At 70.5% G+C, this 226,613-nt stretch carries 218 protein-coding genes, 2 tRNA genes, 3 rRNA genes and 1 pseudogene (2 of these 224 cut by a window edge); 168 read left to right on the top strand and 56 right to left on the bottom strand.

Annotated elements, in window-relative coordinates; genetic code table 11:
- The 5 genes from F6J84_RS10890 to F6J84_RS10870 form a co-directional block, all read right to left on the bottom strand.
- Positions 1-172, bottom strand: partial view of an ABC transporter ATP-binding protein gene (locus F6J84_RS10890; RefSeq protein ID WP_150973686.1) — the 5' portion only. 632 nt of this gene lie to the left of the window's left edge; the window shows 172 of its 804 coding nt (coding positions 1-172); the start codon lies at positions 170-172; its stop codon lies beyond the left edge, outside the window.
- A complete protein-coding gene (locus F6J84_RS10885) occupies positions 169-1,080 on the bottom strand; it encodes an ABC transporter permease (protein ID WP_150973683.1) in 912 nt (303 codons plus the stop codon). Before F6J84_RS10885 ends, F6J84_RS10890 begins: the two co-directional genes overlap by 4 nt.
- Entirely contained in the window at positions 1,077-2,027 is a 951-nt protein-coding gene (locus F6J84_RS10880) for an ABC transporter permease (protein ID WP_150973681.1), read from the bottom strand. The genes F6J84_RS10885 and F6J84_RS10880 overlap by 4 nt, the downstream gene beginning before the upstream one ends.
- The gene (locus tag F6J84_RS10875) at positions 2,024-3,532 is read right to left on the bottom strand and encodes an ABC transporter substrate-binding protein (RefSeq protein ID WP_150973679.1); all 1,509 of its coding nucleotides are present in this window, start codon (positions 3,530-3,532) and stop codon (positions 2,024-2,026) included. Before F6J84_RS10875 ends, F6J84_RS10880 begins: the two co-directional genes overlap by 4 nt.
- 127 nt (positions 3,533-3,659) lie before the next feature.
- A complete protein-coding gene (locus F6J84_RS10870) occupies positions 3,660-4,583 on the bottom strand; it encodes an alpha/beta fold hydrolase (protein ID WP_150973677.1) in 924 nt (307 codons plus the stop codon).
- Between the two features lie 78 nt (positions 4,584-4,661).
- Here F6J84_RS10870 and F6J84_RS10865 point away from each other — a divergent pair, with 78 nt between their 5' ends.
- From F6J84_RS10865 to F6J84_RS10855, 3 genes are read left to right on the top strand one after another with little or no spacing between them, the layout of a single operon-like run.
- Positions 4,662-5,132: a carboxymuconolactone decarboxylase family protein gene (locus F6J84_RS10865; RefSeq protein ID WP_150973675.1), complete on the top strand. Its 471-nt coding sequence runs from the start codon at positions 4,662-4,664 to the stop codon at positions 5,130-5,132.
- A complete protein-coding gene (locus tag F6J84_RS10860) occupies positions 5,129-5,857 on the top strand; it encodes a tyrosine-protein phosphatase (protein WP_191905645.1) in 729 nt (242 codons plus the stop codon). Before F6J84_RS10865 ends, F6J84_RS10860 begins: the two co-directional genes overlap by 4 nt.
- Before the next feature lie 51 nt (positions 5,858-5,908).
- Complete coding sequence (locus F6J84_RS10855; RefSeq protein ID WP_150973674.1) at positions 5,909-6,379, top strand: SIP domain-containing protein; 471 nt, start codon at positions 5,909-5,911, stop codon at positions 6,377-6,379.
- Positions 6,380-6,381: 2 nt separating this feature from the next.
- On the opposite strand, the gene F6J84_RS10850 is transcribed toward F6J84_RS10855, so the two are convergent.
- Genes F6J84_RS10850 through F6J84_RS10835 form a run of 4 tightly spaced genes read right to left on the bottom strand, consistent with a single transcriptional unit; the run spans position 6,382 to position 10,533 of the window.
- Positions 6,382-6,834, bottom strand: a complete 453-nt coding sequence (locus F6J84_RS10850) for a Fe-S oxidoreductase (RefSeq protein WP_150973672.1) — start codon at positions 6,832-6,834, stop codon at positions 6,382-6,384.
- Positions 6,831-7,652, bottom strand: coding sequence for an arginase family protein (locus F6J84_RS10845; protein ID WP_150973670.1), 822 nt, complete (start codon positions 7,650-7,652; stop codon positions 6,831-6,833). The genes F6J84_RS10850 and F6J84_RS10845 overlap by 4 nt, the downstream gene beginning before the upstream one ends.
- Positions 7,653-7,705: 53 nt before the next feature.
- Complete coding sequence (locus F6J84_RS10840) at positions 7,706-8,503, bottom strand: PspA/IM30 family protein (protein WP_150973668.1); 798 nt, start codon at positions 8,501-8,503, stop codon at positions 7,706-7,708.
- A 56-nt stretch (positions 8,504-8,559) separates the two neighbouring features.
- On the bottom strand, positions 8,560-10,533 hold the full coding sequence (locus F6J84_RS10835) for a TPM domain-containing protein (RefSeq protein ID WP_150973666.1): 1,974 nt from the start codon (positions 10,531-10,533) through the stop codon (positions 8,560-8,562).
- Positions 10,534-10,663: 130 nt separating this feature from the next.
- Here F6J84_RS10835 and F6J84_RS10830 point away from each other — a divergent pair, with 130 nt between their 5' ends.
- From F6J84_RS10830 to F6J84_RS10810, 5 genes are all read left to right on the top strand, one after another.
- Complete coding sequence (locus tag F6J84_RS10830; protein ID WP_150973664.1) at positions 10,664-11,497, top strand: DUF3097 family protein; 834 nt, start codon at positions 10,664-10,666, stop codon at positions 11,495-11,497.
- Between the two features lie 79 nt (positions 11,498-11,576).
- The gene (trmB, locus tag F6J84_RS10825; RefSeq protein WP_150974784.1) at positions 11,577-12,239 is read left to right on the top strand and encodes a tRNA (guanosine(46)-N7)-methyltransferase TrmB; all 663 of its coding nucleotides are present in this window, start codon (positions 11,577-11,579) and stop codon (positions 12,237-12,239) included.
- 1 nt (position 12,240) lies between these two features.
- Complete coding sequence (locus tag F6J84_RS10820) at positions 12,241-13,110, top strand: CPBP family intramembrane glutamic endopeptidase (protein WP_150973662.1); 870 nt, start codon at positions 12,241-12,243, stop codon at positions 13,108-13,110.
- Positions 13,111-13,170: 60 nt separating this feature from the next.
- Positions 13,171-13,243: transfer RNA gene (locus F6J84_RS10815), tRNA-Arg, on the top strand.
- A 117-nt stretch (positions 13,244-13,360) separates the two neighbouring features.
- The gene (locus F6J84_RS10810; protein WP_150973660.1) at positions 13,361-13,801 is read left to right on the top strand and encodes a universal stress protein; all 441 of its coding nucleotides are present in this window, start codon (positions 13,361-13,363) and stop codon (positions 13,799-13,801) included.
- A 92-nt stretch (positions 13,802-13,893) separates the two neighbouring features.
- On the opposite strand, the gene F6J84_RS10805 is transcribed toward F6J84_RS10810, so the two are convergent.
- Genes F6J84_RS10805 through F6J84_RS10795 form a run of 3 tightly spaced genes read right to left on the bottom strand, consistent with a single transcriptional unit; the run spans position 13,894 to position 15,652 of the window.
- Positions 13,894-14,469: a DUF3618 domain-containing protein gene (locus F6J84_RS10805; RefSeq protein ID WP_150973658.1), complete on the bottom strand. Its 576-nt coding sequence runs from the start codon at positions 14,467-14,469 to the stop codon at positions 13,894-13,896.
- Positions 14,466-14,882: a phage holin family protein gene (locus tag F6J84_RS10800; protein ID WP_150973656.1), complete on the bottom strand. Its 417-nt coding sequence runs from the start codon at positions 14,880-14,882 to the stop codon at positions 14,466-14,468. The genes F6J84_RS10805 and F6J84_RS10800 overlap by 4 nt, the downstream gene beginning before the upstream one ends.
- Entirely contained in the window at positions 14,879-15,652 is a 774-nt protein-coding gene (locus F6J84_RS10795) for a hypothetical protein (RefSeq protein WP_150973655.1), read from the bottom strand. Before F6J84_RS10795 ends, F6J84_RS10800 begins: the two co-directional genes overlap by 4 nt.
- Before the next feature lie 235 nt (positions 15,653-15,887).
- Between F6J84_RS10795 and F6J84_RS10790 the strand changes: the two genes are divergently transcribed.
- The 5 genes from F6J84_RS10790 to F6J84_RS10770 all read left to right on the top strand — a co-directional run bounded on the left by F6J84_RS10790 (position 15,888) and on the right by F6J84_RS10770 (position 20,184).
- Positions 15,888-16,718 carry a glycosyltransferase family A protein gene (locus tag F6J84_RS10790; protein WP_150973653.1) on the top strand — a complete coding sequence of 277 codons (831 nt, stop codon included), beginning with the start codon at positions 15,888-15,890 and terminating at the stop codon, positions 16,716-16,718.
- Positions 16,715-17,566, top strand: coding sequence for an endonuclease/exonuclease/phosphatase family protein (locus F6J84_RS10785; RefSeq protein WP_150973650.1), 852 nt, complete (start codon positions 16,715-16,717; stop codon positions 17,564-17,566). The genes F6J84_RS10790 and F6J84_RS10785 overlap by 4 nt, the downstream gene beginning before the upstream one ends.
- Positions 17,563-18,171, top strand: a complete 609-nt coding sequence (locus tag F6J84_RS10780; RefSeq protein WP_150973648.1) for a DUF2238 domain-containing protein — start codon at positions 17,563-17,565, stop codon at positions 18,169-18,171. The genes F6J84_RS10785 and F6J84_RS10780 overlap by 4 nt, the downstream gene beginning before the upstream one ends.
- Before the next feature lie 61 nt (positions 18,172-18,232).
- Entirely contained in the window at positions 18,233-18,733 is a 501-nt protein-coding gene (locus F6J84_RS10775) for an SRPBCC family protein (RefSeq protein ID WP_150973646.1), read from the top strand.
- Positions 18,730-20,184: a phytoene desaturase family protein gene (locus tag F6J84_RS10770; protein WP_150973645.1), complete on the top strand. Its 1,455-nt coding sequence runs from the start codon at positions 18,730-18,732 to the stop codon at positions 20,182-20,184. Before F6J84_RS10775 ends, F6J84_RS10770 begins: the two co-directional genes overlap by 4 nt.
- A gap of 23 nt (positions 20,185-20,207) precedes the next feature.
- On the opposite strand, the gene F6J84_RS10765 is transcribed toward F6J84_RS10770, so the two are convergent.
- Together F6J84_RS10765 and F6J84_RS10760 are read right to left on the bottom strand one after the other, a co-directional pair.
- Complete coding sequence (locus F6J84_RS10765; protein WP_150973643.1) at positions 20,208-20,768, bottom strand: manganese efflux pump MntP; 561 nt, start codon at positions 20,766-20,768, stop codon at positions 20,208-20,210.
- Between the two features lie 178 nt (positions 20,769-20,946).
- A complete protein-coding gene (locus tag F6J84_RS10760; protein ID WP_238702467.1) occupies positions 20,947-21,717 on the bottom strand; it encodes an SGNH/GDSL hydrolase family protein in 771 nt (256 codons plus the stop codon).
- Positions 21,718-21,807: 90 nt separating this feature from the next.
- Between F6J84_RS10760 and F6J84_RS10755 the strand changes: the two genes are divergently transcribed.
- From F6J84_RS10755 to prfA, 9 genes are all read left to right on the top strand, one after another.
- Positions 21,808-22,608, top strand: coding sequence for a transglutaminase-like domain-containing protein (locus F6J84_RS10755; RefSeq protein ID WP_150973641.1), 801 nt, complete (start codon positions 21,808-21,810; stop codon positions 22,606-22,608).
- A gap of 162 nt (positions 22,609-22,770) precedes the next feature.
- A complete protein-coding gene (locus F6J84_RS10750; RefSeq protein WP_150973640.1) occupies positions 22,771-24,438 on the top strand; it encodes an arginine--tRNA ligase in 1,668 nt (555 codons plus the stop codon).
- Between the two features lie 7 nt (positions 24,439-24,445).
- Positions 24,446-25,261, top strand: coding sequence for an LmeA family phospholipid-binding protein (locus tag F6J84_RS10745; protein WP_150973638.1), 816 nt, complete (start codon positions 24,446-24,448; stop codon positions 25,259-25,261).
- 178 nt (positions 25,262-25,439) lie between these two features.
- Positions 25,440-26,855 (top strand): diaminopimelate decarboxylase, encoded by a 1,416-nt coding sequence (gene lysA, locus F6J84_RS10740; protein ID WP_150973636.1) that lies wholly within the window; start codon positions 25,440-25,442, stop codon positions 26,853-26,855.
- A complete protein-coding gene (locus tag F6J84_RS10735; RefSeq protein WP_150895550.1) occupies positions 26,852-28,177 on the top strand; it encodes a homoserine dehydrogenase in 1,326 nt (441 codons plus the stop codon). Before lysA ends, F6J84_RS10735 begins: the two co-directional genes overlap by 4 nt.
- Before the next feature lies 1 nt (position 28,178).
- Positions 28,179-29,264, top strand: coding sequence for a threonine synthase (gene thrC / locus F6J84_RS10730; RefSeq protein ID WP_150973634.1), 1,086 nt, complete (start codon positions 28,179-28,181; stop codon positions 29,262-29,264).
- Positions 29,261-30,196: a homoserine kinase gene (gene thrB, locus F6J84_RS10725; RefSeq protein WP_150895546.1), complete on the top strand. Its 936-nt coding sequence runs from the start codon at positions 29,261-29,263 to the stop codon at positions 30,194-30,196. The genes thrC and thrB overlap by 4 nt, the downstream gene beginning before the upstream one ends.
- A gap of 182 nt (positions 30,197-30,378) precedes the next feature.
- A complete protein-coding gene (gene rho / locus F6J84_RS10720) occupies positions 30,379-32,454 on the top strand; it encodes a transcription termination factor Rho (protein ID WP_238702465.1) in 2,076 nt (691 codons plus the stop codon).
- A gap of 26 nt (positions 32,455-32,480) precedes the next feature.
- Complete coding sequence (gene prfA, locus F6J84_RS10715) at positions 32,481-33,557, top strand: peptide chain release factor 1 (RefSeq protein WP_150895543.1); 1,077 nt, start codon at positions 32,481-32,483, stop codon at positions 33,555-33,557.
- Positions 33,558-33,594: 37 nt separating this feature from the next.
- Here prfA and F6J84_RS10710 read toward each other — a convergent pair whose 3' ends face one another.
- The 3 genes from F6J84_RS10710 to cysK all read right to left on the bottom strand — a co-directional run bounded on the left by F6J84_RS10710 (position 33,595) and on the right by cysK (position 36,618).
- Positions 33,595-34,992 (bottom strand): amidase, encoded by a 1,398-nt coding sequence (locus F6J84_RS10710; protein WP_150973630.1) that lies wholly within the window; start codon positions 34,990-34,992, stop codon positions 33,595-33,597.
- 109 nt (positions 34,993-35,101) lie between these two features.
- A complete protein-coding gene (epsC, locus tag F6J84_RS10705; protein ID WP_150973628.1) occupies positions 35,102-35,680 on the bottom strand; it encodes a serine O-acetyltransferase EpsC in 579 nt (192 codons plus the stop codon).
- Complete coding sequence (cysK, locus tag F6J84_RS10700) at positions 35,680-36,618, bottom strand: cysteine synthase A (RefSeq protein ID WP_150973626.1); 939 nt, start codon at positions 36,616-36,618, stop codon at positions 35,680-35,682. Before cysK ends, epsC begins: the two co-directional genes overlap by 1 nt.
- A 98-nt stretch (positions 36,619-36,716) precedes the next feature.
- On the opposite strand from cysK, the gene prmC reads away from it, so the two are divergent.
- From prmC to F6J84_RS10615, 17 genes are all read left to right on the top strand, one after another.
- Entirely contained in the window at positions 36,717-37,616 is a 900-nt protein-coding gene (prmC, locus tag F6J84_RS10695) for a peptide chain release factor N(5)-glutamine methyltransferase (RefSeq protein ID WP_191905644.1), read from the top strand.
- Between the two features lie 34 nt (positions 37,617-37,650).
- Positions 37,651-38,349 (top strand): L-threonylcarbamoyladenylate synthase, encoded by a 699-nt coding sequence (locus F6J84_RS10690; protein WP_150973624.1) that lies wholly within the window; start codon positions 37,651-37,653, stop codon positions 38,347-38,349.
- Positions 38,346-39,518, top strand: coding sequence for an MraY family glycosyltransferase (locus F6J84_RS10685; protein ID WP_150895536.1), 1,173 nt, complete (start codon positions 38,346-38,348; stop codon positions 39,516-39,518). The genes F6J84_RS10690 and F6J84_RS10685 overlap by 4 nt, the downstream gene beginning before the upstream one ends.
- On the top strand, positions 39,515-40,021 hold the full coding sequence (locus F6J84_RS10680; protein WP_150973622.1) for a Cg1360 family ATP-synthase-associated protein: 507 nt from the start codon (positions 39,515-39,517) through the stop codon (positions 40,019-40,021). Before F6J84_RS10685 ends, F6J84_RS10680 begins: the two co-directional genes overlap by 4 nt.
- A 102-nt stretch (positions 40,022-40,123) precedes the next feature.
- On the top strand, positions 40,124-40,936 hold the full coding sequence (gene atpB, locus F6J84_RS10675) for a F0F1 ATP synthase subunit A (RefSeq protein ID WP_238702463.1): 813 nt from the start codon (positions 40,124-40,126) through the stop codon (positions 40,934-40,936).
- Between the two features lie 40 nt (positions 40,937-40,976).
- Positions 40,977-41,213, top strand: coding sequence for a F0F1 ATP synthase subunit C (gene atpE, locus F6J84_RS10670; RefSeq protein ID WP_047542583.1), 237 nt, complete (start codon positions 40,977-40,979; stop codon positions 41,211-41,213).
- Positions 41,214-41,241: 28 nt separating this feature from the next.
- Positions 41,242-41,802 carry a F0F1 ATP synthase subunit B gene (locus F6J84_RS10665; protein WP_150973619.1) on the top strand — a complete coding sequence of 187 codons (561 nt, stop codon included), beginning with the start codon at positions 41,242-41,244 and terminating at the stop codon, positions 41,800-41,802.
- Positions 41,802-42,593 carry a F0F1 ATP synthase subunit delta gene (locus tag F6J84_RS10660; RefSeq protein WP_150973617.1) on the top strand — a complete coding sequence of 264 codons (792 nt, stop codon included), beginning with the start codon at positions 41,802-41,804 and terminating at the stop codon, positions 42,591-42,593. The genes F6J84_RS10665 and F6J84_RS10660 overlap by 1 nt, the downstream gene beginning before the upstream one ends.
- 64 nt (positions 42,594-42,657) lie before the next feature.
- Positions 42,658-44,298, top strand: a complete 1,641-nt coding sequence (atpA, locus tag F6J84_RS10655) for a F0F1 ATP synthase subunit alpha (RefSeq protein ID WP_150973615.1) — start codon at positions 42,658-42,660, stop codon at positions 44,296-44,298.
- Positions 44,299-44,316: 18 nt separating this feature from the next.
- Positions 44,317-45,219 (top strand): F0F1 ATP synthase subunit gamma, encoded by a 903-nt coding sequence (locus F6J84_RS10650; protein ID WP_150973613.1) that lies wholly within the window; start codon positions 44,317-44,319, stop codon positions 45,217-45,219.
- 17 nt (positions 45,220-45,236) lie between these two features.
- Positions 45,237-46,691, top strand: coding sequence for a F0F1 ATP synthase subunit beta (atpD, locus tag F6J84_RS10645; RefSeq protein ID WP_150973612.1), 1,455 nt, complete (start codon positions 45,237-45,239; stop codon positions 46,689-46,691).
- Between the two features lie 2 nt (positions 46,692-46,693).
- Positions 46,694-46,954: a F0F1 ATP synthase subunit epsilon gene (locus tag F6J84_RS10640; RefSeq protein ID WP_150895521.1), complete on the top strand. Its 261-nt coding sequence runs from the start codon at positions 46,694-46,696 to the stop codon at positions 46,952-46,954.
- Between the two features lie 78 nt (positions 46,955-47,032).
- The gene (locus F6J84_RS10635; RefSeq protein WP_150973610.1) at positions 47,033-47,794 is read left to right on the top strand and encodes a YaaA family protein; all 762 of its coding nucleotides are present in this window, start codon (positions 47,033-47,035) and stop codon (positions 47,792-47,794) included.
- 100 nt (positions 47,795-47,894) lie between these two features.
- Positions 47,895-48,590 (top strand): large exoprotein, encoded by a 696-nt coding sequence (locus tag F6J84_RS10630; protein WP_150973608.1) that lies wholly within the window; start codon positions 47,895-47,897, stop codon positions 48,588-48,590.
- Between the two features lie 153 nt (positions 48,591-48,743).
- Complete coding sequence (locus tag F6J84_RS10625; protein WP_150895518.1) at positions 48,744-49,514, top strand: PP2C family protein-serine/threonine phosphatase; 771 nt, start codon at positions 48,744-48,746, stop codon at positions 49,512-49,514.
- 90 nt (positions 49,515-49,604) lie between these two features.
- Positions 49,605-52,457, top strand: coding sequence for an FtsK/SpoIIIE domain-containing protein (locus F6J84_RS10620; protein WP_150973606.1), 2,853 nt, complete (start codon positions 49,605-49,607; stop codon positions 52,455-52,457).
- 58 nt (positions 52,458-52,515) lie between these two features.
- Entirely contained in the window at positions 52,516-53,745 is a 1,230-nt protein-coding gene (locus F6J84_RS10615; protein WP_150973603.1) for a saccharopine dehydrogenase family protein, read from the top strand.
- A 9-nt stretch (positions 53,746-53,754) separates the two neighbouring features.
- Here the strand turns inward: F6J84_RS10615 and F6J84_RS10610 are convergent, their stop codons facing one another.
- Positions 53,755-54,744, bottom strand: coding sequence for an asparaginase (locus F6J84_RS10610; RefSeq protein WP_150973601.1), 990 nt, complete (start codon positions 54,742-54,744; stop codon positions 53,755-53,757).
- 71 nt (positions 54,745-54,815) lie between these two features.
- Here F6J84_RS10610 and F6J84_RS10605 point away from each other — a divergent pair, with 71 nt between their 5' ends.
- Positions 54,816-55,286, top strand: coding sequence for an OsmC family protein (locus F6J84_RS10605; protein ID WP_150973599.1), 471 nt, complete (start codon positions 54,816-54,818; stop codon positions 55,284-55,286).
- A 9-nt stretch (positions 55,287-55,295) separates the two neighbouring features.
- On the opposite strand, the gene F6J84_RS10600 is transcribed toward F6J84_RS10605, so the two are convergent.
- Positions 55,296-56,129 (bottom strand): lysophospholipid acyltransferase family protein, encoded by an 834-nt coding sequence (locus tag F6J84_RS10600; protein ID WP_150895510.1) that lies wholly within the window; start codon positions 56,127-56,129, stop codon positions 55,296-55,298.
- A gap of 105 nt (positions 56,130-56,234) precedes the next feature.
- Here F6J84_RS10600 and F6J84_RS10595 point away from each other — a divergent pair, with 105 nt between their 5' ends.
- Positions 56,235-57,176 (top strand): FKBP-type peptidyl-prolyl cis-trans isomerase, encoded by a 942-nt coding sequence (locus F6J84_RS10595; RefSeq protein WP_150973597.1) that lies wholly within the window; start codon positions 56,235-56,237, stop codon positions 57,174-57,176.
- A gap of 33 nt (positions 57,177-57,209) precedes the next feature.
- A complete protein-coding gene (locus tag F6J84_RS10590) occupies positions 57,210-58,295 on the top strand; it encodes a 1-deoxy-D-xylulose-5-phosphate reductoisomerase (RefSeq protein WP_150973595.1) in 1,086 nt (361 codons plus the stop codon).
- Positions 58,296-58,335: 40 nt separating this feature from the next.
- On the opposite strand, the gene F6J84_RS10585 is transcribed toward F6J84_RS10590, so the two are convergent.
- The gene (locus tag F6J84_RS10585; protein WP_191905643.1) at positions 58,336-59,949 is read right to left on the bottom strand and encodes a Mur ligase family protein; all 1,614 of its coding nucleotides are present in this window, start codon (positions 59,947-59,949) and stop codon (positions 58,336-58,338) included.
- Positions 59,950-60,036: 87 nt separating this feature from the next.
- Here F6J84_RS10585 and F6J84_RS10580 point away from each other — a divergent pair, with 87 nt between their 5' ends.
- Positions 60,037-61,398 carry a M50 family metallopeptidase gene (locus F6J84_RS10580; RefSeq protein ID WP_150973593.1) on the top strand — a complete coding sequence of 454 codons (1,362 nt, stop codon included), beginning with the start codon at positions 60,037-60,039 and terminating at the stop codon, positions 61,396-61,398.
- Between the two features lie 49 nt (positions 61,399-61,447).
- On the opposite strand, the gene F6J84_RS10575 is transcribed toward F6J84_RS10580, so the two are convergent.
- Positions 61,448-63,370: a chorismate-binding protein gene (locus F6J84_RS10575; RefSeq protein ID WP_150973591.1), complete on the bottom strand. Its 1,923-nt coding sequence runs from the start codon at positions 63,368-63,370 to the stop codon at positions 61,448-61,450.
- A gap of 237 nt (positions 63,371-63,607) precedes the next feature.
- Here F6J84_RS10575 and ispG point away from each other — a divergent pair, with 237 nt between their 5' ends.
- The 4 genes from ispG (at position 63,608) to F6J84_RS10555 (ending at position 69,177) form a co-directional block, all read left to right on the top strand.
- Positions 63,608-64,738 (top strand): flavodoxin-dependent (E)-4-hydroxy-3-methylbut-2-enyl-diphosphate synthase, encoded by a 1,131-nt coding sequence (ispG, locus tag F6J84_RS10570; RefSeq protein WP_150974779.1) that lies wholly within the window; start codon positions 63,608-63,610, stop codon positions 64,736-64,738.
- A gap of 201 nt (positions 64,739-64,939) precedes the next feature.
- Entirely contained in the window at positions 64,940-66,142 is a 1,203-nt protein-coding gene (locus F6J84_RS10565) for a benzoate/H(+) symporter BenE family transporter (protein WP_150973589.1), read from the top strand.
- Between the two features lie 120 nt (positions 66,143-66,262).
- Positions 66,263-68,017, top strand: a complete 1,755-nt coding sequence (locus F6J84_RS10560; protein WP_150973587.1) for a proline--tRNA ligase — start codon at positions 66,263-66,265, stop codon at positions 68,015-68,017.
- 101 nt (positions 68,018-68,118) lie between these two features.
- Entirely contained in the window at positions 68,119-69,177 is a 1,059-nt protein-coding gene (locus tag F6J84_RS10555) for an LOG family protein (RefSeq protein WP_150973585.1), read from the top strand.
- A 6-nt stretch (positions 69,178-69,183) separates the two neighbouring features.
- Here the strand turns inward: F6J84_RS10555 and F6J84_RS10550 are convergent, their stop codons facing one another.
- Complete coding sequence (locus F6J84_RS10550) at positions 69,184-69,984, bottom strand: DUF1206 domain-containing protein (protein ID WP_150973583.1); 801 nt, start codon at positions 69,982-69,984, stop codon at positions 69,184-69,186.
- 88 nt (positions 69,985-70,072) lie between these two features.
- Between F6J84_RS10550 and F6J84_RS10545 the strand changes: the two genes are divergently transcribed.
- From F6J84_RS10545 to rbfA, 5 genes are all read left to right on the top strand, one after another.
- Positions 70,073-71,923 (top strand): lipase family protein, encoded by a 1,851-nt coding sequence (locus F6J84_RS10545; protein ID WP_150973581.1) that lies wholly within the window; start codon positions 70,073-70,075, stop codon positions 71,921-71,923.
- 92 nt (positions 71,924-72,015) lie between these two features.
- A complete protein-coding gene (nusA, locus tag F6J84_RS10540; RefSeq protein WP_150973579.1) occupies positions 72,016-73,002 on the top strand; it encodes a transcription termination factor NusA in 987 nt (328 codons plus the stop codon).
- 28 nt (positions 73,003-73,030) lie between these two features.
- Complete coding sequence (locus tag F6J84_RS10535) at positions 73,031-73,288, top strand: YlxR family protein (protein WP_150895489.1); 258 nt, start codon at positions 73,031-73,033, stop codon at positions 73,286-73,288.
- Positions 73,289-73,359: 71 nt separating this feature from the next.
- A complete protein-coding gene (gene infB / locus F6J84_RS10530) occupies positions 73,360-76,185 on the top strand; it encodes a translation initiation factor IF-2 (protein WP_191905642.1) in 2,826 nt (941 codons plus the stop codon).
- Positions 76,186-76,288: 103 nt separating this feature from the next.
- Positions 76,289-76,717, top strand: coding sequence for a 30S ribosome-binding factor RbfA (gene rbfA / locus F6J84_RS10525; RefSeq protein ID WP_150895485.1), 429 nt, complete (start codon positions 76,289-76,291; stop codon positions 76,715-76,717).
- A 15-nt stretch (positions 76,718-76,732) separates the two neighbouring features.
- Here the strand turns inward: rbfA and F6J84_RS10520 are convergent, their stop codons facing one another.
- The gene (locus F6J84_RS10520) at positions 76,733-77,599 is read right to left on the bottom strand and encodes an HhH-GPD family protein (protein ID WP_150973575.1); all 867 of its coding nucleotides are present in this window, start codon (positions 77,597-77,599) and stop codon (positions 76,733-76,735) included.
- Positions 77,600-77,653: 54 nt separating this feature from the next.
- Between F6J84_RS10520 and truB the strand changes: the two genes are divergently transcribed.
- The 4 genes from truB to F6J84_RS10500 all read left to right on the top strand — a co-directional run bounded on the left by truB (position 77,654) and on the right by F6J84_RS10500 (position 80,391).
- Positions 77,654-78,568, top strand: a complete 915-nt coding sequence (gene truB, locus F6J84_RS10515; protein WP_150895482.1) for a tRNA pseudouridine(55) synthase TruB — start codon at positions 77,654-77,656, stop codon at positions 78,566-78,568.
- Positions 78,565-78,933, top strand: coding sequence for a hypothetical protein (locus F6J84_RS10510; RefSeq protein WP_150895480.1), 369 nt, complete (start codon positions 78,565-78,567; stop codon positions 78,931-78,933). The genes truB and F6J84_RS10510 overlap by 4 nt, the downstream gene beginning before the upstream one ends.
- A 61-nt stretch (positions 78,934-78,994) precedes the next feature.
- Positions 78,995-79,435, top strand: a complete 441-nt coding sequence (locus F6J84_RS10505) for a hypothetical protein (protein ID WP_150973573.1) — start codon at positions 78,995-78,997, stop codon at positions 79,433-79,435.
- Entirely contained in the window at positions 79,432-80,391 is a 960-nt protein-coding gene (locus F6J84_RS10500) for a bifunctional riboflavin kinase/FAD synthetase (RefSeq protein WP_150973571.1), read from the top strand. The genes F6J84_RS10505 and F6J84_RS10500 overlap by 4 nt, the downstream gene beginning before the upstream one ends.
- A 33-nt stretch (positions 80,392-80,424) precedes the next feature.
- Here F6J84_RS10500 and deoC read toward each other — a convergent pair whose 3' ends face one another.
- On the bottom strand, positions 80,425-81,141 hold the full coding sequence (deoC, locus tag F6J84_RS10495) for a deoxyribose-phosphate aldolase (RefSeq protein ID WP_150973569.1): 717 nt from the start codon (positions 81,139-81,141) through the stop codon (positions 80,425-80,427).
- A gap of 169 nt (positions 81,142-81,310) precedes the next feature.
- Here deoC and F6J84_RS10490 point away from each other — a divergent pair, with 169 nt between their 5' ends.
- Positions 81,311-82,186, top strand: coding sequence for a glycerophosphodiester phosphodiesterase (locus F6J84_RS10490; protein WP_150973567.1), 876 nt, complete (start codon positions 81,311-81,313; stop codon positions 82,184-82,186).
- On the opposite strand, the gene F6J84_RS10485 is transcribed toward F6J84_RS10490, so the two are convergent.
- Positions 82,183-83,538 carry an MFS transporter gene (locus F6J84_RS10485; protein WP_150973565.1) on the bottom strand — a complete coding sequence of 452 codons (1,356 nt, stop codon included), beginning with the start codon at positions 83,536-83,538 and terminating at the stop codon, positions 82,183-82,185. The genes F6J84_RS10490 and F6J84_RS10485 overlap by 4 nt on opposite strands.
- A 140-nt stretch (positions 83,539-83,678) precedes the next feature.
- On the opposite strand from F6J84_RS10485, the gene F6J84_RS10480 reads away from it, so the two are divergent.
- From F6J84_RS10480 to F6J84_RS10470, 3 genes are all read left to right on the top strand, one after another.
- A complete protein-coding gene (locus F6J84_RS10480; RefSeq protein WP_150973563.1) occupies positions 83,679-84,326 on the top strand; it encodes a hypothetical protein in 648 nt (215 codons plus the stop codon).
- 185 nt (positions 84,327-84,511) lie between these two features.
- Positions 84,512-86,665, top strand: a complete 2,154-nt coding sequence (locus F6J84_RS10475; protein ID WP_150973561.1) for a DEAD/DEAH box helicase — start codon at positions 84,512-84,514, stop codon at positions 86,663-86,665.
- 160 nt (positions 86,666-86,825) lie between these two features.
- Positions 86,826-87,854, top strand: coding sequence for a 6-phosphofructokinase (locus tag F6J84_RS10470; RefSeq protein ID WP_150973559.1), 1,029 nt, complete (start codon positions 86,826-86,828; stop codon positions 87,852-87,854).
- Positions 87,855-87,954: 100 nt separating this feature from the next.
- Here F6J84_RS10470 and F6J84_RS10465 read toward each other — a convergent pair whose 3' ends face one another.
- Positions 87,955-90,066, bottom strand: coding sequence for a S9 family peptidase (locus F6J84_RS10465; protein ID WP_150973557.1), 2,112 nt, complete (start codon positions 90,064-90,066; stop codon positions 87,955-87,957).
- Positions 90,067-90,113: 47 nt separating this feature from the next.
- Entirely contained in the window at positions 90,114-91,691 is a 1,578-nt protein-coding gene (locus tag F6J84_RS10460; protein ID WP_150973555.1) for a molybdopterin-dependent oxidoreductase, read from the bottom strand.
- Positions 91,692-91,893: 202 nt separating this feature from the next.
- Here F6J84_RS10460 and F6J84_RS10455 point away from each other — a divergent pair, with 202 nt between their 5' ends.
- The 5 genes from F6J84_RS10455 to F6J84_RS10435 all read left to right on the top strand — a co-directional run bounded on the left by F6J84_RS10455 (position 91,894) and on the right by F6J84_RS10435 (position 96,476).
- Positions 91,894-93,156, top strand: a complete 1,263-nt coding sequence (locus tag F6J84_RS10455) for an inorganic phosphate transporter (protein ID WP_150973553.1) — start codon at positions 91,894-91,896, stop codon at positions 93,154-93,156.
- A complete protein-coding gene (locus F6J84_RS10450) occupies positions 93,153-93,488 on the top strand; it encodes a peptidase (protein ID WP_150973551.1) in 336 nt (111 codons plus the stop codon). Before F6J84_RS10455 ends, F6J84_RS10450 begins: the two co-directional genes overlap by 4 nt.
- 40 nt (positions 93,489-93,528) lie before the next feature.
- The gene (locus F6J84_RS10445; protein WP_150973549.1) at positions 93,529-94,422 is read left to right on the top strand and encodes a phosphodiesterase; all 894 of its coding nucleotides are present in this window, start codon (positions 93,529-93,531) and stop codon (positions 94,420-94,422) included.
- Between the two features lie 124 nt (positions 94,423-94,546).
- Positions 94,547-96,004: an aspartate ammonia-lyase gene (locus F6J84_RS10440; RefSeq protein WP_150973547.1), complete on the top strand. Its 1,458-nt coding sequence runs from the start codon at positions 94,547-94,549 to the stop codon at positions 96,002-96,004.
- Positions 96,005-96,080: 76 nt separating this feature from the next.
- A complete protein-coding gene (locus F6J84_RS10435; protein ID WP_150973545.1) occupies positions 96,081-96,476 on the top strand; it encodes a DUF4190 domain-containing protein in 396 nt (131 codons plus the stop codon).
- Between the two features lie 45 nt (positions 96,477-96,521).
- Here the strand turns inward: F6J84_RS10435 and F6J84_RS10430 are convergent, their stop codons facing one another.
- Entirely contained in the window at positions 96,522-97,403 is an 882-nt protein-coding gene (locus tag F6J84_RS10430) for a fumarylacetoacetate hydrolase family protein (protein ID WP_150973543.1), read from the bottom strand.
- Positions 97,404-97,443: 40 nt separating this feature from the next.
- On the opposite strand from F6J84_RS10430, the gene F6J84_RS10425 reads away from it, so the two are divergent.
- The 5 genes from F6J84_RS10425 (at position 97,444) to F6J84_RS10405 (ending at position 102,538) form a co-directional block, all read left to right on the top strand.
- Positions 97,444-98,658 (top strand): PrsW family intramembrane metalloprotease, encoded by a 1,215-nt coding sequence (locus F6J84_RS10425; RefSeq protein WP_150973541.1) that lies wholly within the window; start codon positions 97,444-97,446, stop codon positions 98,656-98,658.
- 57 nt (positions 98,659-98,715) lie between these two features.
- Entirely contained in the window at positions 98,716-100,122 is a 1,407-nt protein-coding gene (locus F6J84_RS10420) for an NtaA/DmoA family FMN-dependent monooxygenase (protein ID WP_150973539.1), read from the top strand.
- Between the two features lie 167 nt (positions 100,123-100,289).
- Positions 100,290-100,658, top strand: coding sequence for an FKBP-type peptidyl-prolyl cis-trans isomerase (locus F6J84_RS10415; protein ID WP_150895447.1), 369 nt, complete (start codon positions 100,290-100,292; stop codon positions 100,656-100,658).
- A 160-nt stretch (positions 100,659-100,818) separates the two neighbouring features.
- A complete protein-coding gene (locus tag F6J84_RS10410) occupies positions 100,819-101,871 on the top strand; it encodes a DUF2776 family protein (protein WP_150973537.1) in 1,053 nt (350 codons plus the stop codon).
- Between the two features lie 97 nt (positions 101,872-101,968).
- Positions 101,969-102,538, top strand: a complete 570-nt coding sequence (locus F6J84_RS10405; protein ID WP_150895443.1) for a YceI family protein — start codon at positions 101,969-101,971, stop codon at positions 102,536-102,538.
- Here F6J84_RS10405 and F6J84_RS10400 read toward each other — a convergent pair whose 3' ends face one another.
- On the bottom strand, positions 102,539-103,540 hold the full coding sequence (locus F6J84_RS10400; protein ID WP_420846154.1) for a DMT family transporter: 1,002 nt from the start codon (positions 103,538-103,540) through the stop codon (positions 102,539-102,541).
- Between the two features lie 92 nt (positions 103,541-103,632).
- Positions 103,633-104,922: an MFS transporter gene (locus F6J84_RS10395; RefSeq protein ID WP_238702462.1), complete on the bottom strand. Its 1,290-nt coding sequence runs from the start codon at positions 104,920-104,922 to the stop codon at positions 103,633-103,635.
- 206 nt (positions 104,923-105,128) lie between these two features.
- Here F6J84_RS10395 and rpsO point away from each other — a divergent pair, with 206 nt between their 5' ends.
- Entirely contained in the window at positions 105,129-105,398 is a 270-nt protein-coding gene (gene rpsO / locus F6J84_RS10390; RefSeq protein WP_150895440.1) for a 30S ribosomal protein S15, read from the top strand.
- A 191-nt stretch (positions 105,399-105,589) separates the two neighbouring features.
- Here the strand turns inward: rpsO and F6J84_RS10385 are convergent, their stop codons facing one another.
- Positions 105,590-106,600, bottom strand: a complete 1,011-nt coding sequence (locus tag F6J84_RS10385) for an isopenicillin N synthase family dioxygenase (protein ID WP_191905641.1) — start codon at positions 106,598-106,600, stop codon at positions 105,590-105,592.
- 52 nt (positions 106,601-106,652) lie between these two features.
- Positions 106,653-107,795, bottom strand: coding sequence for an acyltransferase family protein (locus F6J84_RS10380; RefSeq protein WP_150973534.1), 1,143 nt, complete (start codon positions 107,793-107,795; stop codon positions 106,653-106,655).
- A gap of 184 nt (positions 107,796-107,979) precedes the next feature.
- Between F6J84_RS10380 and F6J84_RS10375 the strand changes: the two genes are divergently transcribed.
- Together F6J84_RS10375 and F6J84_RS10370 are read left to right on the top strand one after the other, a co-directional pair.
- Positions 107,980-109,185: an LLM class flavin-dependent oxidoreductase gene (locus F6J84_RS10375; protein WP_191905806.1), complete on the top strand. Its 1,206-nt coding sequence runs from the start codon at positions 107,980-107,982 to the stop codon at positions 109,183-109,185.
- The gene (locus tag F6J84_RS10370; RefSeq protein WP_150973530.1) at positions 109,182-109,826 is read left to right on the top strand and encodes an FMN reductase; all 645 of its coding nucleotides are present in this window, start codon (positions 109,182-109,184) and stop codon (positions 109,824-109,826) included. Before F6J84_RS10375 ends, F6J84_RS10370 begins: the two co-directional genes overlap by 4 nt.
- Before the next feature lie 111 nt (positions 109,827-109,937).
- On the opposite strand, the gene F6J84_RS15535 is transcribed toward F6J84_RS10370, so the two are convergent.
- Together F6J84_RS15535 and F6J84_RS10360 are read right to left on the bottom strand one after the other, a co-directional pair.
- Positions 109,938-111,140: a coiled-coil domain-containing protein gene (locus F6J84_RS15535; protein WP_191905640.1), complete on the bottom strand. Its 1,203-nt coding sequence runs from the start codon at positions 111,138-111,140 to the stop codon at positions 109,938-109,940.
- 45 nt (positions 111,141-111,185) lie between these two features.
- On the bottom strand, positions 111,186-111,458 hold the full coding sequence (locus tag F6J84_RS10360) for a hypothetical protein (RefSeq protein ID WP_150973528.1): 273 nt from the start codon (positions 111,456-111,458) through the stop codon (positions 111,186-111,188).
- 356 nt (positions 111,459-111,814) lie between these two features.
- Here F6J84_RS10360 and F6J84_RS10355 point away from each other — a divergent pair, with 356 nt between their 5' ends.
- The 3 genes from F6J84_RS10355 (at position 111,815) to F6J84_RS10345 (ending at position 115,974) form a co-directional block, all read left to right on the top strand.
- The gene (locus F6J84_RS10355; RefSeq protein ID WP_150973526.1) at positions 111,815-114,073 is read left to right on the top strand and encodes a polyribonucleotide nucleotidyltransferase; all 2,259 of its coding nucleotides are present in this window, start codon (positions 111,815-111,817) and stop codon (positions 114,071-114,073) included.
- Between the two features lie 225 nt (positions 114,074-114,298).
- Positions 114,299-115,312, top strand: a complete 1,014-nt coding sequence (locus F6J84_RS10350) for an aldo/keto reductase (RefSeq protein WP_150973524.1) — start codon at positions 114,299-114,301, stop codon at positions 115,310-115,312.
- 59 nt (positions 115,313-115,371) lie between these two features.
- A complete protein-coding gene (locus F6J84_RS10345; RefSeq protein ID WP_150895429.1) occupies positions 115,372-115,974 on the top strand; it encodes a histidine phosphatase family protein in 603 nt (200 codons plus the stop codon).
- Positions 115,975-116,154: 180 nt separating this feature from the next.
- Here the strand turns inward: F6J84_RS10345 and F6J84_RS10340 are convergent, their stop codons facing one another.
- The gene (locus tag F6J84_RS10340; protein ID WP_150973522.1) at positions 116,155-116,625 is read right to left on the bottom strand and encodes a GNAT family N-acetyltransferase; all 471 of its coding nucleotides are present in this window, start codon (positions 116,623-116,625) and stop codon (positions 116,155-116,157) included.
- 38 nt (positions 116,626-116,663) lie between these two features.
- Here F6J84_RS10340 and dapB point away from each other — a divergent pair, with 38 nt between their 5' ends.
- Entirely contained in the window at positions 116,664-117,476 is an 813-nt protein-coding gene (gene dapB / locus F6J84_RS10335) for a 4-hydroxy-tetrahydrodipicolinate reductase (protein WP_150973520.1), read from the top strand.
- Positions 117,473-117,919 (top strand): tetratricopeptide repeat protein, encoded by a 447-nt coding sequence (locus tag F6J84_RS10330; RefSeq protein ID WP_150973518.1) that lies wholly within the window; start codon positions 117,473-117,475, stop codon positions 117,917-117,919. Before dapB ends, F6J84_RS10330 begins: the two co-directional genes overlap by 4 nt.
- Before the next feature lie 8 nt (positions 117,920-117,927).
- Here the strand turns inward: F6J84_RS10330 and F6J84_RS10325 are convergent, their stop codons facing one another.
- From F6J84_RS10325 to F6J84_RS10310, 4 genes are all read right to left on the bottom strand, one after another.
- Positions 117,928-118,836, bottom strand: coding sequence for a TIGR01777 family oxidoreductase (locus F6J84_RS10325; RefSeq protein WP_150973516.1), 909 nt, complete (start codon positions 118,834-118,836; stop codon positions 117,928-117,930).
- Positions 118,829-119,254, bottom strand: coding sequence for an OsmC family peroxiredoxin (locus F6J84_RS10320; protein WP_150973514.1), 426 nt, complete (start codon positions 119,252-119,254; stop codon positions 118,829-118,831). Before F6J84_RS10320 ends, F6J84_RS10325 begins: the two co-directional genes overlap by 8 nt.
- 93 nt (positions 119,255-119,347) lie before the next feature.
- Complete coding sequence (locus tag F6J84_RS10315) at positions 119,348-119,923, bottom strand: DUF4395 domain-containing protein (protein ID WP_150973512.1); 576 nt, start codon at positions 119,921-119,923, stop codon at positions 119,348-119,350.
- A complete protein-coding gene (locus tag F6J84_RS10310) occupies positions 119,916-120,350 on the bottom strand; it encodes a thioredoxin family protein (protein ID WP_150895415.1) in 435 nt (144 codons plus the stop codon). Before F6J84_RS10310 ends, F6J84_RS10315 begins: the two co-directional genes overlap by 8 nt.
- A 121-nt stretch (positions 120,351-120,471) precedes the next feature.
- Here F6J84_RS10310 and F6J84_RS10305 point away from each other — a divergent pair, with 121 nt between their 5' ends.
- The 7 genes from F6J84_RS10305 to F6J84_RS10275 all read left to right on the top strand — a co-directional run bounded on the left by F6J84_RS10305 (position 120,472) and on the right by F6J84_RS10275 (position 128,866).
- Positions 120,472-121,281 carry a thymidylate synthase gene (locus F6J84_RS10305; RefSeq protein WP_238702460.1) on the top strand — a complete coding sequence of 270 codons (810 nt, stop codon included), beginning with the start codon at positions 120,472-120,474 and terminating at the stop codon, positions 121,279-121,281.
- A complete protein-coding gene (locus tag F6J84_RS10300; protein WP_150973508.1) occupies positions 121,278-121,814 on the top strand; it encodes a dihydrofolate reductase in 537 nt (178 codons plus the stop codon). The genes F6J84_RS10305 and F6J84_RS10300 overlap by 4 nt, the downstream gene beginning before the upstream one ends.
- Before the next feature lie 132 nt (positions 121,815-121,946).
- The gene (locus tag F6J84_RS10295; RefSeq protein ID WP_191905639.1) at positions 121,947-122,603 is read left to right on the top strand and encodes a hypothetical protein; all 657 of its coding nucleotides are present in this window, start codon (positions 121,947-121,949) and stop codon (positions 122,601-122,603) included.
- Between the two features lie 11 nt (positions 122,604-122,614).
- Entirely contained in the window at positions 122,615-124,411 is a 1,797-nt protein-coding gene (locus tag F6J84_RS10290; RefSeq protein ID WP_238702459.1) for a YhgE/Pip family protein, read from the top strand.
- 43 nt (positions 124,412-124,454) lie between these two features.
- Positions 124,455-124,925: a fluoride efflux transporter FluC gene (locus F6J84_RS10285; protein WP_150973504.1), complete on the top strand. Its 471-nt coding sequence runs from the start codon at positions 124,455-124,457 to the stop codon at positions 124,923-124,925.
- Positions 124,922-125,299, top strand: a complete 378-nt coding sequence (gene crcB / locus F6J84_RS10280) for a fluoride efflux transporter CrcB (protein WP_150973502.1) — start codon at positions 124,922-124,924, stop codon at positions 125,297-125,299. Before F6J84_RS10285 ends, crcB begins: the two co-directional genes overlap by 4 nt.
- Positions 125,300-125,410: 111 nt before the next feature.
- Positions 125,411-128,866 (top strand): FUSC family protein, encoded by a 3,456-nt coding sequence (locus F6J84_RS10275; protein WP_150973500.1) that lies wholly within the window; start codon positions 125,411-125,413, stop codon positions 128,864-128,866.
- Here the strand turns inward: F6J84_RS10275 and F6J84_RS10270 are convergent, their stop codons facing one another.
- On the bottom strand, positions 128,867-130,285 hold the full coding sequence (locus F6J84_RS10270; protein WP_191905638.1) for an MFS transporter: 1,419 nt from the start codon (positions 130,283-130,285) through the stop codon (positions 128,867-128,869).
- Positions 130,286-130,469: 184 nt separating this feature from the next.
- On the opposite strand from F6J84_RS10270, the gene F6J84_RS10265 reads away from it, so the two are divergent.
- Genes F6J84_RS10265 through F6J84_RS10225 form a run of 9 tightly spaced genes read left to right on the top strand, consistent with a single transcriptional unit; the run spans position 130,470 to position 137,808 of the window.
- Positions 130,470-130,775, top strand: coding sequence for an urease subunit gamma (locus tag F6J84_RS10265; protein ID WP_150895398.1), 306 nt, complete (start codon positions 130,470-130,472; stop codon positions 130,773-130,775).
- 7 nt (positions 130,776-130,782) lie between these two features.
- Positions 130,783-131,670 (top strand): sirohydrochlorin chelatase family protein, encoded by an 888-nt coding sequence (locus F6J84_RS10260; RefSeq protein WP_150973496.1) that lies wholly within the window; start codon positions 130,783-130,785, stop codon positions 131,668-131,670.
- 22 nt (positions 131,671-131,692) lie between these two features.
- Positions 131,693-132,166, top strand: a complete 474-nt coding sequence (locus tag F6J84_RS10255) for an urease subunit beta (RefSeq protein ID WP_150895395.1) — start codon at positions 131,693-131,695, stop codon at positions 132,164-132,166.
- Between the two features lies 1 nt (position 132,167).
- Positions 132,168-133,892, top strand: a complete 1,725-nt coding sequence (ureC, locus tag F6J84_RS10250) for an urease subunit alpha (protein ID WP_150973494.1) — start codon at positions 132,168-132,170, stop codon at positions 133,890-133,892.
- Positions 133,889-134,617 carry an urease accessory protein UreF gene (locus F6J84_RS10245; protein ID WP_238702457.1) on the top strand — a complete coding sequence of 243 codons (729 nt, stop codon included), beginning with the start codon at positions 133,889-133,891 and terminating at the stop codon, positions 134,615-134,617. Before ureC ends, F6J84_RS10245 begins: the two co-directional genes overlap by 4 nt.
- Before the next feature lie 29 nt (positions 134,618-134,646).
- Positions 134,647-135,282: an urease accessory protein UreG gene (ureG, locus tag F6J84_RS10240; protein ID WP_150895392.1), complete on the top strand. Its 636-nt coding sequence runs from the start codon at positions 134,647-134,649 to the stop codon at positions 135,280-135,282.
- Complete coding sequence (locus F6J84_RS10235) at positions 135,279-136,298, top strand: urease accessory protein UreD (protein ID WP_202980443.1); 1,020 nt, start codon at positions 135,279-135,281, stop codon at positions 136,296-136,298. Before ureG ends, F6J84_RS10235 begins: the two co-directional genes overlap by 4 nt.
- 24 nt (positions 136,299-136,322) lie before the next feature.
- Positions 136,323-137,243, top strand: coding sequence for an urea transporter (locus F6J84_RS10230; protein ID WP_150973492.1), 921 nt, complete (start codon positions 136,323-136,325; stop codon positions 137,241-137,243).
- Positions 137,244-137,295: 52 nt separating this feature from the next.
- Positions 137,296-137,808, top strand: coding sequence for a Fur family transcriptional regulator (locus F6J84_RS10225; RefSeq protein WP_191905637.1), 513 nt, complete (start codon positions 137,296-137,298; stop codon positions 137,806-137,808).
- Here F6J84_RS10225 and F6J84_RS10220 read toward each other — a convergent pair.
- The gene (locus tag F6J84_RS10220) at positions 137,805-138,644 is read right to left on the bottom strand and encodes an AraC family transcriptional regulator (protein ID WP_150973488.1); all 840 of its coding nucleotides are present in this window, start codon (positions 138,642-138,644) and stop codon (positions 137,805-137,807) included. The two genes, F6J84_RS10225 and F6J84_RS10220, sit on opposite strands and share 4 nt — an antisense overlap.
- Positions 138,645-138,884: 240 nt before the next feature.
- Between F6J84_RS10220 and F6J84_RS10215 the strand changes: the two genes are divergently transcribed.
- From F6J84_RS10215 to F6J84_RS10190, 6 genes are all read left to right on the top strand, one after another.
- Complete coding sequence (locus F6J84_RS10215; RefSeq protein WP_150973486.1) at positions 138,885-139,580, top strand: energy-coupling factor ABC transporter permease; 696 nt, start codon at positions 138,885-138,887, stop codon at positions 139,578-139,580.
- Positions 139,577-139,921 (top strand): PDGLE domain-containing protein, encoded by a 345-nt coding sequence (locus F6J84_RS10210; protein ID WP_150973484.1) that lies wholly within the window; start codon positions 139,577-139,579, stop codon positions 139,919-139,921. The genes F6J84_RS10215 and F6J84_RS10210 overlap by 4 nt, the downstream gene beginning before the upstream one ends.
- A gap of 1 nt (position 139,922) precedes the next feature.
- Positions 139,923-140,582: a cobalt ECF transporter T component CbiQ gene (cbiQ, locus tag F6J84_RS10205; protein WP_150973482.1), complete on the top strand. Its 660-nt coding sequence runs from the start codon at positions 139,923-139,925 to the stop codon at positions 140,580-140,582.
- The gene (locus F6J84_RS10200; protein WP_150973480.1) at positions 140,582-141,403 is read left to right on the top strand and encodes an energy-coupling factor ABC transporter ATP-binding protein; all 822 of its coding nucleotides are present in this window, start codon (positions 140,582-140,584) and stop codon (positions 141,401-141,403) included. The genes cbiQ and F6J84_RS10200 overlap by 1 nt, the downstream gene beginning before the upstream one ends.
- Positions 141,404-141,425: 22 nt before the next feature.
- Positions 141,426-142,181 carry an SDR family NAD(P)-dependent oxidoreductase gene (locus F6J84_RS10195; protein ID WP_150973478.1) on the top strand — a complete coding sequence of 252 codons (756 nt, stop codon included), beginning with the start codon at positions 141,426-141,428 and terminating at the stop codon, positions 142,179-142,181.
- Positions 142,182-142,386: 205 nt separating this feature from the next.
- Positions 142,387-143,241, top strand: a complete 855-nt coding sequence (locus tag F6J84_RS10190) for a type IV toxin-antitoxin system AbiEi family antitoxin domain-containing protein (RefSeq protein ID WP_238702456.1) — start codon at positions 142,387-142,389, stop codon at positions 143,239-143,241.
- Positions 143,242-143,401: 160 nt separating this feature from the next.
- Here F6J84_RS10190 and F6J84_RS10185 read toward each other — a convergent pair whose 3' ends face one another.
- The gene (locus tag F6J84_RS10185; protein ID WP_150973476.1) at positions 143,402-143,941 is read right to left on the bottom strand and encodes an NUDIX domain-containing protein; all 540 of its coding nucleotides are present in this window, start codon (positions 143,939-143,941) and stop codon (positions 143,402-143,404) included.
- 57 nt (positions 143,942-143,998) lie between these two features.
- Here F6J84_RS10185 and dapA point away from each other — a divergent pair, with 57 nt between their 5' ends.
- The 10 genes from dapA (at position 143,999) to F6J84_RS10135 (ending at position 153,923) form a co-directional block, all read left to right on the top strand.
- Complete coding sequence (gene dapA, locus F6J84_RS10180) at positions 143,999-144,976, top strand: 4-hydroxy-tetrahydrodipicolinate synthase (protein ID WP_150973474.1); 978 nt, start codon at positions 143,999-144,001, stop codon at positions 144,974-144,976.
- 105 nt (positions 144,977-145,081) lie between these two features.
- Complete coding sequence (locus tag F6J84_RS10175) at positions 145,082-146,758, top strand: ribonuclease J (RefSeq protein WP_150973472.1); 1,677 nt, start codon at positions 145,082-145,084, stop codon at positions 146,756-146,758.
- A gap of 24 nt (positions 146,759-146,782) precedes the next feature.
- Positions 146,783-147,277, top strand: a complete 495-nt coding sequence (locus tag F6J84_RS10170; RefSeq protein WP_150973470.1) for a GNAT family N-acetyltransferase — start codon at positions 146,783-146,785, stop codon at positions 147,275-147,277.
- Between the two features lie 54 nt (positions 147,278-147,331).
- Positions 147,332-150,022 carry an FtsK/SpoIIIE family DNA translocase gene (locus tag F6J84_RS10165; RefSeq protein WP_150973468.1) on the top strand — a complete coding sequence of 897 codons (2,691 nt, stop codon included), beginning with the start codon at positions 147,332-147,334 and terminating at the stop codon, positions 150,020-150,022.
- 26 nt (positions 150,023-150,048) lie between these two features.
- Positions 150,049-150,633: a CDP-diacylglycerol--glycerol-3-phosphate 3-phosphatidyltransferase gene (gene pgsA, locus F6J84_RS10160; protein ID WP_150973466.1), complete on the top strand. Its 585-nt coding sequence runs from the start codon at positions 150,049-150,051 to the stop codon at positions 150,631-150,633.
- Entirely contained in the window at positions 150,623-151,162 is a 540-nt protein-coding gene (locus tag F6J84_RS10155) for a CinA family protein (RefSeq protein WP_150973464.1), read from the top strand. Before pgsA ends, F6J84_RS10155 begins: the two co-directional genes overlap by 11 nt.
- 145 nt (positions 151,163-151,307) lie before the next feature.
- Positions 151,308-151,616, top strand: coding sequence for a helix-turn-helix domain-containing protein (locus tag F6J84_RS10150; RefSeq protein WP_150895357.1), 309 nt, complete (start codon positions 151,308-151,310; stop codon positions 151,614-151,616).
- Positions 151,617-151,841, top strand: coding sequence for a DUF3046 domain-containing protein (locus F6J84_RS10145; RefSeq protein ID WP_150973462.1), 225 nt, complete (start codon positions 151,617-151,619; stop codon positions 151,839-151,841).
- A gap of 220 nt (positions 151,842-152,061) precedes the next feature.
- The gene (gene recA / locus F6J84_RS10140) at positions 152,062-153,120 is read left to right on the top strand and encodes a recombinase RecA (RefSeq protein ID WP_150895353.1); all 1,059 of its coding nucleotides are present in this window, start codon (positions 152,062-152,064) and stop codon (positions 153,118-153,120) included.
- 2 nt (positions 153,121-153,122) lie between these two features.
- Positions 153,123-153,923: a regulatory protein RecX gene (locus F6J84_RS10135; protein ID WP_150973460.1), complete on the top strand. Its 801-nt coding sequence runs from the start codon at positions 153,123-153,125 to the stop codon at positions 153,921-153,923.
- 29 nt (positions 153,924-153,952) lie between these two features.
- On the opposite strand, the gene F6J84_RS10130 is transcribed toward F6J84_RS10135, so the two are convergent.
- Positions 153,953-155,281, bottom strand: coding sequence for a serine hydrolase (locus tag F6J84_RS10130; protein ID WP_150973458.1), 1,329 nt, complete (start codon positions 155,279-155,281; stop codon positions 153,953-153,955).
- 134 nt (positions 155,282-155,415) lie between these two features.
- Here F6J84_RS10130 and F6J84_RS10125 point away from each other — a divergent pair, with 134 nt between their 5' ends.
- The 4 genes from F6J84_RS10125 (at position 155,416) to dapF (ending at position 160,053) form a co-directional block, all read left to right on the top strand.
- Positions 155,416-156,570: an alpha/beta hydrolase family protein gene (locus F6J84_RS10125; RefSeq protein ID WP_191905636.1), complete on the top strand. Its 1,155-nt coding sequence runs from the start codon at positions 155,416-155,418 to the stop codon at positions 156,568-156,570.
- Between the two features lie 44 nt (positions 156,571-156,614).
- The gene (gene miaB / locus F6J84_RS10120; protein WP_150973454.1) at positions 156,615-158,156 is read left to right on the top strand and encodes a tRNA (N6-isopentenyl adenosine(37)-C2)-methylthiotransferase MiaB; all 1,542 of its coding nucleotides are present in this window, start codon (positions 156,615-156,617) and stop codon (positions 158,154-158,156) included.
- Positions 158,157-158,161: 5 nt separating this feature from the next.
- Positions 158,162-159,073, top strand: a complete 912-nt coding sequence (miaA, locus tag F6J84_RS10115; protein WP_150973452.1) for a tRNA (adenosine(37)-N6)-dimethylallyltransferase MiaA — start codon at positions 158,162-158,164, stop codon at positions 159,071-159,073.
- A 122-nt stretch (positions 159,074-159,195) separates the two neighbouring features.
- The gene (gene dapF / locus F6J84_RS10110; RefSeq protein ID WP_150973450.1) at positions 159,196-160,053 is read left to right on the top strand and encodes a diaminopimelate epimerase; all 858 of its coding nucleotides are present in this window, start codon (positions 159,196-159,198) and stop codon (positions 160,051-160,053) included.
- 6 nt (positions 160,054-160,059) lie between these two features.
- Here dapF and F6J84_RS10105 read toward each other — a convergent pair whose 3' ends face one another.
- Positions 160,060-161,298, bottom strand: a complete 1,239-nt coding sequence (locus F6J84_RS10105; protein WP_150973449.1) for an MFS transporter — start codon at positions 161,296-161,298, stop codon at positions 160,060-160,062.
- 101 nt (positions 161,299-161,399) lie between these two features.
- A complete protein-coding gene (locus F6J84_RS10100; RefSeq protein WP_150895338.1) occupies positions 161,400-162,041 on the bottom strand; it encodes a class I SAM-dependent methyltransferase in 642 nt (213 codons plus the stop codon).
- A gap of 77 nt (positions 162,042-162,118) precedes the next feature.
- On the opposite strand from F6J84_RS10100, the gene hflX reads away from it, so the two are divergent.
- Entirely contained in the window at positions 162,119-163,633 is a 1,515-nt protein-coding gene (hflX, locus tag F6J84_RS10095) for a GTPase HflX (protein ID WP_150973447.1), read from the top strand.
- Positions 163,634-163,637: 4 nt separating this feature from the next.
- Here hflX and F6J84_RS10090 read toward each other — a convergent pair whose 3' ends face one another.
- Genes F6J84_RS10090 through lexA form a run of 3 tightly spaced genes read right to left on the bottom strand, consistent with a single transcriptional unit; the run spans position 163,638 to position 167,923 of the window.
- Positions 163,638-165,806, bottom strand: a complete 2,169-nt coding sequence (locus tag F6J84_RS10090; RefSeq protein ID WP_150973445.1) for a dipeptidyl-peptidase 5 — start codon at positions 165,804-165,806, stop codon at positions 163,638-163,640.
- A 38-nt stretch (positions 165,807-165,844) separates the two neighbouring features.
- Positions 165,845-167,197 carry a hypothetical protein gene (locus tag F6J84_RS10085; RefSeq protein WP_150973443.1) on the bottom strand — a complete coding sequence of 451 codons (1,353 nt, stop codon included), beginning with the start codon at positions 167,195-167,197 and terminating at the stop codon, positions 165,845-165,847.
- Positions 167,198-167,251: 54 nt separating this feature from the next.
- Positions 167,252-167,923 (bottom strand): transcriptional repressor LexA, encoded by a 672-nt coding sequence (gene lexA, locus F6J84_RS10080; protein ID WP_150895332.1) that lies wholly within the window; start codon positions 167,921-167,923, stop codon positions 167,252-167,254.
- Positions 167,924-168,178: 255 nt separating this feature from the next.
- Between lexA and F6J84_RS10075 the strand changes: the two genes are divergently transcribed.
- The 6 genes from F6J84_RS10075 (at position 168,179) to F6J84_RS10050 (ending at position 172,532) form a co-directional block, all read left to right on the top strand.
- Positions 168,179-168,532 carry a LysM peptidoglycan-binding domain-containing protein gene (locus F6J84_RS10075; protein WP_150973441.1) on the top strand — a complete coding sequence of 118 codons (354 nt, stop codon included), beginning with the start codon at positions 168,179-168,181 and terminating at the stop codon, positions 168,530-168,532.
- 73 nt (positions 168,533-168,605) lie between these two features.
- A complete protein-coding gene (locus F6J84_RS10070; RefSeq protein ID WP_191905635.1) occupies positions 168,606-169,700 on the top strand; it encodes a histidinol-phosphate transaminase in 1,095 nt (364 codons plus the stop codon).
- Complete coding sequence (hisB, locus tag F6J84_RS10065; RefSeq protein ID WP_150973436.1) at positions 169,697-170,314, top strand: imidazoleglycerol-phosphate dehydratase HisB; 618 nt, start codon at positions 169,697-169,699, stop codon at positions 170,312-170,314. The genes F6J84_RS10070 and hisB overlap by 4 nt, the downstream gene beginning before the upstream one ends.
- Entirely contained in the window at positions 170,311-170,955 is a 645-nt protein-coding gene (gene hisH / locus F6J84_RS10060) for an imidazole glycerol phosphate synthase subunit HisH (protein WP_150973434.1), read from the top strand. The genes hisB and hisH overlap by 4 nt, the downstream gene beginning before the upstream one ends.
- Positions 170,956-171,013: 58 nt before the next feature.
- Positions 171,014-171,760 carry a bifunctional 1-(5-phosphoribosyl)-5-((5-phosphoribosylamino)methylideneamino)imidazole-4-carboxamide isomerase/phosphoribosylanthranilate isomerase PriA gene (gene priA, locus F6J84_RS10055; RefSeq protein ID WP_150895323.1) on the top strand — a complete coding sequence of 249 codons (747 nt, stop codon included), beginning with the start codon at positions 171,014-171,016 and terminating at the stop codon, positions 171,758-171,760.
- Positions 171,744-172,532, top strand: coding sequence for an SseB family protein (locus tag F6J84_RS10050; RefSeq protein ID WP_150973432.1), 789 nt, complete (start codon positions 171,744-171,746; stop codon positions 172,530-172,532). Before priA ends, F6J84_RS10050 begins: the two co-directional genes overlap by 17 nt.
- A gap of 30 nt (positions 172,533-172,562) precedes the next feature.
- On the opposite strand, the gene F6J84_RS10045 is transcribed toward F6J84_RS10050, so the two are convergent.
- A complete protein-coding gene (locus F6J84_RS10045) occupies positions 172,563-172,970 on the bottom strand; it encodes a DUF1844 domain-containing protein (protein WP_396652363.1) in 408 nt (135 codons plus the stop codon).
- Between the two features lie 240 nt (positions 172,971-173,210).
- Between F6J84_RS10045 and infC the strand changes: the two genes are divergently transcribed.
- The 18 genes from infC (at position 173,211) to F6J84_RS09955 (ending at position 191,351) form a co-directional block, all read left to right on the top strand.
- Positions 173,211-173,876: a translation initiation factor IF-3 gene (gene infC / locus F6J84_RS10040; RefSeq protein WP_238702671.1), complete on the top strand. Its 666-nt coding sequence runs from the start codon at positions 173,211-173,213 to the stop codon at positions 173,874-173,876.
- A gap of 48 nt (positions 173,877-173,924) precedes the next feature.
- Positions 173,925-174,119, top strand: a complete 195-nt coding sequence (gene rpmI, locus F6J84_RS10035; RefSeq protein WP_150895317.1) for a 50S ribosomal protein L35 — start codon at positions 173,925-173,927, stop codon at positions 174,117-174,119.
- 32 nt (positions 174,120-174,151) lie between these two features.
- Positions 174,152-174,538: a 50S ribosomal protein L20 gene (gene rplT / locus F6J84_RS10030; protein ID WP_150895315.1), complete on the top strand. Its 387-nt coding sequence runs from the start codon at positions 174,152-174,154 to the stop codon at positions 174,536-174,538.
- Between the two features lie 85 nt (positions 174,539-174,623).
- A complete protein-coding gene (locus F6J84_RS10025; protein WP_150973429.1) occupies positions 174,624-175,424 on the top strand; it encodes a TrmH family RNA methyltransferase in 801 nt (266 codons plus the stop codon).
- A 91-nt stretch (positions 175,425-175,515) separates the two neighbouring features.
- Positions 175,516-176,304, top strand: a complete 789-nt coding sequence (locus tag F6J84_RS10020) for an amino acid ABC transporter ATP-binding protein (RefSeq protein ID WP_150973427.1) — start codon at positions 175,516-175,518, stop codon at positions 176,302-176,304.
- A 90-nt stretch (positions 176,305-176,394) separates the two neighbouring features.
- The gene (locus F6J84_RS10015) at positions 176,395-177,297 is read left to right on the top strand and encodes a glutamate ABC transporter substrate-binding protein (protein ID WP_150973425.1); all 903 of its coding nucleotides are present in this window, start codon (positions 176,395-176,397) and stop codon (positions 177,295-177,297) included.
- 60 nt (positions 177,298-177,357) lie between these two features.
- Entirely contained in the window at positions 177,358-178,014 is a 657-nt protein-coding gene (locus F6J84_RS10010) for an amino acid ABC transporter permease (protein WP_150973423.1), read from the top strand.
- The gene (locus F6J84_RS10005; RefSeq protein WP_150973421.1) at positions 178,011-178,925 is read left to right on the top strand and encodes an amino acid ABC transporter permease; all 915 of its coding nucleotides are present in this window, start codon (positions 178,011-178,013) and stop codon (positions 178,923-178,925) included. Before F6J84_RS10010 ends, F6J84_RS10005 begins: the two co-directional genes overlap by 4 nt.
- Before the next feature lie 76 nt (positions 178,926-179,001).
- Positions 179,002-180,048 (top strand): phenylalanine--tRNA ligase subunit alpha, encoded by a 1,047-nt coding sequence (gene pheS, locus F6J84_RS10000; RefSeq protein ID WP_150973419.1) that lies wholly within the window; start codon positions 179,002-179,004, stop codon positions 180,046-180,048.
- On the top strand, positions 180,048-182,564 hold the full coding sequence (pheT, locus tag F6J84_RS09995; RefSeq protein WP_150973417.1) for a phenylalanine--tRNA ligase subunit beta: 2,517 nt from the start codon (positions 180,048-180,050) through the stop codon (positions 182,562-182,564). Before pheS ends, pheT begins: the two co-directional genes overlap by 1 nt.
- A 225-nt stretch (positions 182,565-182,789) precedes the next feature.
- Positions 182,790-183,836 carry an N-acetyl-gamma-glutamyl-phosphate reductase gene (gene argC / locus F6J84_RS09990; RefSeq protein WP_150973415.1) on the top strand — a complete coding sequence of 349 codons (1,047 nt, stop codon included), beginning with the start codon at positions 182,790-182,792 and terminating at the stop codon, positions 183,834-183,836.
- Positions 183,833-184,990 carry a bifunctional glutamate N-acetyltransferase/amino-acid acetyltransferase ArgJ gene (gene argJ, locus F6J84_RS09985; RefSeq protein WP_150973413.1) on the top strand — a complete coding sequence of 386 codons (1,158 nt, stop codon included), beginning with the start codon at positions 183,833-183,835 and terminating at the stop codon, positions 184,988-184,990. The genes argC and argJ overlap by 4 nt, the downstream gene beginning before the upstream one ends.
- On the top strand, positions 184,987-185,889 hold the full coding sequence (argB, locus tag F6J84_RS09980) for an acetylglutamate kinase (protein ID WP_150895295.1): 903 nt from the start codon (positions 184,987-184,989) through the stop codon (positions 185,887-185,889). Before argJ ends, argB begins: the two co-directional genes overlap by 4 nt.
- Positions 185,889-187,145, top strand: a complete 1,257-nt coding sequence (locus F6J84_RS09975; RefSeq protein WP_150973411.1) for an acetylornithine transaminase — start codon at positions 185,889-185,891, stop codon at positions 187,143-187,145. Before argB ends, F6J84_RS09975 begins: the two co-directional genes overlap by 1 nt.
- The gene (gene argF / locus F6J84_RS09970; RefSeq protein ID WP_150895290.1) at positions 187,142-188,065 is read left to right on the top strand and encodes an ornithine carbamoyltransferase; all 924 of its coding nucleotides are present in this window, start codon (positions 187,142-187,144) and stop codon (positions 188,063-188,065) included. The genes F6J84_RS09975 and argF overlap by 4 nt, the downstream gene beginning before the upstream one ends.
- Before the next feature lie 7 nt (positions 188,066-188,072).
- Positions 188,073-189,200 (top strand): heparan-alpha-glucosaminide N-acetyltransferase domain-containing protein, encoded by a 1,128-nt coding sequence (locus tag F6J84_RS09965; RefSeq protein WP_150973409.1) that lies wholly within the window; start codon positions 188,073-188,075, stop codon positions 189,198-189,200.
- Positions 189,201-189,210: 10 nt separating this feature from the next.
- Positions 189,211-190,641 carry an argininosuccinate lyase gene (gene argH / locus F6J84_RS09960; protein ID WP_150895286.1) on the top strand — a complete coding sequence of 477 codons (1,431 nt, stop codon included), beginning with the start codon at positions 189,211-189,213 and terminating at the stop codon, positions 190,639-190,641.
- Between the two features lie 68 nt (positions 190,642-190,709).
- On the top strand, positions 190,710-191,351 hold the full coding sequence (locus F6J84_RS09955) for a SatD family protein (RefSeq protein WP_150973408.1): 642 nt from the start codon (positions 190,710-190,712) through the stop codon (positions 191,349-191,351).
- A gap of 3 nt (positions 191,352-191,354) precedes the next feature.
- On the opposite strand, the gene F6J84_RS09950 is transcribed toward F6J84_RS09955, so the two are convergent.
- Positions 191,355-191,963, bottom strand: coding sequence for a hypothetical protein (locus F6J84_RS09950; RefSeq protein WP_150973406.1), 609 nt, complete (start codon positions 191,961-191,963; stop codon positions 191,355-191,357).
- A 103-nt stretch (positions 191,964-192,066) separates the two neighbouring features.
- Between F6J84_RS09950 and tyrS the strand changes: the two genes are divergently transcribed.
- The 23 genes from tyrS (at position 192,067) to F6J84_RS09840 (ending at position 217,350) form a co-directional block, all read left to right on the top strand.
- Entirely contained in the window at positions 192,067-193,356 is a 1,290-nt protein-coding gene (gene tyrS, locus F6J84_RS09945; protein WP_238702455.1) for a tyrosine--tRNA ligase, read from the top strand.
- A 10-nt stretch (positions 193,357-193,366) separates the two neighbouring features.
- Entirely contained in the window at positions 193,367-194,158 is a 792-nt protein-coding gene (locus tag F6J84_RS09940) for a DUF4184 family protein (RefSeq protein WP_150973402.1), read from the top strand.
- 562 nt (positions 194,159-194,720) lie between these two features.
- Positions 194,721-196,242: ribosomal RNA gene (locus tag F6J84_RS09935) — 16S ribosomal RNA — on the top strand.
- 431 nt (positions 196,243-196,673) lie between these two features.
- Positions 196,674-199,775 (top strand): 23S ribosomal RNA (locus tag F6J84_RS09930).
- A 102-nt stretch (positions 199,776-199,877) separates the two neighbouring features.
- Positions 199,878-199,994 (top strand): 5S ribosomal RNA (gene rrf, locus F6J84_RS09925).
- The 16S, 23S and 5S rRNA genes sit together here, the layout of an rRNA operon.
- A gap of 15 nt (positions 199,995-200,009) precedes the next feature.
- Positions 200,010-200,999: a hypothetical protein gene (locus F6J84_RS09920; RefSeq protein ID WP_150973400.1), complete on the top strand. Its 990-nt coding sequence runs from the start codon at positions 200,010-200,012 to the stop codon at positions 200,997-200,999.
- A gap of 47 nt (positions 201,000-201,046) precedes the next feature.
- Complete coding sequence (locus tag F6J84_RS15530; RefSeq protein ID WP_238702454.1) at positions 201,047-201,919, top strand: tetratricopeptide repeat protein; 873 nt, start codon at positions 201,047-201,049, stop codon at positions 201,917-201,919.
- Positions 201,919-202,947: an HAD-IIA family hydrolase gene (locus F6J84_RS09910; protein ID WP_150973398.1), complete on the top strand. Its 1,029-nt coding sequence runs from the start codon at positions 201,919-201,921 to the stop codon at positions 202,945-202,947. Before F6J84_RS15530 ends, F6J84_RS09910 begins: the two co-directional genes overlap by 1 nt.
- A 39-nt stretch (positions 202,948-202,986) precedes the next feature.
- A complete protein-coding gene (locus tag F6J84_RS15525) occupies positions 202,987-203,151 on the top strand; it encodes a hypothetical protein (protein ID WP_191621733.1) in 165 nt (54 codons plus the stop codon).
- Complete coding sequence (locus tag F6J84_RS09905; RefSeq protein ID WP_150973396.1) at positions 203,148-203,948, top strand: TlyA family RNA methyltransferase; 801 nt, start codon at positions 203,148-203,150, stop codon at positions 203,946-203,948. The genes F6J84_RS15525 and F6J84_RS09905 overlap by 4 nt, the downstream gene beginning before the upstream one ends.
- Complete coding sequence (locus tag F6J84_RS09900; protein ID WP_150973394.1) at positions 203,945-204,886, top strand: NAD kinase; 942 nt, start codon at positions 203,945-203,947, stop codon at positions 204,884-204,886. The genes F6J84_RS09905 and F6J84_RS09900 overlap by 4 nt, the downstream gene beginning before the upstream one ends.
- Entirely contained in the window at positions 204,883-206,580 is a 1,698-nt protein-coding gene (recN, locus tag F6J84_RS09895) for a DNA repair protein RecN (protein ID WP_150973392.1), read from the top strand. Before F6J84_RS09900 ends, recN begins: the two co-directional genes overlap by 4 nt.
- 14 nt (positions 206,581-206,594) lie before the next feature.
- Positions 206,595-208,298, top strand: coding sequence for a CTP synthase (locus F6J84_RS09890; protein ID WP_150973390.1), 1,704 nt, complete (start codon positions 206,595-206,597; stop codon positions 208,296-208,298).
- A gap of 4 nt (positions 208,299-208,302) precedes the next feature.
- The gene (locus F6J84_RS09885) at positions 208,303-208,884 is read left to right on the top strand and encodes an NUDIX domain-containing protein (protein ID WP_150973388.1); all 582 of its coding nucleotides are present in this window, start codon (positions 208,303-208,305) and stop codon (positions 208,882-208,884) included.
- 1 nt (position 208,885) lies between these two features.
- Complete coding sequence (xerD, locus tag F6J84_RS09880) at positions 208,886-209,809, top strand: site-specific tyrosine recombinase XerD (RefSeq protein WP_150973386.1); 924 nt, start codon at positions 208,886-208,888, stop codon at positions 209,807-209,809.
- Between the two features lie 92 nt (positions 209,810-209,901).
- A complete protein-coding gene (locus F6J84_RS09875; protein WP_150973384.1) occupies positions 209,902-210,792 on the top strand; it encodes a ParA family protein in 891 nt (296 codons plus the stop codon).
- Positions 210,776-211,636, top strand: coding sequence for a segregation and condensation protein A (locus tag F6J84_RS09870; RefSeq protein WP_224785734.1), 861 nt, complete (start codon positions 210,776-210,778; stop codon positions 211,634-211,636). Before F6J84_RS09875 ends, F6J84_RS09870 begins: the two co-directional genes overlap by 17 nt.
- 28 nt (positions 211,637-211,664) lie before the next feature.
- On the top strand, positions 211,665-212,258 hold the full coding sequence (scpB, locus tag F6J84_RS09865; RefSeq protein WP_150974773.1) for an SMC-Scp complex subunit ScpB: 594 nt from the start codon (positions 211,665-211,667) through the stop codon (positions 212,256-212,258).
- A gap of 34 nt (positions 212,259-212,292) precedes the next feature.
- Entirely contained in the window at positions 212,293-213,081 is a 789-nt protein-coding gene (locus F6J84_RS09860; RefSeq protein WP_224785731.1) for a pseudouridine synthase, read from the top strand.
- Positions 213,078-214,205 (top strand): prephenate dehydrogenase, encoded by a 1,128-nt coding sequence (locus F6J84_RS09855; RefSeq protein WP_191905633.1) that lies wholly within the window; start codon positions 213,078-213,080, stop codon positions 214,203-214,205. The genes F6J84_RS09860 and F6J84_RS09855 overlap by 4 nt, the downstream gene beginning before the upstream one ends.
- Positions 214,198-214,884 (top strand): (d)CMP kinase, encoded by a 687-nt coding sequence (gene cmk / locus F6J84_RS09850; protein WP_150973382.1) that lies wholly within the window; start codon positions 214,198-214,200, stop codon positions 214,882-214,884. Before F6J84_RS09855 ends, cmk begins: the two co-directional genes overlap by 8 nt.
- Positions 214,874-216,397 carry a ribosome biogenesis GTPase Der gene (gene der / locus F6J84_RS09845; protein WP_150973380.1) on the top strand — a complete coding sequence of 508 codons (1,524 nt, stop codon included), beginning with the start codon at positions 214,874-214,876 and terminating at the stop codon, positions 216,395-216,397. Before cmk ends, der begins: the two co-directional genes overlap by 11 nt.
- A 35-nt stretch (positions 216,398-216,432) precedes the next feature.
- The gene (locus F6J84_RS09840) at positions 216,433-217,350 is read left to right on the top strand and encodes an NUDIX domain-containing protein (protein WP_150973378.1); all 918 of its coding nucleotides are present in this window, start codon (positions 216,433-216,435) and stop codon (positions 217,348-217,350) included.
- Between the two features lie 104 nt (positions 217,351-217,454).
- On the opposite strand, the gene F6J84_RS09835 is transcribed toward F6J84_RS09840, so the two are convergent.
- The 4 genes from F6J84_RS09835 to F6J84_RS09820 form a co-directional block, all read right to left on the bottom strand.
- Positions 217,455-218,840, bottom strand: coding sequence for an HNH endonuclease signature motif containing protein (locus F6J84_RS09835; protein WP_150973376.1), 1,386 nt, complete (start codon positions 218,838-218,840; stop codon positions 217,455-217,457).
- Between the two features lie 124 nt (positions 218,841-218,964).
- Complete coding sequence (locus tag F6J84_RS09830; protein WP_150891829.1) at positions 218,965-219,348, bottom strand: RNA-binding S4 domain-containing protein; 384 nt, start codon at positions 219,346-219,348, stop codon at positions 218,965-218,967.
- On the bottom strand, positions 219,345-220,040 hold the full coding sequence (locus F6J84_RS09825; RefSeq protein ID WP_238702452.1) for a lysoplasmalogenase family protein: 696 nt from the start codon (positions 220,038-220,040) through the stop codon (positions 219,345-219,347). The genes F6J84_RS09830 and F6J84_RS09825 overlap by 4 nt, the downstream gene beginning before the upstream one ends.
- A gap of 42 nt (positions 220,041-220,082) precedes the next feature.
- Positions 220,083-220,664, bottom strand: a complete 582-nt coding sequence (locus tag F6J84_RS09820; RefSeq protein ID WP_150973374.1) for a GNAT family N-acetyltransferase — start codon at positions 220,662-220,664, stop codon at positions 220,083-220,085.
- A 116-nt stretch (positions 220,665-220,780) separates the two neighbouring features.
- Here F6J84_RS09820 and F6J84_RS09815 point away from each other — a divergent pair.
- Positions 220,781-220,854 (top strand) — tRNA-Pro (locus F6J84_RS09815).
- A gap of 224 nt (positions 220,855-221,078) precedes the next feature.
- Here F6J84_RS09815 and F6J84_RS15520 read toward each other — a convergent pair.
- Positions 221,079-221,339: a hypothetical protein gene (locus F6J84_RS15520; RefSeq protein ID WP_191905632.1), complete on the bottom strand. Its 261-nt coding sequence runs from the start codon at positions 221,337-221,339 to the stop codon at positions 221,079-221,081.
- On the opposite strand from F6J84_RS15520, the gene F6J84_RS15825 reads away from it, so the two are divergent.
- The 4 genes and pseudogenes from F6J84_RS15825 to F6J84_RS15820 form a co-directional block, all read left to right on the top strand.
- Positions 221,233-221,682 carry an HNH endonuclease gene (locus F6J84_RS15825; protein ID WP_420846197.1) on the top strand — a complete coding sequence of 150 codons (450 nt, stop codon included), beginning with the start codon at positions 221,233-221,235 and terminating at the stop codon, positions 221,680-221,682. The two genes, F6J84_RS15520 and F6J84_RS15825, sit on opposite strands and share 107 nt — an antisense overlap.
- A 158-nt stretch (positions 221,683-221,840) precedes the next feature.
- On the top strand, positions 221,841-223,325 hold the full coding sequence (locus tag F6J84_RS09805; protein ID WP_150973370.1) for a type I restriction-modification system subunit M: 1,485 nt from the start codon (positions 221,841-221,843) through the stop codon (positions 223,323-223,325).
- Complete coding sequence (locus F6J84_RS09800) at positions 223,322-224,479, top strand: restriction endonuclease subunit S (RefSeq protein ID WP_150973368.1); 1,158 nt, start codon at positions 223,322-223,324, stop codon at positions 224,477-224,479. Before F6J84_RS09805 ends, F6J84_RS09800 begins: the two co-directional genes overlap by 4 nt.
- A pseudogene (locus F6J84_RS15820) lies at positions 224,476-225,309 on the top strand (restriction endonuclease); the annotation flags it as partial. The gene F6J84_RS09800 and the pseudogene F6J84_RS15820, both read left to right, overlap by 4 nt.
- A gap of 168 nt (positions 225,310-225,477) precedes the next feature.
- On the opposite strand, the gene F6J84_RS09785 reads toward F6J84_RS15820, so the two are convergent.
- Positions 225,478-226,248, bottom strand: coding sequence for an Ltp family lipoprotein (locus F6J84_RS09785; protein WP_150973363.1), 771 nt, complete (start codon positions 226,246-226,248; stop codon positions 225,478-225,480).
- A 190-nt stretch (positions 226,249-226,438) separates the two neighbouring features.
- On the opposite strand from F6J84_RS09785, the gene F6J84_RS09780 reads away from it, so the two are divergent.
- On the top strand, positions 226,439-226,613 hold the beginning of the coding sequence (locus F6J84_RS09780) for a DEAD/DEAH box helicase family protein (RefSeq protein ID WP_150973361.1). The gene runs 3,227 nt beyond the window's last position; 175 of the gene's 3,402 nt are visible here — the first part of the coding sequence; its start codon is at positions 226,439-226,441; its stop codon lies beyond the right edge, outside the window.

The following is a 226,613-nucleotide window of genomic DNA, read 5'->3' as shown; positions in this document are numbered from 1 at the left end:
CGACCGCCTCGTCGGGGAGGAGCCCGAGGACCGCCAGGGCGGTGAGGGACTTCCCGGAGCCGGACTCGCCGATGACGCCCACGCGGGCGCCGTCCGGCACGTGGAAGGAGACACCGTCGACGACCCGGCGCCCGCCGATCTCGATGACGAGGTCCTGCACGTCGAGGCTCATGCGACCACCTCCGGGATGTGCGTGCGCGCCGCCCGTGCAGCGGGGGAGCGCCGGGCGAGGGTCGGATCGGTGGCCTCGCGCAGTCCGTCACCGAGGAGGTTGAATCCGAGCACCGTGAGGGTGATGGCGACGCCCGGCACGACCACCGCGAACGGGTGGACCGTGATGAAGCGCTGCAGATCGGCGAGGAGGACGCCCCACGAGGGCTCGGTCACCGGAGCGCCGAAGCCGAGATAGGACAGGCCCGCTTCGGCGAGAACCGCGACCGCCATGCTCCAGGAGAGCTGCACGATGAAGACGGGAGCCACGTTGGGGAGCAGGTGCCGGACGAGGTTCTGCAGGGGGGTGAGCCCGGACGCCCGCCCGGCGACGACGAACTCGCTGTGCAGGACGCGGCGCAGTTCCGGACGGCTCACCCGGGCGATGTTCACGCCGAATCCGATGCCGACCGCCCAGACCACCACCCAGAGCGAACCGCCCCACACGGCGGAGATCATCATGGCGATGATGAGGACCGGGAAGGCGATGAGGATGTCCACCAGGACCGCCACCGACTCCCGCACCCAGCGTGCGGTGAGCGCACCGAGTGCGGCGAGGACGAGACCCAGCAGCGTCGCGATGACGCCGGCTCCGACGGCGACCAGGAGCGTCGTGCGGGAGCCCGCCATGACCAGGCTCAGGATGTCGCGCCCGGTGCCGTCCGTGCCCAGCAGATGCGGCCACCCGGGTCCCGCCCAGCGCCCGGACACGTCCGTCGTCCGCGGGTCGAACGGGGTCCAGAACTGCGAGATCACGGCGGTGAGCGCGATCAGCGCCACGACGACGATGCCGAAGGCCCCTGTGGGCAGCGACCAGAGTCTCCTGAACCAGGAGCGGGTGCGGGGTGCGGTACTGCGCGCGCCCGTCATGTCGCCTCCCGCTGGCGGGGGTCGATCGCCCGGTGGACGAGGTCGACGACGAATCCGATGATCAGCACGAATGCCGTCAGCGCGAGCAGTTCGCCCTGCACCTTGGGCAGATCGCGCGCGCTCACGTCGGCGACCAGCATCCGCCCGATCCCGGGGAGCGAGAACAACTGCTCGATCACTACCGCCCCCACCACGATGCCGGCGATCTGCAGTCCGAGCACGGAGACGACGGAGAGTCCGACGTTGGGCAGGCCGTGGCGCAGGAGCGCCTGGGTGCGGGTCAGTCCGGTCGCTGCGGCGGTACGCACGTAGTCCTGCCCGATGGCCTGCAGGGTCGCCGACCGGATGAAGCGCAGCAGCATGGCGCCCTCGACCACGCCGATGGTCAGCGCGGGGAGGATCAGCGAGCGCACCGCCGCGACGGGGTCCGACCAGCCCGCGCGGGGGAAGCCCTGCGCCGGCAACCAGGCCAGCCACACCGCGAACACGACGACCAGCATCATGCCCGCCCAGACCACCGGGACCGCCGCGAAAGCCTGCGCGGCGACGCCGACGGCGGTGCCGCCCGCGCGTCCCCGCCGGAGGGCGGAGTAGACGCCCAGCGGTGCGCTCAGGAGCAGGGCGATCACGAGGGCCAGCACGCCGAGCGGGACGGTCACCTGCGCCTTCTGCCAGAGCTCGTCGCTCACCGGGGTGCCGGTCAGCAGCGACCGGCCGAGGTCGCCTCGGACGACGCCCCCGATCCACTCCGCGTACTGTGCCGGGAGCGGCCGGTCGAGCCCCAGCTGATCACGGATGCCGGCGACCTGCTCGGGGGTGGAGTTCGTCCCGGCGATCAGCTGGGCCACGTCCCCGGGCAGCACCCGCAGGGTGAGGAAGATGATCACGCTGGCGACGACGAGCCCCAGAACGAGCAGGGCCAGCCTGGTCAGCGTGTACCGGATCACCCGTCGCTCTTGCTCAGTCCGGAGACGTTCAGACGCTCGTTGACGTTCGCCGACGGCATACCCTGCACGAGGGTGGAGACGGCCACGACGGATGCGCCGTTGTAGAGCCAGTCCGCCCCGGCGTCCTCGGAGACGATGCGGGCCGCCTCGGCGAGGAGCCGGTCGGCCTCCTCGTCGCTGGTCGCCGCGCGCGACTGCGCGTAGAGTTCGGTGACCTCCGGGTTCGCGTACGTGAAGTAGTAGTCGGGGTTCGCCCAGTTCTCGAAGTCGCGCGCCTCCGTGTGCAGGACGAAGCTCAGGTCGTAGTCCTTGTTCGTGTACACGTCCTGCAGCCAGGTCGGGAAGTCGACCGAGTCCACCTTCAGGGTGATGCCGACCTTGTTGAGATCCGACACCAGCAGCTGCGGGATGGTGGTGCTGTAGAACGACGGGATGGTGAGCGTCAGTTCCAGGTCCTCGGCACCGGCCTCCTCGAGGAGGGCCATGGCGGCCTCGGGGTCGTACGGGGCGAGGGCGGACAGATCCTCGTAGCCGGGATCGAGGGAGGGGATCGGCCCGTACTGGGTCTGGCCGCCGCCGATGGCCTCGACGATCGCGTCGTGGTCGATGGCCTGCCGGATCGCCTGGCGGACGCGCTTGTCCTCGAGCGGGCCGCTGGTCTGGTTGAAGGCGAGCGTGCCCTTGTCGGTGGATTCCCCCACCACGAGGACGAAGTCCCCGTTCGCCTCGATCTGGGACCGCAGGTTCGGGTCGAAGCCCGTCACCACGTCCAGTTCGCCGGCGAGCGCGGCGTTCATCGCCGCCTGGTTGTCCGGGATGTACTCGAAGGCCACCTCGGCCGCGGCCGCCGGTTCTCCCCAGTAGCCGTCGTAGCGGGCCAGGGTGATGCTGTCGCCCTGCGTCCAGTTCTCCAGGACGAAGGGGCCGGTGCCGTTGGCCGCCGTCTTGTAGTCGACCGCGTCCCCCTCCTTCAGCACGATGCCCGCCCGTCCGCTGAGGTTCCACAGGAACTGCGAGTCGGGGGCGGCGAGGGTCACGGTGACGGTCTGCCCGTCGGCCGCGACGCCGGAGACGTTCGCGAGGGTGTCGGCGTCGACCCATTCGGCGGTGTCGCGGTGCTGCGTGAGCGACCACACCACGTCCTGCGGGGTGAGCTCCTGGCCGTCGTGGAAGGTCACGCCCTCCTGGACGGTGAAGGTGTAGGTGAGACCGTCCTCGGAGACGGTCCAGTCGCTCGCCAGTGACGGGACGATCTCCTGGTCGGCGGTGCGTGCGACCAGCCCCTGGTACACGTTGTCGATCAGGATCTGGTCGAGTGCCGCCCCGGAGGTCTGCCGGATGTCGAGGTTGCCCGGCTCCAGGACCAGTCGCACCGAGATGGAGGCGTCGGGGTCCGGGGCGCCGGTCGCGGTCGGCGCGGGGGAGGACCCGGGGGAGCAGGCGGTCAGCGTCAGTGCTGCGGCGGCCACGAGCGCTGTGACGGCCAGGGAGGTACGGCGGAGCATGCGGGTCCTTTCGCCCTCCGCGCGGGTGCGGGAGGTCCGGCAAGGTCAGGGGTGCGATACACCAGCCTAGAGCCGGGAACGGGGGTGGTCGGGCGCTCGCCGGTAACGGAGGGGCGCCATGGGTGCCCTAGGCCTCGCGGCGCAGCAGGTCCGCGAGCGCCACCGGCATCTCCTCCTGCACGTTGTGATGGGCGGGGACGACCGTCACCCGGGCGTCCGGGCGCCGACGGACGAATTCCGCGGCGTCCGCCTCGGTCACGTAGCCCCGGTCGCCACGGACGAGCATCAGCGGCGCGCGGACGGCGGCGAGGTCGTCCCAGCCCGTGGCGGACAGGGCGCCGCGGAGCGCGTCGGCGTCCGCGGGCGCATCCGCGGGGGATGCTGCGGCGGCGGCGGCCAGATGTGCGAAGTGGTGCTTCCACTCGACCCGGCCGTCCGCTCGCACGCGCGAGTTGAGGTAGACCCCCCGCGTCGCGGCTTCCCGGGTGCCGCCGAGCCCGAACGACAGGGCCCGGTCGACGAGCTCCTCTCGGTCGGCCCAGTCGGTGGGTCCGGCGAAGAACCGTCGCACCTGGCTCGGGCCGGCATCCGGGTCGACCCCCGGGGTGATGTCGATCAGGACGAGCCGCCGGACCAGGTCGGGGTGTGCCGCCGCGACGGCGGCACCGGTCAGCGCCCCGAGGGAATGGCCGACCAGGAGCTGCGGGCGATCGGTCCACGCCCGGATGGCGATCGCCACGTCCGTCGCGAGGGTGCCGGGCGAGTAGTCCGCATCCGCTCGCCACGAGGAGTCCCCGTGCCCCGGCAGATCGATCGCGATCGCCGGGAGGTCCAACGCCAGGATCGTCGTGTCCCAGGTGTGCGCGTTCAGACCGGCCCCGTGCAGGAACGTGACCACCGGGGCGTCGTCGCCGTACCGGAGGGCCGAGACGGCACGTCCGTCGGGCAGGTCGAGGGTGAGGCGGCGCGCGGTTGGCGGCGGGTCGAGACGACCGATCTCCTCCGCTTGCACCGGCAGGAACGAGAACTCGTCGAAGGCGTCATCGGTCACCTGTGCATGCTAGCGACATGGCTGAGGGCCGTGCCGGGGAGGATGCTGCCCCGCACAGACGGTGGGTACTCTGGCCCGATGAGCGAAGAACGTCGCGTCCACCTCTCGAAGTCCGCGCCCGAGGCGTACCGGGCGCTCGCCGCCTTCTCGAAGACCGTCGGCGCGATCGCCGCCGAGGCGGGCATCGATGACCGGCTCAAGGAGCTGGTGCAGGTGCACGTCTCGCAGCTGAACGGATGCGCCTTCTGCGTGCGGGTGCACGTGGACAAGGCCGTCGCCGCAGGACTCGACGTCGATGTCGTCGCCCAGCTGCCGACCTGGCGCGACTCGGGCGTCTTCACGGCACGCGAGCGGGCCGGGCTCGAACTCGCCGAGGCCTTCACCTTCATCCACGAGGACGGCGTCCCGGACGAGCTCTACGACCGGGTCGGGGGCGTCCTGTCGGAGGCCGAGTATGTGGCGCTGAGCTGGATCCTGGTCGCCATCAACGCCTTCAACCGCGTTGCGATCGCGGGCCGATACCCGGTGCCGCCGCGTCCCGCATCGTGAGCCTCGTCCCGCCGCCGGCGATCCCCGGAGCCGTCAACTTCCGCGACGTCGGCGGGCTGCCCGCCGGCACGGGGGTCACCCGGACCGGTGTGCTGTTCCGTTCCGGTACGCTCGCCCGGCTCGACTCCGCGGCGCGCGCGGCGATCGGTGGCCTGGGCCTGCGGCGCGTGGTGGATCTGCGGGACGAGGAGGAGGCGAGGGCTGAGCCCACCGTGCTCGAACCGGCCGTCGGGGAGACGGTCAGGGTGCCGCTCTTCCTGGGCTCGGTCGCCTCGTTCTTCGAGCGCGACATGAGCCTCGACGACCTCTATGCGCACATGATCGACGAATCCGCGCCGCGGCTGGTGTCGGTGGTGCGTGCGGTCGTCGAGACCCAGCCTGTGCTCGTGCACTGCACGGCGGGGAAGGACCGCACGGGAGTCTCCGTGGCGCTGACCCTGGCCGCGGCCGGGGTCGACGAAGACGCCATCGTGGCCGACTACGCGCGCACCGCCTCGACGCTCTCGCCCGAGCGGAACCGGCGGATCGTGGAATGGTTGCGTCGTGCGCACCCGGACGCGCGGCACCTCGAGGAGCTGGCCACCGCTTCGCCCGCACACGTCATGCGCGAAGTGCTGGAGCGGCTCCGTGATGCGTACGGCGCACCGGTCGACTATCTGCGGGCATCCGGGTTGCGCGACGACGAGATCGTGGAGCTGCGCCGGGTCCTCGTCGCGCAGCGCTGAGGTCGGAGAAGTTAGGCAACCCTATCCTTGGTGCGGTACAGTGAACGGGTCATGACCGAGAACATCTCCCACAGCGCCAGGGCCTGCCGCACCTCGAAGCACGTGCGCGCCCAGCACCTCGTGACCGCAGACGAGACCTCGCTCTCCGACCTCGAGATGCTGCTGACGACCCTGCCGCTGTGCTCGACCGGACGTGTCTTCGTGGAGGTGCCGGACGAGAGCCACATCGTCGACATCAGGGTGCCGGCGCGCATGACCATCACCTGGCTCGCGCGCTCGCAGCGCTCCGGTGAGCCGGGGAGCGGCCGGTCGTGCCGTCCCGGATGCGCGCTCTCCCGGGCCGTCGAGGCCTGGACGAACGAGATGCTCTGCAGTGACGAGGATGCCTGCGCCACCACGGTGACATTGCTCGGGGGGTATCTCGGCACCGCAGACATCGTGGACCATCTGGTCGAGGTCCGCGGTATCCCGACCGATCACATCCGCACGCCCGAGCGGTTCGGCCTGCTCTCCGCCCGCTGAGCTCAGCGGGCGCCGCGACGCACGTAGCGGCCGTCCTCGAGACCCGCTTCGATCTCGAACCGGTTGCGCAGCGGGTTCCGTCCGGCCAGGGCGTACAGCAGCGGCATGAGGAACCCGTACCGCCGCCACTGGCGTTCGTGGACCGCCTCGTGAGCCAGCAGCCGCTCGTCGAGCGCTCCGTCCCCGGTGAGGAAGCAGTTGCCCACGCAGACGCCGCCGCGCGGGTACGCCCAGGACGGCAGCCCGCGGAACACGTACAGGCGCCCGTGCCGCTCCACCCTTCCGCGGCTCCACAGTGTTCCCCACACCCAGCCGACCGTGCAGCCGTAGGCGTATCCGGCGGCGCTGATGGGGGAGTCCAGCAGGGCTGCCGGGATGAGCCGATCGATCCGTCGTCCGCGTTCCACGGCTTGTTCGGCGCGGGCGCGCCAGTCGGACGGCAGCTGCCCGCTCATGCCAGCGCCCCGACCAGTCGCAGTAGTGTCCCCATGTCGGCTGCGGCGCTCGCCGCCGAGGCGGGGGCGAACCCGGCCAGGGAGGAGCCGGCCAACGGCACGGCCTGGCGGACAGCCTTCAACGCCCGGATGAGGCCGGTGAGTTCGACGCCGAACGGTTCCGCCGCTTTGACTCCGGGCATGTCCGCAGGATCCAGCGCGTCCACGTCCACGTGCAGATGCACGGCGTCCGCGCCGAGCCCCGTCACGGCGTCCACCAGCTGGGACGGCTCGCGCAGATCGTCCGCGCTGAGCACCCGGATCCCCCGGGCGGCGATGTACGCGGACTCCTCCGCATCCAGCGATCGCGCCCCCACCAGGATCACGTCCGTGGGGAGGATCGTCTCGCGGGGGAGCGTCAGCCCTTCCGCGCCGTCGCCGAGGATGGCCCGCAGCGCCATCCCCCCGAAAGCGCCGGACGGGGAGGTGTCCGGTGTGTGCAGGTCTGCGTGGGCGTCCGCCCAGACGAGAACGACGCGTCCGGCACGGGCGGCGGACTCCCCGACCGCGGCGACGGCGACACTGCAGTCGCCGCCGACGGTGAGGGCCCGCTCCGGGTCGCTCCCCAGCGCGTCCTCGAGCGACTCGCGCACCTGGCGCAGCGCGCTGTATCGCTGGACGCCGGTGCCCAGTGCGTCGCCGGCTTCGAGCGGGACGGGCACACGCGTGCAGGAAGCACGGGGGAGGTCGCCTGCTATCGCCTCCGCTCCGTCGACCAGTTGCATGGCACGGGCGGATGGCGATCCCTGCCACTGCGGGACGATCACGAATCGCGTCACCGGCACTCCTCAGGAAGGGCGGGGCCGCGCCGAACGCGCGACCCCGCCGTGACTCACTGCTGGCTCTGCTGAGGCAGCTGCTGCTGCGGCTGCGCCTGGCCCTCGGCGCCCGCGCCGGAGCCCAGGGCGCCCTGCGTCGTGCCGCCGGCCTTCAGCGCGGCGAGCCGCGCCTCGACCTCGGTGAGCTCCCCGATGTCCTCCAGGCTCTCGAACTGCGCATCCAGGCTGGACGCAGCCAGTTCCGCCTTCCCGGCCGCGAGGGCCTCCTGGCGGCGGATCTTGTCCTCGAAGCGACCGATCTCGCTCGTGGGGTCGAGCACGTTGACGCTCTTCACCGCGTCGTGCACCTTGTTCTGCGCCTCGGCGACCTTGGCGCGCGCGAGCAGTTCGCTGCGCTTGCTCTTGAGCTGCTCCAGCTTCTGCTTCATGCCGTTGAGGCCGTCCTTGAGCTTGTCGACGACCTCCGTCTGCGCGGCGATCTGCGGGGCGGCCGCCTTCGCCTGGCTCTCCTCGGAGATCTGGCGCTGCAGCGCGATCTTGGCGAGGTTGTCGAACTTGTCGGCATCCGTCGTGTTCCCCGCAGAGCGCATCTCGTCGGCGCGTCGGCTCGCGGCGAGCGCCTTGCTGCCCCACTCCGCCGCAGCCTGCACGTCCTCCTGGTGGTCGCGCTCGAGCAGGCGCAGGTTCCCGATCGTCTCGGCGATGGCGGCTTCGGCGTCGGCGATGTTGTTCGTGTAGTCGCGCACGAGCTGGTCCAGCATCTTCTGCGGGTCCTCCGCAGAATCGATCATCGCGTTCACGTTCGCGCGGACGAGGGTCGAGATTCGTCCGAAGATGGACTGCTTGGCCATCGGGTTTCCTTTCCTAGAGGTCTTGTCCGGGGGGAGGGTGTTCCTGCGGCGGCGGATCAGAATCGGCCACCGCCTCGTCGGGATCGGCCGCCTCCGCTGAAGCCGCCTCCGCCGGAGCGGCCACGGGAGCTTCCGCCCGGTCGCGGACGGTACCCCCCGCCGCTGAAGCCCCCGCCGAAGCCGGAGCTGCGGCGGTTGTTCCCGAGCATCGAGCCGATCACCAGTCCGCCGAGCATGGCGCTCATGTCGCCGCCTCCCCCGGTGGGAGCGAACGCGCTGACGTCGCCGCGGGCGGACTCGGCCGCCGATACCGCCAGCTGGGATGCCCGCTGCGCGGACGCGAGGGCCTGCTCCGGGGAAGCTGCCTGCTGCTGCAGCGCCTGCCCGAGCGCCGCGCGTGCTTCGGCGAGACGGGTGCGTGCCGTCGCTCCCACCGCGCCGCGCCGTGCGGCGATGAAGTCCTCGGCGCCGGAGATCTGCGCCTGCGCCTGCGTGAGCGCAGGGGGGAGCATTTGCCGTGCGTGTTCCGCACGGGCTGCCGCGTCACGCGCGGTCTGCAGGAGCGCGTCCAGTTCCTCGTCCGCGGATTGCAGTCGCTGCAGGGTGGCGAGCGGATCCGCCGGGCCGGACGCCTGGCGGAGGTTCTGCGCCTCGGCACGGGCGGCCGCGACCGCGGCAGCGAGACGTCCGTCGGGGTCCGGGAGGGCGCCCGCGGCCGCGATGTCCCGTTCCAGCTCCGCCGCGACCGCCGGGATCTGCGCCGCTGCCGCACCGAGCTGCTCGTCGAGAGTGCCGACAGCCTGTGCGAGCGTGCGCGCCTGGGCGGTGGCGTCCTCCGCGGAGCGGATGGCGACCGCCGCCTCACCGGACGCGCCCCGGGCGAGGGCGCTGTCCGCCGCGGCGAGCTGCTCGTCGGCGAACCCCAGACGGTGGCGTGCCTGCGCGATGTTGTCGGCCACGGCGGCCACGGCGGAGGGGGCGTAGGCGGCGCCGAGCTGTTCCAGACGCGCGGCGGCCGGGCCGACCTCCGCATCCGCGGTGGCTCGCGCCGCCCGGACGCGCTCCAGAGCTGCGGGCGCGTCCTGCTCCAGTCGCCGGAGCTCGTCGAAGCCGGCGGCCTGCTCCTGCAGACGCCGGGTGGCCGACTCGCACAGCGAGAGCACCTCGGTGTGCCAGGCGCGGACCTGTTCCTCGGTGTCCGGGATGTCGTCGTCGAGCTGCTGACGCAGGGTGAAGGCGCGATCCAGCTCCGCCCGGGATTCGGCGAGGGCTGCCGTGAAGGGCGCGGTGGCGGACTCGGGGAACTGCGCGGCGGCGAAACCGAGTTCCTGCTCCCCGGTGCGCACGGCGTCGTCGGTCTGGACGAGGGCGGTGGCGGCGCGCCGGGCGAGGTCTGCCGTGCTCTCCTTGGGCGTGCCCACCGCGGCGGGTCCCCGCCGGCGGGAGCGGATGATGAAGAAGATCACCACGCCGATGATGGCGACGACCGCGATCACCGTGATCGCGATGCCGACCGAGCCGCCGGAGTCGGAGGATCCGCCGGGCTGTCCGCTCCCGCCGCCGGCAGCGGAGGCGATGCCCGCGGCCGCGCCTTCCACGGCGCCGGACCAGTCGTCGGCGCGGAGGGCGGGGAGCACGCCCTGCTGCTCGATGGTCGCGAGCTGGTCCTCGCTGAGCGGACCGGCGCTGTCGCCGGAGAGGTAGAACTGGCGCGCCTCGACCGCGATCGCCAACAGGTACTGCGTCGGGCCGAGGCCGTTGCGCTCCGCGGTCGTGTTCGCCCAGTCCTCGGCCGTAGACGGGTCGGTGAACTCGTCGACGTACACGACCCACAGATCCAGGCCGGTGTCCGCCGCGAGGGTCTCCAGCCGCGCCTCGGCGGCGCTCCGCTCGGCGCCGCTGAGCACACCGGCGTCGTCGACGACGTAACCGGAGCCCAGGTCGACCGGTGCGGTGGCGGATGCCGGCAGTGCCGCGCCGAAGACGAACACGAACACAGCAGCGAGCGCGAGAGCCCAGCGGGGTCGCATCAATGGCCTCCTTCGGAGCGCGGATCACGCCTGCTGCGAGTCTATGCAGTCGGGATGGGCCAGTGCCATCGGCCGGGAACGCGGGTCGCTCCCGCGAGGTGGGGCGGCGGATGGGTACGCTGGCGCACCGATGGACGACCGATACGGAGCAGACGTGCTCGCCGCCGGATGGCGCGAGCGGCACCAGCGCGCCCTCGCCCGGGTCGCGGCCGAGCGGGACCTCGTGGTGGAGGTCGCGGAGGACGGATTCTGCGGCGCGGTGACCTCCGTCAGCGGGGGGCTCGTCGAGCTCGAGGATCGGCACCGCCGGCGCCGGATGTTCGAGCTCGGACCGGGCTTCCTCGTGGACGGTGCCCCTGTGGTCCTGGTGGCGCCGACGCGCACCGCGGCCGCCGCGCCCGCACGCACCGCATCCGGATCCTTCGCGGTCGCCGACGCCCGCGCCCGGGTCGCCCGGCCCAGCCGGATCCTCGTCGAGGGCAGGCACGACGCCGAGCTCGTCGAGAAGGTGTGGGGGGACGACCTGCGGATCGAGGGCGTCGTCGTGGAGTACCTGCAGGGCGTGGACCTGCTCGCCGATCTCCTGGAGGCCGAGCCGCCCACCGCCGAGCGGCGCTACGGCGTGCTCGTGGACCACCTGGTGCCGGGCTCCAAGGAGGCGCGCATCGCGCAGGCCGTCGAGCGCGGCCGGCACGGCGCGCACGTCAGGATCGTGGGGCACCCGTTCGTCGACGTCTGGCAGTGCGTGACGCCGCGTGCGATGGGGATCCGGGCGTGGCCCGAGGTGCCCCGTGGCATCGACTGGAAGACGGGTGTCTGCCGCGCGCTGGGATGGCCCGCCGAGGAGCAGGCGGACTTCGCCCGCGCCTGGAAGCGCATCCTCGGATCCGTCCACAGCTACCGCGACCTCGAACCGGCACTCCTCGGCCGGGTCGAGGAACTCATCGACTTCGTCACCGCCTGACTACCCTGGGAGGGTGACCGAACCCGCCCCAGGAGTCTTCCGCGACCGTCCCGTCTCGTTCGTCCGCCGCAGCGGGCGCATGTCCGAGGCGCAGGAGCGCGCGTGGAGCGAACTCGCTCCCGCTCTCGTGCTGCCCGTCCCCAGGGATGAAGCCGTGACGAGTGTCGCCGCGGGATCGCACATCGACCCGGCAGCGGTCTGGGGCCGTGAGGCGCCGCTGATCGTGGAGATCGGGTCGGGTCAGGGGCATGCCATCGTGCACGCAGCCGCCGCCCGTCCCGATGCCGACTTCCTCGCCGTCGAGGTGTTCCGGGCGGGCCTCGCCCGAACGATGCTGGACGCCGAGCGCGCGGGGGTGTCGAACCTCCGTCTGGTCGAGGCCAACGCGCCCGAGGTGCTCGAACACCTCCTCCCGGCCGCATCCGTCGACGAGGTGTGGGTCTTCTTCCCCGATCCCTGGCACAAGAAGAAGCACACGAAGCGCCGGCTGGTGCAGCCGGTCTTCCCCCCGCTGCTCGCTCGCGCGCTGCGCCCCGGCGGGATCGTCCGCCTCGCCACCGACTGGGAGGACTACGCGCTGCAGATGCGCGAGGTCATGGACGCTGCGGCGCCGTTCGAACGCGACTTCGAGGGCGAGTGGGCCCCGCGGTTCGAGGGTCGCGTGGAGACCGCGTTCGAGGCGAAGGGGAAACGGGCGGGTCGTGCCATCCGTGACCTCGCCTACCGGTACTCGGGTCGCTGACGTGCCCGTCGGGGGAGGGGCCGCTCCGGTCGTGAAGGCGGACGTCCGCGCCGTGGTTCCGGCGCTGCTGGTGTGTCTGGCCGCACCGTCGTTCTTCGTGCTGCTCACCCCGTGGCTGGGCTGGGTGCTCCTGGCGGCGGGGCTCGGTGCGGCCTGGTGGCTGGAGCGGGGGGCCCGACCCGCGGCGGCGCACGCCGGTGAGGCCCGCCCGCCGTCGCTCCTCCGGGATCTTTCGCTGATCGCCCTGGGGATGCTGATCGTGAGCGCGATCCCGCTCGCAGCGGAACTCGACAACGCCGCGATGGTGCGGTTCACCCTCGCACTCGGCGGTGCCGTGGCCGTGCCCTATGTGGTCTCGCGGTTCGTCTACCGGGACCACGCCATCCGGTTCCCGTGGCGCGGGGGTGGACGGTGGACGGCGTTCCAGTGGTCGTGGCTGCTCGCAGTCCTGGTCCTCGGATGGCTCATCCTGCCGTTCTACTTCATCACGTCGGGGGTGTACCAGAACTGGCCCGTCGTCGACACGCCCGACCTCATCGCCCGGCTGTTCGTCGGTGTGGGTGCGGTGGGGATCTGGGACGAGCTGTTCTTCATCTGCACCGTCTTCGCCCTGCTGCGCCGTCACCTGCCCGTTCCCGTGGCGAACGTCCTGCAGATGATCGTCTTCGTCTCGTTCCTGTGGGAGCTGGGCTACCGGGAGTGGGGGCCGGTGCTCACCATCCCGTTCGCGCTTCTCCAGGGGTACATCTTCCTGAGGACGCGGTCGCTCGCCTACGTCGTGACCGTCCACCTGCTGTTCGACGCGGTCGTCTTCGCCGTCCTCGTGCATGCGCACAACCCCGGGATGTGGGACGGGATCTTCCTCGTCTGACGCTCCCGGCGCGGCCGGTGATCGGGAGGGGCCCGCGCGGATGGTAATCTCGACCGGTACGCCTCCGTAGCTCAGTGGATAGAGCGCCGGTTTCCGGTACCGTAGGTCGCAGGTTCGACTCCTGTCGGGGGCACGGACGTGAAGCGCCGCCTGTTCGCAGGCGGCGCTTCGTCGTTCTCCGCATCGGGTTCCTCCGCCCCGCGGGACCTTCGCCCTTCGCGGCGCGGCCGGGGTTTGCTGTCATGGGCGTATGAGCCAAACAAACCCAGAGAGCGCGCACCTCTACCGCCACATCGTGGTGGGCGTCGACAGTTCTGACCAATCCGCGGCCGCCCTCCACCACGCCTGCCTCCTCGCCGAGGAGTTCGACGCTCGGCTGACGGTCGTCCTGGTGTGGTCCCTGCCGATCGGTTACGACGGCGTCCTCGCATCCGGGACCGATATCGAGCGGAACGCGGGGACGGAGCTGGCCAGGATCATCGAGCAGGGCGTTCCCGAACGGGTCAGGGAGCGCGTCCGCGCGATCACGCGCTCCGGGGCGCCCGCCCCCGTGCTGATCGACGAGAGCGAAGAGGCGGATCTCCTCGTGATCGGGAGCCGCGGCCGGGGCGGCTTCGCCGGACTGCTCCTGGGCTCGGTCAGCACCCAGTGCGCGGCCCATGCGAAGTGCCCGGTGCTGATCCACCACTGACCCGCGGGGCCAGGACGATGTCCTGAGCGGCCCACCCCGAGCAGAAGGCCGCCGTCGGACTCCGACGGCGGCCTTCTGCTCGGGGACTTCTCTCAGCCGCCCTGGACCTGCTGTCCCGCGTCGCGAGCGCGGTCGGTCACGTTCCCGGCGGCGCCGGTGGCGTCCTCCTTCACATGGGAGGCGGCTTCAGCGGCGGTGTCCTTGACGGCCGCCACGGCCTCCTGGGCGGGCTCCTTGAGGTGCTCGCCCATCTCCCGTGCCGCCCCGGCGGCCTCATCGAGGAGGGGCTGCGCCTGGTCCTTGACCGCGGACGCCGCCGACTTCTCCTTCTCCGATGCCGGGACCAGGGAGGCGATCAGCAGCCCGGCACCGAACGCCATCAGTCCCACCGCGAGCGGGTTGCCCTGGGCCTTCGCCACAGCCTGCCGACCCGCGTCGGACACGCCCGCCACGGCGGACGAGCCGGAGTCGCGCAGGGCCGACCCGGAATCGTCGGCGGCGCCCATGATGCGCTCCCGCACGGACGTGACGGCGCCTTTCATCCTGCCGACTTGTCGGTCCACGATCTTGGACGGGGTCACCTTGTCGGCGAGGGCGTCGACGTCCAGTCCGAGGTCGCGCCGGGTCTTCTCGATGTCTTCACGAATCGCATCGGGTGAATCGCTCATCGGTTCTCCTCATTTCTCTTGATCGCATCGGGGATCTCTTTCAACGTCTCCACCGTCTGCGGTGCTCCGTCGACCTTCTTCATTTCCTTGCGTCCGATCAGGAACAGGATCAGGGCGATGACGCCCCAGATGACGGCGACGATCACCGCCGACCAGCCGAGCCCGACGAGGAACCCGAGTGCCCACCAGAGCGCGACGGACAGGAAGAACACGGCCATCAGCGCGCCGTAGGCGGCGCCGCCGTACATCCCGGCTCCCTTGCCCGCATTCTTCGCGGACGCGCGCAACTCGGCCTTGGCCAACTCGAGTTCCTGCCGCATCAGCGTCGACAGGTCGCGGCTGACTTCGCTGAGCAGTTCCCCGAGCGACGTGGTGGCCGCTCTTTCCTCGGACGGAGTGGGGACGTCCGTCATCGCCGGGTCCCGTCATCCGGGCGCGTGCCCTCCCAGGCGGCGCGGGACTCGTCGTACACGGGGGTGCCCACTTCGGCCGTGCCGGCACCGGCTGCGGCGACATGACCCGACCCGGGCGTTCCCACGTCCGGGATACCCGCGCCGGGAGGGACGACACCGCGCACGCCACCGGCAGGGGTGGGGGTGCTCGTCCCGGCAGAAGCACGGGGTGTCTGTTCGCCACCGCCCGTGGCGCCACCGGACGAGTCCGCAGCGTTCTCCGCGAGCGCGCGCGTCAGCCGTCCCACGGCGAGACCCGCGATGGCAGCCACGGCGATGAACGTGCCCGGCTTGCGTCGCGCGTACGATTTCACCTCGTTCAGGACGGATCCCGGGTCCCGGTCGCCGAGCCAGGAAGCGATCCCGTTCACGCGCTGAGCGACCTGCCTGACGACGTCGGTGGCGACGCCCGGGTTCTCCGCGCCTCGAGCCAGGGAGTCCAGCTCGTCGCCGACCGAGTGCAGGCCTTCGGCTACCCGATGCTGCTGGGTGGTGGCCTGTTCCCTGAGTTCCCGCTGCGTCTGCGCATAGAGGTCCTGCACCTGGTTCTTGGCCTCACCGGCGACGGAGGCGGCCTCCGTCTTGGCGGTCTCGACGACGTGCCCTGCCTCCTGGGACGCCGTCTGGGCGACCTGACCGGCCTCGTGCTTGGCCGTGTCGACCTTTCCGGATGGCTGGTTGTCGGCGGGGACGGTCGCGCCGTCAGTGCCGCCTGTATACGTGTCCGACATGGTTCTCCTTCGCTCCGACCGATCCGGGGGGAGGATCGGGTGGGTATCGTTCTACGTTTCCGACGGTGATCCGCGATCGGGGTTGACTGTGACCCCGCACTGTGGATCGAGCGTCGTGTTCGCGCCTCCCTCCGTTCCCCGGCCTTGCATCGGGCGAGCCCAGCCCTCACTCCCGGATCGTGCCGCCGATGTCAACGCTCCCGGTCATTCCGCCGACCGGGGTTACCGTGGCCCCATGCCAGCGGACGACGATGCGAGCCCGGGTGGTGTGGATGCCCTGCCGCCGCGCGCCGGGACCGTGTCCGTGGTCATCCCGGTGAAGGACGACGGCGCGGCGCTGGAGCGGTGTCTGCGTGCGCTCGGGTACCAGACCCGGCCGCCGGACGAGGTGATCGTGGTCGACAACGGTTCGTCGGACACGTCCGCGGATGTCGCGCGGCGCGGCGGCGCGGTCGTGGTGTCCTGCGCGACGCCCGGGATCCCGGCGGCGAGCGCGGCGGGATACGACCGCGCCTCGGGCGACCTGATCCTCCGGCTGGACGCGGACTGCATCCCGGATCCGCGTTGGGTGGAGGCATGCACGAACGTCTTCCGCGACCGTCCCGAGCTCGTCGCGTGCACCGGAGGCGCCCGGTTCACCGACGGGCCGCGGCTGCTGCGCCGTCCCCTCGCCGCCGCCTACCTCACGGCCTACGTCCTGGCGACGACCCCGGCGCTGGGGCACCGGCCGCTCTTCGGCTCGAATCTCGCGATGCGCAGCGACGCCTGGCGCACCGTCCGCACCCGCGTGCACCGCCATGATGCCGAGATCCACGACGATCTCGACCTGGCCTTCCACCTCGGCGCGTGCGGGCGGATCGGCTCCCTCCCGTCGGCGACGATGGGCATGTCCATGCGACCGTTCCGGAGTGCCCACGGGTTCCTCCGGAGGGTGCGCCGCGGCACCCGCACCGTCACCCTGCACTGGCCGGTCGATTTCCCGCCGTTCCGATGGGCGCGGATCGCCGCCGTCCGCCGTGGCCGGTCGCCGCGCCCCGGGTGGCGCGTCGGGGTGCGGGCGTCATGACCGATCCGGTTCTGTTCGGCCCCACCGCAGCGCCGGGCCTGCACGTGATGAGCGTCAACATCCGCCGACGAATGCGCAGCATGATGCCGGCCGACCGATGGACCCGGCGTGCCCCGGCGCTGGCCGACCTGCTGTGCAGCGAGGAACCGGCCCTGATCGGGATGCAGGAGGCGCTGCCGGACCAGGCCGCCTATCTCCGCGACGAGCTGGGCCCGGCGTACCGGATGGTGGGCCGAGGCCGCGAGACCGGCTTCCGGGGCGAGGGATGCCCGCTGTTCTTCGACGCCCGTCGGCTGGAACTGCTCGCCTGGGACCAGCAGGCCCTCTCCGACCGGCCGGACACCCCGGGGTCGGTGTCCTGGGGAAACCGGATCCCGCGCGTCATGGTCTCCGCGACGCTGCGCGACCGCGCGACGTCCGCTGTCTTCCTGATGACCAACACGCACCTCGACCACCTCTCCGCGCCGTCGCGGGTGCGCGCGGCGCGGGCCGTGCGCGAGCGTGTGTCCGCCGCGCGCGTGCCGGCCATCGTGACCGGGGACATGAATGCGGGGGAGCGGTCCGTCGCCATCCGGGAACTGCTCGCCGACGGCGTGCTCCGGGACTCCTGGACGGCGGCGGCCGAGCGGACGACCCCGGAGTGGGGGACGTTCCCGGCTTACCGCGCGCCGCGGCGCCGGCGCAAGCGCATCGACTGGATCATGGTGACGCCGGATGTGGAGGTCGTGCGGGCGGGGATCAACATCCGGCAGCCGCGGGGGCGCTGGGTGTCGGACCACCTGCCGGTGCAGGCCGTGGTCATCCCGCACGGAGAGGCCAGCCCGCACGGAGAGGACGGACAGGCGTGATCGAGAACTTCCTGCGGCTCCCGCGGGGGCCGGTGCAGATCACCGCCGACCTGCTGCGCCTGCTCGGGGTGATCAGCGTCGTCGTGGCGGGGGTGTGGTGGAGTCCCACGGATGCCGGCGTGCTCGCTTTCGCGCTCCCCGCCCTGTTCATCCCGCGGTTCGTCGGCGTGCGGGCCTGGTTCGATGTCACCTGCAACGTGGTCGTGCTGGTCGCGGCGTGGAGCAACGTCTTCGACCTGTACACCAGGGTGGCGTGGTGGGACCTGGTCGTGCACTTCACCTGCACCGGGGTCCTGGCCGCGCTCGCCTATCTGGGGCTGTCCCGGTTCGGCGTGGTGACCCCCACCGCCGATCCCGGATTCCGACGGGCGACGGGTGTCATCCTCGGCCTCGCGCTCGGGCTGGCCGTCAGCGCACTGTGGGAGATGGTCGAGTGGGCGGGCTACACGTTCATCAGCGACCGGATCTTCGTGACCTATGACGACACGATCAGCGACATGGCGATCGGCGGTCTCGGCGCGCTGCTGGCCGGCTTCGCCCTGGCCGTCCTGCCGTTCGAACCGGCACGACTGTCCGAACCGGCCCCGAGCCGCGTCGAGGTCTAGCGGCGGCACGCGGCGATGGCAAGACCGCGCGGGTGCTGCGGCGACTTTGTAGCGTGGGGTCATGTCTCGTAATGTGCGGTCGATGGCGTGTTCCCCGGAGGACGTGTTCCGGGTGCTGGAGAACGGATGGCTCTTCCCCTCGTGGGTGGTGGGCGCGTCCCGGATGCGGGACGTGGCGGCCGAGTGGCCCGCGGTGGGGTCGCGGCTGCACCATTCGTTCGGAGTATGGCCGGTGCTCATCGACGACTCCACCGAGGTCCTCGCCTATGACCCGCCCCGTCGCTTCGTCCTGCGGGCGCGGGGGTGGCCGGTGGGCGAGGCGCGCGTGACGATCGACGTCAAGCCGTGGCGTGACGGGTCGCTCGTGCGGATCCAGGAGGAGGCCGTGGCGGGGCCGGGACGGTTCGTGCCGCAGCCCCTCATGGATCTGCCCCTGCACTGGCGCAACACCGAGACGCTGCACCGCCTGGCCTACCTGGCGGAGGGGATGGCGCACGCCCGGCCCCGCCCGAGCAGCGTCGAGGCGGAGTCCTCGGACGGTGGGGGCGAGGCGGGGCGGTGAAGGCCGAACTCGACGCGATCGTCGTCGGGAGCGGACCGAACGGGCTGGCGGCGGCGGTCACCCTTGCCCGGGCGGGCCATCGCGTGCGCGTCTACGAACGGGCCGGGATCCCCGGCGGGGGCGCAGCCACGAGCGAACTGACGCTGCCCGGCTTCCGGCACGACGTGTGCTCGGCCGTGCACCCGCTGGCGTTCGAGTCGCGGTTCTTCCGCGAGTTCGGCCTGACCCGGCGGGTGCGCTTCGCCGTCCCGGAACTCTCCTTCGCGCACCCGCTCGACGGGGGGCGCGCGGCGCTCGCCTACCGGGACCTGGAGCGCACCCGCGACGCGCTCGGCGCGGACGGACCCGCCTACGCCCGGCTGATGGCGCCGCTGGCCGCGCGCGCGTCGGCGATCGCCGAGTTCACCGGGGCGACGCTGCTCCGGGTCCCGCGTGACCCCGTCGCTGCCGTGCGATTCGGCATCCATGCCCTCGAGCAGGGGACACCGCTGTGGAGCGCGCGGTTCCGCGAGGACGCCGCACCTGCCCTGCTCACCGGCGTCGCCGCGCACAGCATCCTGCACCAGCCGAGCATCGCCGGGTCCGGAGCGGGTCTCGCACTCGCCGCGTACGGTCACGCCCGCGGATGGCCCATCCCGATGGGGGGCAGCCAGGCGATCGTCGACGCGATGACCGATGACATCCGCGCCCACGGCGGCGAGATCGTGACGGAGCACGAGGTCCGTTCGCTCCGGGAGCTGCCCCGTGCCCGCGCGGTGCTGCTGGATGTGACCCCGGCCGCCCTGATCCGCCTCGCCGGCGACCGGATGCCGCCCCGATACCGCGCGGCGCTGGAACGCTTCCGGTACGGGGACGGCGTCGCCAAGGTGGACTTCGCGCTGTCCGAGCCGGTGCCCTGGGCGGACCCGGAGGTGCGGCGTGCGGGGACGGTGCACGTGGGCGGCACGCGCGCGGAGGTCGCGGCATCCGAGAACGCGGTCGGCCGCGGTCGGCTGAGCGACCGGCCCTACGTGCTCGTGTCGCAGCCCTCCTCGTTCGATCCCGGGCGCGCGCCCGCAGGACAGCACACCCTGTGGACCTACACGCACGTGCCCGCCGGTTCCACCGCGGACCGGGAGGAGGCCGTCGTCCGGCAGATCGAGCGCTTCGCGCCGGGGTTCCGCGACACGATCCTCGCCGCCCGCTCCCGCACGGCGGTGGAGGTCGCCCGGCACAATCCGAACTACGTGGGCGGGGACATCTCGGCCGGCGCGCCCAGCCTGATGCAGCTCGTGCGGCGGCCGACCCTGGGCCCCGACCCCTGGCGCACGCCGATGCCGGGGGTGTACCTGTGCTCCGCCTCGGTCAGCCCCGGCCCGGGCGTGCACGGGCTCGGCGGGTGGTGGGCTGCCCTCAGCGCGCTGCGGAACGAGTTCGGCACCCGCGCGCTGCCCGATCTCTCGCCGCGCTGACCCGCGCGGCCGGGATCGCCGAGTCAGCCGAGCAGGTGCTCGAGCAGGATCTTCGTGCCGATCCCGATGAGCACGAGTCCGCCCGCGATCTCGGCGGGCTTCTCCCAGCGGTTCCCCGCGCGGTGACCCAGCAGGACCCCGCCGTACGCGAGGACGGCGGTGAGCAGCCCGATGAGGATGACCGCAGGCAGGATGTCGACGTCGAGGAATGCGAGACTCAGCCCCACCGCGAGCGCATCGATGCTGGTGGCGAGGGCGAGCGCCAGCAGCCGGCGTGTCCGGATGCGTCCGGCTCCGCCCTCGGCGGGCGCCGAGTGGAAGGCCTCCCAGAGCATCCTGCCGCCGATGAGTGTCAGCAGCCCGAACGCGACCCAGTGGTCCACCGGGGCGATGACGGCGTTCAGCTGCGCCCCGACCGCCCAGCCGAGCAAGGGCATGAGCGCCTGGAAGAGACCGAAGGTGAGGGCGATGCGCAGCGCCTCGCGATGGACGCGGCGGCGCAGCCGGACCCCCTGCGCGAGCGATACCGCGAAGGCGTCGGCGGAGACGCCGATCGCCACGATCAGGAGGGTGAGCAACGACACGCGGGGGGAGTGCCTTTCCGCCGCCGACGTCCAGGGGATCTCGACACGGCATCGGGTGTCGAGAGTCCCGTCCGCGGTGCGCATGCTGTCGGCGTGCGGCGGACGCTCTCGTGCCCCCATCCTCCCAAAGGAGGGCTCGTCGCGCGGTTCGGGCTCCCGAAAAAGCGCCGCGCGCCGGTCAGCGGGCGGGTCGGAGCGCGGCCAGGGCGTCGGCGACGCGCTGCGCGAGATAGGCGTGCCCCGCGGACGTCGGGTGGTCCCTTCCGATGTCCCCCGTGTCGATGACCCACTCGTAGTCCTCGGGCGTTATCCACTCCTCGAGCACCGGTGAGATGTACGGCCACCCCCGTGCGGCGGCCAGCCCCGCGAGGTCCCGGTCGATCCGCGCGGTCGCGCTCTCCACCGGCAGGACCTGCGGCGCAGGGCCGAGCACCACGACCGGTGTCCCCGGGTAGATCCCGGCCAGCGCGTCCCAGGCGGCGGTCACCGCATCCGCGTAGCCCGTGTCCGGGAGGTGGCGGTCGTTGATGGATCCCTGCACGATGATCAGGTCCGGTCCCAGCCGCGGATCCATCCGCGCGATGCGCTCGCCGAAGGTGCCGATGCCCTCCCCGCCGGGAACGAGGTAGCCGCTGCCAGGGACGCCGTCGACGATCGTCTCGCCGTCGAGGAGCTCCGCGAGCACGTACGCGTACCCCTCGGCGGGCGAGCTCGCCGCGGCTCCCCAGGTCCAGGAGTCCCCGAACACGAGCACGCGGGGATGGTCGGGGAGGTCGACGGACGCCACGGCCACCGCATCCGCCGGTCCCGCTTCGGCGCGGCTGACCGCCGCGTCCTGGCTCGTCCACGGTCGCCAGAGCGCGAGGGCGCAGACCACGGCGATCGCCGCGGCCAGACCGGCCGTCACCAGCACGGAGCGGCGCGCACGGGAACGGGACATCCGGGTCATGCGACGAGCGTACGTCCTCTCCCGGCCACGCGGGGGGCAGGATCCCGCCGCCCGCGCCGAGAGGGCCGGGACGCGTGCGAGGATTGCTCGGTGCAACGCGCCGTGACCGCCGAACTGGACCTCGATCTGGGCTCCGCCGTCGACCTCATCTTCCAGATCACGGCCGCGCGATCGATGCCCCTCACGGCAGAGGAACTGACCTTCCGGCAGGGTGACCACGCGTGCACACCGACAGAGATCGTGGACCGCTCCGGTACGCGTCTGCACCGCCTCACGGCGGGGCCCGGCCCCCTGGAGGTGCGTTACCGCGCCACCGTGTCCGGCCGCGCGGATCCGGCGCCGACGAGCGAGCTGGAGACGATCGGCTACCTCCGGCCGAGCCGTTACTGCCAGTCCGACGAGGTCTTCGCGCAGGCCCGCCGCCAGTTCCGCGGACTCGACGGGCACGACCTCATCGCCGCGGTCTCGGACTACGTGGCCACCAGCGTGACCTACACGCCGGGCCTGAGCCTCGGCACGGACAGTGCGGTGACGACGCTCGCGAGTGGGCAGGGCGTCTGCCGCGACTACGCGCATCTGGTCATCGCACTGCTGCGGGCGATGGACGTGCCCGCCCGGTACACGGCCTGCTTCGCGCCGGGTCTGGAGCCGATGGACTTCCATGCCGTGGCGGAGGCATACCTCGACGGCTCCTGGTACGTGATCGACGCCACCCGCCTGGCCCCGCGGACGTCGCTCGTGCGGATGGCGACGGGCCGCGACGCGGCCGACTGCGCGTTCCTCAGCTACCACGGCGGTCATGTCGGGTTGGAACGGATGCGGGTGGACGCCGTGACCATCGATGCCGCCGACGCCCCGGACGACCACGTCGCCCTGGTCCGGATGGCCTGACCCGCCCGCCCCGTCACACCGCGAGACTGCACGCTGAGCACGAGACAGCGCGTGGCGACGTCCGTCTCGTGCTGCCGATGCAGTCTCGCGGGCGGGCGCGGCGGCACGAGCCGGGCGCCCGCGCAGGGAGGGCACCGCCCGCGAACGTAGAATGGGCAGGCTATGGATCCCGAACAGCTCTCCGCCGCCCTGCTCGCCGTCGTCGCCCCGCTCGCCGAGGCGCGACGCCCCGGCGCCGCGGCCGAACTGTCGGTGGCCGACGTCGTCCTCGACCGTCCCAAGAACCGCGACCACGGCGACTGGGCCTCCAACATCGCCCTGAAGCTCGCCAAATCGCTCGGCACGAACCCGCGCGAGTTCGCCGCGGAGATCGTCGGTCCCCTCTCCGCCGTGCCCGGCATCGCCGCCGTCGAGGTCGCGGGGCCCGGGTTCATCAACATCCGCCTGGATGCCGCCGCTGCCGGCGCGCTCGCCAAGACCATCGTCGAGGCGGGTGCCGCGTTCGGCACCAACACGACCCAGCGCGGCAACTCGATCAACCTCGAGTTCGTCAGCGCCAACCCGACCGGACCGCTGCACATCGGCCACACCCGCTGGGCGGCGCTCGGGGATGCGATCGCACGCCTGCTGCTGGCGTCGGGGGCGACCCTCGTCCGCGAGTTCTACATCAACGACGCCGGAGCGCAGATGGATCGCTTCGGGCGCTCTGTGCTGGCGGCCGTCGAGGGCGTGCCCGGCCCCGAGGACGGTTACGCCGGCGAGTACATCCAGTCCCTCGCCGCACGCGTGCGCATCGAGCACCCGGAGGTCGACGATCTCACCGGCGATGAGAAGCTGCACACCGTCCGCGAGCTCGCCTACCGGTTCCAGCTCGGCGAGATCCAGGCCTCGCTCGAGCAGTTCAACGTGCACTTCGACGAGTGGTTCTCGGAGCGCGTCCTGCACGCGCCCGGCGAGGACGGGCGACCCAGCCTCGTGGACGAGGCGGTCGAGCGCCTCCGGGCGCAGGGTCACGTCTTCGACCAGGACGACGCCGTGTGGGTGCGGACGACGGACTTCGGCGACGACAAGGACCGCGTCATCCGTCGCTCCAACGGCGAGTACACCTACTTCGCGGCCGACGCGGCGTACTACCTGAACAAGGGCGACCGCGGCTACCGTCACAAGATCTACCTGCTCGGCGCGGATCACCACGGCTACGTGCACCGTCTCAAGGCGCTCGCCGGCGCGGCCGGTGACGATCCGGAGAAGGACATCGAGGTGCTGATCGGGCAGCTCGTCTCCATCAACGGCGCCCGGCTCAGCAAGCGCGCCGGGAACATCATCGAGCTGGACGACCTGCGCGCCTGGCTCGGGACGGATGCCCTGCGCTACTCGCTCGCGCGCTACCCGGCGGACTCGCCGCTGACGCTGGATCCCGAGATCCTGCAGAAGCGCACGAACGACAACCCGGTGTTCTACGTGCAGTACGCCCACGCGCGCACCCACAACGTCGCCCGCAACGCCGCCGCATCCGGCATCGAGCGCACCGCGTTCGCGCCGGAGTCGCTCACGCACGAGACCGAGTCGGCGCTGCTCGGCGCGCTGCAGGAGTTCCCTCGTCTGGTCGCCTTCGCCGCGGAGGTGCGCGAGCCGCACCGCGTCGCCCGCTACCTGGAGGAGCTCGCCGGGCTCTACCACCGCTGGTACGACAACTGCCGGGTGATCCCGCTGGGCGACGAGCAGCCCACGGACCTGCACCGCACGCGTCTCTGGCTGAACGACGCGACCGGTCAGGTGCTGCGCAACGGCCTCGGTCTCCTCGGTGTGAGCGCACCCGAACGGATGTGACCCGCCCGTGAGCGCCGACACCCAGCCCACCGTGCCGTTCCCCGAGGAATGGCAGGAGCAGGATGCGGCGCCGCGCCGCCGGCGTTGGCCGTGGCTCATCGCGGTCCTCGCCGTGCTGGCACTCGCGGCCGCGGCCTGGTTCGCGGGGGAGTGGATCGCCAGGGACCTCATCACCAAGGGCGTCCGGCAGCAGATCGCCACCCGGCTCGACCTCGCCGCCGACCAGGAGATCGACGTCCAGATCCCCGGCTCCGTGCTGTGGCAGCTCGCCGCCGGGAGTATCGACGACGTCCGCCTGTCCTCGGACGACCTGCGTCTGGGTGACGTGAGCGCCGATGTCGTCGTCGACCTGCACGACGTCGCCCTCTGGGACGGCCCCACGATGGCGGACGGGGCAGCCACCGTATCGCTCGGCGCCGATCAGCTGCGGGCACTGCTGGCGACCGTCGACGGGTTCCCCGCCGACACGGTCGGGATCGCGGCCCCGGACATCACGGTGTCCACCGAGCTGTCCTTCTTCGGCGCCGCATTCCCTCTGGGAATCGCGCTGACCCCGTCCGCGGTCGACGGCGACCTGGTGCTCACCCCGGCGGCCATCCGGCTGGGGGATGCGGACATCACCGCGGATACGCTGCGCGACCGCTTCGGCGCCCTGGCCGATCCGGTGCTCGAGGGCTATCGGGTCTGCCTGGCCGAGTACCTGCCCGTCGGCGTCCCGCTCCAGGCCGTGCGGGTGACCGCGGACCGGCTGGTCGCGGATTTCGCGGTCCGCGGCAGCATCCTCACGGATGCGGCGGAGCGGGCGAAGGGCGTCTGCGCCTGAGCGGCACCGGCGTGCCCGGATGGAGCGCCCGGTCCGGCACGGCCGGGGGTCCGCGCATGACGGGCGCGGCATGGGCGGTGCTCTAGACTCGAGACACTCGCGACGGCGTGTCGTGGGGGGCACCCGCGGCCGAGCCCGATCACGTCGACCTGCAGCCACCACCGATTGGGTTACCTCTGTGTCCGCTTCGTCGTCCCGGCCCGCCGCACCGGCGTGGCTCGAGGTCCCGGCCGATCCCAATGACCTCGCCCCCGGCGTCTGGCCCGCCTCGGCCGGCCGGAGCGCGGCCGGCGGGCTGGAGATCGGCGGCGTGCTCGCGACGGATCTCGCCGCCCGCTTCGGCACGCCGCTGTACGTGCTGGACGAGGACGAGGTCCGCACCCGCGCCCGCCGCACGCTCGCCGCGTTCCGCGCGGCGGCCGAGCGGCACGGAACCACGGCGCGCGTGTACTACGCCGGCAAGGCGTTCCTGTCCACCGAGGTGGTGCGCTGGATCGACGAGGAAGGGCTCGCCCTCGACGTCTGCAGTCCCGGGGAGCTGGCGGTGGCGCTGGCCGGAGGAGCGGATCCGACGCGGCTGGGTTTCCACGGCAACAACAAGAGCACGGCCGAGCTCCGTCGCGCGGTGGAGATCGGGCTGGGCTCGATCATCGTCGACAGCTTCGACGAGATCGCCCGCCTGGGCGAGGTCACCTCGGGACTCGCGTCGCCGCAGACCGTGCTCATCCGGGTGAACACGGGGATCCACGCCGAGACCCATGACTTCCTGGCCACGGCGCACGAGGACCAGAAGTTCGGGTTCTCCCCGGATGCGGCCCGCCTCGCCGCCGCGCGGATCCGTGATGTGCCCGGATTGCGTCTGGCCGGGCTGCACTGTCACATCGGTTCGCAGATCTTCGGTGCCGACGGCTTCGCGGCGTCCGCCGAGCGTCTCGTGACCCTGCACGCCGAGCTCCTTCAGGGGGGCGACCTGCCCGTCATGAACCTCGGCGGAGGCTTCGGCATCGCCTACACGCGCGCCGACAGCCCGTCCGGCATCGAGGAGCTGGCCGACCGGATCGTGGATGCGGTCGCGCACAGCTGCGCAGCGCACGGGGTCGCCATCCCGCAGCTCGCCTTCGAACCGGGGCGATCCATCGTGGGGGCGGCGGGGGTCACCCTCTACACGGTCGGCACGGTGAAGCCGGTCGACCTCGGGGACGGACTCGGGCGCACCTATGTGAGCGTGGACGGCGGCATGAGCGACAACGCCCGTCCGGCCCTCTACGGTGCGGACTACTCCGCGCGCATCGCGTCCCGGGTCAGCCCGGACGCCCCGATCCTCACGCGGGTCGTCGGCTCGCACTGCGAGTCCGGGGACATCGTCGTGGATGCGGAGTACCTCCCCGGGGACATCGCGCGCGGGGATCTGCTCGCCGTGCCCGCCACCGGCGCCTACTGCTTCTCCCTGTCCAGCAACTACAACTACGTACCGCGGCCCGCTGTTGTCGCGGTGCGAGACGGAAGCGCGCGGATCATCGTCCGCGGCGAGACGGTCGACGACCTGCTCGCCCGCGATGTCGGCGCACCATCCTCGAGGAAAGGTCAGGCATGATCGACTACCGCCACCTGCGGGTCGCACTCCTGGGCGCGGGGGCCGTCGGGTCCCAGGTCGCCGCGCTGCTGCTCAAGCACGGGGAGGAGCTGGCCGACCGCGCCGGTGCCAGCCTGGAGCTCGCCGGCATCGCCGTGCGCGATCTGGACGCGCCCCGGGACACCGACCTGCCGCGGGAGCTGTTCACGACCGACGCCGACTCGCTGATCGTGGGCGCGGACATCGTGATCGAGCTGATGGGGGGAATCGAGCCGGCGCGCACCCGTGTGCTGCAGGCGATCAACTCCGGCGCCGACGTCGTCACCGCCAACAAGGCCCTGCTCGCCACCCACGGTCCGGAGATCTTCGACGCCGCCGACCAGGTCGGTGCGCAGGTCTACTACGAGGCGGCGGCAGCCGGCGCCATCCCGATCATCCGGCCGCTCCGGGACTCGCTCGCCGGTGACCGCGTCCAGCGGATCATGGGCATCGTCAACGGGACGACCAACTACATCCTCGACCGGATGGACACGGAGGGCGCGGATTTCGCCGACGTCCTCGCGCAGGCGCAGGCGCTCGGATACGCCGAGGCGGACCCGACGGCGGACGTCGAGGGATACGACGCGGCGCAGAAGGCGGCTATCCTCGCCTCCCTCGCGTTCCACACCGCCGTGCCGCTCGAGTCGGTGCACCGCGAGGGCATCACCGAGATCACGACGTCCATGATGGATGCCGCCCGGCACGCCGGCTACGTGATCAAGCTCCTCGCGGTCTGCGAGCGGCTCACCGGCCACGAGCCCTCGGCCAGCGGGGAGGCGATCTCGGTCCGGGTGTACCCCGCCCTCGTCCCTCGCACGCACCCCCTGGCCAGCGTGCACGGAGCCAACAACGCCGTGTTCGTGGAGGCGGAGGCCGCAGGCAGCCTCATGTTCTACGGCGCGGGCGCCGGCGGGGTGCAGACCGCCTCGGCCGTCCTCGGCGACGTCGTCTCGGCCGCTCGTCGACACGTGGCCGGAGGCGTCGGGGTCGGCGAGTCCACCCGCGCGAACCTGCCGGTGCTGGAGATCGGCCACGCCGTCACGCGCTACCAGATCACGCTCGAGGTCGACGATCGGCCCGGCGTCCTCGCGATCATCGCGACGATCCTCAGTGAGGGTCGCGTGTCGATCGCGACGGTGGAACAGACCGTCATCGCCGATGACGGGGAGGCCGGCGCGCGGGCGCGTCTGGTCATCGGAACGCACAAGGCACGGGAGCAGGACCTGAGCGACACCGTCGCACGACTCGCCGAGAGCGACGTCGTGGAGACCGTCGTCTCCGTCCTGCGCGTGGAAGGGAACTGACATGGCACACGTCTGGCGCGGAGTCCTCCGCGAATACGCCGACCGACTCGGCGTGACCGAGAACTCGACGGTCGTGACCCTGGGTGAGGGCGGTACGCCGCTGCTTCCCGCCCCCGCGCTGTCCCGCATCACGGGCGCCGACGTCTGGGTGAAGTTCGAGGGGATGAACCCGACCGGATCCTTCAAGGACCGCGGGATGACGGTCGCGCTCTCCCGCGCCGTCGAGCACGGCGCGAAGGCCGTGATCTGCGCCTCGACCGGCAACACGTCGGCATCCGCAGCCGCCTACGCGGCCCACGCCGGCATCACCGCGGCCGTGCTCGTTCCCGAGGGCAAGATCGCCATGGGCAAGCTCAGCCAGGCGGTGGCGCACGGCGGCAGGCTCATCCAGGTGCGCGGCAACTTCGACGACTGCCTCGAGATCGCGCGCGAGCTCGCCGACCACTACCCGGTGCACCTCGTGAACTCGGTGAACCCCGACCGCATCGACGGGCAGAAGACCGCGGCGTACGAGGTCGTCGAGCAGCTCGGCGACGCACCCGATTTCCACTTCATCCCGGTCGGCAACGCCGGCAACTACACCGCCTACACGCGCGGCTACCGCGAGGAGGCCGAACGCGGCGTCTCCACCCGGGTGCCGCGGATGTTCGGGTTCCAGGCGGCCGGTTCCGCGCCGCTGGTGCGCGGCGAGGTCGTGAAGAACCCGGAGACGGTGGCCAGCGCCATCCGCATCGGGAACCCGGCGTCCTGGCAGCTCGCCCTCGAGGCGCGCGACGCCACGGACGGATGGTTCGGCGCCATCGACGACGACCGCATCCTCGCCGCCCAGAAGCTGCTGTCGGAACAGGTCGGCATCTTCGTCGAACCGGCCTCTGCCATCTCCGTCGCCGGTCTGCTCGACCGGGCCGAGGCGGGTGTCGTCACCGCCGGTGCGCGCGTCGTGCTGACGGTCACCGGGCACGGCCTGAAGGACCCGCAGTGGGCCCTGCGCAACGCGGACGGCACGGAGGTCGCCCCGACCGTCGTGGACGCCGAGGTCTCCGAGGTCGCCTCGGTGCTCGACCTCGCCCCCGAGGCCGGCGCGTGACCACACCCCTGGGCCGCAGCGTCTCGGTGCGGGTCCCCGCGACGAGCGCGAACCTGGGGCCCGGCTTCGACACGCTCGGACTGGCGCTGAGCCTGTACGACGAGCTCGAGGTCACCGCGCTGGAGCCCGGCCGCCTCGAGATCGAAGTGGACGGTGCGGGCGCCGCTCAGGTGCCGCGCGACGCGTCGCACCTCGTGGTACAGGCGATCGCGTACGCCTACGCGGCCGTGGACCGACCGCTTCCGGGGCTCGCCCTGCGTGCGCGCAACGTCATCCCGCATGGACGGGGGATGGGGTCGTCGGGCGCGGCGGTGGTCTCCGGACTGCTCGCGGCGAAGGGACTGCTCGAGGGCGACGTGGAGCTGGGCGCGGACACCCTCCTGCGTCTGGCGACCGAACTAGAGGGCCACCCGGACAACGTCGCGCCCGCCCTGTTCGGCGGCCTCACGATCGCGTGGATGGACGAGAACGGACCGCAGCACAAGAAGCTGCTGGTGCACCGCGGGGTGTCCCCGATCGTGTTCGTCCCGGAGTTCACGATGTCCACCTCGGTGGCCCGCGGACTCCAGCCGGACCAGTTCTCCCGCGAGGACGCCGTGTTCAACGTCTCGCGGTCCGCCCTGCTGATCGCCGCGCTCACCCAGAGCCCGGAACTGCTGATGGCCGCCACCGAGGACAAGCTCCACCAGAGTTACCGCGCCGCGGCGATGCCGGAGACCGACAAGCTCGTCCAGGCGCTGCGTCGGGAGGGCTTCGCCGCCGTCGTGTCGGGGGCGGGACCGAGCGTGCTCGTGCTCGCCGACGGCCCGGGACGTCGTCTCGAAGCCGCCCAGGTCGCGGCGACGAACGCGGACACTCCGTGGGAGGCGCTCATGCTCGCCGTCGACTTCAAGGGTGGTACAGTGAGGGACAACGCGGAGGGTGCCACGTAACCAGCGTGTATCTGGCCTCCGTCGCAATCTGCGAACCACCGCGTGATCCCTTGCACCCGTCTCGTGACGAGTCCCCGTGACTTTCGTTGCGGACCGTTTCACCTGAGCGTGGGCGCGAGAGGGCCTCTTCTGTCGGATGCCCGATGAGATCACGCGCATCGACTCGTCACAAGGGAGAACTCGTGGAGTCCGTCTCCGAGATCCAGACCACCGATCCGAACGCCGACGACGCTGCCTCGCAGTCCGTCGCCCAGACCCAGGCGGACGCGCCCGTGGCCGAGCAGCCCGGCGACCTCGTCGCCGCGGCCGAGGCGCAGAGCGCCGCTCCGGCCGAAGCCGCTCCGGCGAAGGCGCCGCGCAAGCGCGCACCGCGTCGCGCCAAGAGTGCGGACGTCGCCGAGAAGGCCGCCGCGGAGGCGGCTGCCGCCGAGGCAGCATCCGCTGAAGCGCCTGTCGCCGAGGCAGCGCCCGCTGAAGCGCCTGCCGCGGAGACCCCGCCCGCTGAGGCACCTGTCGCCGAGGCAGCGCCCACTGAGGCACCTGTCGCGGAGACCGCGCCCGCCGAGGCCGCTCCGGCCGAAGCGGAAGCGCCCGTCGCCCGCAAGGCGCCGCGGCGGACCCGCAAGCCCAAGGCCGAGGCGGCAGCCCCGGCCGAGGCGGAGCAGGCACCCGCGGATGCGGCGCCCGCCGCCGACGCGGCGCCCGCCGTCGAGACGCCCGCGCCGGCCGAGGCCCGCGCCGACGCCGCGCCCGTCACCGCCGAGACCTCCGCCGACGACGCTCCTGCGGAGCAGTCCGCTGACCAGTCCGCCGCGGAGAACGCCGAGGACGGCGACCAGCCCAGCCGCGGCCGTGGCCGCAGCCGCAGCCGCAGCCGCAACCGCCGCGAGAGCGGCGAGCAGCGCGGCGAGTCCCGTCAGAACGCCGCCCCCGCCGCGCAGAGCGCCCCCGCGCAGAGCGCCCCCGCGCAGCCCGCGACCGAGGACGACGACAACGGACAGGGCAGCGGTCGTGGACGCCAGCGCAACAAGCGCCGCGGACAGCCGCAGAACGACGAGTTCGACACGGAGATCGGCGAGGACGACGTCCTCATCCCGATCGCGGGTGTGCTCGACGTGCTCGACAACTACGCCTTCGTGCGCACCACGGGTTACCTCCCCGGCACGAGCGATGTCTACGTCTCGCTCGGTCAGGTGAAGAAGTACAACCTGCGCAAGGGCGACGCCGTCGTCGGTGCCATCAAGCAGCCGCGCGAGGGTGAGCAGTCCGGCCGGCAGAAGTACAACGCGCTCGTGAAGGTCGACTCGATCAACGGTCTGTCCGTGGAGGACGCCGCCGATCGTGTGGAGTTCGGGAAGCTGACTCCGCTGTACCCGCAGGAGCGGCTCCGTCTGGAGACGGCCCCGGAGAAGCTGACCCAGCGGATCATCGACCTGGTGGCCCCCATCGGCAAGGGTCAGCGCGGCCTCATCGTCGCGCCCCCGAAGGCCGGCAAGACCATCGTGCTGCAGCAGATCGCCAACGCGATCGCGCTGAACAACCCCGAGGTCCACCTCATGGTCGTGCTCGTCGACGAGCGCCCCGAAGAGGTCACCGACATGCAGCGCACGGTGAAGGGCGAGGTCATCGCCTCGACCTTCGACCGTCCCGCCGAGGACCACACCACGGTCGCCGAGCTCGCCATCGAGCGGGCGAAGCGTCTGGTGGAGCTCGGTCGCGACGTGGTCGTGCTGCTCGATTCGATCACCCGTCTGGGCCGCGCGTACAACGTCTCGGCACCGACGAGCGGCCGGGTGCTCTCCGGCGGTGTCGACGCCTCGGCGCTCTACCCGCCCAAGCGCTTCTTCGGTGCGGCACGCAACATCGAGAACGGCGGATCGCTCACCATCCTCGCCACCGCGCTCGTGGAGACCGGCTCGAAGATGGACGACGTGATCTTCGAGGAGTTCAAGGGCACGGGCAACAGCGAACTGCGCCTGTCGCGCCAGCTGGCCGACAAGCGGATCTTCCCGGCCGTCGACGTGAACGCGTCGAGCACCCGCCGCGAAGAGATGCTGCTCTCGCCGGACGAGGTGAAGATCACCTGGAAGCTCCGTCGTGCGCTCGCGGGTCTCGACCCGCAGCAGGCCCTCGAGGTCGTGCTGGGCAAGCTCAAGGAGACGCACTCGAACGTCGAGTTCCTCGTGCAGATGCAGAAGTCGATGCCCGCGCCGACCGCGGGCGGTCACTCGCACGGGCACGAGAACAACATCCGCTGATCGGCGCCGCGGTGTCCGAGAGCGGGATGTTCGAATCCGTGAAGGCCCTCCTGGACGAGCACAAAGCCGTCCAGGAGGAGCTCTCCGACCCCGCGGTGCACGCGGACGCGGGTCGGGCCAAGCGGGTCAACCGGCGGTACGCCGAGCTGTCCCGCATCGTGCACGCCTACGAGGCGTGGACGGCGGCCATCGAGGATCTCGAGGCGGCGCGCGAGCTCGCCAAGGAGGACGCCGCTTTCGCGGATGAGGTCCCCGGGCTCGAAGCGCTCGTCGAGAGCACGCAGGAGAAGCTCCGGCGCCTGCTCATCCCGCGCGACCCCGACGACGCCCGTGACGTCATCATGGAGATCAAGGGCGGCGAAGGCGGCGCGGAGAGTGCCCTGTTCGCCGCGGACCTGCTGCGCATGTACCTGCAGTACGCGGCCTCCAAGGGATGGAAGACGGAACTGCTGGAACGGACCGAGTCCGACCTCGGCGGGTACAAGGACGTCCAGGTCGCGATCAAGGGGTCGAGTTCGGATCCCGCGCAGGGCGTCTGGGCTCACCTGAAGTACGAAGGCGGCGTGCACCGCGTGCAGCGCGTCCCCGCGACCGAGTCGCAGGGCCGCATCCACACGTCCACGACCGGCGTGCTCGTCTTCCCCGAGGTGGACGAGCCGGACGAGGTCGAGATCAACCCGAACGATCTGAAGATCGACGTGTTCCGTTCGTCCGGCCCGGGTGGCCAGTCGGTGAACACGACCGACTCCGCCGTCCGCATCACGCACGTGCCGACGGGGATCGTCGTGTCGATGCAGAACGAGAAGTCGCAGCTCCAGAACCGCGAGGCGGGCATGCGCGTGCTGCGCGCCCGACTGCTGGCGAAGCAGCAGGAGGAGCGGGATGCGGTGGCCTCCGACGCGCGCAAGTCCCAGATCCGCGGGATGGACCGCTCCGAGCGGATCCGCACCTACAACTTCCCGGAGAACCGCATCGCGGATCACCGCACCGGCTATAAGGCCTACAACCTGGACCAGGTGATGGACGGGGCGCTGGACCCGTTGATCGAGTCCGCGATCCACGCGGACGAAGAGGCCCAGCTGGCCGCCCTCGCCGGCGACTGACACCCACTCCGTCCGTCCCGCGAGCGGACGCGACGTGTCACCAGAGGGGAGGGTGCGGCAGGGGACCGCGTGCCGACTCGAGCTGGGCGGCGAGGGAGACGATCGCCGCCTCCCCGCCGGGGCGGCCGACGAGCTGGACGGATACCGGATGCCCGCCGGCGTCGGTCGTGACCGGGACGGTGATGGCGGGGAGCCCCGCGACGTTCACGAAACTGCTGTACGGCGCATACCGCACCTGTTGCGCGAAGTTCCGCTCCGCATCCTCGGCATCGAACCAGCCCACCGGCCGGGGGGTCTGCGCCAGAGCGGGCGTGAGCACGGCGTCGGAGCCGCCGAACGCCGCGATCGTCTCGCGCTCGAAAGCGTTCGCGGCGGCCAGCGCATCGAGGACCCGCGTGGCGGAGAGGGCTCTGCCCTCGCGGACGAGCCAGGCCGTGACGGGTTCGACGAGTCCCAGCTGCTCCTCGGTGAGTGGCAGCCGCGCGGCGCTCGCCCGCCACACGACGTGGAACATCGCGGCGTACCCGTGCGGTCGCCAGTCGAGGGCGTCCACCGCGTGCCCCGAGCGGTCGAGCATGCCGGCGGCGAGGTCCACCGCGGCGCGTGCGGTGGGGTCGAGGACGATGTCTTCCGCGTCGTCCCAGGGCGAGACCGTGGTGACCCCGACGCGGAGGGCCGGCGCGGGGTCGAGCGCGGCGGGCAGGAGTTCACGGGCGTGCGGCGCGGTCAACGCGTGGGGGTAGGGGCGCAGCTGCCGCATGGCGTCCGCGAGGAAGGCTGCGTCGGCGACCGTGCGGGCGAGGGGGCCGGACACGGCGAGTCCGGCGAACGAGTCGACGCCGGAGCCGATCGGCATCCGTCCGCGGGCAGGTTTCAGGCCCACGATGCCGACCGTGGCGGCGGGGATGCGGATCGAGCCCCCGCCATCGGATCCGGGCGCGACCGGGAGGAGGCCGGCCGCGACGGCCGCCGCCGCACCGCCGCTGGATCCGCCGGCGCCGTGGCCGAGGTCCCAGGGATCGCGGGTCGGGGGAGTGAAGGCCGTCTCGGTGTACCCGGTGAGGCCGAACTCTGGCGTCGCGGTCTTGCCGAGACTCACCGCGCCGGCCTCGTCCAGTGCGGCGGCGAGTTCGTCGGAGCGCAGCGGAACGTGGTCGCGGAAGGCCCGCGAGCCGTATCGGGTCGGCACCCCGGCGCGCGCGACGAGGTCCTTGTCCGCGAGCGGGAGCCCCCACAGTGGGCCGGTTGCCGGGCGCGTGAGTCCGCGGGCGCGGGCCAGTGCCGCATCCCGGGTCACCTCGACGAAGGCGCCGATCGCGGGACCGATGCGCGCGATGCGCTCCAGGTAGTGCGCGGCGAGCTCATGGGGGAGCAGTTCTCCCGAGCGGAGTGAGGCCGCCTGCGTGCGGGCGTCGAGATCGTGCAGGGCGGTCATCCTCCGAGCCTAGGCCGCTGCGCCGGCCGTCCGCCCTCCTTCCGCCGCGCCCGCCGAGCCCCCTCGGCCTCGCGCCCGCATTCCCGCCGGCGCCGAGCGCCGGAGCGGGTCAGATCGAGTACTCGGGTGCGGTGAGGAGGGCGCGGGTGTCCTCTCCGGCACGGCGCACGCGCGCCTTGGCCGGGACGCCCACGAGGACGCTGTCCGGCGGGGCGTCCTTGGTGACCACGGCGTTGGCGCCCACGACGCAGCCCGCGCCGATCGTGATCGGGCCGAGGATCTTGGCCCCCGCACCCACCGCGACGCCGTCGCCGAGGGTGGGATGGCGTTTGCCGCCCTCGCGCTGACGTCCGCCGAGGGTGACACCGTGGTACAGCATGACGTCGTCGCCCACCTCGGCCGTCTCGCCCACGACCACGCCCATGCCGTGATCGATGAAGAAGCGCCGGCCGATGCGGGCGCCGGGGTGGATCTCGATGCCGGTGAGCCAGCGGGTCAGCTGCGACCCCGCCCGGGCGGGGAAGCGCAGACCCCGCACCCACAGTGCATGCCAGACCCGGTGCGCCCAGATGGCGTGCAGCCCCGGGTACAGCACCGCGATCTCGAGGCTGCTGCGGGCGGCCGGATCCCGCAGGCGCGCGGACGCGATGTCCTCGCGCATACGGGACCCGACCGAGGCGAGACCCATCAGTCCTCGCGGAGGTCTTCGAACAGGGCGGTGGTCAGGTAGCGCTCACCGGTGTCCGGGACGATGACGACGATCCGCTTGCCGGCGTTCTCCTGGCGCTTGGCCAGCTCCAGCGCGGCCCAGACCGCGGCGCCGCTGGACATGCCCACGAGCAGGCCCTCGCGCGCGGCGAGCTCGCGCGCCACGCGCAGGGAGTCCTCGAAGCCCACGTCGACGACCTCGTCGATCACCTCGCGGTCGAGGATCGCGGGAACGAAGTTCGGGCCGATGCCCTGGATCTTGTGCGGCCCGGGGTGTCCCTCGGTGAGGATGGGGGAGTCCTTCGGCTCGACGGCGACGATGCGCACGCCCGGCACCTTCTCCTTCAGCACCTGGCCGACGCCGGTGATCGTGCCCCCGGTACCGATGCCGGCGACGAAGAGGTCCAGCCGTCCGTCGGTGTCGCGCAGGATCTCCTCCGCGGTGGTCTTGCGGTGGATCGCGGGGTTCGCCTCGTTCTCGAACTGACGGGCCCACACCGCGCCCGGGGTCTCGGCGACGATGCGCTGGGCCTCGTCGACCGCGAGGGCCATGCCCTTCGTGGGGTCGGTGAGGACGAGTTCGGCGCCGAAGGCCTTGAGCAGGATGCGGCGCTCCTTCGACATGGAAGCGGGCATCGTGAGGATGACCCGGTAGCCGCGGGCGGCGCCGACCATCGCCAGTGCGATGCCGGTGTTGCCGCTCGTCGACTCGACGATCGTGCCGCCCGGCTTCAGCTCGCCGGAGGCCTCTGCGGCGTCGACGAGGGCGATGCCCAGGCGATCCTTCACGCTGGACGCGGGGTTGTAGTACTCGAGCTTGACGAGGACCTCGGCGTCGAGACCTTCGGTCACATGGTTCAGCCGCACGAGCGGTGTGCCGCCGAAGGCGGTTGTGATGTCGGAGTGGATTCCGGGCATGGCGGTGGCCTTTCGGGAGACGGAGGTCGCCCGACCAGCCTAGGCGAGCGCCGCCGGGACGGACCCGAATATGACGGCCGGATAGGGTGGATGCAGCCATGACCTCCGTCGATCAGCCCCCCGCGTCCACGCCCGCATCCCGCCCGCTCGGGCTCGTCCTCGACGAGATGGCCGCGCTGTTCACGGACGCGGGCATCCTCGATCCCCGCGTCGACGCGGAGCTGCTCGCCGGCCATGTGCTGGACCTGCGGCGGGGAGGGGTGCAGGCCGCCGCCTTCCGGGGCGACGAGGTCTCCGCCGCCGACGCCGCACGGCTCGGTGAACTGGCCGCCCGTCGCGCCGCCCGCGAGCCGCTGCAGCACCTGACCGGGGTCGCGCATTTCCGGCACCTCGAACTGGCGGTCGGTCCCGGGGTGTTCGTGCCGCGTCCGGAGACCGAGATGGTGGCGCAGATCGCGATCGACGCACTCCGTGCGGCCGCGTCACCGGCCCCCGTGGCGGTCGATCTCGGCACCGGTTCCGGCGCGATCGCGCTCGCCCTCGCCACGGAGGTGCCGCACGCGCGCGTGCACGCTGCCGAGAACTCCGCGGACGCGTACGCGTGGACCGCCCGCAACTTCGAGGGGGTGGGCGCCGCCAACGCGCACCTCGCATTCACGGATCTCGCATCCGCGTTCCCCGAGCTCGACGGCACCGTCACCGTCCTGGTCTCGAACCCCCCGTACGTCCCGGATGCCGCCATCCCGCGGGATCCCGAGGTGCGCCTGTACGACCCGCCGCAGGCCCTCTACGGGGGCGCGGACGGCCTGGACGTCGTCCGGGTACTGGCTGAGGTGGGTCTCCGGCTCGTGCACCCGGGCGGGCTGATCGTGATCGAGCACGGCGAGCTGCAGGGGGAGGGCGTACGCGACGTCCTCGCCTCGGCGGGGTGGCTCGCGACCGCCACGCACCGCGACCTGACCCTGCGCGACCGGGTGACGACGGCCGTCCGCCCCTGAGGCGACGGGGCGCGGCACGTAGACTGGTGTCGTCATGTCCTCTTTCTTCGACTGCCGAGACGAGTCGCAGCTGCTCGCCGGCATGCGTCAGGCGCGCCAGGCGATCGCCCGCGGCGAGCTCGTCGTCATGCCGACCGACACCGTCTACGGGATCGCCGCCGACGCCTTCAGCCCCGCCGCGGTGGCCGCGCTGCTGGCGGCGAAGGGCCGGGGTCGACAGCAGCCGCCGCCCGTGCTCGTCGCGGGACTGAACACGGTCCGCGCCCTGGTGAGCGACCTGCCGGAGCCGGTGGAACGCCTCGTCGAGACGCACTGGCCGGGCGGGCTCACGATCGTGCTGCCCGCGCAGCCCTCGCTCTCCTGGGATCTGGGGGAGACCCGCGGAACGGTCGCCGTGCGGATGCCGGCCCATCGTCTCGCCCTCGAGCTGCTGGAGGAGACCGGGCCCCTCGCCGTCTCGAGCGCCAATCTGACCGGCCGTCCCGCCGCCGTCGACGCGTTCTCCGCCCGGGACATGCTGGGTGACAGCGTGGCCGTGTACCTCGACGACGGAGCGAGCATCACCGGTGTCCCCTCCACGATCGTCGACGCGACCGCCCTCGCGCACGGGGGAGGAGGCCGCGCCCGGGTCCTCCGTCACGGCGCGGTGTCCTTCGCCGAGCTGGCCGCGGTCCTCGGCGACGCGCTCGAACCGGAACCCGAGCCGGCAGAGGGCGCGGACGGTCCCGCGTGAAGCAGTACCTCCTCATCGCGGTCGTCACGGCGGTCATCACCTTCGCGCTGTCCTGGGCCGTCTGGAAGATCGCGATCCGGTACAAGCTGCACCCGCCGATCCGTGAGCGCGACGTCCACACCCGGCCGACGCCCCGGCTCGGCGGGATCGCGATGTTCCTCGGCGTGCTGGCGGCGTTCGCGATCTCGTCCCAGATCTCGTTCTTCAGCATCTTCTGGGCAGATCCCTGGCCCGTGCTCTCCATCCTCGGTGCCACCCTCCTCATCGTGATGGTCGGGATCGCGGACGATCTGTGGGACCTGGACTGGATGATCAAGCTGGCGGCGCAGTTCCTCGCCGCGGGGATCATCGCCTGGTTCGGCCAGATCCAGATCTATGCGCTGCCGATCGGCGGTCTCACGGTCGGATCCAGCTGGGTGAGCTTCCTGCTCACCGTCCTGTCCATCGTCATCGTCATGAACGCGGTGAACTTCATCGACGGACTGGACGGGCTCGTCGCCGGGGTGTGCCTGATCGCCAACACGATCTTCTTCGCCTACTCCTACCTCCTCGCCCGTGACACCGGGGCGAGCACCTACTTCAACCTGGCCTCGTTCATCGCGGTGGTGCTGATCGGGGTGTGCGCCGGGTTCCTGCCGCTCAACTGGCATCGCGCGAAGATGTTCATGGGGGACTCGGGCGCGCTCATGCTGGGGCTGCTGATGGCGACGTCGGCCGTCGCGATCACGGGACAGCTGGATCCGGCCGTCCTCGATCCGGACACCCTGGGCCGCTCGCAGCTGCTGGGTGCGTTCATCCCGATCCTGCTGCCGGTCGCCGTGGTCCTCCTCCCGCTGCTGGACTTCGGGTCCGCGGTCCTGCGGCGCATGCGTGCCGGCAAGTCGCCGTTCTCCCCGGACCGCAAGCACCTGCACCATCGGATGCTGGACATGGGCCACTCGGACCGTGCGGCCGTGCTCATCTTCTACTCCTGGACAGCGGTCATCGGCATCGCCGTCCTGCTCATGTACATCGCCACGCGCGAGGACTGGTTCGGCCAGTACTGGATCGGCGTCGCCTTCGGGGTCGTGGGCATCGCCGCCTGCCTCGTGGTGACCGTGATGCCCACGCGACGGCCCATCCCCGAATCCACGCCCGACGACCGGCTTCCCGCCGAGGAGACCCCATGACCCCACCCACCGTGTCCAGTACACCGATCCTTCGCACCGCTCTCGTGTTCTCCGGGATCGTGACGGCGGTCCTCCTGGTCGTCGGCGCCGTGGTCGGCTTCCTCGTCGCCGGCGCCCCCGGTGTCGGCAGCGCCCTCTCCGGGGTCCTCGTCGCCGCGATCTTCCTCGGCATCACCGCCGCCAGCATCCTCATCGCGAACCGCTGGTTCGGTGATCCGCTCTATGTGCCGATCTTCTTCGGGATCGTGCTGGGCGGATGGATCCTGAAGCTGGTGCTCTTCATCGTCGCGCTGTTCATCCTGCGCGGTCAGGACTGGGTCGAGCCCGGGGTCTTCTTCGTCGCGCTCGTGGTGAGCGTGATGGCCTCCCTGGTCGTGGACGTCGTCGTGATGATGCGGATGCGCCTGCCCAACGTCAGCGACACGCGGCTTCCCACCGATCCGGAAGAGGGCGATCGGCGCTCCCGTGGGGCGGAAACGAACGATGGGACTCCAGGAGTTTGATAGTGTTTAACCGCACCCGTCCGCGAGCGCCAGAGTGCCAGAACGCGGTGTACACCGACCATCGTCGCAACGGTTTCAACCGATGCCCCGAAGCTGGAGCCTGTGCTGTTTAGTCAAGCTGCGACACTGATCGCCACCGCCGAGTCCTCAGACGAATTCCACGCTCCGACGATCGGGGAGTTCTTCCCCGACGCGCTGCTCTTCGAGGGCACCTGGTTCGCCATCACGCGAATCAACCTCGTCCAGATGCTCGCGACCGTCGTGCTCATCCTGCTCTTCGTGATCGGCACGCGGCGCATGCGCCTCATCCCGACCCGCTTCCAGAGCGTCATCGAGATGGGCCTCGACTTCGTCCGGGTCAACATCGCGCACGACCTGCTGGGGCGCAAGGACGGCAACCGCTTCCTGCCGATCCTCACCACCCTCTTCTTCATGATCCTGTTCATGAACATGACCGGTGTGATCCCGGGCCTGAACATCGCCGGAACGAGCGTCATCGCGGTTCCGCTGCTGCTGGCCCTGGTCGCCTACGTCACGTTCATCTACGCGGGCATCAAGAAGAACCCCGGCGCGTTCTTCAAGAACTCGCTGATGCCGTCCGGTGTGCCGTGGCCGCTGTACATCATCATCATCCCGCTCGAGTTCCTCTCGACCTTCATCATCCGGCCGATCACGCTCACGCTGCGTCTGCTGATGAACATGATGGTCGGGCACCTCATGCTCGTGCTGTTCTTCGCCGCCACCCAGTTCTTCATCTTCAGTCTGGGTGGGCTCTGGACGGCGCTGGGAGCCGGAACGCTCGCGTTCGGCTTCGTCTTCACCCTGTTCGAACTCTTCGTCGCCTTCCTGCAGGCGTACGTATTCGCCATCCTCACCGCGGTCTACATCCAGCTCGCGGTGGCGGAAGAGCACTGATCCGGTCGGCTCACGCCGCCCACAACGAAAGGAAAACCCCGTGGACGCAACTACGGTTCTCGCCCAGGTGTCCGGTTCGATCGCGACCGTCGGCTACGGCCTCGCCGCCATCGGCCCCGCCATCGGCGTGGGCATCGTCGTCGGCAAGACCATCGAGGGCGTGGCACGTCAGCCCGAGCTCGCCGGCCGCCTGCAGGTGCTCATGTTCATCGGTATCGCCTTCACCGAGGCGCTCGCCTTCATCGGTATCGCCACCGGCTTCATCTTCGGTTTCTGATCTCGACCTATCCAAGTAAGGAGACAGGATGCTGAACGCTCTTGTCACCCACGCGGCCGAAGAGGGCCACGAGGCGGCGCAGAATCCGCTCCTGCCGGCGATGTACGACATCGTGTGGTCGGCGGTCTGCTTCGTCATCATCCTCGTCGTCTTCTGGCGCGTGGTGCTGCCGAAGATGCAGAAGCTGCTGGACGAGCGCGCGGCCGCCATCGAGGGGAACATCGCGAAGGCCGACGAGGCCCAGCGACAGGCGGAATCCGCCCTCGAGCAGTACACCGCTCAGCTGGCCGAGGCCCGCAAGGAGGCCGGTGAGATCCGTGAGGCCGCCCGCGAGGACGGCAAGAAGATCGTCGCCGAGGCGAAGGAGTCGGCTTCTGCCGAAGCCGCTCGCGTCACCGCGCAGGCCCACGCACAGATCGAAGCCGAGCGTCAGGCGGCGCTCGTGTCCCTCCGCGGTGAGGTGGGCGCTCTCGCCCTCGACCTCGCCGGCGGTGTGATCGGCGAGAAGCTGAACGACGATGCGACCGCTCAGGGCGTCGTCGACCGGTTCCTGGCCGAGCTCGAGGCATCCGAGAAGGCGACGAAGTAATGGGAAGCGCGACCACGCAGGCCCTCTCCGTGACGAACGCCGCACTGGCTGCGGCGAGCGGCATCGACCTGACCGTCGCGAGCGAGCTTTTCCAAGCCGCTCGCGCGGTCGGCGCCTCCTCGCACCTCTCGGCGGCGCTGGCCGACTTCCCGGCCCCGGCCGAGGCGCGGGCCAAGGTCGTCGCGGACGTCTTCGGCCCGGTCTTCGCACCGGTGACCATCGCTCTGCTGACCACGGTCACGCAGCAGCGCTGGTCGTCGGCTGCCGACCTCGTGGACGGCATCGAGGAGCTCGCCGTGCGGGCTGCGTCGGTCGCGGCTTCCGATGTCGACCTGGAGGGGGAGCTGTTCCGCTTCTCCCGGACGGTCACCGAGAACCCCGAACTCGAACTCGCCCTCGGCAGCCGCGTCGGCGACTCGGTCGCCAAGAGCGAGCTCGTCACGAAGCTCATCGAGGGACGCGAGAGCGCCGCCACGGTGCTCGTGATCTCCTCGCTCGTGCGTCAGACGCGCGGGCGCCGGGTGCGTCAGCTGCTCACCCGGGCGATGGCGATCGTCGCCGACCAGCGCTCGCGGGTCATCGCGACGGTGGTCACCGCCTCCGAGCTCACGCCGGCGCAGCGGGAACGACTGATGTCGAGCCTGTCGCAGCGGTACGGTACGGAGATCTCCCTGAACACCGTCATCGACCCGTCGATCGTGGGCGGGCTGCGCGTGCAGGTCGCCGACGACGTCATCGACGCGAGCGTCTCCGCGAGGCTCGCCGACCTCCGCCAGCGACTCGCAGGCTGAGCACAGATTTCCCGCCTCCGGGCGGAGACTTCGGGGCCGAGGCCCCATGAACCGAAGGAAGACAATGGCAGACATCTCCATCAGCCCCGACGTCATCCGTGACGCCCTGAAGGACTTCGTCGCGGCATACGAGCCCACCGGCGCCGTGGCTGCCGAGGTCGGCACCGTCATCGACGCCGCGGACGGCATCGCTCACGTCGAGGGACTGCCCGGCGTGATGGCGAACGAGATCGTGGTGTTCGCGGACGGGACCCAGGGTCTCGCGCAGAACCTCGACGAGAACGCGATCGGTGTCGTCGTGCTCGGCGACTTCGCCGGAGTCGAGGCCGGTCAGTCGGTCACCCGCACCGGCGAGGTCCTCTCCTCCCCGGTCGGCGACGGATTCCTCGGCCGTGTGGTCGACCCGCTCGGCAACCCGATCGACGGTCTCGGACCGGTCGAGTCGGAGGGTCGTCGTGCCCTCGAGCTGCAGGCGCCCGGCGTCATGCAGCGCAAGAGCGTGCACGAGCCCCTGCAGACCGGGATCAAGGCCATCGACGCCATGATCCCCGTCGGCCGCGGTCAGCGTCAGCTGATCATCGGCGACCGTCAGACCGGTAAGACCGCGATCGCGATCGATACGATCATCAACCAGCGGGCGAACTGGGAGTCCGGCGACGTCAACAAGCAGGTCCGCTGCATCTACGTCGCCATCGGCCAGAAGGGCTCGACGATCGCCTCCGTCAAGGGTGCGCTCGAAGAGGCCGGTGCCATGGAGTACACGACGATCGTCGCGGCCCCCGCGTCCGACCCCGCCGGCTTCAAGTACCTCGCGCCCTACACGGGTTCCGCGATCGGTCAGCACTGGATGTACGGCGGCAAGCACGTCCTGATCATCTTCGACGACCTGTCCAAGCAGGCCGAGGCCTACCGCGCCGTGTCGCTGCTGCTGCGTCGTCCGCCGGGGCGTGAGGCGTACCCGGGTGACGTCTTCTACCTGCACTCCCGTCTGCTGGAGCGTTGCGCGAAGCTGTCCGACGAACTCGGCGCAGGATCGATGACGGGCCTCCCGATCATCGAGACCAAGGCGAACGACGTCTCGGCGTACATCCCGACCAACGTGATCTCGATCACCGACGGCCAGATCTTCCTGCAGTCCGACCTGTTCAACGCCAACCAGCGTCCGGCGGTCGACGTGGGTATCTCGGTCTCGCGAGTCGGTGGTGACGCTCAGGTCAAGTCGATCAAGAAGGTCTCCGGAACGCTCAAGCTCGAGCTCGCGCAGTACCGCTCGCTCGAGGCCTTCGCGATGTTCGCGTCCGACCTCGACGCGGCGTCCCGCCGTCAGCTGGACCGCGGCGCGCGCCTGACCGAGCTGCTCAAGCAGCCCCAGTACTCGCCGTACCCGGTGGAGGAGCAGGTCGTCTCGATCTGGGCCGGCACCAACGGCAAGCTGGACTCGATCGCCGTCGAGGACGTGCTGCGCTTCGAGCGCGAGCTGCTCGACCACCTGCGTCGTAACACGCAGGTCCTCGACACGCTGCGCGCGACCAACGTGCTGGACGACGACACCGTCGCCGAGCTCGAGAAGGCCACCGACGCCTTCATCCTGGAATTCCGTTCGGGCGATGGCGTGGCCATCGATGCTCCCGGCAGCGAGCAGTTCGCCGCCGCGGATGCCGAAGACGTCAACCAGGAGAAGATCGTCAAGGGCCGTCGCGGCTGAGCCTGAGAACACGACATCATGGGCGCTCAACTCAGGGTCTACAAGCAGAAGATCTCTTCTGCTCAGACCACAAAGAAGATCACGAAGGCGATGGAACTCATCGCGGCTTCGCGCATCCAGAAGGCGATGGCGCGCGTGCGCGCGTCCTCTCCCTTCGCGCGTGCCGTGACGCGTGCCGTCTCGGCCGTCGCGACCTACTCGAACGTCGACCACCCGCTGACGCGCGAGCCCGAGGTGGTGCGCCGTTCCGCGGTCGTCATCTTCTCGTCGGACCGCGGTCTCGCGGGTGCGTTCAACTCGCAGGTGCTGCGAGCGGGTCTCGAGCAGGCGGAGCTGTTGCGCCGCGAGGGCCGCGAGCCGGTGTTCTACGTCGTCGGCCGCAAGGCCGTCGGGTACTTCCAGTTCCGCCGGGTCGCCACCGCGGCCGAGTGGATCGGTGACACCGACACGCCGCACTTCTCCACGGCGGAGGGCATCGCGGACACGCTCCTCGAGGCCTTCAACCGGGGCGGCCTGGACGGCGGGGTCGACGAGATCCACCTCGTCTACAACCGCTTCGTCAGCATGATGACCCAGACGCCGGAGACCGTGCGTCTCCTGCCGCTCGAGGTCGTCGACGCCGGCGAGGCGACGTCCGCGGAGACCCCGGTCTACCCGTTGTACGAGTTCGAGCCGGACCCCGAGACTGTGCTCGATGCGCTTCTGCCGGTCTACATCCAGAGCCGCGTCTTCAACGCCCTCCTGCAGTCGTCGGCCGCGAAGCACGCCGCCACGCAGAAGGCGATGAAGTCGGCCAGCGACAACGCCGACAAGCTCATCACCGACTACACCCGCCTGCGCAACAATGCGCGCCAGGCCGAGATCACGCAGCAGATCGCCGAGATCGTCGGCGGTGCCGACGCGCTCGCGTCCGGCAAGTAGAAAACGAGGAAGAGACAATGACCACCACCGCAACGGCCGAGAAGGCGGAGACCGCCGTCGTCGGGCGCATCGCGCGCGTGACCGGCCCCGTCGTCGACATCGAGTTCCCGCACGATGCCATCCCCGACATCTACAACGCGCTGAAGACGACGATCGTCATCGGCGACACGAGCACCGAGCTCACCCTCGAGGTCGCACAGCACCTCGGTGACGACCTGGTGCGCGCGATCGCCCTGAAGCCCACGGACGGCCTCGTCCGCGGCCAGGAGGTCCGCAACACCGGCGGTCCCATCTCGGTCCCGGTCGGCGACGTCACCAAGGGCAAGGTGTTCAACGTCCTCGGTGAGGTCCTGAACGCCGCCCCCGGCGAGCAGGTCGAGATCACCGAGCGGTGGGGTATCCACCGCAAGGCGCCGAACTTCGACCAGCTCGAGTCGAAGACCCAGATGTTCGAGACCGGCATCAAGTCGATCGACCTGCTGACCCCCTACGTGCAGGGTGGGAAGATCGGTCTGTTCGGTGGAGCCGGTGTCGGCAAGACCGTCCTCATCCAGGAGATGATCCAGCGCGTCGCGCAGGACCACGGTGGTGTGTCGGTGTTCGCCGGTGTCGGTGAGCGCACCCGTGAGGGCAACGACCTCATCCACGAGATGGAGGAGGCGGGCGTCTTCGACAAGACCGCCCTCGTGTTCGGCCAGATGGACGAGCCGCCGGGGACGCGTCTTCGCGTGGCCCTCTCGGCGCTGACCATGGCCGAGTACTTCCGCGACGTGCAGAAGCAGGACGTGCTGTTGTTCATCGACAACATCTTCCGCTTCACGCAGGCAGGCTCCGAGGTCTCGACGCTCCTCGGCCGCATGCCCTCCGCGGTGGGTTACCAGCCGAACCTCGCCGACGAGATGGGTGTGCTCCAGGAGCGCATCACCTCGACGCGCGGTCACTCGATCACCTCGCTGCAGGCGATCTACGTCCCCGCCGACGACTACACCGACCCGGCCCCGGCGACGACCTTCGCGCACCTCGACGCGACGACCGAGCTCTCCCGTGAGATCGCGTCGAAGGGTCTCTACCCGGCCATCGACCCGCTGACCTCCACCAGCCGGATCCTGGACCCGCGCTACATCGGTGAGGACCACTACCGCGTGGCCACCGCCGTGAAGCAGATCCTCCAGAAGAACAAGGAACTGCAGGAGATCATCGCCATCCTCGGTGTCGACGAGCTCTCCGAAGAGGACAAGATCGTCGTGTCGCGTGCACGTCGCATCCAGCAGTTCCTCTCGCAGAACACCTACATGGCGAAGAAGTTCACCGGCGTCGAGGGCTCCACGGTCCCGATCAAGGAGACGATCGAGTCGTTCGACGCGATCGTCAAGGGTGAGTTCGACCACGTCGCCGAGCAGGCGTTCTTCAACGTCGGCGGCATCGCCGACGTTGAGGCCAAGTGGGCTCAGATCCAGAAGGAGAACGGCTGATCATGCCGCTCAAGGTCAGCCTCGTCTCCGCGGATGCGGAGGTCTGGTCGGGTGAAGCCTCGCTCGTGGTCGCGAAGACCGTCGAGGGCGAGATCGGCTTCATGACCGGGCACGAGCCGGTGCTCGCGATCCTCGCCGAGGGTCAGGTGCGCATCACGGAGAGCTCCGGCAACAAGGTCATCGCGAATGCTCAGGACGGATTCCTCTCCGTCGAGCACGATGAGGTCACGATCGTCGCGGGGAACGCGTCGCTCGTCTCCTGATCCACACCCTCCGGCGCGCGCCGTCCGTTTCGACGGGCGGCGCGCGCCTTTTCCTGTCGCCCGTCGAGGAGTCACCGCATGCTCGTCCTGCTTCCGCCCTCGGAGACCAAGCGCCCCGGGGGAGTGGGCGGTCCGCTCGCCCCCGGCACCCTCGCGCTGCCCGAGCTCGACGGCATCCGCATCCGGGTCCGGGACGCGCTCGTGGCGCTGTCCGCCGATCCGGATGCGGCGGCCCGCGTGCTCAAGCTGGGTCCGAAGCAGCGGGGCGAGGTCGAGGTGAACGCCGGTCTGCCGCAGGCGCCCACCCTGCCGGCCGTGGACCGCTACACCGGCGTCCTGTTCGACGCGCTGGACGCGGCCACCCTGGACCCGGCGGCGCGGCGATGGCTCGGAGCGCACGTCATGATCCACTCTGCTCCGTTCGGTCCGGTGGGGGCGCTCGATCCGATCCCGGCCTACCGGCTGGGGGCTGCGGCATCCCTTCCTGGGCTGCCCTCGTTGCGGGCGCTCTGGGCGCAGTCGGTGACGACAGCCCTGGCCGGGACGGAGCCGCCGTTCGTGCTGGATCTCCGCTCGGAGGCCTATGTCGGGCTCGGCCCGGTTCCGGGCTCCGTCCCATCGGCGTACGTCCGGGTCGTCACAGATGGGACGGACGGCGTGGTCCGGGCGCTGAACCACTTCAACAAGCACGCCAAGGGCGCTCTCGTCCGGGAACTCGCCGAGGGCAGACCCGGAGTGCGCACGCTCGCCGGACTCGCGGGGTGGCTGCGCGAGCGCGGACACCGGGTCGAGGAGGTGGCGGGCGAGTGGCGACTGTTCGCCGCGCCGCGCCACACCTGAACGATTGCTGAGAACCGGCCCGCCGAGTCGCTAGCATGAGGCTGCGGGCACAGTGCCCGTGTGTGCGGCCGTCCTACCGGCCACGATGAGGGGACCCGTGATGTACGACGATTCGAGCGGCGCCTTCGGCCTGGCGCTCTTCTTCCTGCTCTTCCTTCCGATCATCCTGATCTTCGCTGCGCTCGGCTACGTGCTGAGCTCGTACTTCCTGATGAAGATCTTCGACAAGGCCGGGGTGCAGGGCCGCTGGCGTGCCTGGGTTCCCGTGTACAACACCCTCGTGTTCGCCAAGCTCGGCGACTTCTCGCCCTGGGTCATGCTGGGTGTGATCCTCGCCTCCGGCATCCTCGCTCAGATCCCCGTGCTCGGCTTCGTGTTCGCGCTGCTCCCGCTCGCCGCCTCGGTGATGGTGGGCCTGCGCGTGGGCACCAAGCTGAACAAGGAGTGGTACTGGATGCTGCTCTGGCTGATCGGCATCGGCTACTACATCTGGCTGGGCGTCCTGGCCTTCTCGAAGGACAGGTGGAACACCAACATCCCGCCCGCTCCCTGGGCGAACTCCTTCCTGGCGGACAAGACGGTCTGGGAGGGCGTGCCGGCTCAGCAGGGCGGCGCCTACCCGCCGGCGGGCTACGCCGCTCCGGCCCCCGGTGCCTACCCGCCGCCGGCAGCCGGTGCTTACCCGCCGCCGGCCCCCGGTGCCTACCCGCCGCCCGCCGGGTACACCGCCCCTCCGGCCTCCGATGTGCCGCCGGCCCCGCCCGTGCCGGAGGACCCGAACGCCCCGCGCGTGTGATCCGAGAAGAACCCCCTCATCCGAGGGGGTTCTTCCGTTCTGCGCGTATTGCGGCCAGGCGCGCCGCGCGGCGGGGCTATCCCATTAGGATGTGAGGACGCCGGAGCCCCCGAAGCCCCGGTATCCCCCCGCTGGTAACCGGAAGGACACCGCGTGCCCCACGCAGCGACCCGGGTGTACAGCGTTCCGCTGGCAACGGGCTCCCTTGAACTGTCGTGGGCAGCGATCACCGACGTGGGCAGACGCCGCGAGGTGAACCAGGACGCGCTCTTCGCCGATTACCCGCTGTTCGTCGTGGCCGACGGGATGGGCGGGCACATCGGGGGCGAGATCGCGAGCTCCAACACCGTCGCGCGCCTGAGCGGCGTGGTCGACGCGGGTACGGTCTCGCCGAAGACGATCGAGAAGGCGCTCGCCCGCGCCGTCAAGGACATCGCCTCCCATCCCGAGGCGACCGACGACGGCACCGGCACCACCGTCACCGGGGTCTACCTCGACACCAGCGGCACCGAGCCGCATTGGGTCAGCCTGAACATCGGTGATTCCCGCGTGTACCTCCTGCGCGACGACACCCTCGTGCAGATCACCACGGACCACTCCGTCGTGCAGGAGCTCATCGCGGCCGGCCGGCTGAGTCCCGAAGAGGCCGAACACCACCCCTACGGCAACGTGATCACGCGTGCGGTCGGACCCAGCGACAGCGTCCGTCCCGATTACGTGCGGCTCGACGTCGTCGACGGCGACCGATTCGTCATCTGCTCGGACGGGCTGACGAAGGAGCTCACCGATTACGGCATCCAGCACTTCCTGCGCCAGCACGCTGATCCCGCCGAGGCGGCCGACGCGATGATGGATGCGGCGCTGGAGAACGGCGGACGCGACAACGTCACCGTCATCGTGCTCAACGTCGTGCGCACCGACTGACCTCTCCTCCCCAGGATCGCCGCCGCCCGGATCGTGCCGCGCTGCTCCGGCCGGCGTGAGCGGCAACGCGCGACTCGGTTCACTGATGGGGTGTTCACCCCCGTTCCCGCGTCGCCACCCCTCTCGACCGCCGCCCCGTTCCGCCCCGCCACGGAGCCCCCGGAAGAACGGCTCGTGGTGCCTCCGGCGCCTGCGCCGGTCAGGCGCACCGCCGTGCCGTGGATCGCGGCGCTGGCCCCCGTCGCCGCTGCGCTGGGGATGTGGGCGATGACCGGCGCGCCCATGGCACTGTGGTTCGCCGCGCTCGGGCCGCTGATCGTCGCCGGGACCCTGCTCGACGGGCGCCGGGTCGCGCGCCGGGAGCAGCGGACCGTGACGGCCGAGCGGGAACGGGCACGCGGGCGGATCGAGGCGGAGATCGCGCGCCGCCACGAGCGCGAACGGGGCGTGCTGTGCTCCCGGCACCCGGGGCTGCTCGGATACCTCGCGAGACCGCAGGAGATCTGGCGTCCCGTGCCGGGGCGCGAGGGCACGCTCGTCGTGGGTCACGGGGTGGTCCCGAGCTCGACCCGGGTGGACGCGGACGACGACGACCTGGGACGTGCGCTGCAGGCCCTGGCCGGGCATCTCGCCGACGCCCCTGTGGTGGTGCCGATGGCGGCGGGGGTCGCCGTGGTGGGCCCGGTGGTGCCCGCGACGGCCGTGGCCCGCGCCCTGGTCCTGCAACTGTGCGCGAGCCTGCCGCCGGGGCGGCTGCAGGTGCGCGGCGCCCCGGGAGGCGGCGAGTGGGCGGACCGGGTGCCCCATGACGTTGCGGCGCCGGCGATCTGCCATCTGGACCCGCGCGCTGCCGCGGGCAGGGCACCGGGCGACGCGGCCGTCCTGGCCATCCCGCCGGACGCGGTCCCGCCGCCGCACTGCGCGGCGGTCCTGACCCTCACCGGCGTGGACAGCGCACGCCTGGAGTACGCCGGTGCCGGCGCGGACGTGCGGGTGGAGGCGCTCGGCCACGCGCAGGCGGTGCGCATCGCCGATGCGCTCGCGGCCCGCGCAGCCGCCGTCCGTGCCCCGGAGACCCTGCCGGCCGAGGTGGACCTCGGTGCGCTGGGCGAGGACCACGCCGCCGGTGGGCTGCGTGTGAGGATCGGGCACGACGGTACGGCCGCAGTGGGGATCGACCTGGTCGAGGACGGGCCGCACGCCGTCGTGACCGGCATGACGGGGGCGGGCAAGAGCGAACTGCTCATCACCTGGATCGCCCGGCTGTGCGCGGCGCGGTCCACGCGTGACGTGGTCTTCCTGCTCGCCGACTTCAAGGGCGGTACCGCGTTCGATGCCCTCGCCGGCCTGCCGCACGTGACGGGCGTGCTCACCGATCTCGACGGAGCCGGAGCGGAACGCGCCCTGCGGAGCCTGCGTGCGGAGATCCGCCATCGTGAATCGGTCATCTCCGCGGCCGGGGCCCGGGACATCGATGATCCCCGAGTGGACATGCCGCGCCTCGTGATCGTCGTGGACGAGCTGGCGGCGCTCCTGGAAGGGCACCGAGACCTCGCTGCGGTGTTCGGGGATGTGGCCGCGCGGGGGCGCGCGCTGGGGATGCACCTGATCCTCGGCACTCAGCGCGCCACGGGCGTCATCCGCGAGGCGCTGATGGCCAACTGCCCACTGCGCATCGGTCTGCGGGTGACGGACCCGGCCGACAGCAGATACGCGCTCGGGACGGATGCCGCGGCCGCACTCCCGGGCGATGCGGCGGGACGCGGATTGGCGCTGATCCGCCGGGCCGCGGACGACGCCCCCGCCCTCGCACGTATCGCGCGCACCCGCGTCGCGGACATCGATCGCATCCGCACCGCCCGTGCGGGGGAGCCGGTGCCGCGCGCCCCCTGGCAGCCGGCGCTCCCCGCGCACCTCCCACTCGAGGACCTCACCGAGGGCGCGCGGACGACGGAACCGCTGATCGGACTCGCGGACGACCCGGAGCAGCAGCGCCGGGTCGCCGTCCGTCTCCGGGACCGCGATCCCGGGCTCCTCGTCGTCGGTGGTCCGGGTTCGGGGAAATCGACCCTGCTCGCCACGATCGCCGCCCAACTCGATCCCGCATCCGTACGCTGCCTCCCGAGCGACCCGGAGGTGCTGTGGGACCGCCTGTGCGAGCTGACGGCCCGCAGTGCGCCGGAGGGCACCGTCGTCGTCCTGGACGATCTCGATGTCGCCCTGGCGGGCTTTCCGCCCGACTACGCAGCCGCCGCGGCGGCGATGCTCGAGCATCTCTGCCGTACGGGACGGGGCAGGGGGCTGCGTGTGGTCGCGTCCACGGGACGCGTCGGCGGGCCGTCCGCCCGCATCGCCGAACTGCTGCCGCGCCGAGCGGTGCTGCGGATGTCCTCCCGTCTCGACCACGTCTCCACAGGCGCGGATCCGGCGCGGTTCGACGCCGAGGCGCCCGCGGGACGTGCGCAGCTGGACGGGCGCACGGTCCAGATCGGGTACACCGCCGTCCCGTCCCTCCTCCCGCCACCCGGTGCGCCGACATGGCGGGCGGCAGCGGACGTCGTCGGTCTCATCGTGCGCGCGGGCAGCGGCACCCGCCGTCTCCGCGGAGCGCTGGAGGGCGCCGGCATGATCGTCTGCGACATCGCCGACGATCCGGATGCCCTGCTGCGCCGCTCCGAAACGCCGGATGCTCCGTTCGCCGTCGTGGGGGAGCCGGAGCAGTGGCAGAGGTCCTGGCGGCTGCTGCAGGCCGTACGCGCCCGGGGCGAGCTGCTCCTCGACGCCTCGTGTCTGCTGGAGTACCGGGTCCTCACCGGCGACCGGACTCCGCCGCCCTATTGCGCGCCCGGCCTCGGGCGGGCGTGGCTGCTGCGCGACGGCGAGCCACCCGTGCGCGTCGTGCTCCCCGGGCAGGAGCCGAGGCTGCGCGCACGCGCTGCTTGACCGTGCGTGAGCGCGGGCCCTACGGTCTGGTTTGACCCACCCGAACAGGAGTCCATCCGTGCGTATCCTCATCATCGGCGCCGGCGGCGTCGGCTCCGCCGCCGCGCGCATCGCCGTCCGCCGGGATTTCTTCGAGGCCCTGATCGTGGCGGATCACGATCCGGCCCGGCCGCAGGCGCTCATCGACGAGCTCCGGGACGACCGTCTCTCGTCCGCCCAGGTCGACGCGTCCGATCCGGGATCCGTCGCGGAGCTGATCCGCGTCCACCGCGCCACGCACGTCCTCAACGCCGTGGATCCGAGGTTCGTGATGCCGATCTTCGACGGCGCGTTCGCCGCGGGGGCCACCTACCTCGACATGGCGATGAGTCTGTCCACGCCGCATCCGGAGGAGCCGCATGCCCGCACCGGGGTGAAGCTGGGCGACAAGCAGTTCGAGAAGGCCGCGGAGTGGGAGCGGGCGGGTCTCCTCGCGCTCGTCGGCATCGGTGTGGAGCCGGGCCTGTCCGACGTGTTCGCCCGCTACGCCGAGGACGAGCTGTTCTCCCGGATCGACGAGCTGGCTGTCCGCGACGGGGCGAACCTGGTGGTGGACGGTTATGACTTCGCTCCGTCCTTCTCCATCTGGACGACCATCGAGGAGTGCCTGAACCCCCCGGTGATCTTCGAGCGCGACCGCGGGTGGTACACGACGGCGCCGTTCTCCGAACCCGAGGTCTTCGACTTCCCGGAGGGCATCGGTCCGGTCGAGTGCGTGAACGTGGAACACGAGGAGGTGTTGCTGATGCCCCGCTGGACGGATGCCGCTCGGGTCACCTTCAAGTACGGTCTCGGCGACGAGTTCATCCAGGTGCTGCAGGTGCTGCACAAGACGGGTCTCGACCGCACCGAACCCCTCCGGGTCAAGGGGGTGGAGGTCTCGCCGCGGGACGTCGTCGCGGCGGCGCTTCCCGACCCGGCGACGCTCGGCGACCGCATGACCGGCAAGACCTGTGCGGGGGTGTGGGTGACCGGGACGGGCAAGGACGGCCGCCCGCGGTCGACGTATCTCTACCACGTGGCCGACAACGAGGTGACGATGCGCGAGTACAACTCGCAGGCGGTGGTCTGGCAGACCGCGATCAATCCCGTCATCGCGCTCGAGCTGCTCGCCCGCGGGACCTGGACCGGCCAGGGCGTACTCGGCCCGGAGGCCTTCGACGCGCGGCCGTTCCTGGAGTTGATGGCGGCCCCCGCGCCACAGGGGTACGGGTCGCCGTGGGGGGTCGAGGAGAAACCGCTGCCCTGAGCGGACCGGTCAGACGGTCGGGCGGATGGCGCCGACGACCGCGCCGCCGCCGTGGACATCCAGGGAGAGATCGCCCACCGCCTTGGCCGCATCCGCCGCGGACACGGCGCCGGCGCGCTCGAGGAGCCGGAGCCCCACCGCGCTCGCCGCCCGGCTGCTGCCGTCGAGCACCTTCACCGCCACCGTGGTGGCATCCGGGGCCACCATGACGAGTACGCCCTCCGCGCCGGTCTTGGCGAACACGCCGGTGCGCTCCAGCACGACCGTGTCCGGCCGTCCCGGGCCGTCGATGGTCCACGGGTGCGCGCGCACCGCCCCGATGAGGACGGCGGCGTTCCGGTGCAGGGCGAAGGGGGAGCGCTCGGAGGAGCCGCCCATGCGGTGCAGCGCGCGGGCGAGGCCGGTGAGGCTGACCGCGGGCACGGGCGCTCCGCATCCGTCCACCGCGATCGTGACGGGCTTCTCGCCGGTCAGCCGTTCCACGACCTCCCGGATGTGCAGCTGGAGGGGATGCGCCGGGTCGAGGTAGCCGGGCAGGTCCCATCCGTTGGCGCGGCACGCCAGGAGCATGGCGGCGTGCTTGCCCGAGCAGTTCATGCGCACGCGTGCGGGCGCCGCGTGGTCGCGGGCGAGCTCCATCCGGGTGGCGGGGTCCGTCGGCCAGGCGGGCGGACACCCGAGGTCGTCCTCCGTCACGCCGGCCTCCTCGAGGATGGCGCGCACGACCGCCACGTGCCGGTCGGTCCCGGTGTGGCTGGCCGTCGCCAGCCCGAGTCGCTCACCGTCCAGGGGCGCGCCGGCGGTGAGACAGGCGAGCGCCTGGAGGGGCTTCAGGGTGGACCGCGGCAGGATGGGAGCGGCCGGGTCGCCGAGGGAGGCCTGGACGATGCCGTCGGGGCCGAGCACCACGGCGGAGCCGCTGTGCCGGGACTCGATGAACCCGCTGCGTTCGACGACGGCGAGCTCGACGGCGGCGGTCACGGGGAACGTCTGCGGCATCCGTCCAGCCTACTGCGGCGGCGATGCGCCGATCCCGAAGGAGGGAGGTGCGGCGGTGCCACAATGGGCGCATGAACGGCGTACACCACTACCGGCTGCAGGCGACCTGGACGGGCGACCGCGGCACCGGGACGAGCGGATACCGCGACTACTCCCGCGACGTGACGCTCTCCATCGACGGGAAGCCGGACCTGCTCGGATCGAGCGACCGGCCGTTCCGCGGCGACCGGTCCCGGTGGAACCCCGAGGACATGCTGCTGGGGGCGCTGTCGCAGTGCCACCTGCTCTCCTATCTGCACGCCTGCGTGCGCGCGGGCGTGGTGGTCGTGGCCTATCACGACGAGGCGAGCGGGACGATGGTGGAGGACGGCGCCGGGGCCGGACGCTTCACCGAGGTCGTCCTGCATCCGCGGGTGGTCGTCGCCGAGGAGTCGATGATCGCCCGGGCGGAGGACGCCCACCTGCTGGCGCACGAGTGGTGCTTCATCGCGAACTCGGTCAATTTCCCGGTCCGGCACGACGCGGTGGTCACCGCGCGCTGAGCTGCGTGGTCAGCGGCGCTCGTGGGGGAGGACCTGCTTGATCCGCTCGATCGGGTTCTGCGCCGGGACCTCGTTGTAGACACCCGCGAGCTCCTGCTCGGACAGGGCGTGGATGGCGGCCATGATCTCGTCGGTGGCGAGCCGGCGCGCGCGCCCCGAACTGGCGACGCCGTGCGCGCTCACGTCGATGGGCTTGCCGAAGCGGATCGTCACACGCGGGCGTAGCCGCGGGAACTTGGCGCCCACAGGCATGATCTCGTTCGTGCCGATCAGGCCCACCGGGACGACGGGCGCCCCGGTCTGCAGAGCGAGGAAGGCGACACCGGTGCGCCCCTTGTAGAGCCGCCCGTCGAGCGAGCGCGTCCCCTCGGGGTAGAGCGCGATCGCCTTGCCCGCCTCGAGCATGCGTCGCTGCTGGTCGAGCGCGTCGAGCGCCGCCTGGCCGGCGCCGCGCTGCACGGGACTCGCGCCGAGCGCGGTGAAGAACTCCCGCGAGAGCCAGCCCTTGATGCCGGGACCGTCGAAGTAGCTCGACTTCGCGAGGAACTGGACATGCCGGGGCGAGGACATCGGGATGACGAACGAGTCGATGAAGGAGAGGTGGTTGCTCGCGAAGATCACCGGTCCCTTGCGGGGGACGTTGGCGCGTCCCTCGATGCGCGGCCGGTACGCGAGGCGGGCGAGCGGGGCGAGGACGTACCGCCCCATCAGGTAGGTGAATCCGACGTCGGCGACCGGATCGGTCGCGACGGATTCGGGGTCGCGGGCGGCGCGCTCGCTCTCTGGGCTTTCCGCGGATGTCACCCCACGAAGATACAGCCGTTCGCATTCCGCTCCGTGCATGACCGACGTCGCGCTGGGCGGGGAGGTCCGGCCCGCTTCCCAGCCAGAACCTATGCGGATGCGGAATGATGGGGTCAATCCCGTCCCGATCGATTGAGGTCCTCCGTGCGCGTCCGCCCGCTCGTCCTGTCCGCCGCCACCGCACTCTCCCTGTTCGCGCTCGCCGGGTGCGCCTCCTCCGGAGGGGATGATGCGAGCCCCACCGCGACCGGGGCCACGGATCTGTGCGCGGCTGTCGTGGACTCCGGATCCGCCTCCGACGCCGTCGAGGTCTCCGGTGAGATCGGCACGGTCCCGACGGTCGCCTTCGACGCGCCGCTGGAGATCACCGACCTCGAGCGCACCGTCGTGGAGGAGGGCACCGGACCCGACCTCGCCGCCGGCGAATTCCTCAACTACGCGGTCTCCGCCTACGACGTGGAGACCGGTCAGCTGATCGACTCGGCGGGCTACGAGCCCGGCCAGCTCCTGCCCCAGCAGATCTCGCCCGAGACCGGTCTCGGTCAGATCCTGGGCTGCTCGCCGCTGGGCAGCCGCGTCGTGGCGACATTCCCCGCCAGCGACGCCAACGCCGCCGCCGTCTACGTCATCGACATGCTCACCGTCACCCCGACCGCAGCGTGGGGCGAGGAGCAGGAGCCGGCCGCCGGGGCGCCCACGGTGGAGCTCGACGAGGACGGTGCGCCGACCATCACGATCCCGGATGCGGAGGCTCCCACCGCGGTGGAGATCGAGACGCTCAAGAAGGGCGACGGCGACGAGGTCCTGCCCGGTGACAGCGTGCTCGTGCAGTACACCGGCGCCAAGTGGTCCGACGGCAGCGTGTTCGACTCCAGCTGGGACCGCGGCGCCCCGACGTCCTTCGCGACCACGCAGGTCGTCGACGGCTTCCGCCAGGCGCTCGAGGGCCAGACCGTCGGCTCGCAGGTGGTCGTCGTGGTGCCGCCGGAGTTCGGCTACGGGGCCAGCGAGGGCAACGAGCTGCAGAACGAGACGCTCGTGTTCGTCGTGGACATCCTCGCGACCCAGCACCCGATCAACGGCTGAGACCGGCCGGCGCCTTCCTCAGGAGACCCCCTCATGCGACGCGTGCTCATCCTCGGTTCGACCGGCTCCATCGGCACCCAGGCCCTCGATGTCATCCGGGCGAACCCCCGCCGGTTCGAGGTGGTGGGACTGGCCGCAGGCTCCGACCGTGCCGGTGTCGCTGCGCAGGCGGAGGAGTTCCAGGTCGAGCACACCGCCTTCGGGGCGGTCGAGGCCGAGCAACTGGTGCGTGACGTGCCCGCCGACGTGGTGCTCAACGGCATCACCGGTTCGGTCGGCCTCGGCCCCACCCTCGCCGCGCTCGAGGAGGGGCGCACGCTGGCCCTGGCCAACAAGGAGTCGCTGATCGTCGGCGCGGACCTCGTGGCGGCCGTGGCCCGGCCGGGCCAGATCGTCCCGGTCGATTCCGAGCACTCCGCGATCGCGCAGGCACTGCTGGCGGGATCGCGGCAGGAGGTCCGGCGCCTGGTGCTGACCGCATCCGGGGGCCCGTTCCGCGGCCGCGCGCGCGCCGACCTCGCCGATGTCACGCCCGCCGAGGCCCTGGCCCACCCCACCTGGGACATGGGACGGGTGGTGACGACCAACTCCGCGACCCTCGTCAACAAGGGCCTGGAGGTCATCGAGGCGCATGTGCTGTTCGACGTGCCCTACGAGCGGATCGACGTGGTGGTCCACCCGCAGTCCGTCGTGCACTCCATGGTCGAGTTCATCGACGGCTCCACCATCGCCCAGGCGTCCCCGCCGGACATGCGGCTGCCGATCTCGCTGGGGCTGGACTGGCCGCACCGCGTCGGCGGCGTCGGACGTCCGCTGGACTGGACGACGGCGACGACCTGGTCGTTCGAACCCCTCGACGAGGACGCCTTCCCGTCGGTCGCGCTGGCCAAGCAGGTGGGGCGGGCGGGGCTCACCTATCCCGCCGTGTTCAACGCGGCCAACGAGCAGGCGGTGGACGCGTTCCACGAGGGACGCCTCTCCTTCACCGGCATCCTGGACACGGTGCGGCGGGTCGTCGACATGCACGAAGCCCCTGACGCCGTGACCCGGGGCGGTCTCGCCGAGGCGGAGCAGTGGGCGCGGGCCACGGCGGACGCGGCGATCGCCGCATCGGCCTGACCGCGTCCGGCGTGCCCCGGACCGTCGCCGCGGGCCGGGGTCAGGCCGGGTAGGGGACCGGCCAGTGCGGCTCGGGCACGGGCCAGCCGGCGTCACGGAGTGCGCGTCGCGCGAGTTCCCGTGCCGAGTAGGGCGTGCGCTGACCGCGGATGTCCCGGTAGTCCTGGTGCCCCGGACCCGCCCACAGGATGGCGTCCCCCTCGCCGACGAGCTTCACGGCCTCCGTGATCGCGCGTTCGGGGGGCGAGAACTCGTGGATCTCCGCGTCCGGTCGCGCCATCCGGGCACCCTCGATGAGCGTCCGCCGGATGGACTCCGGGTCCTCGAAGCGGGGATGGTGGTCGGTCACGACGAGGATGTCGCTGCCGAGCACGGCCGTGCGCCCCATGTCGTGGCGCTTCGTGGCGTCGCGGTCACCGTCGGCGCCGAAGAGCATCAGCACGCGGCCGGGGGTGACCCGCCGCACGGCGGCGAGGGTCTTCTCGAAGGCGTCGGGGGAGTGGCCGAAATCGACGTACACGGCGGGTCCGTGCTCGCCGGAGACGCGCTCGGTGCGACCGGGCAGGTACGCCTCGATGCGTGTGCCGTCCAGGGCTGCGACGATCCGGTCCCAGGCGTAACCGGCCTCCAGCATCATGACGATCGCGAGACCGGCATTGGCGGCCATGTGCGGTCCGATGACCGGGACGACGGACTCCAGGCGCCGTCCGCCGGGGCCGGTGAGGGCGAAGCGCGTGCCGTCCGGCCGCTCGTCGAGGATCTCCACGGTCCACTCCGCGGTGGCGGCGAGTTCGGGGTCCGCCGCGATCGCGGGGGCGGCAACGGTCGTGAAGGGCACCTCGCAGCGGGCGACGACGTCGGCGGCGGCCGCCGAATCGAGGGAGATCACGGCACGCCGGGAGCGATCGGCGCGGAACAGGGGCAGCTTCGCCTCGAGGTACTCCTGCATGTCGGCGTAGTCGTCGAGATGATCGTGGCTGAGGTTCGTGAAGGCGGCGACGTCGAACACGATGCCGTCGACGCGATGGCGGCTGAGGGCCTGGGCGCTCACCTCAACGGCGACCGCCTCCACGCCCCGTTCGCGCATGAGGGCGAGGAGGGCGTGGAATTCGGAGGCCTCGGGCGTGGTCAGGCGGGACACGATCACCTGGCCGGCGATGTGCCGCTCGGCGGTCGAGGAGAGCCCGGTCACGACGCCGAGTTGGCCGAGCATCCCCTCCAGGATGTGGGAGACGCTCGTCTTGCCGTTCGTCCCGGTGGGCGCGAACAGGATCGGCAGGTCGTCCTCGGGGCCCGTGCCGTACACCCACGCCGACAGCTCGCCCATCCGGGCACGGGGGTCCGGGAGCACCAGGACGGGGAGGCCGGATGCAGCGGCCGCATCCGCACCGGCGGCGTCCGTGATGATCGCGACGGCGCCCTGCTCTGCGGCCGCGACGGCGAACTCCGCGCCGTGACGGTTCACGCCCTGCAGCGCCACGAACGCCTCGCCCGGGCGGAGGTCCGCCGTGGCGAGGGTGATGCCGTGCAGCGACACCCCGTCCGCATCGCCCCGGACCTCGGCGCCGAAGCGCTCGGCCAGAAGGGTCAGTGACCGTGTCGGGGGGTGCTCGGGGCGGAGCACGGGGGGCAGGTTCGAAGCGCTCGTCGACATCCGTTCCATTCAACCAGACCGATGCCGGGCCACTCCTGGGAGCGGCGCGTTCGGCTCGCTCAAAGACAGCGCCGCTACGGTGAGCGGGTGACGATCATCGCCTTCGTGATCGGCATCGTCGTGCTCGTCGTCGGGCTCGCGATCTCGATCGCCCTCCACGAGCTGGGTCACCTCGCCCCGGCCAAGGCCTTCGGCGTACGCGTCGGCCAGTACATGATCGGGTTCGGCCCGACGTTGTGGTCGCGCCGGCGGGGCGAGACCGAGTACGGGGTGAAAGCGATCCCGTTGGGCGGCTACATCTCGATGGCGGGCATGTACCCGCCCGGACCCCAGGACGCAGCGGACGCCGCCGGCGCCGAGGAGCAGCGCGCCGCGGGGGGAGCGCCGACGATCACCGCGGCCGGGACGGCGGCGCGCGCGGACCGGCGTTCGGCGCGCGGGCGGTTCTTCCAGACGATGGTGCAAGACGCGCGCGCGGTCAACGACGAGACCATGATCGGTGCCGAGGACCGCGTGTTCTACCGGCTGCCGATGTGGAAGCGCATCGTCATCATGCTGGGCGGCCCCTTCATGAACCTGGTGTTCGCCATGGTGCTGTTCGCTCTGTTGTTCACGGGCATCGGCGTGCAGACGGCCACCTCCACCGTCGCGTCGCTGAGCGACTGCGTCCCGGCCGCGGACGGGACCTGCCAGATCGCGGAGACCCCCGCGGCCCAGGCGGGTATCGAGCCGGGCGACCGCATCGTCTCCATCGACGGGACGCCGGTCGCCGACTTCGCCGAGGCATCGGCGCTCATCCAGGCCGCACCCGACCGGACGCTCCGGGTCGTCGTGGAGCGGGACGGGTCGGAGCGGGCGCTGACCGTGACGCCCGTGCCCATCACCACCAGCGTCACGGACGCCGACGGCGAGGTCCGCGAGGAACGCGTCGGGTTCCTCGGGATCCGGCCGACGGCGGAGTTCGTGCGCCAGCCGATCTGGGCGGGACCGGCGGCGGCGGTGGAGAACGTCGGGGCCGTGGCGGGCGTCATCGTCCAGCTGCCGGTGAAGGTCGCGGACACCGCCGCCACCCTCTTCACGGGCGAGGAGCGGGATCCGAACGGTCCGCTGAGCGTCGTCGGCGCGAGCGTGCTCGCCGGGGAGGTCGCCGCATCCGAGGCGCCCGTGCTGAACCGGGTCGCCGGGATCATCGGGCTGCTCGGCTCGCTCAACCTCGCACTGTGCGTGTTCAACCTCATTCCGCTGCTTCCGCTGGACGGCGGCCACGTCGTCGTGGCGCTGTGGGACGGCCTCAAGCGCGGCTGGGCGCGGATCCTCCGCCGCCCCGCCCCGAAGCCCGTCGACGCGACGCGGCTCGTCCCGGTGACCTTCGTGGTCGTGGCGGCGCTCGGGCTGATGGGCGGCATCCTCATCCTGGCCGACCTGGTCAACCCGATCTCGCTCTTCTGACCGGCAGGCGCCCCGCCCTGCGGGGGACGTGCCTGCCGGTCGGTGCGGTTCAGCGCGACGCGATGGACGGCGCGGTGGTCAGCGCATGCGCGACCAGCCGCTCGAGGGTGATCATCCCGTCGCGGGACAGGATCGACTCGAGGTGCCCCTGCACGGAGGCGAAGCCGGCCCCGCGCAGCGCGTACACGTCCCCGGACGGGGAGGCCGCGATCTCCGCACCGCCGATGTGCGTCGTGCCCGGGTCGGTGCGCGCCGTGAACGTGTTGTAGAAGCCGATGGAGGCGGGCTGCCCGAACAGGTCGACCTCCAGCTGGAGTCCCTGGTGCGGACGCTCCAGCGGGGCGAGTCCCAGGCCGAGCCGGTCGGCGAGGATCTGGTGGCTCAGGCACACCGCCAGGAGGGGACGGCCGGTGCGCAACCGGTGGTCCACGACGTCGCGCATGCGGCGGATGCGGTCGCTGTCCTCCGCGCGCGGGTCGCCGGGCCCGGGGCCGGAGACCACCAGGTCCGCCGCGTCCAGCACAGCACTCCCGGCATCCGCCCACGGCACGATCGTGACGTCGAGCCCGAGATGGCGCAGCTGGTGGGCGAGCATGGTGGTGAAGCGGTCCTCCGCGTCCACCACCGCGGCGGTGCGACCCGCGAACGGTCGCAGGTCCGCGTCGCCCTGGGGGTTCAGCCAGAACGCAGCCAGGCGGGAGTTCCGGGAGACCAGCAGATCCGCGATGGCCGGGTCCTCCGCGAGCGGGCGTCGCTCGGCGACCGGCGCATCCGGGTCCTCCGCCACCAGGGGGGCCACATCCCGCGGCACCGCCCCGATCGCGCCGAGCACGCCGGCGGCCTTCCCGTGCGTCTCGCCGACCTCCCCGGCCGGCTCGGAGTGGCGCACCAGGGTCGCTCCGACCGGGACGCGCAGCCGGCCGTCCTGCAGGTAGGCCGTGCGGATGAGGATGGGCGCGTCCAGATCGTGGGTCACCCCATCCGTCGCGCCGTTCGGGGTGAACAGCGCGGCGACGCCGGAGTAGTAGCCGCGGGGGGTGGCCTCGTGCCGCGCGATCACGGTGCAGGCGTTCTGCATCGGCGAGCCGGTGACGGTCGGGGCGAACATCGTCTCCCGCAGGATGTCGCGGGGGTCCAGCCGGGAGGTCCCGCGCAGCATGTACTCGGTGTGGGTGAGACGGGACATCTCCTTGAGATGCGGCCCGGTGATCCGGCCGCCGTCCGAGCAGACGGCGCTCATCATCTTGAGCTCCTCGTCGACCACCATGAACAGTTCCTCGGTCTCCTTGGTGGACTCGAGGAACGTGCTCAGTGTCTCGACGGTCGCGCCGCCGGCGGGGTGGCGGAAGGTCCCGGAGATGGGGTTCATGGTGACGATCCCGGCCTGCGCGCTCACGTGCGCCTCGGGGCTGGCACCCACCGCGACGTGACCGTCGGTGACGACGGCGAACGTCCAGTACGCACCGCGCTCGTGCTCCAGCAGGGCGCGGAACCAGGTGAGCGCCGCGGTGCGCTCGTCGGCCGCGACGGCGGCGGTGAAATCGCGACGGATGACGAAGTTCGCGCCCTCGCCGCGGCCGATCTCTTCGGCGATCACGGTGCGGACGATGTCCGCGTACTCGTCGTCGCTCAGATCGAAGCCGGGCTCGCCCAGCGCGATCTGCGCCTGGGGGAGGGCGTGAAGGGCGTCGGCGCGGGGGACCCGCTCGTGGGAGGTGACCACGAGGCAGCGCAGCGGGGCGCCGTCGTCGTGGCAGACGAAGCCGCGCTCGCGCACCTGCCGGTACGGGACGAGCGCGAGGACCTCGCGGGCGGTGCCGTCGGCATCCGTCAGCGGGATGTCGGCGAGCAGATCGACGTCCACCACGTCGCCGCGGAGCACCTCCACCCAGGTGTCGTCACGGGCGATCAGCGCGAAGGGCGCAGCCTCGGAGGCCAGCGAGGAGAACAGTTCCGCGGCGGTGCCGGTCATCAGGGATCTTTCGTCGGGGGAGCGGCCACCTCACGAAGAAGACCGCCCGTGGGCGGTCTGTGTCGCACGCGCGCACCGCCTAAACGGTGGGCCACCAGGAGAGGTTCGCGTGCATGGGCCGAAAGTACCATATGCACGGACCCGGGCTGGTACGCACAGCTGCCGTCCCGGGCCGCCACGGGCCCCGTACAGGCGGCGCGGCGTAGGCTGGGGGACGTGCCAGCCGTCAACATCGGGATGCCGCGCGTCCCCGAGATCCTCTCCCCTCGCCGCAAGAGCCGGCAGATCCGTGTCGGGAAGGTGCTCGTCGGCGGTGACGCCCCCGTGAGCGTCCAGTCGATGACGACCACCAAGACCACCGACATCAACGCGACGCTGCAGCAGATCGCGGAGCTCACCGCGTCGGGCTGCGAGATCGTGCGCGTGGCGGTGCCGAGCCAGGACGATGCGGATGTGCTGCACATCATCGCGAAGAAGAGCCAGATCCCGGTGATCGCGGACATCCACTTCCAGCCGAAGTACGTCTTCCAGGCGATCGACGCCGGCTGTGCCGCGGTGCGGGTGAACCCGGGCAACATCCGCCAGTTCGACGACAAGGTCGGCGAGATCGCCCGTGCCGCCAAGGATGCCGGGGTCTCCCTCCGCATCGGTGTGAACGCCGGGTCGCTCGACAAGCGCCTGCTGGAGAAGTACGGCCGGGCCACCCCCGAGGCGCTCGTGGAGAGCGCGGTCTGGGAGGCGTCCCTGTTCGAGGAGCACGACTTCCACGACTTCAAGATCTCGGTCAAGCACAACGACCCGGTCGTGATGGTGAAGGCCTACCGCCAGCTGGCCGCGCGGGGCGACTGGCCGCTGCACCTCGGGGTGACCGAGGCCGGACCCGCCTTCCAGGGCACGATCAAGTCGGCGACGGCCTTCGGCATCCTCCTCGCCGAGGGGATCGGTGACACGATCCGCGTCTCGCTCTCAGCGCCGCCCGCCGAAGAGGTGAAGGTCGCGCACCAGATCCTGCAGTCGCTGAACCTGCGTGAGCGCACGCTCGAGATCGTGTCCTGCCCGTCCTGCGGGCGCGCACAGGTCGACGTGTACACGCTCGCCGAGGACGTCACGGAGGGCCTGAAGGACATGACCGTGCCGCTCCGCGTGGCCGTCATGGGCTGCGTCGTGAACGGCCCCGGCGAGGCGCGCGATGCCGACCTGGGGGTCGCCAGCGGCAACGGCAAGGGCCAGATCTTCGTGAAGGGCGAGGTCGTGAAGACCGTGCCCGAGTCGGAGATCGTCGCGACCCTGATCGCCGAGGCCAACCGCATCGCGGCCGAGATGGGCCCGGATGCGGGCATCGGCACCGCCCAGGTCGTCACCGTCTGACCCGGGCCCTCCGCATCCGCTCCGTTCCCCGTCGAGGGGAGGAGATCCGGTCGGCGGAGGACCGTGCGGCGGCATCCGCTCCTCCGCTCGTGCATGCTCCTTCGCTCGTGCGTGCTCCTCCGCTCGCGTATGCTCCTCCGCTCGCGCGTGCGGCCGACGTGCGCGCGACGGCCGCAACCTGACTGCGCTAGCGTGGCCGCGATGATCCGAGCGACGCATACCCGCGACGGAGCAGGGGATGCCCCGGACGCGGCACGGCCGATCCTCGCGGGCGTGGTCACCGCGCTCGTCGGGTACACGAGTTCCTTCGCCGTCGTGCTCACCGGGCTCGCGGCCGTGGGGGCGACCCCCGGCCAAGCGGCCAGCGGCCTGCTCGCGCTGAGCCTGACGATGGGGCTCGCCTGCATCCTGCTGTCCTGGCGGACGCGGATGCCGATCACGGTCGCCTGGTCCACACCCGGTGCGGCACTCCTCGCCGCCACCGGCTCGATGGAGGGCGGCTGGGCAGCCGTGGTCGGTGCCTTCCTCGTCGTGGCGCTCCTCATCCTGCTGACCGGCGTCTGGCCTCTCCTCGGGAGCATCGTCGCCCGCATCCCACCCTCCCTCGCGCAGGCGATGCTCGCCGGCGTCCTGCTGCCGCTGTGTCTCGCTCCGGTGACGGGCCTGGTCGCGAACCCCTGGGGCGTGCTTCCGGTCGTGCTCACCTGGCTCGTCTTCGCGCGTCTCGCGCCCCGGTGGGCGGTGCCCCTCGCCTTCGCCGCCGCGGCGATCGTCGTGATCGCGGGTCTGGCGGCCGAGGGAGCCTCCGTGCCCGCGGCCGCGCTGCTGCCGCACGTGGAGCTGACCGTCCCGACCGTGACCGTCGGCTCTCTGATCGGCATCGCCCTGCCGCTGTACATCGTCACGATGGCGTCGCAGAACGTCCCCGGTGTCGCGGTGATGCAGAGCTTCGGGTACCGCGTCCCGTGGCGCCCGGCGATGCTCGTGACCGGCGTCGCCACGGCGCTCGCCGCGCCGGCAGGCGGGCACGCGGTGAACCTCGCCGCGATCAGCGCGGCGCTCGCCGCGGGGCCGGACGCCGGACCGGACCGGACGCGGCGCTGGATCGCCGGGGTGTCCACTGGGGTGTCCTACCTCGTGCTGGCAGCCGCGGCATCCGTGTTCGCGACCCTCGTGGTGCTCGCCCCGGCGGCGGTGATCCCGGCCGTCGCGGGACTCGCCCTACTCGGAGCGTTCGGCTCGGCGGTGCAGCAGGCGATCGACGACCCGGGGGAGCGGATGCCCGCCGTCGTGACCTTCCTGGTCGCCGCCTCCGGGGTCTCCTTCCTCGGTGTCAGCGCGGCCTTCTGGGCCCTCGCCGCCGGGCTGCTGGTGCGCGTGGTGCTGCACACCGGACGGCGCTGAGCGGAGGAGCATCGGCCGAGCCGAGGGCATCCCGGGGCCGGAGAGCCCTCGGCTCGGCCGATGGTCCTCGGCTCACAGCGCTCACCGGGACCGACGCGCCCGCGCGTAGACTGATCCCTCGTGGTCACCCGTCTCTCGCACTTCTTCCTCCGCACCCTCCGTGAAGACCCGGCCGACGCGGAGGTGACCAGTCACCGGCTGCTCGTCCGTGCCGGCTACATCCGGCGCCAGGCGCCCGGTGTGTTCGCGTGGCTTCCGCTCGGACTGCGCGTCAAGGCGAAGATCGAGCAGATCATCCGCGACGAGATGGGTGCGGCGGGCGCCTACGAGGTGCACTTCCCGGCTCTGCTGCCGCGCGAGCCCTACGAGGTCACGGGTCGCTGGGAGGAGTACGGCGACGCGCTGTTCCGCCTGCAGGACCGCAAGGGTGCCGACTACCTGCTGGCCCCGACCCACGAGGAGGTCTTCACCCTGCTGGTGAAGGACCTGTACTCCTCGTACAAGGACCTGCCGCTGACGATCTATCAGATCCAGGACAAGTACCGCGACGAGGCACGCCCCCGCGCCGGGCTCCTGCGCGGTCGCGAGTTCACCATGAAGGACGCCTACTCCTTCGACTACACGGACGCCGGTCTGGACGCCTCGTACCAGGCCCAGCGCGACGCCTACGAGCGCATCTTCCAGCGCCTGGGCCTCGAGTACGTGATCGTCCAGGCGGATGCCGGCGCCATGGGCGGATCCCGGTCCGAGGAGTTCCTGCACCCGACCCCTGTCGGCGAGGACACCTTCGTCCGTTCCGCGGGCGGGTACGCCGCGAACGTCGAGGCGTTCACCACGGTCGTGCCGGACGCGCTGCCGATCGAGGGTCTCCCCGAGCCGGTCATCTTCGATTCGCCCGACACCCCGACGATCGCCACTCTCGTGGAGCACGCCAACACGCACCTCGACGGTGAGTACACGGCCGCGGACACACTGAAGAACGTCGTGTTCGCCCTGACGCACCTGGACGGGACGCGGGAACTGGTCGTCGTGGGCCTGCCCGGTGACCGCGACGTGGACGACAAGCGCGTCGAGGTCGCCTTCGCCCCCGCATCCGTGGAGCCGGCCACCGAAGCGGACTTCGCCGCCAACCCGCTGCTGGTGAAGGGCTACATCGGACCCTGGTCGCCCACCGGCGCGATCCTGGGCGAGGAATCGGCCACCGGCATCCGGTACGTCCTCGACCCCCGCGTGGTCGACGGGACGAGTTGGATCACCGGCGCCAACATCGACCAGAAGCACGTGCACTCCCTCGTGGCCGGGCGCGACTTCGGGGCGGACGGTTTCGTCGAGGTCGCCAGCGTCCGCGAGGGCGACCCGGCACCGGACGGTTCCGGTCCGGTCTCGCTCGCCCGCGGGATGGAGATCGGCCACGTCTTCCAGCTCGGCCGGAAGTACGCCGACGCCCTCGGCCTCAAGGTGCTCGACGAGAACGGCAAGCTCGTCACCGTCACGATGGGCTCGTACGGCATCGGGGTCACCCGCATCCTGGCGATCATCGCGGAGCTGAACAACGATGACCGCGGATTGATCTGGCCCACCTCCGTCGCGCCGTTCGACGTGCACGTGGTCGCGGCGGGTCGCGACGCGGCCGCCTTCGAGCTCGCCGCCTCGCTGAGCGCGGAGCTCGAGACGGCGGGCCTGGACGTGCTCTACGACGACCGCCCCAAGGTCTCGCCCGGGGTGAAGTTCGGCGACGCCGAACTCATCGGCGTGCCGCGGATCGTCATCGTGGGTCGCGGCGCCGCCGAGGGCATGGTCGAGGTCTGGGACCGGCGCACGGGCGAGCGGGAGACCGTGCCCGCCGGCGACGTCCGAGGAATCCTCACCGCCTGAGCCGCTGATCCCGGCGCGGCCGCTCGCGGGTGCGCTGCGTGCGCGCGGTGCCGACGTCAACCCTCGACGCCGGCACCGCCGGATCGTGCGACGCTGGGGCCATGCCTGAACGCTCCATCGTGCCCCGCGACGTGACCGACGACATCCGCGCGGTGATCGCGGATGCCGGGGTCTCGGTGAACGTCGACCTCGTCGCCCGGATCCTCGCGACCGGCATCGGCCTCGGCATGGACGAGGCGAGCCGGCTGAACCTGAAGATCACCACCGCCGCGCTCTCCGAGATGCGCGCTGCCTTCCGTCTCTTCGCCCCGTATGCGGGCACCCCCAAGGTGACGATCTTCGGCTCGGCCCGGACGAGGTCCGACGACGCCCGATACCTGGCGGCGGCGGAGGTCGCGGCAGCCCTCGCCGAGCGCGGTTGGATGATCGTCACGGGCGCGGGACCCGGAATCATGCAGGCCGCGGTCGAGGGTGCCGGAGCGGAGCGCTCGCTCGGGGTGTCGATCCGGCTGCCCTTCGAGCAGAGCCCGAACGCGGTCGTCGCCGACGATGCGCGCCACGTGGCGATGAAGTACTTCTTCACGCGCAAGCTCATGCTGGTCAAGGAGTCGCAGGGCTTCGTGTGCGTGCCGGGGGGATTCGGCACCCTGGACGAGATGTTCGAGCTGCTGACCCTGCAGCAGACCGGCAAGGCGGAGCCGACGCCCATCGTTCTGCTCGACGAACCCGGCGGCACGTTCTGGGAGGGTCTGCGGACCTTCGTCGACGACCACCTGATCGCCTCCGGGGTCGTCTCAACCGACGACTTCGACCGGGTGCTGATCACCGACTCCGTGGAAGCGGCGGCGAACGAGATCACCGGGTTCTGGCGGAACTACGACTCGATGCGCTGGGTCGGCGGACGCCTCGTGCTGCGCCTGCGCGCGGAACCCGACGATGCCGAGGTCGACGAGCTGAACGAGCGCTTCGGCGGCCTCCTCGCGTCCGGCCGGATCGAACGCAGCGCGCCGCTCGCCCGGGAACGGGAGGACGATGACCGGCTGGAGCTCCCTCGGCTCGTGCTGCGGCTGAACCAGATCAAGGTCGGCTCGCTGTTCCGGCTCATCCGGGCGATCAACGATCTCCCGAGCGCGCCGCCGATGTCCCGCCCGCCCGTCTGATCGCGATCAGAGACGCGCGTAACGGGCGCGGAAGCCGCAGAACACGCCGTACGCGATGAACCCGAACCCGATCGACGCCACGAGCCATGGCCCGAGGGGGAGCCCCAGGAGGGTCGCGACGGCGCCGTCGAGTCCGCCCGCCTCCTCCGGGTCCACGCGCACCGCAGCGACGATCAGCAGGACGCCGACCGCGAACAGGGCGACGCCTTTGGCGATGAAGCCGAACACCCCGAGTGCCGTGGTGAGGCCTCCCACCGTGCCGCCGGGGATGGTCATCTTGGTGCGGAAGCTGCGCCGCACGCCCATCACGACGAACGCGATGCCCGCGATGGCGACGCCGAGCCCGACGGCGCCCAGGAGGAACGGCCCACCCGGGACGGCGAGGACGCCGCTGCTCGCGGCACGGGCGGCGTCGTCCCCGCTGGGCTCCGCTCCCAGCGCGACCGCGCCGGCGATCACCCCCAGCGCGAGGAAGACGACCGCCTGCCCGGCCTCGGAGACGCGCCTGCCCCACTTCTTGGCCGGATCGGAGGCGTGCACGGGCACCGCCGCCACGCCGTGCCAGATGCCCAGGGCGCCCAGCGCGACGGCCAGCACCCAGAGGGCGACGAACCCGGCCGGCGCGGCTGCGATCGCCTTGAACGCGCCCGACTGGTCGCTCTCGCCCCCCGCGCCAGAGGCGACGGCCAGGACGATCGCCCCGATGAGGGCGTGCACGACGCCGTTCGCGGCGTAGCCGGCGCGGGCGAGGGTGCGCAGCACCGGGTTGGCCTCCGCCGCGCGGGCGGCGTCCTTGGTCGAGGTCATGCCCGGACTCTAGAGGGACGGGGGAGATCGTCCGCGGGGGCTTGACGACCTGCACGGGACACATCGGCGGCGGACCTAAAATGACCGGATGCCCGAAACCGCCGCACCCCCCGCCCCGAAGCCGCCGCGCTGGCGTGCACTGGCGGGTCTCCTGGAAGCGGCACCGCCCCGGGTCATGATGCTGCTGGGCGCCGGCATCGCGCTGCTGGGCTCGCTCATCGTCATCCGGCCGCTGGCCTCCCTCGTCCTCCTCGGCGTCTACGTCGGGGTCAGCGCGATCCTCTCCGGGCTCCTCGAACTCGTCTCCCGGCACCGTGCGCCGACGTGGTGGACGCGCGCGCTGGCCTTCGTGTGGATCGCGGGCGGGGTCATCGTGCTCGTCTGGCTCGGCCGCAGCATCGAATTCCTCCCCGCAGCGCTCGCGATCCTGCTCGTCGTCGGCGGCCTGGCCTCACTCGGCGACGCGCTCGGGGCGAAGCGGCTGAGCGTCCGGGTGCTGGCCCTCGCCTGGGGGGCGGCCCAGATCGCCTTCGGCGTACTGTCGCTGACCTGGCCGGATCTCACCCTCCTGGTCGTCGCGGTCGTCTTCGGGGTGCGCACGATCGTCTTCGGGGCGACGCTGATCACCCGCGGGACGCGACGGCTGATCGCCGCGCGGCGTCCGCCGGGCGCGCAGAGAGCGGTCGCCGAGCCGTCGCGGCGCGCACTGGCCTGGGCGGCCGCCGGACGGTACGCGCTGTCGCTCCTGCTGGTCGTGGGCGCCGTCGGCGGTTTCGGGCTCGACGACTTCCTCAGCGAGGGTGCGCCGGTCGTGGACGGCTTCTACGATCCGCCGAGCGACCTCCCGCTCGGTCACGGGCGGCTCATTCGCACGGGGGAGTCCCTCGGCCGGGAACCGGACCGGGGAAGCGTCAGCCGCATCCTCTACACGACGCGCGATGCGCACGGCTTCCGTGCCGTGGGCAGCGCCATGGTCATCGTCCCGGACGACCCGGCGCCCGGACCCCGTCCGGTGATCATCTGGAACCACGGAACCACCGGCGTGGCCCGCGGATGCGCGCCGAGCCTCACCGACGGGACCGCCACGAAGTGGGCGATCCCCGCCCTGGAGCAGATGCTCGCCCGCGGCTGGGTGGTCGTCGCCCCCGACTACAGCGGACAGGGCGCGCCCGGCACGTTCCCCTACCTGATCGGCAAGGGCGAGGCGCACTCCGCCCTCGACGCGGTGCTGGCGGCCGGGGAGATGGAGGACCTCGTGCTCTCGCCCCAGACCGTCGTCTGGGGACACTCGCAGGGCGGCCACGCGGCGCTGTGGACCTCGCAGCTGGCCGAGGAGTACACCCCCGGCCTGGACATCCTGGGGACGGCGGCGTTCGCGCCGGCGGCGGACCCGGTGGAACTCGCCCGGGAACTGACCTCCGGCGACGCGGGTGCGATGCTCACGGTGCTCGTCTCCTGGGTGCTGGTGCCGTATGCGGACACCTACGCCGACGTCGATCTGAACGCCTACGTCGCGACCGGCGCCCGGTCGATCGTGCGCGAGATGACCCAGCGCTGCCTGAGCGAGCCCGGCGTGATGGTCTCCGCGCTGACCGCGCTGGGCCTGCGCGAGGACAGCCCCTTCGACACCGAGAACCTGACCAGTGGGGCGCTGGGGCGACGACTCGCCGAGAACGTGCCGACGGGGCCGTGGAACACGCCGATCTTCGTGTCCTGGGGGACGCGTGACGAGGTCCTGCCCACGGCGTCGCAGCGTGCGCTGGTGGAGCGGCTCTGCGCCCAGGGGGAGCAGGTGCGGGCGGTGCCGGTGCGCGGCCGTGGCCACCAGGACATCCTGCAACCGCGCTCGGCCATGCTGACCGACCTCGTGCGGTGGACCGACACGCTGCGGTTCGCCGCTGTGCCCCCGGCATCCGTGCTGGACGACTGCGAACCCTGACCGTCCGCCGGGATCCGCCCGCGCGCGATCGGGTAACGTAGACGGGATGCGGACGCTCTGCGCGCCGCGAAGAAATGAATAGGTAGGTCATCGTGGATATCGATCTCGGACTTCTGCGTACGGTCGAGCGCGAACGGGAAATCCCGTTCGAAGAACTCGTCGCCATCATCGAGCAGGCGATTCTGACCGCCTACGCGAAGCACACCTCGCCCAGCGGCGAACTGCCCGCTGGCGCCCGTGCGCATCTGGACCGGAAGACCGGCCACGTGGCCGTGTTCGTGCCGCTCCTCGACGAGGAGGGCGCCGTCATCGGCGAGGAGGAGAGTGCGCCGGACGACTTCGGCCGCATCGCCGCCTTCGCCGCCAAGCAGGTCATCAACCAGCGGCTGCGCGACATCGCCGACGACGCCGTGCTCGGGGAGTTCCGCGGCAAGGAGGGCGACATCGTCGCCGGTGTGATCCAGCAGGGGCCCAACCCCCGCATGGTCCACGTCGACCTCGGCTCGGTCGAGGCGATCCTGCCGCCCGAGGAGCAGGTCCCCGGCGAGCAGTACAAGCACGGCACCCGCATCCGCGTCTACGTCACCTCCGTCTCCAAGGGCACGAAGGGCCCGCAGATCACGGTCTCGCGCACCCACCCCGGACTCGTCCGGAAGCTGTTCGCCCTCGAGGTCCCGGAGATCGCCTCCGGCGTCGTCGAGATCGTCTCGCTCGCCCGCGAGGCGGGGCACCGCACCAAGATGGCCGTGCGGACGGCGGACCCGTCGATCAACGCGAAGGGCGCCTGCATCGGCGAGATGGGACGCCGGGTGCGCTCGGTGACCGAGGAGCTCGGTGGCGAGAAGATCGACATCGTCGACTACGACCCGGAACTCGCCGCCTTCGTCGCCAACGCGCTGTCGCCGGCCAAGGTCACCTCGGCGTTCGTCCTGGACTCGTCGATCAAGGCCGTGCGCGCACTCGTGCCGGACTACCAGCTCTCGCTCGCGATCGGCAAGGAAGGGCAGAACGCCCGCCTGGCCGCGAAGCTCACCGGGGCGAAGATCGACATCCAGCCCGACAGCATCCTGGAGAGCTGAGCGGACCTCGCACGGCGACCGGTGTAAGATGGATGCTGTACGAACGTGTGTCGGATGTCGCACGCGTGCCCCCCGCACTGATCTCCTCCGGGTGATCGCCGTCGGATCCCGCCTCGTCACTGACGACCGGGCCTCGATGCCGGGGCGGGGCGCGTGGGTTCACGAGACGCCGGAGTGCATGGATGCCGCCATACGGCGCCGTGCCTTCGTCCGGGCATTGCGTGTGTCAGGCCCGCTTGACACGCAGACCATCGAGAAACGGCTATTGGCTATGGACACGAAGTGAACGGCTCGAAATGAGACCCGTCCGCAAGTAACGGTCTGCCCTGTCCTGGGTAGGCCCCAGACAGGAGAATTGTGGCAAAACCACGCGTGCACGAGATCGCTTCCGAGCTCGGCGTCGACAGTAAAGTCGCCCTCGCGAAGCTGAAGGAGCTCGGCGAATTCGTCAAGAGCCCCTCATCGACCATCGAGCCCCCGGTGGCTCGGAAGCTTCGCGCCGCCCTCGAGGCGGAAGGCGCAGCGACCCCCGCGGCACCGAAGTCGGCGTCCCCGGGACCCAAGCCGTCGTCGGGTGCCCGTCCGGGCCCCGCCCGTCCGGCCCCGGCACCTGCGGCGCGTCCGCAGTCGCCCGCACCGGCCCCCGCGGCACCCGCTCCGGCACCGGCCGCTCCGGCACCGGCTCCCGTCGCGGAGACGCCGGCCGCGCCGGCCGCTCCGGCCGCACCCGCGGCCCCCGACGCCGCGACCCCTGCTCCTTCGGCTCCGGCACCCGCCGCGCCGAAGCCGGGTGGCGCCGCACCGAAGCCGGGCGATTCCGCTCCGAAGCCCGGTGACGCGTCGACCCCGCCGCGCCCGGGTGGCGCGCCGCGTCCGGGTAACAACCCGTTCGCGTCCGCTCAGGGCATGGGACAGCGTCCCGCCGGCCCGCGTCCGGGCAACAACCCCTTCGCCTCGGCTCAGGGCATGGGACAGCGTCCCAGCCCGGGCAACATCCCTCGTCCGCAGGCCCCGCGTCCGGGTGCTCCGCGTCCGGGTGCTCCCCGTCCCGGCGGCGCAGGTCGCCCCGGCGGTGGCGGTCGTCCCGGCGCTCCCTTCCAGCAGCGTCCCGGCGGTCCCGGTCGTCCCGGCGGTGCCGGTGGCGGCGGGTTCGCCCGTCCGGGCGCTCCCGCGGGCGGCGGTTTCGCCGGTCGTCCCGGTGGCGCCGGCGGTCGTGGTCGCGGTCCCGGTGGTGGCACCGCAGGTGCCTTCGGTAAGGGCGGCGGCAAGTCCAAGCAGCGCAAGTCGCGGCGGGCGAAGCGGCAGGAATTCGAGATGCGGTCGGCGCCGGTCGTCGGCGGCGTCAACGTCCAGAAGGGCAACGGCCAGATCATCCGGATGCGTCGCGGCGCATCGATCGCCGACTTCGCGGACAAGATCGAGGCCATCGCCGGCTACACGGTCCAGCCCGGCACGCTCGTGACGATCCTCTTCAACCTCGGTGAGATGGCGACCGCCACGGAGTCCCTCGACGAGGCGACCTTCGAGGTCCTCGGCGCCGAGCTCGGCTACAAGATCCAGATGGTCTCGCCCGAGGACGAGGACAAGGAGCTCCTCGAAGGCTTCGGTCTCAACCTCGACGCCGAGCTCGAGGCGGAGAGCGAGGACGACCTCGAGATCCGTCCCCCGGTCGTCACCGTCATGGGTCACGTCGACCACGGTAAGACGCGACTGCTCGACGCCATCCGCCAGACCAACGTGGTCGCGGGCGAGGCCGGCGGCATCACGCAGCACATCGGTGCGTACCAGGTCTGGACCGAGCACGAGGGCATCGAACGTGCCATCACCTTCATCGACACCCCTGGTCACGAGGCGTTCACCGCCATGCGTGCCCGTGGTGCCCAGGTGACGGACCTCGCGATCCTCGTGGTCGCTGCCGACGACGGCATCATGCCGCAGACGGTCGAGGCCCTCAACCACGCTCAGGCGGCAGGTGTGCCGATCGTGGTCGCGGTCAACAAGATCGACAAGCCCGACGCCAACCCGGCCAAGGTACGCCAGCAGCTCACCGAGTACGGTCTGGTCGCCGAGGAGTACGGCGGGGACGTCATGTTCGTCGACGTGTCGGCGCGCAACAACATCAACATCCAGGAACTCCTGGATGCGGTGCTGCTGACGGCGGACGCCGGTCTCGACCTGACGGCCAACCCGAACAAGGCGGCACGCGGTGTCGCCATCGAGGCGAAGCTCGACAAGGGCCGCGGTTCGGTCGCGACGGTGCTCATCCAGTCCGGTACGCTGCGTGTCGGCGACCCGATCGTCGCCGGGACGGCCTACGGCCGCGTCCGCGCGATGATCGACGAGAACGGCGACGCGGTCGAAGAGGCCGCCCCGTCCCGCCCGGTCCAGGTGCAGGGTCTGAACTCGGTGCCGCGCGCCGGTGACGTGTTCATCGTCACCGACGACGACCGGATGGCCCGCCAGATCGCCGAGAAGCGTGAAGCCGCAGAGCGCAACGCGGCTCTGGCCAAGGCCCGCAAGCGCATCTCGCTCGAGGACTTCACCCGTGCTCTCGAAGAGGGCAAGGTCGAGTCGCTCAACCTCATCATCAAGGGCGACGTCTCCGGTGCCGTCGAGGCACTCGAGGAGTCGCTGCTCAAGATCGAGGTCGACGATTCGGTCCAGCTGCGCATCATCCACCGCGGTGTCGGTGCCGTCACGGAGTCGGACATCAACCTCGCGACGATCGACAACGCGATCGTCATCGGGTTCAACGTCCGCCCCGACGCGAAGGCGCGCGAACGCGCGGCTCGTGAGGGCGTCGATGTCCGCTTCTACTCGGTCATCTACAACGCGATCGACGATGTGGAGCAGTCGCTCAAGGGACTCCTCAAGCCGGAGTACGAAGAGATCCAGTCCGGTGTGGCCGAGATCCGGGAGGTGTTCCGTTCCTCCAAGTTCGGCAACATCGCCGGTGTCATCGTCCGCAGCGGCACGATCACGCGCAACGCGAAGGCGCGCGTCATCCGCGAAGGCGTCGTGATCGCCGATGGCCTGGCCATCGAGTCGCTGCGCCGCTTCAAGGACGACGTCACCGAGGTCCGCACGGACTTCGAGGCCGGTATCGGACTCGGTAAGTACAACGACATCCGTATCGGCGACGAGATCGAGACCACCGAGCTGCGCGAGAAGCCGCGCTCCTAGGCCTCCGACGGCACCGGATCCGGGTGCTCCGCTCCTCAGGGCGCGGGGCGCCCGGATCCGCCGGTCGTCACCCCCTTACCCGTTTTCAAGATTGGAAGAAGCGATGGCCAACGAACGTCAGGCTCGCCTTGCCGACCGGATCCGCGTCCTGATCGCGGAGCGGCTCGAGAAGGGGCTGCGGGACCCGCGTCTCGGGTTCGTCACCATCACGGACGTCCGCGTGACCGGTGACCTGCAGCACGCCTCCGTGTTCTACACCGTGCTCGGCAGTGAGCAGGAGCGGATCGATTCCGCCGCCGCCCTCACCGCCGCGACCGGGATGCTGCGCAGCGACGTGGGCCGGAAGCTCGGCATCCGCCTCACGCCCACGCTCGAGTTCATCCTCGACGGCATTCCCGAGAACGCCGGCCACATCGAGGACCTGCTGCGCGAGGCCCGTGAGCGCGACGAGTCCGTCGCCGGGCTCGCGGCGACCGCCCAGCCCGCCGGCGACGCGGACCCCTACGTGAAGCCCCGCGAGATCCAGGACTGAGATCCGGCGGCCGCCTCAGCGCGGCAGCCGCAGCATCCCGCCGGATGCCTCCGCCAGACCGTCGGCGATCAGGGAATCGATCGCCCGGTCGCGCTGGCGTGGGTCCGGCCAGTCCGGGACGACCTGATCGAGCGCCGCCGCGTGCTCGGGTGCCTCGCGGAGGACCCGCAGTACGGCCCCGCGCGCCTGCCGGTCGCTGCCCTCGTACCGGGCCTGACGCCGCCGCGTGTCGCCGGTGTCGGGATACCCCGCGTTCCGCCAGGCGCACACCGCCACCAGCGGGCACGCATCGCAGCGCGGGGCGCGCGCCGTGCAGACGACGGCGCCGAGCTCCATCGCGGCGGCGTTGAACCGTGCCGCCGCATCGTGCTCGGCCGGCAGCTGGAGCGCCATCGCGGCGAGGTCCCGCCGGGCGGGCGGACCCGGGTGCGCGCGCCCGTCCACGGCGCGCGCCAGTACGCGACGCGTGTTCGTGTCGACGACCGGGTGGTGGTCCCCGTACGCGAACACGGCGACCGCCCGGGCGGTGTAGTCCCCGACACCCGTCAGCGCCAACAGGGCGTCCACATCGCGGGGGACGCGGCCGTCGTGCCGGTCCCTGATCTCCACCGCCGCGCGATGCAGCCACAGCGCCCGCCGGGGGTAGCCGAGGTTGGCCCAGAGCCGCACGGCGTCCGCCGGCGGTGCGGCGGCGAGGTCTGCGGGCGTGGGCCAGCGTTCCAGCCATTCCTGCAACCGGGGGACCACCCGCTCGACGGGAGTCTGCTGGAGCATGAACTCGCTCACCAGCACACCCCAGGCACCGAACCCGGGCGCGCGCCACGGGAGCGGGCGGGCATTCCGCTCGAACCAGGCGTTGACGATCGGGGCGAGTTCGGGCACCACGACAGCGTATGCGTGCCGGGAGACGCCCCGACTCCGTCGTAGGCTGGGATGATGCGTGACGACAGGCCTGCTGCGCCATCCGGGATCCTGCTCGTGGACAAACCCGGGGGCATGACCAGCCACGACGTCGTCGCGCGGGCGCGCAAGGCGCTCGGCACGCGGAAGATCGGCCACGCGGGGACGCTCGACCCGATGGCCACCGGGCTGCTCGTGCTCGGCGTCGGTCCCGCCACCCGCCTGCTGACCTACCTCGTCGGACTCGACAAGACGTATCTCGCGACGATCCGGCTCGGCGCGGCCACGGACACCGACGACGCCGAGGGGGAGGTCACGGCGACGGCGGGGGAGGGTCTCGTGGCGGCCGTCACGGATGCGGCCATCGCCGCCGGCATCGCGCAGCTGACCGGCGACATCTCCCAGGTCCCCAGCACGGTGTCCGCCATAAAGGTGGACGGGCGCCGCGCCTACGACCGCGCCCGGGCGGGCGAGGAGGTCGTCCTCAAGGCCCGCGCCGTGACCGTTTCCCGTTTCGACGTCCTCGCCGCCCGCAGGACCGAGCACCTGATCGAGCTCGACGTCGTGGTCGACTGCACGAGCGGGACGTACATCCGGGCGCTCGCCCGCGACCTGGGCGCGGCGCTCGGCGTCGGCGGCCACCTGAGCGCGCTGCGGCGCACGAGGATCGGCGACTTCGACGTGGCCGAGGCCGTGCCGGCGGACGCCATGGACGCCGGCGGGCTGCTCGACGCGGCGGTCGTCGCGGCGCGCGTCATGACGAGGCTCGATGTCGACGAGGACCAGGCGCGCGACCTCCGTCACGGCAAGCGTCTCCTCGGCGCCGGCACCCTCGCCGGACGCGGCCATCTCGCCGCCGTCGACCCCGCCGGGCGGCTCGTGGGCATCCTCGAGCGCCGCGGTGCGGATCTGAAGAGCGCCATGAACATGCCTCCGGAGGAGAGCGAATGATCCTGTGGTTCACCCTGGTCCAGGTGGGGGTCGCCGTCGTCGCGGCGCTCCTGTGCGTCGTCCTGGGCCTCGCCGGACGCCGGCCGAGCGATCTCACGGTGGGGGCGCTGGCGCTCATCGAAGTGCTGCTGATCGCCCAGATCGTCGTCGCGCTGATCGCCCCGTTCGCCGGTAACCCGCCGAGCGGCAGCCTGCTCGAGTACTGGGTCTACCTCGTGCCCGCCGCGCTGCTCCCGCCCGCCGGGGTCGCGTGGGCGCTGCTGGAGCGCAGCAAGTGGAGCACCGTGATCATGGGGGTCGCCGCGGCGGCCGTGGCCGTCATGGTGTGGCGCATGCACGTCATCTGGACCGTGCAGATCGGCTGAACGTCCGGACGCCCAGAGGGCGGTCGGGGCGCGCAGGCCGCCCAACTACAATGGGACGGTCATGTCTGAGAATGCACCCCGCCGCCGGATGAGCGGCATCGGCCGCGTCCTCGTCATCGTCTACGCCATCATGGCCCTCGCCGCGACCGGGCGGTCGTTCGTGCAGATCGTCAGCGAGTTCGACGAGGCACCGCTCGCCTACGCGCTGTCCGCGGCGGCGGCGGCCGTCTACATCCTGGCGACGCTGGCGCTGATCTTCTCCGGATCGGCCATCTGGTACCGGATCGCATGGGTCGCGATCGTCTTCGAGCTGGTGGGGGTGCTCGTGGTCGGAACCCTCAGCATCCTCGACCCCGCACTCTTCCAGCACCCGACGGTGTGGTCCCTCTTCGGCAACGGATACCTCTTCGTGCCGCTCGTGCTGCCGTTCTTCGGGTTGTGGTGGCTGTGGGTGCACCGCTCCGTCCCCGCATCCGCACCCCTTCCGGAGCCCGTTCGATGATGGTCTTCCGCGGGCCCGAGGACGTGCCCGCCGGATTCGGACCGTCGGTGGTCGCGATCGGCAAATTCGACGGAGTGCACGCGGGTCACCGTGTCGTGCTCGAACGGGCGAAGGTGGATGCGGCGACCCGGGGCGCACGGGTCGTGGCGGTCACCTTCGACCGGAACCCCCTCGCGGTGCTCCGGCCCGAACGCAACCCCGCCGAGCTGGTGGGGGTCCCGCAGAAGCTGCGTCTGCTCGCGGAGACGGGCATCGACGCGACGATGGTGCTCACCTTCGACGAACGTCTGGCGCTGCTGAGCCCGCGCGACTTCGTCGTGGACATGCTCGTCGAGCCGCTCGGCATGTGCACGATCCTGGTCGGGACCGACTTCCGGTTCGGCCGCGGCGGGGCGGGGAACGCGGACCTCCTGCGCGAACTCGGCGAAGAGTTCGGCTTCCGCGTCGACGTGGTGGACGAGGTCCGCGCGATCGACGAGGGCCGGCGGGTCTCCTCCACCTGGGTGCGCGAACTGCTCGGCGCCGGCGACGTCGAGACGGCGGCGAAATTGCTCGGCCGCCCGACCGCGGTGTGGGGCGAGGTCGTGCACGGGCTCAAGCGCGGTCGTGCCCTGGGCTTCCCGACCGCGAACCTGTCGGCCTCCCTGGAGGGCTTCGCCCCGGCCGACGGCGTGTATGCCGGATGGCTGATCGACGAGGCCCCTGGCCTGCGCTCCGGCGTCCGGTATCCGGCCGCCATCTCGGTGGGCACGAATCCCACCTTCGGCGACGTCACCCGTCGTCAGGTCGAGGCGTACGTGCTCGATGAGACGGATCTCGACCTCTACGGCCATGAGGTCGAGGTGCAGTTCGTCTCCCGGGTACGGGGGATGACGGCGTTCGACGGGGTGGAATCGTTGAAGGCGCAGATGGCCGACGATGTCGCGCAGGTGCGCGCGGCGCTCGGGCGGGGCTGACCCGGCCGAGCGCCGCGTGCTACCGGCCGATCCTCAGTACGAGGACTCGTCGACCCGACCCGCCGCGGTTCCGCCGGCGAGGATCGAGCGCAGCTCGCCGAGGATCGTCGCGCTGCCGCTCGTGCCCAGGCGCGTCGCACCGGCGTCGAGCATCTCCAGTGCGGTGGCGAGGCTCCGGACCCCTCCGGATGCCTTGACCTGCACCGCATCCGACACGTTCTCGCGCATGAGCCGCACGTGCGGGACCGTCGCGCCCCCTCCGGCGAATCCGGTCGAGGTCTTGACGAAGTCGGCCCCGCCCGCCTCGGTGAGGCGGCTGCCGCGGGCGATCTGCTCCTCGTCGAGGAGCGAGGTCTCCAGGATCACCTTCAGTACGCGTGAGCCGGCGGCGTCCTTCACGGCGCGGATGTCCTCGACCACCGCGTCGTCGAAGCCGGAACGCAGCCAGCCGATGTTGACGACCATGTCGAGCTCGGTCGCGCCCGCCTCGATCGCGGCGCGCGCTTCGGCCACCTTTGCGGCGGTCGAGGTGGTGCCGTGCGGGAATCCGATGACCGTGCCCACGGCGACGCCCGACCCCGCCAGCCGGTCGACGGCATGGGGGATGTCCGACGGTCGGACGCACACGCTGAACACGCGCCACTCGCGGGCGATCGACAGCTCGGCGTCGACATCCGCCCGGGTGAACTCGGGCTTCAGGATGGCGTGATCGATCGTGGCGGCGAGCTGGGCTTCGGTGATCTCAGGCATGTCCTCAGCGTACGCGGCGGTCGCCCTCTCACCGGGAGCGGCTGCACGCGGACGAGGCCGAGCGAGCGACGCGCGACGTGGGGCGACACGCCCTCGGCATCGAGGTAACGAAACGATAACGCTGCACGGTAGGGTGGCCGGACGTCGACGGAGACGATCAGGAGGATCGATGCACCCGCCCCGCGCATCCCGCGGACTTCCCGCGTTGGCCACGCTCGTCGCGCTCGCGGCGGTCTCCGTGATCGTCGCGGTCCTCGGAGCGTCGCCCCCGGCGGTGGGCGCCACCGAAGCACTCGGTGCGGCCCGCAGTCCGGGCGAACCGGCCTTCGTCGCGAGCCATCGCGGGGGAGCGGCCCACGCCCCGGAGAACACCCTGCCCGCCGTCTCGAGGGCGTTCGACGACGGGTTCGACTACGTGGAGGTGGACGTCGCCCTGACCCGGGACCGGGTGCCGGTGCTCCTGCACGATCAGACCGTGGATCGCACCACCGACGGAGCGGGGGAGCTCGCCTCCCTCAGCTGGGCGGACGTGTCCGCGCTGGATGCCGGGGCGTGGTTCTCTCCCGCGTACGCGGGCACCCGGGTGCCGAGGGTGGAGGAGTTCCTCGACCTGGTGGCGGAGCGGAACGGCCGGGCCATCGTCGAGCTGAAGGGCCCGTGGGACGGGGAGGCGGCGGCCGCACTCGTCTCCGCGATCGAGCAGCGCGGTCTCGAGCGCAGCATCACGGTGGCGAGTTTCGACGCCCGCACGCTGGCCCTCGTGGGCTCGGCCTCGCCCGTGCTGTCCCGGATGGTGGTGCTCCGTGCGCTCCCGGACGACGTGGTGCATGCGGCATCGCTCGCCGGGGTGCGGGGCGTGATCGCCAGCAGGCGCGCGGTCGCCGAGCGGCCGGAGGTCGTCGCGCAGCTGCACGAGGCGGGCCTGCGCATCGCGGTCTACACGCTCAACTCGGACGAGCAGTGGCGGGAGGCCACGTCGCTCGGTGTGGACGGCATCATCACGGACGACCCCACCGGGCTCTTCCGCTGGCAGCAGGACGCCTAGCGGCGCGGGTCGCGGATGCCGGCGAACGACGCGACGGCGCCCGCGGCCATGAGCGCGGCCGTCACGATCGCCGCCCGATGGAACCCCTCGAGGTCGAGGTCGCCGGCCACGACGACGCCGAGGAGGGCGACCGACACGAGGCCCGCCACCCGGGCCACCGCGTTGTTCACGGCCGAGGCGATGCCGCTGCGTTCCGCCGGGACCGCGCTGAGGACGGCGGAGGTCAGCGGCGCGACCGTCAGCGTCAGGCCGGCACCGAACGCCAGCAGCCCCGGCAGGACCTGGGTGAGGTAGTCGAAGTCATCGGCGACGGTCAGCAGCAGCAGCGCGCCCACCGCCATCAGGGCCGGCCCCGCCGTCATGAACAGGCGCGGCCCGAGCTTGCCGGCCAGCGCTCCCACCCGGGAGCTGAACAGGATCATGAGCACAGTGGGCGGCAGGGTCGCGAGGCCCGCGAGGGTCGCGGAGAGCCCCGCGCCCTGCTGGAGGTAGACCGCGACGACCAATCCGTTCAGCGAGAGGGCGGCGTAGACGAAGAAGGTCGAGAGGTTGCCCGCCCAGAAGTTCCGCGCCGAGAACAGTGACAGCGGCATGAGCGGCGACGGGGCGACCCGCTGGCGCAGGACGAACCCCACGACACCGAGGATCCCGCCGATCCCGGCGATCCACACCGCCGGGGAGTCCCAGCCCAGCCGCGGCTGCTCGATGAGGGCGAACACGAGCGCCCCGAGTCCGATCGTGCACAGCGCCGCGCCGGGGATGTCGATCCGGGCGCCGGGGACCCGGGCATCGCGGAGGCCGCCGCGGACGAGCAGCACCAGGGTGAGGGCGATCGGCAGCACGTTGAGCACGAACACCCAGCGCCAGGAGAGCAGGTCGACGAACAGTCCGCCGACGACCGGGCCGACGAGCGTCGCCACCGTGGTCGCTCCCGTCCAGATGCCGATCGCGCGGGAGCGCGCGGCGCCGGCGAAATGCGAGGTGATGAGGGCCAGGGAACTCGGCACGAGCAACGCCCCGCCGACACCCTGCACCGCGCGCAGCAGGATGAGGGTCAGCGGATCCGGGGCGAGCGCGATCGCGACCGAGGAGACGCCGAAGATCAGCAGTCCGATGCGCAGGATGCGGATGCGGCCGAACGCGTCGCTGAGGGACCCGGCGACCAGGATGAACGCGCCCAGGGTCACGAGGTACGCGTCCACCACCCACTGCTGCGTGGCGAGGCCCCCGCCCACGTCCCGCTCGATCGCGGGCAGAGCCACCGTCACGACGGTCCCGTCGAGGAACGAGACGAAGGAAGCCAGGATGGCGACCAGCAGCACGGTCCGGTCGCTCGGGCGGGCTGCATCCACCCCCTCACGGTAGGGGAGCGGCGCCCCGGCGACCAGTGCCCGCGGCGCGGTGCCGCGCCGGATGCGTGCGCGCGTCCGGGCGGGCGCGGCGGGCGAGCGGCGTTAGGGTCGAAGGAGACCGCGACCCCGGAGGAAACCCCGTGACGAACACCCGTCCCCGCATCCGCACGCTCCTGGCGGCGACGGCCGTGATCTCGGCGGCGTTCGCCCTGGCGGCCTGCGTCCCGGAGCCGGACCCCACGGGCTCCTCGCCGTCCTCGCCCGCGCCGTCGGTCAGCGCCTCCGACTCCGCCGAGCCGACCGCCTCCGTGCCCGCGGATCGCCCGCAGACCGTCGAGATCTCCCTGCCGGCATCGTGTGACGCGCTCTACTCGCCGCAGATGCGTGCCACGCTCGAGGATCGGCTGCCGCCGCTGAACGACCCGGCCGTGACGCTGTACTCCACGCAGCTCGTGCCGGCGCTGGAGATCCTGGAGTCCGGTGTGCCGACCCTCCGCTGCTCGTGGGGCGCCCCCGGCGGCGCGGGGCTCTCCACGAACGTGACCGTCCTCACCGCCGAGGACCTCCCGGGGGTCCAGGACATGCTCGCCGTCAACGGCTTCGGATGCGAGGACGCCGTCGGCGGCATCCTGTGCTCCGTGCAGACCGAGACCCTGGATCTCGACAGCAAGCTCGTGACCCGCGGTGAATCGCACTTCCTGCGCGGCAACGGATGGGTCGCCACCTCCTGGGTGGGTGAACTCCCCGCCGGGTACACCGAGGACGTCGCGGCGACGCTCTGGGGCTGATCCGGCGACATCCCGGCACTTCCGTGCCGACAACCGGGCCGGGATGCTCTAAACTGGAGCCGATCGATTCGGTCGCGCCTGTTGTCGCGCGCCCCGATCTTCCCGCGTCCGTCCCGGCACCGAGCCGCCCGCGGGACTCTGACCACCGGTCGCAGGTCCTTCCGGACCCGACGCTCAGGAGGAGCATGCCGACTTCGGCTCCCGCCGCGAAATCCACGCAGCGACGTAGAAAGACCTCGTCCGCCCGCCGTGACGACGAGGCGCCCATCATCCCCATCCTCGCCCGCAAGGTGCGCGAGGTCGAAGCCAAAGCGCAGCGCGGAAAGCTCGGCCCGACGAACCGGGTCAAGTTCCAGGTGATCGCGTTCCTGGTGCGCGAGGAGCGCGCACGGGTCAAGGCCGAGGCGGAGATGAGCGACGCGACACGCGCGGAACTGCTCAAGCGCCTCGACGGCGTGGCGACGATCCTGGCCAAGACGGCCGCCCGGGACACGTCGCTCATCCAGCTGCTGGAGGTCGACCAGGCCACCTCGCCGGTGGCCCGCAGGATGCGTCGCGACTGGCTCCTCGAGTCCGGTGCGGAGCTGGCCCCCGACGAGCTGATCATCACGGATGCCGTGACGGTCGCCTCCCCGCTCGTGCCGACCGCGGCGTCCGGCCGTCAGGTCATGCCGCCCCAGGTCGAGGCGCGTCAGATGGCGAACCCGTTCCTGGCCCCCGACCTCACGCCGCACACTCCCGGGCCGACCCCGCGTCGCCGCCTGGATGGCTGGGAGCTCATGGGACCGCTCTACAAGGCGTTCGAGACCGGCGCCGGCGGCGGTGCCGCGACCATGGAACTGCCCGAGGTGCCCGAGTTCGACCGGCTGTCGCCGAAGGGACTCGCGGTCATGCCGCACCAGTCGCGCTTCCTCGAGGCCGTGCGCGAGGGACACCGCAGGTTCCTGCTCGCCGACGAACCTGGCCTCGGCAAGACCGCGGAGTCCGTCCTGGCGGCATCCGTCGCGGGCGCGTACCCCCTGCTGGTGGTCGTGCCCAACGTGGTCAAGATGAACTGGGCTCGCGAGGTCGAGCGGTGGACGCCGCAGCGCCGGGCGACCGTCATCCAGGGCGACGGAGAGGACCTCGACGCCTTCGCCGACGTCTTCATCGTGAACTACGAGGTGCTCGACCGGCACCTGTCCTGGCTCAGCTCGATCGGGCTGGCGGGCATGGTGGTCGACGAGGCGCACTTCATCAAGAACCTCGGCTCGCAGCGTTCGCGGAACGTCCTCGCGCTCGCCAGCAGCATCCGGGAGCGCCTGCGCGACCCGCTGCTGCTCGCCCTGACCGGTACGCCGCTGATCAACGACGTCGAGGACTTCGACGCGATCTGGCGCTTCCTCGGCTGGACCAACGGCGAGAAGCCGGGTCCGGAGCTGATGGAGAAGCTCGACGCGACGGGACTGACCCCCGCCGACAAGGCGTTCTACCCGGCCGCGCGCAATGCGGTCATCTCGATGGGGATCGTGCGCCGGCGGAAGACGGACGTCGCCAAGGACCTCCCGGACAAGCTGGTCGCCGACCTCCCCGTCCAGCTGGACGACGAGTTCGGCCGCTCCATCCGTCAGGCCGAGCGCGAGCTGGGCGAGCGTCTCGGCGCCCGCTACCGCCGGATCATCGAGGCGCGCGGGGATCGCGGGCTCCTGCCCGGCGAGATCGACGAGGACATCGTCCGTCTGGTCGCCCAGCACGAGCTGGACGAATCCAAGGCGGCCGGCTCGGGCAGCGAGAACGTCTTCACGATGGTGCGCCGCATCGGCCAGGCGAAGGCCCTGCTCGCGGCGGACTACGCCGTGCAGCTGCAGCGCTCGGTCGGCAAGGTCGTCTTCTTCGCCAAGCACATCGACGTCATGGATGCCGCGGAGGCGCACTTCGCCGCCGCCGGGCTCAAGACGGTGTCGCTGCGCGGCGACCAGACCGCGACCGTGCGGCAGGCCGCCGTCGACGCCTTCAACACCGACCCCGACGTGGCCATCGCGGTCTGCTCGCTCACCGCTGCGGGAGTGGGCGTCAACATGCAGGCCGCCTCCAACGTGGTTCTGGCCGAGCTGTCCTGGACCGCCGCGGAGCAGACGCAGGCCATCGACCGCGTCCACCGCATCGGGCAGGACGAGCCCGTGACGGCGTGGCGGATCATCGCTGCGCACACGATCGACACCAAGATCGCGGAACTGATCGATTCGAAGCAGAGCCTGTCGCTCCGCGCGCTCGACGGGCACGCGATCGAGGAAGGTTCGAGCGACTCGGTGCAGCTGTCGGCGCTCATGCACCTGACCCGTACCGCGCTCGGCGGCTGATCGCCCGGCACGACCGAACGGCCCGGCGCACACCCGTGCGGCCGGGCCGTTCCGCATCGTCGAGACGGATGCGTCGAGCTCGCGGGAGCGATAGTGTCGGGGAGGCAGCGTCGCCCCATTTCCACGGAGCACCATCATCCGGAAAGCAGGGACTCCAGCAATGAAGATCGGTATTCTCACGAGCGGCGGCGATTGCCCCGGGCTCAACGCCGTCATCCGCGGCGTCGTGCTGAAGGGGACGACCACTTACGACCTCGAGTTCGTCGGTATCCGCGACGGCTGGCGCGGTGTGGTCGACGCGGACTTCTTCCCGCTCACGCGGCACGAGGTGAAGGGGCTGTCCAAGGTCGGCGGCACCATCCTCGGCACGAGCCGCACGAACCCCTACGAGGGTCCGCGCGGGGGAGCGGAGAACATCGCGAAGACGCTGTACGGTCACCGCATCGACGGGATCATCGCCATCGGCGGCGAGGGCACCCTGGCCGCGGCCAACCGTCTGGCCAACGACGGCATCAACGTCCTGGGGGTTCCCAAGACCATCGACAACGATCTGCGCGCGACCGACTACTCGTTCGGGTTCGACACCGCGGTGAACATCGCCACCGATGCCATGGACCGCCTCCGCACCACCGGCGACTCGCACCAGCGGTGCATGGTCGCCGAGGTGATGGGCAGGCACGTGGGCTGGATCGCCCTGCACGCCGGCATCGCCGCCGGCGCACACGTGATCTGCATCCCCGAGGTGCCCATGTCGATCGAGGAGATCACCGAGCAGGTCGCGAAGGCGCACGATCGCGGGCGCGCCCCGCTCGTCGTGGTCTCCGAGGGCTTCAAACTGACCGGGATGGAGGAGGCGTTCAGCGACAAGGGACTGGACGCGTTCAACCGCCCGCGCCTCGGCGGCATCAGCGAGATCCTCGCGCCCGAGATCGAGCGGATCACCGGTATCGAGACCCGCTCCACGGTCCTCGGCCACATCCAGCGCGGCGGCTCGCCCTCCGCCTTCGACCGCGTCCTGGCCACCCGCCTGGGGCTGCACGCCGCCGACGCGATCGTGGCCCAGGCCTGGGGTCAGATGGTCGCCATGCGCGGCACCGACATCGTGCGGGTGCCGTTCGAGGCGGCGCTGGGGGAGCTCAACTCGGTGCCGCTGTACCGCTACGAGGAAGCCGCCGCCCTCTTCGGCTGACCCGGCACCTCGCAGGAACACGCGAACCCCGGAGGATCCGACGCGGATCCTCCGGGGTTCGTCGCATTCTGCGCACGTCCGCGCAGCGCGGACCGGCGACTCAGGCGACGCCGAGCACGTCCAGCAGCCAGGCCAGCTCGAACGCGCGCTCGCGCCACGTGTTGTAGCGACCGCTCACCCCGCCGTGCCCGGCGACCATCTCGCACTTGAGCATCGCGTCGGCGTCGACCTCGCGCAGGCGCGCCACCCACTTGGCGGGCTCGACATACAGCACCCGGGTGTCGTTGAACGAGGTGACCGCCAGGATGCGGGGGTAGCGCACACCCTCGCGCACGTTCTCGTAGGGCGAGTACGACTTCATGTAGGCGTACACGTCGGGGTCGTGCAGCGGGTCGCCCCACTCGTCCCACTCGATCACCGTGAGCGGCAGCGAGGGGTCCAGGATGGTGGTGAGGGCGTCCACGAAGGGGACGTCGGCCAGGATGCCGGCGAACAGCTCGGGGGCCAGGTTCGCCACCGCTCCCATCAGCAGGCCGCCCGCCGAGCCGCCCTCTGCGACGAGCTGCTCCGGTGTGGTGTAGCCGTGATCGACCAGGTGCGACGCGCAGTCGACGAAGTCGGTGAACGTGTTGCGCTTGGCCAGGAGCTTCCCGTCCTCGTACCACTGGCGGCCCATCTCGCCGCCTCCGCGCACGTGCGCGACGGCGAAGACGACGCCGCGGTCGAGTTCCGACAGGCGCGCCACCGAGAACGACGGCTCGATGGAGTGCTCGTACGAGCCGTAGCCGTAGAGGTGGACCGGCCGGGGCGTCGCGCCGGCATCGCCGAACGAGCGCTTCCAGACCAGGGACACCGGGATCGACGCGCCATCCTGAGCCGTCGCCCACACCCGCGCCTGGGCGTAGTCGGCGGGGTCGTACCCGCCCAGCACCGGCTGCTGCTTGCGCAGGGTCAGCGAGCCCGTGGCGGGGTCGTAGTCGTAGACGGTCGAGGGCGTCACGAAGGACCCGTAGCCCAGGCGCAGCAGCGGCGGCGCCCACTCCGGGTTGCCTGCCGTGCCGACCGAGTAGAGCGGCTCGTAGAACGGGATCTCCCGCACCGACGAGGTCGCGTAGTCCAGCATCCCGATGCGCGCGATGCCCTCACGGCGGTACCCGACCACGCCCCAGTCCCGGAAGGTGGACACGCCCAGCAGACGGTGCCCAGGGACGTGCGGGATGACGACCTGGCGCTCGCCGCCGGGGTCGGCCACCGGCACGCGCACGAGCTCGAAGTCGAGGGCGTCCTGGTTGTGCAGGATGTACAGCACGTCCTCGCCGTCCACGACGGCGTGCGCGGAGTCGGACTCCACGCCCTCCGTGCGCGGCCACACCACACGGGGTTCCGCGTGCAGGTCGTCCGCCGGGACGAGCCATTCCTCGGACGTGATGGACGACCCGACGCCGATCACGAGGAACCGCTCGCTGCGCGTGAACCCGGCGCCCACCCAGTACTTCTCGTCCGGCTCGTGGAACAGCGTGCGATCGGATGCGGTGGGCGTCCCGAGCTCATGCAGCCACACGGTGTCCGGGCGCCATGCTTCGTCCACCGTGGAGTACACGACGTAGCGCGAGTCGGGGGACAGCTCGGCCCCGGAGAAGGTGTCCTCGATGACGTCCGGAAGCGTCTCGCCGGTCTCGAGATCCCGGACGCGCAGCGTGTATCGCTCGTCGCCGGTCGCGTCGATCCCGTACAGGAGCAGCCTGCCGTCGGCGGACACGTCGAAGGTGCCCAGGGAGAAGAACTCCAGCCCGTCGGCCTCCTCGTTGCCGTCGAGGAGCACCTGCTCGCCCGGCAGCGGCTCGCCCGCGGTGGGCTCGGGCGGCGTCCAGTCCTCCGGGTCGGCGATGGGCGCGCGGCAGTGGATGCCGTACTGCTTGCCCTCGACCGTGCGCGAGTAGTACCACCAGTCGCCGCGGCGCGCGGGGACGGAGAGGTCCGTCTCGAGGGTCCGGTCCTTGATCTCGTCGAAGATGCGCTGCCGCAGCGGTTCGAGGTGCGCGGTGCGGGCGTCGGTGTAGGCGTTCTCGGCCTCGAGGTGCGCGGTGACGCGTTCGTCGTCCTTCGCGCGCATCCATTCGTAGGGGTCGGCGAACTCGTCGCCGTGATGGCGGCGGATGCGCGGCTCGCGGAGCGCTCGGGGGGGCTGAACGGATGCGGCGTTGTCGGTCACGCGTCCACGCTAGTCGGCGGAGGACGGCGGTGGCGCCCCCGACCCGCTCACGTCACGGTGACGAGCGTCTGCTGCCAGCCCGAGGAGCCGTCCGGGGCGATGGGGGCGCGTTCCTCCGCCTGGCGGTTCCCCGCGCTGTCGTAGGCGCGGACGGTCAGCGTGTGCCGGCCGGGGCGGGCGTCCCAGGGCAGCATCCATTGCACCCACGTCGCCGCGCTGAGCGGCGTCGACAGGGTCGCCTGCTGCCACTGGCCGTCGTCGATGCGCACCTCGACGCGTCCGATCCCGGTCGGTTGCGCCCACGCCACCCCGCCGATCACCGTCGGTCCTGCCGTGACGGAGCGGTCCACCCGGGGGGTGTCGATGCGCGAGGACATCTTGATGGGGGCTTTCGCGCTGTACCCGCGCGGCGTCCAGTAGGCCTCCTCCCGGTCGAACCGGGTCACCGTGAGGCGGTCGAGCCATTTGGTGGCCGATACGTAGCCGTACAGGCCAGGGACGACCATGCGCACGGGGAATCCGTGCTCCAGGGGGAGGGGCTCCCCGTTCATCGCGACCGCGAGGATGGCGTCCAGGCCGTCATCGGTGAGCGACTCCAGGGGCGTGCTCGCGGTGAAGCCGTCGACGCTGCGGGAGAGCACCATGTCGGCATCCGCTGAGGGCCGCGCCATCCGCAGCAGGTCCCGAACCGGAACGCCCTGCCAGATCGCGGTGCCCACGAGATCCCCTCCGACCTCGTTGGAGACGCACGTCAGGGTGACGGCGTACTCGTCCAGGCCCCGAGCGAGCAGGTCGTCGAAGGTGAGCTCCACGCGATCCTCGACCATTCCGTCGATGACGAGCCGCCAGTCCGCCGGATCGACCTGCGGGACGATGAGCGCGGTGTCCACCCGGTAGAAGTCCGCGTTGGGGGTGAGCAGCGGCGAGATACCGGGCACGTCGAGCTCGGCGCCGGACGGGACCGTCACGGTCGTGCGCGGGGCGGGCAGCCGCAGCGCGGAGCGGATGGCGCGGATCGAGGTGCTCGCCCCGCTCACCAGGCGGGATCCCGCCCCGACGACGACGGCTGCCGCGGTGCTGATCAGCGCCAGGCGGAGGAACGCACGTCGCCCGGCCAGGGCGGGAGCGGCCGGATCGACGGGCGCGTCCGCGGAAGGACCGGCCGGCTCGGTGGCCCGCCACCTGCGCAGCCGCATGCAGAGGGCGCGGAGGATCAGGATGCCGACGGCGCCGCCGGCGACGGCGGGCAGGACGTCGAGCGCTCCCGCCGCGGCGCGGGTGACGAGCGAGGCGCCCACCGCCACCGCCACGACCCCGAGCAGCACGGAGCCCCACGGTGGGCGGCGGAACTCCAGCATCCCGGCGAGCGCGGCGCCCACGGCGGCGGCCACCAGGAGGCCGCCGAGGAGCACCGCCTTGTCGGCGTCGCCGAACGTGGAGATCGCGAACTCCTTCACCGGGCGGGGCACGATGTCCACGACGAAGCCGCCGACCGCCTCGAGCGGCCCGGAGCCCCGTGCGGTGAGCAGACCGGTGAGCTCCGCCACCGCGAGGAAGGCGCCGGCGGCGATCAGACCGCTCGCCGCGGCCCACAGCATCCCGCGCGATCGTGGCTCTGCGGTCATGGTCACATCCTCCTGCGCGACCGTGTGCCGCAGAAGGTCATTCGGCGCCACGGCGTGTTCGGATCGTGGCGAGTTGACCGGAAGGCGGGGCGGTGGAAGGATTTCCTGTGGCCCGGTGAACGGATACCGGCTCTCTGGTGAACTCTTCGTTCGCGCAGCCGATCGACTCGGTGCTCCTGATCCCCTTTACCGAAAGCGAACGGTGGAAACCGCAGCCCTGATCGTCGTCCTGGTCATCGGCCTGGCCTTGTTCTTCGACTTCACGAACGGTTTTCACGACACCGCGAACGCGATGGCCACGCCCATCGCGACCGGTGCCCTGAAACCGAAGGTCGCCGTCATCCTCGCCGCCGTCCTCAACCTGGTCGGTGCCTTCCTGTCCACGGAGGTGGCCAAGACCATCTCCGGAGGCATGATCCAGGAGGACGAGATATCGTCCTCGATCTTCCCGGCGATCATCTTCGCGGGGCTGATCGGTGCCGTGACCTGGAACATGCTGACCTGGCTTCTCGGGCTGCCGTCCAGCTCGTCGCACGCCCTGTTCGGCGGACTGATCGGCGCGACGCTGGTCGGGGCCGGCGCAGCCGCCATCAACCTGGGCGTCGTGATGTCGAAGGTGGTGCTGCCGGCGCTCATCGCCCCCCTGACGGCGGGGTTGATCGCCTTCGCGGCCACCAAGCTCGCATACGCCGTGACGCGTCGCTACGACGGGAAGCCCGACGGGCGGGACGGATTCCGCTGGGGACAGATCTTCACCTCCTCCCTCGTCGCTCTGGCGCACGGCACGAACGATGCGCAGAAGACCATGGGCGTGATCACGCTGGTGCTGATCACCGTCGGCTGGCAGTCCCAGTCCGACCCGCAGCTCTGGGTGATCCTGGCGTGCGGGATCACGATCGCGCTCGGGACGTACATGGGCGGATGGCGGATCATCCGGACGATGGGGAAGGGGCTCACCGATGTGAAGCCCGCGCAGGGTTTCTCCGCCGAGGCATCCACGGCCTCCACGATCCTCGCCTCCAGCGCGCTCGGCTTCGCGCTGTCCACGACCCAGGTCGCCTCCGGATCGGTCATCGGGTCGGGCCTCGGCCGCCGTGGCTCCAAGGTGCGTTGGCGCACGGTCGGGCGCATCATGGTCGGCTGGCTGCTCACGCTCCCGGCTTCGGGCGCGGTGGGCGCCGTGGCGGCGCTGCTCGTGGTCTGGTTCGGCGGGTGGGGCATCGCGATCGACGCGGTCCTCGCCGTCGCGATCATCCTCGCCCTCTACCTCCGTTCCCGCCGGGACCAGGTCGACGCCTCCAACGCCATGGGCGTCGGGGAGGTCGCCGAGTCGGGCATGGCCGTCAAGGTGAAGAAGAACCCGCCGCCGACGCGCCGCCAGCGCGCCGAGAAGCGCGCGTCCCGGAAGCGCGCCGCCGCGACGCAGAAGACCCCTGACGTGACGAAGGCGGAGGACGAACGATGACCATCGAGATCGACTGGGTCGCATTCCTCCAGGTCTTCGCCGCGGCCTTCACCGCGGCCATCGTCGTCGTCGGCTTCTATGCGGTGGCGCTGCGCCTGCTGGTGCGCGCCGGCAAGGTGCCGGTGGTGGTGCCTGCGGAGTTCACCGACGCGATCACGATCGTCAGCGAGAAGGACATCCGTCGCGCGAACAAGGCCGCGGCCAAGTCGGCGCGGAAGAATCCACTGACCGACGGACAGCGGCGGATCGCCCTGGTCGGCGCGTACGGGTGCTTCGGCGTCTGCGGTCTCGCCGTGCTCGGCGGACTCCTGCTCATCCTGTTCAACCACTGACATCCGCGCGTATGTCCACGGTCCTCTCTAGGGTGGGGACATGCAGTTCGGTCAGTATCCGCCCGCGAGGCGCACCCTCGTCCACGTCAGCGACACGCATCTGCTCGCGGGCGATCGGCGGCTGGGCGGCCGCTACGACACCGGGCGCAACCTGTCCCGCACGCTCGACGCGATCACCCGGCTCGACATCGTCCCCGACGCGATCGTGTTCACCGGCGATCTGACCGATCTGGGCGAGCCGGAGGCGTACGAGGCGCTGAGATCGGCGGTCGAGCCCGTGGCCGCGCGCCTCGGCGCACCGGTGGTGTGGGTGGCCGGAAACCATGACGAGCGGCCGGCGATGCGCGCCGCCCTCCGGGGCGAGGAACCGAGCGAGGAGCCCCTGGTCGGCGTGCACGATCTCGGCGGACTGCGGCTGATCGCGCTGGATTCCACCGTGCCCGGCTGGCATCACGGCGACATCGACGACGCGCAGCTCGCCTGGCTGGCGGGGATCCTCGCCGAACCCGCCCCTCTCGGCACCATCCTCGCGCTGCATCACCCGCCGCTACCCGGCCACATCCCGTTCTTCGACATCCTGGAGTTGCGCGATCAGGGCCGGCTGGCACAGGTCGTCGCCGGCACCGACGTGCGGGCGATCCTCGCCGGGCACCTGCACTACTCCACCTCCGGCACCTTCGCCGGCATCCCGGTGAGCGTCGCCGCGGCCACCTGCTACACGATGGATCTCGCCCGCCCCGCGCAGACCGTGAACGGGATGGACGCGGGGCAGTCCTTCCACCTCGTGCACGTGTACGACGACACCGTCACACACGCGGTGGTGCCCGTCGTGGACGCGGACACGGCGGACTTCTTCACCCCGGAATGGGTCGCCCGGATGGCGGCTCTCTCACCGGAGGAGCGGCTCGAGGCCTTCTCCCGCAAGCGTCGCTGACCGACCGATGTACATCGCGGCCGTCGGTGAGGACCGGATGTACACGGCGTCCAGCCGGGGGCGGTGCGGCCGCGGTTAGGCTCGGAGGACCTGCCCGGCCGACTCACAAGGACACCGCAAGGACATGGACGCGACGACGCATACCCGCACGGAAACCGACTCCCTCGGCTCGCTCGAGATCCCCGCCGACGCTTACTGGGGCATCCATACCGCGAGGGCGCTGGAGAACTTCCCGATCGCCAGACGGCCGATCTCGGTCTATCCCGACCTCGTGACGGCGCTGGCGATGGTCAAGCAGGCCTCCGCCCGCGCGAACCGGGACATCGGCGTGCTGGACCGGGAGCGGGCGGGGCTGATCGACCGGGCGTGCCAGCTCATCATCGACGGCGAGTACCACGATCAGTTCACCGTCGGCGTCATCCAGGGCGGCGCCGGCACCTCCACGAACATGAACGCCAATGAGGTGATCACGAACGTCGCGCTGGAGCTCGCCGGACGGCCGAAGGGCGATTACGGCTACCTCTCGCCGATCGACCACACCAACCGCAGCCAGTCCACGAACGACGTGTATCCCACCGCCATCAAGGTCGGACTGTCGCTGACGCTGATGAGCCTGCTCGACGAGCTGGAACTGCTGCGCCGGGCGTTCCTCGCGAAGGCGGTCGAGTTCCACGACGTCCTGAAGGTCGGGCGCACGCAGCTGCAGGATGCGGTGCCCATGACGCTCGGTCAGGAGTTCCACGGTTTCGCCTCGACCCTCGAGGCTGACCTGCTGCGCCTGCGCGAGAACGCGTCGCTGCTGCACTCCATCAACATGGGGGCGACCGCGATCGGCACGGGCATCACGACGCACGCCGACTACGCTGCCGCGATCGTGTCCCACCTGCGCGAGATCTCCGGCCTGGATCTGGAGACGGCGGCCGACCTGGTCGAGTCCACGAGCGACACCGGCTCGTTCATGTCGTTCTCCTCGTCGCTCAAGCGCAACGCCGTCAAGCTGTCGAAGATCTGCAACGATCTCCGGCTGCTCTCCAGCGGGCCGCAGGCCGGGCTGGGCGAGATCAACCTGCCGGCACGGCAGGCGGGCTCCAGCATCATGCCCGGCAAGGTCAACCCGGTGATTCCGGAGGTCGTCAACCAGGTCGCCTTCGCCGTGGTGGGCGCCGACATGACGGTCACCATGGCGGTGGAGGCGGGGCAACTCCAGCTGAACGCGTTCGAACCGGTCCTCGCGCACTCGATCTTCCAGTCGATCACCTGGATGCGTCAGGCGATGTGGACGCTGCGGGTGAACTGCGTCGAGGGCATCACCGTCAACCATGACCGGCTCGGGGCCATGGTGGGCTCCTCGGTCGGCGTGATCACCGCACTCACGCCCTTCATCGGGTACGCCGCAGCCGCGGCACTCGCCAAGACGGCGCTGCTGACCGGGCGGAACGTGGCGGACCTCGTCGTGGAGGCGGGACTCATGTCGCGCGACGAAGTGATCAAGCAGCTCTCGCCCGCCCGGCTCTCCGGGCTGGAGGCGATCACGGCCGCCATCCCGATCATCGACACCGCGGATGCGCATCCTAGAACCTGAGCGCACGCTGTGCGCGCGGGCGGCTGACCCGATACCGTCGGAACAGTACCGACCCCGCCCCGCTCCAGGAGGAACGATGACAGATCCGTCCGGCACCCCGAACACCCCGCCGCCCGCCTATCCGGCGGCACCCGCGCCCGCTCCGGGAGTGCCCGCCGCGGGAGCCCCCACGCCCGGGGCGCCGGTCCCCGGGAAGACGATGGGCATCGTCGCCCTGATCCTGGCGTTCTTCGTCCAGATCGTCGGTCTCATCCTCGGCATCGTCGCTCTCGTGCAGAGCCGCAAGGCCGGCGTCAAGAACACCCCGGCCGTCTGGGCGATCATCCTGAGCATCGTGTTCATGGTGATCTGGACCATCGTCGGGATCGTCATCGCGATCGGCATCGGCGCGGCCGCCGACCTCTACCAGCAGTGCCTCGACATGGGCGGCGGCACCCAGATCATCGACGGCATCCAGGTCACCTGCAACTGACCGCCGGCGGGATGAAGGGGCGGGAGACGGATGCCTCCCGCCCCTTCACGCGTCGGTTCCGTCGAGGATGCGGCAGTGCGTCGTCAGCCGGCCGATCCCGTCGATGCCCACCGTCACGGTGGAGCGGTCGCGCAGGAAGATCTGCGGGTCCCGCGAGTATCCGGCGCCGCCCGGGCTGCCGGTGGAGATGAGCGTGCCCGGAAGCAGGGTGGCCGACTGGGAGAGGTGTGCGATCAGGGTCGCGACCCCGCGGATCATCTGACCCGTGGACGCATCCTGCACCGTGTGGCCGTCGATCACCGTCCAGATGTGCAGGTCCTGGGGGTCGGGGACCTCGTCGGCGGTCACGACGAACGGGCCGACCGGCGTGAACCCGTCGAAGGACTTGCAGCGTGACCACTGCGCCTCCGCGAACTGGATGTCGCGCGCCGTGATGTCGTTGACCACCGTGTAGCCCCACACGTGATCCAGCGCGTCCTCGGCGCGGACGTCGTGCGCGGGACGGCCGATGATCACCCCCAGCTCCGCCTCGTAATCGACGGATTCGCTGAGCGAGCGCGGCCATGTCGTCGTGCCGTCGTGCCCGGTGAGCGAGTTCGGCCAGAGCACGAACACGGTGGGCGTCTTGTCCGTCTTCAGGCCGAGTTCGCCCGAGTGCGCGGCGTAGTTGAGGCCCACCGCGAGGATCACCGGCGGCGCGAGGACGCCCGGTGCGAACCGCACCCCGTCGAGCGGGATGACGTCGTCCGAGGCCGCGCTCGCCGTGCGCACCCGCTCGAGCAGGGCGTCGCCGCCGGCGATGAGCTCCTCGAGGGTGGCGGGGGCGCCGGGGAAGAGCTGGTGGACCAGCTGCCCCTGGGAATCGTCGACGACGACGACGAGCCGGGGAGCCTCGGCCCCGTCCGGGATGACATGGGCGAAACGCATCCTTCGAGAGTACCGACCGCCGCAGCCCTAGGCTGTCCGCATGATTGCCCCGGACCGTGGATCGCACCGCTCCTCCCTCACCCCGCCCGCGTTCCCCTCCGTGCTCGCTCAGCCGCTCATCACCTCGCCCCCGGCGGTCGCCCGCCCGGTCGTCCCGCAGCAGCAGGTCGCCCCGGTGCCGCGTCGCGCCTGGGGGCTGTACCTCTGGCTCGGCGGACTCCTCGTGCTCCTGGGCGTGGTGCTGGTCGGGTACTTCCTGCGGGCGATCGGGCCGGGCGCGTCGATCCTCGGCATGGTGCTGGCCCTCCTGCCCCTGATCGGGGTGTTCCTCGCCCTCCGGCTGGTGGACCGCTGGGAGCCCGAGCCGCGGGGACTCATCGTGATCGCGCTCGGCTGGGGCGCGATCGTCTCGGTCGCGATCGCCCTCGGAGCGGACCTCCTGATCGTGCTGGCGGTGGGGCGGTCGGGCACTCCCGCGGGGGAGTTCCTGCAGACCGTGGTGCAGGCCCCGGTCGTGGAGGAGGTCGCGAAGGGCCTCGGGGTGCTGCTCATCTTCGCCGGTGCCCGCCGGTGGTTCGACGGTCCGGTCGATGGCATCGTCTACGGCGGGCTGATCGGGGCGGGGTTCGCGTTCACCGAGAACATCCAGTACTTCGCGTTGGCATGGATCGAGGGCGGAGCGGAGCTGACCTCCGCCACCTTCTTCATCCGCGGCATCCTGTCTCCGTTCGCCCACGTCATGTTCACCGCCGTGACCGGTTTCGCGCTCGGCCTCGCTGCACGGAGGGGAGCCTCGTTCCGCGGAGTCCTCGGCCCGTGGCTGCTCGGGCTGGCGGGCGCGATCGTCCTGCACGCCTTCTGGAACGGCTCGGCCCTGCTCGGCGACTTCCTCGGCCTGTACACCGCCCTGCAGATCCCCCTCTTCCTCGTGTTCATCGGCGGCGTGCTGATGCTGCGCCGGGAAGAGGGGCGACTCACGCGCGCGAGGCTGGGTGAGTACGCGGCGGCGGGCTGGTTCACCCCGCAGGAGGTGGACATGCTGGCGACGCCCTCGGGACGCCGGGCCGGGCTCGCCTGGGCCCGGACGCTCCGCGGCGACCGGGTCGGGATCATGCGGAGCTTCATCGCCGACGCGACCGCGCTCGCCGCGGCGCGTCAGCGCGTCCTGGTCGGTCGCGACCGCACCGGCGGCGCCGAGGAACGCCTGTTGCTGGAGCGGACCGCGGCGGCGCGGGCGGCACTGCTGGCCGTGTGACCTCCGCTGCGCCTGCCGGACACCTCGCAGTAACACGCCGCCCGTAGCCTCGGCGGCATGAAGGATCTCCACATCGGCGTCTTCGAGGTGTACGGACCGCAGGTCGGCGGCACGTGCAGCTGGGCGCATCCGCTCAACGACGCCATCGACTACCGCGACCCGGAGAGGTGGGTGCGGATGGCGCGGATCATGGACCGCACCGGCTACGATTTCCTCTTCTTCGCGGACGGCTTCGGCTATCCGATGACCGACGGGGACATCAGCGCGACGTCGGTGTCCGCCGCCGTCAACTTCTCGGGACTGGACCCCGCCACCCTCATCCCGGTCCTCGCCCGGGAGACCGAGCGGCTCGGCTTCGTCGTCACCGCGACGACCGGGATGGACCACCCGCTGCCGCTCGCACGCCGGTTCACGACGCTCGACCACCTCACCGCGGGGCGGATCGGCTGGAACGTGGTGACCGGCGCGTCGCAGAACGCGGTATCCGGTCTGTTCGGGCACGCCGGGATGGTGCCGCACGACACCCGGTACGCGATGGCGGGGGAGTACGTCTCGCTGGCGACCCGGTACTGGGAGGAGGCCTGGGCGGACGACGCGCTGGTGGCCGATGCGGCCGCAGGCGTCTACATCGACGCGTCGAGGCTCCGGCGCACCGAGTTCGAGGGCGAGCACTACCGTTCCCGCGGCTACTACGGCGCCCCGCCGTCGCCGCAGCGCACGCCCGTGATCTTCCAGGCCGGTACGTCTCCGGCGGGGAAGGCCTTCGCCGCCGCGCACGCGGAAGGCGTGTTCGTGCAGGGGACGACTCCCGCGCAGACGGCGCGCAACGTCGCCGACATCCGCCGCCTGGCCGCGGAGGCCGGGCGTGATCCGGAAAGTCTGCGGATCATGGCGGGTCTCACGGCGATCGTCGACGAGACCACCGCGGGTGCGCAGCAGCTATGGGAGGAGTTCTCCGCCCTGCAGTCGGACGAGGTCGTCGCGGCGCTGTACGCGGGCAACACCGGGATCGACCTGCTCGCCCTCGACCCGGAACGGTCCCTCCATCAGGTGCTCGACGCCGGCGGGCCGATCGGCCAGATGGGCACGAGCAACATCGAACGGTTCCTCGACGGCGACGAGGGCCCGGCACCGACGGTGCGGCAGATCCTCGATCAGCTGCGCGGCCGCGGAACCCGCGGATTCCGTCTCGTCGGGGACGCGGAATCCGTGGCGGATGGCGTCGAGGCGCTGGCCGAAGAGACCGGACTCGACGGCTTCCTGGTGGAGCCCGTGTTCGGAACGCGCGACGTGGCGGCATTCGGGGAGCTCGTCCTGCCGCGGCTGCGCGATCGAGGACGGATGCCGGTGCCCGCCGGGCCGACGTTGCGGGAGCGGCTGACCGGTTCTCCCGGCGCGCGCCGCGCGCGGGTCACCGTGCCGGACAAAGACTCAGCGCCCGGTGCCGCGGCACTGCCTGCGTGACTCCCGAACGCTGAATCTTTCTGGTTTCCAGGATCCCCCGGGCCCTCGGCACTGTCAATACCCCGCGCCCTCCAGGCCCCCCTCCCCGAGTCGGCGAGAGGAGGAGGGGAGGGAGCGCCAGTCGTCAAGGGACCCGCGGGGCGACCGACGCGTGCTTGGATGGAGATATGACTGACAACCGCACGAAGCCCGAGTTCGACGCCCCCGCCGGCCCCGCCCCCACGGAGCTCGTGATCCGCGACATCATCGTCGGCGACGGCCCCGAGGCCAAGCCCGGCGACACGGTCACCGTGCACTACGCCGGTGTCGAGTTCGAGTCCGGCGAGGAGTTCGACTCCTCGTGGGGACGTGGCGAGAGCATCCAGTTCCCGCTGCGCGGTCTCATCCAGGGATGGCAGGACGGCATCCCGGGTATGAAGGTCGGCGGACGCCGCGAACTCATCATCCCGCCCCACCTCGCCTACGGTCCCGCTGGCGGCCACTTCCTCGGCGGGAAGACCCTCATCTTCATCATCGATCTGCTCAAGGTCGGCTGAGCCGACCGTCTGCACACGGAGGGGGCGGATGCTGCGGCATCCGCCCCCTCCGCCGTCCCCAGGGTCTGAGGGCCCTGGAGACGGCGGGTGCTGCGCGGCTAGGTTGGTCGCCTTGCAGCGGGCCCGAGACCGGGCGCGCGCCATGGGAGGACGTGTCCGCATGAACTTCGGCATCAGTATCCTGTTCCGTTTGATCCCGCTGGCCATGGGGGGCGTCTGCCTGGCGTTCGGGCTCTACGTCCTCAGCGGCGGGACGGACGCCGCCCACGTCGTCGCAGGTCACGTCCTGATCTCGCTGACGGCGATCTGCATCGCGCTGTTCACGACGGCGGCGATGATCATCCGACAGCTCACCGGGACCTTCGCGCCGGTCTGGAAAGCGATCCTTCCGATCGTCGGCTACGGTGTGGCGCTGGCGACCGCCGGGTGGGGGCTGTGGCTCATCGCCCGTTCGGGGGCCGCCGACGACTTCGTCGCCGGACACGTCGTCTTCGGCGTCGGACTCATCGCCGCCTGCGTCTCGACCGTCGCGACGGCCTCGACCGCCTTCACGATGATTCCGAAGAACGCGGCGGGCCGTCACGAGGACGGCCCGCCGGACGGCACCTACGGCGTCGGGTTCGGCCGGTTCCTGATCGCGATCCCCGTCGCCGCGACGGTGGTGCTGGTGACCTGGGCGGTCATCCTCCTGGCGGGCGCATCGCAGCAGCCGCACTACATCGCCGGTCACGTGATGCTGGGGCTCGCCGCGATCTGCTCGAGCCTCGTCTCACTCGTGGCCACCGTCGTCCGCCAGGTGCGCAACGAGTTCGACGAGCCCGAGCGGTGGCGATGGTCGATCTGGGTGCTCGTCATGGGGAGCGGGACGCTCCTCTGGGGACTGTTCGTACTCTTCGGCTCGGACCGCCCCGAGCGGATCGCGCCGGGATGCATCCTGCTCGGACTCGGCATGATCTGCTTCAGCATCATCTCGAAGGTCACCCTGCTGGCGGCGGTCTGGCGCCGCGAGTTCTCCCTGTCCGACCGGGTGCCCCTCATCCCCGTCCTGACCTGCCTCACCTGCTTGTTCTTCGCAGCATTCCTCTCGGAGGCGGCCATGGCGGATCCGAGCTTCTTCATCCCCTCCCGTGTCCTCACCGGACTGGGGGGCGTCTGCTTCACGCTCTTCTCGATCGTGTCGATCCTGGAAGCGGGGACGTCGGGCAAGTCTTGACGCTGCCGAGGATCTTCTTATTCACGGGAATAGATCAGGCCGGGTCCGGTGTTGACACCCCCGAAGCCGGAATCGCCGGCGCACGATGGAGGAAGTCATGACCGAAGAAACGACCGCACAGACGATCGAGATCCCCGGCTACAAGTCCGGTACCTGGGTCCTGGACCCCTCGCACAGCGAGGTGTCGTTCAGCGTCCGGCACATGATGATCTCGAAGGTCCGCGGCACGTTCGACGTCAAGAGCGGCACCATCGTCGCCCCCGAGAACCCGCTCGGGGTCGAGGTCACGGCATCCGCGGACGTCGCGTCCATCAACACCAAGGACGAGGGCCGCGACGCGCACCTGCGCTCCGCCGAGTTCTTCGACGCCGAGAACCACCCCAGCCTGGACTTCGTCTCGACGGGTGTGCGCCTCGTGGACGGCGACTTCCTCGTCGACGGTGACCTGAGCATCCACGGCGTCACGCGCCCGGTCACCTTCGAGGTCGAGTTCGGCGGCTTCGGCACCGACCCGTGGGGCAACTACAAGGCGGGCGCCACGGCCAAGACCGTGATCAACCGCGAGGACTTCGGGCTGACCTGGAACGCAGCGCTCGAGACCGGCGGCGTGCTCGTGGGCAAGGACGTCACGATCGTGCTCGATCTGCAGGGCACGATCCAGGCCTGATCAGACTTTTTCTCCACGGAGGGCGGATGCTGCGGCATCCGCCCTCCGTGCTGTCCGGGCGGCGCGCGCACCCCGGCGCAGCCGGTCCTGGGCGAGGAGGATCCCGAGGAAAACGAGCACGGCGCCCACGGGTTCGTTCCAGCTGATGTGCTCGCCCAGGACGAGGATGCCGAGCAGGACCCCGACGATGGGCGTGATGTACGTCACGGTCGAGGCGCGGGTGGGTCCCCATGCCCGGAGCACGTTCTGGTTCCAGATGTAGGCGACCCCTGTGCCGAGACAGCCGAGGAGGAGGAGGCTGCCGACGATCCAGCCGTCCAGCACGACGGGCGTCAGCGCGATGACGGGCGTCAGCAGCACCATGATGACCGCGGCGATGCCGATGTTCAGGAACGAGAAGACGAGGGCGGTCATGCCGGTGTCGAACACGAAGCGGCGCATGTAGGCGAGGGTGAATCCGTAGCAGGCGGTCGCGCCGAGGATGGCCAGCTGAGCCACGAGGCTCTGCGACGGATCCAGTCCACGCCAGGGCGCGATGATGACCATGACACCGCCGATGCCGACGAGGATCCCGGCGATCTGGGCCGCCCGCAGCCGCTCCACACGGAACACCAGCCACGCCATCACCGCGGTCATGATCGGGGTCGTCGCGTTGTAGATGCTGGCGAGCCCCGACGTGACGTGTTGCTGCGCCCAGGAGAACAGCAGGAACGGCACGACGCAGAACGAGATCGCCAGTACCGTCATGTGCATCCAGACCCGCAGCCGGCGGGGGAGGATCTCGCGCCGGAGCAGCACGAACAGGCCGAGCGTGAGGGCGCCGAGTACGAGCCGTGACCAGGCCACCTGAGCGGGGGAGATCCCCTGCAGGGCGACTTTCATGAACAGGAAGCTGGATCCCCAGATCACGCCGGTCAGCACGAACTGCACGGCGATGACCGCGCCGGTCGGCCCGGAGCGGGTGCGGGGTCCGACCGGGTCGGGGTGGGGAGGAGTCGGCACGTCGCGACTCTAGCCCCGGCCGTGGACACCGCGGCACGGAAGCGGATGCCATGGCCGGAAACCGCGGGTGATCGACCGGCGGACGGCGTTGGTCAGGGCGTCGGTCGGCGCGCGTCGTAGGCGCGGAACGCCGGATTGAGGCGCACGAGCACCCCAACCAGCGCGATGATGAGGAGTCCGCCCAGCAGGGGTGGGAACCACAGGGCGGTGAAGGTCGCGAGACTGCCCGCGTAGAGCGCGCCCAGGCGGGGGCCTCCGGTGACCACCACGGTGAAGATGCCCTGCAGGCGGCCGCGCATGGCGTCCGGCACGGCGGACTGCATCATCGTGGAGCGGTAGATCGCGCTCACGTTGTCCGTCGCGCCCGAGAACGCGAGCGCCGCGCAGGCTGCCGTGATCAGCACGATGTTCGGTGCGGACGGGTCGGCCGGGGCGAACCATCCCGCCTGGGCGACGACCAGGATGACACCGAACAGCGTGATGGCCGCGCCGTAGCCCTGGATGGCCCGCTCGATGCCGACACCGTGCCGGTGCACGCGGCCGATGGGTCCGGAGAACAGGCTCGACAGGAACGCGCCCGCGGCGACAGCGGCGGTGAGCACCCCGGTGGTGACCGCCCCGCCGCCCAGGAGCACCGCGCCGATCGCCGGGAACAGTGTGAGCGGCTGTCCGAGGGTCATCGCGATGACATCGAGGATGTACTGCAGACGGATGTTGGGTGCCCGGCGGAGGAAACCGATGCCGTCCCGCAGCGAGGCCAGGCCGGGGCGGACGATGACGCCCTCGGGGCGCAGGGCCGGGAGCGTCCACAGCCCCAGGAAGAGGGAGGTCATGAGCACGACGTCCAGCGTGTACGTCCATGCGTAGCCGGTCGTGGCGACGAGCACGCCCGCGAGGGCGGGACCGGCCATCACCATGATGCCCACGGTGACGCCCTGCAGGGCCGCGGCCGCGGGCAGCAGCTCGCGGGGGATCAGACGCGGGGTGATCGCCGAGCGCGTCGTCATCACGATGGAGTTGGCACTCGAGTTCACGATGCTGAGTGCGTACAGCCACCACACCGTCTCGCCTCCGGTCCAGGCGAGGATGGCGAGCAGGGCGGTCGATGCGAAGGTGACCGTCGCCGCCACGAGGGCCACGGTGCGGCGATCGAAGGCGTCGGCGAGCATGCCGCCGTACAGGCCGGCGAACATCATCGGCACGAGTCCGGCGACCGCGACCATCGCGACCGCGAAGGTGTCCTGGGTCAGCTCGTAGACGTGCAGCATGACCGCGACGATCGTCAACTGGCCGCCGAGGCCCGCCAGGGTCGAACCGGTCCACATGCGGGCGAAGGGGGGACTCGTGGTCAGCGGGCGGATATCGATCAGGTGCCGCGACATCCGCCTCATGGCGCAGCGGCGGGGCGGGGCTCGGTACGCACCCGCACGAGCGTAGTGCAGCGGCTGCGCGACGGGCTCAGACCGGTCCACCCGCTGGTCTGGCGCCTGGTAGACTCTTCAGGTTGCCGTTGGATCGGCCGCGGATAAAGAGAGCCCACGCATCAGGCGTCGGGCGCCGCGCAACAGGACGAAAGGGGATCGAATCTATGGCACTTGAAGCAGACGCCAAGAAGGCGATCATCGAAGAGTACGCAACGCACCCCGGTGACACCGGATCCCCCGAGGTGCAGGTCGCGATGCTGACGCAGCGCATCAAGGACCTCACTGAGCACCTGAAGGAGCACAAGCACGACCACCACTCGCGTCGTGGTCTGTTCCTGATGGTCGGTCAGCGCCGTCGTCTGCTCGGCTACCTCCAGGACATCGACATCGCGCGTTACCGCTCGCTGATCGAGCGTCTCGGACTGCGCCGATAAGTCGCATCCGCGTATATCGCTTTCTCCGAAGGCCGCCCCACGGTGTGGGGCGGCCTTCGTCGTTTCCCGCCGCCGACCCACCCCTTCAGTGCCGACCCACCCCTTTTCCAGCCGCAGCTGCAGGGGTGGGTCGGCGAGAAAGGGGTGGGTCGCGTAAAGAGGGGGGAGGGGGGAGGGGGGAGGGAGCGGGGTCAGGGCTGGGGGGCGAGCAGATCGGCGTGGTGGATGGCGGCGACATCCGGGTGCGCGCGCAGCCGGGACTTCAGCGCGTTCTCGCCGTAGACCGAGTGGATGCGGTTGTTCGGGTCCTGCGTGACGCCGCGGGCCGCGGCGGCCAGCTCCTCGGGAAGCTCGATCAGCGGGAGTGTGGTGTCCAGGGACGGGCTGAAGAAGAACGGGACCGAGATGCGGTCGTCGGGGAACTTCGGGGAGATCACCCGGTGGTTCGTCGCGATGAGGTAGCCCTGGGTGGCGTACTCCAGCATCTCGCCGATGTTCACCACGAACGAGCCCGGGACGGGAGGTGCGTCGACCCATTCGCCGTCGCGTTCGACCTGAAGTCCGCCCTTGCCGGGTTCGACCCACAGCAGCGTCAGCACGCCGAAGTCCTTGTGCGCTCCCACGCCCTGCTGCGGGGTGGGGTCCTCTTTCCCCGGGTAGCGGACGATCTTGATCAACGTGGACGGGTTGCCGAAGTGGCGTTCGAAGAAGTCCCGGTCCGCCCCGAGCGCCTGCGCCCACTCGCGCAGGAGCGTGCGGGAGATCTCGGTGAGACGGGCGTGCCACTCCGACACGACCTCCTGCAAGCCCGGCTGGGCGGCCGGCCACAGGTTCGGCCCGATGAGCCGCGTGTAGGGCGGGGCATCCGGGTCCGTGACCGCGGCCTCCTCGGGACCGATGTCGATCTGCTCGCGCCAGTCGATGCGCCCCTGGGTGCGCTCGCCGCCGGTGCGGGTGTACCCGCGGAAGTGCGGGCTGTTGATGTTCTCGATGGCGAGCTTGTCCGCCTCGGGCAGGGCGAAGAACTCGCGCGCGGACTCCAGGAGCCGTTCCTCGAGCCGGGGTGGGATGCCGGTGCCGACGAGGTAGAAGAAGCCCACCTCGTGCGTCGCGGCCCGCAGATCGGCGCGGAACGACTCGGCCGCTTCCGGGCCTTCGGCGAGTCGGGACATGTCCAGGACAGGCAGATTCAACGTGCTCACCCTTCGACCGTACGCGGCCGGGAGCGCGACGGAGGAAATGTTGCAGAGGAGGTCATCCGGCCCGGGGTGGCGGCTCCTGCGCGGGCCGGCGGGAACCGGTCGGATCGCTCCGGTGCCCCTCCCGTGCGGCGAGCTGCGGATCGGCGAAGAGCCAGGGCCAGCGCGGCTCGACGAGGGGCCGGAAGACGCGACGCACGGGTTTGGTCGCGAGGCCGAGCGCGATGAGCACCGCCGCGACCACGACGACGGGCAGCCAGAACCAGGTGGGGTCCAGTCCGCGCAGGATGCCGGACTCGCGGAACGGGTAGAGCACGAAGGAGTGCAGCAGGTAGACGTACATCGTGTACTGCCCGAAGTGGGTCCACCATCGGGTGGAGCGCGGCAGCAGGGCGAAGAAGGCGGTGCTCAGCAGCAGCGCCACCGCGATGAGAGCCAGCCGCACCGCACCGGCCCACCAGGTGGTGCCGCCCAGTGCCGCGTAGGACTCGTCGTAGAAGAGCCAAGCCCGCAGGTCCATCTCCCGCCACCGATCGACGAACACCCACGCCACGACGCCGGCGGCGACGAGGACGGCCACGGCGCTCGCCGGGACCCACCACGGCCGGTGTCGGAGGAGCCCCAGCCGGGCGACCACATCCCGCTCGCGCAGCCACCAGCCGAGAGTGAAGAAGAAGAGCAGTCCCAGCGTGCGCGACAGCGAGAGCGTGGAATCGACGTTGGGGAGGTAGCCGACGCCGACGGAGACGACGGCCGCCCAGAGCAGCGGCCAGCGCAGCAGAGCGAGATAGGGGAGCACCAGCCGGAAGATGCCGAGGGCCAGCAGGAACCACAGGGTCCAGGACGGCTGGGTGGGATTCGGGTTGGCGCTGCCCTCCACGAGCCACTTGGTCACGGTCCACAGGGTCTCGAAGATGAAGTACGGGACGACGATGTCGGTGATCACCCTGGCCATCTGTCGTCTGCCGGGCGTCCCTGCTTTGGAGAAGTACCCGGAGATCAGCGCGAAGGCGGGCATGTGGAACGCGTACACGACCAGATAGAGCGCCAGGGCGACGTCGGAGTCGTAGATCAGCCGCTGGACGGCGTGCCCGAGCACCACGAGCACGATGCAGGCGAAGCGCGCGTTGTCCCAGAACGGCACGCGCTCGCGGGGCCGCACGGCGGCGGCGGAGGCGGTGTCGGGGGGGATGGTCATCGCCCGACATTACCGCCGCGCCGCGCGCGGGGCGGGCAGGGTTGCGCTGGACCGGGGGTCCCGGACCGGCGGGAATAACCTGGAGCGGACGGTGTTGGAGCATGTATATTCACCTGCATAGAAACGGATGCTGCGGCACCCGGGAGCGGAAGAGATCGTGAACGAGAGCACCACCGGCCAGAGCATGCAGTTCGGCATCTTCACCGTGAGCGACATCACGCAGGACCCGACGACCGGCCGCACCCCGAGCGAGGCCGAGCGGATCCGTGACACGCTCACGATCGCCAAGCACGCCGAGGAGGTGGGCCTGGACGTCTTCGCGCTCGGTGAGCACCACAATCCCCCCTTCTGGTCGTCGTCGCCCACCACGACGCTCGCCTACATCGCCGCCCAGACCGAACACCTGGTGCTGTCGACCGCGACGACGCTGATCACGACGAACGACCCGGTGAAGATCGCCGAGGACTACGCGATGCTGCAGCACGTCTCGGGGGGCCGGGTCGACCTGATGCTGGGCCGGGGCAACACCGGTCCGGTGTACCCCTGGTTCGGCAAGGACATCCGGCAGGGCCTGCCGCTGGCGCTGGAGAACTACGCGCTGCTGCACAAGCTGTGGCGCGAGGACGTCGTGGACTGGGAGGGGAAGTTCCGCACTCCGCTGCAGGGGTTCACCTCCACCCCGCGTCCGCTTGACGGCGTCGCGCCGTTCGTCTGGCACGGCTCGATCCGCACCCCGGAGATCGCCGAGCAGGCCGCGTACTACGGCGACGGGTTCTTCGCGAACAACATCTTCTGGCCCGCGGAGCACTATCAGCGCCTCATCGGGCTCTACCGGCAGCGCTATGCCCACTACGGTCACGGCACCCCCGAGCAGGCGATCGTCGGCATCGGCGGCCAGGTGTTCATGCGCGCGAACTCCCAGGACGCGGTGCGGGAATTCCGCCCGTACTTCGACAACGCACCCGTCTACGGCCATGGCCCCGCCATGGAGGACTTCACCGAGATGACGCCCCTGACGGTGGGATCGCCCCAGCAGGTCATCGACCGCTACGCGGGCATGCGCGACCTCTTCGGCGACTACCAGCGCCAGCTCTTCCTGATGGACCACGCCGGCCTGCCGCTGAAGACGGTGCTCGAGCAGCTCGACATCCTGGGCGGCGAGGTCGTCCCGGTGCTGCGGCGCGAGCTGGACGCGAACCGTCCGGAGACGGTGCCGGACGCGCCGACCCATGCCTCGCTCGTGCGCGCCGCCTACGGGGACGGGCCCGCCCGCGAGGCGCGTCCTCGGCCGAACCGCGGCGACAACCTGACGAGCGGATCCCCCTATCAGGACGCTCCGCAGCCCGCCGGGTCCGCGTTCGGCGCCGCGGCCGCACGGAGTGCGTCATGAGCGCCCGGCGGATCGCCGTGGTCTCCGCCGGCCTCTCCAACCCGTCCTCCACGCGCATGCTGGCGGACCGGATGCTGACCGCCACGGTGCGGGAGCTGGACGGCCGGGGGATCTCGGTGGAGGCGGATGTGTTCGAGCTGCGCGACTACGCGCACGACATCACGAACAACCTCCTGACCGGGTTCGCGCCGCCGGCGCTGGAGACGATGATCAACACGGTGGTGTCCGCGGATGCCGTGATCCTGGTCACCCCCATCTTCTCCACGAGCTACTCCGGCCTGTTCAAGTCGTTCATCGACGTGCTCGACCCGGACGCGCTGCGCGGGACGCCGGTGCTCATCGGTGCGAATGCGGGCACGCCCCGGCATTCGCTGGCGATCGACTACGCCATCCGGCCCCTGCTGGCCTACCTCCATGCGGACGCGATGTCGACCGGTGTGTTCGCCGCATCCTCCGACTGGGGCGGGACGGGCGACGAGGTCGCACCCCTGTCGGAGCGCATCGAGAAGGCGGCGCGGGAACTCGCGGACGCCGTGGCACGGCGCGAGCCGGCGGCCGCATCCGATCCGTTCGACCCGGCGTCCTACCTCGGCGACGGACGCTCGTTCGGCCATCTGCTCGGCGGTCTCGCCGACAACTAGCGTGCGGGCGCATCCCCCGCGGGTGCTCCCTTCGCAGAATCGCACGGACTCCGCACGTCCTCTCCGGGATGCTGCGGAGTCCGTCGCGTTCTGCGGCGCGGGCGGGACCGCTCAGTACCAGCCGACGCGCTGGGAATGGTCCCAGGCCGCGCACGGGGAGCCGTAACGCGACCGGATGTAGGACAGTCCCCAGTTCACCTGCGTGTTCCCGTTGGTCCGCCAGTCCGCTCCGGCGGCGGCCATCTTCTCGGCAGGGAGCGCCTGCGGGATGCCGTAGGCACCGCTCGAGGGGTTCAGAGCGTTCGCGCGCCATCCGGATTCACGGTTCCACAGGAGCACCAGACAGCCGAACTGATCATCCCCCCACCCGTACGCGCCGATGGCGCCGCGGGCGTACTCGCGCGCCCCCGCCGGATCGACGGACACCCCGTAGGTGGGCGGTCCGCCCGGAGCGGGGGAGGGTGCCACCGGTGTCCCGCCGCCGGTTGCCGGCCCCCCGGGAGCCGGCGGGTTCGTCGCCGCCGACCCGCCGCCGGACGGTGCGGGCTGGGCGGCGACCTGTCGGGCGAGCCGATAGCGTCGCTCCACGTCGGCGGTGGTCTCCCGGAGCGCGGCGAGCTGGGCGTAGAGCTCGGACACCTGGTCCTGTACCGCCGTGAGCAGTGCGCTCTCGGTATCGGCGGCGAGCTGTGCCTCGGCGGCGGTGCGCTCCGCGGTACTCGCGGCGTCGTCCCGTGCGGCCGAGGCGAGCCGGGCCTGGTCCCGCAGTGAGCGTGCGGTCAGGGCGTCCTGGCCGGCGGTCGCCGCCGTCCGTGCCCACGTGCCGGTGAGTTTGTCCAGGAGGCCGAGGCGGGCCAGGAGGGACTCCGGCTCGGCGGAGGTGAGGAGTCGGGCCACCAGTGGTCCGTCGGTGTGTGTGCGGTACAGGCGCGACGCGAACCCGCCGAGTTCGTGGCGCGCCTGGTCGAGCCGTTCCTCGGCGACGGTCGCTCCCGCCTCGAGTTCCGCGGCACGGGTGGCCGCTGCTTCCGCCGCGGCCCGGGCAGAGGTCGCATTGGCGGACGCCTCCAGGGCGGAGCGCGAGGCCGCGGCCGCCGTCTTCTCCGCGTCCGCCAATGCCGCCTCGATCCGCGTGGCGACCGAGCGCGCCTGCGTCTGATCGGCCTGGGCGGACTCGACGTCCGCCCAGGACGGCGTGTCGGCAGCCTGCGCCGGAGGCGCGCCGGTCAGCAGCGCGCCGAGCGTGATCCCCAGCGTCAGCAGCACGCCCGGGGTGCGCACCCGGTGTCGGGTCGGCCGCGCGGAATCAGGCATGCCGAAACGCTAGCCGCACCCCGTGCGGGGCGCCAGCTCACGGGCTCAGCCCTGGATGCCCTGCTCGAAGCCGTCGAACCGCATCTCCCGCTCCAGCTGTGCGCGCAGCTCGATCTCCTCCGGATCGACGGGCGTGCTGTAGGTGTCCTCCAGCACTTCCTCGTCATCGAGCACGACTTCGCGTTCATCGTCCAGGCCCGGACCCGGATCGGCGACCGGCTCGACCGGACGCTCGTCGTCGAGCACGATCTCGCGGTCATCCACCTCGGGCTCCCGTGCATCGAACCGGGTGTCGCTCGGATCCTGCGGAATGCTCATCGCTGTTCCCCTCTCCCGTTGGTGCTGCGTCCGCTCCACGATAGGTGGCGGTCCCGGCGGCCACCAGGGGAGGCCCGGCACAGGTGCCGCTGATAGGGTGTACGTGGTCGCCTCCGGCGATCGCTCAACTACATACGAGCTCTACGGAGCAGGCCGGCAGGAATGCTGGTCCCCTGTGGTGGGTTCCCCGTCGACGGATGCGTCACCGCATCCCGCCGGGTGGTCTTCTACTGGTGGCCAGCGCAGGCGATCTGCAGATCATTGCCGCACGCCCATAACTGCCTGTTCCCTGCTCCTTCGCATGTCGCTCGTCGCCCACACGGGGCGGCGAGCCTAAACAAAGAAGGAGGGACCTCTTGGAAGGTCCGGAAATCACTGCCGCCGAAGCCGTTCTCGACAACGGCCGATTCGGCACCCGCACCGTTCGGTTCGAAACCGGACGGCTGGCGCAGCAGGCGCAGGGCGCCGTTGCCGCATACCTCGACGAGGAGACGATGCTCCTCTCGGCCACCAGCGCCGGAAAGCACCCGCGCGAAGGCTTCGACTTCTTCCCGCTGACCGTCGACGTCGAAGAGCGCTCGTACGCCGCCGGCAAGATCCCCGGCTCGTTCTTCCGTCGTGAGGGCCGCCCCTCCACGGAGGCGATCCTCGTCTGCCGTCTCATCGACCGCCCGCTGCGCCCGTCGTTCGTCGAAGGCCTCCGCAACGAGGTCCAGATCGTCGTCACGGTGCTCTCGATCGCACCCGGTGAGTTCTACGACGCGCTGGCGATCAACGCGGCGTCGCTGTCCACCCAGATCTCGGGCCTGCCGTTCTCCGGCCCGATCGCCGGTGTGCGCCTCGCGCTCATGCCCGGCCACGGTCAGCACCCCGATCAGTGGATCGCCTTCCCGAAGGCGGAGCAGCTGCAGGAGGCCGTGTTCGACCTGATCGTCGCCGGTCGCGTGCTGGAGGACGGAGAGGTCGCGATCATGATGGTCGAGGCCGAGGCCACCGAGCACAGCTGGGACCTCATCAAGGCCGGCGCGACGAAGCCGAGCGAAGAGATCGTCGCCCAGGGCCTCGAGGCCGCGAAGCCGTTCCTCAAGGAGCTCGTCGGCGCCCAGAACGTCGTCGCGAACACCGCGGCGAAGGAGATCAAGCAGTTCCCGGTCTTCCTGCCGTACAGCCAGGAGACCTACGACTTCGTCGCCGGCCGTGCCTACGACAAGCTCGTCCCGATCTACCAGATCGCCGAGAAGGTCGCGCGTCAGGATGCGGACGACGAGCTGAAGGAGGCCGTCAAGGCCGAGCTGCTCGCCGCTGTGGAGGCCGGCGAGCTGCCCGCCGCCGCCGCGTCGGAGTTCAGTGCCGCGTACAAGTCGGTCACCAAGAAGATCGTCCGCGGACGCATCCTCTCCGAGGGTGTCCGCATGGACGGCCGCGGGCTCGCCGACATCCGTGCACTCGATGCCGAGGTCCAGGTCATCCCGCGCGTGCACGGTTCCGCCATCTTCCAGCGCGGCGAGACCCAGATCCTGGGTGTCACCACGCTGAACATGCTGAAGATGGAGCAGCAGATCGACTCGCTGAGCCCCACCACCAGCAAGCGGTACATGCACCACTACAACTTCCCGCCCTACTCGACCGGTGAGACCGGCCGTGTCGGCAGCCCGAAGCGTCGCGAGATCGGGCACGGCTTCCTCGCCGAGCGCGCCCTCGTGCCGGTGCTGCCCAGCCGCGAGGAGTTCCCCTACGCGATCCGGCAGGTTTCCGAGGCGCTGAGCTCGAACGGCTCGACGTCGATGGGCTCGGTCTGCGCCTCGACCCTCTCGCTGCTGAACGCCGGTGTGCCGCTGCGCGCACCGGTCGCCGGCATCGCGATGGGTCTGGTTTCGGACGAGGTCGACGGCCAGACGCGTTACGCCGCGCTGACGGACATCCTCGGTGCCGAGGACGCTCTCGGTGACATGGACTTCAAGGTCGCCGGTACCAGCGAGTTCGTCACTGCGATCCAGCTCGACACGAAGCTCGACGGCATCCCGTCGTCGGTGCTCGCGGCGGCGCTGACGCAGGCGAGGGACGCCCGCCTCACCATCCTGAACGTGCTCAACGCCGCGATCGACGCTCCGGACGAGATGGCGCCGACGGCGCCGCGCGTCATCAGCGTGCAGATCCCGGTCGACAAGATCGGCGAGCTGATCGGCCCGAAGGGCAAGACGATCAACTCGATCCAGGATGAGACCGGCGCGCAGATCTCCATCGAGGAGGACGGCACCGTTTACATCGGTGCGACCGACGGTCCGTCGGCCGAGGCCGCCCGCGCTCAGGTGAACGCGATCGCCAACCCCACCAACCCGGAGGTCGGCGAGCAGTTCCTGGGCACCGTCGTGAAGATCGCGACGTTCGGCGCGTTCATCTCGCTGCTTCCCGGCAAGGACGGACTGCTGCACGTCAGCGAGGTGCGCAAGCTCGCCGGCGGCAAGCGTGTGGAGAACGTCGAAGACGTCCTCTCGGTCGGTCAGAAGCTGCTGGTCAAGATCACCAAGATCGACGACCGCGGCAAGCTCTCCCTGGAGCCGGTCGCCGAAGAGGCGGCCGTGGAGGCCGGTGCCGAGGCATCCGTCGACGCCTGATCCGTCGTCCACGGACGCGCCCGCCACTGCACTGCAGTGGCGGGCGCGTCCGTTTCCGGATCTTCCTCGTCCGCCGTGCGGAAGCGTGACCAAAGCGTTATCGAAAGTTCATTCCTCGGTCGCCGTGGCGGAGCCCCTCCTCGCGCGGCTCCTTTACCCTCGAAGTACGCGTCAGGGGCACGTGGTGCACGATCCGCAACCGCCGCCCGAGCGGAGGAGGTGCGCGTGAAGATCTTCGGAATCGGTTCGACCGTCGCCCCCTCCATCGCGCCGGTGCACCCGTCTGCCCCCATCCCCGTGCAGGGGCCCGGCGTCGGGGCCGGGATCCGGGTGGACCTCGGTGAGACCGGCTTCCGCATCTTCCCCCTGCTCCTCGGGGGTGCCGAATTCGGCTGGAACGTCGATATCGACACGAGCCGGGAGATTCTGGACACCTATGTCGACCGCGGCGGGAACGCCGTGTACACGGCGGACAGCTTCACCGGCGGACGCAGCGAGCACATCGTCGGGCAGTGGCTGCACTCCCGTGGCCTGCGCGACGAGATCGTGCTGGCGGCGCGGGTGGGACAGCACCCCGACAACCCGGGACTCGGTCCGGTGAACCTCGTCCGTGCGGTGGAGGCCTCTCTGACGCGCTTGCGCACCGATCACATCGACGTCCTCTATCTGGACGGGACGCAGCGCCCGAGCTCGCTGGAGGACACCCTGGCGACCGCGGAGTGGCTGATCGAGGCCGGGAAGGCGCGGGCGATCGGGGCGTTCGGGTTCCGCGCGGAGCAACTCGTCGAGGCCCGCATCCTGTCCTCCGCCGGCTTCCCGCGTCTCACCGTGCTGGATGTGCCCTACAACGTGTTGCGGCGCAAGGACTTCGAGGGCGATCTGCGCCTCGTGAGCGGCGCGCAGGGGATCGCGGTGACGCCGTCCCATCCGCTGGAGCACGGGTTCCTGGCCGGTGTGCACCGGGAGCGCCAGAAGACCGTGAAGTCGGTGCGCGCGGCGCAGCTCGCCGACAGTCTCACCAAGCGGGGCACCCGTGTGCTCCGGGCGCTCGACGCCGTCGCCGCCGAGCACGGTGTGTCGAACGCGGCGGTGGCCGTGGCATGGCTCCTGGCGCAGCGGGCGGTGACCGCACCCATCGTGAACGCCTACGCGACACAGCACGTGGAGGAGGTCATGCAGGCGGTCGGCGTCCGGCTGACCCGCGCGCAGCTGGCAGAGATCGCTCGCGCGTCGGAGTAGACGGCTAGTCTGGATGAGGCGCCGGATCCGGCGCCGTGATCCCGATGGAGCGAGAACGCGTGACGCATTACATCTATCTCGTCCGTCACGGCGAGCATCAGGATGCCGAGCACGGACTCATCGACGGACCGCTCTCGCCGCGCGGCCGACGTCAGGCCGAGCTGCTGGCTGACCGGCTCTCCGGCGTGCCGTTCGACGCGGTGTGGCACTCGCCGCTCGTCCGTGCCGCCGAGACCGCACGGACCGTGGCGGAACGGTTGCCCGCGATCTCTCCCGAGCCGTCCGCCCTTCTGTTCGACTGCGTCCCGACCGGGATGACGCCGGAGACGCCGGCAGCGTTCGAGCCGTTCTTCGGCAGTGTGACCGAAGCGGAGGTGGACGCCGGACGCGCGCAGATGGCCGACGCGCTCGCGGCCTATCTCGTGCGAAAGACGGGGGACGTCCACGAACTGCTCATCACCCACAACACCGTCATCGGGTGGTTCGTGCGTGAGGTCCTGGATGCCCCGGAGTGGCGCTGGATGACCCTGAACCAGGCGAACTGCGGGCTGACCGTCATCGCCCAGCGTCCGGGGCGGCCGTGGGTGCTCATCTCCCACAACGACCTGTCGCACCTCCCGTTCGAATTGCGGACGGGCCTTCCAGAGGCACCGCCGGTCTGATCCGCGTCCCGCGAGCCATGGTGCTCCCGCGCCCCGGCCGCGAGGCCCCCGGCGTCCTGCATCCGGGACCGCACCGCACAACGGCGGAGATGGTCGGCGACGCGCCGCGGATGCGGCCTCCCGCCCGGCGCGTCGCGCACGGTGTCCGCCGTTGTGCTCGGACGCGACGGCGATGACCGCTCAGACGAGGACCTTCCGTAACCACACGGTCGCGTTCGGGTTGTCGTTGTAGGCCGGGATCGACTGGAATCCGGCACGGGCGTAGAGCCCGGCGGCCGCCTCGAGCGAGTGATGCGTGTCGAGCACGAGCTCTCTGGCGCCGAGGTCCCGGGCATGCTGCTCGAGCTCAGCGAGCAGGCGGCCCCCGCCTCCCGCGCCGCGGGCGGTCGGCCGGACGTAGAGGTGCTTCACCTCGAAGCGGATCCCGGCGGGGCCCGGTTCCAGCCGGCGCACCCCGCCGCAGCCGATCGCCTCGCCGGCATCGTCCTCGAGGATCAGGAAGACTCCGGCCGGGGGGACGAACACCGCCGGGTCCGGCAGGACGGTGCGGTAGCCGCCGCCCGGGAATCCGGCGGCGCGCGCGGCGAAGTACTCGGTGAGCAGGGTCTGGGCGGCGGGGGTGTCCGCCGCGACGGCACGCACACGGGACATGCCACCGAGCCTATCCGGGTGCGCCTAGGCTGGATCCCATGACGACGCGCGTGGCCATCGTGGGCGGGACCGGCAAGCTCGGGGCGGTGATCCGCGCCGTGACCGAGGCCGAGGACGGCTTCGAGGTCGTCGCGTCGCTCTCGTCCCGAGACGATCTGAGCGCCATCGGCGAGGCCGATCTGGTCGTGGACGCCTCCACGCCGGCCGTGTCCCTGGAGGTCGTCCGCGCCGCCATCGAGCACGGCGTCAATGTGCTGGTGGGCACGAGCGGGTGGTCGGCGGAGCGGATCGCGCTCGTCCGCCCCCTCGTCGCGGCGTCGGGGACCGGGGCGGTCTTCGTCCCGAACTTCTCCCTCGGCTCCGTCATGGGCACGGCGCTGTCCGCGGCCGCGGCCCCGTTCTTCGCCTCCATCGAGATCATCGAGGCGCACCGGGAGACCAAGATCGATTCCCCGAGCGGCACGGCAGTGCGCACCGCCGAGCTCATCGCCGCCGCCCGCGCGGGGGTGGGACCGGTCGTCGCCCCGCACGTGGACCAGCGGGCGCGGGGGCAGCAGGTCGCCAGCGTCCCGGTGCATTCGCTGCGGCGCCCCGGCGTCGTCGCGCGCCAGGAAGTCGTGCTGTCCGGGCCGGGGGAGTCGCTGTCGATCGTGCACGACACCATCGACCCGGCGCTGGCCTATGCGCCCGGCATCCGGCTGGCCCTCGCCGCCGCTCGTGATGCGCGGGGAGTGCATGTGGGCCTCGACAGCTTCCTCGACATCGGCATCCGCATCCCGGACGGTCAGCCGGCGGAGCCCCCGATGGACGACCAGGTGCCCGGACAGGTCGCCCGCGTCACGGAGTCATGAACGCGCGCATCGGCGTCGCGGTGATGACCGCGGCCTTCGTGCTCTACGCGGTGCTCGTCGGCCAGCGCGCCTGGCTCCTGCTGACCAGCGGCGAACCGGTCGGGATCGCGATGGGTGCCGCGCTCGTCATCCTGCCGATCATCGCGGTGTGGGGGATATCCCGGGAGCTCTGGTTCGGGGTGCGCGCAGCCGCGCTCGGCCGGCGCCTGGAATCCGAGCACGCCCTCCCCGAGGAGGAACTGGCCGCGCGGCCCAGCGGCCGGGTGCTGCGGGAGGAGGCGGACGCCGTCTTCCCGGCCTACCGCGAGGCGGTCGAACGGTCCCCCGAGGACTGGCGCGCCTGGTACCGGCTCGGACTGGCCTACGACGGGTCCGGCGACCGCAAGCGTGCGCGCGCGGCGGTGCGCACCGCCATCCGGCTCGAGCGCGACGCCAAGGCCTGACGCACGCGTCAGCCGGATGCGGGGACGGCGGCGTCGACCGCATCCTCCACCGAGGTGTGGGTGAACCGGAAGCCCGTGCGCTCCAGCACCTCGGGACGCACATCCTGATCGTTCGTGAGGAGGGCCTCGGTGGCGTCCCGGCCGAGCAGGGCACGCAGCGCCCACGCGGGTGCGCGCACGACGTAGGGCCGGTTCATCCGGCGGGCGAGCGCGAAGCCCAGATCGTTCGCCGTCGCCCGTGTCGGTCCGGTCAGGTTCACGGGACCGGAGATGTCCGTCGCCAGGACGTGCCGGATCGCCGCGACCTCGTCGTCCAGGCTGATCCAGGGCCACACCTGGGTCCCGCGGCCGATCGGTCCCGACAGTCCGAACCGGGTGAGCAGCATCAGCGGGGCGAGCACTCCGCGCGGGTGCACGACGGGTGCGGTGCGCAGGAGGGCGATCCGGGCATGCGTCCCGGCGTCCATGGCCGCGTGCTCCCAGCGCCGGCAGAGGTCGGCGAGGAACGTGGCTCCGGCGGGCGCCGACTCGGTGAGCACCTTCCCGGGTTCCGATCCGTAGTAGCCCACGGCGGATGCGGAGACGAACGCCGGGGCGTCCTCGCCCAGCTCGCGGATCGCGGTCGCGAGGGTCCGGGTCGGAGTGAGCCGGGACCACAGCAGGCGGCTGCGGTAGGACGCCGTCCAGGGGAAGCGCCCCACGCTCGCACCGTTCAGCCCGACGACGGCGTCCGCGCCGGCGAGGACCGCCGGATCCAGCGGGCGGGCGTCGGTGAGCCACTCGATCTCGCCCGCATCGCGTGCGGGCCGGCGCACGAGGGGGACGACCTCGACGCCGTCCGCCCGCAGCGACGCCGCGAGCGCCTGGCCGATGAGGCCCGAGGCGCCCGCGACGACGACGCGGCGGGGTTCAGGCAAGCGTGGCCTCGAGGGTGATCTCGATGCCCGCCAGCGCCTGGGAGACCGGGCAACCGGTCTTGGCCTCGTCCGCGAGGCGGGCGAAGTCCTCGGCCGACAGGCCCGGGACGGTCGCGTTGACGTTCAGGTGGCTGCCGGTGATCCCGGTGCCGGGGATGAAGGTGACGGACGCGGTCGTCTCCACGCTCTCCGGCGGGGTGCCGTTCTGGGACAGCGCGTGCGAGAGCGCCATGCTGAAACAGGCCGAGTGCGAGGCCGCCAGCAGCTCCTCGGGCGTGGTCACGGAGGTCGATCCCTCGCTGCGGGCCTTCCAGTTCACGGCCAGCGGGCCCTGATTGGAGGACTCGAGTGCCACCTGCCCGGACCCGTCGGTGAGGCTTCCCGCCCAGCTCGTCGTCGCTTCGCTCGTCACGCTCATGGCGCGCTCCTTTCGGTCACGGCCGCACCTCGGCCCCTCCGTCAGGCTAACGGGCCGTCCGGGCGGCCGCGACGCCTTGACAGCGTCCCCGCCTCAGACGGCGCGGCGCCGCCCCACGAGACCGGCGCGCTGCAGCAGCAGGTAGATCCGGCATCCGAGGCAGAGCCCGAAGACGGCGTTCAGCGCGGCCGCGACGAAGGCGAGCGCGGCGGCGACCGGAAGCGCCCAGGGCACGCCGACCAGATGCAGCACGAGACCGGTCGCGGTGACGACGAGGCCGACGCCCTGCGCGAAACGCGGTGGCCGCGCATCCTCGAACGCCGTCGCCGGGCGCAGGTGCGGCTGTATCCAGCGGCGGAAGAACACGCCCCACGGCGCGGTCCGCGGCGACAGCACGCCCCAGAGGAAGAGCGCCGCGATCAGAGCGAGCAGGAGGAACGCGGGATCGAGCAGCCGCTCCGCCGGCGACGCGGAGGGCAGCGCCCAGCTCGCACCGTCCGCGGGGAAGGATGCGGCGGCCAGAGGCTGGTAGGCGAACCATCCGAAGGACCGCGCGGTGGACAGGCCGGTGAGCCCGAGGAACGTCGCTGTGAGCAGGAGCACCGCCGTCACGGCGGCGGCGAATCGTGGTCCACGGACGTCGATCCGCGCCGCGGCCGCTTCAGACATGCGCGTCCTCCCGGATGCGGGCCAGCTCCAGCTCCAGGACCTCGCGGTTGGGCGCGCCGCCGAACCGCGTGCGGACGATGCCGCGACCGTCCAGCAGAAGGGTCGTCGGGGTCTGCAGGATGTGGAAGTGCCGGGCGATGTCGGGACGATGCGTCAGATCGACGTCGAGGTGGAGGACGCCCGGGTGGGAAGCGGCCACGTCGGCGAGTGTGCGGTGGACCCCGGGACAGCGGGAGCAGAGCTCGGTGCTGAACTGCAGCAGGGTGGCCTCCTCGCCGAGGACCGCGGCGCCCAGACGCACGGGGTCGACCGGTTCGGCCGGATCCACCCGGCGGGGGCGGTTCTGGCGCCACCGCAGCAGGAGCCCGGCGCCGAGGGTCGTCACCAGCAGTGCGGTGAGCACGGCGGCGGCGGTCAGGAGGTCCACGACAACCCAGGCTAGTCGGATGCGGGGCCGTGACGGCCGATGGAACGGACATCCCCGCTCCGGAGGCGGTCGCCCGGTGCGGCGACGTGTCCGGGGGGAGGTCCCCGGTATCGTGGCAGCCGTGACGAAGCCGATCCCCACCCCGTACGAGGACCTCCTGCGCGACGTGCTGGAGCACGGCACCCACAAAGACGACCGGACGGGCACCGGCACCACCAGTGTGTTCGGCCGTCAGCTCCGGTTCGACCTCTCCCAGGGGTTCCCGCTGATCACCACGAAGCGCGTCCACTTCGCCTCCATCGCCTACGAGCTCCTGTGGTTCCTGCGCGGGGAGTCGAACGTGCGCTGGCTGCAGGAGCACGGTGTGACGATCTGGGACGAATGGGCGGACGCCGACGGCGAGCTCGGTCCGGTGTACGGCGTGCAGTGGCGGTCGTGGCCGACGCCCGGCGGGGAGCACATCGATCAGATCGCCCTCGTGCTCGACCAGATCCGCACGAACCCGGACTCCCGGCGTCTCCTGGTCTCCGCGTGGAACCCGGGCGACATCCCGGATATGGCGCTGGCACCGTGCCATGCCATGTTCCAGTTCTACGTCGCGGACGGGAAGCTGTCCTGCCAGCTGTACCAGCGCAGCGCCGACCTGTTCCTCGGTGTGCCGTTCAACATCGCCTCCTACGCCCTGCTCACCCTCATGGTCGCCCAGCAGACCGGACTCGAACCGGGCGACTTCGTCTGGACCGGCGGGGACTGCCACATCTACGACAACCACCGTGAGCAGGTCCGGGAGCAGCTGACGCGGGAGCCGTACCCGTACCCCACCCTGCGGTTCGCCCGGACCCCCGAGTCGATCTTCGACTACGCCTACGAGGACTTCGTCCTGGAGGATTACCGGCACCACCCGGCGATCCGGGGCGCGGTCGCAGTATGACGGCCGGCATCGGACTGATCTGGGCGGAGGCCGCCGGCGGTGTGATCGGTGCGGAGGGCGGCATGCCCTGGTACGTGCCGGAGGACCTGGCGCACTTCAAAGAGGTCACGGCGGGTGCGACGGTCATCATGGGCAGGAAGACCTGGGCCTCGCTGCCGGATGCCTTCCGTCCGTTGCCCGGGCGACGCAACATCGTGGTCACCCGCAACGACGAGTGGTCGGCGCCCGGAGCCGAACCCGCCTCCTCGCTGGATGCCGCGCTGCGCGAGGCGACCAGCGGCGACACCGCCGGACGGGTGTGGGTGATCGGCGGGGGAGAGATCTTCCGTGCCGTCATCGCCCTCGCGGACCGGCTGGAGGTCACCGAGCTCGACGTCGAGGTCGCCGGGGACACGTTCGCGCCGGATCGAAGCGGATGGTCGGTGGTGGATGCCCAGCCTCGCGAGGGCTGGGCGACGTCGCGGTCGGGCACGCGGTACCGCTTCCTGCGACTGGAGCGGCCGGCGAGGGGAAGCACGCAGACCGGGACCTGAGGCATCTTGTGGGCGGCACCCCCCGCGACGATAGTGGGGACGGTGACGCGTCGACCGCTGGAGGGAACCGACATGGCAGCCCTCGTGACCCAGGTCTGCGAAGGCCGATGATGCCCGGGCACCGGTGACCGCGTGCGCGTCCGGCTCGACGTCGTAGGCAAGGCCGAGGGCAAGGACGTGCTCCCGGCGACCACCCTCGTGTTCGAGACCGGGCGTGCCACCCTCGGATTCGCGGAGACCGAGCAGAGGCCGAGCGTCCTCGGCCTCCTGGCCTCCGGCCGGATGCGTCCGGACAGTGGACAGGTCCTGATCGACGGCGAGGTCGATCCGGCTCAGATGCGCCGCCGCATCGCCCTGGTCGATGCCCCGGACATCTCCGCCCCGGAGCCCAACGTCGCCGTCTCCGGCGTCGTCGGGGAGGAGCTCATGTTCGCCGGTCGGCGCGCGGGCCGCTCGCGCGCCCGCAAGTGGCTCGGCCGTCTGGGCATGGCGGATGCGGCGCATCTGCCGGTCAGCAACCTCGATCCCGCGCGCCGGATCCGGATGCTGTGCGAGCTGGCCGTGCTCCGCGGTGATGTCGAGGGGCTGGTGGTGGTCTCCCCGGACCGGCATGGCGGGGATCCACGGGTCTGGTGGGCGCTCGGAAGCGACTTCGCGGACCGTGGCTTCGCGGTCCTCATGATCGCCGGCGAGGCGTCGCGTCTCGTGCTGGGACCGGTCACCGGCGTGGGGCCGGATGTGCCGGCCGATCCCACCGCGGAGCTCCCCGTGGAAGGGACGGCGCCGTGAAGATCTCGCGGATGAGCGCAGCGGAGCTGCGCCGGCTCGTCTCCACACCGCTGTCCGCGGTCGCGCTGCTGGCGCTCCTGTGCGTACCCATCCTCTACGGCGGCTTCTACCTCTGGGCGAACCAGGACCCGTACGACCGGCTGGGGGGGATCCCCGCCGTCGTGGTGGTGAACGACGACGGCGCCGAGATCGAGGGGACCCAGCGGAATCTGGGGGACGAGATCGCGCAGGAACTGCTCAACAGCAAGACCTTCGCCTGGAGCGAGGCCGGTCAGAAGAAGGCGGAGACCGGGCTCGTCGACGGGCGGTACGAGTTCGCGATCGTCATCCCCAAGGACTTCTCCGCCTCCATCGCCTCCCTCACCGGCGCGGACCCGCGCCAGGGACTCATCGAGCTGCGTACCAACGACGCGAACAACTACCTCGCCTCGACGATCGGATCGCAGGCCGTGCAGCGGGTGCAGACGGTCATCGCGCGGAAGGTCGTGGATGCGGCGGCCGGCGCGGTGCTGGACGGGCTCGCCGAGATCCGCGTCAAGCTCGTGGAGGCCGCATCGGGTGCCGCCCAGATCTCCGACGGACTGGCGACGGCCGGCACCGGGGTGGGGGAACTCCGAACCGGCGCGCAGGAACTCGCGGACGGCACGGTCCGGCTGCGGGACGGCGCGCAGACGCTGTCCTCCGGCTCCCAGCAGGTGGCCGGCGGAGTCCGGGAGATCGACCGCATCGCCGACGAGGCCGGCGCCATCGCCGCCGCGGCGACGGCCGACCTGCCCCGTCTGCAGTCGGACATCGCGCAGGTGCTGACGGACGCGGGGCTCAGCCAACCCCAGATCGACCAGGTCCTCGCCTCCCTGGCTCCGGTGGGCGAGCGCATCCGCGCCGTCGACGCGCGCCTGCAGAACGCCGTGGGCCGGATCGACCGTCTGGCCGCCGGCGCGGGCGAGGTGGCCTCTGGTGCCGGGGAACTGTCATCCGGACTGGAATCGGCCTCGAGCGGTGCGCAGCAGCTGGTGGGCGGACTGGACCAGCTCGGCGCCGGGATCGGGGAACTGTCCTCCGGGGCGGGCGAACTCACGACGGGTCTGGAGGACGGCGTCGGCGAGGTCCCGGACAGCACCCTGGAAACCCGGCGCGCGCAGAGCGCGATGCTGGCCGACCCGGTCCGCATCGAGACGAGCGCCCTGGCGCAGGCGCAGAACTACGGGGCGGGACTCGCACCGTTCTTCGCGGCGCTCGCCGCCTGGATCGGCATCTACGCCCTCTTCCTGATCGTGAAGCCGGTCTCCCGGCGAGCGCTCACGGCGATGGACGCCCCCGTGCGGGTGACGATCGCGGGATGGCTGACCCCCGCACTGCTCGGCGCCGTGCAGATGCTGGGGCTGTTCGCGGTGCTTGCGGTGGCGCTCGGGTTCCGGTTCGCCAACCCGGTAGCGGTGCTGGGCCTGCTGGTGTTCGCGTCCGCGTGCTACACGTGGATCATCCTCGCGCTGAACGTCTGGCTCGGGGCGGTCGGTCAGTTCCTCGGACTCGTCCTCATGGTGCTGCAACTGGTCACCGCGGGCGGTACGTTCCCCTGGCAGACGTTGCCCGCCCCGCTCGCGGCACTGCACGAGGTGCTCCCCATGGGCTTCGTCGTCGACGCCCTGCGTCAGGTCATGTACGGGGGAGACCTGTCACGGGTCTGGACCGACATGGGTGTCGTCCTGGCGTGGGCGATGGTCGCCGCCATCGCGACGGCCGCGGGGGTCTCCCGCATGACACGATTCCTCACGCTGCGTGATCTCCAGCCGAGCATCCTGCAATGACCGGGTCCATCGCGGCTGCGCCGCAGAACAGAAGGGACGATCGATGACCTCCGTCGAACACGCGCGCGACAGCGCGCAGCCGAATCCGAAACCCGCCTACGCCCAGCCACGACTGATCCTCTACGTCCTGCTGGGCGGCGCGATCGGCACCGCCGGGCGCGAAGGGCTCTCGCTCGCGATGCCGTCCGACGGCGGGGTGCCCTGGGCGGTCCTGATCGTCAACCTCCTCGGCGCGTTCATCCTGGGATTCCTGCTGACCGCGCTCGCCGCCCGCACACCGGAGACGCCCGGACGGCGTGATCTGCGGCTTTTCGCCGGGACGGGGATGATGGGCGGCTTCACCACCTACAGCTCGCTGGCGACCGACACCGCGACGCTCTACGAGACGCACGCGGGGATCGCGACGGCGTACGGGCTCGGCAGCGTCATCGGGGGCATCCTGACCGCGTTCCTCGGCGTGCTGCTCGGCGGCGCGCTGTCCCGTCCCGCATCGACCGGCAGGGCCGCCGCATGAACGCCGGCGTGTTCCTCCTCGCGGTGCTCGGTGGTGGCATCGGCGCATCCCTCCGGTTCATCCTGGACGGGCTCATCATGCGGCGGGTCCACAACGGCTATCCGTGGGGCACGTTCATCATCAACAGCACGGGCTCGCTGATCCTCGGGTTCCTCACCGGTCTGTCGGACTCCTCCGTGCTGGACTCCGCCTGGCTGTTCATCATCGGGGGCGGCGTCATGGGCGGATACACGACGTTCAGCACCGCGATGGTCGACACGGTGCACATGCTGCAGAAGCGCACCTACGGCCGGGCGCTGTGGAACGCCATCGGGATGATCGTGGTCACCGTCGTGCTCGCTCTGCTCGGGCTGCTGCTGGGCCGAGCCGTGTGAAGCACAGGGCAGCAGGGCGCAGCCGCGTTCCGGCGACGTGTCAGCGACGGATCCGTGCCGTACCGAACGCATCCCCGCGACGGGACCGGGCCGCCCTCCTAGGTTTGCGGCATGGACGCGGTCTGGATCGTGCTCGGAGCGCTCGTCCTGCTGCTCACCCTCCTGGACACCTTCCTCGCCGTCCTCAACTACGACGAGGGGGGCCTGTTCGTCGACAAGATCGTCCGGGGCCAATGGCTCGTGCTCCGTGCGATCACGCGCCGCGTCGACCGGCGGTGGCGGCCGCTCGTGCTGCGGCAGGTGACGGGCGTCCTGCTGTTGACCACCATCTTCTGGTGGCTGCTCGGGATCATCCTCGGGTACGCCCTGATGTATCTGGGCGCCATGGGCCACACCGATGCGTTCCAGATATCCCCGGGGGTGGAGCGGGACTTCTGGGGTGCGTTCTATCTGAGCGTCGGGCAGTTCGCCACCGTCGGCGTCGACAACATCTCCCCGGCCGTCGCGGTGCTCGATCTGCTGACGGTGAGCGAGGCGATGGTCAGCATCGTGCTGCTGTCGTTCATCATCACCTTCCTCGGCAGCGTGTACGGCGTCATCCAGTCGCTGCGCTCCTTCTGCGGGAACTTCTTCACCGTGGGACGCGGGATCGGCGATCCCGTCGAGACCCTCGCCCCGTTCTTCCCCGACGGCGTCTCCCGCGGACTGGACGGTCAGCTGGGGGCGATCGTGGACTCGATGGGGTCCTATGCGGACGGTCTCTCGCAGAACCGGGCGGCCTACTACTTCCAGAGCGGCCGCGACCAGTTCTCGCTGCCCTTCGCGCTGGCCATGACCGGCGGGGTCATCGGAGCGCTGCGATGGGGGCTGCCGGAGGGGAGCGATCCCGGGAAGGAACCGAACCTCGCGCGCCTGATGGAGCTCTACGAGGACCTCCGGCTGCGGATGCAGCGTACGTTCGGTCTTCCTGAGCCGACGCTGCGCTCGCCGGTGTCGGCATCCGAGTTCGCGGAGGCCGTCGCGGCGTTCGGCAGCGCCGGATCGCGGGCGCTGTCGGACCCGTGGGTCCTGCGATTCCTGGCGATCGACCGGCGGATGGCGGAATTGACGCACTCGGCGGCGGCGACCGAGCCCGCGGAGGCGTACCGGCGCTATACCCAGTGGCTGCCCTTCGAGGTCCGGTCGCGCACGTTCGTCACCGCGGTGAGTCAGGACCTGGACTATCAGCCGATCTACCACGAGATCGTCACCTCTCCCGACGGCATCCCGCTCGGTCCGGTGGATGCGGCGACACTTCCGGCCGACGTCACCCCTCCGCCGGGCGCGCAACGCAGCCGTCCGCAGCGGAACGCGCTCGTCCGGTGGCTGCGGCGCCGTCATCTCCTCATCGACCCGGGGCAGGTCCGGTTCATCGCCGCCATGCGGTCACTGATCGCGGTGGTGGCCGCCGTCCTGATCGTCATCCCCCTCGCCGCCCTCGCCGGGCGGGACGTTTCCGCCGCCGCGGTCTTCGCCGGCCTCGTGTCCCTGTTCGCCACGGCCGCGGCGAGCACGGGAGGTCGTAAACGTGCCTGGTGGTCGAACGGTCTCACCGTCGTCCCGGCGCTCATCGGCGCGGCGCTCGGGGTGTTGCTTCCCCGCGAGCCGGTCCTGGCGATCTTCGAGCTCGCGGCGATCGCTGCCCTCGCGACCTGGGTGCGCAGATTCGGGCCGGCCGTCGGCGGGCTCGGCCAGCTCGCGTTCCTGACCTACTACATCGCCCGTCTCCTGGGGCTCGGGATCGCCGACCTGCCGAGTGTGCTTCTGGCGGCGACGGTGGGACTGGCATGCAGCTGGATCGTCGCCCTCGTGCCGGGGCCGAGCGTCCGGCGGCAGATAGACGCGGGGATAGACGCGTTGTACGAGCGCGTCTTCCTCCTCGTGGACACGATGGTCGATCTCGTCTCGAGCGGACGCCGTGACGCCCGTCTCGTCCGGACGCTCCGGACGGAGGAGGCGGCACTGCTGCAGACGGCGACATCCGTCAGCGGGAATCTGGACGGGGACGAGGTCCGCGGCATGCCCGCCTCCCGGGCACGGGCACTGCGGGTGCGGGTGTTCGATCTCCAGCTGGCCACGCAGAGCCTGATCACGATGCTCCCCGCCACCTTCAGCATCGCCGTCACCGTGCAGCAGAGGGCACGTCTGGCGGCGGATCTCCTGGAGGTGCAGGAGCGGATCGACTCCTATCGGGCCGCTACGCGGACCGGCCCCGGGCCGGCCGTCGGATCCGCCGCGGCGCACGACGCCCGGAGCGACGAGCCGTCGACCGCTCCCGATCCCGCCCGCTCGGGACCGCCGGCGGAGTGGCCGCGGGAAGCGCGACGGATCCTCGGCAGCATCGGGGAGCTCCGGGCGGCCATCAGCAGGTTGCACGATGTGCAGGTCGCGGAGGAGGTCGAGACCCACGCCATGGCCGAGACGTCCCATCCGCCGACCGCGGGGAGGGGACCGGCGCCTTCGGCCGACGCACGGCGGGCGGCGGCCAGGACAGCCGACAAGCAGGCCGTGCAGGCCGCCGTCTCGACGGGGCTGGCACTGTTCCTCGGCGGGTTCGTCTCCACCAGTCATCAGTACTGGGCGGCGATGCCCGCCTTCCAGGTGCTCAGCGGCTCCGACGCCGAGACCCGGTCCAAGGGGTTTCAACGCATCGTCGCCACGATCGCCGGTTCCGGGGTGGCGTTCACCCTCGCGGTCGTCGCGGGGCACGACCCCGCGGTCGCCATCCCGCTGCTCATCCTCAGCGCATTCGTGATGTCGTTCATCAGATCGGTGTCCCCGGCGTGGACGGCCTTCTGGATGACGCTTCTGCTGGCGACCGTCTACGACGTGCTCGGCAGGCTGAACGTGGAGACCATCGAGATCCGCCTCGCCGAGACGGCGATCGGAGCGGTCGTCGCCGTCGTGGTCTCGGCGATCGTCCTCCCGACCCGCACACGCACGCGCGTGCTCAAGGGCATGGCTGGAGTGGTCGACACGGCGGCGGCGCTCTCGAACGACGTGTTCTCCCGGGTACTCGGCGCGCCGACGCCGACCGACCAGGAGCTCTCCCGCGCGGTGCGGGAACTCGACGCCAAGCTGGGCGACGTCGAGAAGCTCTCCCGCCCCATCCAGCGCAATCCCGGCTCTCTCCAGGCGAGCGGCATCGAGGCGCAACTGACGTGCCTGTGGGCGCTGCTGGACTACGAGGGCCATGCCATGCGTCTGTTGCGCAGGTTCGCCGGGGACTCCTCGAGCGCGGCACGGTGGCGGGATCTGTCGGTTGCGACGTCGGAGAACTTCGAGGCCGTCCGCGCCGTCCTCTCCGGTTCTCTGCCGCAGCGGGTGCATGTCCTCCCCGAGGTCGGAGAGGACCCTTCGGCTACCGAGTTCGAGCGGACGATGATCCTGCAGGTCCTGCGACTCAACCAGACCCTCCTGGCGCTCCTGGACGCTGTGGCGCCGGGGACGGTGGCGTCCATGACCAACGGGGGCGTCGCGACGGCACAGACGGGGCGGGATGCCGGGGGCGCGGACGCGCGGGCCTGATCAGGTGCGGGCGGCCCGGGCCTTCCGTCTGCGGATGTTCAGCGCGACGATCGCGAGGCCCGCGGAGACGAGCAGAGCCCAGACCCACCCACCCATCTCCGTGAATTCGGTCGCCTCACTCGTCCCTGCCGCGGCGGCCAGGAGCGTGCCGGCGAGCGCGATGCCGAGCATCTGTCCCACCTGCTTCGAGGTGGAGATGAGGCTCGATGCGAGCCCTGCCTCTTCGGGGGGCAGCGACGACAGTGCGGTGACGCTGACCGGATCGGCGATGAGCCCGAAGCCGAAGCCGAACACGAGATAGGGGAGGATCACCGTCCACAGGGGAGCGGACTCGGTCGCCCAGAGCGCGACCGCGCCCACCGTCATCAGCGCGCCGCTGATCAGCAGCGCAAGACGCGATCGGTTCTTCTCGACGAATCGTGCCGCCAGCAACGCCGAGGCCGTCGCCCCACCGGCCAGCGGGAGGGTCATGAGGCCGGCGGACGACGCGTCGAGGCCACGTTCGGCCTGCAGGTAGAACGTGTTCAGGAACAGCAGGGCGGCGAGGGCGAGGTAACCGAGCACCGCGGTGACGAGCCCTGTCGAGAAGGAGGCTCGCCGGAACAGGCGCACCGGGATCAGCGGGTACTTCTTCCGGAGCTCGACGGGCACGAGCATTACGAGCGACACGACGGCGGCGCACGCGCAGACCAGGACGGCCGGGGAGGTCCAGCCCAGATGCACCCCCTCGATGAGGGTGAAGGCGAGCGTGGCCAGCAGGACGGTCAGCAGGAGCTGACCGAGCGGGTCGAACGGGTCCGGCGCATCAGAGCGGGACTCGCGCAGGAGAACGACGCCGAGTACCAGCGCGAGGAGGCCGAGCGGGACCCCGGCCCAGAAGATCGACTGCCAGCCGAAGTCGCGCACCAGCAGACCGCCGAGGATCGGCCCGGCGGCCAGCGACGCCGTGCCGACAGTCGTCCACCACATCACCGCGACGGCCTTCGCGGACACCTGGGGGAAGGCCGCCGTGAGCAGGGAGAGTCCGGCCGGCGCGATCAGGGCGCTGCCGATGCCCTGGATGACCCGTCCCACGATGAGCCAGGGCACCGCGTCGCTCAGGGCGCACACCACCGCTCCGATCACCATGACGAGATTGCCCAGCGCCAGCACGCGCTTGCGGCCCCAACGATCCGCGAGGGTGCCGGCGAAGGTCAGCATGCTCGCCAGCGCGATGATGTAGGCGCTCACCAGCCACTGCAGGGATTCCACGCCCGCGCCGAGGTCCTTCGATATGGCCGGCAACGCCATGTTGATGGCGCTGCCGTAGACGTTGTGCAGGAACTGCGAGAGACAGCAGACGAACGTGAGTGAGATGTTCGTCGCGTTCTTGACCATGACGCGTCCCTCCTTCGCGGTGTGGGGGACGACTCTAGCCATGCTCCGGATGACATGTCGCTGATGCGACTCCGTCGCGACAGCGCCCTCGGATCTGTGCCCTCGGGTACGGGTTGGTGTCGCATCGCGCGGAGTCATGGCTGCTTCGGGGAAGGCGTGCCAGTCTTTCGTCGAAAGGGGCCGTACCGGATCGGTGCGACCCACCGCCGACGATGCAGGAGCCGCCATGGACCTCTCTCCGCGTGAGATCGACAAGCTGTACGTCTACCAGGTGGCGGAGATCGCCCGCCGCCGTCGGGATCGAGGAACGAAGCTCAATGTGAGCGAGGCTCAGGCTCTCGTGACGGAGGCGATCCTCGAGGGGGCCAGGGACGGCAAGTCCGTCGCCGAGTGCATGGAACTGGGCAAGAAGATCGTCACGGCCGACGAGTGCATGGGCGGCGTGCGGGAGCGGATCCAGCTGCTGCAGGTCGAAGCCACGTTCCCCGACGGCAGCAAACTGGTCTCCTGCCACGACCCGATCGCGGGATGACCCGATCATGACGCCGGGCTCCGTACGGACCGTGCTGGTGGGTGGACACGAGAGCGCCGACGGCGAGGACCTCACACGGTTCGCCGGCCTGCTCGACGCGCCGGCGCAGGTCTCCGCCGCCGGCCGCACCCTGGACCGGGCCGTGTCGGACGCGCTGGCCGCGGGGGAGACCGTCGTCGTCGTCCCCATGACCTTCGGGCGCAATCCCACGATGGTGGCGGATGCTGCCAAGACGCTGCGGTGGCTCGCCGCCAAGAACCCCGGCCGGCTGGCGCTGACCGCGCCCTTCGGACAGCCCGATCACCTCACCGCATGGCTGCGGACGGCGGCGAACCGGGCTCGGGCCAGCGATTCCGGCGACGCGCTGCTGATCATCGCCCCGCGTTCGAACCCCTTCGACGAAGCCGAGCTCCACCGGCTCGCCTACCTCGTCGCCGCCAACGGCGCACTGCCCGAGGTGCATGTCGCCATCGCCGATGACGCCGAGGAGGTGGACCGGGCGGCCGACCGCGTGCGCCGGGTGGCTCCCGGGCGGGTCGTGGCGGTGCCGGCGGGGTTCGCGGCCCACCTGCCGGGCGCCGACGTGGAGCAGGTGGCCCCGCTCATGAGCGACGCCGCGGTCATCCGCGTCATCCGTTCCCGGGTGCGGGAGGCGCTGGCGGCGCTCGCCGCCGGTGACGACGGGATCGACACGGGTCTCGCCGCCGACCACGGCCACGGTTACGCGCACTCCCACACCTTCGAGGCGACCGCGGGGCACCACCATCCGCACGGCGGCGCCGCGCCCCACATGCACGCGGACGGCACCGTGCACGCGCACGGACACGGCGAGGCCCGCCTCGTCGCCGCCGGTCGTGAGCCGGTCACCACCGCATCCCACGAACCTCACATCTGACACGCCGATCCGGAGGAACATCATGGTCAACAGGAAGCCGAACTACCACCACGGCGAGGATGTGGTCGAGATCAACGCCGGTCGCGACTCGGCCACGCTGGATGTCACCAACACGGGGGACCGTCCGATACAGGTCGGATCGCACTTCCACTTCTTCGAGGTGAATCCCGCCATGCGATTCGAACGGGAGAAAGCCTGGGGCATGCACCTGGACATCCCGGCCGGCACGGGCGTGCGATTCGAGCCCGGTGAGACGAAGCGGATCGGCCTCGTGGCGTTCGCCGGAGCCCGTCGCCTGATGGGGTTCAACGGTCTGGTCAACGGCGGACTCGACGCCGAGGCCACGAAGGCCCGTGCGATGCGGCTGCTCGCCGAAGGCGACTACGAGAACGGGCCGCCCGACGCCGTGGCCGGGGCGGGCACCGACAAGAAGTCGACGCCCGACAAGGCCGCGCCGAAGAAGAGTGGGTCCGCGACGAAGAAGAGGAGCAAGTGACATGGCTGTCATCCCCCGCAAGCAGTACACCGACCTGTTCGGCCCGACGGTGGGCGACAAGGTCCAACTCGCCGACACCAACCTCGTGATCCAGATCGAGAAGGACTACGCCGCCGACAGCTACGGCGACGAGGTCGTCTACGGCGGCGGGAAGTCCGCCCGCGACGGCATGGCGTCGGACCCGCTCGCCAGCTCGGCGCAGGGCGCCCTCGATCTGGTGATCACGAACGTGATCGTGATGGACGCGGTCATCGGCATCGTCAAGGCCGACATCGGTGTCAAGGACGGTCTCATCGTGGGCATCGGCAAGTCCGGCAACCCGCAGACCCAGAAAGGTGTCGATCCCAAGCTCCTGGTGGGTCCCGGCACCGAGGTGATCGCCGGCGAGCACCTGATCGCCACGGCCGGCGCGATGGACCCGCACGTGCACTTCATCTCCCCGCAGCAGGCCTACGCCGCTCTCTCCAACGGCATCACGACGCTGTTCGGCGGTGGGACGGGCCCCACGGACGGTACGAACGGCACGACCTGCACGCCCGGTGTCTGGAACATCCACCGGATGCTGCAGGCCTGGGATGAGCTCCCCGTCAACGTCGGCATCCACGGCAAGGGCAACGGGTCGCATCCGCAGGCGCTCATCGAGCAGATCGAGGCGGGAGCGGGCGGGCTGAAGGTCCACGAGGACTGGGGCACGACGCCGGCCGCGCTCAGCCAGGCGCTGAGCGTCGCCGATGAGTACGACATCCAGGTGGCGGTGCACACCGACAGCCTGAACGAAGCAGGGTTCGTGGAACACACGATCTCGGCGATCGACGGCCGGACGATCCACACCTACCACACCGAGGGGGCTGGTGGCGGCCACGCCCCGGACATCATGAAGATGGCCGGGCAGAGCAACGTGCTGCCCTCCTCGACCAACCCCACGCTGCCGTACACCGTCAACTCGGTGGACGAGCTGCTGGACATGGTCATGGTGTGCCACCACCTGTCCTATGACAGCCCGGAGGACGTCGCCTTCGCCGACTCGCGGGTGCGGGCCGAGACGATCTCGGCGGAGACCGTCCTGCAGGACCTCGGCATCATCTCGATGTTCTCCTCGGACTCGCAGGCGATGGGGCGCATCGGCGAATCGGTCGCCCGTGCCTTCCAGACGGCGCACCACTGCAAGGACCAGAGAGGGAAGCTGCCGGAGGACTCGGAGGACAACGACAACTTCCGAGTGCTGCGCTACCTGGCCAAGCTGACGATCAATCCCGCCATCACCCACGGTCTCTCCGACCACATCGGATCGCTCGAGCCCGGCAAGATGGCCGACATCGTGCTGTGGCCGATCGACACGTTCGGCGCCAAGCCGAAGCTGGTGGTCAAGGGCGGCCTGATCAACTGGGCGCTGATGGGCGATCCCAACGCCTCTCTGCCGACCCCGCAGCCGGTGTACTTCCGGCCGATGTTCGGTGCCCTCGGTCAGACCCTGCACGCCACCCGTGCGACGTTCATGTCGAAGGCGTCGATCGCGAAGGGGGTTCCGGAACAGCTCGGGCTGAAGAGCCGCATCCTCCCCGTGTCGGGAACCCGTTCCATCGGCAAGGAGGACATGGTCCGCAACAACGCGACGCCGGTCATCGACGTGGACCCGGAGACCTACAAGGTGACCGTGGACGGTGAGCCGGCCCACATCGATCCGGCCGCGTCGCTGCCGCTGACCCAGTTGTTCTACCTGGCGTGACGGATTCCCCCGTGGCGATGGAGGATCCGACTGTCACCCGACTGCTGGTGAGTCTGCAGCTCAGCGACTCGGCGTTCCCGAGCGGGTTCTACACGATGTCCCACGGACTCGAGGGATTCCGGCAGGCTGAGCTGGTCGGCCCGGACGGGGTGGGCGACCTCCTCGAGGACCTGCTCGTGGCGTCCGTCGGACCGGGCGATGCGACGGCCCTCGCCCGCGCCCACGGCGCGGCCACGGCCGGGGACTGGGAGCGCGTCGCCGACATCGACCGCGTGCTGTACGCGTCCAAGCTCAACGGCGAACTCCGCCGCGCCAGCGTGCGCAGCGGCCGGCAGCTGGCCGACATCACCGCTGAGACGTTCGCGGGGACGCCGGGCGGCGAGGAGATCACGCGGTGGGCGATGAGGGTGAAGTCGCACGATGTGCCCGGTTGCCAGCCGGTGGTGACGGCGGTCTGCTATGCGGCGACGGGAGTACCCATCGCCGAGGCGGTGGCCTCGGACCTGTTCGCGTTCGCGAGTAGTTTCGCCGGCGCCTGCTTGCGGCTCAGGCTCACCGACCACCGGAGCACCCAGGTGTTGCTGCGGCGGATGCAGCCCGTGATCGCCACCGTCGTCGCGGACGCGCTCGTGCGCCCCCTCGCCGACATCGGGGGTTTCGCCCCGATGGGAGACATCATGTCGGCCGGTCACGAACGGGCGGAAGCCCGGCTGTTCACCAGCTGACACCCACAACGAAGGAAAGGCAGACGACTATGGCAGACAACGTCCTGAGGGTCGGCATCGGCGGGCCCGTGGGCTCCGGCAAGACTGCGCTCACCGAGGCACTCGTGCCCATTTTCATCGCGGCCGGCCGGACCCCTGCGGTCATCACGAACGACATCTACACGCAGGAGGACGCCCACCACGTGCGGCGTGAGCTGGCGGGCATCCTGGATCCGGATCGGGTGGTCGGGGTGGAGACGGGCGCGTGCCCGCACACGGCGGTACGCGACGACCCGACGATGAACCTCGCGGCGGGAGAGGAGATGCTCGAGCGCTTCCCGGACGTGGACACGCTGCTCTACGAGTCCGGCGGGGACAACCTGACGCTCACCTTCTCGCCGTCCCTCGCGGACGTGTTCGTCTTCGTCCTGGACACCTCGGAGGGGGAGAAGATGCCCCGGAAACGAGGGCCCGGGATAACCGAGAGCGACATCCTGGTCATCAACAAGATCGACATCGCCCAGTACGTCCGCACGGACCTCGGCGTGATGGAACGCGACGCCCACGCGGTCCGCTCCGGGAAGCCGGTCGTCCTGACGAACTCGCTGGACGGCACCGGCGTCGAGGAGCTGTTCGCGCAGATCATGGCCGCGTGGGCGGGCGCGGAACGCGAGCGCGTCGCGTGACCTCCTCCGCCCTCGACGAGGCGGTCGCGGACGACCCGTCCGTCCCCGTGGAGTTCCCCGGCGGTCCGCGGCTGCAGGCGGCGCACTTCGAGCCGTCGCGGGTCCCGGTCGAGGTGGCGCGCTACGGCACGCGGGCGCATTCGCTTCCCGTGGGCGCGCCCGGGAAGGTGGGCATCCTCGAGCTCGATTTCGCGGTGCGGGGGACGGATAGCGCCGCCCGCACCGAGGTGGTGCACCACTATCAGAAGTCCCCGCTGCAGATCATGCGTCCGCTCTACTACAACGAACACCGCCCGGACATGCCCTACGTGTACGTGATGACCGCGGGCGGCGGCATCCTGCACAACGACCGGCAGCGCATGGACCTCGCCTTCGGGCCCGGGACATCCGCGCACGTGACCACGCAGGCCCACACGAAGGTGTACCGGATGGAGTCCGGTTATGCGACCTCCCTCGTGAACCTCGTGATCGCGGACGGCGCCTACGTCGAGTACCTGCCCGACCCGGTGATCCCCTACATCGACGCGCGCTTCTACCAGCGCACCGCCGTGACCCTCGACCCCGGCGCGACCCTCGTGGCGGGGGAGACCGTGTACGCGGGGCGCCTCAGCCGCGGCGAACGCCATGCCTACTCGGCATACGCGGGGGACTTCGAGGTGCGGCGCCCGGACGGCTCCGTCGTGGCGGTGGACCGGATGCGACTGGTTCCCCGAGACGGACGTGCCGGGGGCCCGGCGGTCATGCACGGTCGGGACGTCATGTCGAGCCTCTACGTGTTCAGTCCCCTGGTGGGTGCCGCCGAGATCGCCGACGCCCTGCACCGGGCGGCGTCGGGCGTCATCACGGAGGGGAACGGGGCCGAACGGTTCGGCGTCAGCATCCTCCCCGGTGACGTGGGCGCCTGGCTGCGGTTCGTCGGCGACGACACGGTGCTGTCGGCGGCGCTGCACCGAGCGGCGACATCCGCCGTGCACGAACTCCTCACCGGGCGTCCGGCTCCGGTGATCCGCAAGTAGCGCTCATGATCCCCGGGAGATGACATGACCACCACGACACGTTCGTCGACCGGATGGCGCAGTTGGGCGCTGGGGCTCGTGCACGGCCCCTCGCAGATCTACTTCCAGCAGAACGTGGTCACGGGCCTGCTGGTCCTGGTGGCCTTCTTCATCGCGGACTGGCGGATGGGCGTGCTCGCCTTGATCGGTGCCCTCGGCGGTATCCTCGGCGGTCGTCTGGTGCGTTACCCCGACTCGAGTGTGGCCGCCGGGATGGTGTCCTTCTGCGGCACCCTGGTGGGTGCAGCGGTCTTCGCTGCACTGGGCGGCGACCACTGGTGGTCCTACGTGCTGGCTTTCGCCGGCGGCATCCTGACCGGGCCGGTCACCTGGCTCGTGGACGCGCTGTTCACCCGGACCGCGTTGAAGAAGTTCCAGCTGCCGTACACGACGGCGCCGTTCGTCATCGTCGCGACGATCATCGCCCTGTCGACCCTGCCCCTGGCGGTCGAGGCGGCGGCATCGGATCTGCCCGACGATCCTCTGCCGGCCTTCCTGCTCTCCCTGCTGACCAACGTCTCCCAGGTCGTGCTCGTCGACAACCCGTGGGCGGGTGCGGTCATCCTGCTCGGGCTGTTCATCGCGAGCTGGAAAGTAGGGCTCGCCGCACTGATGGGCAGCCTCGTCGGGTCACTGACGGCGATCGTCATGGGGGAGTCCTGGAGCGAGCTGGCGAACGGGCTGGCGAACTACTCCGGTGTCCTCACCGCCATCGCGCTGGCGGTGACGTTCCTGAAGAGCAGTGCCGGGTCATGGCTCTATTCCCTGCCCTGGATCGTCGTGACGGCGGTGGTCACCGTGCTGTTCCATCGGCTCGACCTCGACACCTACACGTGGCCTTACATCCTGACCACCTGGGTGGCCCTGATCGTGGCCTTCTATGCCAGCGGCCTGAAACGGCCATGAGCCGGGGGCACACGGGCTGCGCTGCGGAGCGGCCGGTGCGAGGATGATGCCCATGTCCGCGGATGCGGGAGGAGCACGGCACGAGCGCCTGCATGCGACCGGCGGGTCGGACGCGGTGCGCGCCGCGGTCGCGGCCCTCCGCCAGCGCGGGCAGCGTGTCACCACCCCTCGACGCGTCGTGCTCGAGGTGCTGGCCGGCCACCCGGACCACCTCACGGCGGACGAGGTGGCGGGGATGATCGAGGGTGGGGAGGTGCACCGTGCGACCGTCTACCGCACGCTCGAGATGCTCGCTGCCGCCGGCGTGGTCTCGCAGCGGCAGACGCCCGGGGGCGCGGCGCGCTACCACCTGGCGGCGACCGGCCAGGGGAGGGAGCATCTGCACGGGTACTGCCGCCGGTGCGGCGACGTCGTGGTGCTGCCGTCCGACGCGCTGACGGAGGTCGTCCCCCGCGTCCGTGCGGCCACGGGGTTCCGGCTGGATGTCGCACAGTCCACCCTGGTCGGGCTCTGCGCGCGCTGTGCGCCCCCGGCGAAGCCCGGCGGATGGCGTCCGGCCGGCTAGCTCCGGTAGCCGAGGACGCTCTGCCGATAGCTCGTCGGCGTCATCCCCACCCGTGCCGTGAACAGTGCCCGCATGTTCGCCAGACGGGAGAATCCGGCCAGCGACGCCACCTCGGCGAGTGGCCGGCTCGGGTCTTCGCTGATGAGGCGCATCGCCGTGGCCAGGCGGTGCTGCGCGATGATGCCGGCGACGCCTTCATCGCCGGAGACGCGGCGGTAGAGCTGGCGTCTGCTGAACGCGAGCTCGCGGGCGATAGCGTCCACATCGAAGTTGGGGTCGGAGTGATGGTCGGCGATGAGCGTCCACACGCGATGATCGACCTCGTCGCCCTCGGCGGCGCGGATCACCGCCGGTCGCTGCTCCCGGAGGATGCCCCGCACGGTCGCGACCACGACGTCCTCGGCGGGAGCCGCCGACTCGCCGGTCGCGTCGGAGGGGGGCACGGAGAAGAGCACCCGGATGATCGCCCGCGACGCGCGCACCAGCACGGTGTCCTCCAGTGCGATGGCCGCGGGGGTGCCGGAGTGCGGCGGCAGCAGGCGGTCCGGCACGGCAGCGGCGAGAAGTGCCCCTGGCGTCTTGGACAGTGCCGCAGCGGGCGTGTCCGCGCAGACGATGCGCGCCTCCGGCGAACCGTTCCGGGTCGCATGCACGAGCACCGTGTAGTGCCGATCCGTGATGTCGACGACCGGCGACGGGGGCTCGTCGCGGACGCCGTCCCGGTAGGCGGAGAACAGCAGGACGGCGCCGAGTCGCAGCCGCTGCATCCGCGGTTGCGGGTCGTCCTCCTCCTCCGGCGGGGTGCCCGGCTCCCGTTCCTGGGCGGATTCCACCATGTGCGCACTCCCTCGTCCTGGCGCCTACGACACAGGCGGTGCGGTGCCATCCGAAAGGTCCGTCCGTGCCCGATGAGAACTTGATACTGACCCCGACGCGGCGATTCCCGGAGGGGTTGACAGGACCGGAACACGGATCCGTGACGCGTTCTCCGCGCCTCTGGCGGGGTGTGCCCCTCGGGGTTACATTTGCCGCATTGCGACCACGTCGCAGGACGGCCGGAGGAGGGAGTGGGTCCGATGCACGTGCCCGATGGATTCCTGGATCTGCCCACCTCGATCGCCACGGGGGCCGTGGCTGTCGCGGGCATCGCGGTGGCGCTTCCCCGCGCTCGCCGCGAGGCACTCGACGACCGCAAGGCACCGATGGTCGGCATCGTCGCCACGGTCATCTTCGCCGCTCAGATAATCAATTTCCCCGTCGGCGTCGGGACGAGTGGTCACCTCATGGGCGGGGCGCTCGCCGCCGTCCTGGTGGGACCCGCGACCGGCGTGCTCTGCCTCGCCGTCGTGCTGATCGTGCAGGCGCTGCTCTTCGCCGACGGCGGCATCACCGCCCTCGGCACCAACGTCACGCTCATGGCCCTCGTCACAGTGGTGGTCGGATGGTGGGTGTTCCGGGGATTCATGCTCATCCTGCCGGGCCGGCGCTGGTCGGTGCCGATCGCAGCGGCTGCGGGCGCCCTGGTGTCGGTACCCGCCGCAGCCGCCGTCTTCGCCGGACTCTTCATCGTGGGCGGGACCGTGGCGGTCCCGGCCGGAGCCGTGTTCGCGGCGATGCTCTCCTGGCACGCCGTGATCGGTGTGGGTGAGGCCGTCATCACCGCGCTCATCGTCTCGGCCGTCATGGCGACGCGACCGGACCTCGTCTACGGTGCCCGGTTCCAGCGGGCGGTGCGTCGCACGGCCCGCGCCCGAGGGGAGGTACCCGCATGACATCACGCCGCGCCGTGCCGGAGCGCGGTCCGCACCGGCGCATCTCGACCAGGGTGTTCACCGCCTGCGCGCTCGGCTTCGCCCTCCTCGTGGCCTGCGGCCTCAGCATCTGGGCGTCCAGTCAGCCGGACGGGCTCGAGTTCGTGGCCGAGTCGCTGGGGTTCCTTTCCGCAGCGGAAGACGGGGCGCTCAGCGCGGCTCCACTCGCCGACTACGGCGTCGCCGCGATCGAACAGCCGTGGGTGTCCGTCGCCGTGGCGGGGGCGATCGGATGCGCGGTCACGTTCGGGGTGTCCTGGGTGATCGGTCGGGTCGTCCGCTCCCGCGCGGATCGGACGTGACATGGTCCCGGAGCGGACGGACCCAGAGGGCGGGCAGACCTGGCTGCACCGGCTGACGCCCCGCACGAAACTGATCGTGCTGATCGCGGCCGCCGTCGTGATCGTCGCGACGCCCCGCGAGTGGGTGCCGGTGTTCGCCGGGTACGCGCTCGTGCTGCTTTGCCTGCTGGCCGCCGTCCGCGTGCCGCTCCGGCTGCTCGGGCGCCGCCTCAGCATCGAGATCCCGTTCGTCGTGTTCGCCATCCTGATGCCGTTCGTCGCAACCGGGCCGCGGGTGGACGTCGGCGGGATCGCGCTCTCGGTGCAAGGGCTGTGGGGTGCGTGGGCTCTGCTCGCCAAGGCGACGCTGGCTCTGCTGGCGGCCATCGTGTTCACGGCGACGACGGAGCCGCGTCGCATCGTCGCGGCGCTCGAGTCGCTCCGGATGCCGGCGCAGCTCACCGCGATCATCGGGTTCATGCTGCGCTACCTGGACGTGATCGGGGAGGAGTCGGCACGGATGCGGATCGCGCGCGAATCCCGGGGCTTCGGCACCCGTGGCCTGCGGGACTGGCGCACCCTGGCGCAGGGGGTCGGCGCGCTGTTCGTGCGTGCCCATGCCCGGGGTGAGCGCGTGCACCTCGCGATGCTCGCCCGTGGCCACAGCGAGGGCTCCGCCTGATGGGGGCGGTGCCGGCCGCGAGCGTGCGGTTCGACGATCTCCGCTTCACCTACCCCTCCGGTCGCTCGGCGGCCCCGGTCGTCCTCGACGGCGTGAGCTTCGCCGTCGAGCCCGGCGAGCGGGTGGCGGTGCTGGGCCCGAACGGCGCGGGCAAGACCACCCTCATGCTGCACCTGAACGGCACCCTCCGACCGGCATCGGGGACGGTGTCCATCGGCGGTGTCCCCGTTTCCGCAGGCAACGTGCGCGCCATCCGCCGGCGGGTGGGGCTCGTGTTCCAGGATCCCGACGACCAGCTCTTCATGCCGACGGTGGGGGAGGACGTGGCGTTCGGCCCGGCGAACTACGGCCTCCGCGGCGGAGAGCTCGACGAACGGGTGGGCGCGGCCCTCGCACAGGTCGGCCTGGGCGGCGCGGAGCACCGGTACCCGCAGCGGCTGTCGCTCGGCGAACGCCGACGCGCGGCGATCGCCACCATCCTCGCGATGGACGTCGAGGTCGTCGTGCTGGACGAACCCACCTCGAATCTCGACCCGTCCGCGCGCAGGGAGCTCTCCGCGACGCTCTCCGGGCTGGCCGCCACCGTGCTGGTCGTCACGCACGACCTGCCCTTCGCCCTGGAGGTGTGTCCGCGCGCGCTCATCCTCGACGGCGGGCGCATCGTCGCCGACGGTCCGACCCGGGAGCTCCTGGCCGACGCCGGGCTCATGGCCTCGCACGGACTGGAACTGCCCTGGGGGTTCGATCCGCGTACCGCGCCGGATCCGGCACGATCCGGGCGGAGCGGGGCGGGGGAAGAACCTGGCGGGCGCGTATCCTGACCACCTCGGGAGGGAGACGTCGTTGCCCACAGCGCTCATCACCGGTGCCGGCTCCGGCCTGGGTGCCGAGTACGCCCGTCAACTGGCCAGCCGCGGTGCCGACCTCATCCTCGTGGGCCGTGACCCGGCCGCGCTCGAACAGGTGGCCGGCCCGCTCCGCGCCCGCGTCGACGTGGAGGTGCTGCGAGCCGACCTCGTCGACCCGCGGGAACGCGCGCGCGTCGAGGCCCGGCTCGCGGACGAGGAGCACCCGGTCGACCTGCTGGTCAACAACGCGGGCTTCGGGTTACCGCTGGCCTTCGAGACCAACGACATCGAGGACGAGGCGCGGCACCTCGCGCTGCACGTCGAGGTGCCGATGCGGCTGACCCATGCGGCGCTCGGCCCGATGCTGGCGCGCGGACGCGGCCGCATCCTCAACGTCGCCTCCGTCGCGGCGTTCATGCCGCGTTCGACATACGGCGCCTGCAAGCAGTGGCTGGTGTCGTTCAGCCGGTGGGCGAATGCCGTCTACCGTCCCCGCGGGGTGACGGTCACGGCGGTCTGCCCCGGCTACACGCACACGGACTTCCACGCACGCCTCGGCCTTCCGCCCGGGCAGGAGGGCGTGCCCGGCTGGATGTGGCTGGAGGCGCGGGACGTGGTCCGGCTGTCGCTGCGGGACGTCGCCCGGGGTTCGGCGGTCTCCGTGCCGACCGTCCGCTACCGCATCCTCACGACGCTCGTGCGGGTGCTGCCGGATCGCCTGTCCGCCCGCCTCGGCATGACCGGCCGCTGACCCCAGCCCTCGCCCCCCAGCCCCCGCGGCCCCGCGGCGTCCGCACGACCGGGTGACGACGCGCCGGTGAGACGGCGGATGCGAGCGGCGCGCCGCCGCGCGCCCGTGCGCACGCCGTCTCCTCCCCAGGCGTCGGGGCGACGGGGCTGTCCACCGGGGCGAGGGGGGACCCGCGGCGCGGCGGGGAGGGGCGGATCGTGGCGGGATGGAGGAGCTCGGCGCGGTCCTTGGGCGGATGGGCGGGATCGCCCGCACGTCCGAGCTGCGGGGCGCCGGGGTGTCCGAGGGGGCGATCGCCGACGCGGTCGCCGACGGCGTGCTGGTCAGGGTGCGGCGCGGCACGTACGCCTCCGCGGAGACCCCCGCCCTCCTCAGGCACGCGCTCGCGCACGGCGGCGCACTCTGCTGCGCGTCGGCCGCGGCGCACCACGGGCTGTGGGTGCTCGAGCCCGAGGCGGCGCTGCATGTGTGGCTGGGACCGAACGGCCGCGCGCACGCGGCGGACGGGTGCCGCCCGCGCGTGCACCGCGACGAGGGGCGACACCCGCGCGGGATCGTCGCCCCACGCGTCGCGGTCCGCCAGATGCTCGACTGCCTCGGGGCGGAGGCGTTCTTCTGCGCGCTCGAGTCCGGGATGCGACACCGCATCCTCGGCGCGGCCGACGTCGCCTGGCTGCGCGAGCACGTCCCGCGTACCCGCCGCTGGCTCGTCGACCTCGCCCGGAAGGATGCGGACAGCGGCCTGGAATCCCTCATCCGCCTCCGTCTGCATCTGCTCGGCATCGAGGTGCGCACCCAGGTGCGCATCGGCGGAGTGGGCGTGGTGGACTTCGTCGTCGGCGACAGGTTGATCCTGGAGGCGGACGGGTCCACACACGGCGGGGACCACCGGCACCGCGACCTCGTGCGCGACGCCGTCGCGACGGTCCTGGGCTTCGTCACACTGCGCTATGACTACGCCCTCATCGTGCACGACTGGCCGTTGGTCGAGGACGCGATCCTGTCCGCCCTGGGGCGCGGCCTGCACCGCTCCAGCGGCATCCCCCACCGTCCGTTCTGAGCAGGGATGGTGTCCGCCCGCGTCCCGGGCAGGGTGGCGTCCGCACGAGCATCGGCGGGACGGCGGCGCGGCGCGGCCGCACTCTCGGCGCGTCGCGCGCCGGTCGTGCGGACACCGAGCGGCCGAGGGGCCCGGCGGAGCCCGGGGCCAGGGGAGGGGGTCAGGCGAAGCGGCCGAGGCGGATGCCGGCGAAGGCGAGCGCGGCGATCGTCTCGCCGTCGTGGATCCGCCCGTCCGAGACCATCGCCAGCGCCTCGGCGAAGGGGACCCAGGCCATCTCGTCGATGCCCTCCTCGCGCTGGGTGGCCGACGCATCCGCGCCCGAGGTGAGGCCCCGCGCCAGGAAGACGTGCTCGGGCGCCTCAGCGATGCCGTTCAGCGCGTTCATCGTGCCGAGCGGCGTCCACTCGGTGGCCGTCAGCCCGGTCTCCTCCCGCAGCTCGCGCTGCGCCGCGAGGAGCGGGTCCTCGCCGTCGGACCCGCCGGCCGGCACCTCCCAGGAGGGCCCCGTCGTGTACCGGTCCACCGCCACGAGGCAGACGCGGTCCTCCGCATCGAGGGCCACGACGAAGACGGCCGGATGCGTCATCCGCACGACGCCGTAGATGCCCTCCCCGTGCGGCCCCCGCACGGCGTCCTCCCGCACCTGGATCCACCGGTTCTCGTACACGGTGCGAGAGCCCCGGGTGTGCCACGTCATGCGATCAGCCTACGAGGGCGGACCGGACGGTCATCCCGGAACCGATACTCTGGGAGGATGACGCACACGGGAAACCCCTTCGGACAGGTTCTCGTCGCGCTCGTCACCCCGATGACGGCCGACGGTGAGGTCGATTGGCCCGCCGTCGAGAAGCACATCGACGACGTCATCACCGCCGGCGCCGACGGGATCGTCGTCACCGGCACGACGGGGGAGACCTCCACCCTCACCGACCCGGAGAAGCTCCGGCTCGTCGAGGTCGGCAAGGACGTCGCCGCGGGCCGCGCCAAGATCATCACCGGTGGCGGCTCGAACGAGACCGCGCACGCCATCGAGCTCTACAAGGCCAGTGAGCGCGCCGGTGCAGACGGCATCATGATCGTCACCCCGTACTACAACAAGCCCACCCAGGCCGGCATCCTGACGCACTTCCGGCTCGTCGCCGACGCGACGGACCTGCCCGTCATCCTGTACGACATCCCGGGCCGTACCGGAGTGCCGATCAAGTACGAAACGATCCTGCGTCTCGCCAAGCACCCGAACATCCTCGCCATCAAGGACGCCAAGGGTGATTTCAGCGAGGTCAGCCGGGTGCTGAATCAGACCGACCTCATGTACTTCTCCGGCGACGACGCCAACGTGCTCCCGCATCTCGCGATCGGGGCCACCGGGCTCATCGGGGTGACCGCGAACATCGCCGCGGCTCCCTACCGCGCGATCGTGGACGCCGTGAACCGGGGCGACCTCGCCGCGGCGACGGCGGAGCACAAGCGCCTGGAGCCGCTCGTGCGCGCCGTCATGACGCACGTGCCCGGCACCGTCTCGGCGAAGTACATCCTGCACGGACTGGGCCGCATCTCCAGCCCGCGCGTGCGCCTGCCCCTCGTCGGACCCGAGGAATGGGAGGCCGCCCTCATCGAGGACGAGCTCGACCTCGTGACCGACGTGCCCGGCGCCGACTTCTCCAACTTCCGCCCCGACCGCAACGCGGCCGCGGGCGGGGCCCTGCCGAAGGTGCACGGCACGACACGCTGACAACAGCTCGCCACGAGGCGAGCCGAAGAGCCCGCATCCCGCGGGCGGCCGCCGGAAGGCGGTGAGAACGGACGCGGCGCCCCGCCGCATCCGGAAAGGCACGCTATGGCAACGACCGTATACGACCCGCCCGCACTCGCCCCCGGAACCCTCCGCGTCTACCCTCTGGGCGGACTCGGCGAGGTCGGGCGCAACATGACCGTCTTCGAGTACGAGGGCAAGCTCCTCATCGTCGACTGCGGTGTGCTGTTCCCCGAGGAGCACCAGCCCGGGGTCGATCTGATCCTGCCGGACTTCACCCCCATCCGCGGGCGCCTGAACGACATCGTCGGCATCGTCCTCACCCACGGGCACGAGGACCACATCGGCGCGGTGCCGTACCTGCTGAAGCTGAAGAACGACATCCCCCTGATCGGTTCCGGCCTCACCCTCGCGCTCCTCGAGGCGAAGCTCAAGGAGCACCGGGTCAAGTCCTACACCATGACGGTGAAGGAAGGGCAGCACGAGAAGGTCGGGCCGTTCGACCTCGAGTTCGTCGCGGTGAACCACTCCATCCCCGACGCACTCGCCGTCTCCATCAAGACCCCCGCCGGCAACGTCCTCGTGACCGGTGACTTCAAGATGGACCAGCTGCCCCTCGACGGCCGGCTCACCGATCTGCGCGCGTTCGGCCGCCTCGGCGAGGAGGGTGTGGACCTCTTCCTCGTCGACTCCACCAACGCCGACGTCCCCGGCTTCACGCCCCTCGAACGCTCGATCGGACCGGTCCTCGACCAGGTGATCGCCAAGGCCCCCCGTCGCGTCATCGTCGCGAGCTTCTCCAGCCACGTGCACCGTGTCCAGCAGGTCATCGACGCGGCCGCCGCCAACGGTCGCCGGGTCGCGTTCCTCGGACGCAGCATGGTGCGCAACATGACGATCGCGGAGAACCTCGGCTACCTCACGGTGCCGGACGGCGTCCTCATCGACTACAAGAAGGCACGGGACATCCCCGACGACCGGATCGTCTACATGTCGACCGGATCGCAGGGAGAGCCGATGGCGGTGCTTTCCCGGATGGCGAACCTGGACCACGAGATCGAGCCCGGCCCCGGTGACACGGTCATCCTCGCCTCGAGCCTCATCCCGGGCAACGAGAACGCGGTCTACCGGGTGATCGACGGGCTGACCAAGCTCGGCGCGAACGTCGTGCACAAGGGCAACGCCAAGGTGCACGTGTCCGGCCACGCCGCAGCGGGCGAACTGCTCTACTGCTACAACATCCTCAAGCCCAAGAACGTGCTGCCCGTGCACGGCGAATACCGGCACCTGATGGCCAACGCGAAGCTGGCCCAGGACACCGGCATCCCGGCGGAGCGCACCATCCTCGGGGAGAACGGCACCGTCATCGACCTGAAGGACGGGGTGGCGACGGTCGTCGGGCAGCTCGACATCGGGTTCGTCTACGTGGACGGGTCGACGGTCGGGGAGATCACGGACGCCGATCTGAAGGACCGCAGGATCCTCGGCGAGGAGGGCTTCATCTCGGTGATCGTCGTGGTGGATGCGACGACCGGGCGGATCATCACCGGTCCGGAGATCCACGCGCGCGGCTTCGCCGAGGCGGACAAGGTCTTCGACGACGTCAAGCCCAAGATCGCGGCGGCCCTGGCCGAGGCGGCCGGGTCGGGCGTGCGGGACAGCCACGCGCTCTCCCAGGTGGTCCGACGCACGATCGGACGCTGGGTCAACCAGCGCCTGCGTCGTCGTCCGATGATCGTGCCGCTGGTCATCGAGGCCTAGACGCCGCACCGCTAGGATCGCGCCATGTCCGCGAGTGAACGCATCAGACCCGCCGTCCAGGCGGATGGTGCGTTCCTCGCGGACATGGTCGTCGAGGCGGCGAACTGGCGCCCCGGCGCCGCCCGTCCCCGTCACGCCGTACTGTCTTCCGAGGAGTACGGGCGGTACGTGACCGGATGGCAGCGGCCCGGCGACGCGGGCGTCGTGGCGCTCGATGACCAGGGCGAACCGATCGGAGCCGCCTGGTACCGCCTGCTGCCGCGCACCGCACCCGGGTTCGGCTACATCGCCACCGGGGTGCCGGAGCTCATCATCGGCGTGCGCCCCGTCTGGCGTGCGCACGGCGTCGGTCGCGCGCTGCTGCGCCGCCTGGCGGAGGTGGCGCGGTCGGAGGGGTACGGGCGGCTGAGTCTCAGCGTGGAGCGGGAGAACCACGCCGTCACGCTCTACCGCTCGGAGGGGTTCGCCGTGACCACTCCCGCCGTCGGCCGCGACACGATGGTGAAGCGGCTGCGCTGAGGCTCTCCCGCGTGGCAACCCCGGTAGGTCGGAGCTCCCGCCTACCGTGGGATCATGGCCCGCAGTACCGCCTCGACGCGCAACGCCCCCGCGAAGGGATCCTCCTCCCGCGGGCGCAAACCCGCACCCGCCCCGAAGCGTTACGTGGGTGACGAGGAGAAGCCTCCCGTCGTCGTGCGGGCCTGGATGGGGATCGCGCACCTGACCGGCGGGCTGTTCCGCACCTTCGGGCCGGAGACGCTCGAGAAGGACCAGCGGCGCGACGGCTTCCCCTTCCTGCTGGTGCTTCTGGCCATCATCGGCGCGGTCACGGAGTGGTTCCTGATCGGCACCGACGTCTCGGCGATCGTGAGCGCGTACAGCGTCGGCGGACTCGTCGGCCGGGTGTCGTTCGTGCTGCCGGTGCTGCTCATGCTGCTGGCGGGATGGCTGTTCCGGCATCCGTCCTCCGTGCACGACAACGGCCGGATCGGGATCGGATTCGCCCTCTTCATCCTGGCGATCGCGGGCTTCTGCCATGTCCTGGGCGGGCGGCCCCAGCCCAGCGGTGGCCTGCCCGCGCTGAGCGAGGCGGGCGGTCTGTTCGGCTGGATGGTGGGGGAGCCCCTCGCCCTGCTGATCACCCCGATCGGGGCCTACATCCTGCTGGCGCTGTTCGCCGTGCTGAGCGTGCTCATCCTGACCAAGACACCGCCGAACCGGATCGGACGCCGACTCGGCGACCTGTACGCCTGGATGTTCGGCGCGGAGCGCCCGGCCGAGGTCCCCGCCGGCGAACGTGCCGCGGACGAGGACGCGACCGAGACGATCCCCTGGTGGCGCCGGAACAAGACCGGCCGCGAGGAGGACCCCGACATGGGCGGGGACTCCGCGTCGCAGGACCTCACCGAGCTGCTGTTCACGCAGACCCGCGCCCAGGGCGGATTCGAGCAGGCGATCGAGCCCGTGGCTCCCGCGCCGCCGCTGCCGGCGCCCCCCTTGCCGTCCGCACCGGACGCGATGACCGAGGTCATCGACCCGTCCGTCATCGCCGCGGCCCGGCGCGCCGTCGCGGACGGACGCGCCGCCGGAGGCCTGCAGGACGACGGCGACACCGGTCCGCAGCCGGAACTGCCCGAGATCGACGGGTACGGAAGCAGCGGCGACCGGCTTCCCCCCTCGGCGCCCTACGCCCTGCCCTCGCTTGCGTCCCTGGTGCCCGGATCCGCCCCGAAGGAGCGCTCCGAGGCGAACGACGCGATCGTGCGGGCCGTCTCCGGCGTGTTCGAGCAGTTCGGCATCAACGCCCGGGTGACCGGTTTCTCCCGCGGCCCGACCGTCACCCAGTACGAGGTGGAGCTCGGCTCCGGCGTGAAGGTCGAGCGCATCACCGCGCTCACCAACAACATCGCCTACGCGGTGGCCTCCAACGAGGTGCGCATCCTCGCCCCGATCCCGGGCAAGAGCGCCATCGGCATCGAGATCCCGAACACGGATCGCGAGATCGTCACCCTCGGCGACATCCTCCGCTCGCCGGTCGCGCAGAAGTCCACCCACCCCATGACCATCGGCGTCGGCAAGGACGTCGGCGGCGGTTTCGTCGTGGCGAACCTCGCGAAGATGCCCCACCTGCTCGTGGCGGGATCCACCGGGTCCGGTAAGTCGAGCTTCGTGAACTCGATGATCACCAGCCTGCTGATGCGGGCGAAGCCCTCCGAAGTGCGGATGGTGCTCATCGACCCGAAGCGCGTCGAGCTCACCAACTACGCGGGCGTCCCGCACCTGATCACCCCCATCATCACGAACCCCAAGAAGGCCGCCGAGGCGCTGCAGTGGGTCGTGAAGGAGATGGACATGCGGTACGACGACCTGGCGTCGTTCGGCTTCCGCCACATCGACGACTTCAATACGGCCGTCGTCGCCGGAACGATCCAGCTCCCGCCGGGGTCCGAGCGGGTCCTCAAGCCCTACCCGTACCTGCTGGTGGTCGTGGACGAGCTCGCCGACCTGATGATGGTCGCTCCGCGCGACGTCGAGGACTCCATCGTGCGCATCACGCAGCTGGCGCGCGCGAGCGGCATCCACCTGGTGCTGGCCACGCAGCGGCCGAGCGTCGACGTCGTCACCGGCCTCATCAAGGCGAACGTGCCCTCCCGGCTGGCCTTCGCCGTGACGAGCGTCACCGACTCCCGGGTCATCCTCGACCAGCCCGGCGCGGACCGTCTGATCGGTCAGGGCGACGGCCTGTTCCTGCCCATGGGGGCGTCCAAGGCCGTGCGCGTCCAGGGGGCGTGGGTGAGCGAGGCGGAGATCGAGAAGGTCGTGCAGCACGTGACCCGGCAGGCGCGTCCGGAGTACCGCTCCGACGTGCAGGCGGTCGCCGAGAAGAAGGAGGTCGACGCCGACATCGGAGACGACCTCGAACTGCTGCTGGCCGCCGCCGAACTCGTCGTGTCGACACAGTTCGGGTCCACCTCGATGCTGCAGCGGAAGCTCCGGGTGGGTTTCGCGAAGGCCGGGCGCCTGATGGACCTGCTGGAGTCGCGCGAGATCGTCGGTCCGTCCGAGGGCTCCAAGGCCCGCGACGTGCTCGTCACGGCCGAGCAGCTGCCCGGTGTGATGGCACGCCTGCGGGGCGAGGACGAGCCGGCGCCCCAGGCGGACCCGTACGGTCCGGACGCGGTCTCGTCCCAGTTCGACGGGCTCGAAGTCGTCGAAGCCGAGGACGGGTCCGAGGACGCCTGGGGACTCACCGGACGCGACTGACCCCGCAGGGTCGCTAGGCTCGGATCGTGACGGTTCCCCGGCAGCTCCCCAACGCCATCACGATCGTGCGCATCCTGTGCGCACCGGTCTTCCTCTGGATGCTCCTCGCGGACGGCGGGGCGGACGGCGCCCTGCGGTGGGGGGCGGCGGCGCTGTTCATCGTGGCGATCGCGACCGACGGCATCGACGGTCACATCGCCCGGCGCAACGACATCGTCACGGACCTCGGCAAGCTCCTGGACCCGATCGCCGACAAGGTCCTCACCGGATGCGCGTTCGTCGGCCTGTCGATCCTCGCCGAGCTGCCCTGGTGGGTGACCGCGATCGTGCTGGTGAGGGAACTCGGCATCACGGTCTACCGGCTCATGGTGGTCAGTGACCACGTCCTCGCGGCGGCGTGGATGGGAAAGCTCAAGACCGTCGCGCAGGCGGTGGCGCTCTCCCTCGCACTGCTGCCGCTCGCCTCGCTCGTGGGCGATTGGATCGGCTGGGTCAACACGGTCACGATGTGGATCGCCGTCATCCTGACGATCGCCAGCGGCATCGACTACGTGGTCAGCGAGGTACGCGGACGGCGCACGCGCGCGAAGGGTGCCCCGCATGGAGCGTGATCCGCACAGCGGATCCGAGGTCGACGAATCGACCTCGATCGTCGCGGGCCGTGACACGGACGCGCAGCGGGTGCTCGCGCGCCTCGGCGAACTGCGGTGGACCATCGCCGTGGCCGAGTCGCTGACCGGCGGGATGCTGTGCAGCGAACTCGCCGCGGTTCCCGGTGCATCCGCGCACCTGCGCGGCGGCGTCGTGGCCTACGCCACCGACATCAAGCAGCGCCTCCTCGGCGTGGACGGCACGGTCCTCGAGATGGACGGCCCTGTGCAGCCCAAGGTCGCACGCCAGATGGCCGAGGGGGTGCGGGAAGCCCTCGCTCCCCGCGGCGGTCGGGTGGACGTCGGCGTGTCCACGACGGGCATCGCCGGGCCCGCCTCTCCCGACGGGCAACCGGTGGGCACGGTGTACGTGGGGGTCTCCACACCGCTCGGCACCCGCGTCGAGCTGCTGCAGCTGTCCGGGAACCGGGATGACATCCGCAGCGAGACGGTGCGCCGGGCGCTGCGGATGGTGCTGGAAGCCCTGTGACCTCGGGAACAAACCTCGTTTCGGAACGGTTACATTCGGTGATTCTCACCCGTTCTCCAGCGGCCGGGATTAGATTGACAGCGCACGTGGTTTCACCGTTACCCGCTCCGGGTACCGGGGGAGAGGCTAGAGGAGGGTTTCCGACATGATCCTGGTTCGTCACGAGATCGGCGAAGTCCTCCGCGACCTCCGCCAGCAGAAGGGCCGTACCCTCCGACAGGTCGCCAGCCGCGCGAGCGTCGCTCTCGGTTACCTGAGCGAGGTCGAACGCGGTCAGAAGGAGGCCTCGAGCGAGATCCTCGCCTCGGTGGCCGAAGCTCTGGACGTGCCCATCTCCACCATCATGCGCGAAGTGTCCGATCGGCTGTCGGTCCTCGAAGGCATCACCTCGTTCCCGGACGTCGTCCCCGACGAGCTCGTCGCGATGGCGACGCCCGAGCTCTCCCTGCGCTGAATGCGGCGCAGCGAGTTCGACCGCGCGGTCCGGGACGAGTTCGGGGCTCAGGGCGCGTACCTGGTCTCCGACCTGCACCTGTCCACCATGGCGGATCGCACCGCATCGGCCGCGCTGGACGCGGGCGAACCGGCCAGGGATGTGTGGCTCGCGCTCTGCACGGAGATGGACGTGCCGCTCGCCCGGCGCCACGGCGTCGGACGCATGGAGCCGCGCCGCTCCTGACGGCGTGTCGTCGAAGATCCGTTCGAGCGGAGCGTAGGCTCCTGCACAGACGGTGTCGATGAGACGTTTGTCCACGCCGCGGCGGATCCGACCTCGATGTCGGAACCCCGTCCTAGCGTGGACAGCGTCGAACGACACCCCGCCTTGTCGCAGGATCCGCTCATCCGAGCGGGACGCGACAGCCTACAGGCGACGGATCACGAGCAGAAGGAGCACGCCCATGCCATCACCCGCCGACCGCGAAAAGGCCCTCGAATCGGCCCTCGCCCAGATCGACCGGCAGTTCGGGAAGGGCTCGGTCATGCGGCTGGGCAGCGACGATCGCGCACCGGTCGAAGTCATCCCCACCGGCTCCATCGCCCTGGATGTGGCCCTCGGCATCGGCGGTCTCCCGCGCGGGCGCATCGTCGAGATCTACGGCCCGGAATCCTCGGGTAAGACGACGTTGACTCTGCACGCGATCGCGAACGCCCAGCGCGCCGGAGGCATCGCCGCCTTCATCGACGCGGAGCACGCGCTCGACCCCGACTACGCGATGAAGCTGGGCGTCGACATCGACCAGCTGCTGGTGTCCCAGCCCGACACCGGTGAGCAGGCCCTCGAGATCGCCGACATGCTCGTGCGCTCGGGATCCATCGATCTGATCGTCATCGACTCCGTGGCAGCCCTCGTGCCGAAGGCCGAGATCGAGGGCGACATGGGCGACTCGCACGTGGGGCTCCAGGCCCGCCTGATGTCGCAGGCGCTGCGAAAGCTCACCGGTGGGCTGAACCAGACGAACACCACCATGATCTTCATCAACCAGCTGCGCGAGAAGATCGGCGTGTTCTTCGGGTCCCCCGAGACGACGGCCGGCGGTAAGGCACTGAAGTTCTACGCGTCCGTGCGTCTGGACATCCGTCGCATCGAGACGTTGAAGGACGGTACGGACGCCGTGGGCAACCGCACCCGCGTCAAGGTCGTGAAGAACAAGATGGCCCCGCCGTTCAAGCAGGCGGAGTTCGACATCCTCTACGGCGTCGGCATCTCCCGTGAGGGCAGCCTCATCGACTTCGGCGTGGAGCACACCATCGTCAAGAAGTCCGGCGCCTGGTACACCTACGAGGGCGAGCAGCTGGGCCAGGGCAAGGAGAACGCCCGCAACTTCCTGCTGAAGAACCCGGACATCGCCGCGGACATCGAGCAGAAGATCAAGGTGAAGCTGGGCATCGGGCAGCCCCGCGGCGAGGCCGAGGCGGCTCCCGCCGTCGATGAGCTCGCCAAGAAGCGTCCGGCCTGATCATGCGCACCGGAGACGGGGGCGGGCCGGACCGGCTCGCCCCCGTGACCCCGCTGTTCGGGCCCCGCGGAGGGGCGGCCGTCCCGGCGGATGCGGAGCCGGTGGAGGAGCCGCTCGCCGAGCAGTGGCATCCCACCTGGCGAAGCGATCCCGCCCCCGGGCCAGGACGTCTTCCCGACGGGCTGCCCACGCGGACCTCGCGCGCGCGCCCGGTCTTCTTCACCGTCGACGACGCGGAGGATGTGGACGACGCGGGTGACGAGCACGCGGGTGACGAGCACGGGGGTGACGAGCACGGTGTCGATGCCGCGAGCACGCCGGATCTCGACGGAGCCGAGCGGATGCTGTTACGCAAACTCACCGCCCGGCAGCTCTCCGTGTCGGAGGCCAGGTCCCTCCTGCGGACGCAGGAGCTCGCATCGGACGCGGTCGAGCAGCTCATCGCGGTCTTCCTCGACCGTGGTTATCTCGACGACGGTCGGCTCGCGGAGCAACTCGTGCACGCGGGCAGCGAACGTAAGGGCCAGGGCCGCCGCGCCATCGCCCAGACCCTCTCCGCCCGCGGGGTCCCACGGGACGTCGCGGACGCGGCGCTGGCCGTCCTCCCCGATGACGATGCCGATCGTGCCCTGGAGTTCGCCCGGACGAAGGCGCGCCAGCTCCGGCATCTCGACGAGACCACGGCGCTGCGCCGGCTCATGGGACAGCTGTCCCGTCGCGGCTACCCGGGTTCGGTGGCGTCCGCGGCAGCCCGAACCGCGCTGAGCGAGAACTCTTCCGGCGGGGGCGTCCGCTTCAGCTGAAGCGGGTCCGCCCTCCCACCGGCGCGTCGTTACCCGCGCAGGGCGAACAGGTCGGTCACCAGGCCGAAGAGTTCCGACTGCGTCTCGGCCGAGACGGGCGAGTCCGGATCGGAGGCGAGGACGACGACCGTCAGCACCCTGCCATCGGTGTGCTGCGCCCGCCACGACCCGGCGAGGACGCCCGGGGATGAGCCGCCCTTGAAGGCGATCCCGGTCCAGGTGCCCGCGTCCAGGGGGAGTCCCGGGTTCTCGGTGAGTACCGCCGCGACGTTCGAGTCGGCCGTGGCACGCTCGGCGAGGGCCTCGTGCGCGTGGGCGACGTCCCGGGCGGTCGCGAACCACTCGAGACCCTGGCCCCACCGGGGCGTGTCGTCGGCATCCGCGACGTCGACCCGGAAAGGCCGGTCCGCCAGTTCCGCGAGCACGTCACGACGTGCCTGCTCGTCGCCCCCGGCCCAGGCGGCGACGAGTTCCGCGTGGCCGCCCCAGAGCAGCGCGAAGAACTCGCGAGTTGTCGGGAACGGGCGCAGCGCGGCGGGGTCGTGGTGGCCCATGGCGGCGACCGCGTCCTCCACGGCATCGCGCCCGACCGCACCGATGAGCAGATCGGTGGCCGTGTTGTCGCTGATGGCGATCATCTTCCGGGCGGCTTCGGCCACCGTGACGGTCGTCCCCGGCGGGGCGTCCTGCAGCTCTCCGGACGGGAGGCTGCGCACGTCGTCGGTCACGGTGAGGGCCTCCTCCCAGGTCAGCCGGCCCGCCGCAACGGCGTCCGCGACCGCTCCCAGCACGTAGAGCTTGAACACCGAGCCGAGGGGCGCGGACGTGTCCGGTTCGTGCTCGATGAGCGGGCGGCCGTCCTCGAGCACGAGTGCCCTGACCTCCCCCGGCAGCGTCTGCAGCCGTTCCGCCACCTCGTCGACGGTGCCCGCGCTCTCGCGGGGCGGAGCCGCCGGGGCGAGCAGCAGCCCGGTGATGCGGTCCTCGGCGTCCACGACGACCGACATGTCGAACGGCTCGCCCCGGCGCCCCTCGACCGTGATGACCGCCTCGCGCTCCGCTCCGCGATACGCGGTCGCGACGAGTGGCCGAGCAGGACGGATCCGGGTGTTGATGAGTTCCGTCACCTCGTCCGCGCTGACCTCGGCGCGGAAGTCCGGATGCATACGCCCTTCCCACTGCTGGACGGTGGAATCCGCGTCGGCGTTCATGACCTCGAGCACCCAGCCCGCCATCCGCCCCGCCGCCGTGTCGGGCAGGGCGACCTCGCTCGGAGGTGCCGCGGGGGAGACGGACGACGCGCAGCCGGTCAGTACCAACAGAGCGGCCGTCACGACGACCGAGACCACCACGCGCATGTGCCCGCACCCTCTTCCCGGCGACAACCCACGGAACGCCTCCTCCCGACGCTACCCATGCGCACCCGCCGGCGGCCTCCACCCGGAGAGGGAGATGGGGCACTCATCCTCCCGCTTCCCCTATGCTCGCAATCGTGACCCGCACACGCCGCGCACATCGTCGTCGCTGGCCGTTCGTCATCGGGGGAATCGTGGTCGCGGTGGGGATCCTCGCCGTGGTGGCCATCCCCCTCGCGAGCGCCCAGCTGCTGCTGACGCCGCACCACAGCCTCACGACCGCAGCCGGAAGCGTGCAGTCCGTGGGCGAGGGGGAGATCACCCTGTCCCGCACGGATGCCGGGGCACGCGCGGGCACCTATGGTCTCACCTGGTCCACCGACGACGGCCCGAGCGGTGAGGCCGTCGTCGGCCCCGTGCTGCGCTCGGACGAGACCTCCATCACCCGAGTGTTCGCACCCACGGACGGTACGCCGCCGGTGGGGGCGAAGGTCTCGCTCAACCCGAACATGTGGACGGGGGACCCCGCCACGGCGCTCGGCCTGGAGTTCGAAGACGTCGAGGTGGCCGGTGAACTCGGCGCGATGCCCGCGTGGTTCGTCCCCGGCGACGGCGACACCTGGGTGCTGTTCGTGCACGGCATCGACGGATTGCGTCAGAGCGGGCTGCGGCCCCTGACGACGATCGCCGAGAAGAAGCTGCCCACCCTGCTCATCACCTACCGCAACGACGTGGGAGCGCCGCCCAGCCCGAACGGTCTGTTCAGCCTCGGTGAGCGCGAGTGGCGCGACCTCGAGGCCGCCGCAGACTTCGCCCTCGCCCAAGGTGCGGAGAAGTTCGTGCTCTACGGCGACTCCATGGGCGGCAGCATCGTCACGCGGTTCATGCACGAGTCACCGCACGCGGAGCGGGTGGTCGGCATGGTCCTGGACGCACCCGTCCTGGACTGGTCCGCGGTCATCGCCGGACAGGCCGACCGTCTGCACCTCGGGTGGTTCACGCCGCTCGTACAGGCGGTGGTGCAGTGGCGCGGAGACCTGTCCCTGTCCACCCTCGACGAGCTCGACCAGACCGAGGTCTTCGACCGTATGCCGGTGCTGCTCTTCCAAGGACTGGCCGATCCGCTCGTCCCGCACGTCGACAGTGAGGGCTTCGCGCGTTCGTTGCCGGATGCGCAGTACGTGCCGGTCCCCGGCGCGGGGCACATCCAGAGCTGGAACGTGGACCCGGAGGGCTACGCGCAGCACCTCGCGACATTCCTGGCCCCCTTCGCGCCGTCCGCGGCACCCTGATCGATCCCGCGCATCCCCGGGCGGAACGTAGAATGAGCGTCATCATGACTGCCCCCTTCAGTGCGCCGACCCTGATCGCCCCGTCCCGTGCGGCGGTCTCCGAGAGCGGCGACGCACGCACCTACGAGGTGCGCACCTTCGGCTGCCAGATGAACGTGCACGACTCCGAGCGGCTGTCCGGATCCCTGGAGAGCGCCGGGTACGTGCGCGCCGAGGACGGCACCGAGGCCGATGTCATCGTCATCAACACCTGTGCCGTGCGCGACAACGCCGCGGGCAAGCTGTACGGCACCCTCGGTCACCTCAAGTCCCGTAAGGACGCCCACGCGGGGATGCAGATCGCGGTGGGCGGCTGCCTCGCGCAGATGGACAAGGACACCGTCCTGGACAAAGCCCCCTGGGTGGACGTCGTGTTCGGCACGCACAACATGGGGTCGTTGCCGAGCCTGCTCGAACGCGCCCGCCACAACGGCGAGGCGGAACTCGAGATCCTCGAATCGCTCGACGTGTTCCCCTCCACCCTGCCCACCAAGCGCGACAGCATCTACAGCGGCTGGGTGTCGATCTCGGTCGGCTGCAACAACACCTGCACCTTCTGCATCGTGCCGAGCCTGCGCGGCAAGGAGAAGGACCGCCGTCCCGGCGACATCCTGAGCGAGATCCGCCTGCTCGTGGACGACGGCGCACTCGAGGTGACCCTGCTCGGCCAGAACGTCAACTCCTACGGGGTCGAGTTCGGCGACCGCCAGGCGTTCGGGAAGCTCCTGCGCGCAGCAGGCGAGATCGAAGGTCTGGAGCGCATCCGCTTCACCAGTCCGCACCCGGCGGCCTTCACCGACGACGTCATCGATGCGATGGCGGAGACCCCTGCCGTCATGCCGCAGCTGCACATGCCCCTGCAGTCGGGCAGCGACCGGATCCTGAAGGCCATGCGGCGGTCGTACCGTTCGGAGAAGTTCCTCGGCATCCTCGACCGCGTCCGCGACCGCATCCCGCACGCGGCGATCTCGACCGACATCATCGTGGGCTTCCCCGGTGAGACGGAGGAGGACTTCCAGGAGACGCTGCGGGTCGTGGAACAGGCGAGGTTCGCCAGCGCGTTCACGTTCCAGTACTCGATCCGGGAGGGCACACCGGCGGCCACCATGCCGGACCAGGTGCCCAAGGCCGTCGTCCAGGAGCGCTACGAGCGTCTCGTCGCCCTCCAGGAGCGGATCTCGCTCGAGGAGAACCAGAAGCAGCTCGGCCGGGAGGTCGAGGTGCTCGTGTCCACCGGGGAGGGCAAGAAGGATGCCGCCACGCACCGGCTGACCGGACGCGCCGAGGACAACCGCCTGGTCCACTTCGAGCTGCCGGCCGGATCCGAGAAGCCGCGTCCCGGCGACATCGTCACCGTCCGGATCACGCACGCCGCCCCCTTCCACCTGCTCGCGGATGCGCCCGACGGAGCGCCGCTGCGGGTGCGGCGCACGCGCTCGGGCGACGCCTGGGATCGGGCACAGGCCGCGTCCTGCGGCGTGCCGGCCGACCCGGGTGCACCGCGCGCGGTCTCCCTCGGGCTTCCCGCACTGCGCCCGGAGGCGTGAACGCCATGCCTCGGCTGTGGGTGCTGGCCGGGGCCACGGGCACGGGCAAGACCGCGCTGTCGCTCTCGCTCGCCGAGCACCTGGTCGCGACCTGCGTTCCCGCGGAGATCGTGAACGCCGATGCGATGCAGCTCTACCGGGGCATGGACATCGGTACGGCCAAGCTTCCGGAGTCCGAGCGTCGAGGGATCCCGCACCATCTCTTCGACGTGCTGGACGTCACCGACGAGGCCGCGGTCGCGCGCTATCAGGACGTCGCGCGCGAGACCGTCCGGGCGATCCATTCCCGCGGCGCGGATGCCATCCTGGTGGGCGGCTCCGGGCTGTACGTCTCGAGCGTCGTCTACGACTTCCGTTTCCCCCCGCACGATCACGCGCTGCGCGCCGCACTGGAGGCGGAACTCGAGACCCAGGGTCCCGGTGCCCTGTTCGCCCGGCTCCAGGAGGCGGATCCGGCGACGGCCGCGCGCATCGACGCGCAGAACGGCCGGCGCATCGTCCGTGCGCTGGAGATCCTCGCGCAGGGGAAGCAGACCTACGGTGCGGCGCTGCCGGACCGACCGCGCCACTGGCATCCGGACACGCGTCTGGTCGGCGTGCACGTGGACCGTGCCGAGCTGGTCGCCAGACTCGACGACCGGGTGGTCGGGATGTGGGCCGGAGGGCTGCTGGAGGAGGTCCGCGCGCTCCGCGAACGCGGTCTCGATCAGGGCGTCACCGCGCGCAGGGCGATCGGGTACGCCCAGGCCGTGGCGCAACTGGACGGGGAGCTCAGCGAGGCCGACGCCGTCGCGCAGACCCAGGCGCTCACCCGACGGTACGCGCGGCGTCAGGTGTCCTGGTTCAAGAGGTACGAGGGCGTGCGCTGGGTCGCGCCGGACGTGGCCCCCGCGGAGTTGACCGGCACCGCCCGGTGAGCGTCCGCATCCGCCCCTTCGCGGAGACGGACACCGAGGATGTCGTGGCGCTGTGGCAGGACGCGGGCCTCACCCGGTTGATCGCGGACTGAGCGCTGTTCCGCGATGCCTAGACTGGGGGGATGTCGCAGACCGTTCCGTTCACGAAAGGACACGGCACGGGCAACGACTTCGTCATCGTGCCCGACCCGGAGGGAGCCCTCCAGCTGTCCCCCGAGCAGGTGGCCGCTCTCTGCGATCGGCGCTTCGGCATCGGGGGCGACGGCATGCTGCGGGTGGTCCGCTCCCGGGCGATCCCGGAGGGACGGGATGCCGCCGCATCCGGCGCCGAGTGGTTCATGGACTACCGCAATGCCGACGGCAGCATCGCGGAGATGTGCGGCAACGGCACACGCGTGTTCGCGCGCTACCTCGTGGAGACCGGCCTCGCCGACATCGACGCCGGACTCCTCATCGGCACGCGTGCGGGGGTGAAGACGCTCACCCGCAGCGACAACGGGTTCGAGGTCGACCTGGGTCCCTGGCGGATCGAGCCCGGGGACGTGCTCGTGCGTGCGCAGGGCCTGCAGGTGCCGCGGCCGGGAGTCGCGATCGACGTCGGGAACCCGCACGTCGTCGTGGCGCTGTCCTCCGAGGCGGAGCTGGAAGGACTGGGCCTCGCGTCCCGCCCCCTGCTCGAGCCCGAACCGCGCGACGGCGCCAACGTGGAGTTCGTCGTGCCCGGCGATCCGCTCGTGCAGGGCGGTGTGGGTGCGATCCGGATGCGGGTGTTCGAACGCGGTGTGGGGGAGACCCTGAGCTGCGGGACCGGCGTCGCCGCGGCCGCACTGGCGGTGCGCCACTGGGCGGGGACCGCCGCCCCCGACGACTGGACCGTGGACGTGCCGGGCGGCACGCTCGGGGTCCGCATGCGCGAGGGAAGGGTCCTGCTGTCGGGGCCGGCGACCCTGGTGTTCCACGGTGAGGTCGCGCTGGCCTGACGCCGCTCAGGCGGTGCGGCGCGACCGGCGCAGCACCGAGCGCGCGGCTCCGGCGAGACCGGCGACCAGCAGTACCGCGCAGGCCGTCACGACGACCGCGAATCCGCCCACCGGACCGCTCTCCTGCGCGAGCGCGCCGGCGACGGCGGATCCCGCTCCGATGCCGATCACGACGCTGCTCGCGGCGAGGGTCATGAGGTACCCCGCCCGGCCGGCCTCGGCGACCGTGCCCAGGACGCCGTAGATCGTGAGCAGGAGGGGTCCCTGGAACGCCCCGGCGAGGAATGCGGCGACCACGACCCAGGGGATCGTCGGGGCGGACATCAGCAGGACGGCCCCCAGCGTCATCCCGCCCGCAGCGACCGCCCAGCGGGTCCAGGGGCCGACGCGGTCGGGGACGAGCACCATCGACACGGTCGTGAGCGTCGAGCCGACCGCCATGACGGCGTACAGCAGCGCCCCCGCATCCGGGATGCCCGCCGTCCGGGCGAAGGCGGTCAGCCCGGTCTGGGCGGCGCCGAAGAACACGCCCATGCACATCAGCCCCAGGAAGAGGGTGCCGATCAGAGCGAGGCGCCCGCCCCGCCGGTCGAGGGTCGTGCCGGAGGCGCCCCCAATGCGGGACGACGCGCGGCGGGGGACCAGGCGCTGGGTGCGGTGCACCGCGAACTGCGTGGCGAAGACGGTGACGAGGAGGGCCGTGAGCAGCATCGCCGCCTGAGGGGAGACGAACGCGGCGACGATACCGACCAGCGCCGGGCCGAAGATGTAGGCGATCTCGTCGATGACGCCCTCGAACGCGAACGCGGCGGGCAGGTCGTCCGGCGCGATGGCCAGCCACCGGGCGCGGGAGAGCGCGCCGACCTGGGGCAGGCTGAGTCCGGCGAAGCCCGCGAGTGCCACCGTCGTCGGTTCCGGCACGATGCCCGCTCCGGCGGTCAGCGCAGCCAGCAGCGCGACGTGGACCAGCACACCCGCCAGGAGCACCGGCCGCTGGCCGAACCGGTCCGCCAGCGTGCCCGAGGCGGGCGCGCCGACGGCTTCGCCCAGCGCCGCGGCCGCAGCGGCGAACCCGCCCACCGCGATGGATCCGGTCGCGGAGGTGGTCAGCGTGAGGATCGCCAGCGGCACCATCGACAGCGGCAGCCGCCCGAAGCCGGTGGCGAAGAGGTAGCTCCAGCCGGCCCGGCGGGGCAGGGCGCGGTACAGGGCGATGCCGCGGGGTGCGGTCTGCTGCGTGGCCATGACGGACTCCTTCGCCGCGTCCCCCACCCGGATCGCGGCCTCAGCCCGTCAAACGTTCGTGTTGCGAGATTAGCAGTCCGCGCCGGCGGTCCCGTGCTCCGTCAGGGCAGTTCGATGGGCGCGGTCTGCGGCGTGCCGTGGCGGCGGACCTTGAGCACCCGGAAGCCGCGGGCCGTCGCGGCGCGGTGCACGCTGTAGCCGTCCGGGAAGGTCGCGGCGAGCCATCGCTGCAGCGAATCGGACCCGAGGTTCCGGGCGACGACCAGCCAGGCGTCGGATCTCTCGTCGAGGCGCGGGATCCAGCGCTCCAGCATCCCGTGGAGCTCGTGCTTGCCCACTCGGATCGGCGGGTTCGACCGGATGGTGCGGAACATCACGTCGTCGGGAACATCGTCGGGAGTCACCGCGTTGACATTGTCGAGACCCAGCTTCTCCGCGTTGCGGCGGACGAGGTCCAGCGCACGCTGGTTCACGTCCACCGCCCACACCGTGGCGTGCGGCGACAGGGTCGCGAGCGTCAGCGAGATGGGGCCCCAGCCGCATCCGAGATCGAGGAAGTGGCCACCCGGCGGAGGGGGCGGCGTATTGGCCAGCAGCACGGCGGTACCGGCGTCCAGCCGGTCCGGGCTGAACACGCCGCCGGCGGTAACGACCTCGACATCGCGGCCGCCCAGCGTCACACGGATCGTGCGCAGGTTCTCGGGACTGGCGGGCGACGCGGTGAAGTAATGGTCACTCCCCATACCAAGAGCGTAGCGGTTCACGCTGAGGACGCGGGAAGCTAGAGTTAGCGGGCGCTTCGGCGCTGGGAAAGGAATACATGAGCGACACCCCCGACACGACCGACGACAACGCTGCCGACCCGGTCGACCGGGTACTGGCGCGCGCAGACGCCCGAGCACGGGTGCGCGGTGATCTGGGCTCCGCCCAGGCGCTGCAGGACGCGGCCACGGTGATCCACGCCGACAGCGACGGAGCGCAGTGGGACCGCGAGGAACGTGCGGCGCTGCGCCGTGTGGCGGGTCTGTCCACCGAGCTCCAGGACGTCACCGAGGTCGAGTACCGCCAGTTGCGGCTGGAGAACGTCGTCCTGGTGGGTGTGCACCCCCAGGGCGAGCAGGAGGATGCCGAGAACTCCCTCCGCGAGCTGGCCGCCCTCGCCGAGACGGCGGGCGCCGTCGTGCTCGACGGGGTCCTGCAGCGGCGTCCGCATCCGGACCCCGCCACCTACGTCGGCCGAGGGAAGGCCGAGGAACTGCGCGACATCGTCGCCGCCGTCGGAGCGGACACCGTCATCGCCGACACGGAGCTGGCGCCCAGCCAGCGGCGTGCTCTCGAGGACGTCGTGAAGGTGAAGGTGATCGACCGCACCACGGTGATCCTGGACATCTTCAGCCAGCACGCGAAGAGCCGGGAGGGCAAGGCCCAGGTCGAACTCGCCCAGCTCGAGTACCTCCTGCCGCGTCTACGCGGGTGGGGCGACTCGATGAGCCGGCAGGCCGGTGGCCAGGTGGGTGCGGGCGGCGCGGGTATGGGCTCGCGCGGACCCGGTGAGACGAAGATCGAGCTCGACCGGCGACGCATCCGCACCAAGATGGCCCAGCTGCGCCGCCAGATCAGGGACTTCGGTCCCGCCCGCGACGCCAAGCGCGCCGAACGCAAGCGCAACACGATCCCGGCCGTCGCCATCGCGGGTTACACGAACGCCGGCAAGTCGAGCCTGCTCAACCGGTTGACCCGCGCGGGCGTGCTCGTGGAGAACGCCCTGTTCGCGACGCTGGATGCCACCGTCCGCCGGTCGGTCACCTCCGACGGCAGGGTGTTCACGCTCACCGACACCGTCGGCTTCGTGCGCAATCTGCCCCATCAGCTCGTCGAGGCGTTCCGGTCCACGCTCGAGGAGGTCGGCGACGCCGACGTCATCGTCCACGTCGTGGACGCCTCGCACCCGGACCCGGCCGCGCAGCTGGCGACCGTGCGCGACGTGATCGGGGATGTGGGAGCGCGCGGGACCCGCGAGATCGTGGTGTTCAACAAGGCCGACCTGATCGACGCGGACACACGTCTCCTGCTCCGCGGACTGGAGCCGTCCGCGCTCTTCGTGTCCTCCCGTACCGGCGAGGGCATCGCGGAGCTGCGCCGTGTCGTGGAGGAGGCGCTGCCTCTTCCCGCGGTGGAACTGCACGCGCTCGTGCCGTACGACCGGGGAGATCTGGTCTCCGCCATCCACGAGAACGGCATGATCCTCGCGGAGCGACACGAGGAGGACGGCACGGCGATGCACGTGCGGGTCCCCGAGGTCCTCGCGGGACGTCTGGCGCCCTTCGTGCGCTGACGGGTCAGGCGCCGTCGAGGACCGGGGGGAGGACGAAGTACCGCTCCGTCCCGGTCCCCGCGGGCAGATCCGCCGCGGTGACCTCGGTGAACCCGTTCTCGCGGAGGAGCCGCTCCCACGGGGCGGACCCCGCCCGGGCGAACAGCGGGCGGATCGGCTCGCGCGAGACGACCACCGCGAGATCCCGGGAGGTGTGGGGGCCCATGTCGCCCTCGTTCACGATCTCGCGCCCGACCGGGCCCGTCACTACCCGCAGCATCCCGATGCTCAGCTCGAGCGGCGGCACGTCCGGCGTCTCGAAGCCGAACACCCGCCCGAGGAAGGCCAGCTCGCTCTCGAGAGCATGGATCGCCGTGTCACGACCCCGGAAACCGTGTCCTTCGCCCTCGTACAGCACGTAGGAGTGCGGCACGCCCCGGGTGCGCAGGGCATCGCGGATGGCCTCCGCCTGGGCCGGCGGGACGACGCGGTCCTCCGCCCCCTGCAGGATCAGCAGGGGGACCCGGAAGCCCTCCGGCCGGCTCAGCGGGGATCGGTCGATGTAGATCTGCTCCGCCTCGGGCAGCGGGCCGATGAGGCCGTCCAGGTACCGAGCCTCGAAGTCGTGCGTGTCGGCGGCGAGGGCACGCGCGTCGCCCACGCCGTAGCGCGAGATCCCCGCCGAGAAGACGTCGCTGCCGACGAGTGCGGCCAGGACCGTCCACCCGCCGGCGGAGCCGCCCTCGATCGCGAGGCGGGCGGGATCGGCCAGACCGGCGGTGGCGAGGCCCGAGGCGGATGCCACCACGTCGTCGACCTCCACCACGCCCCACTGGCCCCGGAGACGCTCCCGGTAGGCGCGACCGTAACCGGTGGAGCCGCCGTAGTTGACGTCGAGGACGCCGATGCCGCGGCTGGTGAAGTACGCGGCCTTCGCGGATGCGGAGGGGCCGACATGGCTCGTCGGTCCACCGTGCACCCACACGAGGTAGGGGGGCAGCTCGTCCTCTGGCGCGGTCACGTCGGGGTTGGTCGGGGGGTAGGCGAAGGCATGGACCTCACCGTGCGGGCCCGTCACCGTCACGGCGCGTGCCGTCGGCACCCATCCCGGCGGTGCGGCCGGCGCGGCGCCCGCGACCGCGTGGGCGGAAGCGGGGTCGTCCACGTCGATCTCCCAGACACCCAGCGTCGCCGACCGGCCGGCGGTGATGAGCAGCACCCGGGTGCCGGCGACGTCCTCCACGGAGGTGTAGGCCGTCGCATCCACGTCGAGCCGGCGCGCCGAGCCGTCGGCGGGGTCCAGCACGACCACCTCGTCCGCGCCGTCCGTGCGGACGGCAACGATGCGCCCGTCCGCGAGCGGCGCATACCAGCGCGTGCCCAGCACCCACAGTGCTCCGCCGGTGTCGGCATCGGCCGGGGCGAGGGGTTCGTCCGACGGCGGCGCGCCGAACCGGTGACGACGCAGGTTCCACCGTCCGGACCGATCGTCCGTGTACAGCACGGTGTCATCGTCCGACCAGGTCGGCTGGAGGGCAGCGCCGCTCCCGTCGGTGATCTCCGTCCAGGATGCCACCGCCCCGTCTTCGATGCCGCCCACCCGCAGGACGGTGCGGTCCCAGGGCATAGCGGGGTGGTCCCAGGCCACCCAGGCCAGCCGGGTCCCGTCCGGGGAGAGTGCGGGCTGGGCCAGGAAGTCGCTACCGCCGACCAGTTCCGTGGGCCCGGTGCCGTCCAGTGCGATCTCGACGATCGCGCGTTCCGCAGCCCGGCCGGAGGTGTGCTGCTCGCGGATCGCGAGCAGTCGCCCGTGCTGCCAGGAGAGCCCACCGTAGGCGGCACCGTCGACGGGTGGCGTGAGCGTGACCGGCTGCTCGCCGGGTCGCAGGCTGCGGACGCGCTGGTCCGCGCCGTCGACGAAGTACAGGACGCCATCGCCGGACACCGCCCAGGCCGCGCCCCCGTACTCGTGCACACGCGATCGCGCGCTCCACGGTGCGGGCAGGACGTCCTCGACACCGCCGCCGGGGAGCCGCCTGCGCACGGCGGTGCGCCCGGCCTCCTCCGGCACGCCCTGCGCCCACCAGATCTCGTCGCCGACGAATCGGGCGCCGTCGAAGCGCGCCGAGGCGGCCGTGACATCGGATGCGGTCAGGGGTGACGGCCAGGAGCCGAACGGCAGGGTGCTCTCCATGCCCCCACGCTACCCACCGACGCCCCGGCGGTCAGCGCTCACGCGCCCGAACGCAGCGGCTCCGCCGGGACCGGAGCGTCCGCGGGGGTGTCCGGGCCGGCACGCGGCGGCTGGACGAGCTCCGTGGCCCACCACACCGCCACCGCGACCAGTGCCACGGTCCAGAGGGTTCCCGCCGACAGCGGACGGGTGACGAACAGCACGGCCACCGCCACGACGACGATGCCCACGTGCAGCGAGGCCGCATGACGGGAGACGGCGGCGCCGAGGCGTCCGGTGCGGAGACCGCGTGCGGCCAGTCCCCGGCGGATCGACTCATTGGCTCCGGCCAGCGCGGTGCGGACGGACCGTGCAGTGCGTGAGGGGCCCTTGGCCCAGGCCAGGATGATGACGACCACCCCGATCATGCCGAGCAGCACTCCGGTGTCCTGCATCCGGCCGACCAGGTGCGCGTAGAGCGACGAGAGTGCCCCGGCGGGAAGCCCGAGGGACGGTGCGGCGCCGGGGACGAGGACGGCCCCGAGGGAGAACGCCGCCGCCAGGAGGAAGCCGCCGATCGCCAGGCCGATACCGGCTCCGCGCATCCCGATCCTCCGGTCGCGCGCCAGCAGCACGCCACCGGCGAACAGCGCGAGCGTGACCACGGGAAGCCACCATCCGATCGCGTCCGCCAGTGCGTACGCCGTGGACAGCAGCACCAGCGAGTCGGACTGGGCGACGACGATCGTGACGTCCACGGCGGGGATGGCGCCGGCGAAGGCGAAGCCGCCGACCACCAGCTGGGTCTTGACCTCTTCGATGATGGGGGCGAGCTGGATCCCGACCTCACCGGTCGCGCTCAACGTCACCGTTCCGGACGGATCCCCGGTGGCGGCCGCTGCGAGCGCCCGATGGCTCGCGACGAGGGCCGTGCGCCATGCCTGCGGGAACGCGTCGGATTGGACCGCGGTGGTGACTCCCGTGCCGATGAGGCTCTTCACGCCTTCCGCGGCGGGGGAGCGGAGCAGGGTGAGCGCCGCCTGTGCCCGTTCGGGCAGGCCGAGCGTGGCGATCCCGTCGAACAGATCGCCGGTGAGCTGCTCCACGTCGACGGCGTCGACGATCGCGGCCGAGGCGGTCTCGATCACGAAGCGCTGGATCTCGGGGTCGTCCGCCATCGGGCCGAAGGTCGCGAGGAAGGACTCCTCGTCGACCAGTTCCGCCCGCGCCCAGCCGCCGACCGTGGCGACCGGAACGAGGATCGTCGCCAGCACGAGACAGAGCGCGGACAGCACCGCCCGCCAGGCCCCGGCTCGGCGCCGGTCCGGCACGCGGGCCCGCAGCTCGGCGTTCTCGCGCTCGAGCGTCGCCAGATGCTCCCGCAGTTCTTCGGCGTCATCGGTCGTCACCATGACGGCCCCCTTCCCCCGATGCGACAATATCGGCCGGAGGATCGGTCGTCGGTCTCAGATCGCCCGGAGCACCGCCACGACCTTGCCCAGAACCACGGCCTCGTCGCCCAGGATCGGCTCGAACGCCGAGTTGCGGGGGAGCAGCCAGGTGTGGCCGTCGCGACGGCGGAACGTCTTCACGGTCGCCTCGTCGTCGAGCATCGCGGCGACGATGTCGCCGTTGTCCGCCGTCGGCTGGGAGCGGACGACCACCCAGTCGCCATCGCAGATGGCCGCGTCGATCATGGATTCGCCGGAGACCTTGAGCATGAACAGATCGCCCTTGCCGACCAGCTGACGCGGCAGGGGGAAGATCTCCTCCACCTGCTGCTCAGCGGTGATGGGCACGCCCGCGGCGATCCGGCCCACGAGCGGGACCAGCGCGGCGTCGCCCACCGCGGGAGCGGTGTCGGCGGGGTTCTCCGCGGCCGTGCCGGGCAGGTCGATGAGCACCTCCATCGCGCGGGTCTTCCCGGGATCGCGGCGCAGGTATCCGCTCAGCTCCAGCTGGTTGAGCTGGTGCGTCACGGAGGAGAGCGACTTCAGGCCGACCGCATCCCCGATCTCGCGCATGCTGGGCGGGTACCCGTGCCGGGCGATCGACTGCTGGATCACCTCGAGGATGGCCAGCTGCTTGTCGCTGAGGCTCTTCCGTCGCCGCGTCTGCGGCCTCTCGCGTGCCGTCATGGTCACTCGCTCCGTCCCGGCGGCTCCGATTTCTTCGAATGTCGGAGGTTGGTGATGTGGTCGTCCTATCGAAACCGTATCCGGGTCGCACGTCCTGGGACGACACCTCTTGGGCGTGTCGTCTTCGAACGTGCCGCCCGGAACGGATCGCTTGACACCTCTGTCATTCGAATATAGCTTCGGAAGAGAGCTTCGCATCCGGCACTCCCGGCCGAGTGCCGGATGCGAATCTCTCCCCGTCGGAAGGAAGACGTCATGACCACGATCGAGTTCCACCCCGCCCGTCCGGTCGCCACGCGACTGCGGATGACGGCACGGGGTCGTCGCCTCCTCGCGGCGCTCGTGGCGATCCCGCTGGCGGCCGCCCTCGGGGCCGGCGTGCTCAGCGGCGGTGCCGCTCTGGCGTCCCGCGCCGACGGCTCGCCCGCAGGCACCTTCGAGACGGTCACCGTGCTGGCGGGGGAATCCCTCTGGACGATCGCGGAGCAGGTGGCGCCGTCCGCCGACCCGCGCGACGTCGTCGATGAGATCGTGCGGCTGAACGCGCTGGACGGTGCGACCGTGTGGGCCGGACAGCGGATCGCGGTCCCTGCCCTCGCCGCCGGCTGAGCACGCGGCAGCGGCGGAATCCGCAGCGAGCGCCCGGTCCGGAGCCCGCGTCGGCGCCGGGCGCCGCCGTACGATGGGACGTGTGAGCCTGAGCTTCGAAGACCTGCCGATCCGCGACGATCTCCGCGGGATGATCCCCTACGGTGCACCGCAGGCACCCCTGCCGGTGGCGTTGAACGTCAACGAGAACACGCATCCCGTCCCCGACGAGGTGGCCGGCGACATCCTCGATGCCATCGCACGGGCGCTCCGGGACATCAACCGCTATCCGGACCGTGAGTTCACGGCTCTGCGTGAATCCTTCGCCGCATATCTCGGTGAAGGGCTCCAGCGTGAGCAGATCTGGGCTGCGAACGGTTCGAACGAGGTCCTTCAGCACATCCTGCAGGCGTTCGGGGGGCCGGGGCGCACGGCCTTCGGCTTCGCCCCCACGTATTCCATGTACCCCCTGCTGACCCGGGCCACGGGCGCGGCCTGGGTCGCCGGCACCCGGGAGCCGGACCACTCCCTCTCCGCCGAGTCCGCCGCCGCTCAGGTGGCCGAGGCGGATCCGGACGTCACCTTCCTGTGCGCCCCGAACAACCCCACCGGCACGCCGCTGCCGCTGGAGGTCGTTACCGCGGTGTACGAGGCATCCCGCGGGATCGTCATCGTGGACGAGGCCTACCAGGAGTTCGCTCCCCGCGACTCCCCGTCGGCGGTGACCCTGCTGCCCGGGAGGGAGCGCCTGGTCGTCTCGCGCACGATGAGCAAGGCGTTCGCGTTCGCCGGTGCCCGGGTCGGATACCTGGCCGCGGATCCGGCCTTCATCGACGCCCTCCGGCTCGTCCGGCTGCCCTACCACCTGAGCGCGCTGACCCAGGCGGCCGCCACCGCGGCGCTCGCGCACGCGTCGACCATGCTGCGGATGGTCGACGACATCGTCGGGCAGCGGGACCGCATCTCGGCCACCCTGGAGGCGCTCGGCTACCGACCGTACGAATCGTGGTCGAACTTCGTGCTGTTCGGCGGGGTGGAGGATCCTTCGGAGACGTGGCGCCGGCTCTATTCGCGCGGCGTCCTCATCCGCGACGTCGGGATCCCGCACCACCTCCGGGTCACGGCCGGGACCGAGGCGGAGACCACCGCGTTCCTCGATGCGCTGGCGTCGATAGACTCGGAAGCATGAGCACGGAGTCCCGGACGCACCGCACAGCACAGCTGAACCGCGCCACCAGCGAGTCGTCCGTCGAGCTGTCCCTCGACCTGGACGGCACCGGTGTCAGCTCGATCGAGACCTCGGTCCCGTTCTTCGACCACATGCTCACCGCATTCGCGAAGCACTCGCTGACCGACCTCACGGTCCGGGCGACCGGCGACACCCACATCGACGCGCACCACACCGTGGAGGACGTCGCGATCGTGCTGGGCCAGGCGATCCGGCAGGCCCTCGGCGACAAGTCGGGGATCTCCCGGTACGGCGACGCCCTGGTTCCCCTCGACGAGGCCCTGGCGCAGGCGGTGGTGGACATCAGCGGTCGTCCGTACCTCGTGCACTCGGGGGAGCCGGCCGGTTTCGAGTTCCACCTGATCGGTGGGCACTTCACCGGCTCGCTCGTGCGTCACGTCTTCGAAGCGATCACGTTCCACGCCGGGCTGACCGTGCACGTCCGCGTGCTCGAGGGGCGCGACCCGCACCACATCGCGGAAGCGGAGTTCAAGGCGTTCGCCCGCGCATTCCGTCAGGCCAAGGCGCTCGATCCCCTCGTCCACGGCATCCCCAGCACGAAGGGGGCGCTGTGACCGCACGTCCCGTCGTCGCCGTGCTCGACTACGGCTCCGGGAACGTCCACTCCGCCGTCAAGGCCCTCGTCGCCGCAGGAGCGGACGCACGACTCACCGCCGACCGGCGGGAGGTGCTGGAGGCGGACGGCCTGCTCGTGCCCGGCGTCGGGGCGTTCCAGGCGGTGGCCGATGCGCTGCGTGCCCGCCGCGGCGACGAGCTCATCGATCGGCGGCTCGCCGGCGGACGACCCGTCCTGGGCATCTGCGTCGGGATGCAGATCATGTTCGAGCACGGGGTGGAACGCGGCGTCGACACGGAGGGCCTGGGGGAGTGGCCGGGGACCGTGACCGAGCTCGACGCGCCGGTCCTGCCGCACATGGGATGGAACACCGTGCGAGCCCCCGAGGGGTCGCGCCTGTTCGCCGGTATCGAGCAGGAGCGGTTCTACTTCGTGCACTCCTACGCGGCGCAGCACTGGACCCTCGAGACCCAGCGGCCGTTCCCGGAACCGCGCCTGACCTGGTGCGACTACGGCCGGCCCTTCCTGGCCGCCGTTGAGAACGGGCCGCTGTCGGCGACCCAGTTCCACCCGGAGAAGTCCGGGGCCGCCGGCATCCGGCTGTTGTCCAATTGGATCGGCACGCTGGGGGCCCAGTAGTGTCTAACCTCGTGTCGCACGCCGGGGACACGCCCCGAGCGAGAGCCCACGAGGAGCCATGAACGATTTCGCGTCAACCCCTGAACTGATCCTTCTGCCGGCGGTGGACGTCGCCGGTGGCAAGGCCGTCCGCCTCACCCAGGGAGAGGCCGGCAGCGAGACCAACTACGGCGACCCGGTCGACGCCGCCATGGAGTGGGCGCGCCAGGGCGCGGCCTGGATCCATCTCGTCGATCTGGACGCGGCGTTCGGCCGCGGTGACAACGCCGCCGTCATGCGCCGCGTCATCAAGCAGGTGAAGGGGGTGCAGGTCGAGCTCTCCGGCGGGATCCGCGACGACGCGAGCCTGGACGCCGCTCTGGAGTCGGGGGCTGCCCGGATCAACCTCGGCACGGCCGCTCTGGAGAACCCGGAGTGGGCGGCCGACGTGATCGGGCGGTACGGGGACGCCGTCGCCGTGGGACTGGACGTCCGCGGGACGACCCTGGCCGCCCGTGGCTGGACCCGGGACGGTGGCGACCTGTGGACCGTCATGGACCGCTTGGAGCACGCCGGATGCAGCCGCTACGTCGTCACCGACGTCACCAAGGACGGAACGCTCCGCGGCCCCAACATCGAACTGCTCCGTGAGGTGGCCGAGCGCACCCCGAAGCCCGTCGTCGCCTCCGGTGGGATCTCCAGCCTCGACGACATCGCGGCGCTGCGCGAGCTCGTCCCGGTGGGCGTCGAGGGCGCCATCGTCGGCAAGGCACTGTATGCGGGGGCCTTCACCCTCGCCGAGGCGCTGGATGTCGCCGGACACTGACCCGCACGCCTGCGACGCCCGCGGGGATTCGGCCGGCGTCCCGTGGGAGGGACGCCGTTTCGAAGCGAACCCGCACGCCGGTGACGACGGCTCGGCCGACCCGGCCCTCCTCGCCGCGCTGACGGCCTTCCACGACGGAACGGGCGACGCGGTCGCGGTGGTCGAGGCCTACCGCTCCGCCCGCCTGCTGATCCCCCTCCTCGCCGAGAAGGGGGACGAGGGGGTCGGTCCGACCGGGTTGGTCGTGGACAAGACGCAGGAGCTCTCGATCGTCACCGTGGCCGCGCCGGACGGCCGGAAGGTGCTGCCGGTGTTCACCTCGGTGGACGCGCTCCGCCGCTGGGACCCGTCGGCGCGACCCGTACCCGCCGACGGGAGGCGGACCGCGCTGGCGGCCGCGCACGACGAGACGGACCTGATCGTCATCGACCCCGTGTCGGATACGGAGTTCGTGCTGCGCCGGCCCGCGGTGTGGGCGATCGGGCAGGGGGAGTCCTGGGAGCCGAGCTTCCTGTCGCCCGAGGTCTTCCGTGGCCTTCAGGAGAGCATCGGCGGGGAACTGGCGGTGCTCGACCTCTCCGTCGAGGCCGGCGACCCCGAGGGGCGGCTGCGGGGACCGGAACTCGTCGTCCGGCTGCAACTGATCGACGGGCTGGATGCTGCCGAGCTGAACGCCGTCCTGGCGCGGCTCGCCGCGCGGTGGGCCGCGGACGACCGCATCGCGGTCCTGGTCGATTCGCTCACGGTCAAGCTCGTCCGCAGCAGGGACTGACCCGGCCCCGAGGGGCCGGGCCGGGTGGGCTCAGGTGACCGGGCCCGTCCACTTCTCGCCGGGGCCCTTGCCGATCTCGTCCGGGATGACGGAGGCCTCGCGGAACGCGAGCTGTACCGAGCGCAACCCGTCCCGCAGCGAGCGGGCGTGCATGTCGCTGATCTCGGGGGCCGCCGCGGTGATCAGCCCGGCGAGGGCGTTGATGAGCTTCCGCGCCTCGTCCAGGTCGGTCTGGCTCTCCGGATCGTCCGCGAGACCGGTCTTGACCGCGGCGGCGCTGAGCAGATGCACCGCCGTCGTGGTGATGACTTCGACGGCCGGCACATCGGCGATGTCCCGGGTCGCCGCGGTCGCGGCGCGCTCCTGTTCGGCCCACTGCTCCTCGCGGGAGGCCCGCTGGGCGTCGGCCGGGGGCTGGTCATCCTGAATCGAGTTCACGTTTCACTTTCTGCTAGACTTGGCGAGCACCGGAGCGTCTGCTCCGTTCGAAAGAGGATCACATCCCACCCGCGCTTGCCGTTCCAGGCTACCGGGTCATCGCACTCCACCTCCGCGAGGGGGTAGTCCGGGTGCGGGAAAGCCGGCGTCTGACGCGTCGTGCCGGGTGGCGTGATCTCCTTCCGCCCGAGATTCGAATCCGTATCTCGGTGGCACCCAACGACGTCAGAGGAGTTCCGCATCAGCGATCCCCGCACCAATGAGCGCATCCGCGTTCCCGAGGTCCGTCTTGTCGGCCCGAACGGCGAGCAGGTCGGTATCGTCCGCATCGAAGTAGCGATGCGTCTGGCTCAGGACGCGGACCTCGACCTGGTCGAGGTCGCTCCGAACTCACGCCCGCCCGTGGTCAAGATCATGGACTACGGCAAGTTCAAGTACGAGGCCGCGCAGAAGGCCAAAGAGGCCCGCCGCAACCAGGCGAACACGGTGCTCAAAGAGGTCCGGTTCCGCCTGAAGATCGAGCCGCACGACTACGAGACCAAGCGCAAGCGCGCCGAAGGGTTCTTGAAGGCCGGCGACAAGGTCAAGGCCATGATCCTGTTCCGTGGGCGCGAGCAGCAGCGTCCCGAGCTGGGCGTGCGTCTGCTCCGCAAGTTCGCGGAGGAGGTCTCGGAACTCGGGACGGTCGAGTCGAACCCGACGATCGACGGTCGCAACATGGTGATGGTGATCGCGCCGCACAAGAACAAGTCCGAGGCCAAGGCCGAACAGAACGCCGTTCGCACGGCGAACAGGGAAGCGGCTCGTTCCGCCCGTGCCGGGACGGACGATGAGTCCGCCGAGGCCGCTGAGGCCGCTGAGGCCACTGAGGCCGCTGAGGCCACCCCTGCAGAAACCGCCGAATAGGCTCCCCAGACTCCCGTTCCGGCGGGATACGCAACGAAGGAAGAGATCATGCCGAAGCAGAAGACCCACTCGGGTGCCAAGAAGCGCTTCAAGCTCACCGGTAGCGGCAAGCTGATGAAGCAGCAGGCCGGTATGCGCCACAACCTCGAGGGCAAGTCCAGCCGCCGCACTCGTCGCCTGAACCAGGAGCAGGTCCTGGCCCCGGGTGACGCCAAGGTCGCCATGAAGCTCCTCGGCCGCTGACGCGCCCGAACCACGTTAAGGAAAATTGAGAAATGGCTAGAGTCAAGCGGGCGGTAAACGCCCACAAGAAGCGTCGCGTCATCCTCGAGCGCGCCTCCGGTTACCGGGGTCAGCGTTCGCGCCTGTACCGCAAGGCGAAGGAGCAGGTCACCCACTCGCTCGTCTACGCGTACCGCGACCGTCGCAAGCGCAAGGGCGACTTCCGCCGCCTGTGGATCCAGCGCATCAACGCTGCGGCCCGTGCGAACGGCCTCACCTACAACCGCTTCATCCAGGGTCTGGGTCTCGCGGGTGTGCAGGTCGACCGCCGCATGCTGGCCGAGCTCGCCGTCAACGAGCCGGCGACCTTCGCGTCGCTGATCGCCACCGCGAAGGCGGCGCTGCCGGCCGACGTCAACGCGGCGAAGGTCTCGGCGTAACATCCGCCACACGACGAAGGGGCGTCCTCCATCGGGGGACGCCCCTTCGTCGTTCCCGGCACACCGCCGCCCCTAGACTGGGAGCGTGCTGGAGAATCCCCGGTCGCCGCGCGTGCGCGCCGTCGCCAAGCTTGCCAAGCGGAGCGCCCGTGAAGAGACCGGGCTGTTCCTGCTGGAGGGCCCCCAGGCGGTACGCGAGGCCATCTCGTGCCGCCCCGAGTCGATCGTCGACCTGTTCGCGACCCCGACGGCGATGGAGCGGCATCCCGACCTCCGCCAGGACGCCGAGACGGCGGGCCTGGAGGTCGAGTTCGCGACCGAACCGGTGATCGAGGCCATGGCCGACACGGTGACCCCGCAGGGCATCATCGCGGTGGCCCGCCAGTTCCCCGCGTCCCTGCGGAACATCCTCGCCGAGGGGCCGAAGCTCATCGCGATCTGCGAGGAGGTGCGCGACCCCGGGAACCTCGGCACCATCATCCGTGCCGCGGATGCCGCCGGTGCCGACGCCGTCGTCCTGACCGGGCGCACCGTCGACCCGTACAACCCGAAGGTCGTGCGCGCGACGACAGGATCGCTGTTCCACATCCCGATCTCGCGCGGGGGTGACCTCGAGGCTGCCGTGACCGCCATCCGCGCCGCCGGCCTGCGCGTGGTGGCCGCCGACGTGAAGGGGGCCGACCTGCTCGCCGCGCGGGCGGCGGGCGAGCTCGCACTGCCGACCGCCTGGTTGTTCGGGAACGAGGCGCGGGGGCTCGAGGACGGTGCGCTCGAACTGGCCGACGCTGCGCTCCGCCTGCCGATCTACGGCAGCGCGGAATCGCTGAACCTCGCCACCGCGGCAAGCGTCTGCCTTTACGAGTCCGCGTTCGCGCAGCGAAGCTGACGCCGCCCGTTCGCTGAGCGAACGTTAGGAGTCGGCCGGGGTTCCGTCAAGGCCACCGGGCTCGCGGAAGGCGCTTCCGTAGCCTGAGAGGATGACGCCCTCCGACCCTGCGCCTCCGACGTCCAACATCAGCGTCCGGCGCGGGGATCCGCTCGTGGTCATGACGGACGTGCAGAAGCACTACGGCGAATTCCAGGCCCTGACCGACATCGACCTCACCGTCAACCGCGGCGAGGTCGTCGTGGTCATCGGCCCCTCCGGAAGCGGCAAGTCGACCCTGTGTCGCACGATCAACCGCCTCGAGACGATCACGAGCGGCAGCATCACGATCGACGGGGAGAGGCTGCCCGAGGAGGGCAAGGCACTCGCCGCCCTGCGGGCGGACGTCGGGATGGTCTTCCAGTCCTTCAACCTGTTCGCCCACCTGACCGTCCTCGAGAACGTCACGCTCGGACCGATCAAGGTGCGGGGCAAGAAGAAGGCGGATGCGGAGCGCGAGGCGCTCGCGCTGCTGGAGCGGGTCGGCGTCGCGCACCAGGCGGACAAGCTGCCGGCGCAGTTGTCCGGCGGGCAGCAGCAGCGGGTCGCCATCGCGCGCGCCCTCGCCATGACGCCCAAGCTGATGCTCTTCGACGAGCCCACGAGCGCCCTGGACCCGGAGATGATCAACGAGGTCCTCGACGTCATGACGAAGCTCGCCGAGGACGGCATGACGATGATCGTCGTGACCCACGAGATGGGATTCGCCCGGCGGGCGGCCGACCGCGTCGTGTTCATGGCGGACGGCCTGATCGTCGAAGAGGCGACGCCGGAGGAGTTCTTCACCACACCGAAGAGCGACCGGGCACGCGACTTCCTGTCGAAGCTCATCACCCACTGACATCCACGGTCCCCCCGGCCCCGTCGACAGGAAGGACACGCAGCGGCCGCATCCGTCCCCGACAGGTCCCCCCACAGCAAGGAGAGAACCATGCGCACCTCACGAACCCTCACCGGCTTCGGTCTCGCCGCCGTCGCCGCCCTGGCCCTCACCGCCTGCAACAGCGGCTCACCGACCGACCCGGGCGCCGGCGCGACCGAGGGCACCGAGACCGAGGAGCTCTGGGAGGTCGCCACCGACGTCGACCTCGCGGACAGCCCCACCTACGAGCGGATGGTCGCCCGCGACGGTGTCGTGGTGGGCGTCAAGAACGACCAGCCCGGTCTGGGCTATCAGGACGCCGTGACCAACGAACGCACCGGGTTCGACGTCGACATCGCCCGGTGGATCGCCGCGTCGCTCGGCTTCGACGAGGACCAGATCGAGTTCCAGACGATCCCCTCCGCCAACCGCGAGCAGGCGATCGTGAACGGCGACATCGACTACTACGTGGGCACCTATTCGATCACCGACGCCCGTAAGCAGCAGATCGACTTCGCCGGCCCGTACTTCATCACGGGTCAGGGACTCCTCGTCGCGGCGGACGACGATTCGATCAACGGCCCCGAGGACCTGGCGGGGAAGGTCGTGTGCTCGGTCACCGGCTCGACGCCGTTGCAGCGGATCCGCGACGAGTACAGCCCCGGTGACACCGTCGAGAACGACACGTACTCCCAGTGCGTGGAGCAGCTCAAGCAGGGACAGGTCGACGCGATCACGACCGACGAGGCGATTCTCGCGGGGTACGTCGCGCTCGAGCCGGAGACGCTCAAGATCGCGGGCGAACCGTTCAGCGAGGAGCGCTACGGCGTCGGACTGCCCAAGGGCGACACCGTGCTGAAGGACTACATCAACGATCTGTTCACGGACGGCGGTGACGTCTGGACCGCGCTGTTCGAGACGTACCTGGCCCCGGCCGGGATCTCGGGCGAACAGCCCGCGGTCGAGGAGTGATCCGATGGGGGCGGCCGATGAGCCGCCCCCATCGCCATCCATGAGAGGGAAGGCGGGCGCGTGGGCGTCATCTCGGACAACCTCGACATCTGGTGGGACGGCCTACTCGGCACGCTCCTCCTGTTCTTCGGGGGCGGACTCATCGCGGTCGTGCTGGGCACGATCGTGGGCGCCATGCGCGTCTCACCGATCCCGATCGCGCGGGGGATCGGGACGCTCTACGTCAACACCATCCGCAACACCCCCCTGACGCTGGTCTTCTTCGCCTTCGCCTTCGCGCTCCCGCCCCTGTTCGGATTGCGCCTCACGGCGCCCATCCCGCTCGTGCTGGCGATCTGCGCGCTCGGCATCTACACGGCGACCTACGTCGCGGAGACCATCCGGTCCGGGATCAACACCGTGCCGGTCGGACAGGCCGAGGCTGCGCGCGCGATCGGGCTCACGTTCGGGCAGGTGATGTCGCTGGTCGTCATGCCCCAGGCGTTCCGCTCGGTGATCCCGCCCCTGATGAGCGTGCTCATCGCCCTGCTGAAGAACACCACGGTCGCCGCCGGATTCTCGGTGGTCAACCTCGGCTCCGTCCGCGCGTACCTGAGTGAGCGGGGCGAGAACCAGCTCCTGGTGATCATCTGGGTCGCCGTGATCTTCGTCGCGCTGGTCCTGCTGCTGTCGTGGTTGCAGCGCAGTCTCGAGAACCGATGGAGGGTGGCGCGATGAGCAGCGTCCTGTACGACGTCCCCGGGCCGCGGGCGATCGCCCGCAACCGCGTCCTCGGCGCGATCACGGTGCTCGTGGTGGTCGCGATCATCGGCTTCTTCGTCTGGCGCCTGTGGGCGACAGGTCAGTTCACCGCGCAGAAGTGGTCGGCGTTCACCTACACGAACGTCTGGATCCAGATCGGGGAGGCGGCGCTCAACACGCTCTCCGCGTTCGCTGTCGCTGCGGTCGGTGCGCTCGTGCTCGGGTTCGTCCTCGCGATCGGCCGGCTCTCCGACCACGCCTGGGTGCGCTGGCCCTTCACCGCCGTGATCGAGGTGCTGCGCGCCGTCCCCGTGCTGATCTTCATGTTCCTGCTCTACTACGGACTCCCGGCGGCGGGCATCCGGATGGAGCCGTACTGGGCCGTCGTCATCGCCCTGATCGCCTACAACGGCTCGGTGCTGGCCGAGGTGTTCCGCGCGGGCGTCGAATCGCTGCCGAACGGCCAGAAGGAAGCCGGCTACGCGATCGGACTGCGCAAGAGCGGCGTCATGCGGCTGATCCTGCTGCCCCAGGCGATTCGCGCCATGATGCCGGTGATCATCGCCCAGCTGGTGGTGACGTTGAAGGACACCGCGCTCGGTTACATCATCACCTACGAGGAACTGCTGTTCTACGCGCGGTTCATCGGCTCGCAGGCGACGCTCGGCTCGCCGATCGTCCCGGCGACGATCATCGTGGCGCTGATCTACATCGGCCTCTGCCTGATCCTCTCGCTCATCGCCACGCGGGTGGAGCGGCGTCTGCGCAGCTCGCCCCGCGGGGGCGTCGTGGCGGGGGCGAACCAGCCCACGCAGGAGGTCACGGACACCGAGCTGATCGTCACGCAGCGCGCGGGCAAGCGCGACGGCACCGCCGGCGGGCGCTGATCCGCGATCCCCGCTCGGTGCGGAAGCACCCCGCTCGCACCGGGCGTTCGGCCGGACGTCGGTAGACTCGATTCCCGTGTCCGACGCACCCGAGAACGAGATCACCCCCGAGGCGGTGAACGCCGCGGTCGACGCCGCACTCGAGGCGATCGCCGCCGCATCCGATTCCGCCGCACTGAAGGCCGCGCGAACCGCGCACACCGCGGAGGGCTCGCCCCTGGCGCGCCTCAACGCGAGCCTGCGCAGCGTGCCGAACGAGCGCAAAGCCGAGTTCGGCAAGCTCGTCGGACAGGCGCGCGGCCGCGTGACGCAGGCGCTCGCCGCCCGCGAGGAGGAGATCGTGGCGGCGGAGACCGCCGCACGTCTCGAGGCGGAACGCGTGGACATCACCGCGATCGCCTCGCGCACGCGCGTGGGCGCCCGGCACCCGCTCACCCTCCTGCAGGAGCAGATCGGCGACATCTTCGTCGGGATGGGGTGGGAGATCGCCGAGGGACCCGAGCTCGAGCACGAGTGGTACAACTTCGACGCGCTCAACTTCGACGTGGACCACCCCGCCCGCCAGATGCAGGACACCTTCTTCGTCGACCCGGTCGCCCGTCACCTCGTGATGCGCACCCACACCAGTCCCGTGCAGATGCGCTCGATGCTGGAGCGCGACCTGCCGATCTACGTCGTCTGCCCCGGCCGCGTGTACCGTACCGACGAGTTCGACGCGACGCACCTCCCGGTGTTCAGCCAGTTCGAAGGACTCGTCGTGGACAAGGGCATCACGATGGCCCATCTGAAGGGCACCCTCGACCACATCGCCCGGATGCTGTTCGGCCCGGAGGCGAAGACGCGTTTCCGCGCCAACTTCTTCCCCTTCACCGAGCCCAGCGCCGAGCTGGACCTGTGGCACCCGACCTTCAAGGGCGGTGCCCGCTGGATCGAGTGGGGCGGATGCGGGATGGTCAACCCGAACGTGCTGCGCGCCGCCGGGATCGACCCGGAGGAGTACTCCGGCTTCGCCTTCGGGATGGGGATCGAGCGGACCCTGATGTTCCGCAGCGACGTGCAGGACATGCGCGACATGGCCGAGGGCGATGTCCGCTTCAGCGAGCAGTTCGGGATGGTGGTGTGATGCGGGTTCCGCTTTCTTGGCTGCGTGAGTTCGTCGAGGTGCCGGCGGATGCGACGGCCGACGACGTCCTGGCCGCGCTCGTGCGGGTCGGCTTCGAAGAGGAGGACGTCCACCGCTTCGAGGTGACCGGCCCCGTGGTCGTCGGACAGGTCCTGTCCTTCGAGGAGGAGCCGCAGTCCAACGGCAAGACCATCCGCTGGTGTCAGGTGCAGGTCGCCCCGGAGGGCGAGACCGCCGCCGACGGCGGCGACGCCGTGCACGGGATCGTCTGCGGTGCCGGCAACTTCTTCCCCGGTGACAAGGTCGTCGTGACCCTGCCCGGCGCGGTGCTGCCCGGACCGTTCCCGATCGCGGCGCGCAAGACCTACGGACACGTCTCCGACGGCATGATCGCCTCCGCCAAGGAGCTGGGTCTCGGCAGCGAGCACTCCGGCATCCTGCGGCTCGTGGAGCTCGGCATCGACGCGCCGGTCGGCACCGACGCGATCGCGCTGCTCGGACTCGACGACGTGGCCGTCGAGATCAACGTCACGCCCGACCGGGGCTACGCGCTCTCCCTGCGCGGAGTGGCGCGCGAGTACTCGCACGCGACCGGCGTCCCGTTCCGGGACCCGGCCGAGCGCGAGGTGGATGAGCCCGGCAGCGGGTTCCCCCTCGCCGTCATCGACGAGGCCCCCATCCGCGGGCGCGCCGCCGTGACCGAGTTCGTCGTCCGCACGGTGCGGGGCGTGGACGCCTCCCGGCCCACCCCGCCCTGGATGATCACGCGGCTGACCCTGGCCGGCATCCGCCCGCTCGGGATCCTGATCGACATCACCAACTACGTGATGCTGGAACTCGGCAACCCCATCCACGGCTACGACCTCGACGCGCTGACCGGCGGCATCACGGTACGCCGGGCCGCGCCGGGCGAGAAGCTCACGACGCTCGACGGTCAGGAGCGCACCCTGCACGGGGAGGACCTCCTCATCACGGACGAGACCGGACCGATCGGCCTGGCCGGCGTCATGGGCGGCGCCACGACCGAGATGAGCGACACGACGACCAACGTGCTCGTCGAGGCCGCGATCTTCGACACCGTCTCCATCGCGCGCACCGCGCGGCGGCACAAGCTCCCCTCCGAAGCGTCCCGGCGGTTCGAGCGGGGCGTCGACCCGGCGATCCCGTACGTCGCGGCCCAGCGCGTGGTCGAGCTGATGGTCCAGTACGCGGGCGGCACGGCGGACACGCTGGGCGGCGCGCTCGGCACGGAGCTCGTGAGCGAGGCCATCCCGCTGCCGCGGCGCTTCGTGGCCGAGCTGATCGGGGTGGACTACGCCGACGAGCAGGTCGTCTCCGCGCTCGAGCTCATCGGGGCGGCGGTGCACGACACCGCCGACGGATGGTTCGTGCACCCGCCCACCTGGCGTCCGGATCTCACCGACAAGTGGACGCTCGCGGAGGAGGTCGCCCGCATCGAGGGGTACGACCGCATCCCGTCGGTGCTCCCGGTCGCGCCGTCCGGTCGCGGCTGGACCGCGGCCCAGCAGGCCCGGCGCCGCGTCTCCAACGCCCTGGCCGCCGCCGGGTACGTGGAGACGCCGTCCTTCCCCTTCACCACGGCCGAGCAGAACGACCTGCACTCCAGCGCGGACGGGTCGCCCGTGCCGAGCGTGAAGCTCGCGAACCCGCTGGACGGGCAGGCGCCCTTCCTCCGACGCTCGCTGATCCCCGGGCTGCTGCAGGTCGCCCATCGCAACGTCTCGCGGGGATTCACCGATCTGGCGCTGTTCGAGACCGGCGTGGTGTTCCTGCCCGAGCCGGGCGTCGCCTACGGCACGCCGTTCGTCCCGCCGCTCGCGGTGCGTCCGGATGCCGCGACGCTCGCGCAGCTGGATGCATCGATCCCGCCGCAGCGACGCCACGTGGCCCTGCTGGTCGTCGGGCACTCGGTGCCGAAGCAGCCCGGCCGGGCTGCCGAGGACGCCGGGCTGACCGAGATCCTCGACGCCGTGGCCGTCCTGGCGTCCGCCGCGGGGGTCACGATCGACGTCACCCAGGGGGAGCGCGCGGCGCTCCACCCGGGGCGCACCGGCGTGCTGTCCGTCGGCGGCGCACCCGTCGGCTACGTGGGCGAGCTGTTGCCCGCCGTCGCCGAGGCGGCGGACCTGCCGGGACGGGTGACGGTCGCCGAGCTCGACCTGGACCTCGTCGTGGGACTCGCCGGCGAACGGGTCGTCGCCCGCTCCCTGTCCGGATTCCCCGCCGCCACCCAGGACGTGTCGCTCGTCGTGGCGGCGACGGTCCCGGCGGCGGACGTCCGTGCGGCCCTCGCGGAGGGCGCGGGTGAACTGCTCGAGTCTCTGCGGCTGGTGGACGACTACCGCGGATCCGGAGTCCCGGAGGGCTCGAAGAGCCTCACGTTCGCCCTGCGTTTCCGCGGCGACCGCACACTGACGGCGGCCGAGGCAACCGATGCGAAGCTCGCCGGCGTCGCCCTGGCGGGCGAGCGTCTCGGCGCGCGGCTGCGGGACTGAGACGCGGAGATCGATTTGCGGATGCGGATGCGCGGGGGATATCGTTCCGGCATGTCTTCGGCCGCGTCGTGCTCGATGGCCCTCCCGGGCCTCGCAGGTGTGCGCCGACGCGGGGTCGGCCGCCGAATCTAGGCGACTCCGCACGCGCTGACTCGGTGTCTGCGGGCGTCGCCCACTCCTTCCGAGCGCACGTTGGCGCGCACCCCAAGACTTAAGGTGGAAGACATGACCTACACGGTCGCCGTTTCCGGCGCATCCGGCTACGCGGGCGGCGAGATGCTGCGCCTGCTCGCCGCGCACCCCGACATCGAGATCCGGACCGTGACGGCCAACTCGAACGCCGGTCAGCCGCTGATCGCGCACCAGCCGCACCTGCGTTCGCTCGCGCACCTCACACTGCAGCCGACGACCCCCGAGGTCCTCGCCGGGCACGACATCGTCGTGCTCGCGCTGCCGCACGGTCAGTCCGGGCAGTACACGGATGTGCTCGCGGACACGCCGCTGGTCATCGACGCGGGCGCCGACCACCGCCTGACGTCCCGGGACGCGTGGGACGGCTTCTACGGCGGCGAGTTCCACGACCCGTGGACCTACGGCGTGCCGGAGCTGCCGGTGGGCACGGGCAAGCAGCGCGAGCAGATCGTCGGTGCGACGCGGATCGCGGCGCCGGGATGCAACGCCTCCACCGTGAGCCTGAGCCTCGCGCCCGGCGTCGCCGCCGGCGTGATCGATCCGGGGGACATCGTCACGGTCCTGGCCGTCGGCCCGTCCGGCGCGGGCAAGAGCCTGAAGCCGCACCTGCTCGGCAGCGAGCTGATCGGCAGCGCGAACCCTTACGCCGTGGGCGGGTCGCATCGCCACATCCCGGAGATCCGGCAGGCCCTCGTCGGCGCCGGTGCGACCGGCGACGTGCGCATCTCCTTCACCCCGGTCATCGTGCCGATGGCCCGCGGCATCCTGGCCACGAGCAGCGCCCCGATCCGGCCGGGCGTCTCGGACGGCGAGATCCGCGCGGCATGGGAGACGGCGTACGCGGGGGAGACCTTCGTGCAGCTGCTCCCGGAGGGACAGTTCCCCCGCACGGCGGACGTCCTGGGGGCGAACACCGCGCTCATGGGCCTCGCCATCGACCGCGCCGCGAACCGGGTCGTCGTCGTCACCGCCGTCGACAATCTCGTCAAGGGGACCGCCGGCGCCGCCGTGCAGTCCATGAACATCGCGCTCGGTCTTCCCGAGGATCGCGCGCTCACCGTGAACGGAGTCGCACCGTGACCGTCACCGCCCCCGCAGGATTCGATGCGGCAGGCGTCGCCGTCGGGCTGAAATCGACGGGCAAGCCGGATGTCGCCCTCGTGGTCAACCGCGGCCCGTTGAAAGTCGGTGCCGCCGTGTTCACCTCGAACCGCGCGAAGGCCAACCCCATCATCTGGTCGCAGCAGGCGATCAAGGACGGCGTCGTCGAGGCGATCGTGCTCAACTCCGGGGGCGCGAACTGCTTCACCGGATCCTTCGGCTTCCAGACCGCCCATCAGACGGCGGAGAAGGCGGCGACGATCCTGGGCGTCTCGCCCGGAGACGTCCTGGTGTGCTCCACCGGACTCATCGGCACGGGGGACGAGGTCTTCCGCGCCAAGGTCCTGCAGGGCGTGGAGGCGAGTGCCGCCGCACTTTCCCCGGAGGGCGGCCAGGATGCGGCGCACGCGATCATGACGACCGATTCCGTCGCCAAGACGTCCGTCGTCGCGGGGGAGGGCTGGACGATCGGCGCGATGGCCAAGGGCGCGGGGATGCTGGCGCCCGGGCTCGCCACCATGCTGGTGGTGATCACGACCGACGCCGTGCTCGACTCCGCGACCGCCGACGCGCACCTGCGGGCCGCGACCCGGGTCAGTTTCGACCGGCTCGACTCGGACGGCTGCATGTCCACCAACGACCAGGTCACCCTGATGGCCAGCGGGGCGTCGGGTGTCGCCCCGGACGCCGTGGTCTTCCGCAGTGCCCTCATCGACGTCTGCGACGATCTGGCGCGCCAGCTGCAGGGCGACGCGGAGGGGGCGAGCCACGACATCACCATCCGCGTGGAGCACGCCCTCACCGAGGACGATGCCGTGGAGGTGGGCCGCTCCATCGCACGCAACAACCTCTTCAAGGCGGCCATCTTCGGCAACGACCCGAACTGGGGCCGGGTGCTCGCCGCGATCGGCACCACCCAGGCGGAGTTCGACCCGTACGACGTCGACGTCTGGATGAACGGCGTGCGCGTGTGCACGGCGGGCGGAGCGGACCGGCCGCGCGAGGACGTGGACCTCACGCCCCGCGCGACGGACCTGCTCGTGGACCTGCGCGTCGGGGACGCCTCCGCGACGATCCGCACGAACGACCTCACCCACGACTACGTCCACGAGAACAGCGCCTACTCCTCATGACTGACATCGATCTGCAGGACACCGATCCCCTCGAGGCGAGCGCGAAGGCGGCGACCCTCATCGAGTCCCTGCCGTGGCTGCGTCGTTTCCGCGACCAGATCGTGGTCGTCAAGTACGGCGGGAACGCGATGGTCTCGGACGAGCTCCAGGACGCCTTCGCGGCGGACATCGCCTACCTGCGCTACGTGGGGGTCAAGCCCGTGGTCGTCCACGGCGGCGGTCCGCAGATCTCCAGCATGCTGGATCGCCTGGCGATCCCGAGCGAGTTCAAGGGCGGCTACCGGGTGACCTCGACCGAGGCGATCACGGTCGTCCGGATGGTGCTCACCGGCCAGATCAATCCCCAGCTGGTGGCCAAGATCAACGCGCACGGCCCGGTCGCGACCGGGCTCTCCGGCGAGGACGCCGGTCTGTTCGGCGGACGCCGCCGCGGCGTCGTGATCGAGGGCGTCGAGCACGATCTCGGCCGGGTGGGGGATGTCGTGCAGGTCGATCCTCAGCCCATCATCGATCAGATCGAGGCGGGCCGGATCCCGGTGGTGTCCTCCATCGCCCCGGACCTCGACCACCCCGGGCACTCCCTGAACGTGAACGCGGATGCCGCGGCCGCCGCCCTCGCCGTGGCGCTCGGCGCGATCAAGCTCGTCGTGCTGACGGATGTCGCCGGGCTCTACGCCGACTGGCCCCGGCGCGACTCGCTCGTCTCGCACCTGGACTCGGTGGAGCTGCGCGAGATGCTCCCTCGGCTCGAGTCGGGCATGATCCCGAAGATGCAGGCCTGCCTGGACGCGGTGTCCGGCGGGGTCGGGACAGCGGCGATCATCGACGGCCGTGTGCCGCACTCGGTGCTCGTGGAGCTGTTCACGGAGAAGGGGATCGGAACAGAGGTGGTGCTGTGATGGCGAACGCGACGGAGACGATCGACTGGCAGGAGGATGCCGGACGCGACCTCGTGCGGAGCTTCGGGCCCCGGATGGCGATGTTCGTCCGCGGCGAAGGCGCCTACCTGTGGGACGACCAGGGCAGGCGCTACCTCGACTTCCTGGGCGGGATCGCGGTCAACTCGATCGGTCACGCGCACCCGGCCTTCGTGGAGGCCGTCGCGACGCAGGCGGCTCGGCTCGCCCACGTCTCGAACTACTTCGCCACGCCCCCGCAGCTCGCCCTCGCCGCGCGCCTGAAGCGGCTCGCCGGCACCGGTGAATCGGGCCGGGTGTACTTCGGCAACTCGGGCGCCGAGGCCAACGAGGCCGCGTTCAAACTCGCCCGCCTGCACGGCGGCAGTGACCGGCCGCGCATCCTCGCCCTGCGAAACGCTTTCCACGGGCGCACCATGGGCACCCTCGCGCTGACCGGCAAGGCCGCCATGCAGGAGCCCTTCTCCCCGATGGTGCCGGGCGTCGAGTTCCTCGAGTCCACGGTCGACGCGCTGGAAGCGGCGCTGGACGACCGCGTCGCAGCGCTGTTCGTCGAACCCATCAAGGGGGAGGCGGGCGTCCTGCCGCTGCCCGAGGGCTACCTGGCTGCAGCGCGGGAGCTGACCGAGCGGCATGGTGCGCTGTTGATCGTGGACGAGATCCAGACCGGCGCGGGACGTACCGGGGAATGGTTCGCGTTCCAGCACGCCGGCATCGTCCCGGACGCCATCACGGTCGCGAAGGGCATCGGCGGGGGATTCCCGATCGGCGCCCTCATCACCTTCGGGACGGCCAGCGAGCTGTTCTACCCGGGCACGCACGGATCGACCTTCGGCGGGAACGCCCTCGCCACTGCGGTGGCGGGCGCCGTGCTGGAGGAGATCGAACGCTCGGGCCTCGTCGAGAACGCGGCCGCCCGCGGTGCGCAGCTGCGCGAGGCGATCGAGGCGCTGGACTCCGGTCTCGTCGCCGGCACACGCGGAGAAGGGCTCCTGATGGGCATCGCCCTGACCCGTCCGGTCGCCAAGGCGGTCACCGCCGCCGCGATGGAGAACGGACTGGTCATCAACGCGGCGAACGACGACACCATCCGCATCGCGCCGCCGCTCACGATCGGCGACGTCGAGATCGACGAGTTCCTGGAGCTGTTCCAGACCACCCTCACGACTGTGGCCCACGCCCTGTTGCTCGATGACCCGGATGCCACCGCATCCGGCCTCCCGAAGGATCCCGCATGACCCGCCACCTGCTCCGAGACGACGACCTCACCCAGGCCGAGCAGTCCGAGATCCTCGATCTCGCCATCGAGCTCAAGAAGGACCGGTGGGCGCAGAAGCCGCTCGCCGGGCCGCAGACCGTGGCGGTCATCTTCGACAAGTCCTCGACCCGCACGCGCGTCTCGTTCGCGGTCGGGATCGCCGATCTCGGCGGGTCGCCGCTGATCATCTCCACCGCGAACAGCCAGCTCGGCGGCAAGGAGACCCCCTCCGACACCGCACGCGTGCTGGAGCGCCAGGTCGCGGCCATCGTCTGGCGGACCTACGCACAGGCGGGGCTCGAGGAGATGGCACGCGGCACCCGCGTCCCCGTCGTGAACGCGCTCAGCGACGACTTCCACCCCTGCCAGCTGCTGGCGGACCTGCTCACGATCCGCGAGCACAAGGGCGAACTCGCCGGCCTCACCCTCGCCTTCTTCGGCGATGGTCGCTCCAACATGGCCCACTCGTACGTGCTCGCCGGAGTCACCGCAGGCATGCACGTGCGCGTCGCGGCGCCGGAGTCGTACGCGCCCCGCCCCGACGTCATCGCGGATGCGGACGCCCGGGCCGCGGACACCGGCGGCTCCGTCGCCCTGTACACGGACCCGGTCACCGCGGCGGCCGGTGCCGACATCATCGTCACCGACACCTGGGTGTCGATGGGCAAGGAGGAGGAGAAGCTCGCGCGCCTGCGGGACCTGGGTGAGTACAAGGTCACCCCGGAGACCATGGCGCTGGCCGCGCATGACGCGATCTTCATCCACTGCCTTCCCGCCGATCGCGGTTACGAGGTCGACGCCGAGGTCATCGACGGCCCGCAGAGCGTCGTCTGGGACGAGGCGGAGAACAGACTGCACGCCCAGAAGGCCCTGCTCGTCTGGCTACTGCGCCAGCAGTGACCGTGCGATGACCGACGCGGCCGGGCGGGTGCGGACGAACGTCCGTCGTCTGTCCGGCAGCGGACGGGAACCCGGTGTCGACCTGGCACGCGGTCTCGCGGTCCTGGGGATGCTGGCCGCGCACCTCCTCGACATCGACGCGTTCTCCCTCGCGGACCCGGACACGTGGCTCGACGTCGTCAACGGCCGGTCCTCGATCCTGTTCGCCGTTCTCGCCGGCGTGTCGATCGCGCTGCTGACCGGGGGGACCCGCCCCGTCACCGGAGCCGTCCTCCGCACGGCCCGCGCCCGGCTCGCCGTGCGGGCGGCCGCTCTCTGGGCGCTCGGGATCCTGCTGATCCTCACCGGGGTTCCCGTCTACGTGATCCTGCCGGCCTACGCGATCCTGTTCCTCATCGCCCTTCCGCTCCTCCGTCTGCGACCGGCCCCGCTCTTCGCGACGGCGGCGGGCATCCTGCTGGTGATGCCGTTCGTCCAGGCGCTCCTGGACGGTCTGCCGGTCTGGGACGGCGAGGTGGGCGCCTCCGTCGCCCTCCTGATCGGCTGGGCGTATCCCTTCCCCCTCTGGGCGGGATTCCTCGTGCTGGGGCTCGCCGTCGGCCGGGTCGACTTCTCCGACCCGCGGATGTCGGCGCTCATGGTGGCCACCGGCGGCGGAATCTCGATGATCGCGTACGGGGTGGGCGGGCTGATGGCGCCCCGGATGCCGTCCGGCGCGCCGGACGATTATCTCGGTCAGGTGACCAGTGTGCTCCCGCATTCCGGCGGAGTGCCCGAGGTCGTCGGCGGAGCGGGGTTCGCCCTCGCCGTCCTGGGCCTGTGCGTCCTCGTCTGCCGGACGCCCGCCACCGTCGTGCTCTTCCCGCTCCGTGCGACCGGCAGCATGCCGCTGACCGCCTACACGCTGCAGATCCTCGTCTGGGCGGGATGGGCGCTGCTGGCGCTGGGGGAGACCGGAGATCTCTCCGGCTTCCGCGCGCTGCATCCGTTCTGGCCGATCGCGGTGTCCGTCGTGATCGCCTGCACCCTGTGGGCGATGTTCCTCGGGCGCGGCCCTCTGGAAGGGCTGCTCATGCGGCTGTCCCGGTGGCTCGCGCCGTCACGCCCCGCGGTGACGCCCTCGCCGGATCGGTAGGCTGGACGGCGTGAACGAGGCCAAGAACGACGCAACGAACCGTGGATCCCTCTGGGGAGGCCGGTTCGCCTCCGGCCCGTCGCCGGAGCTGGCCGCGCTCAGCCGGTCCACCCACTTCGACTGGGCGCTGGCCCCGTACGACATCGCCGGCTCGCACGCCCATGCGACGGCGCTGGAGCGCGCGGGGTACCTCTCGTCCGACGAGGCACTGCGCATGCACGCGGGGCTCGACGCCCTCGCCGCTGCGGTGTCGGAGGGGCGTCTGCTGCCCGCGCCGGACGACGAGGACGTGCACGGTGCGCTCGAGCAGGCGCTCATCGCCGAGGTGGGAGCGGAGCTCGGCGGCAAGCTGCGCGCGGGGCGGAGCCGCAACGACCAGATCGCCACGCTCGTCCGGCTGTACCTGCTGGATCACTCGCGGACCATCGCCCGCGAGATCGTGCGACTGATCGACGCGATCGTCGCGCAGGCGGAGGCGCACCCGGATGCGGCGATGCCCGGGCGCACGCACCTCCAGCACGCGCAGCCGGTGCTGCTGGCCCACCACCTGCAGGCCCATGCCTGGCCGCTGGTGCGTGACCTCGAACGACTCCGCGACTGGACCGCCCGTGCGCGGGTCTCCCCGTACGGGGGTGGCGCGCTGGCAGGGTCCACGCTGGGACTCGACCCCCAGCTCGTGGCCGATGAGCTCGGGCTCGAGCGCCCCGCGGAGAACTCCATCGACGGCACCGCCGCGCGGGACGTCGTCGCGGAGTTCGCCTTCATCACCGCGATGATCGGGGTGGACCTCTCCCGGTTCGCGGAGGAGATCATCCTGTGGAACACCCGGGAGTTCGGATTCGTCACGCTCGATGACGGCTACTCCACCGGCTCCAGCATCATGCCGCAGAAGAAGAACCCGGACATCGCCGAACTCGCCCGCGGCAAGTCGGGCCGGCTGATCGGCAACCTCTCCGGCCTGATGGCGACGCTCAAGGGGCTGCCCCTGGCCTACAACCGCGACCTGCAGGAGGACAAGGAGCCGGTTTTCGACTCCGTCGCGACCCTGGAACTGGTGCTGCCGGCCTTCGCCGGGATGGTGGCGACGCTGCGTTTCGACACCGCGCGCATGGCGGAACTCGCCCCACAGGGGTTCTCGCTCGCGACCGACGTCGCCGAATGGCTCGTCAAGCGCGGGCTGCCGTTCCGGGAGGCGCACGAGGTCTCCGGCGCGCTGGTGCAGGCGTGCGAGACGCGGGGCATCGAGCTGGACGAGGCCGGCGACGAGCTGCTGGCGGAGGTCTCTCCGGCGCTGACCCCCGATGTCCGCGAGGTGCTCTCCGTGGCGGGCTCGGTGGCGAGCCGGGACGGCATCGGCGGGACCGCTCCGGTACGTGTGGCCGAACAGCGGGCGGATCTGGTGGGCCGGACGCAGTCCCTGGCCCTGGCCCTCGCCATCTGAGGGGATTGCACCCCGGTCACATAAGCTCAGGTCTTATCTTTTCTGGATATAAGACTTATGCTTATCCGATGACCGTGTGCGTGACCGCCGACATCGTCGGGTCCCGGCTGCTGGCCGATCGGGCCGCGGCGCAGCGCGACATCGAGTCCGCGATCGCCCGAGTGGACGAGGAGGGCCCGACGGCCGTCCGTCCCCTGCGGCCGACCGTCGGGGACGAGTTCCAGGGCGTGTACGACACGCTGGAGGGGGCGATGGCGGCCGTCCTGCTGCTGAGGCTCGCATTCCCGGACGGGGTCGACTGCAGATTCGGGCTCGGGATCGGGGAGACGGGCACCATCCCGTCCGCCGTCACCGACGGCATCCCGGAGGGGCCAGGATGGTGGGCGGCGCGGACGGCGATCGAGACGATCCACGCCGTCCAGGACCGCACGGTGACGGGGGCGCGGACCTGGGTGTGCGTCGCCGACGACGGATCCGAGGACGAGCGGCGAGCCGCGCACATCGCGAATGCCGGGCTCCTCGTGCGCGACCACCTGGTGACCGCGATGACCGGACGAGCGCGCCGGCTCGCCTACGGGCGGTGTGCCGGCCGCACCCAGTCCGCACTCGCCGCGGCGGAGGGGATCAGCCAGTCCGCGGTGTCGCAATTGCTCGCGTCATCCGGGGCCACTGCCGTTGTGGAGGGGTACCGGGTGCTCAGGGGAGGGTGAGCCTCACCAGATCGCGAGCCGGACGAGTGCGCCGATGATGCCCGCCCACAGCAGGCTGGCCAGGGTCCCCACGATGAAGCGCTCCCGGGCTGCGGAATTCGCGAGCTCGGAGAACCGGCCGATGCCCTTCACGGCGACCACGACCGCGATGGCCTCCGGATAGCCGGCGATCAGGGCGGCCACCACGGCGATGCGTTCGAGGTAACCGATCGTGATCCCGCCGCGGAGGACCTCGTGCACCCGGTCGCTGTCGTCGCTGTCGTCGTCGTCGTCGCTGCGCGAGTCGAGGACGAGGATGCCGCCCCGGGTGCCGTCGCGGACCTCGCCGTGGGTGGCGATGTCGAGGATCCGGCGCGTGATCGGGTCACCGCCGATGATCGCGAGCGCCGTGGCCAGCAGGGCGATCAGCACCCCGCCGAGGAGGGGGACGTTCCACGGGACGATCGCGACGACCACGAGGCTCAGGACGACGAGTCCGGCCGCCGTGGCGAGGGGGATGTTGCTGGGACGCCGGGCCGCGACGGTGACCAGCACCAGGGCGGCGCACAACGCCAGGAACACCACGATGGACAGGATGGCAACGATGAGCGGCTGCGCGTCCGTGAGCTGCATGCGGCTCAGTCTCGCATGACCGTCCGACGCGCCCCGTGGCCGGTGACGGGACCGGGCGGCGACCGCACGGCTTGCTAGGCTGAAGCGCGTGTCTACTCCGCCCGTGAGCTCGACTGCGCCCGCCAACGACCCGACGTTCGAGAACGTCTGGGACGAGTTGGTCTGGCGCGGACTCGTGCATGTGTCCACCGATCCCGAGGCGCTGCGCGCCCTGCTGGCCGGGGACCCGATCACGTATTACTGCGGCTTCGACCCCACGGCTCCGAGCCTGCACCTCGGCAACCTCGTGCAGCTGCTGGTCCTGCGGCGCCTGCAACTGGCCGGGCACAAGCCCCTCGGCCTCGTGGGCGGCTCGACCGGGCTGATCGGCGACCCGCGTCCGACGGCCGAGCGCACGCTGAACACGCGCGAGACCGTCACCGAATGGGTCTCCCGGCTGCGCGCGCAGATCGAGCGCTACCTCAGCTTCGAGGGCGAGAACGCCGCTCGGATGGTGAACAACCTCGACTGGACCGCGCCGCTGTCGGCGATCGACTTCCTCCGCGAGATCGGCAAGCACTACCGGGTCGGGACCATGCTGAAGAAGGATGCCGTGAGCGCGCGGCTGAACTCCGACGCCGGGATCAGCTACACCGAGTTCAGCTACCAGATCCTGCAGGGAATGGACTACCTCGAGCTCTTCCGCCAGTACGACTGCGTCCTGCAGACCGGCGGATCCGACCAGTGGGGGAACCTCACCAGCGGTACCGACCTCATCCACCGGGTCGAGGGTCGCTCCGTGCACGCGATCGGCACGCCGCTGATCACGAACAGCGACGGCACCAAGTTCGGCAAGAGCGAGGGCAACGCCATCTGGCTGGATGCCGAGATGTGCAGTCCCTACCGGATGTACCAGTTCTGGCTGAACACGGACGACGCCGACGTCGTGGATCGCCTCAAGGTCTTCACCTTCCTCACCCGCGCCGAGATCGAGGAGTACGCGGCTCTCGTGGAGAGCGAGCCCTTCCGGCGTGCGGCACAGAAACGGCTCGCCCTCGAGGTGACCGCTCTCGTGCACGGGCCCGAGGCGACCGGAGCCGTCATCGCGGCGTCCGAGGCGCTCTTCGGGCAGGGGGATCTCACCACCCTCGATGCGACCATCCTGCGCCAGGCGATCGAGGAGCTGCCGCACGCCGAGGTCGACGCGGGCACCCCCGTCGGACAGGCGCTCGTGGCGACGGGTCTGGTCGCCAGCCTCAGCGAGGCGCGGCGCGCGATCGCGCAGGGCGGCGTGTCCCTGGACGGTCAGCGCGTGGAGAGTGAGAGCACGACCATCACCGGGACGCTGCCCGGCGGACTGTCCGTCCTCCGGCGCGGCAAGAAGACCCTGGCCGGGCTCGTCGTCCGAGGCTGAGCGCGGCCGGATGCCCTTCACGCCCAGCCACGCCGTCGTGGCGCTGCCGTTCGTCCGGACGCGGCTCGTGCCGGCGGCCGTCGCGGTCGGGGCGATGACGCCGGATCTTCCGCTGTTCGTGCGGGGCACGCCGATCACCTACAGCGGCACCCACGATCCCCGCGCGCTCGCGGCGACGGTACTGCTCGCGCTGGTGCTGCTCCTGGTGTGGCGCTGCGTGCTCCGCCCCGCCGTCCGGGAACTCTCGCCGGGTCCGGTGGGGGAGCGGCTCCCGGAGCAGTGGGACCGCGGGCCGGCGGCCGCCTGGCGCGAGACGTTCCCCCGCCAGGGTGCGCGGGTGCTGTGGCTCGTCGTGTCGCTGCTGATCGGCGTCGTGACGCACATCCTCTGGGACGCCTTCACGCACGAGGGGCGCTTCGGCTCCGCCCTGTTCCCCGCACTGGACGAGAAGTGGGGGCCGCTCGCCGGCTACACCTGGCTCCAGCACGGCTCGAGTGTGGTGGGGCTGGGTGTCCTCGGCGTCTACGCCGTGCTGTGGATGCGGCGCCGCACACCGCATCCCGTGGACCACGTCATGCCCGCGGCCGTCCGCTGGGCGTGGTGGGCGTCCCTTCCCGTGATCCTCGCCGCGGCGTGGCTGATCGGCCTGTCGCTGTGGGGCCCGCTGACCGCGGAGTTCACTCCGGCTCACCTCGGCTACCGGGTGCTGCCGCCCGCGTGCGCACTGTGGGCCGCGCTCACCCTCGCGCTCAGCGTCGCCGTGCAGTCCCGGCGCTCCGCACTCCGGTCCGCCCGATCGTGAGTCGCCCCTGCGCACCCGGCCGGGGGAGAGGCGCGGAAAGACGCGCGACACGCCCGGGGCGCCGTGCTGATTTGCCGGGTCCCGGGGATCCGCGTAAATTCTTACTTGTTCGCCCCACAGGGAAGAGCGAGAGCCGAAAGGCCCGCCCCCTCAAGCGGTGAACGACTCCCCAACCTCGACCGACTCTCCTTGAGAGTCTCCGCTTCGGCGTGTAGGATGGGGAACCCGGATCCTCGGAGTCCGACCGTGTCCCACTGTTCCTTTCTCGGGAACGACGCGCCGGTTTGACACAACGAGCGAGACGGATAAGATAGTGAAGTTGCCCCGCGGGCAAGGCTGAGAGGCTGAGTAGCGGGAGCATCCGATCCTTGAGAACTCAACAGCGTGCACTTGTCAAATGCCAAATAACCTCGACTCGGCTTCGGCCGGGTAAGAGATTCCTTTGGATCAAAAGTCCAGCATCCTTCGGGGTGTTGGCGACGGATAAGTCAGTAATGACATCCATTTTGGTCAGTTCAAACTCGCTGTCCCGACCTTATTCCGGTTGGTTCAGTATTTTTCTTTTACGGAGAGTTTGATCCTGGCTCAGGATGAACGCTGGCGGCGTGCTTAACACATGCAAGTCGAACGGTGAAGCAGAGCTTGCTCTGTGGATCAGTGGCGAACGGGTGAGTAACACGTGAGCAATCTGCCCCTGACTCTGGGATAACAGTTGGAAACAGCTGCTAATACCGGATACGAGCTGCGACCGCATGGTCGGCAGTTGGAAAGAATTTCGGTCAGGGATGAGCTCGCGGCCTATCAGCTTGTTGGTGAGGTAATGGCTCACCAAGGCGTCGACGGGTAGCCGGCCTGAGAGGGTGACCGGCCACACTGGGACTGAGACACGGCCCAGACTCCTACGGGAGGCAGCAGTGGGGAATATTGCACAATGGGCGGAAGCCTGATGCAGCAACGCCGCGTGAGGGATGACGGCCTTCGGGTTGTAAACCTCTTTTAGCAGGGAAGAAGCGAAAGTGACGGTACCTGCAGAAAAAGCGCCGGCTAACTACGTGCCAGCAGCCGCGGTAATACGTAGGGCGCAAGCGTTATCCGGAATTATTGGGCGTAAAGAGCTCGTAGGCGGTTTGTCGCGTCTGCTGTGAAATCCCGAGGCTCAACCTCGGGCCTGCAGTGGGTACGGGCAGACTAGAGTGCGGTAGGGGAGATTGGAATTCCTGGTGTAGCGGTGGAATGCGCAGATATCAGGAGGAACACCGATGGCGAAGGCAGATCTCTGGGCCGTAACTGACGCTGAGGAGCGAAAGGGTGGGGAGCAAACAGGCTTAGATACCCTGGTAGTCCACCCCGTAAACGTTGGGAACTAGTTGTGGGGTCCATTCCACGGATTCCGTGACGCAGCTAACGCATTAAGTTCCCCGCCTGGGGAGTACGGCCGCAAGGCTAAAACTCAAAGGAATTGACGGGGACCCGCACAAGCGGCGGAGCATGCGGATTAATTCGATGCAACGCGAAGAACCTTACCAAGGCTTGACATATACGAGAACGGGCCAGAAATGGTCAACTCTTTGGACACTCGTAAACAGGTGGTGCATGGTTGTCGTCAGCTCGTGTCGTGAGATGTTGGGTTAAGTCCCGCAACGAGCGCAACCCTCGTTCTATGTTGCCAGCACGTAATGGTGGGAACTCATGGGATACTGCCGGGGTCAACTCGGAGGAAGGTGGGGATGACGTCAAATCATCATGCCCCTTATGTCTTGGGCTTCACGCATGCTACAATGGCCGGTACAAAGGGCTGCAATACCGTAAGGTGGAGCGAATCCCAAAAAGCCGGTCCCAGTTCGGATTGAGGTCTGCAACTCGACCTCATGAAGTCGGAGTCGCTAGTAATCGCAGATCAGCAACGCTGCGGTGAATACGTTCCCGGGTCTTGTACACACCGCCCGTCAAGTCATGAAAGTCGGTAACACCTGAAGCCGGTGGCCTAACCCTTGTGGAGGGAGCCGTCGAAGGTGGGATCGGTAATTAGGACTAAGTCGTAACAAGGTAGCCGTACCGGAAGGTGCGGCTGGATCACCTCCTTTCTAAGGAGCATCTGGAGACTTCGGTCTTCCAGGCGCCAGATTCGAGACACACGTTCTCGACTGGTAGCTCATGGGTGGAACATTTGACAAGGCTTCAGGGGATGATCCTGGAACTCAGTACATCGTGGCTTCGGTCATGGTCGGAACGGGTCTGGGGGAGTTGCCTGGGGCATGCACGCTGTTGGGTCCTGAGGGACCGGATGCGCTTGACGGAAGTTGAGCGTTGACGAACCTCTGGGCCCTTTCTGGTGTCGCCTTCGGGTTGGCATGCGGGGAGGGTACCGCCCGTACTTTGAGAACTACACAGTGGACGCGAGCATCTTCGAGATGATCCTTTAGGGGAGCATCTCGTATTGATGATCTTAAAGATCATTAGTCAATTTCGAGTCAGATCTTCGGATCTGGTCCGATTCTTTGATGAACTCATGTGATTTCAAGTCTTTAAGAGCAAACGGTGAATGCCTTGGCATCTGGAGCCGAAGAAGGACGTAGCAATCTGCGATAAGCCTCGGGGAACTGATAAGCAAGTTTTGATCCGAGGGTGTCCGAATGGGGAAACCCCGCTGGGCGGCGTGCCGACCTAGTGACTCCCGCCTGAATATATAGGGCGGGTAGAGGGAACGTGGGGAAGTGAAACATCTCAGTACCCACAGGAAGAGAAAGCAACCGCGATTCCGTTAGTAGTGGCGAGCGAAACCGGAACAGGCTAAACCGAGTACGTGTGATATCCGGCAGGAGTTGCGTATTCGGGGTTGTGGGACTTTTCAGACAGTTCTGCCGATCTGTCGGCGTTACAAGAAGGTATAGACGAATGGCTTTGAATGGCCAGTCATAGAGGGTGCGAACCCCGTAGTCGAAATGCCTCTCTTGACGCGAAGAGTATCCCAAGTAGCACGGGGCCCGAGAAATCCCGTGTGAATCTGTCAGGACCACCTGATAAGCCTAAATACTCCCAGATGACCGATAGCGGACAAGTACCGTGAGGGAAAGGTGAAAAGTACCCCGGGAGGGGAGTGAAATAGTACCTGAAACCGTTTGCTTACAAACCGTTGGAGCCTCCTTAGTAGGGGTGACAGCGTGCCTTTTGAAGAATGAGCCTGCGAGTTAGCGATACGTGGCGAGGTTAACCCGTGAGGGGTAGCCGTAGCGAAAGCGAGTCTGAATAGGGCGATTCAGTCGCGTGTCCTAGACCCGAAGCGAAGTGATCTATCCATGGCCAGGTTGAAGCGACGGTAAGACGTCGTGGAGGACCGAACCCACTTAGGTTGAAAACTGAGGGGATGAGCTGTGGATAGGGGTGAAAGGCCAATCAAACTTCGTGATAGCTGGTTCTCTCCGAAATGCATTTAGGTGCAGCGTTGCGTGTTTCTTGCCGGAGGTAGAGCTACTGGATGGCCGATGGGCCCTACAAGGTTACTGACGTCAGCCAAACTCCGAATGCCGGTAAGTGAGAGCGCAGCAGTGAGACTGTGGGGGATAAGCTTCATAGTCGAGAGGGAAACAACCCAGACCACCATCTAAGGTCCCTAAGCGCGTGCTAAGTGGGAAAGGATGTGGAGTTGCCTTGACAACCAGGAGGTTGGCTTAGAAGCAGCCACCCTTGAAAGAGTGCGTAATAGCTCACTGGTCAAGTGATTCCGCGCCGACAATGTAACGGGGCTCAAGCACGCCACCGAAGCTGTGGCATTAGCATTATAGGTAGGCCTTCGTGGTCCAGCCGTGTTGATGGGTAGGAGAGCGTCGTGTGGCCAGCGAAGCGGCGGTGTGAACCAGCCGTGGAGGCTACACGAGTGAGAATGCAGGCATGAGTAGCGAAAGACGTGTGAGAAACACGTCCTCCGAAAGACCAAGGGTTCCAGGGTCAAGCTAATCTTCCCTGGGTAAGTCGGGACCTAAGGCGAGGCCGACAGGCGTAGTCGATGGACAACGGGTTGATATTCCCGTACCGGCGAAGAACCGCCCAAGCTAATCCAGTAGTGCTAAGTGTCTGAATCCCAGTGACTGATCCCTTCGGGGTGACGCTCTGGGCCTAGCGCACGAACCCGTTCTGGTGCGGTTAGCGTATTAACAGGTGTGACGCAGGAAGGTAGCCCAAGCCAGGCGATGGTTGTCCTGGTGCAAGTGCGTAGGCCGAGTGATAGGCAAATCCGTCACTCATTAAGGCTGAGACACGATGCGGATAAAAAGTGGGTGATCCTATGCTGCCAAGAAAAGCATCGACGCGAGGTTCTAGCCGCCCGTACCCCAAACCGACTCAGGTGGTCAGGTAGAGAATACCAAGGAGATCGAGAGAATCGTGGTTAAGGAACTCGGCAAAATGCCCCCGTAACTTCGGGAGAAGGGGGGCCTTCGACGTATTAGGACTTGCTCCGAAAGCGTTTGGAGGCCGCAGAGACTAGTGGGTAGCGACTGTTTACTAAAAACACAGGTCCGTGCCAAGTCGCAAGACGATGTATACGGACTGACGCCTGCCCGGTGCTGGAAGGTTAAGAGGAGAGGTTAGCTTCGGCGAAGCTTTGAATTTAAGCCCCAGTAAACGGCGGTGGTAACTATAACCATCCTAAGGTAGCGAAATTCCTTGTCGGGTAAGTTCCGACCTGCACGAATGGCGTAACGACTTCCCAACTGTCTCAACCGCGAACTCGGCGAAATTGCATTACGAGTAAAGATGCTCGTTACGCGCAGCAGGACGGAAAGACCCCGTGACCTTTACTATAGCTTTGTATTGGTGTTCGGTGTGGCTTGTGTAGGATAGGTGGGAGACTTTGAAGCTTGGACGCTAGTTCAGGTGGAGTCGTTGTTGAAATACCACTCTGGTCACTCTGGATATCTAACTTCGAACCGTAATCCGGTTCAGGGACAGTGCATGGTGGGTAGTTTAACTGGGGCGGTTGCCTCCCAAAAAGTAACGGAGGCGCCCAAAGGTTCCCTCAACCTGGTTGGCAATCAGGTGGCGAGTGTAAGTGCACAAGGGAGCTTGACTGTGAGACTGACAGGTCGAGCAGGGACGAAAGTCGGGACTAGTGATCCGGCAGTGGCTTGTGGAAGCGCTGTCGCTCAACGGATAAAAGGTACCTCGGGGATAACAGGCTGATCTTGCCCAAGAGTCCATATCGACGGCATGGTTTGGCACCTCGATGTCGGCTCGTCGCATCCTGGGGCTGGAGTAGGTCCCAAGGGTTGGGCTGTTCGCCCATTAAAGCGGTACGCGAGCTGGGTTTAGAACGTCGTGAGACAGTTCGGTCCCTATCCGCTGCGCGCGTAGGAAGTTTGAGAGGATCTGACCCTAGTACGAGAGGACCGGGTTGGACGAACCTCTGGTGTGTCAGTTGTTCCGCCAGGAGCACCGCTGATTAGCTACGTTCGGGATGGATAACCGCTGAAAGCATCTAAGCGGGAAGCCGGCCTCAAGATGAGACTTCCATGCCTTCGGGCGAGAGGCTCCCAGCCAGACTACTGGGTTGATAGGCCAGATGTGGAAGCACGGTAACGTGTGCAGCTGACTGGTACTAATAAGCCGATGACTTGATAACACACCGTTTTTTGGTGCTACGCGTCCACTGAGTGGTTCTCGATGTACGGTCGAGAACCGCATAACAATTGAGTTGTTATGCAGACTGAAACATCAATAGTGTTTCGGCGGCCATAGCGTGAGGGAAACGCCCGGTTACATTCCGAACCCGGAAGCTAAGCCTCACAGCGCCGATGGTACTGCAGGGGGGACCCTGTGGGAGAGTAGGACACCGCCGGACTTCTTTTCAATAGAAATGGCCACCCAACGCTGGGTGGCCATTTCTGGTTTACGGGCACGAGAAGACGTCGAGGAGACGATATGTCGGAGAACGATCGCGAGAAGAAGGGCGACGACGACCGTCGACGCTCCGAAGGCGCTCAGCGCCCGCGCCGCTCCGACGGTCCCGCCCGAGGTGGCGGGTCCGCCGGTCGAGCCGATCGAGCGGGCAAAGCCCGTGACGACCGACCGTACCGACCCCGCACCGACGGAGCCGGGCAGAGCGATCGCCCGTATCGTCCGCGTTCGGAGGGTTCCGGGCAGGGTGACCGCCCGTACCGTCCGCGTTCGGAGGGTTCCGGTCAGGGTGACCGTCCGTACCGTCCGCGTGCCGAGGGTTCGGGCCAGGGTGACCGTCCGTACCGTCCGCGTTCGGAAGGCTCGGGGCAGGGTGACCGCCCGTACCGTCCCCGTTCGGAGGGTTCCGGTCAGGGTGACCGTCCGTATCGTCCCCGGAATGACCGGCCTGCGTCCGGCGACCGTCCGTACCGTCCCCGTTCGGAGGGTTCGGGCCAGGGTGACCGTCCGTATCGTCCGCGTTCGGAGGGTTCGGGCCAGGGTGACCGTCCGTATCGTCCGCGTTCGGAGGGTTCCGGTCAGGGTGACCGTCCGTATCGTCCGCGTTCGGAGGGTTCGGGCCAGGGTGACCGTCCGTATCGTCCGCGTTCGGAGGGTTCGGGCCAGGGTGACCGTCCGTATCGTCCGCGTTCGGAGGGTTCGGGTCAGGGTGACCGTCCCTACCGTCCCCGCGACGAGCGCTCCGGCGGCGGCAACCGTGGTGAGCGACCGCGCGACGGGGGAGCTCCGCGCTCCGGTGGCTACCGCGACGGCGGCGGCTACCGTGGTGAGTCCCGTTCGTCCCGGCCCCCTCAGGATGCCGACCTGCGCGCCGCGAAGGCCGCCGAACCGCTGCTGCCGGACGAGGTCACGGCACGGGATCTCCACCCCAGCGCCCGCAACGAGCTGAAGACCCTCAGCAAGGAGAACGCGGAGTCCGTCGCCCGTCATCTGGCGATGGCCGCCCGCGTCATCGACGAGGACCCGCAGCTCGCCCACGCCCACGCGCTGGCTGCCTCGCGGCGTGCCGGCCGCGTCGCCGTCGTCCGCGAGACGGTGGCCATCACCGCCTACGCGATCGAGGACTATGCCCTCGCCCTTCGTGAGCTGCGCACCTACCGGCGCATCTCCGGCCGCGACGACCAGATCGCGCTCATGGTGGACAGCGAGCGAGGAGTGGGACGACCGGATCGCGCCGTGGAGGTCGGACGAGAGGTTTCCCGCGACGATCTGCCGGTCCACGCCCGTGTCGAACTCGCCATCGCGATGTCCGGCGCCCGCCTCGATCTCGGCGACCCCGAACGCGCCCTGAGCGAGCTCGACATCCCGGAACTCGATCCGGACCGCGCCTTCGAGTGGAGCCCGTCCCTCTTCCAGGCCCGCGCCACGGTTCTCGAGGAGCTGGGCCGGACGGAAGAGGCAGCGGAGTGGCATCGCCGCGCCGTCGTCGCCGCGGAAGCGCTCGATGACGCCGCCGGCGGCACCGACGAGGAGATCCTCGTCGTCGAGGAGTTCTACGACGCGCCGGAGCCGGAACCCACCGACGCCGAGTCCGCGGAGCCGGAGCCGGAACCCACCGACGCCGAGTCCGCGGAGCCGGAGGAGGAGCCCACCGAGCCCACCGAGCCCACCGAGCCCACCGAGCCCACCGAGCCCACCGAGCCCACCGAGCCCGCCGAGCCCGCCGAGCCCGCCGAGCCCGCCGAGCCCACCGAGGGTGAGGCTGAGCCCGCCGAAGCCGAGCCGGAGCCCGAGTCGGATGAGCCCGAGTCCGGAGACGGCGCAGACGAGACCGAGGACGGCGAGGTCACCGACGAGGACGAGCGCTGATGGCGCTGTTCGGTCGACCCAGCACGCCGCTCGACGGTGTCGACGCGGTCCTCGCCGATCTCGACGGAGTGGTTTACGCCGGTGCCGGTGCGCTTCCGCATGCCGTGGAGAGCCTGAACCGCGCCGCGCAGACCCGCCGCCTGGGATTCATCACCAACAACGCGTCGCGCACGGACGCGTCGGTCGCCGCCCACCTGAACGAGCTGGGGCTCCGGGTGGAGCCCTCGGACGTCGTGACGAGTCCGCAGGCCGCGGTGCGGCTGCTGAACACCCTCGTCGCTCCCGGCTCCGTGATCCTCGTGGTCGGGGGAGAGGGGCTCGTCGTCGAGCTGGAGAAGGCCGGATACGTCGTGACCCGCAGCGCCGCCGATGCGCCGGCAGCCGTCGTACAGGGCTTCGCGCCCGAGGTCGGCTGGGTGCACCTCGCGGAAGCCGCCTACGCGCTCGCGCTCCCGGAGAGCGAGGGCGGGATCCCCTGGATCGCGACCAACACCGACTGGACGATCCCGCAGTCCCGCGGCATCGCGCCCGGCAACGGCACGCTCGTGTCCGCGGTCCACACCGCGGTCGGCCGGCTGGCCACCGTGGCAGGCAAGCCCGAGACGCCGATCTTCCAGGAGGCGGTCGCGCGCTTCGGCGCCCGCAGCCCGCTGTTCCTCGGCGATCGCCTGGACACCGACATCGCCGGAGCCCAGGCAGCCGGCATCCGCTCCGCGCTCGTGCTCACCGGTATCGACCGCCCCAAGCACATCCTCGCGGCGCCGCCGTCCTCCCGACCGGACTACATCCTCGGGGACCTGCGGGAACTGCACGAACCGTACCCGGTGACGCGGGTGAAGGGCGACGTGACGATCGTGCGGGAGGCCCGCGTGGCGATCGACGGCGTGGACGTGCGGATCCTCGACGCGGGATCCCGGCCCATCGACCTGGTGCGCGCCGGTGCGGCGGCCATCTGGGCGACCGGCCGGGCCATCTTCGGATTCCACGTCCCCGAGGCGCTCTACGCGGATCCCTTCCACCGGCCCTGATCTGCCGGGCTTCCCTCTCCGGACGCCTATCCTGGGGGGATGGACAGTCACGAGACGGATGCGTCCGAGCCCACCGGCACCGACGACCTGCTCCCGGCGCTCGAGGTGATCGAACAGCAGCCGCTCGCCGCCCGGGCAGGGGCGTACTCGGCCGTCCTCGACGACCTCGCGCGCCGCCTCGAGTCCGGTCCCGCAGCCGGATGAGCCCGCGCCTGGACGCCGAACTCGCCGCACGGGGGCTCGCCCGATCGCGGACGCACGCCGCGACCCTCATCGCCGCAGGCGAGGTGAGCGTGGACGGCCGGCCGGTGGTGAAACCCTCCCAGCAGGTGGATGCCGACACCGTGCTGGACGTGGCCGGGACCGACCACTACGTCAGCCGGGCCGCGCACAAGCTCATCGCAGGTCTGGACGCCTTCGGGGTGGATGTCGCCGGCCGCGCGGCGCTGGACATGGGGGCCTCCACCGGGGGGTTCACCCAGGTGCTGCGCGAACGCGGCGCCGAGCCGGTCCTCGCGGTCGACGTCGGGCACGGCCAACTCGCCGAACGGGTCGCGCAGGATCCGGGCGTGATCGCCGTCGAGGGCGTGAACGTGCGCCACATCACGCCGGAATCGCTCGCCGATCTGGCCGGCGGACCGTTCGTCCCCGGCATCGTCGTGGGGGACCTGTCCTTCATCTCCCTCGCTCATGTGCTTCCCGCCGTCCGGGGTGTCGTGACGGCCGACACCGACATCGTCCTGCTCGTCAAACCGCAGTTCGAGGTCGGGCGGACCGCCGTGCGCGGCGGCCTCGTCACCGATCCGGCATCCCGCGCGGATGCGGTCTCGCAGGTGCTCTGGTCCGCCTGGGACCAGGGGCTCGGCACGCTGGGGCTCATCGCGTCCCCGATCCTGGGGACGCACGGCAACAGCGAGTACGTCGTGCATCTTCGACTCGGCGCGGGCAGCATTCCGACACAATGGGAGAGCACTGTGATCGAGCTGACGGGAGTGCGATGACCGGCCCACGCCACATCCTCGTCGTCGCGCATGCGCGGCGCGACGACACCGTCGAGGCCGCGGAACGCGTGATCCAGGAACTCCGCTCGGCCGGCGCGGTACCCGTTCTCAGCGAGGAGGACCGGTCCGAACTGATCCAGATCCTGCCCCAATGCGCGGACCTGCCCGCACTCGGTGCCGACGTGCCGCTCGCCGACATCGAGCTCGCGATCGTCCTGGGCGGGGACGGGACCATCCTCCGCGCCGCGGAGCTCGTCCGCGGCGGCACGGCACCGGTGCTCGGGATCAACCTGGGTCACGTCGGGTTCCTCGCGGAGAGCGAGCGCGACGACATGGACGAGGCCGTTGCGCGCGTGATCGCCCGGGATTACCGGGTGGAAGAGCGCCTCGCACTTTCGGTGCGTGTGAAGGACGTATCCGGAGCGGTGATCTACGAGACCTGGGCGCTCAACGAGGCCACCGTCGAGAAGGCCAGCCGCGAGCGGATGCTCGAGGTGGTCATCGAGGTCGACGGGCGTCCGCTCTCCAGTTTCGGCTGCGACGGCGTCGTCGTGTCGACGCCGACCGGGTCGACGGCGTACAACTTCTCCGCCGGGGGGCCGGTCATCTGGCCCACCGTCGAGGCGATCGCGGTGGTGCCGCTGTCGGCGCATGCGCTGTTCGCCAAGCCGCTGGTACTGGGGCCGGAGGCGTCGGTCGCGATCGAGGTCCTGGCCCGCACGAACGGCACGGGCATCCTCTGGTGCGACGGGCGCCGTTCCCACGACCTGCCCCCCGGGGCCCGCGTCGTGGTGCGACGGTCCAGCGAGCCGGTGCGGCTGGCGCGGCTGCACCCGGCGGCGTTCACCGACCGCCTGGTCGACAAGTTCCACCTCCCGGTGACCGGATGGCGGGGGCCGGACGCGCTCCCCGCGCGGCCCTCAGGGAGGACGGCGTGATCGAGGAGATGCGCCTGCGGGACCTCGGCGTGATCGCCGACGCCACGCTTCCGCTCGGGACGGGCTTCACCGCCATCACCGGCGAGACCGGTGCGGGCAAGACGATGGTCGTCACCGGTCTCGGGCTGCTGCTGGGCGAACGCGCCGATTCGGGTGCCGTGCGTTCGGGTGCGGCCGCGGCTGCGGTCGACGGAGTGTGGCTCGTCGACGAGCACGGCGCGGTCGCGGACCGGGTGCGGGACGCCGGGGGAGACGTCGACCCGGTGGGCGGCGGCCGCGCGGAGCTCATGCTGGGCCGTACCGTCACCAGTGAGGGACGCAGCCGCGCCACGGTCGGCGGTCGGTCCGCACCGGTCGGGGTGCTCTCCGACCTCGCGGACCTGCTCATCGTCGTGCACGGGCAGTCCGACCAGCTCCGCCTGAAATCCGCCGCGGCGCAGCGGGACGCGCTCGACAGGTTCGCGGGCGCACCCGTCTCCGACGCGGCGGGCCGCTACCGCACCGCCTTCGACCGGGTCCGCGCGCTCACCACGGAGCTGGACGGACTCGTCGCGGCCCGCGACGAGCGGGCGCGCGAAGCCGCGGATCTGCGCGAGGCCCTCGCCGAGATCGAGGACGCCGACCCGCAGCCCGACGAGGACACCGCGCTCGCGCAGCGCGCGGAACGTCTCGCGAACGTCGAACAGCTCCGCGAGGCGGCGGCGCTCGCGCACGGTGCGCTCTCGAACGAGGACGACGCGCCCGATGCCTCCACCCTCGTGGCCGAGTCCCGCCGGGCGCTCGAGAGGGCGTCGGGCAGCGATCAGGAGCTGCAGGCCCTGGCCGAACAGGCAGCGGACATCGGCTATCGGCTCGCCGACCTCGCGACGGCTGTGGCGTCGTACCTGGCGGACCTGGATGACAGCGGCCCGGCGGAGCTCGCGGCCGTCGAGGAGCGGCGGGCACTCCTGGCCGGCCTCGTGCGCCGGCACGGTTCGCTCGACGCCGCGCTCGAGCTCGGACGCGTCGGTGCCCTGCGCCTGGCCGAGCTGGAGGACGACGACTCCCGCGTGGAGCGCCTCGAGGCCGAACGCTCGGCGGCCGCGGCGGATCTCGACGCGGCGGCGGCGGAGCTCACCGCGGCGCGCATGTCCGCTGCGGAACGCCTCGGAGCCGCCGTCACGGAGGAGCTCCGGGCCCTGGCGCTGCCGGATGCCCGCCTGGTCGTATCGGTCACCCCGGGGGCGGAGACCGCCGCAGGGCGCGACGACGTCGCCATCCTCCTCGCCCCGCACCCCGGGGCGGATCCACGTCCGGTCTCCCGGGGAGCATCCGGGGGTGAACTCAGCCGCGTCATGCTCGCCATCGAGGTGGTGATCGCCAGCATGGATCCTGTGCCGACCTTCGTCTTCGACGAGGTGGATGCCGGAATCGGCGGCGCCGCGGCCATCGAAGTGGGGCGACGACTCGCCCGGCTCGCCGAGACGTCACAGGTGATCGCGGTGACGCATCTCGCCCAGGTGGCCGCGTTCGCGAACAACCATCTCAGCGTCGTGAAGGCGAACGACGGGTCCGTCACCTCCTCCAGTGTCCGGCGGCTCGAGGGCGAGGCGAGGGAAGCGGAGATGGCGCGTCTGCTGTCGGGATTGGCAGACTCGGATGCAGCAGTGACCCATGCGCGGGAACTCCTTGCGCTGGCCGACCGTACCCGCTGATAGGATGGAAGCCCGTGACGCACTCTCCCGGCTCAAGCCCTTCTCACGGTACGAACGACGACACCACCAAGCACATCTTCGTGACGGGCGGTGTCGTCTCCTCCCTCGGTAAGGGGTTGACTGCCGCCAGTCTCGGCAACCTCCTCACCGCTCGGGGCCTGCATGTCGTCATGCAGAAGCTCGACCCGTATCTGAACGTCGACCCGGGGACGATGAACCCGTTCCAGCACGGCGAGGTCTTCGTGACCGACGACGGCGCCGAGACGGATCTCGACATCGGGCACTACGAGCGGTTCCTCGACATCGAGCTGAGCCAGGCGGCGAACGTGACCACCGGCCAGATCTATTCGCAGGTCATCGCGCGCGAGCGGCGCGGCGAGTACCTCGGCGACACGGTGCAGGTCATCCCGCACATCACCGACGAGATCAAGCGCCGGATGCGGCTGCAGGCGGACGAGACCCCGAAGCCGGACGTGATCATCACGGAGATCGGCGGCACGGTCGGCGACATCGAGTCGCAGCCGTTCATCGAGTCCGCGCGGCAGATCCGTCACGAGCTCGGGCGCCAGAACGTGTTCTTCGTGCACGTCTCGCTCGTCCCGTACATGGGCGCCTCGGGGGAGCAGAAGACCAAGCCGACGCAGCACTCCGTCGCGGCGTTGCGCTCCATCGGCATCCAGCCCGACGCCCTCGTCCTGCGCAGCGACCGTCCCGTCACCGAGTCGAACAAGCGCAAGATCGCGCTCATGTGCGACGTGGACGAGATGGCCGTGGTCAACGCCGTCGACGTGCCCAGCATCTACGACATCCCGACCATGCTCCACGACCAGGGCCTGGACGACTACATCGTCCGCGCGCTCGGTCTCGGCAAGGCGGCGGGGGTGGACTGGTCGCGCTGGCAGCAGGTGCTCGGTGCGGTGCACAACCCCAAGCACGAGGTGACGATCGGACTGGTCGGCAAGTACATCGATCTGCCCGACGCCTACCTCTCGGTCACCGAGGCGATCAAGGCCGGCGGCTTCGCGCACGAGACGCACGTCTCGATCACCTGGATCCCGTCGGACACCTGTGAGACGCCGGAGGGCGCCGAGAAGGCGCTGTCGGGCCTCGACGGCATCATCGTGCCCGGCGGGTTCGGCGTCCGCGGCATCGAAGGCAAGCTCGGCGCGCTCAAGTTCGCCCGTGAGCAGGGGATCCCGACGCTCGGCATCTGTCTGGGCCTGCAGTGCATGGTGATCGAGTACGCCCGCAACATGGCAGGTCTCCCCGGCGCCTCGTCGAGCGAGTTCGACCCGGACACCCCGTTCCCGGTCGTCGCGACGATGGCCGAGCAGGTCGACATCATCGACCGCGGCGACCTGGGCGGCACGATGCGCCTCGGTCGGTACCCGGCGCAGCTACGCGCCGGTTCGGTCGCCGAGGAGGTGTACGGCGCCTCCGAGGTCTTCGAACGGCACCGTCACCGCTACGAGGTCAACAACGCCTACCGCGACCAGCTCGCCGAGGCGGGACTCGTCTTCTCGGGTCTGTCGCCCGACCGCAACCTCGTCGAGTTCGTCGAGCTGCCCCGCTCGGTGCACCCGTACTACATCGCCACCCAGGCCCACCCGGAGCTGCAGTCGCGTCCCACCTCGCCCCACCCGCTGTTCCGCGGGCTGATCGGCGCGGCGCTGGAACGTCACCGCGCCAGCGAGCTCTTCGACGTCGAGAACGGCTGATCGGATGGACGAGGCGCTGCGCGACGAACCGGTCGACCCGGACGTCGTCGCCAGCGACCTCGTCTACCGGGGCGCGGTCTGGGACGTCCGCTCCGACACCGTCCGCTACAACGACGGCCGGATCGTGCGTCAGTACGTGGTGCACCCCGGCGCCGCCGCGGTCATCGCGCTCGACGACGAGGGCCGTGTGCTGCTGATCCAGCAGTACCGGCATCCGATCAGGCATCGCGACTGGGAGGTGCCGGCCGGACTGCTGGACGTCGCAGGGGAGAGCCCGGAGCAGGCCGCACGCCGTGAGCTGGCCGAGGAGGCGGACCTCGAGGCGACCTCCTGGGAGCCGCTGGTCAGCATGTTCACGACGCCCGGCGGGAACGACGAGATCGTCCACCTCTTCCTCGCGCGCGGACTGTCCACGCGGGCCGAGGCGCACCACCGCGAAGAGGAGGAGGCCGACATCCGGATGCGGTGGGTACCGCTCGAAGATGCCGTCACCGCTGTGCTCGAGGGCAGACTCCGCAACGGCATCCTGATGACCGGTGTCCTCGCCACCGCCGAGCGGCTGAGACGGTCCGGCGCGGAGCACTGACGTGCGACTCGAACGGGCCGTCGACATCTACCTGCGGCACATCACCATCGAACGTGGGCTGTCCGCGCACACGGTCGGCGCCTACCGGCGCGACCTGGCGGGATACGTCGCGTGGCTCGAGGATCACGGCGTGGGCGAGGCCGGGGAGGTGACGCCCGCGCTCGTGGCGGAGTTCGCCGCGGAACGGGCCGGCGCCGAACCGCGACCGGCGGCCGCATCGCTCGCGCGTCTCCAGTCCTCCGTGCGGGGTCTGCACCGATTCCTCGTGCGGGAGGGGACGACCGAGGCGGACCCGACCGAATCCCTGCGCCCGCCGAGACTGCCGCAACGGCTGCCGAAGGCCCTCACCATCGCGCAGGTCGAGCAGCTGCTGGACGCATCGGGTCCCGCCCCGGGATCCGCCGATCAGGCCGAGATCGTGACGGTGCGCGACCGGGCCCTGGTGGAGCTGCTCTACGCGACCGGCGCGCGCGTCTCCGAACTCGTCCAGCTGGATGTCGACGACCTCGCGCACGGAGACGTGCTGCGCGTGCGCGGCAAGGGCTCGAAGGAGCGGATCGTCCCGGTCGGCTCGTACGCGCGGGCCGCCACCGACGCCTACCTGACGCGGGCACGCCCGGAGCTCGCCCGCCGGGGGAAGGGCACGCCGCGGCTGTTCCTCGGCGCGCGGGGTGCGCCCCTGTCGCGGCAGAGCGCCTGGGCCGTGCTGCAGGCGGCGGCCGAACGCGCGGGGCTCGACGCGCACGTCTCTCCGCACACCCTCCGACATTCGTTCGCCACGCACCTGCTGCAGGGCGGCGCGGACGTGCGGGTGGTGCAGGAGCTGCTCGGGCATTCCTCGGTCGCCACCACCCAGATCTACACGCACGTGAGCGTGGACGCGCTGCGCGACGTGTACTCCACGGCGCATCCCCGAGCCCGCTGAACGACGAGGTTTCCGCAGGTTCAGCCGCGCCGCCTCGGTCTCACGCCCCGGCCTCGCTAGAATCGATCGAACGACCCGAGAGCAGGAGTACGGTGGCGGAGCGCGCGAGCAAGGCATCAGGCAAATCGTCGACGAAGGACGATACGCCGCTGGGCCCCACCGGCCGCCCGTATCACGGATTCGCGACCCCTCCCGCCCTCACGACCCACGGACCGGCGCGCATCATCGCCCTGTGCAACCAGAAGGGCGGGGTCGGCAAGACGACGACCACGATCAACCTCGCCGCGTCGCTGGCCAACTACGGACGCAAGGTGCTCGCGGTCGACTTCGACCCGCAGGGCGCGCTCTCGGCGGGTCTCGGCATCCACCCGCACGACATGCCCACCATCTACGACCTGCTCCTGGACACCAAGCGGGACCCGCACGAAGCCATCGTGCACACGTCGGTCGAGGGTCTCGATGTGATCCCCGCGAACATCGATCTGTCCGCCGCCGAGGTGCACCTGGTCAACGAGGTCGCTCGCGAGACGATCCTCGCCCGGGTGCTGCGCAACATCACCCCCGAGTACGACGTCGTGCTCATCGATTGCCAGCCGTCGCTCGGCCTGCTGACGGTGAACGCCCTGACCGCCAGCCACGGGGTGCTCATCCCGCTCGAGTGCGAGTTCTTCGCCCTGCGCGGCGTCGCCCTGCTCATCGAGACGATCGACAAGGTCCGCGACCGTCTGAACCCGAGCATCACCCTCGACGGCGTCCTGGCCACGATGTACGACCCGCGCACGCTGCACTCGCGTGAGGTGCTCGAGCGCGTGGTGGAGGCGTTCGGCGACGACGTGCTGGAGACGGTCATCGGGCGGACGGTCAAGTTCCCGGATGCCTCGGTCTCGGGGATGCCGATCACCGAGTTCGCCCCCGAGCACGCGGCCGCGCAGGCCTACCTGCGGCTTGCTCGGGAACTGGTCTCCCGTGGCGCCGTCGCCTGACGACGACACCGTCGCGCCTTCCCCGGACACGTCCGCGTCCGACCCCTCACCGCCGTCCCCGGAGGACGGCTTCCGGGTGTCGCTCGGCGTGTTCGACGGGCCGTTCGATCTGCTGCTCTCCCTGATCTCCCAGCACCAGCTGGACATCACCGAGGTGGCGCTGAGCACCGTCACGGACGAGTTCATCGCGTATCTGCGCGCCCTCGGGCCCGAGGCGGAGCTCGATGAGGCATCCGAGTTCCTCGTGGTGGCGGCGACGCTGCTGGACATGAAGGTCGCGGGCCTGCTCCCGCAGGGGGAGCTCGTCGACGCGGAGGCCGTCGCCCTCCTCGAAGCGCGTGACCTGCTCTTCGCGCGCCTGCTGCAGTACCGCGCGTTCAAGGAGGTGTCGGCTTGGTTCGCACGCTCCCTGGAACGTGAGGACCGGCGGCACACCCGGAACGTCCGGATCGACGAGAAGTACCGGCAGGCCGCTCCCGAACTCGTCTGGTCACTCAGCCCCGACGACTTCGCCGCGCTGGCGGTCCTGGCCATGGCGCCCAAGGAGATCCCGGTGGTCGGGCTCGACCACCTCCACGCCCCGCTCGTCAGCATCCGGGAACAGGCGGCCATCGTCGTCACGCTCCTGCGCGACCGCGGCACCCTGACCTTCCGCGAGCTGGTCGCCGGCGTGACCGTGCCCGGAGTCGTCGTCGCGCGGTTCCTCTCGGTCCTCGAGCTCTACCGCCTGGCCGCGCTGTCGTTCGAGCAGCTGGAACCACTCGGGGAGCTGACGTTGCGATGGAGCGCGGAACGCTGGTCCGAAGAGAACCTCGCCACACTGGGAGCCGACTATGACCGATGACGCCGTACCCGGCCCGAACGAGACCTCGATGACGGAGGAGCCGACCACCGAAGGGTGGCCCCAGGACGTCGGATCCGTGGCAAGCCGGCTGGAGGCGATCCTCCTGGTCGTGGACGAGCCGCACAGCCTCGTGAGCCTCGCCGCGGCCGTCAGCGCGCCCGTGCCCGCGGTCCGCAAAGCCGTCGCAGCTCTCGTCGCCGACTACGACGGCGAATCGGGCGGTCCGCGTCGCGGCTTCGAGCTGCGCGAGGTCGGCGGGGGATGGCGGCTGTACGTCCGGGAGGACTACGACCGGCTGATCTCGGAGTTCCTCGGCACGCAACAGCCCTCCCGCCTGTCCCAGGCGGCGCTCGAGACGCTCGCCGTGATCGCCTATAAGCAACCTGTCACCCGCGGACAGGTAGCCTCGATACGTGCGGTGAACGTGGATTCGGTCGTGCGGACCCTCGTGGGGCGCGGCCTGATCACCGAGGTCGGTCACGACGGGGAGACCGGAGCCATCCTCTACGGGACGACCGAGGCGCTCCTGGGCCATCTCGGGATCAATTCCCTCGACGAACTGCCGCACATCTCGCCGCTCCTGGATGACGGATCGGCCGGCTTCGACGAAGTCACACGCTGAGCATGCGTGTGCGTGCACAGCAGGAGGAAAGACAGTGAGCGAACAAGGACCCGCCGATACCGAGGGCGTCCGCCTGCAGAAGGTGCTGGCGAACGCCGGCGTCGCGTCCCGTCGCGTGGCCGAGGACCTCATCGTCGCCGGGCGCGTCCGGGTGAACGGCGAGACGGTCACCGAGCTCGGCAGCCGCATCCACCCGGAGACCGACCTCGTCGACGTCGACGGCACGGCCATCCAGCTCGACCAGTCGAAGCGCTACGTGATGCTCAACAAGCCCACCGGTGTCGTCAGCACCATGGCCGACGACCGGGGACGTCCTGACCTGCGTCAGTACACCAAGGACTGGGAAGAGCGGCTCTACAACGTGGGGCGCTTGGACGCCGACACGAGCGGGCTGCTGATCCTCACCAACGACGGAGCCCTCGCGCACGTGCTGGCACATCCGTCCTTCGGCGTCACCAAGGTGTACATCGCGAAGGTCGAGGGCCGCATGACCGCGCAGACCATCGCCCGGCTGACCCGGGGGATCGACCTCGAGGACGGCCCGATCCGCGCGGACAAGGCGCGTCTCCTGGACACCTCCGGGGAGACGAGCCTGGTGGAGCTGACGCTGCACTCGGGACGGAACCGGATCGTGCGGCGCATGCTCGCCGAGGTCGGTCACCCCGTCCGCGAGCTGGTGCGCCGGCAGTTCGGCCCGCTGCACCTCGGGACCCTCGCGCTGGGACGGACGCGGGAGTTGACTACAGTGGAGCGGGGTGCGCTTCTCACGCTCGCGCGCCGCGGTGCCGAGGAGGCGCCGCCCGGAGAGCAGGAGAACGAGTGAGCGAGACCATCCCTCACGCCGCATCAGCGCGCGTCGCCGTGCGCACCCCCGGCACCGTCCGCATCGTCGGTGCCGGACTGCTGGGAGCCAGCATCGGTCATGCCCTGACCGCGCTCGGCGTCGACGTCGCCCTCGACGACACCTCTCCGGCACAGTTGCGTCTCGCCGTGGACTACGGCGCGGGGCGCGCCGCGCGCGCCGACGACCGGCCGATCCTCGTGGTCGTGGCGGTCCCGCCCGATGTCACCGCAGATGTGATCGAGCGCGAACTCGGCGACCATCCGCAGGCCGTCGTGACGGACGTCGCGAGCGTGAAGCTCGCCCCGCTGCACACCCTGCGCGAGCGCGGCGTGGACCTCCGCCGCTACATCGGCTCCCATCCGCTCGCCGGACGCGAGCGGGGCGGCGCCATCGCCGCGCGTGCCGACCTCTTCGTGGGACGGCCGTGGGTGGTCTGCCGGGACGAGGAGACGTCGGCGTCCGATCTGCTCCTCGTGGAGGGCCTGGCATTGGACCTCGGCGCGACACCCCTCGAGATGACTCCCGACGAGCACGACCGCTCGGTCGCGCTCGTCTCGCACGTACCGCAGCTGGTGGCCAGCCTGCTCGCCAGCCGGTTCGTCCCGGCTCCGGAGGGGCTGCTGCGCCTGGCCGGCCAGGGCGTCCGCGACACGACGCGCATCGCCGCGTCCGCTCCCGAACTCTGGGTGCAGATCCTGGGCGCGAACGCCGAACCCGTCGTGGCGGTGCTCGACGAGCTCGCGGCCGACCTCGCCGGAGTCGCCGACGCGCTGCGGGCACCCGACGCGCCCGGTGCGCGCAAGACGGTGGCCGACACCATCCGCCGCGGGAACCAGGGCGTCGAACGCCTCCCCGGCAAGCATGGACAGAACCGCCGCTTCGAGACGATCGTCGTCATGGTCGACGACACCCCGGGCCAGCTCGGCCGGCTCTTCGGGGAGCTCGGCGAGCTGGGCGTGAACGTGGAAGACCTGCGCCTGGAGCATTCTCCCGGCGCCCAATTCGGCCTCGCTGAGATCAGCGTCGCGCCGAGCGCCGCAGGCCCCGCCGTCGCGGGCCTGGAGTCGCGCGGATGGAAGATTGCGAGTACAGCCAATGACTGAGGACGTCTTCCTCGTCGCCGTGGACGGCCCCGCCGGGAGCGGCAAGTCCTCCGTGTCGAAAGAGGTGGCCCGCCGGCTCGGCTTCGGCTACCTCGACACCGGGGCGATGTACCGCGCCCTCGCCTGGTTCGCGCTGGAACGCCGGCTGGACACGTCGGATGCCACCGCGGTGACCGAGGCGATGGGGGAGTTCGAGGCCGGGATATCCCTCGACCCCGATGACTACTGGGTGCGGGTGGGTGATGTCGACGTGACATCCGCCATCCGCGAGACCCGGGTCGCCGAGGCCGTGAGCGGTGTCGCCCGGGTCCCCGTCATCCGCGAGACGCTGAACGGCCGGTTCCGCGAGCTCGTGGCCGACTCCGAACGCCCGGGTGTCGTCGTCGAAGGACGCGACATCACGACCGTCGTCGCCCCGGACGCTCCGGTGCGCGTGCTGCTGACCGCCTCGCCCGAGGTGCGCGCCGCCCGCCGCTCGGCCGAGCTGACCGGACAGGATGCCGCGGCCGTCGCAGACGCACTGCACCGGCGTGATGCATCCGACTCCGCCGTCGTGGACTTCATGACGGCGGCTCCGGGGGTCGACGTCGTCGACTCCACGGATCTCGATTTCGAAGGATCGGTGTCGGCGCTCATCGCCCTCATCGGGAACATGCAGGAGGTGCAGAATGCGCGCTGAGGACGAGTACGAAGCAGGGCCGGACCAGCTGGAGGAGAGGCTGGCGGACCTGGACGAGACGCTCGCCGAGCAGCGGGCCGTCGCGCTCCGGGCGTCGCTGTCCGACTACGACCTGGACGAGGAGGATGCCGCGGTCCTGTCCGGGCTGGTCGGCTCCGGGGACGGTATCGAGTACCTTCCGGCGCTTCCGGTGGTCGCGATCGTGGGCCGGCCGAACGTGGGCAAGTCGGCGCTCGTGAACCGCATCCTCGGCCGTCGCGAGGCGGTCGTCGAGGACACCCCCGGCGTGACCCGCGACCGCGTCACCTACAAGGCGGAGTGGATGGAGCGTCGCTTCTCCCTCGTGGACACCGGCGGGTGGGAGCCGGACGCCCGCGGCATCGACAAGTCCGTCGCCGCTCAGGCGGAGATCGCGATCGATCTCGCCGACGTCGTCCTGTTCGTCGTGGACGCCATGGTCGGTGCGACCTCGACCGATGAGCACGTGGTGAAGCTCCTCCGCCGGAGCGGGAAGCCCGTGCTGCTGGTCGCGAACAAGATCGACGACGCCCGGCACGAGCCGGAGGCGGCTGCGCTCTGGAACCTCGGACTCGGCGAGCCGTATCCGGTCTCCGCGATCCACGGCCGCGGCGTGGCCGACCTGCTCGACCACGTCATGAAGGTGCTGCCGGACGTGTCCGCCGTCGCCAAGCACGAAATCGGTGGTCCGCGCCGCGTCGCGATCCTCGGACGCCCGAACGTCGGCAAGTCGTCGCTGCTGAACAAGGCGGCGGGCGAGGAGCGCGTCGTCGTGAACGAGCTCGCCGGCACCACGCGCGACCCGGTCGACGAGATCGTCGAGCTCGGCGGCAAGCTGTGGCGTCTGGTCGACACCGCCGGCATCCGCCGCCGCGTGCACCTGTCGCAGGGCGCCGACTTCTACGCGTCGCTGCGCACGTCGGCGGCGCTCGAGAAGGCCGAGGTGGCCGTGGTCGTGCTCGACATCTCGCAGCCGCTCAGCGAGCAGGACGTCCGCATCATCGACATGGTGCTCGAATCCGGGCGCGCGCTCGTCCTGGCCTTCAACAAGTGGGACCTGCTGAACACCCCGGAGATGGAGAACATCGACCGGCGTCGCTATCTGGAGCGCGAGATCGAGCAGGACCTCGCCCACGTGGCGTGGGCACCGCGGGTGAACATCTCCGCGCGCACCGGACGTCACCTCGACAAGCTCGTGCCGGCGCTCGAGACGGCTCTCGAGTCGTGGGATCAGCGCATCTCGACGGGCAAGTTCAACGCGTTCCTCTCGGAGCTCGTCGCCGAGCACCCGCACCCGCTGCGCGGTGGCAAGCAGCCCCGCATCCTGTTCGGGACCCAGGCGAGCACGCGCCCGCCGACATTCGTGCTGTTCACGACCGGGTTCCTCGACCCCGGCTACCGCCGCTTCATCCAGCGTCGGCTGCGCGAGATCTACGGCTTCGAAGGTTCGCCCATCGTCATCAACATGCGGGTGCGCGAACGCAAGCAGCGGTGACCGGCGGGCCGGCGCGACTATGACAGGGTGGAACGGTGACGATTGAGCCTCCCCGCCCCGACGAGCCGCGCCGCCCGCTCGGTCCGCGCGATGCCGGCGACGCCTGGGTGATCGCCCCCACGGGCGAGCGGTACTGGGGGCGTTTCGGCGCCGCTGGTCTGCTTGCGGTGGATGCCGCGCGCGGCGTGCTGCTGCAGCACCGCGTCTCCTGGAGTCACTTCGGGGGGACGTGGGGCCTCCCCGGCGGTGCCCGGCACGAGGGCGAGTCCGCCACGGACGGCGCCGTGCGCGAGGCGACGGAAGAGGCGGGCGTACCGGATGGTGCGGTGCGTCCCCGGCTTCTGAGTGTTCTCGAGCTCGGGTACTGGTCGTACACGACGCTCCTCGCCGACGTCGTCGAGCCGTTCGAACCCGTGATCAGCGACCCGGAGAGCGTGGAGCTGTCGTGGGTGCCGGTCGACCAGGTCGCGGACTACCCGCTGCATCCCGGTTTCGGCGACTCGTGGGCCATGCTGCGCGCGCTCATCGATGTCCGCCCGACCGTGATCGTCGATGCGGCGAACGTCGTCGGGGCGGTGCCGGACGGATGGTGGCGCGATCGAGCGGGCGCGACAAGACGGCTGCTCACCCGGTTCGACGCGCTCGCGCGGGCCGGTGTGCCTGCGTCGGCGTTGGGGCTCGGCGCCGACACCTGGTACCCGGAGTTCGATGTGGTGGTGGAGGGGAAGGCGCGCGCCGCGTCTGCACCCTCCGACGGTGTCAACGGGCCGGTCCGTGTCGTTCCGGCGCCGGCAGCGGGGGATGACGCGATCGTCGCTCAGGCGAGTGAGCGGGTGGCAGCCGGCGACGTGGTCACGGTCGTCACGAGCGACCGTGAACTCGCTCAGCGCTGCGCCGCGGTGGGTGCCACTGTGCACGGCGCCGGCTGGTTGCTGGACCTCCTGCCGGAGTGATAGGCCGGGCACTACGGCCCGAGTGACAAGCCGGGCACAGCTGCCCGAGCGAGTGGGACTCCTGCCCGAGCGGGCGGAGGACGGTCCTGTGGGCGTGCGCCGACTCAGAACGGCGGCGGGTCGCCGTCGGGTACGAACTGGACGCTGGTGGGTCCGACCGCCGGTGGGTCGTCGCTGTAGATCTGGCCCAGGGGTGAGGTCCATTCGAGCACCCCGCCCGCGAGTTGTCGCACCGTCCAGGGGGTGGCGTGCTTGAGGGTGTGGTGGCGCTTGCACAGGTGCCCGAGGTTCTCGACGGTCGTCTGACCGCCGAAGGCGTAGTCGAGGGTGTGGTCTTCGTCAGACCGCACGGCGGGCATGCGGCATCCCGGGAACCTGCAGTGCTTATCCCGCGCCCGGAGGTAGCGCTTCATGGCGTCGGTCGGGCGGTACCTGTCGGTCCGGAGGACGTCGCCGGTGACCGGATGCGTGAGGATGCGGTCCCATCCGGTGCATCCGCCTGCGAGGCGCCGGGCTGTGTCCGCGTCGATGGGTGAGCGCCCGTCCAGTTCCGCGGGGTCGTCGCTCGTGCCGGCGAGGACCAGGGCCGGGACGACCACCTGCACCACGGCTCGGATGGCGCCGAGTGCACCGGGCGCGTCACCGGTTGCAGTGGGATCCGCGTCCGGACACCCGGTGAGGAGCATGTCCGCGAGCACATCGGCGCGGATCTGATCGAGTGTGCGCCGGTCGGACGCGATGATCTCGTGCGGGCTGGGCTCAGGGTCTGCAGCAGGGGACGATGCGGGAACCATGGGCGCGCCCTCGGGCGGGGCATCCGGCACGGATGTGCGCGCGCGTTCAGCGGCATCCTTGACGACTCTGGCCTGTCTGGTGAGCCGGTCATGGATCGCGTGGGCCAGAGCGGCGGGGACGATGACGGTGAGTTCGGCCATCCCGTCGGCCAGGGGGAGCACTCGGACGGCGCGGGTCTCACGGGCGTCCCGGTGACGCTCGGTGAGGGTGCGGGGGTTCAGTTTCTCGGCGAGCATGTCGAGCAGCCGCCTCGCCCGGGCCGGCGTCTCGGCTTCGCAGATGTGGACGGCTGCGGCATCGAACAACGCCCGGTCGTCGGCATCGAGGGGAAGACCCGCGTCCGCGACCGCTCGGACGTGGGTCTGCGAGATGCGCCCCTCGCCCCAGGCCAGGACCGTCGCCGGGTATCGGGTGACGAGAGCCTCGGCGTCATCCATGCGGTGCTGGACGGTGCGGTCGGACATCCGGCCTGCGCAGCCGATCTCCGCCGCGAGGGATCGCGCGGCCATGTCGCGGTCGCGCGCGGCGCCGTCTCGCGCCGTCTCCTCCGCGTGGGCGGCGGCTTTCGCGTAGGCCCGGGCGGCCGCCGCCTGCGCAGACGCGACCGCGGCCTCGGCGGACAGGACCTCGGCCACGATCGCGGCGCGCGCAGTGTGCTCTGCGTCGAACTGCCGGATCGGAACCTTCGAAGACATGTTCCCATTGTGCAGAGGGGGTCCGACATCGGAGCGCCCATATCCGCTGTGCGGGGACAGCCGTGGACAACTCCGTTCCCGAGCGACGGGGGAGGAACGGTCGGGGTATCCGTCGGCTTCGCCTTTACTCGTCCTCGCGCCCGCGCAGACGGTCGAGGTCGCGGCGCTCGCGCTTCGTGGGGCGACCGGCACCGCGGTCCCGCACCGGGGTGAACGGGATGGACTCCCGGGGCGGCGGTGGGGGAGTGCGGTCCTCCACGGCGAGGGCGGCAAGGGGGGCGCTCACGCGCTTGACGATCGTCTGACGGACGATCAACGTGCGGTCGAAGCCGGCGATCCGCACGCGTACCTCGTCGCCGGGTCGCACCAGCTGGGCGGCTTTCGCGCGGTCTCCACCGATCCGCACGTGCCCGGCGCGACAGGCGGTGGTGGCGGCCGATCGGGTCTTGTAGACGCGGACGGCCCAGAGCCAGGAGTCGACCCGGACCGGAGACGTGGCGTCGGTCATGTGGTCGCCCTGGTGGAGGTGGCGAGTACGACTCCGGCGGCGATCAGAGCCTGGCCGAGGCAGTAGGTCAGCATGACGAGGGGGCTCGTCCAATCGGGCATCGCGTCCGGCAGGAACAGCCGGAAGGCCAGCACGGTGTCCGAGGCGAGGAAGAAGGCTCCGCCGAGCGCGATCACGCCGCCGCATCGCGCAGCGGCCGTGGCCGTCCCGGCGAGGACGAGCCCGTACGCTGCGACAGCGAAGGCGAGCCCGCCGAGGTGCGGCCAGAGCACGATGACGAGCACCAGCCACCAGGCGGCGTAGACGAGCGCCCACATCGGGACGCGCCGTCGTGTCAGCCGTGTGAGGAACAGCCAGATGTAGACCACGTGCGCGAGCCCGAAGCAGAGCAGCATCATCGGGAGCTCCGGCGCGAAGGGGAAGAAGGTGGCCGCGCCGTCGCCGAACCAGGACAGGATGAGCGCGATGACGAGGGCGACCGGGATGGCGCCGCGCCGCGTTCCCCGCCATGCCCACAGTGCGGCGAGCACCAGGAGGGGCATGAGGAGCAGCTTCGTCGGTCGTGCGACGTCGCCGGCGTCGAGAGCGAGGGCCAGGATGTGCACGACGGAGGCAGCCGCGAACACGGCGAAGCCCCACCACCATGATCTGGTCAGCGTGGTGACGGTTTCGGGTTCCGCTACGGTGCGCACCGGTCCACGGTAGCGCGGCGCGAGCGCACGGCGCGGAAGGCGCTACGTGAGCTCGAGGGAGACGATCGGACGATCGGGGCGGGGGCGGGCCGTTTCGCTGAACCCTGCAGCCAGGAAGCTCGAGAGTGCGCCCCGGAACAGCTCGTTGGCGCTGGGCCGGGAGACCGAGGTGTCGCGGGGATACGCCTCCACTCTTCGTGCACCCTCCGCCCGTGCCTGCTCCACAGCCGCCGTCAGGAGGGCTTTGCTCACGCCCTGTCCGCGGAACTCGCGACGGACGCTGAAGCAGCTGATCGCCCACACGTCCTCGTCCTCCCAGGACCCCTGGGCGTTCGGCCCGTAGATCCGTGAGCGGGCGAAGCGGCGCAGGATGCTGCGTGGCCCCACGCGCACCCATCCCGCCGCCCGACCGTCGACCTGCGCGACGAGCCCAGGGGGCACCGGCAGCGCGGTCTCCTCCTGCAGCATCCGCATCCGTTCGTCCTGCGTCGTGCCCTCGAACTCCCGATTCGTCAGCAGCCACCACTGGCACTGGCAGGACTTGCCGTCGCCCCCGCCCGTGAGGGTCATCTCGACGTCGTCGAACCGTTCTGCTGTCGCGGGGAGGATGGTGATGCGAGCCATGTCGAGACGCTACCGCCGACCGGGGACACACGCGAGATGCAGACGGATGGGCTGTGTGTTCGCGGCGGGTGTCGGATCGGGATAAGATAGTCGAGTTGCCCGCATGCGGGCGGCTCCGGGATGTGGCGCAGCTTGGTAGCGCACTTGACTGGGGGTCAAGGGGTCGCAGGTTCAAATCCTGTCATCCCGACCGGAGAGCCGTTGGTAAGACCGACGGCAAAACGGTTGGAAAACGAGAAGGGCACTGGCTTCGAGCCGGTGCCCTTCTCGTTTTTCTGCGTCTCGGGTTTTTGAATTCGGTCTTAGGATGTCCGACTGGGGTGCCCCGGCCTGGAAAACACGGAACGCGCCCGTTTTCGGGCGCGTTGGATTGGCCTGGGTGAGCGTGGGTTTCGCCGGTATCTCGCCGGTCGGTCACACGATGAGCGCACGCCAGCCGGGTGGCAATTCCTGTCTGTGGAGTCGGCGGAGCTGGTCGCGTTCCCGACGCCACTGGCGACGCAGCGGGTCTTGGCCGTCGGGAGTGGCCGCGAGCGCCAGCCATGTGTTCATCGCGGTCACATCGTCCATGGTGATCCCGGTCCAGGGGTTGATGCGGCGGATGCCTGCTAGCGCCCGCGGGGAGTGCGCGTACCGGAGGCCTCTGTTGCTGGCGAAGTCATCGACCCAGAGCACAGGCCGACCCTCGCTCGCTGCGGCGATCGTGTTCTGGGCCCTTGCGCCGGAAGCCGACCACATCCACCCGCACGCCCACGGCGGGGAGAACACCCTCGACAATCTGACCACCCTGCACGCTGCCTGCAACACTCGAAAAGCGGACTCGCTAATCACCGACCCGACGCGCGCCATGTCTGTTCCGGAGGGGGCCCTCGAAGTAGCCGGCACGAAGTGGCCAGGCGAGAATCCCAGTCGACTGCTCCAACCCCTCATCTTGATTGGCGCAGATGTCGTGGTTCACGACATCTGGAGCGACGCCGCGCAGAGGGGACAGCAGATCCACGATCACACTGAAAAGTAATCGTCCGCGTTCTTCGGCCCGAACTACCTTGAACAGATCCGTGAAGGATGGGCGGAGAGATCGTCGCGGCGCCCCGCAGCACTGGCGCGTCCGCTCACGGCGCGTTGGCCGTGCGCAGGCTCGACTACCGTGGACACGGCACGCGAAAGAGGTAAACAGTGGTCACAGGTGAGTTGAAACGCCAAGTCGACAAGGTGTGGGATGCGTTCTGGTCCGGCGGCATTGCCAACCCGGTCGAGGTGATCGAGCAGATCACCTACCTGCTGTTCATCAAGCGGCTCGACGACCTCCACACCCTCGCCGAGAGGAAGGCCGCCCGCTTCGGCGACCTGATCGAGGACCCGGTCTTCCCCGAGGGGTACGACAGTGACCTACCGGGGCGACGCCCCTACCGCGACCTACGGTGGAGCGTGTTCACGAACTACGCCCCCGCCGAGATGTTCGAGGTCGTGTCCGAGCACGTCTTTCCCTGGCTGCGCCGGCTCGGCGCCGAAGGTTCGAGCTACGCCCGCAACATGCGTGACGCTCGCTTCACGATCCCGACGCCCGCGCTGTTGACGAAAGTCGTCGACCTGCTGGCCGAGATCCCGATGGATGATCGCGACACCAAGGGCGACATATACGAGTACATGCTCTCGAAGCTCGCGACCAGCGGCACGAATGGGCAGTTCCGCACCGCGCGGCACATCATCACGCTCATGGTCGACCTGCAGCAGCCGAAGCCGGACGACCTCATCATCGACCCGGCCGTCGGCACCGCCGGATTCCTCGTCGCCGCCGAGGAACACCTGCGCGAACACCACCCCGAGATCTGGACGGATGCCGAACGGCGCGCCCACTTCAACGGGCCGATGTTCACCGGGTACGACTCCGACGCGGCGATGGCGCGCATCGCGAGCATGAACATGCTGCTGCACGGCGTCGAGAACCCGACCATCGAACGAGCGGACTCCCTGTCGGAGGGGCACCCCGGCGACGACACGTACACGCTCGTGCTCGCCAATCCGCCCTTCGCGGGGTCGCTCGACGATGAGACCGTGTCGAAGGACCTGCAGAAGCTCGTGAAGACGCGCAAGACCGAACTGCTGTTCCTGGTCTTGATGATCCGGATGCTGCGCAACGGAGGACGTGCGGCCGTGATCGTGCCCGAGGGGGTGCTGTTCGGCTCGTCGAACGCCCACAAGGCGGTGCGACGGATGCTCGTCGACGACCACAAGCTGGATGCCGTCATCAAGCTCCCGTCAGGCACCTTCAAGCCCTACACCGGGGTGTCGACGGCGATCCTGCTGTTCACGAAGACGTCGTCTGGTGGCACGGACCGGGTGTGGTTCTACGACGTGCGCGCTGACGGCATGACCCTCGACGACAAGCGGACCCCGATCGAGGCGAACGACCTGCCGGACGTGCTGTCACGGTGGCGGAACCAGGATGCCGAAGCCGACCGCGCCCGGACCGATCAGAGCTTCTTCGTACCGAAGCAGGAGATCGTCGACAACGGCTACGACCTCTCCCTCAACCGCTACAAGGAAATCGAGGTCGAGGACGTCGAGCACCGCTCGCCGCAGGAGATCCTCGACGAGCTCGACGCCCTCGAGGTTGAGATCCAGGACGGCCTGAAGCGCCTGCGGGAGATGCTCGCGTGACCTGGGAGACCGTTCCGCTGGGCACTCTGGCCACCTTGAACCCGCGAGGGCAGAACAATCAGATAACGGCGACGTTTCTCGGAATGGCAGACCTGGCAGAAGACGGAAAGACGAGCCAGGGGGTTCAGCTCAAGCCCGAGGACCTGAAGCCCGGCTACACACCTTTTCGCAACAAGGATCTGCTTGTCGCGAAGATCACACCTTGCTTCGAAAACGGCAAGATTGGCCAGGCGTCGATCCCAACCGACCAGGGCTGGGGCTCAACCGAATTCCACGTAGTGCGGCCTGATGATGCTCGTATAAACCGCCGCTACTTGCTGCACTTCCTGCGGTCCCCCGTCGTGAGGGCAAGCGGGCAGATCAGAATGACCGGCAGCGGGGGGCAACGGCGTGTACCCGCCGACTTTCTCCGCCAATTGAGCGTCCCCCTCCCACCCCTCGCCGAGCAGCGCCGCATCGCAGCGATCCTCGACGAGGCCGACGCCATCGTTCGCAATTCCCAAATGATGCTTGACTCCGCAACGTCCGTGATCACTTCAGGTCTTGGCGATTCGATCCTGCTGACGCCCGATGTAGAAATGCGCCCACTTTCGGACTTCATCGATCCAGCTAGGCCCCTGACTTACGGCATCCTGAAACCGGGCCCAGACATCGACGGCGGGATCCCCTACATTCGAGTAGCGGATATGGATGGTGTGGGCATCCGACTCGCGGGCGTTCGCAGGACAACGCCAGAGATTTCGAAACAGTACCGTCGCTCGCAGCTAAAGCGTGGAGATCTATTGATGTCCATTCGGGGCCATGTCGGTCGCCTTGCACTTATCCCCGAAGAAATCGATGGCGCAAACATCACTCAGGACTCAGCTCGAATCGCCGCGGACGGTGTACGACCAGAGTTCCTCGCCGTGTGGATTCGATCGCAACAATCGCAACGATGGATGGCTCGCCACACGAAGGGCGTCGCCGTGCGGGGGATCAATCTTGGCGACCTACGCAACCTCCCCACACCGGTCGTGAGCGAAGCAGAGCAAAATCGCATTGCCGCCGTCGCCCGGGAGTTCGCGGAGGCTCGGCTGACAGCTGCCCGGCGGCTCGACCGCGCGCGCGCGCTCTTCGCGTCCCTTCAGCACCGCGCGTTCCGAGGAGAGCTTTGACTGACACATCGTCCGGATTCACCCCGGTGCCGACGATTCCGCCCTGGCCGGGATTAGTCCGTCCTCTGCTCGAGGTGCTTGCGGACGGTCAGACGTGGCGCAAGCGCGACATTGAGCGCGCGGTTGCGGTGCGAGCAGGGCTCAGTCCTGAGCAACTTGAGGAGACGCTCGAGTCGGGTCAGGCGCGCGCGTTCAACCGTATCGGCTGGGCAACGTCGGCGCTCCGGCGGGCGAAGGCTATCGAGGCTCCGGAGCGGGCCAAGTTCCGCATCACAGACACGGGGCAGCAGCTGCTGGCAGAGCACCCTGGCCCGATCTCGGAGCGCGTCGTGCAGGCGATCCCGGCTTACAGCGAGTATGTGCCTGCGCGAAGCCGGCGAGCAGCCTCTGCGGAGCCGTCCCTGCCCGATCTTGACGAGGCCGACCCTGATGAGCTCATCAGCTCCGGCATCCAGCTCATCGAGAACGACACGAAGTCGACTCTTCTGCAGCGCCTCAAGGAGAGCGACCCGTACGACTTCGAGCGGGTGGTCCGCTCGCTCCTGGTGAAGATGGGATACGGGCGGGACGGCACGATGTCCCCGCTCCGTGGGTCGGGCGACGGGGGGCCCGACGGGGTGATCGACCGGGACGAGCTCGGGCAGCAAGATCTACGTGCAGGCCAAGCGCTACGCCGAGGCCGCGATCGGCCGTCCGAAAGTGCAGGAGTTCGTCGGCGCACTCGCGACCCGCGGCGCCAACGTGGGCGTGTTCTTCACAACCAGCCGCTTCAGCGCCGAGGCTGTCGACGCCGCCGACCGCGTGCCGCAGGAGATCGCGCTCGTTGACGGTGACCGCCTGACGGCGCTGATGCTGCGGCACAAGGTCGGCGTGCAGGTGGCTCGCACGATCGAGCTCCTCAAGGTCGACGAGGACTTCTTCGCCGACGAGTGACCCTGCTCTGCGGCAAGAGCGCGAGGGGGTGGCCACCACCGGCGTGACCGCCACCCCGCTCACAGTCAGTAACCCACAGCGGCGAGCCCGAACTGGATCTCGGCGTCGGTGAACTCCTCGTAGGCGAGCTGGTCGTAGAGCGACTGGCGCGAGAACGAGGAGAGTTCGAGGTAGCTCGCCGCCTTCTCGGCCGCCTCGGCGTTCCAATCGGCCCCGGCGTTGTCAGCGCCGAATGTGGCCTCTTCCGTGGAGAAGCCCTCGAACTCCAGCTGGCCGATCAGTCCGGCGCGGGAGAAGCCGGTGAGCTTCAGGTAGGACTGCGCCTTGCCGATCGCATTCTGCTGAGCGAGCGTGTACACCGGCTTGGGCGCCTCGGTCGTCACCGACACCTGGGTGCCCGGTTCCGCTTTGCCGGACCCGACGGGGCCCTGGGAGAGGATCACCCAGTCGTCGCCGGCACCGGCATCAACCACGAAGACGAACCCGGCGGACTCGACGTCGGCGCGCGCCTCGGCCACCGTCTTTCCGACGACATTGGGCACGGCGACGGTGGTGTCCTCGGGCTCCGTCTTCACCACCGGCTCCTCGACCTCCTCGGCCACGGTCACCTGCTCGGAGGATCCGTCGTCATCGGAAGCGCTGCCACCGCTGATACCCGTCGTGATCATGCTGATCAGCACGAGCACGCCCAGCGCGATGAGGCTCCACTGCCACCACTTCAGGCTCGGCAGCCCGCGCTTCGAAGAGGCCGCGACTGCCCGGCCCGCGGAAGGTGCGGCTGCGGGCGGCCCGCTGGGAGTGTCGGGGTGTGCGGCGTTGTTGCTGTTCTCGGACATGACAGAGCTTTCTGGTCGTGCGAGGCGCAAACCCCCAGGTGTGCGCCACCGGCCGATGGCCAGTAGATCAGGACACACCAGACCTCCGACATTGCGGCATTCCGTGGCCGAGCAAGTCAAATGTGGTGGAGCCGACGCTCTTCGCTAGCATGGCGGCAGGCAGGGCCGAACCTGCCGCGGGGGGCCGTTCGTGGGGAACTTCGACTTCGTCAGGGATCGCTGGCCGAAAGTGTTCGAGGCCGCATCCCGCGCCGAGTCGTACCTGCGCAGCGACCCGCGCGCGTCGGCCACCTATTCGCGGCGCGCCGGCGAGATATTCACCGAGTGGATCTACGCCGCGGAAGCACTGCCCCGCCCCTACGACA

It is taken from the genome of Microbacterium caowuchunii (assembly GCF_008727755.1).
GTDB lineage: Bacteria > Actinomycetota > Actinomycetes > Actinomycetales > Microbacteriaceae > Microbacterium > Microbacterium caowuchunii.
This window is presented reverse-complemented; position numbering and strand designations above follow the sequence as displayed.

What these genes read in the sequence shown, in the direction of transcription:
- F6J84_RS09950 (WP_150973406.1), bottom strand. Translation starts at nt 191,963, where the DNA reads ATGCAGCTCACGGACGCGCAGCCGCTCATCGTTGCCATCCTGTCCATC.
- F6J84_RS10420 (WP_150973539.1), top strand. Translation starts at nt 98,716, where the DNA reads ATGAAGGATCTCCACATCGGCGTCTTCGAGGTGTACGGACCGCAGGTC.
- F6J84_RS10135 (WP_150973460.1), top strand. Translation starts at nt 153,123, where the DNA reads ATGCGCACCGGAGACGGGGGCGGGCCGGACCGGCTCGCCCCCGTGACC.
- F6J84_RS10450 (WP_150973551.1), top strand. Translation starts at nt 93,153, where the DNA reads ATGACCATCGAGATCGACTGGGTCGCATTCCTCCAGGTCTTCGCCGCG.
- truB (WP_150895482.1), top strand. Translation starts at nt 77,654, where the DNA reads ATGCGTGACGACAGGCCTGCTGCGCCATCCGGGATCCTGCTCGTGGAC.
- argF (WP_150895290.1), top strand. Translation starts at nt 187,142, where the DNA reads ATGACCCGCCACCTGCTCCGAGACGACGACCTCACCCAGGCCGAGCAG.
- dapF (WP_150973450.1), top strand. Translation starts at nt 159,196, where the DNA reads ATGTCGCAGACCGTTCCGTTCACGAAAGGACACGGCACGGGCAACGAC.
- F6J84_RS15530 (WP_238702454.1), top strand. Translation starts at nt 201,047, where the DNA reads ATGGCCGCCCGCGTCATCGACGAGGACCCGCAGCTCGCCCACGCCCAC.
- F6J84_RS10585 (WP_191905643.1), bottom strand. Translation starts at nt 59,949, where the DNA reads ATGTCGACGAGCGCTTCGAACCTGCCCCCCGTGCTCCGCCCCGAGCAC.
- F6J84_RS15825 (WP_420846197.1), top strand. Translation starts at nt 221,233, where the DNA reads ATGGTGATCCCGGTCCAGGGGTTGATGCGGCGGATGCCTGCTAGCGCC.
- F6J84_RS10200 (WP_150973480.1), top strand. Translation starts at nt 140,582, where the DNA reads ATGGGGGCGGTGCCGGCCGCGAGCGTGCGGTTCGACGATCTCCGCTTC.
- F6J84_RS10875 (WP_150973679.1), bottom strand. Translation starts at nt 3,532, where the DNA reads ATGCTCCGCCGTACCTCCCTGGCCGTCACAGCGCTCGTGGCCGCCGCA.
- dapB (WP_150973520.1), top strand. Translation starts at nt 116,664, where the DNA reads ATGACGACGCGCGTGGCCATCGTGGGCGGGACCGGCAAGCTCGGGGCG.
- F6J84_RS10210 (WP_150973484.1), top strand. Translation starts at nt 139,577, where the DNA reads ATGACATCACGCCGCGCCGTGCCGGAGCGCGGTCCGCACCGGCGCATC.
- dapA (WP_150973474.1), top strand. Translation starts at nt 143,999, where the DNA reads ATGACGCACACGGGAAACCCCTTCGGACAGGTTCTCGTCGCGCTCGTC.
- F6J84_RS10810 (WP_150973660.1), top strand. Translation starts at nt 13,361, where the DNA reads ATGAGCCAAACAAACCCAGAGAGCGCGCACCTCTACCGCCACATCGTG.
- F6J84_RS10565 (WP_150973589.1), top strand. Translation starts at nt 64,940, where the DNA reads ATGATCCGAGCGACGCATACCCGCGACGGAGCAGGGGATGCCCCGGAC.
- F6J84_RS10215 (WP_150973486.1), top strand. Translation starts at nt 138,885, where the DNA reads ATGCACGTGCCCGATGGATTCCTGGATCTGCCCACCTCGATCGCCACG.
- F6J84_RS10680 (WP_150973622.1), top strand. Translation starts at nt 39,515, where the DNA reads ATGACCCCACCCACCGTGTCCAGTACACCGATCCTTCGCACCGCTCTC.
- F6J84_RS10265 (WP_150895398.1), top strand. Translation starts at nt 130,470, where the DNA reads ATGGACCTCTCTCCGCGTGAGATCGACAAGCTGTACGTCTACCAGGTG.
- F6J84_RS10050 (WP_150973432.1), top strand. Translation starts at nt 171,744, where the DNA reads ATGTCGCCGGACACTGACCCGCACGCCTGCGACGCCCGCGGGGATTCG.
- F6J84_RS10315 (WP_150973512.1), bottom strand. Translation starts at nt 119,923, where the DNA reads ATGTCTGAAGCGGCCGCGGCGCGGATCGACGTCCGTGGACCACGATTC.
- F6J84_RS10750 (WP_150973640.1), top strand. Translation starts at nt 22,771, where the DNA reads ATGGATCCCGAACAGCTCTCCGCCGCCCTGCTCGCCGTCGTCGCCCCG.
- F6J84_RS10460 (WP_150973555.1), bottom strand. Translation starts at nt 91,691, where the DNA reads ATGACCGCAGAGCCACGATCGCGCGGGATGCTGTGGGCCGCGGCGAGC.
- F6J84_RS10105 (WP_150973449.1), bottom strand. Translation starts at nt 161,298, where the DNA reads ATGGCCACGCAGCAGACCGCACCCCGCGGCATCGCCCTGTACCGCGCC.
- ureG (WP_150895392.1), top strand. Translation starts at nt 134,647, where the DNA reads ATGGCAGACAACGTCCTGAGGGTCGGCATCGGCGGGCCCGTGGGCTCC.
- rbfA (WP_150895485.1), top strand. Translation starts at nt 76,289, where the DNA reads ATGGCCAACGAACGTCAGGCTCGCCTTGCCGACCGGATCCGCGTCCTG.
- F6J84_RS10610 (WP_150973601.1), bottom strand. Translation starts at nt 54,744, where the DNA reads ATGCCGCAGACGTTCCCCGTGACCGCCGCCGTCGAGCTCGCCGTCGTC.
- hisB (WP_150973436.1), top strand. Translation starts at nt 169,697, where the DNA reads ATGAGCACGGAGTCCCGGACGCACCGCACAGCACAGCTGAACCGCGCC.
- F6J84_RS15535 (WP_191905640.1), bottom strand. Translation starts at nt 111,140, where the DNA reads ATGCCTGATTCCGCGCGGCCGACCCGACACCGGGTGCGCACCCCGGGC.
- epsC (WP_150973628.1), bottom strand. Translation starts at nt 35,680, where the DNA reads ATGGGTCTCGCCTCGGTCGGGTCCCGTATGCGCGAGGACATCGCGTCC.
- F6J84_RS10535 (WP_150895489.1), top strand. Translation starts at nt 73,031, where the DNA reads ATGGATGCTGTACGAACGTGTGTCGGATGTCGCACGCGTGCCCCCCGC.
- F6J84_RS10805 (WP_150973658.1), bottom strand. Translation starts at nt 14,469, where the DNA reads ATGAGCGATTCACCCGATGCGATTCGTGAAGACATCGAGAAGACCCGG.
- F6J84_RS10600 (WP_150895510.1), bottom strand. Translation starts at nt 56,129, where the DNA reads ATGCACGGAGCGGAATGCGAACGGCTGTATCTTCGTGGGGTGACATCC.
- F6J84_RS10630 (WP_150973608.1), top strand. Translation starts at nt 47,895, where the DNA reads ATGTACGACGATTCGAGCGGCGCCTTCGGCCTGGCGCTCTTCTTCCTG.
- F6J84_RS10650 (WP_150973613.1), top strand. Translation starts at nt 44,317, where the DNA reads ATGGGCGCTCAACTCAGGGTCTACAAGCAGAAGATCTCTTCTGCTCAG.
- F6J84_RS10285 (WP_150973504.1), top strand. Translation starts at nt 124,455, where the DNA reads ATGACCTCCGTCGAACACGCGCGCGACAGCGCGCAGCCGAATCCGAAA.
- F6J84_RS10505 (WP_150973573.1), top strand. Translation starts at nt 78,995, where the DNA reads ATGTCTGAGAATGCACCCCGCCGCCGGATGAGCGGCATCGGCCGCGTC.
- F6J84_RS10290 (WP_238702459.1), top strand. Translation starts at nt 122,615, where the DNA reads ATGAGCGCAGCGGAGCTGCGCCGGCTCGTCTCCACACCGCTGTCCGCG.
- F6J84_RS10085 (WP_150973443.1), bottom strand. Translation starts at nt 167,197, where the DNA reads ATGGTGACGACCGATGACGCCGAAGAACTGCGGGAGCATCTGGCGACG.
- F6J84_RS10850 (WP_150973672.1), bottom strand. Translation starts at nt 6,834, where the DNA reads ATGAGCGGGCAGCTGCCGTCCGACTGGCGCGCCCGCGCCGAACAAGCC.
- F6J84_RS10230 (WP_150973492.1), top strand. Translation starts at nt 136,323, where the DNA reads ATGACCACCACGACACGTTCGTCGACCGGATGGCGCAGTTGGGCGCTG.
- F6J84_RS10070 (WP_191905635.1), top strand. Translation starts at nt 168,606, where the DNA reads ATGGGACGTGTGAGCCTGAGCTTCGAAGACCTGCCGATCCGCGACGAT.
- F6J84_RS10270 (WP_191905638.1), bottom strand. Translation starts at nt 130,285, where the DNA reads ATGGCTAGAGTCGTCCCCCACACCGCGAAGGAGGGACGCGTCATGGTC.
- ureC (WP_150973494.1), top strand. Translation starts at nt 132,168, where the DNA reads ATGGCTGTCATCCCCCGCAAGCAGTACACCGACCTGTTCGGCCCGACG.
- F6J84_RS10380 (WP_150973534.1), bottom strand. Translation starts at nt 107,795, where the DNA reads ATGACCATCCCCCCCGACACCGCCTCCGCCGCCGCCGTGCGGCCCCGC.
- F6J84_RS10330 (WP_150973518.1), top strand. Translation starts at nt 117,473, where the DNA reads ATGAACGCGCGCATCGGCGTCGCGGTGATGACCGCGGCCTTCGTGCTC.
- F6J84_RS10830 (WP_150973664.1), top strand. Translation starts at nt 10,664, where the DNA reads ATGGACGACCGATACGGAGCAGACGTGCTCGCCGCCGGATGGCGCGAG.
- scpB (WP_150974773.1), top strand. Translation starts at nt 211,665, where the DNA reads ATGACGGAGGAGCCGACCACCGAAGGGTGGCCCCAGGACGTCGGATCC.
- F6J84_RS10005 (WP_150973421.1), top strand. Translation starts at nt 178,011, where the DNA reads ATGAGCAGCGTCCTGTACGACGTCCCCGGGCCGCGGGCGATCGCCCGC.
- F6J84_RS10550 (WP_150973583.1), bottom strand. Translation starts at nt 69,984, where the DNA reads ATGACCTCGACCAAGGACGCCGCCCGCGCGGCGGAGGCCAACCCGGTG.
- hflX (WP_150973447.1), top strand. Translation starts at nt 162,119, where the DNA reads ATGAGCGACACCCCCGACACGACCGACGACAACGCTGCCGACCCGGTC.
- F6J84_RS09830 (WP_150891829.1), bottom strand. Translation starts at nt 219,348, where the DNA reads ATGACCGACGCCACGTCTCCGGTCCGGGTCGACTCCTGGCTCTGGGCC.
- F6J84_RS10475 (WP_150973561.1), top strand. Translation starts at nt 84,512, where the DNA reads ATGCCGACTTCGGCTCCCGCCGCGAAATCCACGCAGCGACGTAGAAAG.
- F6J84_RS10410 (WP_150973537.1), top strand. Translation starts at nt 100,819, where the DNA reads ATGAACTTCGGCATCAGTATCCTGTTCCGTTTGATCCCGCTGGCCATG.
- F6J84_RS10435 (WP_150973545.1), top strand. Translation starts at nt 96,081, where the DNA reads ATGACAGATCCGTCCGGCACCCCGAACACCCCGCCGCCCGCCTATCCG.
- argB (WP_150895295.1), top strand. Translation starts at nt 184,987, where the DNA reads ATGACTGACATCGATCTGCAGGACACCGATCCCCTCGAGGCGAGCGCG.
- rpsO (WP_150895440.1), top strand. Translation starts at nt 105,129, where the DNA reads ATGGCACTTGAAGCAGACGCCAAGAAGGCGATCATCGAAGAGTACGCA.
- F6J84_RS10710 (WP_150973630.1), bottom strand. Translation starts at nt 34,992, where the DNA reads ATGACCGCCCTGCACGATCTCGACGCCCGCACGCAGGCGGCCTCACTC.
- F6J84_RS10155 (WP_150973464.1), top strand. Translation starts at nt 150,623, where the DNA reads ATGGAGCGTGATCCGCACAGCGGATCCGAGGTCGACGAATCGACCTCG.
- F6J84_RS10545 (WP_150973581.1), top strand. Translation starts at nt 70,073, where the DNA reads ATGCCCGAAACCGCCGCACCCCCCGCCCCGAAGCCGCCGCGCTGGCGT.
- F6J84_RS10175 (WP_150973472.1), top strand. Translation starts at nt 145,082, where the DNA reads ATGGCAACGACCGTATACGACCCGCCCGCACTCGCCCCCGGAACCCTC.
- F6J84_RS10075 (WP_150973441.1), top strand. Translation starts at nt 168,179, where the DNA reads ATGACCACGATCGAGTTCCACCCCGCCCGTCCGGTCGCCACGCGACTG.
- F6J84_RS10665 (WP_150973619.1), top strand. Translation starts at nt 41,242, where the DNA reads ATGCTGAACGCTCTTGTCACCCACGCGGCCGAAGAGGGCCACGAGGCG.
- F6J84_RS10405 (WP_150895443.1), top strand. Translation starts at nt 101,969, where the DNA reads ATGACCGAAGAAACGACCGCACAGACGATCGAGATCCCCGGCTACAAG.
- deoC (WP_150973569.1), bottom strand. Translation starts at nt 81,141, where the DNA reads ATGCCTGAGATCACCGAAGCCCAGCTCGCCGCCACGATCGATCACGCC.
- F6J84_RS10100 (WP_150895338.1), bottom strand. Translation starts at nt 162,041, where the DNA reads ATGGGGAGTGACCATTACTTCACCGCGTCGCCCGCCAGTCCCGAGAAC.
- F6J84_RS10735 (WP_150895550.1), top strand. Translation starts at nt 26,852, where the DNA reads ATGATCGACTACCGCCACCTGCGGGTCGCACTCCTGGGCGCGGGGGCC.
- argC (WP_150973415.1), top strand. Translation starts at nt 182,790, where the DNA reads ATGACCTACACGGTCGCCGTTTCCGGCGCATCCGGCTACGCGGGCGGC.
- F6J84_RS10490 (WP_150973567.1), top strand. Translation starts at nt 81,311, where the DNA reads ATGCACCCGCCCCGCGCATCCCGCGGACTTCCCGCGTTGGCCACGCTC.
- crcB (WP_150973502.1), top strand. Translation starts at nt 124,922, where the DNA reads ATGAACGCCGGCGTGTTCCTCCTCGCGGTGCTCGGTGGTGGCATCGGC.
- F6J84_RS10375 (WP_191905806.1), top strand. Translation starts at nt 107,980, where the DNA reads ATGCAGTTCGGCATCTTCACCGTGAGCGACATCACGCAGGACCCGACG.
- trmB (WP_150974784.1), top strand. Translation starts at nt 11,577, where the DNA reads ATGTCCGAGGCGCAGGAGCGCGCGTGGAGCGAACTCGCTCCCGCTCTC.
- F6J84_RS10660 (WP_150973617.1), top strand. Translation starts at nt 41,802, where the DNA reads ATGGGAAGCGCGACCACGCAGGCCCTCTCCGTGACGAACGCCGCACTG.
- F6J84_RS10635 (WP_150973610.1), top strand. Translation starts at nt 47,033, where the DNA reads ATGCTCGTCCTGCTTCCGCCCTCGGAGACCAAGCGCCCCGGGGGAGTG.
- F6J84_RS10275 (WP_150973500.1), top strand. Translation starts at nt 125,411, where the DNA reads ATGGACGCGGTCTGGATCGTGCTCGGAGCGCTCGTCCTGCTGCTCACC.
- F6J84_RS10865 (WP_150973675.1), top strand. Translation starts at nt 4,662, where the DNA reads ATGAGCGAAGAACGTCGCGTCCACCTCTCGAAGTCCGCGCCCGAGGCG.
- F6J84_RS10220 (WP_150973488.1), bottom strand. Translation starts at nt 138,644, where the DNA reads ATGGTGGAATCCGCCCAGGAACGGGAGCCGGGCACCCCGCCGGAGGAG.
- F6J84_RS10190 (WP_238702456.1), top strand. Translation starts at nt 142,387, where the DNA reads ATGGAGGAGCTCGGCGCGGTCCTTGGGCGGATGGGCGGGATCGCCCGC.
- cbiQ (WP_150973482.1), top strand. Translation starts at nt 139,923, where the DNA reads ATGGTCCCGGAGCGGACGGACCCAGAGGGCGGGCAGACCTGGCTGCAC.
- F6J84_RS10430 (WP_150973543.1), bottom strand. Translation starts at nt 97,403, where the DNA reads ATGCGTTTCGCCCATGTCATCCCGGACGGGGCCGAGGCTCCCCGGCTC.
- F6J84_RS10020 (WP_150973427.1), top strand. Translation starts at nt 175,516, where the DNA reads ATGACGCCCTCCGACCCTGCGCCTCCGACGTCCAACATCAGCGTCCGG.
- F6J84_RS10555 (WP_150973585.1), top strand. Translation starts at nt 68,119, where the DNA reads ATGCCTGAACGCTCCATCGTGCCCCGCGACGTGACCGACGACATCCGC.
- F6J84_RS10835 (WP_150973666.1), bottom strand. Translation starts at nt 10,533, where the DNA reads ATGCGACCCCGCTGGGCTCTCGCGCTCGCTGCTGTGTTCGTGTTCGTC.
- F6J84_RS09940 (WP_150973402.1), top strand. Translation starts at nt 193,367, where the DNA reads ATGCCCTTCACGCCCAGCCACGCCGTCGTGGCGCTGCCGTTCGTCCGG.
- priA (WP_150895323.1), top strand. Translation starts at nt 171,014, where the DNA reads ATGAACGATTTCGCGTCAACCCCTGAACTGATCCTTCTGCCGGCGGTG.
- F6J84_RS09905 (WP_150973396.1), top strand. Translation starts at nt 203,148, where the DNA reads ATGAGCCCGCGCCTGGACGCCGAACTCGCCGCACGGGGGCTCGCCCGA.
- F6J84_RS10090 (WP_150973445.1), bottom strand. Translation starts at nt 165,806, where the DNA reads ATGGAGAGCACCCTGCCGTTCGGCTCCTGGCCGTCACCCCTGACCGCA.
- F6J84_RS10185 (WP_150973476.1), bottom strand. Translation starts at nt 143,941, where the DNA reads ATGACGTGGCACACCCGGGGCTCTCGCACCGTGTACGAGAACCGGTGG.
- F6J84_RS09975 (WP_150973411.1), top strand. Translation starts at nt 185,889, where the DNA reads ATGGCGAACGCGACGGAGACGATCGACTGGCAGGAGGATGCCGGACGC.
- F6J84_RS10640 (WP_150895521.1), top strand. Translation starts at nt 46,694, where the DNA reads ATGCCGCTCAAGGTCAGCCTCGTCTCCGCGGATGCGGAGGTCTGGTCG.
- F6J84_RS10575 (WP_150973591.1), bottom strand. Translation starts at nt 63,370, where the DNA reads ATGACCGGCACCGCCGCGGAACTGTTCTCCTCGCTGGCCTCCGAGGCT.
- cmk (WP_150973382.1), top strand. Translation starts at nt 214,198, where the DNA reads ATGACTGAGGACGTCTTCCTCGTCGCCGTGGACGGCCCCGCCGGGAGC.
- F6J84_RS09835 (WP_150973376.1), bottom strand. Translation starts at nt 218,840, where the DNA reads ATGTCTTCGAAGGTTCCGATCCGGCAGTTCGACGCAGAGCACACTGCG.
- F6J84_RS10785 (WP_150973650.1), top strand. Translation starts at nt 16,715, where the DNA reads ATGACCGATCCGGTTCTGTTCGGCCCCACCGCAGCGCCGGGCCTGCAC.
- F6J84_RS10370 (WP_150973530.1), top strand. Translation starts at nt 109,182, where the DNA reads ATGAGCGCCCGGCGGATCGCCGTGGTCTCCGCCGGCCTCTCCAACCCG.
- F6J84_RS10225 (WP_191905637.1), top strand. Translation starts at nt 137,296, where the DNA reads ATGTCCGCGGATGCGGGAGGAGCACGGCACGAGCGCCTGCATGCGACC.
- der (WP_150973380.1), top strand. Translation starts at nt 214,874, where the DNA reads ATGCGCGCTGAGGACGAGTACGAAGCAGGGCCGGACCAGCTGGAGGAG.
- F6J84_RS10800 (WP_150973656.1), bottom strand. Translation starts at nt 14,882, where the DNA reads ATGACGGACGTCCCCACTCCGTCCGAGGAAAGAGCGGCCACCACGTCG.
- F6J84_RS10255 (WP_150895395.1), top strand. Translation starts at nt 131,693, where the DNA reads ATGGTCAACAGGAAGCCGAACTACCACCACGGCGAGGATGTGGTCGAG.
- F6J84_RS10840 (WP_150973668.1), bottom strand. Translation starts at nt 8,503, where the DNA reads ATGGCCAAGCAGTCCATCTTCGGACGAATCTCGACCCTCGTCCGCGCG.
- F6J84_RS15525 (WP_191621733.1), top strand. Translation starts at nt 202,987, where the DNA reads ATGGACAGTCACGAGACGGATGCGTCCGAGCCCACCGGCACCGACGAC.
- F6J84_RS10395 (WP_238702462.1), bottom strand. Translation starts at nt 104,922, where the DNA reads ATGTCGCGGCACCTGATCGATATCCGCCCGCTGACCACGAGTCCCCCC.
- F6J84_RS10170 (WP_150973470.1), top strand. Translation starts at nt 146,783, where the DNA reads ATGTCCGCGAGTGAACGCATCAGACCCGCCGTCCAGGCGGATGGTGCG.
- rpmI (WP_150895317.1), top strand. Translation starts at nt 173,925, where the DNA reads ATGCCGAAGCAGAAGACCCACTCGGGTGCCAAGAAGCGCTTCAAGCTC.
- F6J84_RS10790 (WP_150973653.1), top strand. Translation starts at nt 15,888, where the DNA reads ATGCCAGCGGACGACGATGCGAGCCCGGGTGGTGTGGATGCCCTGCCG.
- pheT (WP_150973417.1), top strand. Translation starts at nt 180,048, where the DNA reads ATGCGGGTTCCGCTTTCTTGGCTGCGTGAGTTCGTCGAGGTGCCGGCG.
- F6J84_RS10795 (WP_150973655.1), bottom strand. Translation starts at nt 15,652, where the DNA reads ATGTCGGACACGTATACAGGCGGCACTGACGGCGCGACCGTCCCCGCC.
- miaB (WP_150973454.1), top strand. Translation starts at nt 156,615, where the DNA reads ATGACTGCCCCCTTCAGTGCGCCGACCCTGATCGCCCCGTCCCGTGCG.
- atpA (WP_150973615.1), top strand. Translation starts at nt 42,658, where the DNA reads ATGGCAGACATCTCCATCAGCCCCGACGTCATCCGTGACGCCCTGAAG.
- atpD (WP_150973612.1), top strand. Translation starts at nt 45,237, where the DNA reads ATGACCACCACCGCAACGGCCGAGAAGGCGGAGACCGCCGTCGTCGGG.
- F6J84_RS10470 (WP_150973559.1), top strand. Translation starts at nt 86,826, where the DNA reads ATGAAGATCGGTATTCTCACGAGCGGCGGCGATTGCCCCGGGCTCAAC.
- miaA (WP_150973452.1), top strand. Translation starts at nt 158,162, where the DNA reads ATGCCTCGGCTGTGGGTGCTGGCCGGGGCCACGGGCACGGGCAAGACC.
- recA (WP_150895353.1), top strand. Translation starts at nt 152,062, where the DNA reads ATGCCATCACCCGCCGACCGCGAAAAGGCCCTCGAATCGGCCCTCGCC.
- F6J84_RS09785 (WP_150973363.1), bottom strand. Translation starts at nt 226,248, where the DNA reads ATGTCCGAGAACAGCAACAACGCCGCACACCCCGACACTCCCAGCGGG.
- F6J84_RS09955 (WP_150973408.1), top strand. Translation starts at nt 190,710, where the DNA reads ATGACCGTGTGCGTGACCGCCGACATCGTCGGGTCCCGGCTGCTGGCC.
- F6J84_RS10360 (WP_150973528.1), bottom strand. Translation starts at nt 111,458, where the DNA reads ATGAGCATTCCGCAGGATCCGAGCGACACCCGGTTCGATGCACGGGAG.
- F6J84_RS10440 (WP_150973547.1), top strand. Translation starts at nt 94,547, where the DNA reads ATGGACGCGACGACGCATACCCGCACGGAAACCGACTCCCTCGGCTCG.
- prfA (WP_150895543.1), top strand. Translation starts at nt 32,481, where the DNA reads ATGTTCGAATCCGTGAAGGCCCTCCTGGACGAGCACAAAGCCGTCCAG.
- F6J84_RS10590 (WP_150973595.1), top strand. Translation starts at nt 57,210, where the DNA reads ATGCGACGCGTGCTCATCCTCGGTTCGACCGGCTCCATCGGCACCCAG.
- F6J84_RS10300 (WP_150973508.1), top strand. Translation starts at nt 121,278, where the DNA reads ATGACGGCCGGCATCGGACTGATCTGGGCGGAGGCCGCCGGCGGTGTG.
- F6J84_RS10510 (WP_150895480.1), top strand. Translation starts at nt 78,565, where the DNA reads ATGATCCTGTGGTTCACCCTGGTCCAGGTGGGGGTCGCCGTCGTCGCG.
- F6J84_RS10445 (WP_150973549.1), top strand. Translation starts at nt 93,529, where the DNA reads ATGCAGTTCGGTCAGTATCCGCCCGCGAGGCGCACCCTCGTCCACGTC.
- F6J84_RS09885 (WP_150973388.1), top strand. Translation starts at nt 208,303, where the DNA reads ATGGACGAGGCGCTGCGCGACGAACCGGTCGACCCGGACGTCGTCGCC.
- F6J84_RS10425 (WP_150973541.1), top strand. Translation starts at nt 97,444, where the DNA reads ATGATTGCCCCGGACCGTGGATCGCACCGCTCCTCCCTCACCCCGCCC.
- thrC (WP_150973634.1), top strand. Translation starts at nt 28,179, where the DNA reads ATGGCACACGTCTGGCGCGGAGTCCTCCGCGAATACGCCGACCGACTC.
- F6J84_RS10260 (WP_150973496.1), top strand. Translation starts at nt 130,783, where the DNA reads ATGACGCCGGGCTCCGTACGGACCGTGCTGGTGGGTGGACACGAGAGC.
- F6J84_RS10150 (WP_150895357.1), top strand. Translation starts at nt 151,308, where the DNA reads ATGATCCTGGTTCGTCACGAGATCGGCGAAGTCCTCCGCGACCTCCGC.
- F6J84_RS10855 (WP_150973674.1), top strand. Translation starts at nt 5,909, where the DNA reads ATGACCGAGAACATCTCCCACAGCGCCAGGGCCTGCCGCACCTCGAAG.
- F6J84_RS10760 (WP_238702467.1), bottom strand. Translation starts at nt 21,717, where the DNA reads ATGACCCGGATGTCCCGTTCCCGTGCGCGCCGCTCCGTGCTGGTGACG.
- F6J84_RS10340 (WP_150973522.1), bottom strand. Translation starts at nt 116,625, where the DNA reads ATGTCCCGTGTGCGTGCCGTCGCGGCGGACACCCCCGCCGCCCAGACC.
- F6J84_RS09900 (WP_150973394.1), top strand. Translation starts at nt 203,945, where the DNA reads ATGACCGGCCCACGCCACATCCTCGTCGTCGCGCATGCGCGGCGCGAC.
- F6J84_RS10145 (WP_150973462.1), top strand. Translation starts at nt 151,617, where the DNA reads ATGCGGCGCAGCGAGTTCGACCGCGCGGTCCGGGACGAGTTCGGGGCT.
- F6J84_RS10885 (WP_150973683.1), bottom strand. Translation starts at nt 1,080, where the DNA reads ATGACGGGCGCGCGCAGTACCGCACCCCGCACCCGCTCCTGGTTCAGG.
- F6J84_RS09920 (WP_150973400.1), top strand. Translation starts at nt 200,010, where the DNA reads ATGGCCACCCAACGCTGGGTGGCCATTTCTGGTTTACGGGCACGAGAA.
- ispG (WP_150974779.1), top strand. Translation starts at nt 63,608, where the DNA reads ATGCCGCGCGTCCCCGAGATCCTCTCCCCTCGCCGCAAGAGCCGGCAG.
- prmC (WP_191905644.1), top strand. Translation starts at nt 36,717, where the DNA reads ATGACCTCCGTCGATCAGCCCCCCGCGTCCACGCCCGCATCCCGCCCG.
- F6J84_RS10605 (WP_150973599.1), top strand. Translation starts at nt 54,816, where the DNA reads ATGAACGGCGTACACCACTACCGGCTGCAGGCGACCTGGACGGGCGAC.
- F6J84_RS10775 (WP_150973646.1), top strand. Translation starts at nt 18,233, where the DNA reads ATGTCTCGTAATGTGCGGTCGATGGCGTGTTCCCCGGAGGACGTGTTC.
- F6J84_RS10500 (WP_150973571.1), top strand. Translation starts at nt 79,432, where the DNA reads ATGATGGTCTTCCGCGGGCCCGAGGACGTGCCCGCCGGATTCGGACCG.
- F6J84_RS10320 (WP_150973514.1), bottom strand. Translation starts at nt 119,254, where the DNA reads ATGAGCGTGACGAGCGAAGCGACGACGAGCTGGGCGGGAAGCCTCACC.
- lexA (WP_150895332.1), bottom strand. Translation starts at nt 167,923, where the DNA reads ATGACGGCACGCGAGAGGCCGCAGACGCGGCGACGGAAGAGCCTCAGC.
- F6J84_RS09965 (WP_150973409.1), top strand. Translation starts at nt 188,073, where the DNA reads ATGACCGACGCGGCCGGGCGGGTGCGGACGAACGTCCGTCGTCTGTCC.
- F6J84_RS10165 (WP_150973468.1), top strand. Translation starts at nt 147,332, where the DNA reads ATGGCCCGCAGTACCGCCTCGACGCGCAACGCCCCCGCGAAGGGATCC.
- F6J84_RS10015 (WP_150973425.1), top strand. Translation starts at nt 176,395, where the DNA reads ATGCGCACCTCACGAACCCTCACCGGCTTCGGTCTCGCCGCCGTCGCC.
- F6J84_RS09820 (WP_150973374.1), bottom strand. Translation starts at nt 220,664, where the DNA reads ATGGCTCGCATCACCATCCTCCCCGCGACAGCAGAACGGTTCGACGAC.
- cysK (WP_150973626.1), bottom strand. Translation starts at nt 36,618, where the DNA reads ATGCCCGGAATCCACTCCGACATCACAACCGCCTTCGGCGGCACACCG.
- rplT (WP_150895315.1), top strand. Translation starts at nt 174,152, where the DNA reads ATGGCTAGAGTCAAGCGGGCGGTAAACGCCCACAAGAAGCGTCGCGTC.
- F6J84_RS10130 (WP_150973458.1), bottom strand. Translation starts at nt 155,281, where the DNA reads ATGCGCGTGGTGGTCTCGGTCGTCGTGACGGCCGCTCTGTTGGTACTG.
- F6J84_RS09910 (WP_150973398.1), top strand. Translation starts at nt 201,919, where the DNA reads ATGGCGCTGTTCGGTCGACCCAGCACGCCGCTCGACGGTGTCGACGCG.
- F6J84_RS10690 (WP_150973624.1), top strand. Translation starts at nt 37,651, where the DNA reads ATGTCCTCTTTCTTCGACTGCCGAGACGAGTCGCAGCTGCTCGCCGGC.
- F6J84_RS10415 (WP_150895447.1), top strand. Translation starts at nt 100,290, where the DNA reads ATGACTGACAACCGCACGAAGCCCGAGTTCGACGCCCCCGCCGGCCCC.